Source organism: Spirosoma sp. KCTC 42546 (genome assembly GCF_006965485.1).
Taxonomy (GTDB): Bacteria; Bacteroidota; Bacteroidia; order Cytophagales; family Spirosomataceae; genus Spirosoma.
Map to the genome: position 1 here is coordinate 5,434,972 of NZ_CP041360.1, position 230,686 is coordinate 5,665,657.

Sequence of the window (230,686 nt, forward strand, 5' to 3'; positions counted from 1 at the left end):
TAAAGGCCCCAGTGAGCGGTTTTATCGTCGAAAAATCTGCATCTCAAGGTATGGAACTTCGCTCCGACGATCCCGAGAACCTGTTCACGATCTCAAATCTAGACCACGTCTGGGTATTGGCGAATGTGTACGAGTCCGACCTTGCGAATGTCAAAGAAGGAGATCAGGCAACCATAACAACCCTCTCCTACCCGGATAAAATCTTTCATGGCCGAATCGATAAAATCTTCAATGTTCTCGACCCCGACAGTAAAACCCTGAAAGTCCGTGTAACGCTGGATAATGCAGACTACCGACTTAAGCCGGAGATGTTTGCGAATGTAAGCGTTACCTACGCGGGGCACGACAAACGGATAGCGATTCCGGCAAAGGCTGTCGTATTTGATAAAAACCGCAACTTCGTGGTCATGGTTAACAACAAAAACCAGCCTCTGGTACGCGAAGTAGACATCTATAAATCCATTGGGCCGAAAACATATTTATCCGGTGGGTTAACACCCGGTGATCGGGTTGTAACGAACAATCAGCTGCTGATTTACAACGCACTCGGGAATTAACTTCTCAAACGGTCATTAAAGGCCATCGGAAAGCTGCTCAACGTAGCTTTCCGATGGCCTTTAATGATTATTGGTAAACCTGATTGGCCAACTGTGAGTCAAGTCATAACTTATAGAAATAAGCACGAAATAATTGTAACATTTACCCGATTTATCGGAATATTATTTCGCTACTTTGTATTATTGGCAACTATTCGTCAACAATACACTATTTCGACATGATTACTTCCACTGCTTCATCTGAGTCACTTGGCGGTTCGGCACAACCGAATCACAGGTCCGGGGCTACGGCTAGCCTATTTGGTTTGCCAGTCATTGTGGCAGCGCTGGGGTACTTCGTTGATATTTATGATTTACTCCTGTTTGGTATTGTTCGCGTACCAAGTCTGAAAGATCTGGGGCTTACTACGGACCAGATCTCAACGGTAGGAGGACGCATTATCAACTGGCAAATGGCTGGTTTACTACTGGGCGGAATTTTGTGGGGCATCCTTGGCGATAAGCGCGGACGCCTATCGGTGCTGTTTGGTAGCATAGTCACCTATTCCATTGCCAATATTGCCTGCGGATTTGTTAAGCACATTACGTTTATGGACCCTGTCACCTACTATGCGCTGATGCGATTTGTGGCGGGTATTGGGCTGGCCGGTGAATTAGGCGCTGGTATTACACTCGTGAGTGAGATTCTCCCTAAAGAAAAACGAGCAATAGGCACTTCACTTGTGGCTGCAGTTGGTGTATTAGGGGCCATAGTCGCTTATTTTACCGTTAAGCTCTTCGATTGGGAAACGGCATTTTTCGTAGGTGGTGGTTTAGGGTTCTGTTTATTACTATTACGCATTGGGGTGGTTGAATCCGGGATGTTTACCCAGATAACTGAGCAAAAACACGTTAGCCGGGGTAACTTTTTATCCTTCTTTACAAATATGGATCGGCTCAAGCGTTACCTGAAATGCATTGGTATTGGGATCCCGACCTGGTTCATTACCGGCATTCTAGCTTCGTTCAGTAACGAATTTGGTAAAGCATTAGGCATAGCCGACGAAATTCAACCGGGTTTGGCCATTACGTGGTTATACTTTGGGATGGCCATAGGCGATCTATCCAACGGTTTTATCAGTCAGGCACTGAAATCGCGTAAAAAAGCAATTGCCCTTTTTATGGGGATTGCCTTTGTATTCAGCTTCATTTATTTATACCTCAGTATCACCAGCGCTCCGCTGTTCTATGCCCTTTGTTTGTGTCTGGGTTTCGGAAATGGCTACTGGGCCATGTTCGTAACGATCAGTGCCGAGCAGTTTGGCACTAATCTCCGCGCTACGGCTGCTACCACCGTACCAAACATGGTGCGTGCCTTCCTGATTCCAATGACCCTGAGTTATCAGGCCTTAAAACCATCACTGGATGTCATTAATGCCGGTGCCATTGTTGGTCTAGTCAGCTTCCTCCTTGGTTTTTACGCCATCCTGACGATACCGGAAACACATGACAAGGAGTTGAATTATCTGGAAGAGTGAATCTGACTGCGCTGATAGGTGCGATGCATCCAGTTACCCCCCTGAAGGGGGCTTAAGTTGAGAATCGTCAAGCAAAGCCCTCCTTCAGGGAGTAATACGAAAAGGCTATCGTAAAGCAGTATTAGTAAACCAGTAACAATTGAAAAGGCCGGCTTTATATAAAACCGGCCTTCTTCGTAAATCTATATCCTATAAACCAGTTACTTCTTCGTCACTCGGACCGAAATCCGGCGATTTTGTGCCCGGCCTTCTTCGGTGTCGTTTGAAGCAACGGGGTGCTCCTGCCCGTACCCTTCTGCTTCCAGACGATCTTTACCAATGCCCATTTTCTCTAGCTCAACCCGTACCGAGTTGGCACGATCCTGAGAGAGTTTGAGGTTACTGGCGGCATTGCCGGTGTTATCCGTGTAGCCACCCAGCTTGATGTTTACGGCTGGATGCGCCTTCAGGATTTCGGCAATGTTTTTCAACTGCTCCTGCGACTGAGGCTCCAGCGTGGCACTCCCCGTTTGGAATAATAACCGGTCAAAATCAAACCAGGTCGTTTTGTCAACAGGCTTGTCGCCTTTGATAAAGGCCAGCAGTTTACTTTCGATTCCAAATTCAGGAATGTTTAACTCAACACCGCTCGTCAATTTTTCAGGGCGAAATTCGCCGAGTCCCGTATTTGGAGTGTTCACTTTGTCATTATCGGCAGCAGTTGATTCTTCTAGTGGAAGTTCTGTACCAGCAGCCTCTTTGCCTTCTTTGTTATAGCCCGGTGTTTCGGCTGAGGGAACAGCGATGTAGGGCGCAATAACGAGCGAAACGATCGACATCAGTTTGATCAGAATGTTCATCGACGGACCCGAGGTATCTTTAAATGGATCACCCACGGTATCACCCGTAACCGATGCTTTGTGTGGCTCCGATTTTTTGTAGAACATTTCACCATTGATCAGGACGCCTTTCTCAAATGACTTTTTCGCGTTGTCCCAGGCACCACCAGCGTTGTTCATGAAAATTCCCATCAACACACCCGATACCGTAACACCGGCCAGTAAACCACCGAGCACTTCAGGACCAAAAATGAACCCAACAATAACGGGAACCGTCAGGGCAATTGCACCCGGCAACACCATTTCGCGAATAGAAGCCTGTGTCGAGATAGCTACGCACTTTTCGTATTCAGGCTTACCGGTTCCTTCCATAATACCCGGAATTTCCCGGAACTGGCGACGTACTTCTTCAACCATCGCCATAGCTGCCCGACCCACAGCCGCAATGGCCAGAGACGAGAAAATGTACGGAATCATACCACCCACAAACAAACCAGCCAGCACGTCGGCCTTGTAAATATCGATGGCAGAAATGCCCGATAGGCCCACAAAAGCTGCAAATAACGCAAGCGCGGTCAAAGCCGCAGAAGCAATGGCAAACCCTTTACCACTGGCAGCAGTCGTGTTACCTACCGCATCCAGAATATCGGTACGGCCCCGTACTTCTTCGGGCAGGTAACTCATTTCGGCAATACCACCGGCGTTATCGGCAATAGGTCCGAAGGCATCAATGGCCAACTGCATAGCCGTAGTGGCCATCATACCAGCGGCAGAGATAGCAACGCCGTACAAACCGGCAAAGTGATAGGATGTATAGATACCAGCCGCCAACACCAGAATTGGCAATACAGTCGATTCCATACCGACAGACAAACCACCGATGATATTCGTAGCGGCACCAGTTGCTGATTGCCGGATAATCGACAGCACCGGACGTCGGCCCATGGCCGTATAATATTCGGTGATGATACTCATGAGCGCACCCACAACAAGGCCCGTTACGATTGCGAAGAATACATCCATCCGGGTAAATTCAACACCCCGGATTTCCATAGTAGTTGCAGGCAACATTGCGTTGACCAGAAAATAGGAAGCAACCAGGGTAATGCCAATTGATGCCCAGTTACCCAGGTTCAAAGCTGCCTGCACATTCCCATTGTCGTCTTTAACCCGAACAAGATAGGTGGCAATAATCGAGAAGATCAGGCCCAACCCCGCAATTACCATTGGCAACACGATGGGCGCATGACCAATGATAGGATCGCCCGGAATAACAATCTCACGGCCCAGTACCATAGTCGCAAGAATAGTCGCTACATAAGAGCCAAATAAGTCGGCACCCATACCGGCTACGTCGCCCACGTTATCGCCCACGTTATCGGCAATGGTGGCTGGGTTACGTGGATCATCTTCCGGAATACCCGCTTCTACTTTACCCACCAGGTCAGCCCCTACGTCGGCAGCTTTTGTATAAATACCACCGCCTACGCGGGCAAACAGGGCAATAGACTCAGCACCGAGCGAGAAACCCGCCAGTACTTCGAGCGCTTTCTCCATTGGCAGACCGTTAACGTCGCCGGTTGGCTCAACATATAGTTTATAAAGGACAATGAACAGGCTACCCAAGCCCAGTACAGCAATACCGGCAACACCGATACCCATAACAGAGCCGCCCGTGAAGGATACTTCCAGGGCTTTAGTCAGGCTCGTACGCGCGGCATGAGCGGTACGAACGTTCGCCTTGGTGGCAATATTCATCCCAATATAACCAGCTAGTGCTGAGAGGAATGCGCCTAGAATAAATGAAATTCCGATGATTGGGCTGGAGTTCGGCACTAAGCTGCCCATGTAGGCTAGCAGCAGCGCCACAATAATGCCAAAATACGTCAGCACACGCCATTCGGCTTTGAGGAAGGCAATGGCTCCATCGGCAATATAGCCAGCAATTTCCTGCATCCGGGCGTCGCCAGCGTCCTGCTTGGAAACCCACATGAATTTGGTAAACATCACCAGCAGGCCAACAATGCCAAGGATGGGGACCAGATAAACACTGTAATTCATAGAAATAGGTATAGGTTAAATAGTTGATTGCCCGCAAAGATAGAATTTGCCGTTTCATAACGACCATCACGAGGGTAAATTGATTGACTTTTTTTGAGGTTTATTTCGGTTATTCTAGGAGATTTCCGATTATGTGTCTACAAATCAAGACGATGCTTGGAAGTAGACGGTCGTCTGCGTAGGTTCAAAAGAAAAAATTCCAAATTGACTATTTGTCAAAATAAGCATCATACCTTTTTATCTTATGCAAACTATTTATTCGCCTATTTCTTTAATCATAGCTATATCATTCTGCGTGGTCTCTTTTTTTAAAAGCGAATCTAAAGCAGGCTCTATTGACTCGCTACGAGTTACGGTTACGGAGGGTACAAATATGGCGGCCGACCTCTCGCCCGATAAAAAAAGTATAGCCATTGACTTACAGGGAACAATCTGGGTTTTACCCGCCACCGGAGGAACCGCCCATCCCGTAACGGACCCGCTCGGGGATTGCCGTCAACCCAGTTGGTCGCCGGATGGGAAGCAGATTGCATTTCATGCCTTCTGGGATGGTCGCTATCATATCTGGTCGGTTTCGAAAGAAGGCGGAAAGCCCAGGCAGCTAACGACGGGTATTTACGATGATCGTGAGCCCCACTGGTCGCCTGATGGAAAGCAACTGGTCTTTGCCTCCGACCGTGGCGGCAATTACGACATCTGGCAACTCACGCTGGCCGATGGGAAACTTACCCAACTCACCAACGATTCGGGGAATGATTTCAGCCCAGCGTTTTCGCCGGATGGCAAACAAGTTGCGTTCGTTTCTGATCGAACCACTGCGCCGGGCATCTATGTAATGAATCCGGGCCAACCCGAAAAATTAGTGTCGCCCACCAAAGGTAAACTGGTTGGTCCCTCCTGGCAGCCGGATGGTTCCCATTTGTTTTACAACGTTCTGAATAATTCGCAGAGTGGCTTGGAAGCTGTTTCGCTCGTAGATGGTAAAGCGCAGATGCTCACCGAAGTGGCGGAGGACGTATTCCCATTCCGGACAAGCTGGTTCTCGGCTGATGAGTACCTGTACACGAGTAGCGGCTCCATGAAACGACGGAAGCTCGGCAGTTCAACAGCACAGATCATTCTTTTTCAGGCCCTGATCAACCTGCCGAAAACTACCTACAAGCGAAAAACCTACGACTTTGATACCAAAAAACCTCAACCAGTTCTGGGTATTAAAGGAGCGGCCATTTCGCCAGATGGAAAGCAAATCGCCTTTGCCGCGCTGGGTGATTTATGGTTATTAACTAAAGGCACCAAGACCCCTGAACGGCTGACTCAAGGGCAGTCGATGGAGCTTGAGCCAAGCTGGTCGCCGGATGGCACGAAGCTAGCTTATACATCGGACCGGAATGGTAATATGGATATCTGGATTCGGGATTTAAAAACCGGTCAGGATCGGAATCTGGTTGATATGGGGGATGATCTGCACTTCCCGAGCTGGTCGCCCGATGGCAGCAAAATTGCCTTCTACCAAAGTGACCCCCGCAACGCCTGGGGCCGCAGTACGCTCTACACCGCAGACGTAACCTACACAGCTGACGTGACCGTACCGAAAACCCGCAAGCTGCACGAATCGGTGTTTGTACCCAGCCAGGCCACCTGGTCGGCCGATGGAAAAACAATTGCCATATCGGCCCTCCACCCCTACTCATCGCGCTACCGCGAGGGCGTTAGTGAGGTCTTATTGCTTTCCTTCGATGGCAAAAACGACCGTTACGTATCGCCCGCACCGGGGCATAGCCTGGCTACACGGAGTCAGAACGGCCCCGTCTGGTCGCCGGATGGGACGAAGATGGCCTATGTTCTTGATGGCCTGCTGTGGATTACGGACGTTCAACCCGATGGAACCATCACCGGTAAACCTCGCCAACTGACTACTGAACAGACCGATACACCTAGCTGGACCGGCGATTCAAAAAGCCTGCTCTTTCTGGCAACCCATGTACTCAAGCAAGTACATCTGGCCGACGGACGAATTGACACACACCCAATGGACCTAACCTGGCAAATCAGCCAACCGACGGGCCAGGTAGTCGTTCATGCTGGCCGATTATTTGATGGCAAGGCGAATACCTACCGTACCAATGTCGATATCCTGATTGAGGGTCATCGCATCAAGTCCATTTTACCCCATCAGGCTGGTCGTCCCGGCACATTAGTCGACGCATCAACGAAGACGGTTATCCCTGGTCTATTCGAGATGCACACGCACCAGCATTCGATGGTTGGCGAAAAGCTAGGGCGATTATGGTTGTCCTTTGGTATTACGTCTATACGAGAGCCTGGTGCCGACCCGTATGATGCGCTCGAACGAAAGGAATCATGGGCCAGTGGTGTTCGGCCCGGACCGCGCCAGTTTTTTACGGGCGGCTTAACCGATGGTACCCGAATTTACTATGGAGCCGCTACCAGCATCAACTCCGATGAACAACTTGATCGGGAGTTGAATCGCTCGGTTCGGCTGGGTTATGATTTGATCAAAACCTACGTTCGAATGCCCGATGCCATGCAGCAGCGCATCACAACCTTCGCCCATGCTCACGGCATGCCCGTATCGTCGCACGAGATTTTCCCCGCCATGCGCTATGATGTGGATGCCGTTGAACACATCGGCGGCACCAGTCGGCGTGGGTATTCGCCTAAGATTACAGCCATGAACCGGAGCTATCAGGACGTCATTCAACTACTCGCGAAGTCGGGCATGAACATCACGCCCACGGCTTCGCTACAGGGCGGGTTTGCCGTATTGACTTCCAAAGACCCTGGTCTTCTGGAAAATCGGCAGTATAAGGCGTTTTATTCCGAAGAGTTCACCAATGCCCTCCAGGCCGGATCGGCTCAGTACGCCAAACTCAGTCCCGGTTATCTGAGCAATTTTGGCAATCTTCAGAAGGGTGTGAAGGCCCTGGTTGATGCCGGGGCCCATGTGACAACCGGCACCGACAGTCCGTTTGTACCGTATGGCATGAGTCTGCACACCGAACTTCAGGTATTCGTCGATGCGGGCCTAACGCCTTATCAGGCACTTCGCTCAGCTACGATTTGGGCCGCAGAAACAGTGGGAGTCAGTAAAGATTTAGGCTCCATTGAGCCAGGCAAACTGGCCGATATGGTCATTGTTACTGGTGATCCATTGACTACCATTCGCGACGCAATGAATGTTGAGCAGGTTATCAAAAATGGCGAGGTACTTCCCCTGGAGCGCCTGCTAACGCGCCCCTAACATTTGTTGCCATTAATAGCCACCTATTGTCATTTGGTAGCCAATTATTGCTAAATGACTACCGACATTCTTAATGTACATACTGCCGATACTAAAACTCCCCCGTTGGTTAAGATCAACGGGGGAGTTTTAGTATCGGCAATATACTTCTCCCTATGAATTAACGTGCCCTAAGGTGATCGATCTAGAACGCATGGAAACATCTGTCGACTGGCCTATTATACACAGGTCCAACTGCCCTGGGTTTATAGCACCAAATACAGGTAATTATACTACTTATCAAGTATTAAATTTTTAACATATATGCCTGATTTACAAGATATTAATTTTAATTCTTTTTTAATAGTAAGATTAAAATTCTCGTAAAAATACCATATTGGTCAGGAGCAATTTTACTCAAATATTAATTATTCTGCATAATATTGTATATAAAAAATATAATTCCTAATTAATAGACTTTGTTAAAATAATATTTCGTAAATACGCAATTAATTATGCTTTTACAAATTACTTATTACGTTTCTTAACTTAAACTATAGCTATGACGAAATCATTACTAATGAGTCTGCTTTTTGTAGGCTTAAGTTGCTCCTGTGCATGGGCACAGGGCCGAAAGATAAGCGGCACTATTACAGCAGATGAAGGAATTGGAGGGTTTGCTGGTGCAACGGTTGTTGTAAAAGGGACAACTATTGGTACGGTTACAGACGTTAAAGGAGAGTATACGTTAAATGTACCACCATCGGGAACTACGCTGGTTATTTCGGCGGTGGGCATGCAAACAGTTGAAGAAGTGATAGGTACCCGGTCAACAGTTAATCTTCAGCTAAAAACCGATACAAAGCAATTAACCGAAGTCATCATTACTGCCCTCGGTATTAAGGAAGAGCGGGATAAGTTTGCCTCATCTGTGTCAACTGTAGAAGGGAAAAGTATTGCCAAATCAGGAGAAACCAGTCTATTGACTGGATTGAGTGGTAAAGCTTCCGGGGTGATCATCACGCGTAACGGGGGCGACCCAGGCGCAGGTGCTTATATTCAAATTCGTGGTCAGAATACCATTAACGGTAACGCCCAGCCACTCTTTATTATTGACGGGATTCCGGTTAGTAACTCCAGCGATAACACAGGTACTGCAGCCGGTAATGGTATCGTACAACAGTCTCGTATCAACGACGTGAACCCCGAAGATATTGAGAGCATGGAAGTGCTAAAAGGTGCTTCGGCTGCGGCTTTGTGGGGAACGCGGGCGGCCAACGGGGTTATCGTTATTACGACCAAGAAAGGAAAAGACTCAAAAGGCAAGGTCAATATTACCTTCAAATCGACGGTTTCGTTCGATGAAGTCAATAAAATGCACCAGTTGCAAACCAGCTATGGCCAGGGAACAGGTGGGCTTTATGCACAGGGAAACAGAACAACCTTTGGTGATCTGATTTCCGACCGAACCGGCGGGGCGGACACGTATATAACCGACCCTACCGCTGCTGGCTATCAGGGATATGCTACATTCCCGGACGGTACCAAGCGGTATGCCATTGCGGGTGGTACCGCGGCAAATCCACACGGTGGTAAAAACTCAAAGGACACCTACGACCACGCAAAAGACCCATTCAGAACGGGCCACTTTGTTGATAACAGCATTAATATCAGCGGAGGAAATGCACGGTCAAATTTCATGATCAGCTACTCGAATCTGAATCAGGAAGGGGTTGTAAAGGCATTCAGCAATTACCAACGGAATACGGCTCGGGTGAACGTAGCCAGTCAATTTACCGAATGGTTCCGGGCATCGGCCAATGTTGGTTACACCAAAACCTATTCGTCGCGCGTGCAACAAGGTGATAACCTCGACGGTATTCTGCTCGATGCCATGCGTACACCGGGCGATTACAATAATGACTATTATACCGGAACCTATACTGATCCAACAGGAGCAGTCTTTAACAACACCCACGTTTCGTTCCGAAACCCACTCGGCAAGGATCAGAGTACCATCTACTCTAACCCAATCTGGAACATCAATAATAACAAAAACACAACCGATGTCGACCGCATTATGGGGAACGTCGAATTGAATATTACCCCTGTTTCGTGGTTAAGCATTACAGGCCGTACGGGTATCGATAATTTTATCGATAATCGTCTGGAGCGGTTTGCGCGTAACTCAGGTTCCTATCTGGGTGGGTTTTTATCCAAAAACTGGATTCAGGAAAAACAGTTTAACACCGACGTTTTTGCAAACGCAAACAAAACGTTCAGTAATAACTTCGGTGGATCGTTTCTGATTGGCGTTAATTACAATAGCCGCCGTAAAACCACCTTATCCGACGCCATCACGAATTTGATTGTACCTGGTGCGCCCGATATTCTGACAAACGCACTGAACTCGAACCTTTCGGCCAGCAACTACAATTCGCTGATTCGTACCTATGCGTATTACGCCCAGGCAGAAGTACAGGCATATAACATGCTGTTTCTGACGCTGACAGGTCGTAACGAAAGTGCGTCAACTTTCGGCTCCAAAACAAACAGCAGTTTCTTTTTCCCATCCGCAGCTTTAGCCTGGCAGTTCACGAAGCTGAGTGAGCTGGAAAGCAACCCTGTTCTGAGCTTTGGTAAATTACGCCTGACCTGGGGACAAGTGGGTATTCAGCCACAGCCCTATCAGAACTTCACCACCTTCTCGCCAGCAAGTTATAGTGATGGCTATGCGGGTAGTTTGGCATCAGCCAGCTCATTATATGCCGGTGGTTACACCCGTAGCTCAACCGCTGGTAACGATTTTCTGCGTCCTGAACGGAAAACCGAATCAGAAGTTGGCGTTGATTTACGCTTCCTCAATAACCGGATCAGTTTTTCAGGTACCGCTTATTCAAACAACACCAAAGACGTAATTCTGTCGCTGAACGTACCAGTCGAAACGGGTTACTCCGTTCGTAATATCAATGCCGCCGAAATTTCTAACAAAGGCATAGAACTGGAAGCTAGTGGCGATGTGCTTACCGTTGGCGCTTTCAAGTGGAATCTGGCCGCTAACTTCTCAACAAACCGCAACAAGGTTGTTTCGCTGGCCGGAGCCGACTCGCAAACACTGCCTGATAGCTACCAGGAGAATGCCTCTCTGATTGCTGGTCAGCCTTTTGGCGTATTTTACTCAACTGACTTCCTGAAAGATGAATCAGGTAAATACAAGCTCGATGCCAACGGTTTTCCTCAGGGTGGAACAGACAACGAAATTATTGGTAATCCGAACCCTAAATGGCGGGGTGGTTTAGGTAGCACGTTCTCCTACAAAGGGCTCTCGCTCTATCTATTATTTGATCGGGTGGCAGGCAATGATTTCTATAACGGTACACGGGGTGCGCTCTACACATTCGGTGTTCATGCCGATCAGGGTAATACGGCAGTAGTGCCTACGGGCGGCATTAAAGATGTAAACGGCAACCTGCTTGCTGCTGGCACAAAATTCCAGGGAGAGATTAAGGATTTTGGTGCTGGACTAGTTGCCTTAAACCAAGCCTGGTATCAGGGTCGTGGCACCTCCTTCAACTCAGCCTCCTACAAACAGTTTATTGAGGATGGCAGCGTATCCCGCTTGCGCGAAATAACTTTATCCTATAGCCTCCGCAGCGAAAAATTCCGTCGGGCAACGCACCTATCATCGGTCGATTTTAGCCTTACCGGTCGTAACCTCGTTTTATGGACAAAGTACACAGGAACTGACCCAGAGGTGAACATTACGGGGGCTGGTCTATCTCGTGGACAGGACTGGTTTACGAACCCGAACACGAAATCACTCTTGTTTTCGCTGAAAATCACGTACTAAGACGTCATCTGGAGAACCTCCGTTCCGGGAACATAAACTTATTCAAAACATGAAAAAATCATTTTCACATAAAGTTGTGATGTCCTTGCTAGCGATAACGCTACTAAGTAGTTGCAAGGAGTTGTTTAACGAACCCAACATTCAAAGTAACCCCAACGCGGTTACGGATGTGGATGTGGCTACGCTTCTTTCTGGAACATTGGTGGGCGTAGCGTTGCTACATGAAGATACCGATGTCCGAATTTCGGCCATTTGGGCAGGTGCTCTGAACGGCCTTAGCCGTCAGCATCAGGGCTATGCCGACTATATTGTTTCGGCACAAAATTTCTCCTGGGACCCGCTCTATCCAATTGCCAGCCAAACGCGTCTTATTCAGACAAAAGCCGATGCGGTAGGCGATAAATGGACAAAAGGCGTTGGGCAGGTACTGGAAGCCTTGTTGATTGCGAAAGCAACGGACTTATACGGCGACGTTCCCTACAGCCAGGCTTTTGATGATGTTAAATACCCAACACCAGTATTTGATAAACAGGCCGATGTATATAACGCTTTGCAAACCGTTCTCGATAATGCCATTCAAAATCTGTCAGCAACCGCTGGCTTATCGTTTGCTGCCCAGGACTTCATCTATAAGGGTAATGTAAGTAAATGGAAAGCGGCTGCCTATACAATGAAAGCCCGTCTTTATCTCCACCTGGGCGATTACACGAATGCAGTTGCCAGTGCCGCTTCAGGCATTAGCAGTACTGCTGGCGACGCACTCATTCCGCACGGTACCAGCCAAGGCACTGATGTAAACCTGAACTATGGCTTTTTCAAGCTCAACCGCCCAGGCGATACGGGCTTCGATGGTTCCTATACACCTACCTTGTTGAAAGCTCGAAGTGGTTCTACCAATACAAAAACCGATGAAACTGCGCTGTACAATCACATCATCAAAGTGGGCATTACGGCCACGGGTGCGCTGGATCCGAACGTAGTCGATGGGGCCTATACCGCAGATGCTCCACATCCTATTCTGACCTACTATGAAAACCAGCTAATTATCGCCGAAGCGCAGGCAAGACTAGGTGATAATGCAAAAGCCTTAGCCGCGCTGAATACCGTTAGAAGTGGGTTGGCAAGCGGCTATTTCGATGGCAAAACTATCCCGGCTACCGGCCGTAAATATGATGCGTATACACTCGATGATTTTAGCGCAACTGGCCTGGCAAATCCAACCAAACTAGCCACTGTTCAAACAGCCTTATTGTATGAGATCATTGCGGAGCGATACATTACTTTCCTGATGCAATATGAAGCGTTCAATGATGTACGTAGATTGGCAAAAGCCACGCCTGTCGTTCAATTACCAATTCCCCTTTATACGGGTACCCAGAAACCAGCACGGTACATTTATCCACAAAGTGAAGTAAACACCAATCCGAATGTGCCTAAGCCGGTCCCGGATCAGTTCACAAAACTGACAATCTTCCAATAATACGTTTAGTTGTTAGGCAACACCAGTTAAAAGGCTACCTTTCTGAGGTAGCCTTTTCTTGTGCTTTCGTTGTAAATTTGTAAAATCCATCAATAATCTTTTCAGCCCGTGTCGCTTAGAAAACGCCTGCCCGCTTTACTACTCGCTCTTTCACTCAGTTCCGCTTTATGCGCTCAGGTTCCCTACGGCCCTATCAAGCCCACTGCCCCCGGCGAAATTCTGTCGAACCTCAAAAAATTGAACGTCCTGGGCTCTGTCTTATACGTAGCTGCCCACCCTGATGATGAAAATACCCTGCTCCTGGCTTACCTGGCCAAAGATCGACTGGTTCGTACGGGTTATCTCTCGCTCACGCGGGGGGATGGTGGCCAAAATCTGATTGGACCGGAGCAGGGCGAAAATATTGGCGTTATCCGTACGCAGGAGCTTTTGGCAGCCCGACGTGTCGATGGTCCCGATCAGTTTTTTAGCCGGGCGTATGACTTTGGTTTCTCCAAATCGACGAATGAAGCCGTGCGCACCTGGGGACAGGATAAAGTGCTGGCCGATGTTGTCTGGATGATTCGGAAGTACCAACCCGATGTGATTATTACCCGCTTCCCGCCAGATGCCCGCGCTGGTCACGGACACCATAGCGCATCGGGTTTTCTGGCCGAAGAAGCCTTTAAAATCTCAAACGATCCTACGAAATTTCCGGAACAATTAGCCTTTGTCAAACCCTGGCAGGCCAAACGCATTTTCTGGAATATGTTCATTCCGGGGGCTTTCCTGAGCAACAAAAAACCCGACGAAGCGGGCAATCTGGTCGGTGTTGAAACGGGTTTGTACAATCCACTGCTGGGCAAATCATACGGAGAGATTGCGTCTGAAAGCCGCAGTCAGCATAAAAGTCAGGGATTTGGTGTAGCGCCTAACCGGGGTGCCAAAATTGACTACTTCCTTTTGAAGGGTGGTAACCCTGTTGAAAAAGACCCGCTTGAGGGCGTCGACTTAAGCTGGAAACGGATGAAAAACAGCGATGCCGTACAAGCGTTGGTCACACAAACGATTGCCAGCTTCCGCCCCGACCAACCTGCCGCTTCAGTGCCAGCTTTGGTACAACTTTATGGAGCGATCAGCAAACTGGATACGACCAATATTTACGTAAAAGCCAAACGCCAGGAAGTACAAACGCTTCTTCAACAATGCCTGGGCCTATGGTTTGAAACCAACCCCGCCGACTATGCGGCCACGCCCGGCGAAACCATTAAGATCTCAACCAACATTGTCAGCCGGGTCGATGCGCCGGTGAAATTGCAGAGCATTCATTATTCAACTGGTAAGGATACGACGCTCAATCTGGCACTCAAACCGAATGATGTCATCCTGTTCCCAACAACGCTGACCATCCCGAAAACCCAGGCGATTTCGCAACCCTACTGGCTCGAAAAACCGATTGATAAAGGTCTGTTTCAGGTCGATAATCAGCAACTGATCGGCCTCCCTGAAAATCCAGCAGCAGTGACGGCTAGTTATACCTTCGAGATTGGCGGACAGTCATTTACGTATAGCCGTCCCGTCGTTTACAAATCAACCGATCCGGTCGATGGTGAAATTTATCGTCCGTTCATTATTCAACCCGCGGTAACGGCCAACCTCACCGAACGCGTGTACGTCTTCGCCGATAACACGCCTAAAACGGCAGAAATCGTCTTAAAAGCGGGTCAGGCTAATCAATCGGGAACGTTGAAGCTGGATGTTCCGGCGGGCTGGCGTGTTGAACCTGCATCTGCGCCTTTTTCATTGACGAATAAAGGTGATGAACAACGCGTAACGTTCAGTCTTTCGCCAACGGCTCAGGCCAAAGACGGCAAATTACAGGCTGTCATGACGACGGCTACTGGCACCTTTACAACGGGCTTACGCCTGGTTGCCTACAAACACATTCCAACCCAAACACTATTTCCTCCTGCCTCGGCCAAATTGGTTAAGCTGGATGTGAAGGTAACCGCGAAAAATATCGGCTACATCGTTGGCGCGGGCGATGAAGTACCAGCCGCGTTGCAACAAATGGGTTGCCGCGTTACGTTGCTTGGCCCCAATGATTTGATCGGCAATTTGGCCGGTTATGATGCCATTGTAGTAGGCGTTCGGGCTTATAATACCAATAGCTGGATGGCACGCGCTCAACCGAAGCTGATGGACTACGTTAAAAACGGGGGAACGATGATTGTGCAGTATGTTACGCCCGTCAACTCGTTTTTCCGCAATGAGGCTCCCCTACCCCAACTTGGCCCTTATCCATTTAAAGTGGTAAATGAGCGGGTAACGGAAGAAGACGCGCCCATGACGTTTATCAATCCGCAGCATTCCCTACTCAACTTTCCCAACAAAATCACCGAAGCCGATTTTTCGGGTTGGATTCAGGAGCGCGGTATTTATTTCGGACAGGATTGGGATAAGGCCTACGAACCTATTTTCTCGGCCAACGATCAGAACGAAGCTCCTAAACAGGGCAGCCTGCTCTACGCCAAATACGGCAAGGGGCACTTCATGTACACGGGGCTGGTCTTCTTCCGGGAGCTACCTGCGGGCGTACCAGGGGCGTATCGTCTGTTCGCCAATATGATCTCTGTTGGAAGCAACAATGCAGCCTCCGTGTCTGGTTCTCAGAGCAAGAAGTAGTATTCCCCATATCATCGGCGTGATGTCGGTGGCTCCTTTTAGTGTCTGCGTGGCGTCGGGTTCTTCAACCCGACGCGGTGAGGTTTCTCAAAACCGAACGGTATGCTTAGCGATCACGAGGTTTTGAGAAACCTCGCTGTGTCAGGTTGAAGAACTCGACACCACACAGACACCGCGAACATCTCCGCAACAAATGTGGCGTCGAGCCTTCCAACTCGTCCTAGGGAACGTACTAGCCAAAATCAGTTCCAATGGGCCTCCGTAATCGTACCTTACTAACTGAAGAACGTTGCTTTTTCATTACAACAACCTGCTATCAGCACTTACCTCTCCTTTTTGATGCAACGTGCTTTACCATCCTATTCGATAGTTTCCGATTCTATAACGAAAAATACAAGGCAAAACTTCTTGCTTATGTATTGATGAACAATCACATCCACTTCATCATTTTTTTCCAAGCAGAAACTCGTCTGATTGAGTACATGCGGGACTTCAAGAAATTCACATCACTCAAGTTAAGAGAGTATATCCAAGCTCAACAAGCAAAACAATTACCGCACATTGTTTTTGAGCATCGTTCACAACGTTTTAAAATCTGGGAGGATCGGTACGACGATGTGTACCTCTACTCACGCGATGTGTGTGAAACCAAAATTGGGTATATCCATACGAATCCTGTCCGAGCCGGTTTAGTAACGAATCCCGTTGATTACCCATATTCCAGTGCAGCTTTCTATGAAGGCAAGCGAGGGAAATCGCAATTAATGCATTATCGGGATGTGTTCTAAGCTTTTACGTAAATTGGCGCAACATGGTGTAGTTAGCGTAACGTGGTGTCGGGTTGAAGAACCTGACATCACAGCAAGTTGTCAATCCAGTGTCACCCGGCTAACCACTAATTTTCATTCAGCTGCTGCAACCGCAAATACTGCAATAACATAATCGTCTTACCATCCCTAATTTCACCACTTCTGATCATGTTCATGGCCTGACTAACAGGTAGCTCCAGAATCTCAATTTCTTCTTCATCAATGCCGCCCCCAGCATTCCGTTCCGTATCGGCGGTGTAGTGTGCAAGGTAGAAAAATAGCTTCTCCGTCACCGAACCTGGACTCATGTACGCTTCCATAATTTTCTCGACCGACTGAATCCGATAACCGGTCTCTTCTTCCATTTCTCGCCGGATTGCATCATCTGGATGGTCGTTATCAAGCAGGCCAGCACAGGCTTCGATGAGCATCCCGGACTCATTCCCATTAACAAAGGTTGGTAACCGAAACTGGCGGGTTAAAATGACCGTATCGGCTTCCGGATTATGGAGCAGAATCGTAGCTCCGTTGCCCCGGTCGTACGCTTCACGTTGTTGCGTAGTCCACTGGCCGTTCCTGCCCAGGTAGTTGAACGTGAATCGTTTCAGAATGTACCAGTTGTCGGAGAGTAGTTTTTCCTCCGTTAGTTGCACACGTTCAGAAGTCATATTGTTTAAATTTGTTCGATTTTGTTTATTTTTGAACAAAAGAACTCAATCAGTCATGAATTTCCAACAGCGCAAGCAACTTATTGTACAAACGGTCGAGGAACGGGGCTCAATTGAAGTACCCGAATTAGCCGAACTACTGCAAACATCGGAGATGACCGTTCGGCGTGATTTGGCACAGTTATCGGCTTCGGGATTACTGTATCGAACGCGGGGTGGAGCCATGAAAGTGAGCCTGGCAACTGATAAACACCGCTTTGCCAATAAAACTGCCGTTAACGCCGAACGGAAAGATTATATCTGCCAGTTGGCGGCCCAGGAGATTCAGGAAGGCGATGTCATTTTCATGGATTGTGGCAGTACCGTATTTCGACTTTGTCAGTTCATCCGAAACAAGCGAATTACGGTTGTCACGAATTCGTTACCTGTCGTAGCCGAACTGATGGACTCGGAAGTGACCATCAATTTAGTAGGGGGCGAAGTAGACAAAGAGCGTCAGGCTGTGCATGGGCTCATCGCCAAAGAACACATGGCCCGCTATCGCGCCAACCGGGCGTTCATTGGGGTCGATGGTATTTCGCTGGCGAATGGACTAAGCGCCAACAGTGAAAAAGAAGCCAGTACCGCAACAACAATGGCGCGGCAAACCGAAAAAGTTTATCTACTCTGCGATTCCTCGAAATTAGAAACCAACAAATACCTCTATTTTGCGCCATTAAGCCTGTTTGATGTACTCATCACCGACACAGAAGCAAACCCTGATACGGTCGCAGCGTATCGGCAAGCAGGAATTACCCTGATTAATTAGCCCATGTACCAAATCTGGATTGACACAGGTGGCACCTTCACCGACGGTCTCGCCCTTGACCCAATCGGAAATCTACACCGAACCAAAGTGCTAAGCAGTAGCCGCCTGCGCGGACAGTTAATCGATGGAAAGCTCGTAGCACCTTGGCTGACTGCTCCTATTTTTGATGGGTATCAGCTCCGTGTCATCGAAACAAATGAAGTATTCACAATAGAGTCGTTAACAATTGATGGGAGCCTGGAATTTCGTAGCCTGGACGGCCATGTCCGGGTGGAAACCCAACTCTTTACTCCCCGGACGTGGCCGTCCAGGCTACTGACCATTGAACTCTTTACTGGTGAAGAAGCCCCTGTTCTGGCGGCCCGGCTCTTAACTCAAACACCGCTTAAACAGCCATTTCCGCACCTGGAAATGCGATTAGGAACAACAAAAGGCACCAATGCCTTGCTCGAACGCAAAGGTGGGCGTGTAGCTTTGCTCGTGACAAACGGATTTAAAGACCTGCTCAAAATTGGGACGCAACAACGCCCCGACCTATTTCAGCTAGCCATTCCTCCCGCCGACGTACTCTATGATTCAGTGCTGGAAGTAGAGGAGCGTATAGCTGCCGATGGTCAGGTTCTGACGCCCTTATCCAATCAAACCATTACCGAACTGGTTGAACAAGTTCGTAAAATTCAGCCAGATGCAATTGCCATATCCTTCCTGAATGCCTACCGAAACCCGGTTCATGAACAGCAGCTTCAGGAAGCTCTGACGGCTGCCGGTTTTGCCTATATAACCCGGTCAACTACTGTTTCGGTAACTCCCCAGTACGTGTCCCGTACACAAACAGCCATTGTCGATGCGTATCTGACGCCGGTTATGCGCTCCTATCTGGACAATGTTCAGCAGCAACTGGGTGGTAGTCCTGTTCGAATCATGACCAGTTCGGGCGGGTTGGTTCGGGCTGATCTTTTCCAGCCAAAAGACAGTCTATTGAGTGGTCCGGCAGGTGGTGTTATTGGCGCGGCAGCCATTGCCAATAATCGGCCGGTGTTAACGCTCGACATGGGTGGTACCAGTACCGATGTTGCCCGGATTCAAGGCGGAGTCGATTACCGGTTTAGCACCAAAATTGGGCCTTTCGATTTACAACTGCCTTCATTAGCCATTGAAACCGTAGCGGCTGGGGGTGGCTCGGTATGCTGGTTCGAGGGGCACGGTGCCACGTCTGGTCAACTACGCGTTGGCCCACAAAGTGCCGGGGCTACACCTGGTCCAGCTTGTTATGGTGCCTCCGTAGCAGGTCAACCACTTCTGCTGGCTATTACGGATGTGAACCTGTTGCTGGGGAAACTTCATCCAAAGCAGTTCGGTATTCCCGTATTTCCAGAGAAAGCGCAGGCTGCTTTGCAGGAAGTTATCCAGCAAATTGAAGCAAAAACCGGTAACCGACCAGATCCGTTAACCGTACTGCGCGGTTTCGAGCGGATTGCCAACGAAACAATGGCCGGGGCTATCCGCAAGATTTCAGTAGCGCGCGGCTTCGATCCGAAAGACTATGGCTTACTTGTTTTTGGAGGAGCCGGTGGGCTTCACGGTTGTGCCATTGCCCGATTGTTGGGTATGGAACAATTGATTCTGCCCTTTGATGGAGGTTTGCTCAGCGCGTATGGAATAGGACAGGCGCAAATTGAACGCATTGCAACACGATCAGTCCTTCTACTGATGGATGATATTTATGGCAAACTTGAAGATTGGATTGATGAAGTATCTCATGAAGCGTGGCAAAAATTAATTGAAGATATACCCAATGGATTAGGTGAGGTCAATTACCGTTATCTATTGTATTTACGTTTAGCAGGACAGGAACAAACTATAGAGTTCGAACTTCTCGACGATTGGTTTTGGGATACTGACGTATATACTACAGCCAAAATGGCTGATCTCTTTAAGCAAGAATATCAAAAACTTTACGGCCATTTTCCTGCAAATCGCCCTATCGAAGTAGAAAGTATCCGTGTGATTGTTAGTACAGTAAGCAACGAAAATCCAGTGGCTAGTTCGCCGGGCAGTCATCATCATGTGGCACCAACTTTCCAAACAGACACCTACCCCGCTTACGATTGGACCCAGTTACAGGAAGGCGACACCTTTCGCGGGCCAGCCCTGTTGCTGAACACGACTTCCTCAGCCTTCATCGAACCCGGCTGGCGACTCATTGTTAAGGCCAACAAAAACGTCCTTGTCGATTACATTGCCGACATTGAAGAAGAAGCCGAGGTTGAGTCGAACGAGGTTATCCAACTCGAACTCTTCACCCAGCGGTTCCGGGCCATTGCCGAAGAAATGGGCGCTCAATTACAGCGTACAGCATTCTCGGTCAATGTGAAGGAGCGTCTCGATTTCTCCTGCGCCTTACTCGATGCCAATGCCGAACTGGTGGCCAATGCGCCACACATTCCGGTTCATCTGGGCAGTTTAGGCGTTTGTGCCCGTCTAACGCTGGCGGCCTTACCCACCCTCGAACCGGGCGATGTTATCATAACAAACCACCCGAAATATGGTGGTTCTCACCTTCCCGATGTGACACTACTGAGTGGTGTTTTCACGGACCAGAATGAGTTGATTGGCTACGTCATTAACCGGGCACACCATGCCGAAATTGGCGGTAAAGTTCCGGGTTCAATGCCGCCCGATGCCGTATCGCTGGTGGAAGAAGGCGTGGTGTTGGAGCCCATGTACGTCGTAAAAAATGGGCAGTTTTTGTGGGAGGATACACTGGCCAACCGATTTACGGACGCCCCCTATCCAACTCGTGCCCTAACGGAAAACAGAGCCGATATTGAAGCCGCTCTGGCATCATTGAAAGCCGGTGAGATAGCCCTTCGTCAACTCGTTCGGCAGTATGGGTTGCCAACGGTGCAGCATTATATGAAACGGTTGCAGCAATCAGCAACCGATGCGATTTTGGCCATTCTGAAACCATTAGCCGGACAGGTATATAAAGCCGAAGAAAGCCTGGATGATGGCCATTGGATTCGCTTAACCATCCAAATCTCTGGCGATGGAGCTAGCGCGGGCGACTCAACCAACCAACGGATTCGGTTCGATTTTACCGGAACATCAGGTGTTCACCCGAACAATCTCAACGCTAACATTTCTATTCTCTACAGTGCAGTCTTATATGTTTTACGGCTCTGGTGTGGTCGCGATATCCCGCTGAACGAGGGACTAATGGCACCCGTCGACCTGGTTCTGCCCGATGCGTCATTTCTAAATCCAATTTTTCCAGATGACCCAACGCGGTGTCCGGCCGTAGTGGGTGGTAATACAGAAGTTAGCCAACGGCTGGTCGATACCTTGCTGAAGGCGCTTGGACTGGCTGCCTGCAGTCAGGGGACTATGAATAACTTCCTGTTCGGAAATAGTAAATTCGGTTATTACGAAACCATTGGCGGAGGTTCGGGCGCTACTGAAGGTGCAGATGGCCGCTCGGCGGTACACCAACACATGACCAACACCAAACTCACCGATCCCGAAGAGTTCGAACGGCGCTATCCCGTACGCCTTCATCAGTTCGCCATTCGCACAGGCTCTGGCGGGGCAGGTCAGTGGTGCGGGGGCGATGGGATCATCCGTGAAATTGAGTTTCTGGAACCGGTTCAGGCAACGCTCCTGAGTCAGCATCGTGTAGTAACTCCGTATGGCTTACATGGGGGTGATCCGGGGGTACCGGGCCGTCAAATCCTGATTTCAGTTGACGGCTATGAAGAAGCGCTGTCGGGTATTTTTACACGGGCCATGCAGACTGGCGAGCGAATTCGGATTGAGACACCGGGCGGTGGGGGCGCGGGCAGTCTGCTGAATGCATGAACTTGTCAACCGAGGTACAACGTCATTTTGTAGTCACTTTCCCTTAAAAAGCAAATTAAATTCTGCCTTTAAAGAAATTAGCCGATTTAGGTATGTCTTATAAATCAGTAAGCTTACAAGTAATTCGGCTAAAGTGTTTTCTTTGGGAAATAGAAGCAACTATTTGAGAGCTTACCAACTCTTTAGATCATCACTTTATACCTAATGAACCCTTCCGTAGTCCTCGACGAAGAATTTTCCACGCAACAGTCTGTTGTTGACTATAAAAAAAATCAAAAACAACGAAAGGTTCTGGCTCACCTGTATACAGACGGAACGTGCACACTGGCTCATTTAACCAAAGCCTTACATAGCAGCGTGCCCTCCGTTACCAATCTGGTAGAAGAGCTGATTGAGGCTAAATGGGTAACGGCTATTGGCATGGCAACCGGTAGCAACGGGCGAAGGCCTGTCCTGTTCGGCCTGAATACCAAACAGAATTATGTAGCTGTATTGGATGTCAGTACGCATGACACCAAGATATTATTTATGAATACCAAACGCGAAATAGTCTTTCGCGGGGATTACGACCTTCGGCTAAATGATAACCCAACCTTTCTGGCGTCACTAGCGCTCTATTTTACCAATGCACTGACGGATTCTGGCTTATCGGGAAACGATCTCATAGCGGTTGGCATATCCATGCCTGGATTAATTGATGCCCGACGTGGCCTGAATTTGACCTACAAGAATTTAAACCAACCCGGCGAACCAATAACCGATTGGTTTTCAACCCAGATTGGCTACCCTGTTTACCTGATTAACGATACCAAAGCAACGGTTCTAGGCGAAAGTAGATTTGGCGGAGCACAGGGCAAAAAACAAGTGCTGGCCATCAATATAGACTGGGGTGTTGGTCTTGGAATTATTGTGAACGGCGAGGTTTTCCAGGGAGCCAGTGGATTTGCCGGTGAGCTGGGGCATATTCAGATCGATCCAGACGGTGAGCTTTGTTACTGTGGTAAGATTGGTTGCCTCAACACCGTTACATCAGCATCGGCGCTGGTCAGACGCGTACAACGCGACATCCTTACCGGAAAGGTCTCTAAACTGGCGGCCTTCTACGATCGGGTCGAAGATCTGGACATCGACGAAATTATCAATGCCGCTCACAAAGGCGATTCATACGCGATTGATATACTGCACGAAACCGGGTTTCAGTTAGGCAAAGGACTCGCCATTGCCATCAGCCTGTTCAACCCCGAAATCATTATTGTCGACGGTGTTTTGACCAAAGCGGCTACTTTCATTACCAATACTATTGAACAGGCTATCAGCAAATATTGCCTGAGTGATTTCCGAAATGACCTGACCATTGAAGTGACTCAGCTGAATGGAACGGCCAAGTGGCTAGGCACGCACGCCTACATGATGGAAGATATTTTTGCTACCTATTAAATTAAAAGAACAAGAGGGAGGAAGGGGAATAAAGGGACGAAGAGAGTTTATTAGACCCTTTTCTCCCTTCCTCCCCCTTTTCCCTTTTTTCTCTCCTACTTCGCTTTCAGATATGCGAAAGGAATAATCATCTCTTCCAGCGATACGCCCCCATGCTGGAAGGTATTGCGGTAGTGATTTACGTAGTAGTTGTAGTTGTTGGGGTAGGCAAAGAAGTAATCCTCCAGCGTGAACACGTAAGCTGTCGAAACGTGCGGTTTAGGCAGAAATAAACGCTCGGGCTTACGGCCTACAAATAGGTGGTTATCATCGAAGCCAAGATTCTTGCCCTGTTTGTAACGCAGGTTTGTATTCGTTTCACGATAGCCAACAATTTTAGCCGGTTTCTGTACACGAATCATACCGTGGTCGGTGGTAATAATGAGCCGACCACCTTTAGCGGCAATCTTCTGGATGAACTCAAGTAAGGGCGAGTGCAGGAACCACGACCGTGTAATGGAGCGATATGCCGACTCGTCGGGAGCCAGTTCCTTGATCATGGCCATATCCGTCCGGGCATGCGACAGCATATCCACGAAGTTATACACGACCACATTTAACTGATTCTGTAACAAGTTATTGAAGTTATCGACCAGCGATTTCCCCTGGTTAACATTCAGAATTTTGTGGTACGATGACTTAATATTCAGGCGACTTTGCTCAAGCTGCCGACGCAGAAACTCGTCTTCATGGTTGTTGAGTCCCTCGTCTTCACTGTCGTCATTTACCCACAGGTCAGGGTGCTTACGTTCCATCTCGCTGGGCATCATTCCCGAAAAGATAGCATTCCGGGCAAATCCAGTCGTTGTGGGCAGAATCGAGTAATAAGACGATTCCTCTTCAACCGTAAAGTACTCCCCTAACAGCGGTTCAATGACTTTCCACTGGTCGTAACGCAGGTTATCGATCAGGATAAAGAATAATGGAGCTGCGTTACTTCCGGCTTGCTCTACCAACGGAAACACCTTCTTCCGCATCAGTTGGTGCGACATAACCGGGCTGCTCATTTTAGGGTCATTGAGCCAGTCTTCGTAATTATCGATCACGAATTTGCAAAACTCCGAATTGGCTTCGCTCTTTTGCATATTCATGACTTCCACCATGCTCTTATCCTGCGAATTGTCGAGCTCTAACTCCCAGTAAATAAGCTTTTTATATACATCGGCCCACTCCTCAAAATCCATGCGATCGTTATACTGCATGGATATATTCCGGAAGTCCTGTTGATAACCGATGTTGGTCCGTTCGGTCACGAGCCGCTTGTTGTCCAGTATCTTTTTGACCGACAGGAGAATTTGATTAGGATTGAGTGGTTTAATGAGGTAATCGGCAATTTTAGAGCCAATAGCCTCCTCCATAATATGCTCTTCTTCGCTCTTGGTAATCATTACCACGGGCAGGTTAGGACGCATTTGTTTAATCTGCGAGAGCGTTTCCAGGCCCGTCATACCGGGCATCATTTCATCCAGGAAAACAACATCGTAATTAGTCTGTTCAACATGATCGAGCGCATCGGCACCGCTGTTGACAGGGGTAACATCATATCCTTTATTTTTCAAAAACAGAATGTGGGGTTTCAGGAGATCAATCTCATCATCGGCCCAGAGTATCGAATAATTTTGCATGCGTTCGTGGGGGATTTGGTAGTACAGGCTTCGCAGTAACGTATGCTGCCTTCAAATAAAAACTGTTCTTTGTTTAACTTCAAACGTTCGGTTCTGTTCGGGCCGTTCAGAATTAAGCTTTTTTAACAGCACAAATATATTGCCAATGACCTAACCAGGCTCCGGCTGCTTCGGTCAACTGACCAAAATAGATTCTGTTGATTCGCTGGACTTTATTGTTACTATGGTTCTAATTGTCAGCGTCAACAGAATCTAACGAATCAACAGAATCTATTTTGACAATACAAGCTTGCAATCAAAAGAGTAGTATAGTTATTTCTGGGAAAATCAGCCGTACTTTGCGTTATTTATACGAGCAAAGCCGTTTATATTGCTGATAGAGGATACCTGATCGCTTTTCGGCTGATTATAACCCATGAAAAAAAATTCTTTTCCTTACGCTCTACTTCTTTTGGGCGGTATCGTCTCCATACATACAACCCTAGCTCACTCAACTCCACACCTTCGAACATTCGTTGTAGACTCTGTTGGCGTTGAAAAAAAAGATGGCAAACGATTCATTCTCCATCGTGTCGACGAAGGTCAGACACTGTTTGGAATTGCCCGGCGCTATGGTCGTTCGGTTGCCGAAATCAAAGCCGCTAACCCCGACATGAAAGATGCCGTTCGGTACGATCAGCTTGTTAGAGTCCCTATTCCTGATGGTGCATTGAGCCGACAACAGGAAAAAGTAATTGACAAAGCAATTAAGAAGAAGGAGAAAGAAGAAAAACGAGAAACCAAAGTCGAAGCGAAAGCGGCCGATACAAAGCCAGTAACCAAAGTAGAGAAGGCCTCAGAGAAAGATACGAAAAAGTCTGATGATCCAGCGCGGGCTGGTATCCATGTTGTTGAGCCTGGCCAAACACTTTACAGCCTGGCTGGACGGTATGGGGTGTTGCAATCGGATCTGCGAAAATGGAATAATCTATCGGGCAATAATGTGCTGATCGGTCAGGCACTGATCGTTTCCGAAAAAGCCTACCTGGCTCGTACCCCATCATCACAAATCACAACCTCAGCTCCCAAAACGGCCGAGCCCTCTCCTAAAACGGAAACGCCAGCAAAACCAGTCGCGGTTAATTCGCCCGAACCACGAGCCAACGAGCCACGTACCAGTGAACCTCGGCCAACAACACCCACCGAATCAAAACCGGAACGCCATCCCGAACGGGAAGCAGGCACTGGCAGTACTCCAGCTAAACCATCAGCCACCGATACGAAACCTGCTGAAGTAGAAGTAGAGCTACCTCGGGCGGGTAACGACGCGCCTATGCCTACACGTGGACGTCGTATTTCGGCAAGTGGTGTGGCTGAGATGATCGACGGTGCCGATGGCTCAGGCAAGTACCTTGCGCTGCATCGAACAGCCCCTATTGGTACGCTGGTGCAGGTGCGCAATGAGTTTAATAATCAGAGCCTTTGGGTGAAGGTGATTGGCCGATTGCCCAATACAGGCGTTAATGATAAAATTCTCATTAAACTATCGGCGCAGGCATTTGCGAAACTTTCGCCCGATGATCGGCGTTTTCGAGCTGAGGTAAGTTACATTGCCCGTTAGCCAATTACGCTATGGAAAAAGAAACCAAAGAGGAACGCATTGCCAGACGTCACCGCGAACGCGATGCACAGATGAAATCCTCACCGGGCTATATGACGTTCAGTATCATGTTTACGCTGGCCTACCCCTTCATTGCTGTCTTTACGTTTGTTATGTCAACACTATTGGCGTTATTTTCCGGTATTTCCCGGGCGTTGGCCTGGGTGGTTAGTGGCGGAAACAGCAAATAAGTTAATGTAAAATGGATAATGGGCAATGATTAATAACCTGACAATGAACATATTGATGATTACTCATTTTGCCGCACGATTGGCGTAAGTATGATAAAAACAAACAAGTCCTCTCCGGTATCTACCACACCTTATCCATTATCCATTCCTGGTTCTTTACAAGACTTTTTAGATGCGAAGGCCGATCAATACAATCGGCCTTCATTTATTGAACGAGACCCCATCAGTATTCCCCACCGCTTTAGCCGAAAGCAGGATATTGAGCTAATGGGCTTCTGGGCGGCCGTGCTGGCCTGGGGGCAACGTCCGGTGATTTTAAAGAAAGCCAACGAACTGGTTGAACTGATGGATGGCACCCCGTATGAGTTTATCCGGAACCACCAGGAGAGCGACCTGAAGCGGTTTTTGGCCTTTAAGCACCGCACCTTCAATGCCACCGATGCCTTATATTTTCTGCACTTCTTCCGACAGTATTATCTGGAAAATAACTCCCTGGAGGATGCGTTTTTACCTAGTGCGGCCGGTCGGCGCTCCGATGAGAAGTCGATGCTACCAACCGTTGAGCAAGGCCTGATTGCCTTCCATGATCGTTTTTGCGGACTCACTGATTTTTTCCCTGAACGTACCCGCAAACACATTGCCACTCCAGCCCGGAACTCAGCCTGCAAACGATTGCTGATGTTTTTGCGGTGGATGGTCCGAAGCGATAATTGTGGCGTTGACTTTGGCATCTGGAAACAAATCCGGCCCGATCAATTGGTGATGCCCATTGATGTTCATGTAAACCGCGTTGCCCGTCAGTTGAACCTTATAGACCGCCCACAAACGGATTGGAAAGCAGCCCTTGAATTGACCGAAACACTTCGCCAGTTTAACCCAGCCGACCCGGTTCGTTACGATTTTGCCCTGTTTGGTTTAGGCGTTGAGGGGGAAATGTAAACCCATTTTATCGTGTTTATTGTGGAGTCAGCTGCTTACATCTGACTCCACAAGGTTTCTTAAAACCTACTGTTCTCTGTGCCTCTGTGTTAATAAACGTTTACGAAAAGGCCCGTTAATAAACCTTACTGAACAATAATTGGCCGGAATGGATTACTAACGTACCGACCTACGAACTTTATAGTATGCCATTTCAGATCACAACCCAACCCTTCGGGCCACTACCAACTGGTGCTACTCCCCTTACTGAATACCTGCTCGAACATACAGAAACGGGCGAGTTCATTACCGTTATCCCAGAATTCGGCGCTATTCTCCGACGGTTAGTACTGCGTAAAGGCAACCATGTTTTTGCGCTGATACAAGGGCCCGACTCACCCCAGGCCTTAATAGCCGATGAAAGTTATGCCAGCGCCTTGCTTTACCCTTTCCCAAGCCGGATTCGACACGGTATCTATCATTTTGAGGGTCAGGATTATGCTCTAAAAATGAATGAAACCCACCGCGACAATGCGCTGCATGGCTTTGTGCATGGACGCCCCTTTTCGGTTGTGAGTCAGGAAGCAACGTCAACCCACGCCCAGTTGGTGTTACGCTACGACTACACGGGAGATACCTTCGGTTATCCCTTCCCGTTTGCGCTGACAGTCACGTATGAGTTAGTACAAGGGAACCTACTGGCACATGGCAGCAATCCGCAGGCCGACAGGATGTGTGCGTTACGCATTAGCTACGAAGCCCAAAACACAGGTACCACCCGTTGTCCGGCTGCTTTCGGCTGGCATCCCTATTTCAGATTTACCGAAGACATAGAGCCTTCCGAAGAGTCGATCGGCGGAATGACCTTAACGCTTCCTACCCGCATCCCCGTTTCGCTCGACGAACATATGATTCCCAATGGGCAGCTTCCGGCCGAAATGGCGGGAACGATCGAGTTACATGACACGCAACTGGATACGGCCTTTCTGATTGAACCAACGAGCGGCCCAGCCGACACAGAATCCTTTGCCGAAACCGTATTAACGTCACTCAGTACAGGTGTTAAGCTGATTGTGGGGCAACAAACCGGCGAAGGAAAACTTAATTATCTAGTGTGCTACACACCCACCCGGCGCGACAGAATTGCCATTGAACCCCTAACTGCGAATGTGGATGCCTTTAACAATGGCCAGGGGTTAGCCATACTGAATCCCGGCGAGGCACTTTCCGGCACTATTTGGGTAAGGCTGGATTAGTGGAGTTGGTCATTAGTGGAGTAAGTGCAGTAGGTAGAATAAGTGTATTGGGTGTAACGGTTTTACTTACTTCACCTACTCCACCTACTCCACCTACTCACTAACCTACAATTGCCTTAGTTTAATATTTCGGAACCAAACGGTGCTACCCCAGTCCTGAAGGCCAATTCGTCCCGAGTAACGTCCTTTACTGATGGGGGCATCTTTCAGTTTGCTCGTGGCAAGGCGCTGTTTCCAGTCGGCACTGTTCAAATCGTGTTCCTGAATACTAAAGCCATTTAACGTTACCGTTAGCTTATTTTTCTTATATACGAAATGCACTTTGTTCCAGCCACCAACCGGCTGCAACTCCCGAACACGCGCACTAGCCACACTAAACAAATCGCCTGCGCGGTGCTTGTTTTCAGCTGCGCCTTCATAAATGGCATCATCCAGCACCTGCACCTCTAAACCAGTGTCAAATATATTTTTATAGGGTGGCTCTTCCTGTACGAAGAAGAAAATACCACTATTAGTAAACCGTTCAATTTTCCACTCAGCTTTAAACTCAAAGTCACCCGTAATAACAGCATCGGTAACCAGGTCGCCACCATTAGATGCCTTATTGCCAATCCGATTGGGCACATTCAACTGCAACGCGCCATTATCGATTTGCCAGGCAGATCCAACGGCTTTTGTACCATAACTATGCCAACCCGACACGTTTTTCCCATTAAACAGAAGTTTCCAGCCGTCCTTTTTTTCCTGTGAAGTTAAGGTATTGAGTTCCTGAGCCTGTAAACCTGAGCGTACCAGACAGACAAGCAAAGCAAGAGTTGAAAGCTTGATAAACATATATGTCAGAATGAATATTTATTTATAAAGGCATGACCCGGCCCAAAACTCCTCAAGGTTAATCTTACTCATTCCATATCCTCTGATTCTCAGCAAGTGGCATACAGGCAACATAATGACCTGGAATTGGATCATAGCCTAATATGGTTTTCCCTACTTTTTCTGACGTAAAATAGCCCAACAAAGTAAGTTCCTTCAATCGACGAAAAAAGGCGGTTGGGCCAGGTGCCGCCAGTCGAATTCCCCAAACCGAAGGGGGTAATTTAGCGGCTTCCTTATCCTGTTGAAGCAGGAAATCCTGACGTTGCTTTTCGGTGCAGTCCACAAATGCCTTTCCAGTTGATTCTTCGCAGGCCTTATCGAATGTAGCCAGGCCAGCCAGAAAATCTTTCTGTTCATCCTCAGAAAGCAGGTCTTTCAGCATTTTATCCACGAACTGCGGAACGCCAAGCTCTTTAGCGCCGGGCGTTTGGGTTTTGGGGAGAATCGTCTCCGTGATTTCGGCAATGGTGTTGGCCTGATTATTTGTCAGGAATTCTGGTTTCCAGCTAAGGGTAGCTTCGTTGGAACAGGCTATAAATGTTTCGGAAAGTGCTGATATGGAAACAGCATATCCAAAAAACAAAGCGGTATGTTTGAGTGCGTCTCTGCGTTGCATCGTTTTTAATGAGTGAAAGGGTGAATGAGCGAATGAGTGAAAAGAAGCTATTCGGCTTTTTTGCTAAAGCAGGAGTGTTAGATCGAATAGTCTAACCTTTCACTGATGTAGTAATCGCTCTTTCACTCCGCACCGGCCGACCGGTTTCGCTCATTAAAGATTAATTCGCTTGAGTTCGCTAACGGCAAAGTCGGCGGCACGGGCGGTAAGCGCCATGTACGTAATTGATGGATTTATGCAGGACGAGGAGGTCATGCAGGCACCATCGGTAACGAACAGGTTGGGTACTCCATGCACCTGATTGTTGCCGTTGAGCACCGATGTTTTGGGATCGCGGCCCATACGAGCAGTGCCCATTTCGTGAACACCCACGCCAATACCGCCCGAGTAGTCGAACGAAGCCACATTTTTTAGTCCGGCCGCTTCGAGCATTTCAACCGCATCGGTTTTGATCTGCTCCCGCATGTTCATCTCATTCTCCTTAAACTCGGCGTCAATGGAAAGCGTAGGCAACCCCCACTTGTCCTTCTTATCCTGATCGAGCTTAACGTGATTGTCGTGATAGGGCAGGCACTCACCAAAACCTACCAGCGACATTCCCCAGCCTCCCGGCTCAAAGAGCGAATCTTTAAAATCGGCACCAATACCTTCCCGATTCACTCCGCCACCCCAATTGCCACGCCCGGCAGCGCCCTGGTAATCGTATCCCCGAATGAATTTGTCGGTACGCGTTGCCTCATCCAGGTTTCGGTAGCGGGGAATAAAAATCCCGTTCGGACGGCGGCCTTTGTAATACTGATCGTCGAATCCATCGAAACCACCCATTGCGCCCAGTCGGTAGTGGTGATCCATCAGGTTATGCCCTAGTTCGCCACTGTCGTTTCCTAACCCGTTCGGATAGCGTTTCGAGGTCGAATTGAGCAGAATTGAGGTGGTGCCCAGCGTCGATGCGTTGCAGAAAATGACTTTGGCGTAAAACTCGACCATTTCCTTACTTTCGGTATCGACTACCCGAACGCCCGTGGCTCGTTGTTTCTGCTCGTCGTAAATGATGGAATGAACCACCGAATTAGGCCGAATCGTGAACTTATTGGTTCGATTGGCGGCAGGCAAAGTAGCCGAATTACTGCTAAAATAGGCGCCGTACGGACAACCGCGCGAGCAACGATTCCGGTTCTGACACTGCGCCCGTCCCAGTTCAAGATGCCAGGGTTTCGGTTCGGTCAGGTGAGCAACCCGGCCAATGGTCAGGTGACGGCCTTTGAACTTCCGTTCCAGTTCGGTACGAACGTGTTTTTCCAGGCAGTTCAACTCCATTGGCGGTAGGAAATAACCGTCTGGCAGATGTGAAAGCCCGAGTTTTTCACCACTGATACCTACAAATTTTTCGGTATACGTGTACCACGGCTCAATGTCTTTGTAACGGATTGGCCAGTCAACGGCGATACCGTCTTTGGCATTGGCCTCAAAATCAAGATCACTCCAGCGATAGCACTGCTTTCCCCAGAGCAGCGACCGGCCACCAACCTGGTTGCCCCGAATCCAGTCGAAGCGTTTTACTTCGGTATAGGGTGCGTCGAGGTCGTTGTTGTAAAAATGCTTGTTGGTTTCGTTAACGAAGCCGCTTCGGGCCTGCACATGATACGTTTGCTGATCGGCATGAGACAGCGCTTCCCGGTGTTCAAAATCCCAATGGTCGAGGTTCATGGTCGGGTAATCCTCGATGTGATTGACCAGGCGACCTCGCTCCAGCACAAGCGTTTTGAGCCCTTTTTCACACAGTTCTTTGGCGGCCCAGCCCCCACTGATGCCGGAACCAATGACTATGGCATCGTAGGTATGTGTTTTATTTACGGTGGTATTTAGATTAGGCATACAGGAATAGTTGGTAATGCGGCAATTATGTCTGCCAGATACGAATATAAACGAATTTTGGAACAAGTTAATTTTTGACAGGATTACAGCCGGGCCGACGTTCGGATGAACAGGATTGACTGCCCCGAAAAAAAATCCTCTCAACGAAAACGCTGTCAAATTGGCTTTGCCTAAAAAAAAATTGGGCGTCATGTTGCTTGTACATGACGCCCGAATAAGGATTTATGATGAGCTTTAACTCAACTTACCGCTTTTTCTTACCCGCATAATTCCCCGAAAACTTCGGTACACCCGTAGTTTCTTTCTTCGGGCTACCCAGGAGTCGATCGGCTAAATCCGGGCGCTTCAGCTTGTTCAGCCGATTCCGAATCCAGTCTTTGTATTCGGGCTTGTACCAGAAGAAGTAGTTGTTTTGTGCTTTCTTTTCCTCCCGCGTTTTAGCCGTTTTGACGGGCTTCAGCGTGTAAGGATGAACACCTGAATAATAGATAACCTCGGCCACGGTCATGGGCGTGGGCGTAAAATCCTGTACCTGTTCGAGCTGAAAGCCCAGGTCTTTCGTTTCGGCAGCCAGATTAGCCATATCCTGTTCCTCGCAGCCGGGGTGTGAGGATATAAAGTACGGAATCAGCGGTTGCTTCAGGTTATGCTTCTCCTGAATCTTGTCGTACTTCTGTTTAAATAATTTGAAGTACTTGAACGATGGCTTCCGCATAACCCGCAGCGTATCATCGGAGGTATGTTCAGGAGCCACCTTCAACCGACCCGACACATGGCGCGTAACCAGTTGCTCCATGTACTCGTCATGGTTGCCATCGGCGTTGTTCTTGTTAAAATCATCGACCAGCAAATCGTAGCGTACACCCGATCCCACAAAGGCCTTTTTGATGTTCGGATTGGCATCGACTTTTCGATACAATTCTGTCATTGGCTTGTGCGAGGTGTCGAGGTTCGAGCAAATGACCGGATGAATACAACTTGGGCTTTGGCAACGGGCGCAGATCGACTCGTCTTTGCCCTTCATTTTATACATATTGGCCGAAGGGCCGCCCAAGTCTGATATGTATCCCTTGAACTCGGGATGCTTCGTGATCTCCTCGACCTCTTTCAGTACCGACTGTTCGCTGCGGGAAGCAACGAATTTGCCCTGGTGCGCCGAAATCGTACAGAAGCTACAGCCACCAAAACAGCCCCGGTGCATATTGACCGAGAACTTAATCATGTCGTAAGCCGGAATCGGTCCCCGTTTTTTGTATTTTGGGTGAGGCAGGCGGGTGTAGGGCAAATCGAACGACTTGTCGATTTCGGCCTCCTCCATCGTTTTGAACGGCGGGTTGATCACCAGAATCTGATCACCTACCTGTTGAAGAATTCGGTTAGCCTGCCACTTATTCGATTCAACCTCAACAATTTTGAAGTTGGCCGCGTATTTGATTTTATCTTCCAGGCATACCTCATGGCTCGCCAATTCAACCGAATTCCAGTTATTGTACTCGCGCAATTCGGTACTGGCATCGTGCATAAATGCCACTTGATTGATGTTCCGCATCGACGAAAACGGCACGCCTTGTCGAGCCAGTTTCAGAATTTCGCGAAGGGGTTGCTCGCCCATGCCATACACCAGCATATCGGCACCGGCATCGACCAGAATCGACGGCATCAGCCGGTCCTGCCAATAATCGTAATGCGTAACCCGGCGCAACGAGGCCTCAATGCCACCGAGTAATACCGGCACATCCGGGAAGAGTTCTTTCAGGATCTTGGTATAAACAATGGTAGCATAATCGGGCCGGAAACCCGCTTCGCCACCGGGCGTATAGGAGTCGTTGGAGCGTAGGCGTTTGTTGGCCGTATAGTGATTCACCATCGAGTCCATACAGCCTGCCGTAACACCAAAGAAGTACTTGGGCTTACCGAATTTTTTAAAATCCCGCAGATCGTCTTTCCAGTTGGGTTGGGCAATAATAGCTACGCGAAACCCTTCGCTTTCCATGATCCGGCCAATCACAGCGGTGCCAAAAGCTGGGTGATCTACGTATGCATCCCCCGATACAAGCACAATATCCACTTCATCCCAGCCTCTTTTTTCGACTTCTTTCATCGTCAGAGGCAACCAATCTGTAAGGGGTCTTTCAATCATGAGTACGTAAACTAATCTGCCTAAAAAACACCGAATTTACAGAATGATTCAATTGGGGTGAGAATCAATCACATGTTTCTCACTTGTTTGCAATTGGGGCCACCAGCTGGTAACACAGATACCTGGCATCCGGAGAGTCTATTGAGTACGATTGAAGACTGAATAACTTATGAAAGTCGAGTTATAAAACCTTACCATCCTTAAGTCGAACTTCAATGGCAGGCTTTACCTGTTTTAACTCCTGAATAAAACCAATTTTATCTCTCGGCGAAATAAGTATACTATCAAACTTATTGTAAGAAAGTTCAAGTCGATCCATTGAGGTAGCCGGTGAACTTAACGGATTATTGGTTTCCGTAATTTTTGTAATTGTGTTAATATCCAACGACTTATTAACAAGGAAGCCAGATTTGATCCGTAAACGAGTCCCATCAATTTGGTAATATGTTGTGGCAAATAAGTGGGTTATAAATGACCCAACCAATACAAGTATGAGCAAGCCTGGCCAGTTTTCGTTATAAGCATTTACTGCCCCGACTCCACCCAGAATAATAACCAGTGGCATTAGTAATTCGAGACCAACTTTCGATTTGTAGGTTATCATTGCATGCATTATGACTAGGTTCAGTCAACGACCCTAGGGCTGATGGTAGATGGCGCTACATACCTGAGCACAAGTCATTGCCAGCCTTTACACCCTGTTGGGCTGGGCTAAAAAACTTCTTTAGGGGGCGAGCAATCTGTCGCACAATGAGCCGCTCACACGGAGCTCTTTACCTACTGAAAAATAAGTTACATCAGGTTAAGGAAAGGCCTTTGCTACATACTTATGACGTAGAAGCCCATGATGCTACACAAAGCCATTTCTTAGGCGGTTGGCCCAATCATCCCGATTATTTTTTTCAGCACATCTTGCAGCAGCTTCAACATTATAGTCAACGGCAATTAAATCGATAGTTTTTAAATCACCCTCGAACGTAACAATACAATAGCGTGCAAATGGGCTGCCACTTTCCATTTTGTGATAAATAGGAGAATCGTCTTCATATGCCTGTAAGCCAACGCTTCCTGGATTGACGATAACCTTCTGACCTGCTTTAACAATTCTTGGTAAATGGCTGTGTCCGCATAATACTAATCTTTGTGGGTGGTACCTCAACTTTTCAACTAAATCAGATGACTCTTTTACAGTAACATGTCCAGGTTTTATATCTTCAATAAGATACTCACTATCATTATCTGGGGTACCATGACACAATATAATATCGTCTTCAATTACTCGTGTAGATGGCAATGATTCAAGCCACTCCAAGGCACTTGTGCTCCAAAGTTCCTTTATAACGTAGTCAAAGGTTGGATTTGACGTTTTATTTTCCAGAATAAATCGATCTTGGTTCCCGCTTATGCTTTGCACGTGCTTCTCTTGTAGTAACCTGTATGTGGCAACCGGATCGAGTGGCCCATAAAGCGTATCACCCAGGTCATATATCAAAGCTATTCCATGCTTCTCAATATCCTCTAACACAGCCTGCAAAGCCCAAACATTAGCGTGAATATCTGCAATAAAAGCTAGTTTCATCAACTATGGAGTCACAGTAAATGCAGAACAAAATTGGCTGAAATTAAGGAACATATTCAATAACGACTAGCCTGCCTATGCGGAGCGGACAAAAACGCTTTAGCCGCTAAGCTAAATCAACTAGTAGGACCGTCTAAATACAGATACAGCTCTTTAATAAGTCCATCCTCAACGATGGCAATATCCATACCGCTGGCAATAGGTGTTGCATGAGCTGCGCCAAGTGTCCACGATACGTGACTAACGCCATGATTGATTACAACTGGCTTAGTGAGAGCAAAGACGAATTCAGGTGGCCATTGGGTTTGTAGTGTTTTGATCAGTTCATCAATCGCCCGATGTCCTTCAATAGCTTCCCCCTTATCGGTTTCATAAAAAATGATGTCATCGGCATAAATCTGTTGCATTACTTCGAGCCGCTGTTCATCGTTACGTTCACTCCATACCTTTAGGAGACTATCTTCCAGTAATTGCTTTTCATCCATAATTGCTTGATTCAGTTCAGTCGTTAAACCTACCAAGATCGTTCTAAAAACAAAAATACCTACGAAAGAAACCAAAACCTGCCCAAGTAGGGCGGTTACATTGTCACCCAGAACACTCGTTTTTTGACTGCTTATTTTGTTCAGCCAACACTTAACATGGTTGATGGTAAACAAGTTACTAAAAATTACGAACGTACTCTGGACCTTTACACCCTTTCCCAGAAGTACTGTTAACTTATAATTATAAGTTAACAGTACTTCTGGGTTCGTTGGCGTGCGAACACGGTGGCTGTTGGGCTGAAAACCTGCCTCCAGGGGCAAGCAACCTGTCGCCAGGAAGCCGCCCACGAGGAGCGAAAAAACCGTTAACTATCTTTTTCAAAATACAGATAGATATAGACCGCAGCGCCAAAATTAGTGGACGATGTCGACGTTAATCTGTACCCTTGGGAAGCGTATTGATCAAGCTTCGCCTGAATTTCCTCTTTAGACTTCTTCACAATATGTTCGGAGTCAAGCGTTAATTTCGAGTAGTAAATCAGGGCTTCAACTTTGTATTCTTTCATTGGTTTACAAGTTTGTTTTATCAATATGTTTCCACCGCGGAGCATTCATCTTGTCGGACGCGACCCACCCAACGAATCAAAGCTATGATGGTAAACGACTGGGCAAGAAACGCGCAACGACGGCCCCAAACAGCCCAATAAAAATTATCCGCCCCCAAATAACCCCTGTTAAAGCTTCAACAAACGGCAATTTGTAACAAATAAATGGAGTATTTACCAGGCTAATTACCAATTAAAAAAAGCAAAAACTACCTAACTGGGGCGCTCGCTTTGTTGTGCTAAAGTTACCAATAACTCTTCCAGGTTTTTCATTGTCATAGCCGTTCCTTCCTTAAAGCCCATCTCAATCATCTTCTCTAAGCGGGCAAGCGATTCATTATAAATACTTATATGTACTGTTGTCTTCCCGTTGTGTTCGCTGAAAGTTAAATCCCACTCAGAACCGGGCAATTCCGGGTTTTCATCTTTGTCGGCAAAAGCATTTAACAATTTGAAATTGGTTTTCGGACTAATGGACGTGTATTTTTGAATTGCCCAATGCTCTTCTCCTTCAGGGCTTACCATCGCATAAAACCGTCGGCCGCCAACTTCAAAATCCATAAATTTTGTTTTTGAGGTCCAGGGTTTGGGTGCCCACCATTGATCAAGAATTTCCTGCTTCGTGTACGCATCCCATACCAACGAAAGGTCGGCATCAAATTCTCTGGAGAAGGTTACTGTTTTTGTTGTTTTGTCAACGGTAAAATCGTTCATCTTTATTGTTTTTTAAGTGTTGATAATACGTCGTCAAGTTGCGTAAAACGAGTTTCCCAAATTTTCCTGAATTGGTTTACCCACTGATCAACTTCTTTTATTTTTTCAACTTCAAGTGAGTAATAAATCTCTCTGCCTTGCTGTTCCTGCTTCACCAGTTCGCATTCTGTGAGTATGCGAAGGTGTTTGGAAACAGCTTGTCTGGTCGTGTTGAAGTTCTGCGCAATGGCGTTAGGTGTCATTGCCTGCAAGGCAATCAGAGTGATGATTGCCCGCCTTGTGGGGTCAGCTATTGCCTGAAAAATATCTCGTCTCATAGTGTTTAATTTCTACTTTGTGAAACCGAATGATTGCAAATATACGTGCAACCATTTGGTTTCACAAATTTTTCAGCTTGAAAGAAAATCCGTTGGAATTGTCGGCTTGGAGGGGCATCATAAAATTGCTACTGACTCGCCGATTGGCTCACGTTCAATACAGCAATACAAAATGCGAACTGAGCCGCCGGTGCGGTGTGTAGTTGTGTTGCCGTATTTATTTAGAGCCCTGCCTGTTGGACCATCACCCAACACTCACAGGTGTTGATGATGAGGGCGCAAGCTGGCTAAACACGAGTCGAGGGCACCTTTACACACCTGGTTGAGATAGGCTGCAATCTTCCTCCAGGACGAGCGTCCTGTCGTCCACAACTTTCTTTGCAGGACTATTTATTACTTTTAGCCAATGAATCAAGTGACTTTTGTTTTCCTTTTACTTGAGCTTCTAATTTTTTCACTTTCGACTCTATTTTTTTACTTTTTGCATCATAGTCAAAATACGACCTATTAACAAAGACTATTATTAATGTCAAAAGAAATGAAACGGTAAACAAACCTAGCCTAATCCATGATTCTTTCTTAGGATTACCGTCTTGATATAAAGAAGCTTCAAAAAATCTATCCAATTTACTTATTACATAGCCAGATAGAAATACAGAAATACTCTGACCAATTGTTAAAAATTTTTGACTTTCAAGGCTATCATATGGTGTAGCGAGAATGCCAATTATCCATCCAATTAGGACACCTAACAGGCTAATTAGCCAATTCAAGATATAACTTCCATCGTCTTTGCCTAGTTTATATCCAATCCACAAAATCAAACCCGCAAAAACGGCGGTATAAAAATTTGATGTTATAATAGTCCAAGGATTACTACCTAAATTTTGTAGAATATCTTCCATTTGCACTAAATTTTCTTGACACTGTCAGTGTCAATAGTGGGTAAAACTGTTATCTCAGTCTAACTTATAAATTACCTTTGCCTAAGCATCCTAATCAGGGTGCTTCTTGTGTCGTACGTTACGTAGCAAACCCACTTTTATACCAGACTAACTGGGTGTTCTCGTGTCTAACGAAGCTCGCTAACGAGTCCCAGACGGCCTGCTGAGACGGCCACCATGTCGTACGGAAGCTCACCATTACGTTATTGGCTGTTTGTTCTACCCAACACCCACAGGTGGTGGTGGCACAAGTTCATTGGAAACGAGTCGCTGCCGACCTTTACACATCTGTTTGAATTAGGTTGCTATCTTCCTGCGGGAGGAGCCGCTTGTCAGCAGTGGGTTGCCCTAGCCAAATTACCATACATTATAAAGTGCAATCCCTAGCAAGAATGGCCCAAACCAAACTAGTAAACTTAGACCTGCCCATACATAATAATTCCGAAGTACAATGTCGGCCTGGCTTCGACAAAGTTGGCTTCTTAACTGATCTATCCTCAAGGAATACATCGCTTGTTTTGAAAGGCCGCTGGTAAAGGCACTCCTCATTCTCAAGCCAGCCTGAAAGGCATTATAGCTGTGCTTAGGATAGAACATCACTCCAACAGCCATGCCCCAAAGCGTCAGCCACCAGGCAAAATAGATGGTACCCCATCCGCCAGTGGCAATCTCCCAACTAGTAACCGAACTTTCACCTTTCCAGGTGTATCGAACCCAGTCACCAGATGGTTAATGTCGTGCAAATAGATGTTTCGGCGTCGGGATTCTAAATTGGGCAGAGGTAAGGAAATGGGCCCAAACTTAATCATGTCCCATTTTCTGTTGATGCCCCCTCCCTCACCGTATCCGTGCTGACGGTAAAAGTCGTTTAGTGAAGATTCAACATTCATTTATCAAAAAGATTATGACCTTCGCGCTTGAAACAACTCTTTCGCTTACCAATGTACAGTCATAGCTGGTAAGTGATCCTAAAAGAAGTAAACGAGTAGCTTAACTACCGTTTGCTGAAAAATTTAAAACATTCATTCTTATACTGACTTAATAACTCATAATCTGCTTTTGACAGATTGTCAACGGTGAAACTCAACCCTTCATACCTGATAATGAACCTTGAAAAGAAGTTAGCATATCTTCTGATGTCTATTCTTACTCTATTATCAGATTGTAATTCCACTTTTGATAGTTCAGACAGATAAAACTGATCAAAAAGCGGCTTCGACCGAACAAAAGCTTCACGGGAAGAAGTAGGGTTTGAAACGGATGGTTCTAGTTCCAATAGAGCCCATAAAATCTGCTCGTCGTCTTCCATAAATTTGACGCGCTGAAATGTTGGTTCTGCCTTCCCCAGGATACGCCAATGTAATCGCCATTGCATCCGATACGATTGTGTTTCTCTCATCAATAGATTCGATTTATTAGAAGCCTGCTTTATAAGTCTGACCTAAACACGCCTAATCAGGGCATTTGTCCTGTCAGCCAAAAATCTGCCCAGTAAGTGCTTTGTTTTAGTTCACTCAACGAGCCATTTCTTTAAAGCTTATTGATGGTTTTGTTATACAACCGCACAGCCTTCTTTTCGACATAAGTCCGCCGTAAACTACTATAAATGCTTATGTAAAAAGAGCCACTGAAAATATTGGCTACGACTCGGTAAAGAGATGAATTATTGTTTCCAACAGCATATATAGCAACCATGCTACCGCCTGTCAGACAGGCAAATGATTTGCTTAGAAAAGCATTCAGCTTTGCCTTTTTCTGAAATTTTCTGGCCTCTGAATTTCCTGATTTCAAGAACACCGAATCCATTTTGACTATATCAATAGGCTTACCGTTTAGCAAGTAAACATATCTGTTAAAAATGAATCGAGACTTAACAATCTGAATCGTGTCTGGCGAAGTTTGATTTTGTGCGTATCCCTTGCTAAACATCAGCAAAGCGAACAAGAGTAACGTATTCTGCATGGTTACGGTTATACTTTCGTAGGGATGGCTGTGCTAGTAAAGGAAAATCGCAAAACGGATCTAACCCGCCTAAACGGAGTGTCTCCTTTGTCGTACGAAAACTGGAAATGACAGCTAAAAGCCTACCTTCTAAGACGTGCGCTTTGGCACAAGTAACCCTGGAAGCAAAATTTTTTATTTGACCGATTGGCCCAACACCAGTGAGTGCTCCATAACAAGAGCAATAAGGTTCGCGATATTCTTCTTCTAAATTTGACTCAGTTAAGGCGTTTCCTGTATTAACCAAACCCTGACTAACCCGCGTGGAGCGAAGTTAAACCGCTACGTTTCGAGTCTGTAACTCTCGCTTGACAGAACGTAAATCGGTTATGTTAATCCATACAATAGGAGATAAGGCAAAAAAGGTTACAAGTAGAGGGAGAGCAACGCTAGAACCCTGCTTAACCCATAAAAATATTGCTAAAGCTACCCCTACAATTAGCATCCCGGACAATACGCCTGTCACAAATTCTGTAGTCTTCTTTCGTTTGAGCAAAGCCTCATTGCTCATCTCTTGGATTTTCTGGCTTTTCATTTGTCTAATTTAGTGTTAAGAAAAAGTCACTTTATTGGGGCATTTACTCTGTCGCCGAGGAGCCGAACTCGGGCGTCCAACCTATCCAAAGCGGGGTGTTTACGTTGTCGACCGAAATCAAAAAATTGAAGTCTAAATACTACCTTCTGAGACGTGTAGCCTGCCGCCGAAGCGACGGAATACGCGCTTTTCTGTTTAATTGGACCACCCAACGACCCAAAGGGCTGATGGATGAATGAATTACTCAAACCACCAAACGTCGTTCCTACCTTTACACCCTTTGCTTGTTGGCCTAACCAATAAGCTTAAGCACACTAACGTAGCTGACTGCCACATCGAACGAGTAAACTCACTATCTTTGTTATGGCCCAAACTAATTATATACTCATGACTTACTTCCAACTATATCAGAAATATCAAACATTACCACCTGTTTATCAAGCGGAAGTAGCTGATTTTGTTGATTTTCTGGCTACTCGAAAAGCAACTGATAAGCCTCATGAACGGAAAACACCCGTCTTTGGTAGTGCTAAAGGCCAATTTCAAATGAGTCCTAATTTTGATGAACCACTAGACGATTTTGCTGATTACCAATAATGAATTCTCGATACCCACACTCTTATCTGGTTTCTCAACGGCAATGAAACAAATCTTTCAGCAAAGGCTAGACGACTCATCACCGATTCGGCTAACATATCCTATGTAAGCATCGCTTCACTCTGGGAGATGGCCATCAAAATCCGGCTGGGTAGCCTGTCTTTTGAGCCTGGCTATAATAACTTGCTGGCTTTGATTGACCAAAATGGTTTCGAGTTGTTACCCGTTACGTTTCAACACACGAGCCAATTACTCACCTTACCCATGCATCATCGTGACCCATTTGACCGGCTCTTAATTGCCCAAAGTATAATAGAAAACCTGTTGTTCATTACGGCTGATGCTCATATTCATCAGTATGACGTTGATTGGGTTTGGTAATTAGGCCGCTTTATCCAGTAACCTAATTATCAAGTTTCTCCTGTCGACTGGAACCCGGCACAAGAGCCAAAACCACCCTAGCGAGCCGGGCGGCCTGTCGACCGAGACCGGACTAACACTCATTTTTTATATCTGTTCGGGCCACCCAACGACAATGAGTGTGATGACGACCGTAGGGAGACATTTACACACTCATGTTGTTGGGTGCATACTCCGCAAACTCACCAAGTCGGCTGCTGGATTTAAACGGCATATAGACAAAAGCCCTGGACCCCTTACCAACTACCCTGTAAGATTCACTCGCTAACTGAGCAATAAGACTATGGAAGAACTACTATTGAACCTGTATACGCCTATGACGAAGGAAGAATGGGATAGTAACGAGAAGATTGTGGATAGAGTGTTGGGGGAAGTGTTAGGGGAATAAAAAAATCCCCTTCACCCGAAGGGGCTTTTTTGTCAATGTAAATTTATCTTTCCCTGTATAAATGTTCAAGTTCAAGAATGGGCAAAAAAACTTTATTATAAGGAGAATTTGATAACTTTTCATATAATAAACCTCTTGCTGTTGACAGGCTTATTAGATAGATAAAATTAAGAAAAGGTTTATGTATTTCTGTTTTACCATTCAATTTGGTAATCACAGTGTCAAAATAATCTATTTCATAAACAATTTCACTACTATAGTCTATTATAGATTCGTTTGTATCTGGATGGCTAAATTTAATGTTCGTCAAGACACCTATACCCTTATTTTTTTTTGATAACGCGTTCTTTTGCTCTACTGTAACGGTAAAATCCATTACCCCATTTTCCTGTTTACCATGAGCGGATATATCAAAATTTCCAAATGCTAGTTTCAAATGACGAATATTCAATATTCGAGTGTTATTTGACTCAATTGATATTTTTTCTGCACTTTCCATATATTTTACTGTAAATGGTATAGTACTTTTTCATAAGTTTGGGTGTCCCCGTACTGGAATCCATAGTCATGTACATCCAAATGGCTTCTCAAAAGGGTGTGATAATTATTTTCCTTGCCTTTATATTTTAAGGAATCATCATAAATTACCTTATTTATACTTTTAAAATCAATTTCAGGTACACGCCCAACCTTCAAGGCTAGATTAACCATCTTGCTAATACGATGGTCAAAATTTCCTGATAATACTTGAGAAACATATCCTTTTGTTACCCCTAACTCTTGGGCAAGCTGGGTTTTATTAAGTCCCTTTTCAAGCATATAATCTTCCATTGCGGCAAAGAGTCCCATTTGGATTTTCAAAATCCAGTATTCGTCTGATTTTAATAGCTCGTCGCGTTTCATTTTGATAGGGTTTGTAAAAACTCGCGTTTTAGGTTTCTAAATGTTTCAATATCTTGCTTCTGGGTCTTCTTAAGCCCAAAGTGTACAATTACCTTTCCATCTGTATGTTTAAAATAATATGCCCTTAGTCCGTCAGTTGTAATCTCGTGCTCGGAGCCGCCAGGGGTAGAGTCTTTCATGGGATGGTTAAGATCGCCAGATACCCGCTCTTCGTTTGAAAGCATTGAAATTATAGCAAAGATTCGTTTATACTGACTTTCGAGAGCTTTGTTGTTTTTTAATTTTTCTTTAAACTCTTTTGTAATATCCTCATTATCAATCACTATCTGATAGAATTTAACCCTACCGGCAGCAACTTCCAACTTTTTTAACGCAAATGTACGCATAATAGTTTAGCAATAACTATACCAATATATAAGCTACTCAACGGTGTTACAATAGTATGATTATTACCATAGCTTTACCTATTAAGTCATTCCATTTGATTAAATGGTAAGTTTTTAACATCATATACTCTATAATACCCAAGCCCGCGTCAGAGCTTAGTATCAAAGCGAGTGATACAAGATATGTACTCAAGACGGCTTAATGCCAACTCCGCATATAAAACAATACCCTGCCGGATTTAGCAGGGTAATAGACAGAAAGCTAACAAGACGGCATACTTACCCGGCTGGCTGCCGGATTTAGCCCGCAAATGAACAGAGAGAAAGACGTACAATGATTTGTTGGGTGCGCGTAGCAACGGCTTGGTGCCCACCCAACGCCAATGAGTGTTGATGGTGAGCACACAAATTCGATCAAACGAACGTACCTGAACCTTTACACACTCATTTGGTTGGGCTGCGACCTGCCTTCGGGACGTGCTTCTTGTCAGCGGAAGCCTGCCCACGCGAAGCGAAGCACAACGAATAATCCGCTTTTACCAAATCTTATTAGCCCTATCTCTTACTGCATTAGTAGAACCGCTCGGTGACAATTTTTTGACGAGCTTTACTCACCATCAATACAGCAAAGCGTAGAATTGCTAAAATTAAAAAAATGTCGACAAGGATATCCGCAATGTTGCATATATTGAGATGGAGCCATTCATGTAGAAATGGAGAGTATATAAAGTCTACGATGGCAAAGGGCGAATAGAAATGGCTAAGAAGATTACTAATTCCACAGGATAAACAGCCCGTCAATGCCAATCTAAGCCAATCGTCTTTAACCAGTACGATAAAGCCTAAAAAGAAAACGCTACCACCAAGCTTTGTAAACCAAGAAACGAAATGATTACTCGGTACATAAAACAGAGAATTTGCTACTATATCAATAATAAAACCGAACGCGACTAAAACCAAGATAGGTATCAATATTTTCTGCCAAAGCTTAAAGCTATGATTACGGGTAAAAATTATGGCTATACCTGCAAACGTTCCAAAGCATCCAACTAGTAGCAAGTATAAATTCGGATTCAGAAACTGCCCTGCCATCTCTTGTGCTTTTGTGCCTGACGCACCTGTGTTGTAAGTGAGATAGAACCGAAGTGTTTCTCCTAAAACGTTCACATACTCATTATAAGGTTAAGGTAGGAAGGCGAAAGCTAAGAACTTAGTTATCGTATCAAAGCTGATAACACCAGTGGCAACTAATAAATATTTTTTCATATTGATGAATTGCTAAAAAGTCTACTAACACTGGCTTGTCGGAGCGTTCAACCTGTCACACGCAACCCGCCGAACGAGCAAAAAGCCTCACCTTTTGGACGTGCGCCCTGTCGCAGGTAACCCGCCTTTGACTCCCAGCATGGACCCGCACCCAACGCCCGCGAGGGCTGATGGATGAGCACGCTACATACCTAAACTGAAACCACTTCCAACCTTTACACCCTCGTTTGGTTGGGCTGCCCCACTTTCCTTCGGGACGCGCTTCCTGTCCCCCGAAAGCTGGCCCTACTTGTAAAGATAAACGAATTCGCTAGAATCTACCTGTTTGCCGTTTTTTGAAAAATATGCCCATTGGCCTGCCGGTTTATCATTTCTGAATAACCCTTTTTTTCGAACTTGACCATTGTCATAATAAAAGGACCACAAGCTATCTCGTATCCCTTTTTTATAATAGCCGGTGATATTGGGATTGCCATTTGAGAAGTAACCCAAACACTCCCCGTTCAGTGTATCATTTAGATATTGACATTGTAAATAAAGACTCCCATCAGCTTCAAACTCATTCCATAATCCTTGTTTCTTATTATTGACCAAGATTCCTCTCGCTCTAATCTTACCGTTCTCTGCCTTGAATTTAACTAGCACAACACTAATGGCCTTTGAAATCTGGCTTGAATTGTCACAGGCCATGACTAGACAAACAAACAATAAAACCCCTGTAACTTTCAACATCGTGGATATTTTACTTATTAAAGTTTTACTGTCTAGCGGCCAATTTGTCGGGGAGAACTGACCAAACGATTGCCCGGCCGCATTAGCTGAGGCATTTCTTGTGTCGACCGAAGCTGCCTAACGAGCCAAACAGCCCTGTCTATGAGACGTGCTCCTTGTCGCCCGAAAGCTGGACTTTGAATCACATCTTGGCTAGTTCACCCAACGACCACAGGGGCTGATGGCCCCTAAAACCGGCTCAAATCACGAACGTAACGCCCTGCCTTTACACCCCTGTTTGGTTGGGCTGCCCCGCCTTCCCTGCCGGCGAGCCCCCTGTCGCCCGAAAGGGTGACAGCCGCGGAGCGGACAACAACGCACAACATCCGATGCAAGACCAGCGCGAAGCCAGACGCTACGTAATGAAATTCGGTTTTTTCAACTCACCTAACCAGCACGCTTCCCATGTCACACGCTACGTACCAAACACATTTTTGGCTTCCTAACCGGGGCGTTTCTGCTGTCGCAGGCGACCCAAAAAGCACCCTAGCTCAGGCGTACATGATGTCGCACGGAACCCGCCAAACAAGTAAAAGTCTAAGCTCCGAGACGTGCGGCCTGTCGACCGAAACGCCGAAATGGAAACTAATTTATGGACCCGCACCCAACGACCACAGGGGTTGATGGTGAGCGAACAACTCCGAACAACGGACGTAACGTCAACCTTTACACCCTCGTTTGGTTGGGCTGCCCCGCTTGCCCTCGGGACGTGCTTCCTGTCGACGGGAAGCTACCCTACGCGGAGCGAGTAATATTACATAGCTGCCTAAAACTGCACCTTGTCTCTGTCACAATAATATTTTGCTGCTCCTACAACATCGGTTCCAGCTTGATACTCTCCTTTATAAATACGGCTATATGTTGTGTCGCCTGTACTGCTAATTCTCCTTACGGTTATTGGTGGATCACAATAACAGATTGGATAAACCTTGTTCGTTCGTTTGCATTTAGGGCAGTATACTTTTCCGAATGCATCTTTTTTCACAGCGTTAGGTATGTGAAACGTTAGCTCAACGTTGTCTTTTTCAATTCGCTCTATTGAATCTAATAAAAGTGTATCAGTGCCAACACCAGCGCAATAAAAATCACTCGACTTATCTGTGGGCGTAAACCGCAACGAAAAATCCCCATTGCTATCAGTAGTAGATTGACTGACAATTCGGCCGCTTACTTTTACGAACATTGATAAGCCTGCAACATAAACCCGGCTGTCTTTGTAATTATTTATGACATGTCCTTTGACGGTTATGGGATTAGAAGGCAGCTTCAAGCTCAGAGGTCCTGTCACAATCAATGTCACCAATATAAGGTTGACTGTTCTCATAAATTATTAGGATACCTGTTGAGACGTTCACTTTGTCAGCCGTAACCTAGAAATGGAGACTTAAACTTGCCTAACTGGGGCGTTCGCATTGTCACACGCAACCGGGAAATGGAAGCCCAAAGCCTAACTCCCGAGACGCGCTGACTGTCGCACGAGGCCCGCAAACACACTTTACTTTTTGGCTATGCACCCAACATAGTATTGTACGCAACTCCACTTAATATCAAACTATTGATAAACAGCAAATTAATATTAAGCGTTACCCTACGAAATAATACCTATGCAATTATAAACAAATAATTAAAAAAAAGTTACACAAGATTAGATACACTGCTCTATTTTTGCAATCAATATGGCAAAAAAAGTTTCTTTTATGCACCTGGTTGACCGAGTTTGGGATATTCAGGGCTTTCCAAATTATTTCTTTGGACACGATAAGCAATTATACCGTTTCGACTCACGAGGACAGGTGAAAATTAATAAACGAGTCGTTATTGGCACTACCCAAGGGTATGTATTGAAGCGTAAATTCTATAGCTTATCACAACTTCGGCCACTTCTCCGAAGATCTAGCTCATGTGAGCAGCCAATTATAGATCATCCAGCGGACTCCTAAGCGTACTAATCTTATCGGCCGTCACATGGGTATACCGCATAGTCGTCAAGACACTCTCATGCCCTAATAATTGCTGAATGTATCGAATATCAAGCCCCGATTCGAGTAGATGTGTAGCGAAACTATGACGTAGGGTATGGATACCACCCTTTTTTGAAATTCCAGCAAATCGAACCGCATCACTGTAAACCTGTTGAATAGTACGGTTGGCAATAGGTTCTCCGTTATCTACTTCTTCAAATAGAAAGATTGTGGGCTTATAGTGCGTCAAATATTCGTTGATAGCGATTTCCAGTTTATCCGTCAACATGACCACCCGGTCTTTTTTGCCTTTCCCAGCCCGGACATTGAGGAGCCTTCTGTTGTAATCAAGGTCCTTTACACGCAGATGAGCTACCTCACTTATTCGCAAGCCGGTGGCATACACCAATTTGAAAAGAGTTCTATACTTCAAACTGGTTGTTGCACTGAATATCGCTTTCACTTCAGCCACGCTGTATACAATGGGAAGTTTAGTTGGCTTTCGTGGGTACTCAATAGCATAAAACTCTTTATCTCGTTGAAGGACTTTTTCGCAGTAAAACTTGTACGCATTGATGTGCACATTAATCGTTGAACTGCTCAACCGTTTCTTCTCAATTAGAAACAACAGGTACGTTTGATACTGAAACTTGGTCAGTTGATCAATTGGTTTAGGAACAACGTAGCGAATCAAGGCAACAAGGGCCTGTTTATAGTTTTTAAGTGTTTTGTAACTATAGTCCCGAACACGCAACGTATCGCAAACGGCCACGATAACCGGATGTCGGTCATACTCCCCCAAGCATGGAACATGGCGAAAAGGTAACCGTTGTACACCCGGTGGCCAAGCAGGATTTGTGGCTTTCTCAACCTCGACAGCTGTAGCAGTTGGCTTATAAAGTCGCACTACGGCTTCATCGAACCGGCAATAATCCTTCCCAAACAACTGGCCCAACTGAACAACAGCCGCCCGCGTGTTTGGCATAAGCCAGCATCGACGCGAATAGCTCCATCGTCTGCCCGGAATTTCACGAATCAGATTATTGCCAACGGGGTCTTCCGGAAAGGAAACCGCCAACAACGAAGCATCTTTATCATCAATACGAATCGTTACCATACGAATACGGGCTTTTACAGTTCCACGGACGCCAAAAGCCCGTATTCGTCACGGAATTGTTTAGGCTCACATATTCTCTGCCTATTGTTTTGTGTATAGCTGAATCTGCTTGGTTCGGGTGCTGATCCCAACGGCCAGATACGTTGGTTTGGCCTGCAATACATGCCGCCCCGATACCACCAGCCCTTTGAAGCGCCTGACCCAGGCCTCCACATCCTCGGGCTTATAATATTTTGCATTTCCAAATGAACAAGCTGGGTATAGTTTAAAAGCCTCCCGAAGTCGGTCAAAGGCAATGGGGGTGATGTTGTGTTTCAGACAGATCAATTGTTTGCTCAAAAACCCAGATGTCGATATGGCTTTCGGAGGCTTGCTGAGTATGGGTTTGTAGCGCGCAATGGCCTCCTGCTCCAGTCGGTCCAGGTCACTAGCCTCACACGTATGATAGCGAAATCGGACGAAGTCGATACCCGCACATCGGTGTTCCAATAGCCGTGCATGAAGATTTATGGCCTGGCCAATATAGACAACTTCATTGTTGGCATTCATCAAATAATAGATGCAGGGATGAGGCTGAAACAGCGCCGTACCATCCAGAATTTGCCCTAAATCAAGGCACTTTTGAGGTGTTTTTTCGGTGATTTTCATGTATTAAATATACTACAAACAATACTTATATACAACAAAAAATACATATATTTTTTACCTTTGTTTTATGGCTGGACGACGAGAAAAAAAGAATAGTATTCAGGGGAAATGGCTCAAAGAAGCCCTGGCCGCACAGGATATGACGGTCTATCGATTGGCGAAAGAATTGGGGTATAGCCGGGAAAAATTCTACCGGCATATCGGCAACAAAACCTACCTTAGCAGCGAGTCGCTGGCCGAAATAGCGAGTAAATTCCCAACCATGAATATGAGGTATGTACTCACAGGCGAGGGAAAAGCAGTGGTAGAAAAGTAGTGGAGTAGGTGGAGTGAGTGCAGTATGTGAAGTGAGTCAATTAGCCAAAGCCCTACACGATCACTGCACTTACTCCACCTACGCCACTTATTCCACCAACTCCACTACTACACCCATCTACAATTCAAACGTAATACCCTGAGCCAGGGGCATGGTGGTACCATAGTTAATGGTGTTGGTTTGCCGACGCATATAGGCTTTCCAGGCATCGGAACCCGATTCACGACCACCGCCGGTTTCTTTTTCCCCTCCGAAGGCACCCCCAATTTCGGCACCCGAGGTACCGATGTTCACGTTGGCAATCCCACAGTCGGAGCCGACCGCCGAAAGGAATTGCTCGGCTTCACGCAGGTTTAGGGTAAAAATAGCAGAGGATAACCCCTGAGGTACGCCATTCTGCTGCGCAATGGCATCGGCTAACGTGCTGTATTTAAGCAGATAAAGAATAGGCGCAAAGGTTTCGCGCTGTACCACGGGCCAGCTATTTTTCGCTTCAGCAATACATGGCTTAACATAACAGCCCGATTCAAAGCCTAGGCCCTCGATCACACCAGGTTCGACCACAAAACGCCCACCTAATTCACGTATTTCGTTGACCGCTGCCTGATAACCAGTAACCGCCAACTGATCAATTACGGGTCCTACATGGAATGACTCATCGAGCGGATTACCAATGCGCAATTGGGCGTACGCCTTCCTGAGTCGATTTTTCACATCGTCGTAGATACTTTCCTGGACAATAATACGGCGGGTGCTGGTGCAGCGTTGCCCGGCTGTACCTACGGCTCCAAACACAATAGCCGGTATGGCCAGATCCAGATCGGCATGTTCTGAAACGATGATTGCATTATTACCACCCAGTTCGAGTAGGGTTTTACCCAATCGTCCGGCCACGGCTTCGGCTACGGCTTTCCCCATGCGGGTGCTCCCCGTTGCCGATACCAGAGCAATGCGTGGATCGCGGGCTAGCCACTCACCCACATCGTGCCCACCCGTAACCAGGCAGGATACGCCTTCGGGCACATCGTTGTTACGCAATACCTCACCAATAATCTGCTGGCAGGCTAGAGCAGTCAACGGGGCTTTTTCGGATGGTTTCCAGATGCATACATCCCCACAAACCCAGGCCAGCATGGCATTCCAGGACCAAACAGCTACCGGAAAATTAAAGGCCGAAATAATCCCAACAATGCCCAGTGGCTGCCACTGCTCCAGCATTCGATGGGCGGGCCGCTCCGAGTGCATCGACAAGCCATAGAGCTGACGCGACTGCCCAACGGCGAAGTCGCAGATGTCAATGATTTCCTGCACTTCACCCAGGCCTTCCTGAAGTGATTTACCCATTTCGTAGCTAACCAACGTGCCTAATTCGCGCTTATAGCGCCGAAATTGTTCGCCCATCTGCCGTACAATTTCGCCCCGACGTGGCGCAGGAACCAGTCGCCACTCAGCAAAAGCAGTTTGGGCCGCTTCAACAACTCGGTCATAATCGGCCCGGGTCGATACATGAACACGGGCAATGAGTTGTCCGTCGGCAGGCGAGTACGATGCAAGAGGCTGATGACTACTCGTAATTTCGGTTGGCCAGAAAACCTGACCGGTACTGGTACCGGGCTTAATGGGCTGCATGGGCAGCGGAAGAATCGACTGCATAAGATCCGTTTGTGGTTTGTTGAGACGCGGGCAAATCTACCGGCCTTTACGCAAACAATGCACATCGACTTACAAACTTTTTGCACCAAAATTGGTTGAAATGGGATACTTGGTCACCCTTATAAAACATATAGACCGCCGATTTTTATGATCCATATGATTAATTATGATTTTTAAAATTTCATCAAAAAGGCAGAATCGTTGTCAACCGTATTAAAAAAATCATACCTAATCATAAAAATCATAGTCATCAGCATTCTAACCCAACGTTATGAAAATGAACCAATTTTTCGGCCTGTTTGCGATAGGAATCGCACTGGCTACTACCGCCACCTGGGCTCAGACAACGCCCACCGGAACCATCTCGCCAACAACGTACCCGCAAGGCGCCATTGCCCCGGATTCCATGTCCTCAAAAGCAGCATCTCGTAGCCAGAAAAAAGCCATGAAACAGTCACGGCGACTACTGAATCAGAATGCGAAGGCAACTGCTAACGGTACTACCAATACGTCGCCCCAGGATGCGCGTTATCGGCAGAGCTCTACCAGCGACGGCACTACGATGAATAACAGTAATCTAACCAATTACAATAGCAACAATGCTACCAATGCGCCAACCGGCGTTGGCAGCAATCCAAATACCGCTGGTAGTAAAACAAGCCAGCCCACTGGGCAACCTGCCGTAAACAACGTTAACGCCAATGCTGGGGCTATTGAAGCGGTAAAAGGTGCCAGAACAACCGAAACACCAGCGATTAAAGCAGGCAGTACGGTTCGAAATACCAGCATCGGCGATTTCATGGCCTCATCACCCAATTACACAACGCTTCAGAATGTTCTTCAGTCATCTGATTTGTTCGACATGCTGAAAGGTAGTGGTCCCTATACCCTGTTTGCTCCAATGAATAATGCGTTCAAGAAATTGCCCCCTGCCATTCAGGCGGGCCTGCTGGACGGCAATAACCGGGCAGCCGTAAAGCAGCTCTTGTCCTATCACCTGATCAATGGGTCGTTAAGCAGAGATGAACTAACCCGTCAAATTAAAGCAGGAAATGGGCAGGCACAGCTAAAAACAGTTGCTGGTGGTGTACTCACGGCTCGCGCTGCAGAAAATGGGCAACTTTCCTTAACGGATGAGCAGGGCGGTACCATCCATATTGACAATACCGATTATCCTCAGGCCAACGGAATGGTATATGGTGTTGATAACGTACTTATGCCCAAAGGGGGTGTAGCTGATTTCCGTTAAAAAACACCTAAAACAAAAACATAATGGGTTTACAATGTGTAAATAAGTTATTGTTGTAATGAAATCGGTGCAACGCCATTTGCACCGATTTCATTATACGGTTTGATTTACCAGGGAAAATCACTGTTTTCCTGGTTTTATAATGATCGTTGACGTATAGCAGTCCGTTCATTTTTTAAAATTCTCTCTATATTTGACCAACTTAATACCTTCTGCGTGAAACGCCAGTCCTCTTTAGTGTCAGAAAGTGTCCTGATCGAAAAGCTTATCCAGCGCGATCAGCAGGCCTTTCAATGGCTCTACGATCAGTATTCACCGGCTCTTTATGGTGTTGTGTTGCGTATCGTGCGCGATGATGAACAGGCAGCCGACCTCCTTCAGGACATTTTCGTTAAGATCTGGAAAAACCTGGATGCATATGATTCCAGCAAAGGCCGTTTGTTTACCTGGATGCTGAACGTTGCCCGTAATACAGCCATCGACTCGTTACGTGCCCGCAAAACTCAACCTACCGCAGCAATCCGAACTGATGAAGAGAACGTACATATTGTTGATCGCCAGCATAACACGGAGCAACCAAATCCAGAGCATATTGGCATTAAGGATGTAGTGAATCAGTTAAGACCTGAGCGCAAACAGCTCATTGATCTGGTATACTTTGGCGGATACACCCACGAAGAAGCTGCCGAAAAATTAAACTTACCCCTCGGAACGGTTAAAACCCGGGTCCGGGCTGCCCTACAGGAACTGAAACAACTCTTCAAATAATGAACGTAATTTATTGATTATGAACGTCACGGAGTACATAGCGTCTGGTATCTTAGAGTCTTACGTCATGGGAGCGGTGAGCGACCAGGAGCGACGCGAGGTCGAGTGCCTATCGTCTATTTATCCTGATATACGGCACGAACTTGACCAATTATCAGAAGCACTCGAAAACTACGCCCTGTTGCATAGTGTCGAGCCCCCGGCTTCCGTAAAAGATAAGTTGCTTCAGCAACTTGATTTTGAGAAGCCTATTGAAAAAGAAACGATCATTCGGCCAATGCCAGTTGATATGACTGCGGGCGAAACTACTACAGGACTAGCGTTTCGGGCTACCTGGGTCGTTGCTGCATCGATGGGTCTACTATTATTACTATTTTCCTTATTCCTGCTTTCGCAATTACGGACGAATCAAAAAACGCTGGCCGCCACCCGAACCGCAAATGAGACGCTTCAGTCGGAAATGCGCCAACTTCGTGATAATCAGAACCAGGCTAGTCAGGCATTAGCGCTATTACGCCAACCTGGCCTGCGAACACTGGAACTCAGGGGGAATGAGAAAGCACCGCAGGGAACCATGCTCGTTCTCTGGAATACCCGAACGCACCAGGTAGCGGTCGATGTTCGTTCACTACCCTCTTTACCCTCCGATAAACAATATCAGCTCTGGTCGATGGTTAACGGAAAACCGGTCGATGCAGGTGTGTTTGAAGCCACAAATGGCACTGCGGTTATACAACGCCTGAACCGCTCTGTAAGTCGGGCCGATGCATTTGCGGTGACAGTTGAAAACCGCGGGGGAAGCCCCACACCTACCCTGTCGACGCTACTAGCCCTGGCAACTGTAAACTCCTAAATAAGACTCTCTATTTTTTTGTTTTTATGGTTAGGTACACCAAACGCTTAGTTTAGTGTACCTTTTTTTGCTATTTGGTTTAATGGAAATTATTGAGGATTATTGCCTTCTAATCCTCTATGAAAAATAAGTTACTTATTTCCCTCTGGCGCCTAAAATGGCTTATTGCATGTATATTTGTGGGGATTCTGTATTTCTCAACGATCGCAATTAATGCAGAAAATATTCCTTTTACCGATGATTTAGCTCTACTTTCATCTCTTTACGACATCCATCACGAGCTCGATTGGACTTTAAAGATTAAAACTCTTTTTTCGCTTCATAATGAGCATCGATTAGTTATTCCTCGTCTCATCATTATAGTACTCTACTACATTCAAGATCAGCATGTAAATGTCATGTGGTGGATAGTAGTGGGCAATGCATTAATCTTCCCTGTTCTTTATCTATATTTTAAATCTGGCTTTACAAATTATAACATACTATTTTTCATACCTGTGTTATTTTTTGCGCTCCAGCCTATGCATTATGAACTTATGTATTGGGGGATGGCGTCTATCCAAAATATTGGCGTTCTTGTTCTTTCATCGCTATCATTTTACGTATTAATCTATACAAAAAATAACCTATTAGCTTTACTGATTGCTGTTTTGGCAGCCTTCACAAGCGTAAATGGTCTATATGTGTTTATCATTGGCATAATTTTACTTTTTTATAAAAGAGATTTGTATAGTAGTGCAATTTGGATTTTAGCGGGATGCGGCACTGCTTTCTTTTACTGGCAAGGGTTCTCGTTAGACGAAAACACCGGAAAAGGATTTCAGGAGTCGTTTCATATTATCAAATTTACAGCTACATTTATTAGCCTAGTAGGTGGAATTATTTATACACAAACCGTTCCTATCCTATCATTAGTTTTAGGATGGTTATTAATACTATTTTTTACAGCAATAAGTTATTATAGGCTTATCCTACAGCCTATTGAAGTCAATAACAGGCAATTATTTTTCCTATCTTGTTTAGCCTTTATTTTTCTAACCATTGCCGCTATAAGCCTTGGTCGAGATCCAGGTAGTGTTTTAGTAGTGAGCCGTTACAAGATATATTCTGCTTTATCTATTTCTTTAATATATAGCTTATTGATTGACTATATTTACAAATACAGATCGTTTTTTAGAGCAATTTTATTCTCCAGTTTACTTTTTTGGATAGTCAGTTATAGCCGCTACAATGGTCAGTTTAAAAGCCATACACGCCTACTATTCGCTCATTTTTTCAATTGGAAGTACAGTGATATTCTAGATGTATCTCCACCTTTTACTGCAAACTATTACGCTGACCATTGGCGCAAACTATACGCTTCTGGTCAGTATATACCTCCTGAGGGCGTAGAGGAAAAATGCAAGAAAATGATTTTGCAAGTCAATGCTAAACAGTATATAAACACGTTTTCTTTTATAGTAAACAATGTCATTACAATTAATCCAATTAGGCTAGCTTTTAATGATTATTATGTGGTATCTAAAGTAGATAAAAAAATAGCTATTTATCCATTACATACAGATAGTTTTTACCAAACGTTATTTTCTCCAGCCACAGCAATTTATTCAGCATCAATGAATACATCGTATTGGATACAAGACTCAAAGGGCCCCTTATTTATAGTACAACTCAATTGAGTTCATGAACGCTAAAAAAAACTTACTCCTATCCAGTACTCCTAAAAGAATCACTTTTTCCTAACTTTTGTTATAAATACAGTAATCTCAAAACTTAATACTCCTTATTTAACGTATATTAAGGTAAGGCCGTATGTAGCCATAGCGTTAGTTACGGATCATACAGGCTCGACACATTTAAAACATAAACCAATGAAAAATACCCTGCTTCTTTTATTGACAGCCTGTTTACTGGCAGGTATGGGCTTCCGTATTGCAGATGACACCCCACCTAAAAAAGTGGTAAAAACCAATGCAGAATGGAAAAAGATTCTGACCCCAGATCAATACGCCGTTCTGCGCGAACATGGCACCGAACGGGCCTTCACCAGCCCCCTGAACGATATTCACGACCATGGTACGTTCTATTGCGCCGGTTGCCACAATCCCCTGTTCTCATCTGATACAAAATTCAATTCGGGTACGGGCTGGCCAAGCTTTTATACCCCGATCTCGAAAACGGCCGTTAAGGAGGATTCCGACAAATCCTATGGCATGGTCCGCACCGAAGTTTTATGTAGCGTGTGCGGAGGACATTTAGGCCACGTGTTTAACGATGGCCCCAAACCTACCGGCCTTCGGTATTGTATGAATGGGGTAGCTATGACATTTGAGAAAAAATAGAACGAGAAGAAAAAAGGAGTAGCAGGGGTAGGGGGACGAGAGGGAAAATACAATGACAGCTGTATTCCTTGATATCGCTCGTCCCCTTACTCCATCTACTCCTTTCTTCCCATCACATAATAACCAGCCGGGCTGCACACACAGTCCGGCTTTTATGTATCATAGAGGCTGAAAATACGTTATCTTTGACACTTGGACTGGATTGACCCAGTTGATTTTCTCCTGTAGAGGAGGCTGATTGTCGGGAGACAGTCAATTATGGAGCTAAGTAAAGTATTCTTAGAAAGAAAGGCATGAGTCAATATAGGGATCGATTCCGCGCTGTTCGGCACGCTTTTGGAGCATTTCGACAACGGATTCGACAACGCCAGAAACAGTTGGGCAATGTCAAACGCGGAGTAGGCCGACAAATCGTAAAAATTGCAGGGGAAGAACGAGTCAACTCATGGCTGGATACCTATCACGGGTATCGGGATCGTCTTCGCTCCTTCATCCATCAGTATATCGACCCAGATGCCTGGTACTACCCGTACCTTAAAAATGGCGTGAAAGGCTTCCTTTGGGCCTTTCTGGCGTTGGGAATTTATGTCTTCATCCTTAACTATAACTTCCTGTACCTGACGGGTGCTATGCCCAGTGTGGAAGAGTTAAAGAATCCAAAACTCAATCAGGCGTCGGAGATTTACTCGCAGGACGGGGTGATGATCGGGAAATTCTATGCCGAGAATCGGACACCGATCAAGTACGAAAATATTCCAAAACAACTCATCAACGCCCTGGTTGCAACGGAAGACGTGCGCTTCTATGATCATGGAGGCATTGACCCCCGCGCTATTGGACGGGCTGTGATTACGTTTGGACGCGATGGGGGCGGCTCCACTATTACGCAGCAGTTAGCCAAAAACCTGTTTAAAACCCGCCGGAAAACCAGCACTGGGCTGCTCACCCGAATTCCGTTAATCCGGAAAGTCATTTACAAGTCTAAAGAATGGCTGATGGCGCTTAAGCTGGAACGGAATTTCACGAAAGATGAAATTATCACCTACTATTTTAACACCGTTGATTTCGGTAGTAATGCATTTGGCTTAAAAACAGCGGCCCGGACATTTTTCAACAAAGAACCCGACAGCCTGAATGTACAGGAAGGTGCCGTGCTGGTTGGCCTACAGAAAGCCACTACCAGCTACAATCCCCTCAAAAACCCAGATCGCTCCCGCGAACGTCGGAACATCGTACTTGGGCAGATGGCCAAGTATCAGTATCTGACAAAAAATCAGTCCGACTCCATTAGCGCATTGCCATTGGTAACGGATTTCACGCCGGAAAATCCCTACTCAGGGCCAGCCAGTTACCTGAAAAATGCCGTTCAGGATTATGTAAAAAAGTGGGGTGAAGAAAATGGTTACGACCTCTATACGGACGGATTACGCATCATTACAACCATAGATTCCCGGATGCAGCGCTACGCCGAAGACGCTACAGACGAGAAAATGAAGCAGTTACAACGTACGTTCGATAACCACTGGCGCGACCGTAACCCCTGGACGGATGAAGATGGCAAAGAGATTCCTGCTTTTATCGACTCGGTTGCCCGACGTACCGAACGCTACAAAAGCCTGAGCCGCCGATTCATGCCCCTGTACCCGGACTCGATCATGTATTACATGAAGAACGTGAAGTACAAAATGCGGGTATTTAGCTGGAATAATAAGCGCCATTACGACTCCACCGAAATGACCCCTTATGACTCCATTGCTTATTATAAGCACTTTTTGCAGTCGGGCATGGTGGCCATGGACCCCCGTACGGGCTACATTCGGGCGTGGGTGGGTGGCCTGGATTACGATTACTTCAAATACGACCACGTAAAGCAAGGCAAACGCCAGCCGGGTTCTACGTTTAAGCCGTTCGTGTACACCACAGCTATCGATGACACTCTGAGCAACCTAAGCCCCTGCGACCGTATTCAGGATAAGCCATTTCGAAAAGAATATCGGGAAAACGGCGAAGATAAAATCTGGGAGCCGCGCAATTCGACCGGCTTTTACTCGTACTCGAATATGACCCTTCGCCGGGCCATGGCGCGTTCGGTGAACTCTATTACGGCGCAATTAACGGATCAGGTTGGCCCCGAACGCGTAGCGGAATACGCGCACCGAATGGGGATCAAGAGTCGGTTACAAGCCGTACCATCTATTGGTCTGGGATCGTCGGATGTGTCTCTTTATGAACTGGTTGGCGCCTATTGTACGTTTGTCAACGATGGTGAATCGACAGAACCAATCATTGTTCAGCGGATTGAAGATCGGGATGGAAACGTCATCGAAACCTTTACGAGCCAGCACAAGCGTGCCATTAGCCCCGAAACCGCTTTCCTGATGCGGTATATGCTACAGGGCGGTCTGCAGGAGTCTGGCGGAACATCGCAAAATCTATGGTCGTTCGATCTGTTCAAGAATCATAACGAAATGGGCGGTAAAACCGGCACCACGTCGAACAACTCCGACGGCTGGTTTGTGGGGGTTTCCAATAACTTAGTAGTTGGCGCCTGGGTGGGTGGTGACGACCGAAGTATTCACTTCCGATCAACTGATCTTGGCGAAGGAGCGAAAACAGCCCTGCCTCTAGTTGGGCGTTTTCTGGAGAAAGTATACGCTGATCCGAAGTTTAAGAGCCTACAGGGACCCTTTCCGAAGGCGGATGGCAGTATTACGAAAAACTACCTGAACTGCGGTCCTTCCGGCGACGAAGAAACGACGGAAGAGTCGGACTCGACGGATGTGTCTGAGTTTGGCGACTCAACCTTTGTTCCAACAGTACCAGCACCTGACGCAACAACGCCACCTGATACAACAGGTAATCAACGGTAGATGGCAAAAAAGGGCAGTCAACAAAACTTCTGTATCTGTTTTTCAGTTTCTGTCAATACGGTATCTGAACATATTGGCCGGTAATTTGCTGGAAGACTATCCACGCTACACTGTTATGAAACGCATTGCCCAAATCCTTCGCTGGACGTTACTATCGCTATTTGTCCTGGCGGCTGGTACGGTAGTGGTTGCCTGGTTTATTGATTCCCGGCAAACAAATGATGAATTAATCGAAGAATTTCAGGGACAGCGGATTCGTCCAACGGTTCATTCGTATCAGGTTCGCGGGCAAACAAACTCAGACGAATCCAGAACTATCCGATTTATAGAAACGCCACGGCCTGCTGGTGATTCTACGCTGCCTGTTGTTTTATTTGTGCATGGTGCCCCTAGTTCGTTGTCGTTTTTCAACGAATTTTTCAAAGATACCCTGCTTCTCAACCGGGCTCAGTTAGTTGCGGTAGACCGGCCGGGTTATGGTTATTCTGATTTCGGTCGGGTTGAAACGTCGATTATCCGACAGGCCGAACTATTACAACCCCTCATTGACCGCTACAAAAAAGCACCTTATTTAATGATTGTTGGCTCATCGTATGGTGGGTCAGTATCGGCCCGACTAGCCATGAACAATCCGGATCAGGTTGATCATGTCGTGTTTGTTTCGTCGGCATTAGGCCCTGGCCTGGAACGGACGTATTCAATCAGCTATTTCGCCGACAGTCCGCTGATTCATTGGGGTGTTCCTCCCCTGCTCCGGCTAGCAAACGACGAAAAATTAGCGCACCGAAAAGCCCTGGAAGCGATCCTGCCCGATTGGCCTAAAATCCGGGCAAACATCACTATGCTGCATGGTCAGCGCGATGAACTCGTGTATCCAACAAATGTGTCGTTTGCGCAACATCACCTGGTCAACGCTCGGGTAAAGCAATTTTTACTGCCCGAAAATCGTCATGACATCGTATTCAACAAACGCGAGTACATGACCCAGATCATTCTCGACATTCTGAACCGACGCGATGTAAAAGAAACGGTCAGAACGAAGGCAATGGCCGTTAATAAATTTATTAAGAAGAAGATAATTTTATAGGAGTCAGGCCTAAAGCTATTAACCACAGAGGCACGGAGAACACAGAGAGATAATAGGCTATTTTTCTCTGTGTTCTCCGTGCCTCTGTGGTTAAACTAATTCTTATTTTTTTCTTTTTTAGCATCCCAGCCTTAAGCCGTTATCTCTATCCGGTTTCCTTCTGTGTCCAATAATACACTTTCATAGTAGCCATCTCCCGTCCAGCGGGGTTCACCAACAACCGTGTATCCATCAGCCCGAAGTCGTTCAGTCAATGCATCAACGGCCATTTCACTACCTACCGAGAACGCTAGATGAGTCAAGCCCATATATTGAATTAGTGGATCGGCTACGTGTTCATTTATCCCCGGCATCTGCATCAGTTCCAACCGGGGTCCACCTTCGGGGAAAGTCAGGAAATAAGACGAAAATCCCTTTCTGGGATTGGTGTATTTATCATTGGCCGTGGCTCCAAAGTATAGTTCGTAGAAATTTCGCATCTGCTCCAGATCGCGAACCCACAGGGCAAGGTGTTCAATATGCATAGAAAAGAGGGGTGACAAGAGGAGGAAGGGGACGAGAGGATAAGAATAGTCAACCATTTCCTTTTCTCCCATTCTTCCCATTTCTCCTTTCTCCCTTATTTATAAAACCAGTGCTGGCATCCAGAATACTCCATCGCCCAGCCATCGATAGCGTTCGTTTTTGATAAAATAATCGGGATACCGCTGAATGCCGTACAGGGTCAGGCTCATCAGCGCGAGCATCAACGCCGACCGTTGGGCAAATCGATCGTTGGTCAAAAAGCAAAGGGATAGTCCCGCAGCAATAATTAAAAAGGTTAGCCAGCGTAAAATCACATCACAGCGGTCGCCCCCCCACTCGGTGGCTAACGAAAACTGGGGCTGATTCGGCGCTTCAAGTTGCTCCATTATAGCAAACAGGAGCAGATTCTGAAACGCAATCCCGGTAAACATCAGGCATTCAGTAATGTCGACATTACTGATCGTTGGTCGTTGTACCCATACACTCCCCCAGATTCCAGCCGCATAAAGTGTAGCAACGAGAGGTTCTTTCAGCAATAGAGCTGGATGATGCGACGGAAGCCGAAATACCGCACCCACATAGGCAATACAAATGCCCCCCAGCACAATACCAAATTTGATGACACTACTCGGCAGAAAAAACGTGAGTATAAATGCCAGGCCCGCAGCGCCAATGACAACCCACCACAGAATAGCAGCATACTGACGATGAAATCGATGCCTCGCTGTTAAGGGCTGCCTCGACGCATTTAGCTCGTCTTTCCGCACATCGAGCAGTCGATCAACAGTGTAGATGATAAATACCACAAGGGCCAGTACGATTGGCGTAGCCCAATGAATAGGATCAACATCGGAAAGGCGGGTCGCCATCCGATTCGACAAGACAGCCCCGATGACGACGGGGAAACTCAAATAGTAAGCGTTGCGGATATAGGAGAGCAAAGGATTTATATTAAATTGGTAGTCATTGTTCGGTCATTTTTATTGGATGGTTACCGCTGAATGACCACTGACGATAAATGGCCATAAACGACTATATAGGTAAAGCAGGCGGGGCCAGCCAGGCTTCCTGATGACGCAATACCTCAACGGGTTGCCCAACACGTAGCGTCCCCAGGGTAGTTTGGCCAGTATAGTTAGCTAAGACATTCTGGCCAAACAAAATTTTCGAATTCCATTTACGATACGTGGTCAGTGTCCGTAAAGGCTCTTTACCTTGCTCCCCCGTTTCAGGATCAATGGTGGTGAGTACACAACGGGCACAGGGCTTAACCCCATAGAACGTCAGCGCATTAATCCGGAACTCGGCCCAGCTATCTTCTTCATAAGGTGAACTTCCCTGAACGACTATATTGGGCCGAAACCGACGCATCGTTATTGGTTCAGCAAGTCGTTGATTGAGGGTATCGAGCGATGCCTGCCCAATGAGCAGATAGGGATACCCATCGGCAAAGCTAACGGTATCCTCTTCGCGTGCATATTTAGGATCAACTGCCCGCTGGGTAGTTTCGGGCATAAACACTAAGCGACAAGGGGTTCCAAGCACGTTCGAAAACCATCGATCGGCTTCGGCACTTACCGTTACAGCAGGTACATCGGTACTATCCCAGATACTCACTAGGATAGTTTCGGTTGGTGTTGTTACTACCAATGGCAGTTCCAGCACATCATGGGGGCGATGCCGGTGCCAGATACGCAAGGTATCATCCGAAACGTCGGACCGCTGAATAGCTACATCAATAAGCGCCATCTGATGGTTAGTTCGTTGCGTCATGAATACCCACGGTCCGGCGGTCCGGTTGGGTGTAACAAGCATAAACCGCCGGTCATGCCGAAACCCTTTTTCTTCAACAATAACCTCCTGCACCGAAATACCGCTCAGCGATTTGATAGGATAGATATGGAGTTCAGAAATAGTCATAGTAGTATCTGGAACGGGAACGCTAAAAACTCATTCTCGGCATCGGGCTGACGGTTTGCGCCGTAAACTCACCTTGCTCGTATTTAAACTGAGCGGCCATTGCAATCATGGCAGCATTATCGGTACAATACTCAAATCGCGGGATATATACGTTCCAGCCTTGTTCTTCACCCAATTGGGTTAAAGCGCTGCGCAATCCACTGTTCGCTGATACGCCCCCTGCAATGGCTAGCTCATGAATGCCCGTTTCCCGCACAGCCCGTTTTAGTTTATTCAGCAGAATCTGAATCAGCGTATGCTGAATACTGGCACAAATATCCGCCAGATTCTCGTCAATAAAAGCAGGATTGATTTTTGTGTTATCGCGCAGGAAATACATAATGGCCGTTTTGATACCGCTGAATGAAAAATCCAGATTTGGCATCTCCCCCATCGGGAATTTGAACGCCTGTGGGTTCCCTGTCTTCGCATACTTGTCGATCAGCGGACCGCCGGGATAGGGCAACCCCAGTAGCTTAGCCGATTTATCGAAAGCTTCGCCCACGGCATCGTCCATTGTCTGGCCAATAACCACCATGTTGAGCGGGCTATCAATGCGTACAATCTGCGTATGACCTCCACTAACCGTCAGGCATAAAAATGGAAATATTGGCTTGGGGTCCTCAATGAAATGAGCCAATACATGCGCCTGCATATGGTTAATTTCGATGAGCGGGATGTTCAATCCAAGGGCCAGTGCTTTCGCAAAGGACGCCCCTACCAGCAGTGAGCCCAGCAAACCCGGCCCACGCGTAAAAGCAACGGCGGATAACGCATTTTTCGGTAAATTTGCGTCCAGTAATGCCCGTTCAACCACGGGTAAAATATGCTGCTGGTGTGCTCTTGAGGCCAGTTCGGGAACAACGCCCCCGTATTGCTCGTGAATTAACTGGGTGGCAATTACGTTCGACAAAATATGCCCGTTGACTAAAACAGCCGCCGAGGTTTCGTCGCAGGAAGATTCAATGGCTAAAATATTCACGTTGCAAAACTAATGGATAATGATTTCTCCCAGAATAGACAATGGAAGTTGTGACTAAACCGTTCCCTCAGATAGTAGTCTAATCTGCATTCCATTTCGTTATTCACTGTATCTTAGGTCTTTCCGCACTGGATGCGTCAGTTTTTCGCCATATTCCTCAAAACACTACTCTACCTCGTGCTGACGGTATTGGTAGCGGCATTGGGGGTTTTACTGAGCCTGCAACTGCCAGCAGTACAAACACGGCTGGCCCAGAAAGGGGCCGAATGGCTCTCCTCAAAACTGCTCTTTCCCGTTGATATTGAGGGAGTTTCGATCAAATGGTTCGATTCAATAACCCTCGAGAAGCTCACGATCAAGGATTATCAGGGCCGACCCATGATTCGAGTCGGGCGGCTGGATGCCGATTATAATCTCCGGCATCTCCTCGATTCATCGGCTCATAACATCCATATTGACGAAATTGTATTGTATCGGCCCGACGTTCAGATGATTAAAAATCCGAAGAACGGCGACACGAACCTCGACGATTTTATTGCCCGCATTGAGCAGCTAACCTCCGATCCGACCAAACCCAGCATACCGAATCAGAATGTTCCGTTTACGGTTGGTCATATTCATTTAGTTGATGGTGCATACACGCTCGAAGACCCACGCGAGCCGTTTATGCACGACAAGAAAAGCTTCGATCATAACCATTTCACCCTCCAGCATCTGACGGCTGAGGTCAGTAATTTTTTAGTTCTGGGGGATACTATTGCGTTTAATGCCAAGGGGCTATCGGGAATAGACCGCGATTCCCGGATAAAAATCAGGCAGTTGGATACGCACTTTCTCTACTGCAATACCAAAATGGAGCTGGCCCAACTGTACGCCCACATTGGCAACTCCATCATTCGGAATGAGCTAATATTTAACTACGATAAACCGTCGGCATTTGGCGATTTCAACAGCCGGGTGCTTATGCAGGCCCGCTTCCGGGACAGCCAGGTACAATCTGCCGATCTGGGTTATTTTTCGGATTACCTCCGCGGTCTTAAGGAAACCTGGTCATTAACGACCAACTTTACCGGAACAGTCAATGACTTCCGGCTCCGCAATACCGATCTTCGATTTGGTATCAATGGACGTAGTCGCTTAACCGGCGACATTGCCTGGAAGGGATTGCCCGATATGGATAAAACCACGGTCAATTTTGCTTTTACGCCTTCCGTGGTTAACATGGCCGATATTCGGCAATACTATCCCGATTCGTCGTTTAATAAAACTATCCAGAAACTGGGGACAGCTTCCTTTGCGGCCACCTTTATTGGTGCCTTCGATGATTTCAAAACCAAAGGAACCTTCAAAACCAATATTGGTAACGTAACCGGCGATATAGCCCTAAAGCTGGCCACTAAGACTGAACAGACAACCTACACGGCAAATCTAAAGGCCGAAAATCTTGACCTTGGCCAACTGATCGACCAGCCCGATGAATTTGGGAAACTCGATGGCGAAGGGCGAATTACAGGTAAAGGCACTGATTTAAAACGGGCAGATATTGACTTCGATGGTCAATTTGGACGCTTTAGCTGGCAACGCTACGCTTATCAGCATGTGGCAGCGCATGGAAATTTACAGAAAGGTCTTTTTCAGGGGAAACTGAACATCAACGACCCGAATCTGGCCTTTGATCTCGATGGCGAATTCAAGTTGAGTGGCCCCAAAAACCATTACGACCTCCGGGGAAACGTCCAACACGCCGATTTGCGTGCGTTGGGGTATCTGACTGATTCATTGGTTGTTAAAACAGCGTTGGATGTTCAACTGGAAGGCCGAACGCTGGATGATATCGTAGGAAAGGCCTTGTTTACGAACGCAGCACTCAGCCTGAACAAACGAAACATTACTGTTGATAAGCTTACCCTCCTATCGTCTATTGAACAACGCACAGGAAGCTCTCCTGACTCATCGGGTACCCAACGCTATTTCGATCTTGATTCCGACTTTTTGACGACTCGCTTACAGGGCGATTTTCAGCCCCAACGCACCATTGACGACCTGACCCGGCTAGTACGTGAGTACGAACTTCATTTTAAAGGGGATGCGGCCGGGATGAAGATCTATTACGAACAGAAACGAAAGGCAGCCATGCGTCTTGCCGGGCGTAAGGGCACTGTTCAGCCCGTTCGCTATGGAGTCGATTACCAGATCATCACAAAGAACAGTGCACCGCTACTAGCTTTTTTAGGTTCATCGGATTATATAGCCCCATCCACCCGAATTGAAGGCCGGTTTACGGAAGACAATACCTCTTTTCTGACAGGAACCGTTAAAACAGACTCATTACGGCTTGGGAAAGTTAGTTTTGGTCCAAGCGATCTTGATCTGACGACCTCTAAGTTTACGTACGGCGAGGAAGTGCTGGCATCGGCCATTATTTCATCGAAACGACAGTTATTTAGTTCCGTTCTGCCAACTCGCAATCTCCAGATCGAAGCCTCCTGGGATGTTGATCATATTGACTTCACAAGCGATATTGAGCAGGCTGACAGCAGCGGGCGCTTTACCAATCGTGCCGACCTCAATGGCGAATTACGGTTTAAGGGAGATGCCATTGATCTTACCTTCCGTCAGTCGAAAATACGGGTTCTGGATGGCGACTGGACGCTCAACCCGGAAAGTCTGATCCGGAAAGTCGGGGATGAATACACCATCCGAAACCTATCGTTGCTGAATGAGAATCAATTGATTCAGGCATCGGGAAAAATCTCGCCCGACTCTGTGGAGAATCTCCATGTCGAAGCGCAGAACTTCCTGCTGGCATCGTTAAATTCGGTATTGAATACAACCCTCGGCGGCACGCTGAATGGCTCACTGGCTGTACGCAATCTGTACAACACCCCAATTGTGGAAAGTGCCCTGTCGCTTCGGGCCCTGTCGTATCAAAACTCATTGATCGGCGATGTTCGCGGTCAGGGTGAATGGGATCAGCAAACCCAGCGGCTCAACGTAAATGCCAGCGTGAATCGAAATGGGTCCGATGTGGTAACCTTACTGGGAACGTACGCCCCCCAATTAAAGACCAACCCGCTGGCGCTCAAAGCCAACGTCAATAACGCCGATTTAAGCTTACTGGAGCCCTTTACCATCGGGCTATTCTCGAACCTAGGCGGTATTGCCAGTGGAATCATTAGCGTTACGGGTAAACCTGCCGTACCGGTTCTAAAAGGTGAAGTGGCCATCCAGGGCGGACATGGGCGATTCGATTACCTGAAGGCTGATTTCGCGTTTGATGATAAAATCTATTTTGGCGAAAACGAGATTATTACCCGGCAATTGATTCTACGGGACCCCCAGGGTAATACCGCCCAATTGCGAGGGGGTGTTTATCATGATGGATTCCGAAGTTTTACCCTGGGTTTCGACGCGGATTTCAAGAATTTCAAGATCATGAATACCGTTGCCAAAGACAACGATGCCTTTTATGGACAAGCCGTTGTAACAGGTAAAGCCGAACTGTATGGGCCAACGGATAACCTGACGATCCGGGCCAACGTAGCCAGCAATAAAGGAACCCGAATTTACATTCCTCTCGACGGAGCAACAACGGTAGCCGCTGATGATCAGATTCGGTTCGTTAATCTAAGCACAGGCAAACCGACTAGCCAGACGGCTAATCAAGCCAATAATCAGTCGGAAGGAGAGATTGATCTATCCCGAATTCAGATGGATTTCAACTTCGATATTACGCCCGATGCGTATTGCGAGATCCAGTTAGATCGCCAAACCGGCGACATTATCAAAGCCTACGGTCAGGGGCGGATTGCCATGAAGGTGGATACCAAAGGCGACTTCACCATGACGGGTAACTACGAAATCCAGAAGGGAGATTACACCTTTACGTTCCAGAATATCATTAACAAACGGTTTCAAATTCGGCCCAACAGTCGTATTACCTGGACGGGCGATCCCTATGGTGCTTTGCTCGACGTAACAGCAGCCTATACCCAGTACACCTCGCTGGCTCCTTTGTTAGCTACCCAGAAAACCACGGCTGACCAGACCCGCCGGTATCCCGTTGACCTGGTCATCAAACTAACGGGTGAGCTGGGTAGTCCGGCAATCAGCTACGACCTCGACATTAAAGAATACCCCTCTTCCTCTGATTTCCGGCAGGCCGTAACGGCCTTCGAGTCACGGATTCAGAGCAACGATCAGGAACTGACCCGACAGGTAAGTAGCGTGTTGTTATTCAACCAGCTTCTGTCCGAAGGCACCAGCCTGTTCGAACAGGGTCAGGTGAATACGGGAGTCGCCAACAGTGTAAGTGAACTACTGTCTAATCAGATCAGCCGCCTGGCTTCTAATCTCAACGAGAACTTAGATGTAGGCGTGTCATTTGGTGGATTTACGAGTGGTACCCAAAACGAAAACCTGCTTAATAACCTCCAGCTACGGTTTTCCTACAGGCTGCTTAATGACCGGTTGCGGATCAGTCGCGATGGCGGGTTCACGTATGGACAAAGCCAATACAATGCGGCTAGTTTACTTGGCGAGTGGACCCTTGAGTATTTTATTACGCCTGATGGCCATTTGCGCGCCAAAGTGTACAATCGCAATCAGCAGAGTATCCTGGGTCAGTATAACCTGACCAGCACCATCACAACCGGTGGGGGTGTCAGCTTGCTGTATACCCGTTCGTTCAATCACATTTTTGGTGGCAAACGCACAACGCCGGGTCTGGTTCCTCCAACGCCAACGCCTTCTGATGCGCCAGCCCCAACCGCACCTGGCTCTACAACAACGTTGAATACGGCAAAGGGAACATTTTAATAACTAGTCAGCCTAAGGCCATAAACAGGGTAAAAATTGCATTTCCCGCCTTTGTTGAGAGAACCCCTTTACAATCCGTATGTATTTTCTGAAGCGTCTACTGGTTATCGGTTTGCTCCTGATTTCCGGTCCCACACTGTTAGCCCAGCAGCGAACGTTTACGAATCCTATTAAAAACTCGGGACCCGACCCCTGGGTGTTACAAAAAGACGGCTGGTATTATTACATGAATACTACCGGCCAGAACCTGACCCTCTGGAAGACCCGGAATATAGCTGATCTGGCTACCGCCGAACATAAAGTTATTTATACGCCACCTGCCGGGCAACCCTATTCCCGGGAATTATGGGCACCCGAAATTCACTCATTTGTTGGGGACCGGGGCAACGCTCGCTGGTACATCTACTTCTCCGCAGATTCACTTAATAATTTATCGCACCGAGTCTGGGTACTGGAAAACTCCTCCCCTGATCCTATGCAGGGTGAGTGGGTCATGAAAGGCAAAATCGGCGATCCGGGAAATCACTGGGAGATCGACATGTCCGTGATTGACTACAACGGGCAGCTCTATGCCGCCTGGTCAGGCTGGGAAGGAACAACCAACGGGCGGCAGGACATCTATCTGGCCCGGCTCAAAAACCCCTGGACCATTGACGGTGATCGCGTTAAAATTTCCCAGCCCGATCAGCCGTGGGAACAGCATGGCGATGTCCCACAAGCCTGGCAGAAAAACGGCGAGGTTCCTAAAATCTACGTCAACGAAGGGCCTGAATTTCTACGCCATGATAACAAACTGTTCATCGTGTATTCGGCCAATGCCTGCTGGCTCGACTACTGTCTCGGCCTGTTGACCTATACCGGGAAGGGGGATCTGCTCGACGCCAGAAACTGGGTAAAAAGTCCCAGCCCCGTTTTCACACAGGCCCCCGAAAATGGTGTGTGGGCACCCGGTCATGGTGGGTTTTTCCGCTCGACCGATGGCAAGCAGGACTGGATGATTTATCACGCCAACCCATCCGCAACAGACGGCTGTGGCAACAAACGCGCTCCCCACATTCAACCCTTTACCTGGAATACCGACGGTTCACCTAATTTTGGTAAACCAATGCCTAAAACGCCCATGCCTGTCCCTTCCGAACAATAACATCGACTCCCTTGTCCTTCACGCAGTATTTACCATTTTCAATTTCCATTTATGAAGCGTTTATCGTTTGTCGTTCTTTTACTCATTTCCACGATTTCTCTGGCTCAGCCAGGTTCTGCCCCTAATCGCTGGCCAGCCGCTAAGGCCAATGCCTGGTATGCTAAAGAGCCCTTTCTGGTCGGTTCCAATTACGCCCCTGCCAATGCTATCAACGAACTCGAAATGTTTCAGGCCGACAGTTTCGATCCGGCAACGATTGATAAAGAATTGGCCATGGCCGAAGGCATTGGCATGAATACCATGCGTGTGTTTCTGCACGATCTGCTCTGGCAGGACCCGGCCGGTTTCACCAAACGGCTCGACCAGTTTCTGACCATCTGCGCCAAACACAAAATCCGGCCTATGCTGGTATTATTTGATTCATGCTGGGACCCAACTCCGAAACTGGGCAAACAGCACGAACCAACACCAGGCATTCATAACTCGGGCTGGTTACAAAGTCCCGGCGCTGCGGCTCTGACCGATGTTTCGCAATACCCACGCCTGGAAGCTTACGTAAAAGGAGTTGTGGGCGCTTTCAAGAATGATAACCGGATTCTGGCGTGGGATACCTGGAACGAGCCGGATAACGCAAATGACAATAGCTACGGCCAAAATCACACGATTAAGACTGAAGTGCCGAAAGAACGGAAAATAGCCATTATCACCAACCTGTTACCGCATGTATTCCAATGGGCACGGGCAGCCGGTGCCACGCAACCCCTCACCTCTGGTGTCTGGATCTATCGTAGTCCTGATGATTGGCAGAATTCAGCCAAATGGACGCCCATGGAAAAAGTACAGTTCGACAACTCCGACATCATTACGTTCCATCAGTATTCAAAACCCGAAGACCTGGAAAAAGTAATCCCTGCGCTTAAAACCTTTGGCCGCCCGGTTATTTGCACGGAATACATGGCTCGTGGTGTCAACAGCAAATTTCAGACGCACCTGCCTATAGCGAAGAAAGCCAAAGTCGGCATGATCAACTGGGGCTTTGTAGCGGGTAAAACACAAACCTTCCTACCCTGGGATAGCTGGCAGAAGCCCTACGTAAACGGTCGTGAGCCCGCCATCTGGTTCCACGAGGTGTTCAAACAGGACGGCACACCTGTCGATCCGGCGGAAGTAGCAGCCATAAGGCAGGCTACCGGAAACTAATTGATAAAAATTTAACAGAACAAACCAGTTGATTACCAACGGGTATACGTATTGTATCGACTACCAATCACATTTTTTTTCGTCAGTCGCTTGCATGGAATAGCCTGAAACCCTACTTTTGTGCCACGATAAAGGAAGACGGCAACGTTGACCAGAAGTCAAAAAGTTGGTTCGGTAGTTCAGTTGGTTAGAATACCTGCCTGTCACGCAGGGGGTCGCGGGTTCGAGCCCCGTCCGGACCGCCAAAGTTTGCGAAAAGCCCCTGTAAGTCAATCACTTACAGGGGCTTTTGCTTTTTTGTGGGCTTGCTTATAATGCTCGTTTGTGTCGTTAGAACTTGTTAGGTCTTTCTGGGTATGCTACTCAAACAGAACCCGTTTTATATCGCACCTATCCCGCTATGTTTGATGCCATTAGCACTAAACAAGCGAATTATGGCAACGTATAGGACGGTTTTTAACCGTAAAAACAAGTTAGATAAGAATAACCTAGGATTAGTACAGATCGAAGCTTTACATCTAGGGCAGCGTCGATACTTCTCGACTGGAGTAAAAATCAAGCCTGAGCAGTGGAACGAAAGTAAAAAGGAGGTAAAGGGGAGTTCACAGTCTAATCAGCGTATTCGTGCGAAGCGGCAAGAGCTTGAAGATTTTGAGTTAACGTTTGCCAAACTACATGGACGTCCTTTTAGATTGGCCGACTTCGATCTTTTAGCCGAGCAGATAACCAATGATGGCCAACCCGTTCAGACATTTACTGCCTATTTTAAAGAACAGTTAGAGTTAGATATGTCGGGCGTTGAGATTGAGACTCATCAACGTAAACTGCGTGTTTATAACCGGCTCCTACAGTATCACGGCAAATCCGTTGGTTTCGCTGACCTTACCTATTCGTTTATTGTTGGCTTTGACCAGGCGTTACGTAATCAACATAACTTAGATGTAGAGACTATTCGTAAAGCCCACCAAATTCTCAAAAGCTATGTAAACAGGGCAATGAAGAGTGGATTACTCCCCGTTTATGTTGACCCCTACGATCAGTTCCGAGCTAAGCGAAAAGAAAGTGATAAAATCATTCTTGCAGAACAGGAAGTACGAAACCTGGAGCAGCTCAATATTCCTGCTCACAAACAGCATCTTCAGTTTTACCTCGATGCATGGCTACTAGCCTATTATACAACACTTCGAATAAGTGACCTAACCACACTGCGACTGCGGCATTTGGTAGTAACGGAGAAGGGCTTCCAACTCGAAAAGAAACAAGAGAAAACGAAACGGTCGTTGAATATACCACTTTGGCTCCTACATCTGAACGAGATTGGGGAGAGTAAAGCCTTGATTATTCTGCGCCGATACTGGCCGGATAACGACAAGCCAATAATTGCTAGGTCTCATTTCCAATTAAATAAGCGGTTTAAAGAAGTACTGAAACTAGCTGGTATTACAAAGCCAATCACCTTCCATTCGGCTCGGCACACCGGCATCACGCATTTAGTTAAAAAGCTCCCTGTTCCTATTGTGCAGCGAATCGCTGGCCATGCCAAAATTCAAACCACTATGCAATATCTACACCTAACCAATCAAGATGTAGAACAGGCCCTCGAACAAGTAAAATGGTAATTCCTATGAGTAAGTCAAATGACCCCAATAAAGTATATGGCCAAACAATAAATATTCGATATTATCTTGAGAAGAAGGTTAAGTCAAGGCCATACTTTTGGGAAGGTCAACGATTAGACTCTTATCCACTTTATGTGCAAATCAGTGTTAAACGTCAAAACGCACAGTTCAGAAGCGTCCTTGGTAGTTATTTTCCATTTGAACGGCTTGATGATCTCCTCAATACTCACTCTCAAATAATTAAAGAAGAGACGCAATCATTACGAAATAGAGTACTAGCATTCAAACCGTTCGAGAATGCCAATTTTAGCCTGAATGAGGCCCTTAGTGGGTACAGTGTATTGCAGGAGGACATATGTTACATTATAGGCTCTCACCTTTATTTTGATTATAAAAAGTCTTATGTGGAAGATCTAGTAGTGAGGATGAAAAAAGATACAGCTATCTATCTACCTGAACTATTTGCCGGTACGATTGCAAAAGACGATTTAGATGAACAAGAGGCAGAGCTTAGACGCCGTGCAAGATCTATTTTTTCAAGAGGAGATTCTTTAGATAAGCTGAACTCTAGACTTGTGTTCAATGAAGTACTAATAAATGCCGTATCTGTGAATAAGCATTTATTAGCTTTTAAGAAGAAATACGGAAAACATTTTTGGAGTCTGGAAAATTACTGTGCAGCAATGAGATATCAGATGAGTTCACCTGTCTTAACATTAGGCTTCTTCCTATCAGTAAATTTTAAGGAAAACTATATAAAGTACTGGGGTTTAGATAGTTACGATTCCATGATGAATGGGATTGAGAAATTAAGAGCCGACTACGCAGAATTTGATTTATTACTAAAAAGCTGTGATAGGTAAAATTTTGAAGAGAATGTTCGGAAGACATATAAAACATCCTTATCATTGTATTCGATAACACTATCAATAAGCATATGGAATCTAAAAGTGCTAAAATCAATCAGAAAAGAGGAGTGCGTCGGAGCGTTTCTGTTGCCGATCTATCTGTTCGCGAATGGCTACGACCTGTCGAAGCTATGCGGCTGTTTGGCCTGGGCCAGTCGAAGTTTTGGGTTTACGCTAATGATGGCGGATTTCCAACATATAGGCCAGGCAGCGATGGTAAAAGTCGCACTGTACTTGTCCGGCGTTCTGAAGTGGAAGCCTTCCTGGCAAGCGGCAAATCAGTTAATTAATCTCACAAAAAAAACCGCCAACTGTCCCCACAGTTAACGGCTCATTTTTAAACCTTTTAAAATCCGATCAAATTTATGGAATCCTCCCAAGACGGCCAAACTTGCCCGTCGAAATCTCCATCGCCCCCAAAGCGTAAATCGAAATCGAAAAATCAATTATTAATTGAGCTTCGGCAGTTAAGAAAAGCCCACCGAATGATGCATTCGTCGATGATCAGTGAATTTCGGCGGGCAGAGCAATTAAAGTTGAAATTGTTGCAATGCCAAATTGATCTTCATGAGAGCAAAAAGAGGACAGACGACACCTACAAAATAGCCATATCAGCTTCTTACGAGCTTCTCGATCTCACAAAAAAGCATATTACTCTTTTTCGGATTACGGAAGATTACGCGCAAAATCTTGGTTACCCTCCCTTAATACGAGAATTGACCAAATGCATACCAAATATGATGCATTTGGCCCGTATGTCCACCTCTCAAAACTAAAGTTACAATGGCTAACCCAAGAAGAAAAAGTCAAGGAAATAACGCAAGTAAGATGCTCGAAGAAAATAGGGCACTCAGGCATAAAAACCAGGAACTCCGCGATAAATTAACTGCTACTGGAACTATGTTCCTTATTCAGAATCAACGGCTTAATGAGCTACAACGTGAAAATAATCGACTTATAGCTTGTTTGAATCGAGGAGCTACAGCGATGATGGAATATCAGGAATCGTTTAAAAATTAAAGCAGTAACGCCCGCCGGTATGCGGGCGTTACTATTAATATGAAAGGGTTATGACTACCTCTCTAACTGCAAATATTTCGAATAAATCTGGTGAGCAAAAAAAAAGCTTTAAACCAGAATTACAATCGTCCATTGATGGTACGATTACCAAAGTTCAGAAGTCAGAATCTGCTACAGGTAATACATTATCAGAAAGCAAAGAAGAGCCCAAGATTGTTCGTCTGAAACGATATTTAGAGAAGTATGACTTTCGACTCGACATCGTAGGTAACGAACTTGAGTTCCGAACGAGAAGGCCTCCTGGCCAGGAAGAGTTATTCACAACCCTCAACGAAAATTCACTGAGCGTTGAGCTTTACACGGCGGGTTTTTTAGGCTTCGAGAAACAACTAATGGCCTTAATGCGGTCGGATTACGTTTTGTCTTACAATCCCATCCAGCACTATTTTGAAGGCTTACCTAAATGGGACGAATCGAAACCAGACTACATCGGCCAACTGGCAGGTTTTGTAAAAGCCTGTAACCAGGAATGGTTTGCAGCACAGTACCGAAAGATGCTGGTTCGTACTGTTGCTTGTGGTATTGGGGAAATTGCCTTTAATAAACAGTGTATGGTGTTTGTGGGCTTCCAAGATGATGGAAAATCTTCCTTTATTCGTTTCCACGTCCCCAAGCCCTTAGAAAAGTACTACACCGAACATATTGAGTTTGATTCCAAAGATGGTAAAATCGCTTTATGTGAAAATTTCCTGATTAATCTTGATGAGCTAGCCGATTTTTCGAAAGTAGACATAAACAAAGCAAAGGCCTATTTTACTGAGGATACCATAAAAGTACGTCGACCCTTTGCCAGTCGCCCCACACGAGATAAGAGGAGGGCCAGCTTTTTTGGCTCGACTAATCAAAACAACTTTCTCACCGATGAGACTGGTAATGTCCGTTGGTTAATCATCGAAATTAATAAAAACGGTATAAACCATGACAGTGGTGGGCCATCCGGCTACTCTCGTAATGTGGATATTGACCTGGTATGGTCACAGGCCTATGCGCTATTAAAAAGCGGCTTCGCTTTCCAAATGACTAGGCAAGAAATTGAGCAATCCGAACAGCATAATCGGCAGCACATGCAAAATACAACTGAACGGGAACTGATAATAAAACACGTCCAGCCTGCCGAGCCTAAAGCTCCTGGGGCTGAATTTATGATGGCTGGAGAGATTGAGCGAGAGCTTGCCAGGTACTATGAAAATAAAGTAAAGATTAACGCCAACAACATTGGTAAAGCACTACGCTCATTAGGGTTCCCATTGATTTCTGGAAGGCGCGACGATTGTACTTATCCAATACAAGCTTATTGGGTAACACTTTTTTCTAACCCTCAAATTTCAAAAAAAAACTAAAATTTCATTAAATCCTCACTACATCACTACAATTGGCAAAATTAACAGACAATATATTGATTATCAATTATTTTATTGTAGTGAGGGTAGACTAAAATATCACCACTACACATCACTACACCTCACTACAAACTAGTCTATTTTTCCAGTCACCTCCCTACAAAACACTATCCTCACTACAAATATAAATCCTGATTTTCAACAATTTACAAAGAATTGTAGTGATGTAGGGACGTAGTGATGATGTTTTTAAATTGTTTTTTTCAAGTAGTTTATTTTTCAACAAAAGCAGGCAGTAAAATTGTATTCTGCCGCTGAGAAAAAAGTAAAAGCTATGATTCCGACTGCCGAAATTGATCATATTAAGAAGAGTATTGGCATTATCGACGTGCTAGCTAGTCGCGGTATTATGCCCGTCAGCCAAGCTCAAAACGAGCTGACCTATCACTCACCTCTGCGGAATGACCAGAAGCCATCTTTCCACGTAAATACTCAGGATAATGTTTTCAAGGATGTGGTTGTGCACGAACATAGAGGGGATGTAATCCGGCTCGTACAATTACTCGACGGTGTAAGCTTTTCGATGGCCATGCAGACACTTCGCCAATTCGATTCCTTACTCGAACAGCCCTCCTTTTTCCTCAGCGGCTCTATTGCTCAATCATTACCAGCCAGCAAAGACAAAATTCGAGAGGTAAAGTTACTCCAGAACCCAGCACTAATACGCTATGTCGAAAGCCGGGGTATTAGTATAGCTATCGCCCGAATGTACCTGCGTGAAGTACATTATAGTCACAACAGTCGCTACCTATACGCGGTAGGATTTACTAACGACAGCGAAGGCTACGCGTTACGAAATGGCGTAGGTTGCAAACGAAATATCGGCCCTTCCGACATCACAACACTGTCTGGTTCGGCCGTAGAAACTACATACAATGCCTGTAATGTTTTTGAGGGATTCTTCGACTTTCTGTCGTGTCTTGTCTACTATGGGGTACAGGCCCCTAAATGCACTACATACGTGCTGAACAGTGTCGCTAACGTCCACCGCCTACTACCAACACTCACGAAATACACCAAAATCAATGTCTTTTTCGACAACGACAAGGCCGGAAAAGGCTGTCTAGACACGCTCCAGCAGCATTTTCCGACAGTGTACGACTGTTCGTCTCTCTATACTCGACACAACGACTTTAATGACTTTTTGACCAATTTATCTGCTAAATGACATGAAAAATACATACAAGCGTCCCCAGCGACTAAAGCTATATGATATTGTTTTCGACTGCTTAGAAGTCGTTGACCCCGATCCAATACTAACAACTTACAAAGTCATTCGACCCCTGACGCGAGCCTTACTCTTTGAACTTATCGGTGGTATCACTCGAATAAGCCAGCTAAAAAAGTTTTGCCGGGACGCCGGGATTGAGCCACCTGATGCACGGTCTACAATACCGATAAAAAAAGCAGTAGAGATTCTTCAGGCATTAGGGCCGGATAAATATGTATAAGCGAAAACGACGCGGTTATTGTGGCCGCGTCGTTTTTATATCAGCATTCTTCAGCACTGATTGACTGATTTCGCCCCTGATGGGTAGCCATAATCACTTATCGGAATTAGCCGTTTTCGTTGGTTTATGTTTGCTCATCACTTAAAAAGGTAAGTATTATGAGCAACGAACAATTAGACGAATTAGCCAAGAAAGCAGCCCCATTAAAAAACCAGGGCATGAGCCTACGAGGCATTGCCAAAGCCTTAGGTGGCGAGCAAAAAGGTATCAATAAAGACAACGTCAGTACCGCTTTAAATCGGCTTAAAAGTCAGTCCTCGCTAGCTGGTGATGCTGATTTAGTCGAAGAAGTTGAAACCCTTCCAGCAGTAAAACCGATGCCAAAGGCGATTCCGCAGCCCATTAATGGATTTGTCGATCCAGAGATTCAACGGCAACAAATATTATTGGAGCGTGAAGCTCAGATTATTGAACAGAGGAGGCTGGACATTCTTGAAAAGGAGTCCGACAATCGCGAACGGATGGTTACTCTAGAAGAAACCAAACAGGATTACCTGACTGAAAAGGATATCGCTAAGCGTCTTAGTCGGGCCGCCAAGCTGGTGGCCAAGTGGAAAAAACTCCATAAAGAATTTATAGATAACTGCGTGGAGGCCGAGTGGGATCGCAATGATGTCGAAAATTATGTCGATGATCTAGAGAAATTACTGGAGAAGGTGATTGATCTGGCAACTCGTCTAGGCTATGACGAATCAGAGCTGATGATCTACCATTGTATTGAAACACTGGTCGACTACCTGGAAAATGAACTAGAGGGGCAAACGGGTTCATCCATCGAAATTGACCTGAATCAAAAACAGAAGCAGGTATTTGCCGACCTGCGCGTAAATGACTTTGACGATGTTTATGAAGGGGGTGAGGACGATGAAGCGGATACCTTTGATGATCGGTCGCCTGACACTCAAAAGCAGAAACAGTATGTTGACAAAGTCAATGAATTGCTCGGTGAGCTTAGTGAAGCCATCGATGATGAAGAATTTTGGGATGTCGAAGATGTCGAAGAATTTATAGAACAAGTGCAGGAGATTAAAAAGGGAGTTTGTAAGTTGGCCAAATCCTTAGATCTTGACCCCGATTCTCTAGCTATTGTGGACACGCTTGATATGCTGGAAGAACATATGGACGACTGCGTAGAAGCCTATGAAAAAGCTAAGGGTAACCCTAAGAAATTGGCCGAATACTATGGGGAGACGGACGAAGATGATGATGATATGGTTAAAATTAACGTCGATGATGAGTTGGAAAATACCATCCTAGCAGATTGGGGCATCGAATCGTTTGATGATGAAGGCGATAATGATGATTAATAGTGTTTAAGTCGCTTGTTAACCTACATAATCATGACGTTAAACGAATTAACTGGCCCCGATCTCTATGGTCGCCAACCCGTCAAAAAAAAGGTGCAGCCTGGGCATTCGCCCCCTGCTATTCGCCCCGCCCACTCAGCAGCCGTCCCTAAGCCGGCTGTTCACACGGCCAAGGTAGTGAAGACGCCGATTAAAGTGCCATCGCATCCCAACCCCAGCCGCCCTCCAGCTCGAAAGCCGCAACCGACTACCGCTCAACGCCATCCCACCACTGCCGTAGCTACGGCAGTGGTCTGGCCAACGCAGTCCTCAAAACGAATTCAACCCCTACGTATTCCATCGGAGACACCTGCTACGCCGGTTCATCCTAACCCGCCTGTACAAGCGACTGGGGTTGTCTGGCCAATACCGGCCAAAAAGCGCATCCAACCAGTTCGAACCACGATGGTTAAGCCGAATCCAGGTGTAAAGCCGCGGCCGACTCAACCTGGCCAGCCTCCGCAGCCTAGCCAACCGGATGAACCCGATACGCCATATGTACCCGCATATCAGCCTGATGTCAACCCTACTGTCAATCCAGACGACTCAGACGACTCTACCCAGCCTGGTGACAATACGCCATCGGTAATACCAAGCTCAGGTGACTCACAGGGAGGTTATTATTATCCATCATCGGCTACGGATCAAGCGCATTCGGCTCCTGGCTTATCCCAGGAAGTTCCCCCTCAGGAAATGATAATCGGTGGTTTAATACTAATTGGTCTACTTTATTTTCTACATAAATGATAACCGACGAAAACGAATTCGAATTTTACGGCTTGGCAGGAAAAGCTACGGCCAAGACGGGACCCGCCGTTGATCCACGCCTACAGGCCTGGCAATGGGTGCTTATGTATAACTATGGGGGTCTGGCCGAGCGGTTGCGTTTTGGCTGTTACTCGCTAGCGGTTGCCAAAGCCAATGGCGTGACGGAAAAGCAGTACAATACCATCATGTCGGTACTCACGATGACTCGAGCGAAGTTCCAGTCCGCAGGAGGCTCAGAGACCGATCTAAAAAAAGCGATTATTAGCGGTTGGGGCAATGGCATCACTACCCGCAAAGCAGAGTCGGTTCCTAAAGCTACTTTGGCCTTAATTACTCCCCAGCTCAAGACGTTACTCGGTTGGTTCACCAATTAAACCATCACATGAAACACGCACTTGGAGAGAGTGCCTCTATAAACACTTCACTTTACATTTGTACCCTCTGAGTGAAAAAAATCATCAGCCATAATATCATTTACCAGACTAATCTCTCGTTTTTCAAAAGGCAATCTTTATTTAACTGCCAGTCCAGATAAATGTATTATAAACCGTTTCTTCTTTTGAGTATCTATACTGTACAGGCTCTTCGTATTACGAGGAGCCTGTTTTGCTCTAAAACTCTTCACTTATATTCTCCCTCGTAAATTAATCGGCTAGTATAGCTTTTTCTTCCGCTTTAATTTCTGCTTCACCTGATTTTCATCAAGCATCATACATTCACAAAATTACTATAGTGCCGGAATGCGCCTGGATTCTGTCTACTCATAAGCATCTTTTAGTTTTAGGTATTCGTGATTGTCCCATGCTTCATTCCTGTCCTCTTCGTATACCAATATAAAATCGGCAGTTGAGAAAAATCCATAACTCTAGTTCGGTTAGTAGATTGAAGTTTACAGCATTAGCCTTATGCTAAGATATTATCGTTTATGTGGCTTAATTACTAATTTATGACGCTGTACTATCTTCAACCATCTCTTTTTACGTGGATCAGCTTCAATAACTATATTCATTGCTTTAACTGCATCTCGAGTTACTTTTCTGCCCCCACGGTTCGAATCAATATTCTTAAGACATTGGAGCCAATCTGCACTAGTCATTTCACTAGTAAGGTGTGCTATAGAGTTAGCAATATCTCTCAGACTATCGAAAGCTGGCCTCAGCCTTTGAAACTCTTCACGCCAGTACTGAACAGTCAAGTACTCCTCGTCAACAGATCTTTTTTTTGAGACATAACTTTCTTGAGACAAATCGCTATTCATCATGCTTTATATCATGTTTTAATTTAAATTAAACTATTATTGATTATAAATCAGATATAAGATGTGTGATGTTTGTATAAAAATTAGGTATTTTACATTACTACCCCTCGGCTCACGTTTAAAACCCAAGACATATTAAAAATTAATATATAAATCAATTTACGGGTTTCTAATAATTCAAATTGCCAATACCTCGGCCTTTCAAGATAGCAGTCTTTAAGGCTTTCGACATACTACTATCAGATTGGTCTAAAATGTTCGTTAAACTGTTTCGCGGTTTCGTTTCTTTGATAAGGAGTGAGTTTTTTTTATTAGCTTGATTTATTTCTTCAAGTCGCGAAATGTGAAATTTCAACGAATCTAACTCAGGATAAGTCTTAAAAAAGTTTTTATTATCGAATATCTGATATAATCGTTTATTCATTTGGCTTACTGTTGCTCTCGACAAATACCACCCTAAGGGGTACTCTCCATCGTAATCCCACTTCAATCCAATTTTTACATAAGCAATTTTATCTATCCGTGTGGAGTCAATAAATGTTCGTTGAAAAAGAATATTGTACATGTTGTTACGAGTAATAGAACCTCTGTTCCAAGAATTATAGAAACTTCCCCATGGAACTCGTATTGATCGAGCGGTAAAGATTGCTTGCTGCTTGTCCGCATACGCCCCATTGCCATTTTGAATGAAGATAATTACAGGTCGTACGCGAATTTTATTTTTACTTGCGACCCTTAACAATGTATTCAGAAGCTGTACTGCCGTTTCAATACCCGTATTATCAAAGTATCCTCCATCGGTCAAATGTCCACTTTGTAGAACTTTATCTATAATGCGATTTTCAATTAATCCTCCGCTTGTCACAAACGGAAAACGTGCCGAAGCTGAAGCCGCAGTCTTAATAGGCATATCCTGATTGGTATATTTAAATACATCAACTACATCTATAAAAGATTCTGCGTCTAACCTTAAATTAGATACAATGGCTTTTTGACCCGTTTCAGCAAGTGTACAGTTAAGTAGCAAAGATGGAAGTTCAAATTTTTCTTCTCCAATTTTAATTCCTTTTGTTCGCCATAATTTAAGAAATGAATTATCAAGAGTCGTTAATCCATCCTTGTAAAGAACGTTAGGCTTGAAAGATTTAACAGAATCAATCGCATGTTTTGTCATGCGTCTATAACCATTTGACCAAGAATTTTCTAACCATTTTGTCCGATCAAAATAGCTTATTGGATAAGGTATAAAGGTTTGCATTACCTCGGGAAAAAGATAGGCCGAAGTCAAACCAGATACATAATCATCCCGACAAATCTGTTGAAATGTTAATCTATTTAACACATAGGGTGCTAATTCTGGGTAACGATCTATATCAAAAATATATGAATTATACATAGAAGCTCCAACAGACCCTCCTGATACTCCGCTTATTGCATATAAATATTTATTAAAGTAAGGAAGAGGATTGTTCAGGCTCCATAGTGATCGTGCTGTCCAATTTAAGGCACGTATACCACCTCCTTCAGCAGCAACAATGATAAGCGGTATTTCTTGGTCTAGTTTTGGACAACGTTTTTTAGCCCATGTCAAAAAATGTGCCTCAATATCTGGTCTACTAGACTCAGTTAATGGCGAGTCAATTCCTTGTAACGCTGAGTTATCTGTAAACTGGCTTAATATAATTAAGCTAATTATTGCAATAAAAGTTACAGGCCTATTCCTATTATCATTAAAGTAAACAATAGTAGAAGATATCATCATAAGGAAAGCCATCCCCATCATAACAATCGGTATTGGCCCCATCCAAATAGCAATACCAAGCCTTAATGGGAGTAAAAAAATTACCAATAAAATAAATATAAAAATACTATTAAATAAAATAAAAAATCTAGCCGCTTTTGAGTTCAGGAGTTCGTTCCAATCATCACGAATTGATGTATTGGCTCGAGATGACCAATCAATTTGCGGAAATAACTTATCAATTTTATTTCTATACAACCACAGTATTCCAAAAGTAATAGCGAAACAAAAAAAAGTTATTAGCAAGTATTTCGCATTGCTAGAAAAAACAATACTCATTGTTACGAATGGAAGTAAGGACAATAAAGACGGAGTGTATTTAATGAGCCTTACGCTATATCCGTTTTTATATACATCTATTGGTGAGATTAAAACAATTCGCGCGCAACTATACGTAGTAAATGCCCAAAGAAACAATGCGATTGGATAAATGTATAGAAATCCTTGAAAAAGCATTGTTTCTTCAAGGGTAGTTTGATATTCTTGAACATAAACTGGCTTGAGCCCTATGATAACATCATGAAGCTGGCCAACTCCCAAGAATAAATAGGCAGATAAACCTAATATAAAGGGTAAAAACGCAATATTTCGAAATACCTGCCAAAGTATAACAAGGTTAATAAGGAAAGATTCGCTTTCATTTAAATTGGCATTCTGCCCCCTACTTTCCGGGTTGTTTAAATCGATCTGTGAATCCATTTTCAAAATGTATACAAAAGGATTAAAATTATTTATCTAGTATCTTTCTTATAATATAAATGTCTGTAATTTACTGAGGGCAATTTTCAATTAAAAGGGGAAAATTCCCGTTTTTAGGTCACTTGCATCCCACCTATTTTAAATTGACATTAAATGAAAAAAAATTATAGTTACATAACAGATTATTAGTCAGTCATACCAACTAGCTAAGAGCTTAGATTGGGAAGCTCTGTATGCTTTGGCTATACATTCCTGTTAAAACCTTATGATATATTGGCTAAATTAGCCGTTTTAACAGCCGAAGTCATTATCGGCTTACTATCTCAGAATGGCCAATCACCAGGAACATATAAATCTTATCTGGCAAATCGCCGATCTACTACGTGGTCCTTACCGTCCACCTCAGTATGAGCGCGTTATGCTCCCCATGACTGTTTTGCGTCGCTTCGATTGCGTACTTGAACCAACCAAAGAGGCCGTTTTAATTAAATACGAACAGATTAAAGACAAACCCTCGTCGCAGGGGCAGGCGCTTGATGCCCGGCTAAATGAAGTATCAGGACAACGGTTTCACAACCACTCTCCCCTCACATTTGAAAAGCTGCGGGGTGCCCCAAACAACATTGCTCAGGATCTGGTCAGCTATATAAACGGCTTCTCGGCTAACGTGCGCCAGATTTTCGACTACTTCGAGTTTGAGAAGGAGATTGAAAAGATGGAGGAAGCTAATATCCTGTATCTGGTCGTCTCGCGATTTAGTACGGTTGATCTGCACCCGGTTCGGGTGAATAACGTACAGATGGGATTGATTTTCGAGAACCTGATTCGGCGGTTCAATGAATTGGCTAATGAAACCGCCGGTGATCACTTTACCCCCCGCGAGGTCATTGCGCTGATGATTAACCTCCTGTTCATAAACGATGATGCCTTGCTAACGGTGCCGGGAACAGTGCGCCGGATGCTGGACCCAACCTGCGGAACGGGGGGGATGCTGGCCGAAGCACAGTCGTATCTGAAGGAACATCATCTGGAAGCTAAGTTGTACGCCTATGGGCAGGATTATAACAAACGGGCGTTTGCTACGGCGGCTTCCGACATGCTCATTAAGGAAGTGGCTCACAACGGCATGGGTGAAAACATCAAGTACGGCGACAGCCTGATTGATGACCAGTTCGAGGGGGCCACTTTCGATTACCTCATTGCGAATCCTCCCTTCGGTGTTGACTGGAAAAAGCAACAAAAAGAGATCATCTACGAGCACGAAAAGCGCGGTTTTGCCGGGCGGTTTGGAGCCGGGTTGCCCCGCGTGAACGATGGTGCCCTGCTGTTTTTACAGCACATGATCAGCAAGTTTGAGCCCGTTGATGAAGCTAACAGGAAATACGGCTCCCGGCTGGCGGTCGTGTTTAGCGGCTCACCCCTGTTTACGGGCGGTGCCGGTTCGGGGGAGAGCAACATCCGACGCTGGATCATCGAAAACGATTGGCTCGAAGCCGTGGTAGCTCTGCCCGAACAGATGTTTTATAACACCGGCATTGGTACCTACATCTGGGTTGTGACCAACCGCAAAGAGAAACAGCGGAAGGGCAAAATTCAGTTGGTCGATGCACGTGACGTGTACATGCCAATGCGCCGGAGTATGGGTGACAAACGCCGGAAGATTGGCGGGGCCGAAGAAGGTGAGCCCGATCAGATTGGCGACATTGTCCGTCTCTACGGCCAGTTTACACAGGGCGGCCAGTCGAAAGTATTCGACAATGAAGACTTTGGCTATACCCGCGTAACGGTGGAGCGACCGCTACGTCTGCGCTACCAGATGACCTACGACGATAAATCCCGTTTTCTGGATGCCTGCCCCTGGCTGCTCGATGACATACAGGACATTGATAAAAAGCTGGGCCGAGAACCACAAACCGACTGGAATAAAGTAGATGCCCAAATACGGACGTTGTTGAAAAAGCGGAATGCCAAATGGAAGGCAACGGAGCATAAGTTGTTCCGCGACGTATTTACGACCAAAGACCCAGCAGCCCAAGCGGTACGAAAAAGTAAAGACGAAGACGAATACGAAGCCGACGCCGACCTGCGCGACTTTGAGAACATTCCGCTAACGCAGGATATCGACACCTATTTTGCACGAGAGGTAATCCCGCACGTACCCGATGCCTGGATGGACCGTAGTAAAGACAAGGTGGGATACGAGATTAATTTCAACCGGTATTTTTACAAATTCAACACGCCCCGCCCGCTATCCGTTATTGATGCCGAACTGAAAAAAGCCGAAGATCTGATTTTGGAATTATTAAAGGAGGTAACGGAATGATTTATTCGCCAAATAATGTAAAAATCCCTGCCGATTGGTCTATCACGAGAGCTGATGCGATATTAAACCATATCAATAATCCTATTAGATCTCAATCTTTAAAAGATGGAATATTCTTTCACTATTCTATTCCTGCAATTCAAGATACTGGTGATGGTAAGATCGAAGATGGAATTGATATTGATAGTGATAAGCTCTTACTAGAAGGAGGAGAAATTTTGATTTCTAAATTAAATCCAGAAAAAGGCTGTGTAATTATCGCTGAATCGCATGAAATCCCCACGATTTGTTCTACTGAGTTAGTACCGCTCCGAGTTAAGAGCGCTAGTTCTGTTAACTCTAAATACGTTTTCTATGTGTATTCTTCTAATTCAACAAGGGATCTTTTAGCGTCCAGGTCAGAGTCAGCTACAAGAAGTCATAAACGTGTTAATCCTAGTGAAATAGCAAAACTAAAATTTCCATTACCTCCATTAAATACTCAAAATCAGATTGCTAATTACCTTGACCGGGAAACATCTCACATTGACGCACTGATTCAGGCTAAAGAAAACTTGCTTACTATGTTGACCGAGAAGCGGCAGGCACTCATTACGAACGCCGTCACCTGTGGCCTTGACCCCAACGTACCCCTAAAACCATCTGGCGTTGATTGGCTTGGAAACATACCAGAACATTGGGAGGTTGAACGTACTCGGTGGCTATTTAAAGAACGAAATGAACGTTCGGAAACAGGTGAGGAAGAAATGCTTACTGTTTCGCATATAACCGGTGTTACATCACGGTCGGAGAAGGATGTGAATATGTTTGAAGCCGAATCAAATGAAGGGTATAAAATCTGCTTCCCTGGCGATTTGGTCATCAACACACTTTGGGCTTGGATGGGTGCTATGGGAATATCGCCTTTGCATGGCATTGTCAGTCCAGCTTATCATGTATACATACCCTTAAGCCGCATCGAACCTGCCTATATTGACACTATCGTTCGCCTACCCATATTCGCCAGCGAAGTGACTCGATACTCGAAAGGCGTTTGGTCGTCACGTCTCAGACTGTATCCAGAAGGCTTGTACGAAGTTTACCTACCTGTACCGCCTTTAGAGGAACAACGACAAATAGTAGATCACATTAAAGTTGAACTTAATAAAATCAACAAGTTCCAATCTGCTGCTGAGCAAAGCATTACATTGCTAAAAGAGCGTCGGTCAGCGTTGATAACGGCGGCTGTGACAGGACAAATAGAAATTCCAGTATAGGCATGAGAATTAGAGAGCTATCCATAACTAATTACCGGCCTTTCGGCAAAACGAAAAAACTGGAGTTTAAGGAAAACTTCTCGGTCATAGCTGGTATAAATGGGCGTGGAAAAACGGCAATTCTTGATGCGATTGCCCTTTTATCATCACGGCTCTTACCTCAGATTGCCCCTGCCGGAAGTGGATTCAGGAAAATAGATATATCTGACATCCACTCCGATGCACTTGAAACAGATTTATCATTTAAGTTGAATTGTGCTGGCATTCCACTTGACTATTCGCTTCATTTTTATAGAGAGTCAAAGAGGATTGACACCACAAAACTGACCCCGGCAGTCAGGAAAGAAATCCGGAACAAATATGGCGACCCAAGTCGTGCTGATGATCAGGCCCCTTTAGCCGTTTATTATACAACAGATAGAGCTGGTTACCGCTTTCCCAAAGCGCTTCCCAAAGCCGTTCGTATAGGCCAGTCAATGGCTTATAATGGTGCATTATTCAATCGCACAGTCGATTATAAAGACTTTTTAGCACGCTTTCGTGTGGTAAACACCCGAAGACAAGAGCAAAATTCGTCAATGGAAAGGAGAGCATTCAATGCTATCAGCCAGACAATAGAATTGTTCTTGGACGGGTTCACTAAGCTACGAGTTGAAGATGACCCTCCTAGACTTCTTATCAATAAGGACGGTGAAACCCGTGATATTCGACAGTTGTCAGATGGACAGCGTTCATTCATTGCGCTAATCTGCGATTTAGGAAGACGACTGGCTCTAGCTAACCCAGAGTTGGAGAACCCGTTGAATGGTGCCGGAGTAGTGTTAATTGATGAATTAGAATTACACTTACACCCCAAATGGCAGCTTGAAGTATCCGAAAAGCTGCGAAATACGTTTCCAAATATTCAGTTCATTGTAACGACGCATTCACCTTTCATCATTCAAACAGCTCGGCAAGGAGAAGTAATAACATTAGATGGTGAACTAGAGATTGATCCATATGGTAAAAGCCTTGAGGAAGTAGCGAAGTATGTGATGGATGTGGAGAATACTGAGTACAGTCCTCGCATAAAAAATATGCGAGAAACAGCCAGATTATACTTGCAACTTGCAGAAGAAGCAAAAACTGCGTCACCTGATCGGAAACAGCAAATACAACGGCAAATCATCAGGTTACTTGAGCCATTCTCCGATAATCCTGCTTATACGGCTCTTTTGGAAAGGAAAGGTATAATTGAACCGGAACAATAACTATGCGACCAGTTGATAAAGGAGTTGCCCCTCAAGCATATACGAACTATGAAGATGCTAAACAGGATTTGACCAATAGGCTTGGGGGTTATTGTAGCTATTGTGAACGGCGCATTGCTACTGGCTTGGCAGTAGAGCACATCTTACCAAAGGACCCAGCTTTAGGCCATTCTCATCTTAGAAATGAATGGACTAATTTTTTATTAAGCTGTGTAAATTGTAATTCAGCAAAGAAGACCACTATAATCAATTTTGCTACTTATCTACTTCCTGATCGGGACAACACGTTCCATTACTTAATTTACAAAGAAACTGGACTTGTAGAAGTGACATTGGGATTGAACGCAACTATTGAGCCAATGGCTCAAAACATTTGTGATTTAACAGCTCTTAATCGTGTAGAGCATGATGATTGGGACGATGCAGTAGTGTTCTCAGCCTTAGAAAGAGCAGGCCAAAGAGTTCAAGCTTGGGAAAAAGCTAAAGATGCTCGCCAAGATTATAATAATGGCGAAGTTAATGTCCGTAGGATATGCTCAGAAGCATCAGCAACTGGCTTTTTTAGCATATGGATGGCTGCCTTTACTGGCGTAAAAGAAGTTCGACTAGGCCTAATACAGGAGTTCGCGCATACTGCAAAGGATTGTTTTGACGCTGATGGTAACTCAATATCTCCACGCCCTGCAAACGGGCTTCTTAACGCGGGTAAAGCATGAGCAGTTCACGAGTAAAAGAAGCCGCTTTTGAAACCGTCATTGAGAACCATTTGCTCCGTAATGGCTATCAAACTATCGACCGGCAGGGGTACGATACGGAGCGGGCTATTTTTCCCGGTACGGTGCTGGCCTTTATCAAGCAAACACAACAGAAAGAGTGGGCCAAGTTAGAAGCCTTGCTGGGTGATCGCACGGGTGAGCAGGTACTGCGCGATTTGTGCAAGTGGATGGACGATTACGGATCGCTTGCTACGCTGCGGCATGGGTTCAAGTGTTACGGTCGGTTGCTGCACATTGCCTACTTCAAGGCGTCGCATACCATGAACCCCGAACTGGATGCCAATTACGCGGCTAACTGCCTTGGCCTCACCCGTCAGCTTCGGTACGCCAAAAAAACGGCGCATTCGCTCGATCTTACGATTAGTCTGAATGGCATACCTATAGCCACCGTAGAACTTAAAAACCCCATTACCGGTCAGACCGTACAGCACGCCATTCAGCAATACAAGCAGGACCGCGACCCGCGCGAACCTCTGTTCGAGTTCAAACGCCGAACGCTAGTCCATTTTGCCGTCGATACCGAGCAGGTATATATGACCACCCGGCTAGCGGGCAATGCCACCTATTTTCTGCCCTTCAACAAAGGCAACAAGGGTGGTGCAGGCAATCCCGAAGACGAGAAAGGCCGAACCTATCGCACTGGCTATTTGTGGGAAGAAACGCTTGAGCGCCATAGTTTGCTCGATCTACTCGCCCAGTTCGTGCATGTACAGGTCGACGAAAAACTAAACGACGAAGGGCGCAAGGTTAAAAAAGAGACGCTCATCTTTCCCCGCTATCACCAGTTGAAAGCAGTCCGTTCGCTGGTCAATGCTGCGTTCATTGAAGGGGCCGGTCATAATTACCTCATCGAACACTCGGCGGGTAGCGGCAAGAGTAATACCATTGCCTGGCTGGCTCACCGGCTGGCTTCGCTGCATACTACAACCAACGACAAAGTGTTCGACTCGGTCCTTGTCATCACCGACCGGGTTGTACTGGATAAGCAATTACAGGACACTATTTATCAGTTTGAGCATAAGCGGGGCGTAGTCGAAAAAATAGATGAAAGCTCGCGGCAACTAGCCGAAGCCCTGGAAAACGGCGTACCGATCATCATTACCACGCTGCAAAAATTCCCTTTCGTCTCGAAGCAACTCGTCAAGTTGGCCGAAGAGCGGGGGCAAACAGGCACGGGCTATCTACCCTCCCGCCGGTTTGCGGTCATCGTCGATGAAGCGCACAGTTCGCAGGGTGGCGAAACGGCAACCGACCTGAAAGAGGTATTGGGTGGAGAAGGGCTTATTTACAAGGCCAAACAACAGGCACTGGACGAAGGCACGACAGATAAGCTCGAAGAGCTATACCGAAGTATGGCTAAACGGGGTCAGCAGGCCAACGTAAGTTTCTTTGCCTTTACAGCAACGCCCAAATACCGAACACTGGCCGTTTTCGGCAGAAGTAAAGAATCGTACGACAAATACACCATGCGGCAGGCCATCGAAGAGGGTTTCATTCTCGATGTGCTCATGAATTACACAACCTACGCCACCTATTACAAGCTGGTCAAAGCGGCCGCAGACGACCCGGAGGTAGAGCGCAAGCAGGCGGCCCGGTCGCTGGCCCGGTTTCTTCGGTTGCATCCGCACAACATCGCCCAGAAAACTGAAATCATGGTCGAGCACTTCCACGCAGCTACCCGCCATAAAATTGGCGGTCACGCAAAGGCAATGGTTGTGACTGGCTCCCGACTGGAAGCGGTTCGCTACAAACAAAGCTTCGATCAGTACATTCGGGCTAAAGGCTACTCCATTAAGTCGCTGGTCGCTTTCTCCGGCGTTGTCAACGACGATGCGTTACCCGAGGTAACGTATACAGAAGAGGGTATGAACAAGGGCGTGAAAGAAAAGGAAGTTCCCGAAGTTTTTGCCGGTCCCGATTACCATGTGTTGTTAGTAGCCGAAAAGTACCAGACGGGTTTCGATCAACCCTTGTTACACACCATGTATGTGGATAAACGACTAGCTGGTATACAAGCCGTTCAAACTCTGTCTCGGCTTAACCGGACTCATCCGTTGAAGGAAGACACCTTTGTGCTGGATTTTGTGAATGACCGTGAAGAGATCAGGGAAGCTTTCGGCACCTACTACGAAGGAGCCCAAATGGGCGAAGAAGTGGAACCGGCTCATTTGTACCGTATACAAGCCGAGCTGGACAGTTCAGGCATCTACCTGCCCGAAGAAGTCGAACGGTTTTGCCTCGTCTATTTCAAGCCCAAACAAAAGCAGAGCCCAGCCGACCACGAAGCAATCAATACAGCCTTAGACCCAGCCGTTTCCCGTTTTACCGTCTTTTTAACCGATGAGGTTGAAGAAGCTGAACTATGGCGGGGGAAGTTGCAGGCTTTCCGAAATCTATACAGTTTTCTGAGTCAGGTGATCCCGTATCAGGATTCTGATCTCGAAAAGCTATTCGTTTTCCTGCGTCACCTTTCGCCTAAATTACCACGTCGGGGTAGCACGCTCTCGTATAATTTCGATGATACGATCAGACTAGATTATTACCGTCTGCAAAAAATAAGCGAAGGGTCAATTAGCCTGCGAGACAGTTATGCGCTGCCTCTGGATGGCCCTACAGAAGTAGGAACCGGTATGGTTCATGAAGATCCAATTCCTCTTTCACGCCTGGTCGATCTTATCAATGACCGATTCGGTACCGATTTCAATCAGGCTGACCAGTACTTTTTCGACCAACTGGTTGAATCAGCTATTTTAGACGAGACAGTTATTAAAGCTGCGGAAGTAAATCCAGCAGAAAAGTTTGAGTTAGTCTTTAAGAACTTACTTCAACAACTATTCATCGAGCGTATTGACCAGAATGAAGATATTTTTGCCCGTTTCATGAATGATAGCGCTTTCCAGAATATGATAACGAGTGGATTGGCTTCTGAAGCATATAAAAAAATCCAGAAATCAATTAGGGAGCTATCCTGAAATATTTTAAAGTATCTATTTTGAGAGGTCAATCTAAAGAGGCTTCTTATAAGGTTCAATTAAGTGAGGTGGTCCGATTTAGGATTTAACGGTACACTAGCGATAATTATATGCATATACCCAATGACGTTGTACCGTTAATATATGATACGGTTAAGCTTGTCAATGATCGGATACTTACTGGAAAGGCTGGAATAAATATACTTGTTGAGCAAGGTCGTATCAATGAGAACACGGCCAGAGACTTCATTCATATAAGGCGGAGAATGATCGATGGTAAGCGGTTCACTAGAAATAGTAGTGCATATATTACTGAATACTTCCTTTTACGTATCAAGAAAGATTATGGGCATGACGGGCTTGAACGAGCCCTAAAATCATTAAAGCTTCATATTGAATATTACAGCAAAAAACGTGGAACAAAACTTAACAAATTAAGGGCACTTTATGAAGCCTATTCTTTAAAAACTAGCTATTCCGAGAAAGTGGATGAGCAGGACGAGATAATTGCCCAGTTAAAGCTACACAAATTGACAAGGGAGCAGCTTATAGATATGCTTAAACAGTTAAAATCTAAGCCATCCTCAAAGATATCTATCAAGGGCGAGCGATATAGTCGAGACAACTTTACAATTGCTCTGCTCAAAATCCTTCGTGATTTTAAATGTCAAATCTGCGATACCAGTATCCTAAAAGCGAATGGCTCCTTCTACATTGAAGCCGCCCATATCGTACCCAAACGAGATAGAGGAGAGGAAAGCTCCAGCAACATCCTTATTCTTTGCCCAAATCATCATAAGGAGTTTGATTATGGCAAGGTTGAAAATTTGCAACAAATAGATGAACGAATTTCTTTTAAGTTGAATGGTAGACTTGTTGATTTACCGTTATTAATTGAATAGAGTCCTGGTAAATGAAGTTCTTATCTATCTTTCCAATCTGTGGAATTATCTATGCTAGGCTAAAAAGAATTCTCATCTGGCTGGAAAACAAAATATGAATTTACTGAGAGCATTTAGCGAAGTACAAGAATACGACAAAAAGCCATTTTGATACCTATTTGATACTATCTACTTACAAATACTCTTAAAACGCTGATAACCAAATCCATTACGCAGTCCCGTCCGGACCGCTCTCATAATCAGCCACTTAGCAGAAATGTTAAGTGGCTGATTTGCTTTTAGGTACAACGATAGGTACAACAAAAGTTGTGCTCCTCATTAATTAGGTAAAGAAAAAGGGGATCAGTTCCAAAAGTTGTGGAGGGCATTGTATTTTTTTAGGTTTGTGAATTAATCAAATCTAGTTGTTTTGGAGAGTTTCTTGCCCATCGTTCAGTTTCTGTTGCCTGAGTTCATCCTACAAAATTTTGAATTGACCTCCATCGACCGCCCTGAGGGAGTCTTTCATGTTCATATCGAAGAGAAAAATGCCGATGAGACGGACCCTCAACGGAAGAATCTGCTCTCCAAAGGCTTTTTCCCCACTATCACCGTCCAGGACTTTCCCATCCGGGGCCACCAGGTATTCCTGCATATCAAACGCCGTCGCTGGCTTAATACCAAAACAGGAAAAGTCGTTTATCGAGACTGGACTCAAGTAGCAGAAGGAACGCGGATGACCGGTGAGTTTGCCGCTTTTTTAAAAGACATCAGTCGATACCAACCCGATTAATATCCGATCAATTGGCGGATTTTATGGGGTTGGTGACCGAGCCTTATTGCGCCAATATCGTGATTTTCAGAGTGGCTTTACCGATTGGGATCAACGAGGCCACGCTAAAGAGTGGCTGTTGTATGCCCACAATCTGGGGTCGCATCTGTCATTGGATGAAACCAGTCTGTCGCAGGGAGAACTCTACACCATCCTGACGAATAAAGCGGCTAAAGGTGGCAAAGGAAGTATCGTGGCCATTGTCGCAGGAACTAAAGCCGATACAGTCATTGAAGTCTTGCGTAAGTTGCCTGAAAGTCAGCGCAAAAAGGTAAAAGAGGTTACTCTGGACATGGCGGGTAATATGGCTCTGATTGCTAAAAAATGTTTTCCCAAGGCTACTCAGGTGACTGATCGGTTCCATGTGCAACAATTAGCGCTGGAGGCTGTTCAGGACATGCGGATTGCGTATCGCTGGCAAGCCTTGGAAGCCGACAATGAAGCCCTGGAGCAAGCTAAGCTTAACCAGACCGACTATCAACCAGAGATGCTTGCCAATGGCGATACGGTCAAACAACTGCTGGCTCGCAGCCGCTATGTGCTCTATAAAAAGGCGACTAACTGGACAGAAAGCCAGCGTGAGCGGGCTATGCTGCTATTTGAGCGTTATCCAGATTTGAAGACAGCCTATGAATTGAGTCAATCCTTGAGCTACATCTTTGAGGCTACCACCAATAAGCTTTACGGCTTAGCTCGGTTGGCTAAGTGGCATGAGGGGGTACGTCAAGCGGGCTTTAAAGCCTTCAACACGGTGGCCCGCTCCATTCAGAACCACTATGAAACGATCTTGAATTATTTTGACAATCGCAGTACCAATGCCTCAGCCGAGTCCTTCAATGCCAAGATCAAAGCGTTCCGGGCTCAGTTCAGAGGGGTTCGCAACGTAGAATTCTTCTTATATCGGCTCACTCAGTTATATGCTTAATCCAAGTTGATCCACAACTTTTGACCTTGATCCAGTAACTATGCTAGGTTTCATTATTAAACCTGGCATAGTTATAAAGGCATTCAAAACATTCTTATCCTTGATGGGACAAGATCGAAGTAATATTACAGATGCTGTTAGGAAACCGTTTTTGTGATTTTTTGACTTCTTCCTTACCCCATTAAAGAACTTAATGTTTATATTTTAGTTAAATATTGGGGCCGTTAGAGAATTGTAAATTTTATTTTTTTGAATTCAATATTTCATTAAATCCTTCTTCACCAATTTTTTCTTGAATTTCACTAAGAAGAAGACTGGTACGTTCTTCCTCTTGTCTTGATCCTATTTTATGATAATATTCGACTGCCTGGGCAAGGAGAGGAATTGCCATTGCTAAATTGTCTTTATAAAAATAAGTGACTCCTAAATCAGCGGTACTATCTGCTATATCTTTTATATTACCGATCTGATGCCTTACGTTTAAACTTTCCTCAAATTCTATAAGGGCCTGATCAAATGAATATTGACGTAGATGAAGCCAACCTAAATTATAGCGTGTATCACCTATTGACCTCTGATTGCCAATTTGCTGACTAAGATGCAATGATCCTGAAAGATTTATAAAAGCCTGCTTATAATTATTTTGAAGAAGATAGGCTCGCCCTAAATTATGGAGTAGGTGAATTTCCATCATTTTATCTCCGATCTGTTTAGCAATCGCATAACATTTCTCGTAATTTACTATTGCCTGCTCGTAATTTCCTTGATCTTGATAGTAAGTGCCAATATTCATTATTGCCCTAGCTTCTCCTCTTACATCACTAATTTGCTGAGCAAGCCTTAAACTCTGAGTAAAAAACGGGAACGCTTCCATATAATTCTTATTCAAAGCATGAAGCTGACCAATATTATTAAGAGTTTGACTTTGACCTCTCAAATCTTTCGCTAAATATCTAAAATGAAGACTTTGTTCAAAGTAGTTTAAAGCAACTTTAGGGTCTCCCTTTGTGTCAACATGGATTTGTCCTAGATTATTAAGAAGAATTCCGATCTGTTTAGTATTACCCAAATTCTTAGCAATACCTAGGCGTTTCTCAAAGAATTCTCTAGCTAAACCATATTTACCCTGAGTAGCATAAACTTGACCAATATTAGTATATATAGCTTCTTCAATTTGTATATCGCCAATCTGTTGAGCGATATCTAAACATTTTTCATAATAGTTTAAGGCTTTATAGTAATCACTTTGTTTAAAACAGAGTTGACCTAATATATTAAGTGCATTAATATTGATTTTCAAGCTAATATTTTTACTTAATATTTCTAAACATAATTCCCGACTTGTTGCATATAAACCAATCAATTCATGATATTCTACTATTTGAAAGAAAATCAAGGCATACTCATTCCAAGCTTGAGCTTGCTCAAAATATGTCTTCGCAAAAAATTTATCCTCCAGGTTAGGTCGACCTTTAAAAAATAGGCCCGCCTGAAAAGATAATTCCTTAAATCGTTTTTCAGGTAATATCTCTTGTTTTCTCATCCATTCTCGAGTTAAAGCATGTACCTCTAACATTTGTTCTTTTTCATCCCAAGCACAAAGAGAACAGGCGCTTAAAGCCGTTACAAGGGGGATCAGTTCGTCAATTGATATCTTCAGAATAGAAACCAAAACTGCCAATGGATTACGACCGACTAATACAGATGCTACCTCAAATAGATTCTGCTCTACTTCATACAGTTGCCTATAAAGGCGATCTAACATTAGATCTTCAAAAACTCGATTTTCTACATTTCCTATTAAGGCATCAAATTGGGGCAGATTGAACGTATGTGTGTAGCGCAAAAGCCCTTCTAGAAACTGGAGAGCACGAGGGTGTCCATCTATCCGACGATCTAAAACTACGCGCTCCTGGAGCGAGAGCTTACGAAGCGTTTTGGAGTAATTGACATAACGGTACTGCTCGGCATTGGTCATTTTGTCAACGGCCAAGTGCGTTACCAGGTCTATTAGATCAGTAATCTTATACCGACTTGTAAAGAGAATGTGGCAACCTTGAGGGGCATTTTCCAGCAAGTACCGAATGAAGGCACTTAACTCAGCAGAACTAATAATTAGCCTAGAAACCTCTTCCACATCAGCTTGTACATTCTCAAAATTGTCAAAGATGAGAATGTTCCGATGGCCTTTTAGGCAATTATTTAAGAGTAGTTGCAACTTAATTATAGATGAGCTTTTAGGGTCATCTAATTGAGCCCTTAGTTGCTGTTGCCTGAACTCGTCAGGACGTGCAGTATATTTCCACCTCTCAAAAATCCGCTCCAGAATGACGGCCTCCTGGATCTCCGTACCCGTCCGAAAAATTAGAATATCATGCCCGCTTCGTTTGCGATACAAATCAGCAAAAGCCTCAGCGGTGGTAGTCTTACCCAGACCACCTAGGCCGTGTAGGCACACATGCTCACCCTGTTTGAAGCAATGCCTTAGCTGGATTAATAATCGCTTACGGCCAATAAAACCCTCTCCAATAAACTTCGTGTGTGTCCCAGCCAAAAAAGTAGTCGTTGGGTAAAACCGATTGAGGGTATCGCTATTGTACTGGCCAGGCTTGAGTAGTGAACCAATAGCCTGGTTCTGATAAAGGACCGGCGTGAACCATTCAGCTGAGGTGAAAAGCTGAGGAGCTTCAGCCCGCCGTTTATTCACATCTTTCCACAAGGCTAGCCGTGCATCATGCATGGCTTTGGTAAGCGTATCGCCGTACGCTAAGCGCGTGTACAGAGTTTCCGTGAATAAACGTGCTCCGTTATCGGTAACCGAAAATCGCATCGCTAGCACCGCTGGTAGTCCTACAGCAGCCATCTGCTCTGCCGTACTCCCTTCCGAACCCCCTACCGCTGTTTCGCAGGCACTCAGCACCAATAATTTGATGGAGGAGAACTCCCGCAATATTGTGCCTAGCTGATGGCCTGTTGTCGGTTGCTCATCCCCCTCTTCATTCTCTAAATAAAGTATGCCTGCTTTTATGGCATCCACATAGGCCCCATGTCCGCTGATGTGGACAATGTCATGGCTACGTTTCTGGAGGGCTTCTTGGATCTCCTCTAGGTTAGCACAATCCAGGATTTCCATTACCAGCCTAGGTTGTTGATCGCCTGTAGCTTCTAAGCCACGTACAGCTTCGATTATCTTACGTTGTTCATCCTCGATTTCCAGCAGTTTACTTCGTTCAGGAAGGTTTTCAGGCAGAGCTGGAATGAAGAGCAGCTTGAGGGGAGCTGCATCGGTATTAGGACTTTGCCTGTTGAAGCCATTAAGCGTTCTTTCACGACTACGAACCAAGCTAAAATTATCGCGTGGTAAACCATCACTATTACCAACAGTCAAGTGAGGCAATACTATCTCCCAGGGTATATTCTGGATTTGTTCATCATCTGTCGAGATAACTAATAGTAAATCACGAATTTTACTAGACTGGAGTAAATTCAGAAAGTCTGTACAGATTACGCCAATATCACCTGCAAAAAATGATTGATAGATTACCTTAGAAAGGCCATTTTCTAGCGTTTGGGCTGAATGAGTGGCTAAACTCTTCTGACGCATGGTCTGATCAATTCCACGGCGTAGGTTCTGAAAATCGACGACCTGCTCAAATAAGTGGCTAGAAACAGGTAGTTGAACAAGCTCCAGCAAAAGGGGAATTGATGCATCGTCTGGCCCCTTAACTGATAGCATTGCATCATAACCACTGGGGCTTTTTTCGATTCGCAGAAAAAGAATGCTATGTGGAAAATCCCGTTCAACAATATAAATTTTATCACCGATATGGACATCGCCCCCCGCGTCAATACTACCGTAAACAATGTTCTTTTGCATGAAAGTAATGTGGATAGGTAGATCAACAATGACAGATAATATTATTTAAACAGAGGCAAATCAGTACACATTATTTACTTATCAATTTTCTGTCTTACTGTCAGTTTTATCATCTCCTAGATGAAAATCTTTACCAGCTTTAACCTTTGCCCCCCCTTTCACTGTGTTTTTTTCGTAATAAGAATTATCAGTAGCAAGTCCTTTATCGCCAATATGAATATTACCATCAGCCTCAATCTCGGCATTATCTACTACATTTTTAATACTTCCAAGATGTGTTTTGTATTCTTCAAGCTTCGTTTTTAACTCATGTTGGAACTTAGGGTTCTTTAGCAACTCTTTCAGTTTAGCTTCTAATACTGCTTCCTTTGCAACCGTGGGGCTAGCTGAATCAACAACGGCCTTAGCCGTGGGGTCATCTTCCAAAAACCAAGAGCGAATCCAGAGCATAGAAGCTGTAACAAAGTCCTTGGGGAATTTTTTTACCTCTTCATTGTCGAGTATCAGATCAAACAAATACGTTTTAGCTAAGGGAATAAGTGTTTCAATCATAGTTAGGTATTATTTTGACGGGTATATAAAATTTTATTAAATTCCTCTTCACCAATTTGTTCAATGATACTAATAATAAAGCTTTCAGGTAGGTCAAAACTGGGTGAGCCAATCTTTCTATATAGATTATAGGCTTCAACTAACATAGGAATTGCCTTACCAATGTCGTGTTCTTTTTTGAAGTATGTCATCCCGATATAGCTCATTGATGTTGCAATCCCATCAAGGTTAACAAGATGTTGATATATTTTCAGACTTTTATCAAAATCTTTTAAGGCTTCTTCAGAATTATTTTTCTCAAAATGGACGACTCCTATATTATTTAATGCTTCTGCTTCACCAAGCATATACCCTATTTCTTGGCATATTTTCAAACTCTCCAGATAAAAATCCAAAGCTTGATTTAATTTATCTTGCCCTTGGTAGAGCTGTCCAATATTATTTAATAATATACCCTCGCCTTTTTTATCACCTATTTGCTGGCATATGCTTAGGCTACGCATTAAATACTTTAAAGCTAAATCTTCTTTACCTTCAGAATAGAACAATTGGCTTATATTATTTAGGACTGTTGATTCTCCTGAAATGTCATTTATCTGTTGATTTATATGAAGACTTCTCTCAAAAAAATTTAAGGCCTGCATATTGTTACCTTGTGCAACATTAACTTGGCCAAGATTATTCAACTGAGCCCCTTCACAACGCCGGTCACCAACTTGCTGGCTTATCAAAAGGCTTTTCGTATAATACTCTATTGCTTGGTTATAATTACTTTTAAATTTATGAATCTGGCCTATATTGCTATATATACGACCCTCATTTTCTATATCTCCATTTTGGAGACATATATTCAAGCTTTTTCCTAAATAATTCAAAGCAAGCTCATAATTACCTTGAGTCTCATATATTTGACTAATACTAGTCAGTGCAGCAGACTCACTTTCTAAATTACCTGATTGCTGACTTATTTCTAAACATTGTACTAAACACTCCAAAGCTAAATCATACTTACCTTGTGCAATATAAATTTGGCCAATACTATTCATAGAAGTCAATTCGCTTCTTTGATCATTATTTTTTCGGCTAATTCCCAAGCTTTGACTTAAATGCTCTGTAGCCAAAGCATAATTATCAGCATTAAGTGCATTTGCTCCTAATCTATTTAAAGCATCAGAATTTATTTCCGGAGATAGATTCTTGGAAAATACTTCTAGTGCTAAGTCTCGAGATAGGTTAAGTAACCCTACACGACTAAAATAATCTTCTAACCTAAAAGCTACTCCAACATAGTGTTCAAATGATTTGGCTTGTTCAAAGTAGGCTTTTGCTGCAAATCCATTTTCAACAGTTGGCTTTCCATAAAAAAACATTCCTATAAGGTGAGATATCGCCTTATATCGTTCAAAGTCAGGAAACTTCTGTTGCCGCATCCACATTCTTGTAAGGGCATGCACTTCAAATAATTGTTCATTATTATCCCAAGAACAAAGGCCCCAGTTACTCAAACTCATCATTACTGTAGCTAACTCGTCAGCAGGTTTCTCTAAGACAGTACACAACGCCATTAAAGGACTACGACTAAAAAAAACAGACGCAGTAGCAAACACATTTCGCTCCAATTCGCCTAAGAGGCTATCCAAACGATCTAATAGTAAGTTTTCAAAAATCTTCGATTCTACATTGCCTACAGTGATCTCAAATTGGGTTAAATCAAATGTGCGAGTATGACGTAAAAGTCCTTCTAGAAATTGAAGGGCACGAGGGTGACCATCTATTCGATGATCTAGAACTTTGCGCTCCTGGAGCGAGAGATTACGAAGCGTTTTGGAGTAATTGATATAACGGTACTGTTCAGCATAGGTCATCTTGTCAACGGCCAAGTGCGTTACCAGGTCTGTTAGATCTGCAATCTTATACCGACTTGTAAAGAGAATGTGGCAACCTTGAGGAGCATTTTCCAGCAGGTAACGAATAAAGGTTTGTAAACTTTTCGAGATAATTACTTGCTGTTGCTTACCTTCATCATCGGTTTGTAGATCTTCAAAATTATCGAAGATCAGGATGACATTTCTTCCTTTCAGACAGTTATCAAGTAAAAGTTGCAATTTGTCTGTAGGGGATTTTCGGGGATCGTCTAGCCATGCTTTTAGTTGCTGTTGCCTGAACTCGTCAGGACGTGCAGTATATTTCCACCTCTCAAAAATCCGCTCCAGAATGACGGCCTCCTGGATCTCCGTACCCGTCCGAAAAATTAGAATATCATGCCCGCTTCGTTTGCGATACAAATCAGCAAAAGCCTCAGCGGTGGTAGTCTTACCCAGACCACCTAGGCCGTGTAGGCACACATGCTCACCCTGTTTGAAGCAATGCCTTAGCTGGATTAATAATCGCTTACGGCCAATAAAACCCTCTCCAATAAACTTCGTGTGTGTCCCAGCCAAAAAAGTAGTCGTTGGGTAAAACCGATTGAGGGTATCGCTATTGTACTGGCCAGGCTTGAGTAGTGAACCAATAGCCTGGTTCTGATAAAGGACCGGCGTGAACCATTCAGCTGAGGTGAAAAGCTGAGGAGCTTCAGCCCGCCGTTTATTCACATCTTTCCACAAGGCTAGCCGTGCATCATGCATGGCTTTGGTAAGCGTATCGCCGTACGCTAAGCGCGTGTACAGAGTTTCCGTGAATAAACGTGCTCCGTTATCGGTAACCGAAAATCGCATCGCTAGCACCGCTGGTAGTCCTACAGCAGCCATCTGCTCTGCCGTACTCCCTTCCGAACCCCCTACCGCTGTTTCGCAGGCACTCAGCACCAATAATTTGATGGAGGAGAACTCCCGCAATATTGTGCCTAGCTGATGGCCTGTTGTCGGTTGCTCATCCCCCTCTTCATTCTCTAAATAAAGTATGCCTGCTTTTATGGCATCCACATAGGCCCCATGTCCGCTGATGTGGACAATGTCATGGCTACGTTTCTGGAGGGCTTCTTGGATCTCCTCTAGGTTAGCACAATCCAGGATTTCCATTACCAGCCTAGGTTGTTGATCGCCTGTAGCTTCTAAGCCACGTACAGCTTCGATTATCTTACGTTGTTCATCCTCGATTTCCAGCAGTTTACTTCGTTCAGGAAGGTTTTCAGGCAAAGCTGGAATGAAAAGCATCTTAAGGGGTGCTGCTTCAACTGCCAGTCCCTGTAGATTAAATCGTTGCAAGTTATCAACCTGACTGCGAATCAAGCCAAAGCTATTTTTTGGCAAATCATAGCCTCCGCCATGAGTTAATCGAGGTAATACTATTTCCCAGGGTAGACCCTGTATTTGCTCATCCTCGGTTGAAATAACTAACAATAGATCCCTAATCTTATTTGTTTGCAGCAAATCGAGAAAATCATGACAAACAGTACCAATGTCTCCAGAGAAAAAGGTTTGATATAGATTTTCGATGAGAACATTTTCCTGCTCCTTAGGCAGTTGAGTATCAAACCCACTCAGATATCCATCACTCCCTCGTCGTAAGTTTTGAAAATCTTCTACTTGACCAAATAAGTCTTCTGAAATAGATAGCAGAACGCTTTCTCGAAATAGTTGAATAGACTTATCATCATCTGCCTTTACAAATAACATGGCCTCGTAACCTTGCCTTGCTTTCTCAATCCGTATAAACAGAACACTGTGGGACAAATCTCTCTCAGTAACATAATAGTTATCACCAATATGAACATCTCCTCCTGCCGTAATACTACCATATACAATATTCTTCTGCATGTCGATTGGGAATGTGGAGCAATAGTTAAGTCAACAATTGAAATGGAATATTATAAGTAAAAGAAGCTTTACAAATAAAATGTCAACAGCCTAGGGTATTCAATTGATTAACGGCTTATCGCTTTCCGATAAGGTATGCAATGCAGAAAAGGCCCCCTATACCCCCTTTTTACCGGCTTCTTTTTAGCTCTCCCTAACCCCTGCGGATAAAATTCATAAAAAGGCGATTTATGACCCTTTTATTTCGAGATGACCTAGAGACTAGACTGCTTCTCACACCGTTGAAGGTAACTAAAGCCTTGCATAGAGCTCTACTTCACAATTTTTGAGCTTATGAGAACTATAGGTTTACGCTGTAATGTCGTTGAATTCTATATAAAAGGGACTAGAGCTCGTCTTACTCGTCCTCATCACCTACAAAGCGATAATTAATCTAAGTTGTATGTCACAAGTTTGTTTCGAGGGTATAGGCTATCAAAAACAACACGATTTTAATAAGGAAACCGGCTTCAGTAACGGCATGAATTTTCTTAGGAAATCGCATCGTAATCTGGCTAAAGGCCTGCTCAATCCGTTGGCGAAGTTGCTTTTTGTAAGCAGCTTCCCAAGCTTGATCGGGGCGTTGGCTATTACTTTTTCGTTGTATTCTTAAATTAACCTCCTCACCCTCAGCATACAAATCCTCTTGCTCGTAATCGGTGTAGCCCGAGTCCCCATAGACTTCGCTACCTGCTGGCAACGTCAAATGCATCATCTGAAGCGCCGTCACATCCACATACGAACCCGGCAGAATAAAAAACTGAACCGGTTGCTTGTCGCGGGTGGTGATGAGTTGAACACGAAAGCCAAAAAAGAATCGACGCTTCGACGCAATCTTCCCTCGATATTCCTCCCCTTTGACTAACCGCGATCGGCCAATGCGGATGTTGTCACAAACTGCCACAGGAAACGAATCGATCAGGTATTCTCCGCTCAGATTGAGTGCTTTGAAAAAATCAGCCAGATAGTAGAACAAGGCACTCAGTGTGGTCGCCAGGCGGTGAAGACGACGATTGAACGCCGATTTCTCAAGCATGACAATACCTTGCTTATCAGCCATGTAGAGCATAGCCGAGGCTTGATTGCCACCAAAGAAACGGGCCGATATGATGGCGGTTGTCAACACGATACTGTCGCTAACTTTAGGAGTTGTCTGGGGTTTTACACTCCCCTGATTTTTGCCCACTTCGATGAAATAATCATCCAAAAAGCAATAAATTGCCACTACTTTCTCAGACATAGCTGGTTAGATTTACCTCTGTTTTCGCACTTCAAAGGTAGTCTGGCTTGTGCTATGTCTGTTTTTTTAAGGGGTTTGCCTATCAAATCAATCGCCTTTCATACAACTTAGATTAATTAGGTACATTACCAAACTTACATGTTCCGTCGCCTTGAGGTTCTGGTTTATCGCTCTGAGCCAACATATTCTTACCTAGGAATATCAGCATAGGGGCGCTTGGTGGGTGGTATAGTTTTGTAACTCGGCAACCGACCGCAACTCGGCTACCGTCTAGCCTATTTTCGTAGATTGTTTCAGTCTTTTCGTATTCATACCCTAGGGCCTCTTTGAGCTGGGCAACTCGTAAACTATGACGAGTAAAGGCTTTGCATTGGGCTTGCCAATGACTAAGATGTAGATCTTGCTCTTGGCGAACTCGCCTGTAAAAGTGATCCCGGTTCATACCCAGAAAGTCAGCCACAGCCCCACCGCTTGAACCTGCTTTTAACATTTGTTCTACTAAGGTCCAATTAATTGCTTTTATTGGTCTGCCACCTTTGTTGATTTTACTCACGTTTTAAAAAGGGTAAAGTTTGAAGCTAGAAAGTGGAAAAACTAGGTCACCTAGGCCGTAATTCATAAAAGGCGTTAATGCACATCTACCCTAGGTTTTTAAGAATAAATCGTATACACCTAGGCTCGATTTATCTAATTCTTACTTTTCTCTAAAATAGCTAATTCTTACGGATTATTTATATACCTTGGCTTTTGTGATGTAACTAACTCCTACATTACTTCATGCCTCTCAAATACACCTATTATATCACATTTTAATAAATGAGCAAGAAAACTCTTTCCGAGCGAGACATCTGTACTAAATTTGTTCTAGCAGAATAAGAGCAGGCCGACTGGAAAGATAAGTTCTTAGAAGAGGTTTATTTACAGGCGGCCATATTCGCTTTGTAGGTGCCGGCACGTGGACAGTTGAAGTGAACAGGCTACATCTGTATTATGAGCCTATTAGTTCAGTGACCATTGTTAAATAAGCACACGATTACTGCTGGTTTTACGATAAGCTTTAGAAAATTCTCGAATCCTGGATACTACTTGCGTTTTCAGCGGTAATGAATAGACTTGTTGTGATGGTGATTATGAGGAACTTAGCTAAAAAACGGGCTCTATGCCGCAGGTTTGAAAACCTGCATCAGAGGCTCCTAAGGCTGCTTTGATCTGCATAGCTCATAAAATCGGCTGAATTCGCCTTTTTAAGTCTTTTATTATAGGAACAACATTGTTTATTAAGTTGCTGAATAACAAAGAATTGGCCCTCATTAACCCATCGCAACAACTCTAATGAGGTCCCTGCAATATTGAATAATTCAAAATATAAAAATTTGTGTTTTGTATAAGTTTATTATCTAATCCAAGCTTCAATTTTATTAATTAAACTCTTCTTTAATTCTTCCGGGGTATTATAAAGTATATGTGGAAAGTGGTTTGTATCAAAATGTGAATCAAATGAATCGTTTCGGCAGCAGTAAATAACCTGCTTATCTTGTCCTAAAGCAAAGCCACTTTCAAAGTAAACCCCCTTTTTCTGTTCGGTAAAATCAGCAATGCAAAAGCGGCATGCTCGCAAGCCAGCTATGATTGCATCATTTATAGTTGATGCGCTATGATAGTGCTTTTCATCAACTAAATAGGGCGTATACCCAGTATCTTCACAAGCCGCTTTTATGGCTTCTCTTATGTCCTTTATGTCTTTACTATCACTAAAAGACATGGCTATAAAGCAGTTCTTTGAATTTTTCCCTTCGCTCTGAAGCTGTACTAAATGCGATAAACCTTTATAGGTTATACGGTATTGGTTTAGAATATATCTATTCTGGTCTTTATATTCATGAAATCCACCATCTATAAGACCAGCCACATGAAGGGACCGAGCATAGAAGTGAAATTCTTCTATTGTACGAAAGAATAATTTTTTATAATAAGAGGGGTCATTACTATTATGAATATTTAATGGCCCTACAAGCTCTCCATCATAGGTTTGGCGAGCGAATAAATTTAAAAATAAATTATCATATTTCTCCTGCGCAGAATGAGGATAGCCGCCTTCTTTTAGGCGCTGCTTTATATCATCTAAGGCAATTAGAATATATCCTAAATTGTCAAAATTGTATACGAATTGACCATTGAGAAAGATACTAGCAACTATGTATTTATTTTCCTTATAAATAGGGTCTGTGTCCCACTGTTTGTAATCTAAAGGCAATTTAATGCCCATGTTTTTGCCGTCAATATCAATTAAATATACATACTGATTTTCAATGACGTGAGACGACTTAGCAGGTAATTCAGTAATTGGGCAGTTTTCAAGGGCATCCATCTCTTCTAATTTAATATTTAGCTCCCAAGTTAATATTAATAGACAAAAAAGCCCGGCCTTAATCTGAACCAGGCTTTCTAACTACCTGCTTAACCAATTTTATTCCTGTGCTAATCGGTCTTTTTCTACCTTGGCATTGGCCCGGCGTACCTTTAAATTGCTGTCCTGCAAATACAGCCGAATAAGTTGCTTCATCAATAGCTTCTTCCGTTTCAACCTAATGGCACTGGTCAGACTGTGAACCGGGTTATAGGTTTGTGCAGTCAAACCAACTTAGTGAATGCACAACCTACTCTACACCTTGCTGCTCCTGGGCGTCCTGGCCTGTACCGGCCCGCCCCACGACCCCATTTCGCCCAATGACCCAACCGATGAGACCCAGCCGGAATCATCGGCACCGGGCTTTGGCACCTCAAAAAGCCGTCCGGAAGGAATACCGTTCGCGTTTCCAGCGGGTATCTCACTCGTTCAGAAACCCCGCGTCGATGGTGACTGCTGGAGTGAGGCCCGTAAGCAGAAAAAAGTAAAAGGCTCAGGTGGGGCCGTCGGGTTTTGTCTCACATTCAGTAACGCCAATGACTATCCGGTACGGGTCGAGATACCGCCCGGCCTCATCTGGGTCGCGGAAACGAATGAATCCTTTCAGGATATTTCACAGAATGGGATCATCGTAAAAACGGTTACGGTGCTGGTGCCGGCCCATGCTATTGAAACTGCCTGGCTCATTGCGTATTGCATCAACGTTGACCGGAGTGGAAGTCGACCTGGCGATAGCTACGAGATTCAGCCGATTCAGAGTAATCATCCGGGTATCCAGTCGCTGGCTAGTCAACTGGCCAACAAGAAGATCAACGAGGAGGAATACACGACTGAACCAACCACCGCCGAACGGCAGCAACTAGCCTTTGTACAGGTAGCGGTCAATGATGTAGAAACGTACGGAAGCGTACAGCCAAGTACGCAGGTGTACCTCAATCAACTGCCCAATGCGAAGTAAAGCAACAGAAGTAAATTTTCCCCTGATCTCAAGATAGTTTATTGGCTACACGGTTTTACTGTTTCGCCAGGCCTGCCAGGCTCCGGTAGACCATAGCGCCCAGATTACCAAAATCGGCTGAAACACCAGCCGAATGGCGCGGGCTCGATCGGTCGATAAACCGAATGCGTCGGTATGATTGACGAATTGGGCGATGTTCCCCGGGAAGATTAACACAAAAAAGGCAGCTACTGCCCAGCCAACCTGTACCCGTTGCCGAGCCAAAAAAATAAGCGCCAGGCCCAGCGTAATCTCAGCAATGCCGGACAGGATAACCACTAAATCACCATTGAGCGGCACCCATTGGGGCACTTGGGCTAAAAATTCAGTTCGGGACCAGGTCAGGTGAGCTGTCCCGGCAAAACTTAGCGCCAGGCCCAGTAAAATCCGGCCAATAGTCTGAGCGATATTGGTCTTTTGTACCCCATTCGTTGGAACCATCATAGACAATTTTAGTCGATTACGTTTACCTTGCAATCTACAGTATCTAGTGCTCATTCACCACCTACATGACTATCTGGTATTTAACTGATCTGATTGGAGTCGCCGTATTTGCTATTTCGGGCGCGTTGTCGGCGTTGAGTAAAAAAATGTACCCCGATTTGATCAGTCTCTTTTTCGTCGGTTTTCTGACCGCAATTGGTGGCGGTACCTTACGGGATATTATCATGGGTGCCTATCCAATTGCCTGGATACGGGATCCTAACTACTTGATTGTCATTAGCGCTAGCGTAGTTACAGCGATTTTATGTCGCAGATGGTGGTTAGGAAAACTTCAACGGCCGTTGCTCCTGTTCGATACGCTTGGCGTTGGTATTTATACAATTTTAGGTATGCAGAAAGCCCTCTCGGCCAATGTCAACGAATGGGCAGCCATGCTACTGGGGGTCATTTCAGCCCTGTTTGGCGGAGTTATACGGGATGTTTTAGTCAATGACCTCCCGGTTATTTTTAGCCGACAGCTTCATGTTACGCCTTGTCTGGCCGGAGCCGGTCTGTATTTACTGGGCCGATCCGTTCATATGGAACCTAACCTGAATTTTCTGATATCGGCAGGGCTTATCACCGTGTTTCGGCTGATGGCTATCCGTAAAGGATGGGCCTTACCCCGTATCGATAGCTGACGGGTCTCTATATCTTAGCCAATTATTAGATTTCATTCTATTTTGCGCGATTGCTTATACTTTACTAAAACGGCTTCGGTTATTGAATGAAATAGCCCAGGTTATGCTTGATTTCCTTTAACACGAAGGTGCTGTTCAGTACGCCAATGTTTTCAATTTGAGACAGTTTATACTTAACAAAGTCGTGGTATTCGTTCAGGCTGCTGACGTGAATCTTCAGCAGAAAATCGACCTGACCCGCCATGTGATAGCACTCCTGCACTTCTTCCAGTTTCTGCACCTCTTCTTCAAACTTGTCGATAAACGCTTTGTCATGGTAGCGCATCGATACCTGACAAAACGCAGTAATTGGCTGGCCTAACAGGTTTTTATCCAGCACAGCCACGTATTGCTTAATAAATCCCAGGGTTTCTAGCCGCCTGATCCGCTCGTACACCGGCGATAATGTCAGCCCGAGTTGAGCGGCCAATTCTTTCGTGGTCAGCTTGGCATCCTGCTGTAAGAGTCGCAGAAGTTGTTTATCCACATCATCTATCCCTTCCATACCGAAAATTTTTCTACAGAGTGGTTTATTCTCGATTCACCTCAAGTGAATTTATTGGCAAATAAGTCATATTCCCATAAAATTCACGGATTTTACATCACTATATTCATTTATTATCTAGTAAATTAACTTTGTACCATAATTACATAGCTGTTTTTCAATAACGATTTACTAACTCGTTTCGTCCTTACTCAACTTTCTTACCCCTTCGTTATGCAGCGAGAAACCGTTTTAATTATTGGAGCCAATGGGCAAATCGGCACGGCCCTGCTTCCTCAATTACAGGCGCAGTTCGGTAGCACAAACGTCATTGCGGCCGATCTTCGAAAGCCATTAACTGAACCAGGCATCTTTGAAGTACTGGACGCCACCAAACCGGAAGCTCTGACCGACGTAGTACGCAAATACCGGGTTACGCAGATATACCACCTGGCGGCTATTCTGTCGGCAAAAGGAGAGAGTGATCCGTTATGGGCCTGGAATCTGAACATGCAGACCTTGCTCAATGTGCTGGAAGTATCCCGGCTGCACAACATTAAAAAGGTGTTTGTGCCCAGTTCGATTGCCGCGTTTGGGGAGCATGCGCCTAAGTACGAAACCCCGCAAACCTCTCTGCTCGATCCCGCTACGGTATATGGTATTAGTAAGGTTGCTGCCGAAAACTGGTCGCTATATTACCACAAACGGTACGGGCTGGATATACGCTCCTTACGGTATCCGGGTGTTATCAGTTACCAGTCGATGCCCGGTGGAGGAACCACTGATTATGCCGTAGCCATCTTCCACGCGGCCCTCCAGGGGAAACCATTTGACTGTTTTCTGTCGGAAGACACGCTCCTGCCTATGATTTATATGGACGATGCCCTGCGGGCAACACTTGAACTGATGGAAGCGCCCGAATCTCAGATCAGCGTTCGAACCTCCTATAATCTGGCGGGTATGAGCTTTACCCCGGCCGAATTGACAGCTGCCATCCAAGCCTATTTCCCTGCTTTCGAAACGCAGTATAAACCGGATTTTCGACAGGCGATTGCCGACTCATGGCCCAAATCCATTGACGATTCGGTAGCGCGGCAGGATTGGGGTTGGAAACCAGCCTTCGATTTACCCAAAATGACTACCGAAATGATTACTAACCTGACTGTGGTGTATCCGCCATTGGTCTCAGCCCCCTAAGCATCATGTACGGAACTATCAAAGAACAACTTCAGCAGGAACTGAACAGCATTAAAGAAGCTGGCCTCTATAAGTCCGAACGGATCATCGTTTCGCCCCAGTCCTCCGTCATTGCCATTCATGGTGGACGTGAAGTACTTAATTTTTGTGCTAATAATTACCTGGGTTTATCCTCCCATCCAGACGTGGTTGCGGCTGCGCACGACACGCTGGATAGTCACGGGTTTGGCCTATCGTCGGTACGATTTATCTGTGGTACTCAGGATATTCATAAGGAGCTGGAACGTCGGACTGCCGAGTTCGTTGGGGCCGAAGACTGCATCCTCTACGCAGCCGCCTTCGACGCTAACGGTGGGGTGTTTGAACCCCTGCTGGGCGAAGAAGACGCCATCATTTCGGATGAATTAAATCATGCTTCGATAATTGATGGGATTCGCTTGTGTAAGGCAAAACGCTTCCGCTATAAACACAATGACATGGCGGATCTGGAAACTCAATTACAGGCAGCGGCATCGGCCCGGCGTATTTTAGTTGTTACAGATGGGGTTTTCTCAATGGATGGCACCATTGCCCAACTGGACAAAATCTGCGATCTGGCCGATCAATACGGGGCTATGATCATGGTTGACGAATGCCATGCCAGTGGCTTTATGGGAAAAACGGGCCGGGGAACGCCTGAATACCGGAACGTCCTGGGCCGCATTGATATCATAACCGGCACCTACGGAAAAGCCCTTGGCGGTGCGTCGGGTGGCTTTACGGCAGCTCGAAAAGAAATTGTGGAATTACTCCGGCAGCGGTCTCGTCCGTACCTGTTTTCCAACACTTTAGCTCCTTCTATCGTTGGCGCGTCCCTGAAAGTACTGGATATTCTGGAAGGGTCAACCGCGTTGCGCGATAAACTGGAGGCCAATACCCGTTATTTCCGCGAGGCCATGACAGCTGCCGGATTCGACATTTTGCCGGGCGAGCATCCCATTGTTCCGATTATGCTTTATGATGCTCCCTTAGCACAGGAGTTTGCTGCCCGACTGTTACAGGAAGGCATCTATGTAATTGGGTTCTTTTATCCCGTTGTTCCAAACGGGAAAGCCCGTATTCGGGTGCAGATTTCGGCGGGTCATGAACTGGAACATCTGCAACAGGCCGTAGCTGCCTTCACGAAAGTTGGTCAGGAACTTGGCGTGCTAAAGATTCGTGAAACTGTCGGTTAACGATCTGTTTCGAACGTGCCAAAAAACGGCTCTTTCTTAACCTGGAACGAGCCGTTTTTTGGCGCCTACATCGGTCTGCTTACCAATTCCAATTAAGATTGGCGAGTAGTGGTAAGTAATAAATTTACCGGTGACAAAACGATTAGCAGTACTCTGTTTTAATTGACTTTCCGACTACAACTTTTGCCGTTTTGGCTACAGTTCAGTTCCGCATACGGGTGAATTTTGCAGCAGAAAAAAAATGCGTTAAACAGTCACTGGTTATGGAAAATGGAATTGACGGTAAAGTTGTAGCCATCACAGGGGCTAGTAGCGGAATAGGGGAAGCCATTGCCCTCCTGCTCGCTAACCGAGGGGCCAAAGTCGTTCTGGGCGCGCGCCGGTCAGATCGGCTGGCGGAGCTTGAAGCCCGCATCAGATCGGCGGGTGGCGACGCTGTTCATGTGCTCACAGACGTTAAACGAAGGGGTGACTTAGTACGCCTTGTCGACGTAGCCTGTGAACGTTACGGCAAACTTGATGTTATGATCAACAATGCAGGCATGAGTCAGCTCTCCCGTATCGACGAACTGGATGTTGAGGGATGGGAGGAAATGATCGATGTGAATCTTAAAGGTGTATTATACGGGATTGCCGCTGCCATTCCTGCTTTTCAGAAACAAGGTTCAGGCCATATCATCAACATTATTTCGACCTCAGGTATAAAGATTGTACCTATGCAAGGCGTATATGCTGGTACCAAAAATGCGGTTCGCACCATAAGCGAAGCCATGCGTCAAGAGTCGGGCGGACGGTGGCGGGTAACGGGTATATCGCCGGGGTTTGTACAGACTGAATTCGCCAATACGATAAAAGATCTCTCCATGAAGGCCGCTGTCCTTGACAAGATGGGATCGATTGCTATTTCACCCGATGCCATTGCCAGGGCCGTTGCCTTCGCCATTGAGCAACCCGCCGATGTTGAGCTGGGTGATATGGTTATTCGGCCAGCCATACAGGATTGAATTTTTAAGCCTGTTTACCCCTAAATCCCCTGAAGGGCAGAGCTTTAAGTTCTATCGTCTTTACCCCCCTCCCCCTAAAGGGGCAGTACTCCGAAGTGAATTTTCTCCCCCTTCAGGGGGCTGGGGGTAAACAAGTTGTCAAAAAAAATGAAAGCAGAGAATCAAAAACCGTATGTATTTGCCAGCATTTCTGAGCTGATGAAGCGGTTGGAACAACCTAAACCGGTGCATCCGCTCATTGCGTTAGTCAACTACGATACGACTAGGGTGAGTCTTGCCGATGCAGGTGCATCGTTTAGTATTAATTTCTACAAAATCTCCTTCAAGCATACGTTCAAAGGACAGGTAAAATATGGCCAGGGGTACTATGACTTTGAAGAAGGCGGATTAGCGTTTTTAGCACCCAATCAGGTAGTTACCATGTCTGGTGACGAAAGCAGCTATGATGGGTATTCTCTTTATTTTCATCCCGACTTTATCCGGCATTATCCACTTGGCAAAACAATCAGTAAGTACGGTTTTTTTTCGTACGCCGTTTCCGAAGCGCTGTTTTTATCCGACAGGGAAAAACAGATTATAGCGGCTCTCTTTGCCACAATCGCCACTGAGTTAGATACCAATATTGATAGCTTTAGTCAGGATGTGCTGGTCACGCAAATTGAACTCTTGCTAACCTACAGCAACCGCTTTTACAATCGGCAATTTCTCACCCGTAAGGCTGTTTACAACGATATGATCGCTAAACTGGATGGATATCTGGCATCGCGGCTCGGTACCCAACAATCCTTGTTAGCTGGCTTACCCTCGGTTAAGGAACTAGCAGACTATCTTGCCGTTTCGCCCCGGTTTCTAACCGATATGCTGAAGTCGCTTACCGGCCAAAGTACGCAGCAATACATCCATAATTGGCTGATTGAGCAGGCAAAAGATAGGCTAAGCACCAGTCGGCTAACGGTTGCCGAAATTGCCTATGAGCTAGGCTTTGAACATCCGCAGTCGTTCAATAAACTATTTAAGCAAAAGACGAACGTGTCGCCGGTAGAATTTCGGCTATCGTTTCACTAACTTTCATTGTATTTACCATAGAGGCACAGCGAACACAGCATTGTACTAAATCAATGCGAATAATGGGTTATTTTCATTGATTATCAAGTTGTTAAGTACCACAGGTACGGTAGGGTTATTAAGTTCTATCGTCTTTACCCCCCACCCCCTTCAGGGCAGGGCTGTTAAGTTCTAATAAGTTTAGTGAGTTCGTTGACATTACTGCCAAATTTTATTTGCCCCTCGGTAATCGAGTCGTGGCCCGCCTGGCGATGCAAATTCAACGCAATCGTACCCAGAACCGCTACATTGACTGCACCACGCTTGTGGCGGATACGGTTCGTATCTTCCCCACATACTACATCCTTGACCCAGTGAAGCTTTCTCAATGCCCCAGTGACCCCGAATACCCTGAGCAAAAGCAGCCGCATCTAGGCCTAAATCGCTCATAAAATAGGCATCCGCCTGGCTCAGTTGACCCTTCACCAACCGGTGGCGGTGCACATGCACAAAGTGGCTTAAGCCCAGCCAGGGTTGAGTTAGTGTCGTGGGCAGGGCGGCATACACCGCCACTTGCCAGCTACTTTGTCGGCCATGGGCTTGTTGATGCGTGGCAAATTGGCTTAGAGCAGGCTGGGTGGCTACCGTCTGCTGGATATGAGCCAACAGCTTGCGTTGATTCGCTTTGACCTGGGCTACATAGTGGTTCTGGTTTTTGACGATCACCTCAAGTGTTTTTTTGGGTGTGAATCGCATCCAAGCGCACCAGCAGGCCTTTGTCTTGAAAATGGCTTAACAACTCTCGCACACGTACCCGCTCATCGCCAGTGGCGTTAGCATAGGTAGCCAACCGATGGACCAGTCCCGTTTGATGGCTCCACAAACTGACCATCAGTTGGAAATCCTGCCCCGCATCCTGCATGTGGGTAAGCGTAGAAGCTAAGGCTTTGCCATCGCCACTCAGCCAATCGCCTGCTGAAAGCGAACCCAGGGCGTCAGCCCAGGTGTTGAAGCAGTCGATCAAGGTCTGCTCGTCTAGCTTGGTGAGCACGGTGCGAAAGGTAACATAGGAGGGTATCCCATGCTTAAGGTCGAGTTGCTGGCTGAGCACCTCTTGGTGGCTCTGGCAAAAGCGGGCCACGGGTCGGTAGCCATGGTGGCCACACAGATTAGCCAGGACAACTAGGGCCAGGAGTTGTTCCAATTGGATGCGCCGTCCTTCGGCTCGCCGAGGATCGGCCAGGCCAGCAAAGGCTTCATACAGAGTCATATCCAAATAAAATTTGGCACTAATGTAAAGAAATTAAAGAACTTAACAGCCCTGCCCTTCAGGGGGAGTACTCCGAAGTGGATTTTCTCCCCCTTTAGGGGGTGGGGGGTAAAAATAAGCCGATAAAAGAGGCTGATTAAGTAAAGAAAATTCAGAACTTAACAACCCTGCCACAGGTACGGTATGTTTGTAGCCAAAGATTGTCGTGGACTCCACGACAATCTTTGGCTACAAACATCAAACCGCTATGCGGCCATTATTCACGTTAAATAGACCATTCAACTACGTAATTACCTGGTGCCAATGGTTGGGTTTAAGCTGTTTTCGGAGAGTGGGTGCTTAAATACAGATCAAGGTTTTCCAATCCGGCGGTAAAGCCCTCTTTAAAGCCCATGTCAAGAATTTTCTCCAGGTCAGTGAGCGTGTCGTACGTGATGGCAATATTGACCTGTGTAGAATCTCCTTTCTCCGTAAAGGTATTCTCCCACAAAGATCGGGGCCAATCGGGATTAAGGGTCCCGTTTTCATCACAAAATCCGTCGAGCGCCGAAAAGCTTTTTGAGGATTCAATCTGTTTAAAGTCGGCTTTTGACCAATGCTCTTCCCCTTCCGGGCCAACCATTGAATAGAGCCATGAGCCACCCGGCCTGAAATCCATTGATTTTGTTCGGGCCTGCCAGGGTTTGGGAGCCCACCATTGGTCGAGGATTTCAGGTTGGGTCCAGGCTGCCCACACCATTGGGAGTGGAGCACTAAATTCGCGGTCTACCTTGATCTGCTTGCTGTCCTTGTCAACCACAAAGTTCATCAGAATTGCCTTGTTCATTTCTGTTCTGTTTTGAGTTTAACTAATACGTCATCTAATTGGGTAAAGCGTTTTTCAACCAGGTCTCTAAACTGCTGAAGCCAGTTGTCTACGTCCTGCATTTTAGTTGGATTTAGGTGGTAGAAAATCTCCCGGCCCTGCTGTTGCTGATTCAGAAGCTCACACTCCAGCAGGACATGAATATGCTTCGAAATGGCTTGTCGGCTACTGGGAAAATGTTCCGCAATCGCATTGGGCGTCATGGCTTGCACCGCAATCAAGACCAGAATGGCTCGCCGGGTTGGGTCAGCAATCGCCTGAAAAACGTCTCGTTTCATAGAGTTGATCGACCAAATGCAACTAACTGGTTGCAAATATACGAGCAACCAATTAGTTGCGCAAATTTATTTTCACCTCATTCTGTCGAAGTGGCTACAGCTACTGATTAAGGGTATTCACCAGAATATCAGGAATAATTTACGATGCGTCCTACACAACTAAAGTTTTGTCCTACATACCGGTTTAGCCTGTAAAATACTTTTGCATTACCCAAAAGGGGTTAGCAAAACGCATTTTTTAAGGTATGAAAACAAAGGCTAAGTTAATTGCAGCACTAAAGATCTGGATAGCCATCTATCCGTCCATCACGCTATTTCTTCATTTGTTTGGCAAGCTATTATCCGGATTACCATTGTATCAACGAACATTCCTGTTAACCGTTTCATTGGTTCCGTGGGTAGTTTTTGTTGGTGTTCCTAGCGTTGATTTTTTACTCCAATCGGGTTCATTCAAAGCCAGTAAGTAATATGAATGACGATAAAATTTTTGACGTATTACTTATTGGAGGTAGCTATTCGGGGCTGGCAGCAGCTATGGCGTTGGGCAGGGCGTTGAAAAGCGTGCTCATAATTGATAGCGGCAACCCATGTAATTGGCAGACACCCTATTCCCATAACTTTCTTACGCAGGATGGGCAACCACCAAACCAAATTGCAGCGCTTGCCAAACAGCAAGTCCAGCACTATGCTACGGTAACATTCTTTACTGGCCTTGCTACCAACGGAATAAAAACTGACTATGGTTTTGCTATTCAGGTAGCATCGGGAGAAACGTTTCGGGCCAGCAAATTAATTTTTGCATCAGGTATCCAGGACCATACACCTCCTATTGACGGGCTGGCAGCATGTTGGGGTATTACGGTACTACACTGTCCCTATTGCCATGGTTATGAGGTGCGAAATGAGCCAACAGGCTTACTTGGCAACGGAGAAGACGGCCTTGAACTCGCAACACTTATTTCTAACTGGACAACCAGGTTAACCTTGTTTACCAATGGTAAATCCACGCTAACAGCAGACCAGACAACGAAGCTCCAACAGCATGCTATCAATATCATAGAAAAGGAAATTGAACGCCTGGAGCATACAGATGGGCAGCTTCACAGCCTTGTTTTTAAGGATACTACAAAATTGCCCGTCAAGGCTATATACACCCGCAGTCGGTTTGAACAACAGTGTAAGATACCGGAATTATTGGGATGCGAATTGACCAACGACGGCTATATCAGGATAGATGCAGCTCAGGAAACGACGATTAGCGGTATTTATGCCTGTGGTGATAATGCAACACGCATACGCACTGTAGCAAATGCAGTAGCCATGGGTACCACAGCCGGAATGGCAGTAAGCAAGAAACTGATTTTTGAAAATTTTTGACGTAAACTCTACTATACGAAAAGACATGAAAATTATTATCGTAGGTGCATCAGGCACCATGGGAAAACACCTGATACATGCATTTGAGAACGAGCACGAAGTAGTAAAAGTTGGGTCAAAAAGTGGGGATATTCAGGCGGATATTACCTCCATAGAATCCATTGAAAGGATGTACAAACAAGTAGGCAGTTTTGATGCATTAGTATGTACCGCTGGACCAACCTACGTGGGGCCCTGGAAAAAAATGACCGATACCGAATTTAGAAAAGGGATCGAAGGAAAACTGATGGGCCAAATAAATCTGGTACTCATCGGGCAGCACGCTATTAATCCGAAAGGTTCATTTACATTGATCAGTGGGGCTTTAACCCAGGAACCGCAACTAAATTTTGCGAATGCGTCGGCAGCGAATGGGGCCGTTGATGCGTTTGTCCGGGCAGCAGCCATTGAACTGGAACATGGAGTTCGTATTAATGCAGTTAGCCCTACCGTCATTGAAGACTCTCCTCAATACTTCCCCTTCTTTCCGGGAGATATTCCCGTATCAATGAAACACCTGGAATATGGCTTTCGTAAAAGTGTGTTTGGTTCAGGTACGGGCCAGGTGATAACCGTACGCTGATTACTACCGTTGGTCAAAAAATAGCCTTTTCTGTCGGATATATCCTGTCAACACGTACCTTTAAGTAGCAGTTTTCCTTCATGTTATCGCGAAAAAGCCATGGAAGCCAAAGACTATGATTTCGAAGAAAAGTGGAAGCAGTTTGAAGAAACGGGAAAAGAGGTATCGGGCACAATTGGAGCCGTGGCAGGCACACTAATCGGTATTTCCGTATTAGGACTAAGTGCTCCTGTTATGTACTTTACCAAGCGAGCGGCTGGCAAGGATGCCACAGATGCCCTACGGGAAACCGGCGCTAAGGTTGTAGAAAAGACCAAATGGATGGGCGAGTTTGGCCGGTTTACGGGCAAAAAATTCGGGCCCAAAATTTTAGGAACCGTGCTATTTGGTGTAACCGGCCTGCTTTCCAGCGAAGAATAGTAGCTTAATAAGCTAACCCACCAGTTCGGTTGGTGCATAGCCATACCGCTTTCTGAATACATAGCCAAAGTGGGAAAGATTCTCAAAACCAACTTCCAGATAAACCTCGGACGGCTTTCGCTTTTTTTCCCGGATCTGATAATGAGCCAGTTCCAGTCGCTTCTCCATTAACCATTTTTGGGGGGTGGCCTGGAAAATCTTTTTAAAATCACGTTTAAACGTGGTCAGGCTGCTAATTAAGTCCTGAAAACAGTGAGTAGTAGCCATTGATTGGCTCAACATTAGGGTTTCGCATTGCTGAACTTAAACTTCATACGTAGTTTGACTTACCAAATCGTGTTCTTGCCTATAAAGGAGGGTTAGCAATCCTTCAATACCAATGAATTATCAACGTTTAGTAGGAATCATTTGTTGGCTGGCGTTACTGTGCCCACCAGCTCACAGTCAGGCGGTCTTAACAACCCTACCCCTGCCCGTTACAGCTGCCTGCCCTGGATCAACAGTAGACGTTCGCTTTATAAGACCTGATGACATTTACACCACAGCCGCTACGACCTATGCTGTTCAAATAGCCAGTGGGGACGATTATTTCGATATTCCGACCAGTAAAACTATGAATTCCAGTGGGGGGTTGAGTGTTACCCTACCCAAGTCGTTAGCCCCTGGAGGGACTTATTCGGTTCGTATGACGATGAAAAACCCGGACTATACGGGTACGCCTAGTCTAACCAGGTTGATTATAAAAGGTCAGGCAACTACCCCTTCTCCACCACTCGTCGACTCGCTGAATGTGGATTGCATGTCCACCAATCGGTCCTCAATGGCTGGATTATACGCGGACATATTCTTCCGACTTGCCCCCGGTGCTACCCCCCGGCTTTACTATAATGAGCCAGGAGGTAGCTTTACCGACTATGCGGAATTTCCGTATCAAACCAAACTGCCCTCTGGAGAGTATGTACGCGATAAGCAGCATGGCTATTTTCAACTTAATAAAACGGGTTCGACGTCAACGACCTATGTTTACCCCGTTTCAGAACATGTTTACTACCTATCTCAACTCATTGATGGGTGTGAGAGTGAGCCCGTTGCCAGCAAGCTGCGTATCCTCTGGAAAGCGGGTGGTGGCCCTGGGGTAATAAACCCGATGCAATACAACTATCTATATGGGCAGGTAGTCTATTGCCAGGGAGAGCAAGCCTTTCCCCTAAATGTCAATGGACATAGGCCACCCCCCGAGAATTATCAGGTCGCTTATTGGTTGGGTGACCCCTTAGATCAGCCCACACCAACCCGTACATTCATCCCCCCCACGCCGGATACCAGCCAGCCTGGTTATACAACGTATAGCATGAATCTGTTTCCAATTGATTATAGCAAAGGCTGCGGGAATGATAACCTGCTCACCTATACGCATGTGAAAGTGACAGTTACGCCAACGCCGACCAAGCCTATAGCCGCCACTGGCCTAATTGAGTATTATCAGGGACAACCTTCAGCGCCCTTGAGTGCTTCAACTACTGACAGTACGGCTACCTTGGTCTGGTATGGTACGAACGCCACTGGTGGCACCAGCTCGGTGGCCGCTCCACTCCCCCCCACCGACCAGAGCGGGGAATTTACCTATTACGTAGCCCAAAAAGTTGGCACTTGCGAAGGGGCTCGAACGGCACTCACTATACGCATCAATCCCTTGCTGGGTTTAGACGATTCTTGGTTAGAAACGCATAGTCAAGTGTATCCCAACCCGGTGAATGCATGGTTAACGGTGCAGGTCAGCGGGGTATCCGTTCAACACCCCGCTAAGCTGGAAATAGTAGATTTGACCGGCCGATCTTTACAAAAATACACCAGTCAACAGGAAACCAGTGTCTTAAGCCTAGATAGGTACGCAAGCGGGAGTTATTACTTACGAATCCAGATGGATAATAAACAACTCGTGAAGCGGATTGTGAAGCTATAAATAAAGCCAGCTATACGTATTGAACGTTTCGCACACCCCACTTCAATTCGTCGGTCAGCATATAATCAGGAACGATCATTGTTTCTATGAAAAATATCAGATCCTGAGTGATCCCCGGAACGCCCTGGCGGCATAATAGGAATCGGCACCGTTGTGATACACGAAAACCATGTTGTAGCGAAAATCACAAAAAAGGGCACCACCGAGTTTTCTGATCTCATCTGGTGTAACTATCCAGCTCGATGTTTTCATATCGAAATTTCCAAGTTGTTGCAGCTTCCGATAGTCCTCTTCCGTTAGCAGGTCAATGCCCATCTCGGCAGCCATATCAAGAGCGCTCGTTGCAGGTTTGTTTTCTTTCCTCGCTTCCAGTGCTTTACGGTCGTAACAAACACTTCTGCGGCCCTTAGGGCTTTCGGCAGAGCAGTCATAGAAAATGTATTCACCCGTCTTCGTATCCTGACCAATCACATCCGGTTCGCCCCCCGTTCGTTCCATTTCGTGGAGCGACCAGAGTTTTTCAGCACTAACCTGCCCAGCAGACAGGCTAACCTCCAGCTTTGCTTGTACGTCAGCCCAATCAAGGCCTTCGTGACGGTTCCTATATTTCTCAAAACGGGCTTTCAATGTGTTCAATAGTGATTCCCATTGTTCGGCTGACAACTCTTTTTTAGTGCTGCTCATGGTGTTCATTCATTTAAAGTATTTGTGTTAACTATACTATTTTAAGCTACCTGCAATATCTTGTAATCGGTTATGGGCCATATTTAAACCCCTGGGCATACCTAGCTGCATCATTTGGTCTCTGTGTGCAACTGACCTATACACTATATGCATGTTAAGTTTGCTGGTATGGTCCGTGAGTTGTTCAAATTCCAGGAACTCAAGCTGGGGGCCAAACCGGACTGCCGAAGTGGGCGTATTCTCCATTTCAAATGTCCGCGTGATTTTCTGGTTTGGGCTAAACTCATGAACGACCCCACTAAACCCGTATTTGTTACCACGAGGATCAGTTGTTTCAAATTGGTAACTGCCGTGCTTTTTATTGTCAAGTTTCAGCACTTTCGTTCCCATCCATTGCTCAACAATCTCAGGATCTGTATAGGCTTTAAAAAGTAACGCTACTGGCAAATCAAATTCTCTTGTAATTAGTAATTCCTGCTTACCCTCTTCGGCATTGAGTTTTGTTATTTGCTCCATAGTAGTCTATTGCTCCGATTTATACGTCTTCATAATCGATTCTAATTTGTTGAATCGATCATCCCACAGTTGTCGGAATGACTCAATAAATTCAGCGACTTCCTTCATTTTTTTTGCATTGATGTAATAGTAAATTTCTCTGCCGTTTTGTTTTTGTTCGAGCAATTCGCACTCGGTTAGTATTTGAATATGCTTTGAAATTGTTTGCCGTGATGAGTCGAAATTATCGGCAATGGCTCCTGGCGTTAATGCCTGCACCGCAAGCAGGGTTAGAATGGCCCTTCTGGTAGGGTCAGCAATTGCCTGGAATACATCTCTACGTGATTTCATTGTGCAGCTATTTGACTGCAAATATACGTGCAGTCAGTTAACTGCACAAATTTTTGGGTACTTAGTTTGATAAGAGCGCTGCCGATGGCCCGGCATGGTAGTCAGATAAAACGGATGAGTTAGTTTACCGGTAGTTAAAAATTCGGGTTATCCTACTTCTAGCAGTAATCCAATTGACACCTAGTACGTTATGACCTACCTTCCGCGTATTGGCACACGCTTACTGCCACTTAGCCTGGTTCTACTGTCCAATCTCTTAACCCAGATAGCGGTTGCTCAATCAGCTCAGTTGCGCACGCACATCATTCACCCGCTGAAACTGGAGCAGGTGCGCGTCAACGACTTATTCTGGAGCCCCAAGCTAAAGGTCTGGGATTCGAAAACGGTGTACGATGTGTTAGATAAACTGGAGGGCCGTTACGAACCCGACCTCCCGGATTTGATCAAGGAGAAAGCGAAGTTGGGTCGTACGCGAAACGCCTTTCTGAACTTCGATCTGGTAGCGCAGGGAAAGAAAAATACGGGTAGTCACGATGGACCGCCCTGGTATGATGGGCTGGTATACGAAACCATTCGCGGAGCCGCGGATCTGCTGGTCGAGTACCCCGATCCGAAACTGGAGCAGAAACTTGACGGTTACATCGACCGTATTGCCGCAGCTCAGGCCGCTGATCCGGATGGCTACCTGAACACCTACACAACCCTGGAAAAGCCTACGCAGCGATGGGGCACTAACGGTGGGGATGATAAATGGCAGCACGATGTCTATAACGCCGGTATGCTCATTGAAGCCGCCGTGCATTATTACAAAGCGACGCATAAGACCAAACTGCTTGATGTAGCAACCAAATTCAGCAACTACATGTATCGGGAAATGGGCCCTTTCCCAAAAAAGAATGTCATTCCCGGACATGGCGGGCCGGAAGAAGCCATTCTGAAACTCTACTGGCTGTTTAAAGATGAACCGGCCCTGAAAGCGAAGATGAGTGTACCCGTAAACGAGAATCAGTACTACCAACTGGCAACGTTCTGGATTGAAAACCGGGGCAATCATGGTGATAAAGACGGTCGGTATGCCCGCAAGAGTGACGAGTCGTACAATCAGGATCACATGTCTGTCTTTCAGCAGCGGACTATAGAGGGTCATGCCGTGCGGGCGACCTTACTGGCCACCGGCATAGCGGCTACGGCACTGGAAAATAACGACCCTCGCTACGTGGAAACAGCCAATGCTTATTGGGATAATATGATTGGTAAACGGATGTTCATTACAGGGGGCGAAGGGGCCATTGCCGATGGCGAACGGTTCGGGGCTAACTTTTTTATGCCCGAATCGGCTTATCTGGAATCCTGTGCCGCTATTGGCTCGGCATTTTTCAGCCAGCGTATGAATGAACTGGAAGCCGACGGCAAGTACATCGACGAACTGGAACGGGTCTTATACAACAACCTGCTATCCAGCATTTCGCTCCAGGGCGATCATTACTTCTACGAGAATCCGCTGGTGGCAACCGACCACAAACGCTGGGCCTGGCATGGTTGTCCGTGTTGCCCGCCTATGCTGCTGAAAATGGTATCGGCCCTACCAGGTTTTATTTACGCCTACGACAAGGATGCCGCCTATGTGAACCTGTTTATTGGGAGTCAGGCCGACCTTACCGTTGCGGGAACTAACGTCAACCTAAAGCAGGTGACTCATTACCCCTGGAAAGGTGAGTCCGTGATTGTGGTAAATCCGGCAGCTACGAAAGCCTTTACAGTAAAGGTGCGCATACCCGGCTGGGCACACAGTCAGGAGAACCCATTTAATTTATATACATCCGCCGTTCGGGAAGCGGTGGTGCTGAAGGTGAACGGGAAATCGGTGGCCACGCAGCCTCAGGACGGGTACGTGGCCATTCATCGAACCTGGAAAAAAGGCGACCGTATTGAACTGAACCTGCCGATGCAGCCCCGGATTGTATCCCCCAGCGATTCGATTCAGACCATCAAAGGCAAGGTAGCGCTGGCCTCCGGCCCAATGGTATATGGCCTGGAAGGCATCGATAACCCCACCCTAAATGAGCTTACACTGCCCGCCAACACCCCCCTGATGCTAACCTACCAAACGGCCCTGCTAAACGGTGTCAACGTGATTACGGGGCAGGGGCAGGATAAAAACGGAAAGGCGATAAACTTCAGCGCCATTCCGTTTTACACCTTCGGTAACCGGGGAGTTTACCCATATAAAGTCTGGGTGCCAAAATAAACTCTCAGGCTTCTATCACGGTGATAATCAGTAGTAACAGGAATAATAGAATTCATTTTGGCCAATACCAGCTCAAACGAATCATACCCCCAACCCGCTGAAGGGTAGGGCTGTTTAGTGCTAGCGTCTTTACCCCCCGGCCCCCTAAAGGGGGAGCACTCCAAAGTGGATTTTCTCCCCCTTTAGGGGGCCGGGGGGGTAAAGGCAAGACAACAAAAGGAGCTGATTAAGTAAAGAAAATTGAGCACTAAACAACCCTGCCCTTTTCGGAAGATTGGGGGTATACTCAACGTCGATAGTAAAATAGTCCTAATACGGCTGCCTGAAGTTACGTTACAGCGCCGAAATAATACGGGCGTATATATTGTTGGTTATGTTGCTATCATAGCCATTGCTCGCATCATTCGTCACATTAACATTGATGCTGGTTGTGCTGCCGGAGTTCGCGTTGGTTCGGGTAATGCTGAAGCCCAGATTTGCCATCCCTCCTGCCCCTATTAACTGACCAGCCTTCAATACCAGGGAGATTTGTCGATTATCAATGGTGCTCGTTACTGTCCAGTTGGCATTGCTTACCGTTACCGGATTACTTGTACCACCCGATACGTTGATACTCGTGATAGACGGCGCAAACGCGAGTGTATACCCTAGCGGAGCCGTGACGGTAATGGATACACTGGCTGGCGATGTAGGATGTCCGTTGACTTCAAAGAGGCTCACCACAAAATTGCCCACGCTGCCTGATGCCGAAAAGCTGGCCTGGGGTAGCACTAAAGAAGGCGTTAAATCGGGGGTTGTTGGCGTGTAAATGATTTTATAGAGCGCACTGGCATCCCGGCTCAGATAATAGAGGTTCCCATCCAGTCCCGTCGAAATAGCAAGGGAATTTCCGGGTAGGCTGGTGGCAAACGATGATCGGGTAGCGGGGTTTACCGACAGGTTTATGTTGTTTATCCAGGAGCCACACAGATCCTGAAAGAAATATTTACCAATAAAACTGGAAGGATAGTTCGTTGTCGTGGGATTGAAGAATGTTCCACCTGTAATTGCGCATCCATTTCCATCGCCCGTAGGCGTATGCGGATAGCTATACACTGGATTGGTAAAAGCGACATTATTGCTTGTTCCTTCGGCAGTTGGCCAGCCAAAATTCAACCCACCCGTTGTGGCATCATTGATTTCTTCCCACGTACTCTGCCCAACATCATTGACAAAAATCCGGCCGGTTCCGGGCTGAATGGCAAGTGTATAGGGGTTGCGTAATCCATAGGCCCATACGCGTTTACGCTGTTCCGTCCCACTCGGAAAGGGGTTATCGGCGGGCGCGCTTCCATCGGCGTTAATACGAAGTATCTTCCCTAAATGGGTATCCAGGTTTTGTGCATTAGGTCCGTTGGCGTTTTCACCAACACCCACGTAAAGCTTGCCATCAGGCCCGAAAACCATAGCGCCACCATTGTGATTGGTTGCACTACTCAACGGGTCTAAATCCAGAATCACAACTTCGCTATTGGCTAACACAACATCGCCATTTGCCGTATACCGACTAATTCGGTTGTGGGCTGGCGTACCTGGCACCGTGTGGTACAGATAAATATAGTGGTTTGTTGAGAAGGCCGGATCTAATACGACACCGATAAGGCCCCGTTCACCGTTGTCATCTACCGTCAGGTGTACAAACGGAGTAGGCAGTAAGGCCCCGTTTTTAATAACCCGCAAATCGCCACTTTGTAAGGTTACAAAGATGCGCCCGTCTGGAGCAAACACCATGGCTGTAGGACCGCTGAGACCATTGGTTACCTGCACCTGCGTAAAACTGGCCGGATACGTTTGAGCCTGTGCAGCTCCCATCGACATGAGCAAACTACCCAAAGCGAGGAGCAACAAATTGCCCGTGCCGACAGCAGATTTGGGCATAAAGTACTTTACCGTATGTCCAATCAATTTGTAAAAAGTTGTCATAAAACGTTGGTATCAAGTAAATGAATCTTTAAAGTATATCGGTAAACTATACCTTTTCTCTAATGTTTGTGGATATGTAGTTTCGTAGATAAAATATATTTATAAAAAGAAATATGACACTTAATTAGAGTCTCGTAGTAAGTGTCGCTAAAGCCACCAAAATTTGATTGATCAATAGAACAACCCTATAAAAAAAGTAGCCCAACCTAAGGCTGGGCTACTCGTAGAAATACATATGGGAATTGAAAATTCTACACTGGTTCTGTTCTCGTAAGGCTACTTATCTTCTTTCAGGGTCGATAGGAAGCTAACGACATCCCGAATTTCCCGCTTTGTGAGTAGGTACTTCATTTCGGGCATACTCGACGGGGAGTTCGTGCGTTTGGCAATCTGGTCTTTTCGAACAGCAATATCAGGTTGATCACCCACTTTTACCGACACCTCTGTAGGCGTTTCACCCTGTAAAATACCGCTAACGGTTTTTCCATTTTTGAGCTTCAGGTTAACGGTTCCAAATCCGGGTGCCAAGCGGGCACTTGGATTAATCAGGGCTTCCAGAAGCTGTTCGCGCGTGAGTCGGCTGGCTACACCGTTCAGACGCGGGCCCGCATTGCCGCCCAGGTCATCATACGAGTGGCACCGAATACACTGAGCCGTTTGGTGGCGGAAGAAAATACGCCGACCCAGATCCGGCTCCCCACCCAGCAAGCTCCCTTTATACGAAGCCGCCAGCGCATCGGGCGATAGTTTGGCTGTAATGGCTTTATACCGGGCTGTCAATTGAGGAGAATGACTACTCTCAACGGCTTCTTCTAATTCCAGTTGCAATTCGGGCGACAGTGTACCTGCCGACAATTTTGTCAACAGTTGGTCGAATGCCTTCTGCGAACTGGCTGCGGGAAGTTTGCCTAGTGTGAGTAGGGCGGCCTGTTTTTCTTCGGTTGTGCGCGTGTTGATCACCTCCGTCAGCAACGTCACCATCCGATCCTTGGGCATACTCGACTTAGCCAGCAAATCCAATCCTGCTACCCGAACGCTTTTATCACTGTCGGCCATAGCTGTTTCAATGGCTTTGCTAACCTGTTTATCGTTCATTGAAGCCAGTGCTCGCAAGGCAGCCACCCGAACAACGGCCTCTTTATCAGTCGTTAACCGGCTAAACAAAGCTTCTGACGCTTCCGTCAAGTCTAATTTGGCAATGGCTTTGATAGCGCTTAGTCTTAAGGCAAGTTCCTGATGGGTTAATAGCTTAGTGTACAGATCAGCCGTTTTGGCTTTAACAACCGCAGGGTCGCGTTCAATCACACCCCGGTAACGTCCGTCTACCCGATCCAATACTGATGGTTTCGCCCAGGTACTCAGCGCTTCCAGTGCTTCGGCCCGCATCGCCAGCGGACTACCTTCTTTTTTAGCATAGTCAATCAGCGTTTGCATGGCTTCGGGCGTACCCACCCGCAAATTTGCGTTGATAGACCGTCGAAGTAAGGCTTCATTGGTGAAGGTTGTCGTTTGCAGCACCTTTCCCAACGCTGGTAATGCGTCTGGAATAGACAGGTCATCATTAATACCCCGAGCGGCTTCTGTCACGATAAACTCATCTTTATCAGCCAGAAAAGCGGCAATACCCGGATCGCTCATGCGACGGAGAGCCACCACAGCCGCAATCCGTACCGCCCGCGACGAGCTACTGGCCAACGCCACAACGGGTGCTGCTTTACCGATGCGAGCCAGCGCCAGACTACCTGCATGACGAATGTAAACGTCCTCATCATTGTTGGCTTCCAGCAGTTGAATAATAGGCTGAATGGCAGGCTCATACGCGATACGACCCAGGGCTTCGGCAGCAAAGAAGCGTGCCCGTGCGTTCGCATCTTTCAGTAACGGAATCAGGGCTGCCCCTGCTTCTTTATACCGAATATCACCCAACCATTTAGCGGCCTGCGCGCGGATTTCAGGATCGGCATCCTGAAGCAACGGCATTAGTAACTGGCCGTATTGTTTATCCTTACGAGCCAGTTGGCTGATCCCCCAAATGCCATGCACACGGGCCAGTTGATTATCAGTTTGCTTAGTAGCTGCGGTAAAAATAGCTACGCCTTTGTCGCCCCGCTTCGCTAACTCAAACTGTGCTTTCTGCCGAACACGCATATCCGGATTTTTCAGTAACTCACCCAAATCGGTTTCGGAACGAGGGCCAAATTTCTCGGCCAGCAAGGCTTTGGTACGTTGCCGATCAGCCGAGTTAGCGCCCGCTTTATCGTCTAGTTTCCAGATACGGCCGTAGTCTTTGGCATCCCAGCCATTGATCCAGTCGGCTGCATACAAAGCCCCATCGGGACCAAAGTCGATACCGGTAGCCAATACACCACCGAGAATTTTTTTCTGCTCACCAAGTTCAAACGAAGCGCCTTTTGGCTTTAGCTTAAACGCGTGAATACCTGATTTGGCAGGGTTCCCCACAAACTCAGCAATGAAAAACGTGTTCTTGTACGCCGGGCTCAGGGCCGTTCCCGGATTGTAGCGCATACCCGCCGGGCCACTCACAAAATTGGCTAAGGTCGGCGTGATATAAGCTGCCTGACCGGCAAAGCGAGGTTTGTACATCTGCTCGTCCATCCACACTTTGTAGGTGTTGTTGTTCGGGTCGCGGTATTTGCCGTACTGCCAGTTGCTGCGCCAGCCCGTATCGGATCCATTGACGATGTAAACCAGCCGTTCTTTCTCGCCCGGATGGTCGCCGTCATTATCCTCGCTGATCAGGTTACCATACTCGTCAAAAACGAACTCGTGGGTATTTCGAACGCCATAGGCAAAAACCTCAAAATCGCTGCCGTCGGGATTGGAACGGACAACGACACCACTGTTGGGGTGTTCCCACTTCTTACCATCTGGTCCTTTGCCATTGAAGCCAATATCACCGATCTGCCAGTAGATTTTGCCATCGGGGCCCATCTCGATACCCGACATGCCGTGACCACCAAAGCCAATATGAACACCGTAGCCATGCGAAATAGACGTTTTTGTTTCGGCGATACCGTCGCCATCTTTATCCTGCATGCGCCAGAGGTCAGGTGCAACGGCTACGTATAAATCATCGCCATTCGTCATAACGCCACCCGCTACGTCGGTCACTTCGTCGTGAAAATCATCGACCACCAACTGCGATAAATCAGCAACGCCATCGCCAGACGTATCTTCAATCCGATAGACATTCTCCTTTTCGACCGTCATGTCACGCCAATCGTGAGAGCCATCACCGTTCAGGTCTTTCAGCCATTCATTTTTCTTGCTGTTTTCGGGCGATAGTACCCGGTGCAGGAATGCTCGTTTATCTTCAATGCTTTGTAATCGGTTCGATTCGATTTCCCAATCCTGGTGGCCCCGGATGTCGAACTCCGAGTTCTTCTGCCGATTTGTCCGGGTGTAATACAGCCTGCCGTTATCATCAATATCAATGGCAATCGGGTCGGCCACCAGCGAATCCACGCCCCACAGGCTCAGGGTAAGCCCTTCGGCAAGTTCAGGCGTTACGGTGGCCTCGATGGCTTTCGCTAACTGCGCAGCCTTTTCGGGAACCATCCGCTTGATCCGGCGGTCTATCGGATCTTTCTCGTTCTGATAGCCTACTAAGCAAAGCATGGGAGCCAGCGCGCAGAGCCAGACAATCTTATTTCTTTTCAATACACTCACCTTACCTTTTTTCATTCTATAGCTAGTTAACCCGTAGTATCGCTTGTGATCAATGGGTCGGATTGGGATTAGTACACACTACAAAGATTCTCACTAATTGGCGGTAGTAAAAGGTTTTTTTTGGCTGGCGCTACTTAATGCAACGAATATGTTTTCTCCCCTACCCTATTTAACGAACCCAGCCCCCTCCAGTAACCATTCCACTTATTGACGGAAGGCCAGCGACTATCCTGGTAATGGGTGATAAATGTCACAGACTGTCAATACCATGGAGAATAGCTTTACCTCAGCATACGAAAAACGAAGCCAATGATACATCTATTGAAATCCATATTCGGCAGTGCCGATACCAGCAACATTGAGGAAGTACTCGCAAAGGGAGCTATTATTATTGACGTCCGCTCGGCCGGTGAGTTTGCCTCGGGTCACGCCAAAGGGGCTGTTAACATTCCCCTCGATCAGTTAGAGTCAAAGCTTTACAAGATCAAAAGCTACCAGAAACCACTCGTACTTTGCTGTGCTTCGGGCATGCGAAGTGCCCGAGCCAAATCGTTTCTGGCAGATCAGGGAATAGCCGATCTGCACGATGCCGGTAGCTGGCGAAATTTGAAGTAAACAATTTCAGGTACTTATCATCAACAAAAAATGCGGACTGGATTAGCCCGCATTTTTTGTTGATCGTTTCTGTGATGAAACATCCTCTAGTCATACTCTTTAAGGACTACCCGAATCGTAGGTTGTACGCTTACCTGCGACCGGACTGAATAACTGATCAGGCAGGCCTTTTCTGCTTTTAGTAGTACGCGATCCGCTTTTTCCACGTCGCCTTCATCAATTAATAGCAATTTCGGGAACAGCTTAATTTCCGATATCATCAGCGTATTGTCTACAGTTTCCAGTTTACCAACGGCCCGGCAATCGAAATCATCGAAGTCAAGCTTAGCGTTTTCGGCAATAGCCAGAAAGGTTGTCATGAAACAACTCGAAACTGAAGCTACCAGCAAGTGCTCCGGCGACCAGACACCGGGCATTCCCTTCGGGAATTCAGGGGGTGTAGCCACATCAATATTTTCGTTTAAAACGGGAGAGCTTAACTGCCCCAAACGGGCATATTGCCAGCCCAAATTGACTTCATAATAGTGGGTTTCCATACTATCCAGTCGTGAAGATGACTATTGCTAACTAGTTACTACAGGAGGGTTGTTGGACAAACGTAATCCGTAAGCGGGAGTTTACCCGTTTGCTTGATGGCGGCAAAACCACCCGCTACATTGATCAGATTGGTGAATCCACGCGCTTTTAGGATAGATAGAGCAACCATAGAGCGATACCCACCCGCGCAATGCACATAGTATGTTTTGGTGCGGTCGATACGCGCCATGTTTTCGTTGATGAAGTCGAGCGGCAAATTCTCTACGCCTACGATATGCTCCGAATCGTACTCACTCTTCCGCCGGACATCCAATACTGGCAAGTTGGGATTCTGATTGAAAAGGGTAGCAAAGGTTTCGGCCGTTATCGACGGAATTGTATCGACCTCCCGGCCATCGGCCTGCCAGGCCGTAAACCCACCGGTCAAATAGCCAATGCAGTTATCGTAACCTACGCGTGCTAACCGCAACACGGCCTCTTCCTCTTTACCTTCGGGAGCTACAAGCAGTATAGGCTGGTTTAAATCAGGAATCAACGTGCCGACCCAGCCCGCGAATTGCCCTTCCAGGCCAATATTTATCGCGCTGGAAATGAAGCCTTTGGCAAAGTTCTGTGTGTCCCGAACGTCCAGAATCAGGGCATCCACTTCATTGGCTGCGGCTTCAAAAGCAGCGGGCGATAATGCCTGCGTTCCCTGTTGGATTACCTCATCAATAGCGCTATACCCCAGTTTGTTCATCACCGCATTTTTAGGGAAATACTGCGGAGGAGGCACAAGCCCGGTGGTTACTTCGTTAATAAAGGCCTCTTTGCTTTGCGCGCGTAAGGCATAATTAAACCGCTTTTGATTACCCAGCGTGTCGGACGTTTCCTTACTCATGTTCTTGCCGCAGGCCGATCCAGCCCCATGACCGGGGTAAACAATCACATCGTCGGGCAGGGTCATGATTTTGGTATGCAGACTATCGTAAAGATACCCGGCCAGGTCTTCGCGCGAAAGGTCAGTTTTAATGGCCAGGTCAGGTCGGCCAACATCGCCAATGAACAGGGTATCGCCCGTGAAGATGGCCGTTTCTTTACCCGCTTCATCAAGCAGTAAAAATGACGACGACTCCATGGTGTGACCGGGCGTGTGTAGCACCCTGATTTTAACTTTTCCTACCGAAAACTCCTCACCGTCTTTGGCAACATACGCTTCATAACCCGGTTGAGCTGTAGGGCCAAAAACGATTGTTGCTCCGGTTTTTGCCGCCAGGTCCAGGTGGCCTGATACAAAATCGGCGTGGAAGTGGGTTTCAAAAACGTATTTGATGGTTGCTCCATCTTCCTTCGCCCGATCCGTGTAGGGTTTGGTTTCACGAAGCGGATCAATAATGGCAGCCTCCCCTTCCGATTCAATGTAATAGGCTGCCTCAGCCAGACATCCGGTATAAATCTGCTCGATTTTCATGACTTTCCCCTTGTTAAATTGGTAAGTCAAAATTGGAAATCTGGCCGGGGTTGTTCAGTGATATTTGTTACAAACCGGACGTGATTATTATCAGGTTAATGCGGTAATTTTTCCATACATACCCATACACCCAGGTACCGGCAATGGCACTCAGCAGGGTAACGAGTACCACAACGTATCCACTGCCGATCTGGGCAAACAAAGGTCCAGGACAGGCACCCGTGATCGCCCAGCCCAGGCCAAACAGCAATCCACCGTAGATTTGCCCCCGATTGAATGGTTTAGGATGAAACTCAATTGGTTCGCCTGATAAAGTTTTGATTTTAAACCGTTTGATTAACCAGACGGAGATCATGCCAACCACCACGGCCGATCCAATAACACCGTACATGTGGAAACTTTGCAGCCGGAACATCTCCTGAATCCGAAACCACGAAATGATTTCGGCTTTCACAAACACAATGCCGAACAGAATACCGACAATCAGGTATTTACTAGTAGCCAGGCCCGTTTCCGGCTTCTTCATGTCGTTGGGCGCATCGCACGCCACTACGTCGGGGAATTCATCTACTTGCATAGCCCACTCGGTTAAACTAATTTCATCAGATAAGGAAGAATCAACTGGGTCATGGCAAAACCGCCAATCATAAAGCAACAGGTTGCCACGAGCGACGGCCATTGCAGGTTCGACAAGCCCATAATGGAATGGCCCGAGGTGCATCCTCCCGCCCAGCGAGTACCGAAACCCACCAGAAACCCACCGACCACGAAGAAGAAGAAGCCTTTTAGGGTAAACAGGTTCTCTACGCTGAATAAATCGGCAGGCATCAGGCCCGAAAAATCATGAATACCCAAAGCCTGTAAATCCGCAACGGTGGCTGGTGCAAGCTGAATTGGATCAGGGTTGTATAAGAACTGAGTGGCCAGAAATCCACCAATGAGTATACCAGCAACGAAAATCAGGTTCCAGATCTCGTTTTTCCAGTTGTAATGAAAGAACGGAAGATTAGCGGGCAGGCAGGCGGCACATATATGCCGTAGTGATGAGGAGATACCAAATGACTTACTGCCGATCAATAATAAGGTGGGAACGGTAAGCCCAATCAGTGGTCCAGCCACATACCAGGGCCAGGGTTTTCGGATGAGGTCAATAAACTCCATGCAATTGATTTATTTATACGTGCTAGCTAAGTGGTATACGTAGTTGGGCTACGCAAGATTCCATCAAACACAAGCCATTTCATTGCGCTTACTAGCTAGTGAATCCGTTTATTTTTTCGACCTGTTAGTTCGAATACCAAAAGGCAAATAAAGTGGGCATGTACTTACCAGGCTTGTCAGGATAAACACACCCGCCAGAACCAGACTGACAATACCCCAAACGCCTGTTAGGACACTAGTTGCGTATAAGCCAATGAGGACACTAGCAATAACGATTCGGAGTGTCCGATCAATAGAACCCATGTTCTTTTTCATGATGTTGGTTTTTCTGACGAAGGAACCGCTTTCTTTTGCTGAATTCAGTGATTTTTATCACATAGCACTACGATTCTGAGACAAGTACGAAATGGTTAGAGCAGCGTCTCCTTAAGAATAATGTATACGCCCATCACTAGCACAAAGTACCCGAAGGCTTTCTTCAGTTTGTGACTGGACACAAAGCGAGCCAGATAAGACCCAACAAAAATTCCAACCACAGAAAGCGCCGTGAATTCGAGCAGAAATGGCCAATCGACAGCCATGTTTGACAGGTCGCCAAGAAAACCGGTTAGTGATTTCACCGCAATAATCAGCAGGGAGGTACCCACCGCTGTTTTCATGGGCAAGCGGGCCAATAGCACCAGGGCTGGTATGATTAAAAAGCCACCGCCAGCCCCTACTAGTCCGGTGAGGGCACCTACGAACATACCTTCCAGAGCAATCAATGGCAGATTGAATTGAATCGGACCATCAGGCTTGTTGACTTCCGCTTTTTTATCCCGAATCATACTCACCGAGGCTGCCAGCATAATCAGGGCGAAGAACACCATGATGGCCACGTTTTTGCTCAGTGTAAACGTATCTGTCGAAAAAACAGGGTCGGGGATAAGGGTCACCAGATACTTACGGGTCACATAAACGGTGAGCAGCGAAGGAATGGAAAAAACGATAGCCGCTTTGTAATTGATCTGGTGTTGCCGCATGTAATTAACCGACCCAACCAGCGAGGTCATGCCCACAACAAACAGGGAATAAGCCGTAGACAGCATGGGATTAACGCCCAACAAATAGACGAGTACGGGCAGCGTCAGAATACTACCCCCTCCACCAATCAAACCCAGACTGACCCCGATTATAATGGACGCAGAAAAGCCCGCTACTTGCAGTGAAGTCATACACGCTTACTTTTTTAAGCGAAATACGTTCTTCCCGTTTTGCTCTTCCGTGACAATTGTTACACAGAAAATTAATTCCTAATTAGCCCAACATTGTTATTTTATTCCGCATCAGTTGAATTTGCCCATCCTTTTCCAACTGCTTTAACAAACGGGAAATTACCTCTCGGGAGGTGGCCAGTTCCTGCGCAATCTCTTCGTGGGTAATGTTCAGTACGGTACACTGGCAACTGGCTACTTTTTTTTGAAGGTACGTGAGCAGGCGCTCATCCAGTTTATGGAAAATCACCTCGTCAATTGTCTCCAGTAGGTTATCGAACCGCTTTTGGTAGGTTTGAAACACAAACTGTTTCCAGGTTGAGTACTGGCATAACCAGGTATCCACCTTATCTACGGGCACCGCAATCAGTTCGGTTTCCTCGTCAACAACAGCCGTAATTTCACTGCGCTTGTTGCCCAGGCAACAGGTCAGCGACATGGCACAGGCATCCAGTCCGCCCAGGTAATAGAGTAATGCCTCACGCCCTTCCTGATCAGGGCGCATAATTTTGACCGATCCCCGAATAATTATGGGTACCGAACGAATGTACTCACCCGGCCGAATCAGATAAGCGCCAACGGGTACAAGCTTGTGCTGCCCAACTTCAGTCAGTTCCTGAAGAAGCGCGTACTCAAATCGACTACCAAGTGCTTGCTGTAAATAATCGACTGTCAGTTTCATGGTTTATACGATGGGTCCGCTACTGGATTATTCCAGCAACATAAAATGGGCCACGCAAAGTTGCGGAGACAGAGGTCAAAACGTCGGGATGAGCATGGGAACCCGTTGCCGGTACTGTATATACTGACTCCCAAATTCCCGAATCAGCTTTTGTTCCTCAAAGTGAATTCCGATCCGCAGATAAGCGAACGCCAGTAAATCAAACAGGAGATGCTTCCAGTTAGGCTGGTAAATAAGCAGGCCAATCAGGATCAGAAGTATTCCCAGATAGAGCGGGTGGCGGACAAGGCGTAGCAGTCCATCTTGCCGAAATGATCCGTCTGCTGCCGACTGATGGCGAACTGGCCAGCCAATAAATTCGGCAAGATCATACTGTTTAAACGACAACAACCCAATGAGCACACCTGCGCTAATCAGGAGCCCACCCACCCAAAGCGAGCCATCCCAATTAGTAAAAAGCGGATCAATCGGGGCTGCCCGAAGCGTGAATAAAACAGGCAAAAATGTAATCAGAGAAAAACCAGTATACGCCAGTCGGTAATAGGATTTGGGGAGCCCAATTATCGTTATTACCCAATGTTTGAACCACAAGCTTGCCGTAACACTATGGAGTGTGCCAAACAAAATCCAGCTGATTGCCAGTAAACCGTAACCCATGCTCAGAAAAGCGATGTGGCAATCCGGTTTACCTATGGTAGCCCCTAACCATACTCTTACAGTAGTTTAATCCCTACCTCTTTAAGCTTTATAAACAACTGCTGCAATAACTGGCTCTTTATGCCAGCTTCACTATAAATACTTTGTATCCATATCAGTATTTTCAGCTCGACACTATCACCACCTATGGCATTGACAAGGATCTCTGGCTGCTGATTTTGCAACACGCCTTCCAACTGGATTGCGCTTTCTTTGATTAGGGTATTGATGGCTATAAGGTCTGTTTCAATACCCACTTTAATCGTCAATTCTGTTTTTATGTAGGTATCTCTGGATGTCCAGTTCACCAGTCGGTTCGATAATAAGTCTCCATTCGGAATAATCACTTCCGATCCCTGCGCCGTTATCATCCGGCTCGAACGGATGCCAATGTCGTTAATTCGCCCCTTTTTATCAGCAAGCTCTACGTAATCGCCAATACGGAACGGTTTCTCAAAAATGAGGATGATCCCTGATACAAAGTTGCTCACAATGTTTTGCATGCCTAAGCCAATACCCACGCTAAGTGCCCCCAACACGACCGTCAGTTTATCGATCGAAATTCCTGAAGCTGCCACGGCCAGCAAGACGCCCGCCACAACTATCAGCAGGCGTACCAGGGCCAATACGGAACTCATTTGATCGACCTGCCGGTCTACGCCCGGCAACCGATTCTCGCCAAATAGCAGTCCTATATTTTTCTGTAGCAGGCTGGCCAGGTAAATAATCACCGAAAACGACAGAACATTGCCCAGTGTGAAGCTGATACTACCAAATGAGCGCGGGCGGGTGAGCAGTTGATACAGTAGACCGAATACGCCATCCGCAATGCCCAGATTTATAAAAAACACCAACAACCAGAGGGCAATGGCCACAAAAGCCAGCCCTTCTTTAAAGGAACGACGGATGTGGTTAACATTTACTCTGGAAAAAATGCCTTTCGAGCAGGCGCTTATCTTTATTTGTAGTTCCAGGGCTTCCAGCACGATTTCTATAAAAACGCCCAGACCTGTGATCTGCACCAGACCAATAACAGCGGTAATCCCGAATGTTTTAGCCAGGCTGATTCGCCCAAAAATATTCAATACAATGGCCAGCCCCTGTAGCAGTAAATAGAGCTTACTAATTGGCCTGACAATGCGAGTGCTCAGGCGTTTCTGTTGTAATCGGCGGGAAAAGAGTAGGCCCAGGTACAAAAAACCAGCATTCAGTACAATGAGCCAGAGCCGCATGAATAGCGAATCGCTCACGAGCGTGCTCGTTATAATCAGCAAAATGTAAAGAACTATGTTCAGTACCCACATCCATACATCATGCCTGGAAAGCCGCTTCCATAAATGAACGGTGAGCACCAGTAACAGGACAAACTGAGTAATTTCGATGTATAATGATGGCGATTCGGGCTCAAACAGCGGGACTAAGTTCAGCAGCAGAATCAATGAAGCCACAATAGGCACGGGTCGTAGGTTTTCTAAACGAAGATCTCCTATCTCCTGACGTAGCTCAGGCTTACGTGCCTTTTTGAGGTTGGTAAATACCCAGAAAAAGAATAGGCCCACCACAAGAAGCAACAGAAGACGACTGTCCCAATTCGACGTAAAGAAGTATTTGAGTATTTTATCCTGCCCCTGATAATTCGAGGTAAAGATGGCCTGCAATCGGCCAATGGTAAGCGGTGCAGGCGCATCCCACAGATAAGGTGCCTCTTTTTGAAAAGCGCCTTCCGTTGACTTTTGCAACCGCTCATTAATGGTTGCCTGTAGATTACTTATGGTTAAATACGTACCCGACACATCGGCTAGTAACCGACTTACCGTATCCAGTTGGGCACTGGTGCGCGTACCTGCATCCTGAAGCTGTAACCTAAGGTCACCTAACTGATCGGCATAGAATTTTTTCTCGGTCGTATCCGTACTCACTACCGTTAGCAAGGAGTCTGTACTCAAGGCAAGTACCTGATCCATGCGACTTTGCAGATCGTTGTTGGATCTGGAAAGTAGGGTTCGCCAGTTCGTTAGTTTTTCCAGCGCATCATTCAGAATCAGGCCGTAATTGGCGAGGTTTTTTGAATCAATTGTTTTCCGATTCGTACGCAAATCTGCCGCAACGGGGGCTACGTTGCTTTTTACGGTGGCCAGCCCGCTACGGATGCGGGCAATGCCATACCCTTTTTTGTTAGCCGCTTTGATCTCGGTAATAACCGATTGTGCCTTCTGAATTTTAAATAATAAGGTATCTGGAATGGTCTGACCAGAAGACGTCGTTTTGGTTTTTGTTGTATCCTGTGCGCCTGCTGGCACTGCTGCCGTAATCAACCACAGGCTTAATATGACTAGTCTGAAAAGCATGTATGCGTACACGAGCAGTGTTGAGATGGTACGTCAACCCTGTTAATTATAACCTGAAAGAAAAGCGATGGTTTGGGATGAGAACCCAGGAAACTCCTGCTTACTTTGTTGAGTCGGATAGAAACGTCTACTCATCCAGTCAAACTAACCGGCTATTCTCAGGTTCCTGATGCATGAAGATATTACTCGTTGAAGATGAAGTTAGCCTGGCCTCCTTTATTCGAAAAGGGGTGGAAAGCGAAGGCTATGAAATTGACCTGGCCTACGACGGCTTGATGGGGCAGCGGTTAGCCAGCAACAATCCCTACGACGTAATTGTCTTAGACGTTAATTTGCCACATATCAACGGGTTCGACCTGTGTCGGCACATCAAGCAGGAGTCGCCCGGTCAGGCCATACTGATGCTGACCGCGCTGGATAGTTTAACCGACAAAGAAAGTGGGTTTGGAGCCGGAGCTGATGATTACCTCGTGAAACCCTTTGAGTTTCGGGAACTCATCTTACGCATCAAAGCCCTTGCCCGACGGACGAGTGACTTTGCTGGCTTGAAAACGGTATTGCGGGTGGCCGATCTGGCACTGGACACAAAAGCGCATTCGGTTACCCGAGCCGGACGACGGATTGATCTGACCGCCCGGGAATATGCCTTGCTGGAATACCTGATGATTAACCAGGGACGAACCGTTAGCCGGGTCGATATTGCCGAGAAAGTCTGGGACTTACATTTCGACACCAACACGAACGTCATCGATGTGTACATTAATTACCTGCGCAAAAAAATAGACAAAGAATTTAGCCCCAAACTGTTACACACCATAGTGGGTATGGGCTACGTTTTACGGGACTCATGATGCAGATTAAACACAAGCTCATTCTGTGGTTTTCGTTACTGGTTGCCAGTATTCTGTTTATTTTTTCCGTGTATGTGTACAGCACCTACACCAGCTTTCGGCAACGGTCTATTGAGGATCGATTGGAACGAAAGGCCCGCGTAACCGAGCAGCTCCTGACCCTCCGGGGCTCGGTGGCGGGAAGCGTCATTACATCCATGCCGGAGCAGGTTGAATTTGTTTACTCTCCTACCGATAGTCTGATTTACACCAGTCAGAAAACCAACGACTTTGTGGCTCAAAAGGCCTTCCGGGAACGGGTTCGACGGGAACGCCTGGTGCGCTTTAGTTACGAAAGCCCCGGCCATATCTACCCAAAAGATGGTGTGGCCCTCACCTACGCGGGCGTGTCGCCATCACCCGATGGGCGAGAATACGTGGCCGTCGTAACCGCGTATGATCAGGATGGCTACCAGCGCCAAAATCAACTTCGCGATCTGTTTATTGTTGGCAATATCGTGGCCATTGGCCTAGTCGTTTTGCTGGGTTATTTCTTCTCCCGACAGGCCCTAAAGCCACTCAATAACCTGATCGACCAGATAAACACCCCAGCTGCCAGTACTCAGGCATTCCGGCTACGAGCCGATAATCCACAGGATGAGGTAGGCGTATTAGCGCAGGCATTTAATAACCTGCTCACGCGTCAGGAGCGGCTGGTCGATAATCAGCGTTCCTTTATTGCCCAGGCGTCGCACGAGTTACGAACCCCTTTAACCACCATTAAAGGCTGGCTGGAAACGTCCATGCTCTACGATACCGATGCCGATACCCTAAAACGCGGCATGGCGCAGGCCGTTACTGAGCTCGACAAGTTAACCGCCTTATCCAACGGGCTTCTTCAACTAGCCCGTATTGATGGCGTAGATGCTCAACTCGATCGCCAACCCCTTGCGTTGGTCGAAATTGTACTGGATGCGGCCGATACACTTGGGCAGCAACGAGACGGCCAATCCCTGTCGGTACAGCTCAGCGATGGTGTTCTTGAACAGACAACGCCGGTGACCGTATTAGGAAACGCCTATCTGCTGAAAACTGCCTTGCTGAATTTGTTAGATAATGCCGTCAAGTACTCCAACGGTCAGCCTGTTACGCTGCACCTGGAAATGGATACCGAAGAACGGGCACGCATCCGGATTGAAGACCGGGGTATTGGCTTGGCCCCCGGCGAGGAAGATCAGATTCTGTTACCTCTTGTGCGTGGCTCGAACGTAGCCTCAATAGCTGGATTCGGTATTGGATTGACCCTGGCTTCCCGCATTATTGCGCTGCATCAGGGACAACTATACTTACGCCCCCGCCCTGGAGGAGGTACGCTCACGGAAGTGGTGCTGCCGTTGCAGCCAGCCTGAGACGACTCTAATAACATCTAATATGGCTCTAATTTCGCTCTAATCTCCTGCCCGTAGTTTTGAGGTTATCCATCGGACTACCCTCATGCTCAACGGAGAAAAACGATATTTGGGCCTGGCAGTCATACTAGCCATAGCCAGCTTCTGGGCTGGGCTAGTCGCTGCTCAGTCAGTCAATTCATTACCAGCAGTTGCCAATCAGCTCAGCCTGCCCAAAGCACTGGAACTGGCTCGTACCAATTACCCAAGTCTGCGCGGCAAGCTGGCTACCATTCGGGCGGCTGAAGCAGAGGCCCAAGGTTTGCAAGTTGCGTTATTGCCGCAGGCGGGCGTTCAGGCTCAGACACTAAATGCTACCTCCAATCAGGTTCGGGGCGCGTATGTTTCCAATGGCGGATTACTCCTGCCTATCTCGGGCGTACGCACTGATGGATTCAATAACCAGGCCACCTGGACGAGTGGAGCCTCACTGGTTGTGGACTGGGAGGCCGTTACCTTTGGGCGACGGCAAGCCCGACGCAGTCAGGCCCGACTAGCCATTGAGCAAGCCCAGGCCGATTACGAAGGCGAGTTTTTTACCCATCAGGTGCGGGTTTGTGACGCTTACTTGCTGGCGCTCAATGCCCAGAAATCGGTGGCACTGCAAACAGCTAACCTCCAGCGGGCACAGGCGTTGCAACGGGTTATCCGTGCCAGCACCGAAGGCGGGCTCCGGCCGGGTATCGACAGCGCCATTGCCAATACCGAAGTGGCCCGAGCCCGGTTACAAGTACTGGAAAGTCAGCAACTGGCGCAGCAACAGGTACTCCGGTTAACCGAACTAATCGGGCAGCCCAATCCAACGGTTCAACTGGATTCGATGGCATTTTATAATCGGCTCCCCCGTTTACTGAATACCCAATCAGGCAGTGTAGCACTTCACCCCCAGTTGCGGGTATTTCAGAAGTCGATTGAGTTGGGAAAAGCAAACGAAGCGTTGTTAAAAGCAGCGGCCCTGCCTTCGGTATCCGTTCTGGGCTCACTCCAGGGTCGGGGCTCGGGCATCAGTGAACGAGCCCAGCCCGACGGCACCTTCCGAATCGATCCCTCTCTGGGTGCTGGCTTGCCTTTACGATCCTATAATTACATCGTAGGCGTCACAGCGATCTGGCGACCCACCGATTTATTACGATCCAAATACGCCCTATCCGCCCAACGGGAGCGGATCAACGCCTTCCAGCAAACCTACAATCAACAGGCTCTGGGGATTCAGGCAGCCAGTCAGAATGCCAGCTTACAACTGGAACTGGCGCAGGCCAGGGCCGATCAGGCCCCTTTGCAACTGGATGCGGCTCAGCAAGCCTATACCCAATCGCAGGCACGCTACGAATCTGGTCTGGATAACATTCTGGCCCTGACGCAAACCACTGCCCTACTCAACCGGGCCGAAGTGGATCAGGCAATCGTGACCAATAGTGTTTGGCGGGCACTGCTGCTTCGGGCCGCTACCGCTGGTGATCTGGACTCATTCCTGCAACAAATTCCACGCTAACTCAACTGCCATGATTAAAGCTGCCCTCGCTAAACCCATTACCGTAATTGTTGCCCTGGCGGGTATCGTCTTGTTTGCGGTGCTGGCCCTGCTCCAGATTCCGGTAGATATTTTCCCCCGACTCAATCTGCCCACCATTTATATTGCTCAGCCTTACGGCGGCATGACACCCGCCCAGATGGAAGGCTTCATTGCCACCCGTTATCAGAACCAGCTTCTGTATGTCTCGGGAATCAAGGCCGTTGAGGTAAAAAATATTCAGGGACTGTGTCTGGTGAAATGTACGTTCTACGAAGACGTAAACATGGCTCAGGTATCCGGGGAAGTGGCCAATCAGGTAAGCCGGGTCATGAATTACCTCCCCCCTGGCACCGTACCGCCTACAGTAGTTCGTTTCGATGCCTCCAGTTTGCCGGTTGGCCAGTTGGTCTTCAGCAGTCGCCGGGCGTCGCTGGGCGAGATGCAGGATTTGGCCTCTACCCGAATCCGACCGTTATTTTCCCAGATTCCGGGCGCGTCGGCCCCACCGCCATTCGGTGGAAACGAACGAACCGTAGTTGTTAATGTAAATCCCGAACGGATGCGCAGCTACGAACTCACACCCGACGAAATCGTACAGTCGGTTGTAAAAAACAACCAGATATCACCAGCGGGTAGCGTTCAGATGGGGGATTATACGGTGATGACGCCTAGCAATACGGTGCTCGATAAAGTCAGTGAGTTTCTGAACATTCCCTTACGAAAGGGCGTGGGCCCAACCGTGTTTTTGCACGATATAGCCACGGTAGAAGATGCCACCGACATCACGGTCGGGTACGCTCTGGTCAATGGCAAACGGTCGGTTTATATCCCGGTCACGAAAAGTGCCGATGCCTCAACCATGAGCGTTGTGAACGCGCTAAAAGCCCGATTGCCCGAAATGAAAGCCCTGTTACCAGATGATGTACAGCTTTCCTACGAATTTGACCAGTCGGTTTATGTGACGCAGGCGGTTCATAGTCTGGCCGTTGAAGGTGGGTTGGGCGCCATCCTGACGGGCTTGATGGTGCTGCTGTTTCTGGGCGACTGGCGTAGTTCGCTGATTGTGATTCTGACCATCCCGGTTTCGATTCTGAGCGCCATTTTGTTATTGAACCTGACGGGCCAGACCATCAATATCATGACCTTGTCGGGTCTGGCACTGGCCATTGGCATTCTGGTCGATCAGGCTACGGTGGTCATTGAAAATATCCACCAGCACCTGGAAATGGGCAAACCCAAAGCCCGCGCCATTCTGGATGCCTGTCAGGAAATGTCGTTTCCATTGCTGCTCATTACGCTCTGTATTCTGGCAGTGTTTGCCCCTGCGTTCCTGATGAATGGAGTTCCGCGCGGCATGTTTCTGCCGCTGTCGTTATCAGTCGGCTTTTCCATTATCGCTTCTTACATTCTGTCGCAGGTATTTGTACCGGTTGTGGCAAACTGGTGGCTAAAAAATCATGTGCATGCGAGCCCACACGAACTAAGTATTTTGCCTGATCTGAATCAGAAACCGGAGACTCGCCAGGAACAATTCGAACAAACGCATCCAGAAAAAGTAACTGGATTTGAACGCTTCAAACTGGGCTACCTCCGGTTGCTGGATCGGCTGATGGCCCGGCGAGCGCTGGTCATTGGGGTTTATGGGCTGCTTTGTGCTCTGCTGATTGGCATTGGATTTACCCAAACGGGCCAGGATATGATGCCTCGCCAGAACCACGCCCACCAGTTTCAGGTACGCATTGTGGGGCCGCAGGGCCTGCGAATTGAACGTACCGAAGAACTAACCAAGCAGGTTATTCAACAGATCAAAGATATCGTCGGCGCGAAGAATATCGCGATTTCATCAGCCTTTGTGGGCATGACGCCATCCAGCTATGGCACCAGCGCGCTGTATGTATTCAACTCCGGTCCGCACGAAGCCGTTCTGCAAGTCAACCTTGCTGACGAATACAAGGTCCAGTCGATGGATGCACTAAAGGATCAGATTCGCCGACGGGTCCGAAAAAAAATGCCCAATGTACGGCTGTCGTTTGAACCGATTGACCTGACGGATAAGATCATGAGTCAGGGTGCCCAAACACCCATAGAGATTCTAGTCGGCGGCAAAGACCTGACCGAAGGCCAGCACTACGCCAACCGCCTGTTAACCCGGCTGCACGAAATTCCTTACCTGCGGGATCTACGGATCAATCAGCCCCTAAGTTACCCAACCGTTACGGTTCAGGTTGACCGGGAGCGGGCCGCTCAACTGGGTCTCAGTGTCGATGAGATTGCCAAATCGCTGGTGGCGGCTACATCATCGAGCCGGTTTACGGCCAAAAATCTCTGGCTTGATCAATCCAAAGGCTTTGCTTATCAGGTACAAATCCAGCTGGAGCAACAGCAGATGAAATCGGTAGCTGATATCCAGGCGATTCCACTCGTAAAAGGGCAACTTAGACCTACGCTGGGCGATGTGGCAATCATTAAGCCAACAACCGTACCGGGTCAGTATGACCGCATTGGCCCCCGACGCATCATCACGGTATCGGCCAATATTAACAATAAGGATTTGGGAACCGCCACGCGCGATGTTCAGGCCGCCATTGCTGCCGCCGGACAACCGCCTAAAGGATCAATCGTTGAGTTACGTGGGCTGGCGCAGTTACTTCAGGAAACACTGGGTAGCCTTCAATTTGGGCTAGGACTGGCTATTGTCGTCATATTTCTGCTACTGGCGGCCAACTATCAGTCCTTCAAAGTGGCCAGTGTTGTTCTGGTTAGTGTACCCGCCGTGCTGGCTGGCTCACTCACGCTGTTACTGATAACCGGGCAAACCCTCAACCTGCAATCGTACATGGGTATCATTATGTCGGTGGGGGTATCAGTAGCCAACGCGTTATTGCTGGTGACCAATGCAGAAACCCTGCGCTTACGCTACCGGGATGCCCGATCCGCAGCTCGCGTGGCGGGTGCATCCCGATTACGGCCAATTTTAATGACTGCCCTGGCCATGATTGCCGGGATGATTCCCATGGCCAGCGGTCTGGGCGAATCGGGCGAGCAGACGGCACCACTGGGCCGGGCCGTCATTGGTGGCCTGTTCTTTTCTACCCTAGCAGCCCTGCTGGTCCTACCTGTCGTCTTCTCCGCCATTCAGCGTAAAACGACCTTCGACTCACCTTCCCTCGACCCGGATGACCCAACCAGCACGGTCTACGATGGTAGCGCAATTACGCTGATCGAACCTTCCGAAACCAGTCTTACCTACTAACCAGCCTTCAATTCCATGACTATATATGCTGTTCTCCGACGTGGTTTATTCCTGCTGACCATTACCAGTACGGGCTTTTTGATGAGCCAGTGCGGCAATTCGTCGGCCGAAAAGAGTCCGATGGACGAGGCTCCGGCTGACGAAGAAATTCGGTATGACGCCATCCGCGTAACTGCATCCCGCCCGGCATCGGAGCTGAATCTGCCGGGCGAACTGGAAAGTTATTACGAAACCGATCTCTACCCCCGCGTGAGTAGCTACGTAAAGGCACTGCACGTCGATATTGGCGATCAGGTGCATAAGGGTCAGGTGCTGGCCGAGTTGGAAGCCCCCGAACTCACGGCTAATCTGACCGAAGCGTTCTCCAAAGTCAAAGCAGCCGAAGCAGTCTATGGCGCCAGTAAAGGCACTTACCTGCGCGTGCTACGAACCAGCCGTACATTGGGTGCTATTTCGCCCGTCGACTTGGATGCTGCCCGCACCAAGGCTGTTTCAGATAGTTTAGGCGTTGTAGCCGCAAACGCCCATTATAGTTCAGTTCAGCAACTGGTGAGTTATTTAAAAATCATTGCCCCCTTTACTGGCGTGATTACGGATCGACGGCTTTCGCCCGGTGCATTTGTGGGGCCGGGCGGGCAGAATGGTGTGCCCATGCTCAAGATCAAACAACTTGATCGACTGCGGTTACGGATTGCCGTTCCAGAAGCCTATCTGGGCGATATTCGGCGGGGGAATCAGGTACAGTTTTCCGTACGTAGTTTTCCCAACCAAACCTTTACTGGCCGAATCAACCGTATCGCCAATAGTGTTCGTCCTGAAACCCGTTCAGAACTGGTCGAGATTGATTTTCAGAATAAAGGCGGACTGTTAAAACCAGGTATGTTTGCCTCGGCAAGATTACCTGTTACCTCTACTCGGGAGGGCAGTTTATATGTTCCCAAATCGGCTGTAGTCAGCACCCTGGATCGCACCTTTGTTTTGAAAGTGGTTGATGGGAAAGCCATTCGGACAACCGTGCAAAAAGGCGATGATACTGTTGGCCAGACGCAGGTTTTTGGTGATTTAAAAGCAGGTGATATTATCTTAAAAACAGGCAGTGAAGACATTGCAGACGGGGCAGCGATCAAGACGCAGCCTGCTAAACAATAAGCAACATATCTCACTCACATACAAGCACTTACCAAACAAAAAAAAGGGATCCAGTCAGGTTTCAACCTAACTGGATCCCTTTTTCAATGATAGGCTATTCATGTGCCTGACTACCGTGGCGGATTGCCACTCGTAGAGGTAGACGTTGAATCGCTATTCATGCGATTGCTATTCCGTTTCATTTTCCGGTTCATCCGGCCTTTCCCCTGGTTATCTGACTGAGTCGACATAGAGTTACTGTTCTGACCAGCAGTGCCATTAGAACTGGAATTACTGTTCATCGACCGATTACCTCTGGTACCTGACCGATTAGATCTGCCCGTCGTATCCGTTGCCCCATTTTGGGCAGCCGACCCATTCGTTCCGTTCCCCGTTCCGCTGCCCGAGGTTGTTTGTGCCTGTGCACTGAAGCTCGCTACCGCAAGAAACAGCGCTCCCATCATAATTGCCTTTTTCATAACTGTGCGTTGAGTTTGTTTATTAGTAATCAAACTCTGCCTTTAATCGCTTTGGCTAAAAGAGAAGCCATAAATGAGCATACGGTCCTAATTATAAAAAGGTGACACCAGTTTTACAAAAAGCTATAAAGACAAGACAATCCGTACTCGCTTTACCAAATAATTATAACAATTTTTTTACATGTATAAACATTTATACCCCACAAATAGTATCGTTCAGATGAGCCTACATACGTTAGGGTTAGCACTTACCATCATGATAACGGAATCAACGAGATTTTCTATAATGGCGGGTGATTAATTAAACCCTTCTTATACCAATAAAACTCAATCATACACCTGAAAATCTGCCAATTAGCTATCTAAGCTATTCATTACCATCTGTATGAATGTACGCTTTACCGATGAATCGTCTGAGTTACTCCAGACACTCGTAGAGACTTCACTTACAAATACCTATGTAGCCAGAGCCGTGCGCGATCCAGCTACTGGTCAGATCACCGACTTTCGCATTACGCTTGTAAATACCCAGTTTCAGAAGTGGATTGGTTCTTCGGTCGAAGAATTACAAGCGACTACCTTGCTAACGCTATTTCCTCAATTCGCCCAGCTGGTACTATTTGCCCACTACATAGAGGTGGTCGAAACCGGCCAGACGTACCAGGGTGAAGATTATCACCCCTTCCGAAACGGCAATGCTATGGACTGGTTTACCCTGTCGGTGCGTAAACAGGGCGATGGGATTATGGTCAATTTCCTCGGTATTCCAGCGGAGCAGCTGAAACTGCAGCGACAAGCGGAACAGCTCCGTGCTACACTGGATGCATCGCTCAACAGTATTTTTTACATGAAAGCCGTTCGTGACGACCAAACCGGACAGATCATTGATTTCCTGATTGAGTTTTCCAACCAGGCCGTTCTGAGTAGCACAAACTTAAAGCCCGAGGAAGTTATTGGTCAGCGATTGCTGGAAAAATTTCCGGGTAATAAGGAAAATGGTTTTTTCGACTCGTATGTACGCGTAGTGGAAACAGGTCAGCCGGAACAAATGACCCAACCCTACCGAGATGAGTTAGGCTTAGAGGGCTGGTTTCAAATATCGGCCGTTCGCCATGATCGGGATAATGTGGTGGTCACGTTTATGAACATTACAGAAAGTAAGCAAATTGAACAGCAACTTCGGGAGTCGAATACCAGCCTTGAGCAATTTGCCTCCGTAGCCAGCCACGATTTGCAGGAACCCCTCCGAAAAATACAGTTGTTTAGTACTGCCTTAGTCGATCAATATGGTACTGCTCTTGGTAAAGGAGTCGACTTACTCAAGAAAATGCAATCGACAACCGAGCGTATGCAGTCACTCATTCGGGATTTATTAGACTACTCCCGGCTGTCAAAAGGTGATGACACAAGACATCAGCTAGTGGAGTTACCCAAACTTGTTGAGGAGGTTCTCATTGATCTTGAACTGGCGGTGCAGGAAAAAGGAGCATCCATAGAGGTTGGCAACCTACCCACACTGATGGGTAATGCATTGCAACTACGCCAGGTATTTCAGAATTTGATCTCCAATGGGCTAAAATTTAGCAAACCAGGCCAGGCACCGCACATCAGGATCACAAGCGAGAAAAAGGGACGAACCGAACTACCCGCCGATGTTCGGTTGCCGGGCTTACCAGGGCAATACTATTGGCAAATTAAGGTACGTGATCAGGGAATTGGCTTTGATGAAGCGTATCGAGAGAAGATTTTCGGCGCGTTTGAACGGCTACACGGCCGTAGTAGTGCGTACAAAGGATCGGGTATTGGCCTGGCTATTGTTCGCAAAGTGATGACCAATCACCATGGCCTCGTTGTTGCCCATAGCCGCGAGGGAGCAGGAGCAACGTTCACGTTGTACTTCCCGATCACAGAGCCGGATAGTTAAGGAGCCCCGGCAAGTAACAATAGCGGCTGACCAACTTTACCAGATGTACAACCAGGCACCTGAGTCTTGCCTATTTCAGGAGGTTTCAACCTGTACATCCAATGGCTATGTCAGTTATCGACAGAAAAACATTCCTGAAAGAGATTTCCCTGCTGGCTGGCGCTTCTATGCTGGTGGGACCAACTTTTGCCAGTGAATCCACACGGGACAAATCAGGAATCAAATTGGGATTCGTCACCTATTTATGGGGTAAAGACTGGGATTTATCCACGCTGATTAAAAATTGCGCGGATACAAACATTCTCGGTGTAGAACTGCGCGTGGAGCACGCCCATAACGTCATGCCCGAGCTGAATGCAGCACAACGGCTGGAGGTCAAAAAGAAATTTACCGACAGCCCGGTTAAACTCGTTGGGCTTGGCACAAACCAGCAATTTGATTATGTAGATCAAAGCCAGCTGAACGCATCGATTGAACGGGCAAAAGAGTTTATCCGGTTGAGTGCCGATGTGGGCGGATCGGGTGTAAAAGTGAAACCCAACGCCCTTCATAAAGAGGTCCCGACCGAAAAAACGGTCGCACAAATCGGCGCATCGCTAAACGAACTGGCCCGATATGGCGCTGAATTCGGGCAGCAGATTCGGCTGGAAGTGCACGGGGAGGAGACCCAGGAACTGCCAATGACGAAACGGATTATGGATGTGGCCAACCATCCAAATGCCAGCATTTGCTGGAATTGCAACCCGCAAGACCTCAATGGTAAGGGGTTCCAATCCAACTTCAACTTAGTAAAAGATCGGCTGGGCGCTACCTGCCACGTTCGTGAACTGGACCGGACCGACTATCCCTATCAGGACCTGCTGACTAACCTGGTTCAACTGAATTATAAAGGCTGGGTACTTCTGGAATGCCATACCAATCCGGCCGATAAAGTGGCGTCTATGAAAGCACAGCGAGCCGTTTTCGACCGGATGATCACCAAAGCGTAAGGGCAGCCATATAATGAGTTATTTCCTATCTTCTATCGGCGTTTTGCCAGTACTTCCTGAACACGAGTCCAGTGTATATCCGGGTAACGGTTGTTATCGAGCGGGTCGTTCTGGACGCTGAACATGCTGTGCATGTACTGACCCCGTTGCCAGTCCGGATACACGTCCTGTTCTCCTTCGGGATGCGCTGCCCGTTCACGTTTGTTGTAGGCCGCCAGTTCATCCCGGCTACCCATTCGCACCAACGTAAAATCCTCTCCCGTTATTTCCCTGGCAACCGCGGTCAGCTCATTGGCACTAATCTGAAAACTGGCAATGCGCAGAACTCTTGGAGTAGCAGAGTCCATCGCAGCTGCGGCCGTAAAAGCTGCGGTATTGTCCATAGTCGTAAAATCCACCCGCCAGTCGGCACGTTCCCAGTAACCAACCTGCTTTTTCTTAAAATTGAGAAATGGAATGTTGTAGGTTAACAACTCCGCGAAAGCCCCGTTCAGAATCGATGTACCTGCTATACCCGGCTTTGTATCCAGATGCGCATTGAATTCCCGACGCAAATCGAAGTTTCGGTTGTCGCCAACGGTCAGTTTTGTAAAGTCACTTGAAAAGTCGGACGGAATGAAGCGAGGCACCCCTGCCGCCAGTGCCGCATCGAGCAGGGCAGACTGGGCATCTACGATTACGTCGCGCAAGCCCTGCAAGGCTGAAATTACACAGGAGGCCCCCACGCACGCCTGGGCAAGTCCGGCCACATCCGATAAGTCAACCCAGACAACCTGCACACCCCGTTCCACAAGTTTTTCCACCTTCGCGGGATCGGTAGTAGAACGAACCAACGCACGCACATCGGCACCTTTATCGAGCAATGCATTAGTAATCCGACCGCCGAGATCCCCGGTTCCACCGGCCACTACAATTGTTGTTGTCATTTAAATGTATGAGAGAAAGTTATTGATTCATGTAGTGATTGCCAACCTATTCACCCGGATTTAGTAACTAATACCCAATAACCAGCCTGTATCAGAACGCAATATAGACTGGCTATTGTTTTGTCGTGGCAATTTGTAGCACAGGCTACTTACAACCTTCGTTTGGCCAGATACGCGAGTAAAATCTGTTCGCGGATAAACTCCGATCTGCCAATTCGTTCACTGGTTAACCGGTTTTGATCCAGATAGCTTTTCAACCGACCAACCGTAATGTGCAATTCCTGAGCTGCTTCTGGAAGAGTATAAAATACCGTTCCTTTGATGGCTTTAGGCATGACTCAACTTGTTTGACTACTTCCTCCTGCCGGTATAGGCAGGTAATTCACTAAGATTTTGTTAAAGAAGATTGTTTCGTGTAACCCCGTCCCTGTAGAGACACTGCCTCCCGCCATTCCGGTCCCCATTTAACCCGATTGAGTAGCAGTTTTCCATATTTTGGAAAAAGATGCCACGGCATAAATGAAACCAGCACTAACCACTCCAATATATACTGACAATCAAACACTTAACTGATTGAAATCGTATTCGAATTCGTATTTCCCAAGCAAGCTGTTGTACGGTTTACTCGTATGGAAATCATCCACCTCATTCTGGTCAAGGCTAATGCGCCCGGAATGAACGGCATCGACAACGTAGTGCATGAACTGGCGACCCAGCAGCAACAGGCAGGCCTTGCCGTTGAAGCTGGGGGATTTTCGGTCAATCTGGCGCACGATTACCCCAAACGAACCTACACGACCCAACTATTTAAAGCCAGTCGAAATCCGTTTCAGGTGGAGCCGTTATGGACACAGGCGATCCTTGCCCGAAAGGGTAAGATTATCGTGCAAATTCATGGTGGAGTTGTACCTCGTTTCTACGCATCAGCCCGCATCCTTCAACAGCATCAGATTCCGTACCTGACTAGCGTTTCAATCAGCTTTATCAGGCTATATGGCATGCTCACAAACAGCCGGATGGGGTCAAGTCATCACCAGACCAGTTTCCAGTTTCCAGAGAGAATTTCCATAAACTGGAACAGCCTGAGCGCGAAATTATCGAATAGAGCCCGCCAGAGGCTATTTGTAGCACTGGCATAAAACTGGTAACTCCCGACCGCATGAGCACGTATGTTTACCAAGCAGATAGTCAGCGGTTGCAGACAGGTCTAGGCGCTATCGGCCTTCCAGTATCAGCAACACCTACACCCGACTTTACCTGTTCCATTTCCTGTTATCTGTACCGTAACCCAGATGGCAGCATTCGCTGGATCTGGCCAGTAGGTGCGGATCAGCCGGATTTTTTACGATTTTACCAGGTTGGTAGTCAACGGGCTCAGGTATTTATCTGGCTGGTCAGACTGCTGTTCCGGCTAAAATTAGGGCGTTTGGTTGCGCAGGATCGTCTCATTCTCTACACAACTGTCGATGGCTATCAGCTTTTTCGCCGTAGCCAGCTAAACCGGTGGGCATTATTTATGGGTACGCCCAGCCCGAATCGTAAGCTTGTGCTCTGGTACAGCACCCGTTCCTCAAAAAGCTACTTTCTGAAAATCGCGCTGACTTCGCCCGCAACCAATACCCTGCGTCAGGAAGCACTGGCGCTCCGGCAGGTGCAACGGGTACCCTTCCTGGAACTGGAAACCCCACGACTGAAATCCTATTCAGGCGCTGTTCTGATTCAGGAAGATATGGGGCTGGCTGATGGTCGGCAAACAACCCAGCTGGCCGATTTCCCCAGTGGTGCCTTACAGGAACTGGTTAGCCGGAACTGGCACACCCAACTGTTACAACAGACCGATTTCTGGCTGCAAGCCCGTGAAACGGTTTCGGAATTATGGATAACCAACGATCCCCGAATTCCCGTCAGCCTGCTTATTAAACTGGAGCAGCTAATGCGCAGTATCAATGAGCAATCACCGGTTCCGCTGGCGGCTGCCCATGGCGATTTTACGCCCAGAAACGCGTTATTGATGGGAGATCGGTTGTGTGTTGTAGACTGGGCACTCTATCAGGCGGGGTTACCGGGCCTGTATGACCTCTTTCATTTCCTCTATCAATCAACCACGCTGATTGAACACAAAGGGTATGGCGTTATCCGGCAGCAGATCGACGCTACCTTGAACCAGCCCGAATGGCAGTTATTTCGGGAGCGCCACCCAATTGATACGAACCTGTCCGAAATGCTGTATCTGGTTCATACCATCACGCATCATCTCTCGGCCTATAGTCGTCAGGAGGAATGGCATCAGCAGACAGACTGGCAACTGACCACCTGGAACGATGCCCTGACGTACTGGCTGAATCGAACCCAAGCGGTGTCGGCCCAGAAACTACTCCTGCATGACCTTGCCTTCTGGTCAGAGGCCTGATGTTAGGTCGTTGACAACCTTGGTAATCACCTTGTCCAGTTTATCAATCAGTTGTTCCAACTGTTCCGATGCACCATATACGTCGGCTTTTGCTTCGATGGTCCTGATTGTTTCCGTCAAGGATATAATGCCTAAATTATCCAGCGACGGTTTCATGCGGTGGGCCGTCTTACTTATTTTTTCGAAATCGCCGATGGCATAAGCCTCTTTGATTTCGTTCACCGACTCAGGGCCATATCCAACAAATAAGTTGATCATTTTAGTGATGAATGACTCATCCCCCCTGGCCAGGCGTTTAAGTTTAGACAGATCATATAAGGGAGCCGCTTCTAAGACGTTACCTTCATCTTCTGGTTTCGGAGCTGGAATTTCCACTTTGCCAAGCCACTTGGCCACGACTGCAAGCAACTGAGTTTCTTCAAAGGGTTTGGATAAGTAATCACTCATACCGGCACCAATAAATTTCTGGCTATCTCCTTTCACCGCAAAAGCCGTTAAGGCAATAACCGGTAGTTGGTCACTTAAGGTGGCCCGGATTTCATGGGTGGCTTCTACCCCATCCATCACCGGCATTTGGATATCCATCAACACAAGATCAAAATGCTGTTGCCGTATTTTCTCAACCGCTTCCCGTCCGTTCTCCGCTTCCTCAATCAGGGCACCATAGTTTTTTAATATAGTAGATGCCACCAAGCGATTCATGCCATTGTCATCGGCCATCAGAATTCGTTTTCCAGCAAGAATAGCCGTATTTGTCTCTTCAACTTCCCGTACAGGTAAGTTTTCCTGACTTCCTTTCCGAAACGGAATACGAAACGAAACCGACGTCCCTACTCCTTTTTTACTTTCCACCTGCACGGTGCCGCCCATTAGTTCAACTAAATTTTTGCTGATACTGAGACCTAAGCCAGTACCTCCAAACCGCCGGGTAACGGACTCATCTTCCTGCCTGAAGTTCTGAAATAGATTCTGGGAGAAGGACTCATCCATGCCTATTCCGGTATCCTGAACGGTTGCTTCAATAAGCTGTTCGTCTTCATTTTCCTGAATGACCTGGCAGCGGATATCGACACTTCCTTTATGGGTAAACTTGATGGCATTGGAGATCAGATTGAGCAGAACCTGCGTAATCCGATAAGGATCGCCAATTAAAATCGGCGACAAATGACTGTCGCAAAATGAATTCGTGAATAACAATCCCTTTTCCTGGGCCTTATGCATCATCACCTGCATGGCCTTGCTTACCACCAGTTTGGGCTCAAATCCTATTTGTTCAAGGGATAATTTACCGGCTTCAATTTTCGACAGATCAAGTATATCATTGATGATAATCAATAGATTATCGGTGGCGGACTGGATCGTGTTCAGATAAAACAGCTGATCCGACGTCAGCGACGTTTTCGTCAACTGATTCGCCATACCCATAATAGCGTTCATGGGTGTCCGGATTTCATGGCTCATGTTCGCCAGAAATAATTCCTTCGCTTTAGTGGATTCTTCGGCTACTTCTTTTGCGTAGGTGAGTTCTAACTCCAGCTCTTTTTGCCGGGTAATGTCAATATGGGTGCCAATTATTTTAAGCGGCTTACCCTCCTCATCCGTTTTTGTAACAACGCCCCGATCGAGTACCCAGTGAATCGTTTCATCCTTATGAATCATACGGTATTCATTGTGATGATTGGTAATCAATCCGGCTTTGTACTGCCTGTCGTTTGCTTCTAAAATCGATTTATCGTCCGGATGGACACGGCTCCACCACAAGTCTGCCACATTCGTAAACTCTTCCAGTTGAAAACCCAGCAACGTAGTACCGGGGTTGGAAAAGTAGGTTTTACCCGTTATGAAGTCGTGTTCCCAGTAATTGTCGCCCACGTTGGTTAAGGCCATCCGTAAGCGCTCTTCGTATTCTTTCAATTTCCGCTGCACTACTTTTTCGGCGGAAATGTCTTCAATCATGGAAAAGTAGTGCGTAATTTCTCCCTGTTTATTTACCACCGGCTGCCCCTGCGTCCGGCCCCAAAACCAGGTCCCATCTTTTTTATAATGGATTCCTTCAATATCAAAGGGAAGCCCTTTATCAAACGATTCGATCATCGTTCTCAGGCTGGCACGGTCAGAAAATGGCCCTTTACAAAGCTCAATGGGTGTTTTCCCAATTATTTCGGCATTACTATAGTCGGTAAGATTACTAAATCCTTCATTGGCCCAGAAAATTTTTCGATCAAGCCCAACAAAAACGATTCCGTTCTTATTCGCACTGGCTACCATCGATAGTCGTTCCAGTTTCTCTTCCGTCTTTTTACGTTCCGATATATCCCGTATGAAGGAGCAAAAGAACTCATCGTCGCCCTGTTTAACCGGTATGATGTATAATTCAATGGGAAACGTTTTTCCCTCCCGGTTAATGGCGGGCAACTCCATTTGTTTCCCCATCACAGGCCCGTGTCCGGTTTTTTTGTAGCGTTCCATTCCCCGCTCGTGGGCAGTTCGATGTACATCCGGGATAATGATGTCCGACAATCGTTTACCAATCACTTCGGCGGCCTTCCAGCCAAATATATTCTCGGACTGAGGGTTCCAGAACGTAATTAGTCCGGCCCGATCAATGGTCACAATGGCATCCAGAGCCGCATTCATAATTAAGCGATTCTTCAATTCGCTTTGCTCAAGGGCATCCTGGTTCCGTTTCCGCTCGGTAATATCAGTATAGCTCCATAGGTGACCTTTGTATTTCTGATCGATAAAAATGGGGATGTAATCCCGTTGAAGTACACTTCCGTCAACAAGCTCCAGGATCTCACCCGTCACTAACTTTTGTTGTAACAGAATGGTATTGATCCGTTCAACAAAGGCATCTGAGTTTCTGAATAGTCCTTTTGTTTGTTCAGCGGTATGGGTGCAGTCCATGCCCTGCAGTAGCTCGGGAGGAGCCGTAATGCCAAACAAATCGCAAAAAACCTGATTTGTAAACGCTATTTTCCGGTTCTCATCTTCCAGCAATACCCCACTTTGCATGTTGGCAATTAAGGAGGTAAATACCTCTTCGGCATTTTTTCGTTTGCTGACCTGCTGGCTTAGGACTCGGGCAATGCCGAGCAAATCATTGGAATCGTGGGGCGTATCAACACCGGAAATAGTGCTAACGGCTTCTTTTAATTTTTCGACCGATCGTTTCTTCAGGTCAATTTCATGCTTGAGCTTATCATTTATCTCTACGTATTCGCACTCGCTAATGGTAAATGCACGCTCCACCAACTCCCGATCCCGTTCCAGCGCTCTATACGACTCGCTGATCACATCCAGGAATTTACCCATAGCAGGATTGCTCCGAAGTTCCTCGGGTAAATGGCGCTGGACCTGCTTCGACAATAGTTTATGGAAGTTCATAAAAGGACGTAATTGTCATTGTCTGGTTGTGCAACTGACACGGGCCACCTTCATTAAAAGGAGAAATCTCCCCGTTGGCATAAAAACCCACAAGTGGTACCTGCTTACCCAGTGTTTCGCTAACCAATTCAACTTCCTCATCAATACGTGGACCGTAAATAAGCTTTCGGCCAACACAACTAATTAATAAGGCTAAATCCGGTTTCTGCTCGTTGGGTAAGCTGGTTTGCTGAGCCGCGGTTGCAGCGGCTGCCGTGAGTTTATCAAAATTTGCTTTCATAAAGCGAACTTTAGAACCCACAGGTACATCGCCAGCGAATGTCATGCGTTTTCTGTCTTCATCAATGGAGAGAATCGTGCGAACTACGGGTTTATCGGAATCAGGGATGGTTACAGCAAGCGGAAAGTAGAAAGCCGAGCCGGGTAGGTTTTCTGCATCATCCCCCAAATACTTTTTATAAATCCCTAAGGCATTCTCATGATCAATTTCATACAATACGTTGCTTTCTGACTGGGTTATCTCCTTTTCCAGACCAAACATAGCCCATCCCCCTTTTGAGCCATGGGTAACCACCAGCTTTTGGCCATAGAAGCCAACTGCCACAATGGTACCCTCCGTAGGCTGTTGATTTAAGCCAACCAGCGTGGAGTTGAATTTGGCGGCATCCCCAGCCAGACCACCCGTTACTAAAACGTTTCCAGCCCCTGCCTGTAAGCCTTTTACCAGTTCACTACCATTTACCAGACCACCATCCGACAAGACAAGCATGTAGACCAGGTCTTCTCGTACCAGTTGCTCGGTCAGCCGTTGGGCAGCGTCGAAGCTTGTATTAAAATCGCGGATATTGACGGATGCCGTTACAATCCGGGTATCGGCAAACTGAATAGCTACGGCGATCAGCGTATTGTCCTGGACAATATCATGGTAAATTTCTCCCGCGGTACTGCATAATGCGATGGCTGCATTAGGAAATTTAGCGCGGACTGTGTCAAATATGGAATCGGACTGTAAAATTTCTTTAGCTGCGAAGCATAAAACAAGTTGCGCTTGTGCATCCTCCAACGACTGACTAATCGTGTGTTTCGACCAGACATTTTCATTAAACTGAACAATTGAGACGATCATAGAGAAAGTTATTGGCGTGCGTTTTGCGCAAATACTGGTTACACACAAAATAGAGACCAATCAAAATCACCATGATAAGTAATTAACAATAAGCCTTTTAGCTCACAATTCCAGATACACTCATTCCACAATCTGGAAATGAAGTCTATTTTCTGGAAAAACAAAGAACCATTGAACACTGCCCATCCACGACTGCCCGTACTACACGAAATGGAAAAACTGTCCAGAATCTGGAAACAGGTAGTCGCAAAACCAACTTAAATAGCTTCTATGGAGCTATTTAACTAGTTGGCACGACTTAGGCTGTAGAACCTGATCAAAATCATCTGCATTGCTGGAACCAGTTTTCCTATTCACAGATTGCGTTACCAAAGGAAGTCTTTACGTCAGTTTGCCAGCGGCCTTTTTGCAAATCTACCGCCCTGGTAAAACCCTGGTAATAAAGTAACTACGGCTCATTCTATCGAATTCATGTAATTTAGTAGTTCAAATTGCCTTTTTATATAAATTGAAATTCCAATTAGTCAAATCAACATTATTATTGGTAACAATAAATATTCCCAACTTGCCAATATCTACACTAATAGTAAGCTAACTTGTACCATGAATGAGCCTAATACCTACCGTATTTTTATAGTTGAGGACGATCCCTGGTATGGTGAAGTACTTAAGTACCATCTATCCCTTAATCCTGATTATGAACTCTACCGATTTGCAACCGGGGAGGGCTGTCTGAAGTACCTCAGAACCTGTACACCCCACCTGATCACGATCGATTATTCCTTACCGGACACAAACGGAGCTGAGTTATTCCGGCGTATTCACGAACAATTACCCGATACGCCAGTGATTGTGATTAGTGGTCAGAAAGATGTTGAAACGGCGGTTAGTCTGCTCCAGGCAGGTGTTCACGATTATTTAGTGAAGGATGATCGAACAAAAGATCTGCTCTGGAACGCCATTCTTAAGATTCGGGAAAATCAAAACCTGAAGCAGGAGATTGAACAATTACGCGAAGAACTGGGGCAGAAATATGACTTCAGCTCGATTATAAAAGGAAACAGCCCAGCGATTCGGAAGGTGTTTACGCTCGTTGAAAAAGCTGTTCGAACAAACATCAATATATCCATTACAGGCGAAACCGGAACCGGAAAAGAACTGGTTGCCAAAGCAATTCATTATCATTCTGATCGCCGGAAAAAGCCATTTGTTGCCGTTAATATGGCAGCTATTCCGCCCAGTTTAGCAGAAAGTGAATTATTCGGGCACGAAAAAGGGGCATTTACAGGCGCCATTTCCCGGAAAATCGGGCGGTTTGAAGAAGCCAATAAAGGGACTCTATTTCTGGATGAGATTGCCGAACTGGACCTGACCCTGCAAAGCAAGCTGCTGCGGGTGTTACAGGAACGAGAGCTTGTTCGGGTGGGGGGCAGCGAAAAAATAACGCTGGATATTCGGCTGGTGATTGCGTCTCACAAAAATTTACTGGAAGAGGTCAGGCAAGGTCGATTTCGGGAGGATTTGTACTATCGTCTTCTGGGCCTTCCTATTGCCCTGCCCCCGCTGCGCGATCGCCCAACCGATATCATGGTGTTAGCGCGCTTTTTTCTGGATGACTTTTGCAAAGCCAATAACTTCCCCTTCATGGCTATTTCTTCTCAGGCCACCGACAAATTAATGCACTATCCGTTTCCTGGTAACGTACGGGAACTGAAGTCGGTTATGGAGTTGGCGGCTGTGCTATGCGACGGAACGGAAATCAGGCCGGAAGACATTCTGCTGGCTTCCGACACAGAGGACATCTCCTTAAACTCCGGCGATAAGACCCTGCGGGATTATACGCTACAGGTGATTAAATCCTACCTGAAAAAATACGACAACAATGTGGTGCTGGTTGCCGAGAAGCTGGATATCGGCAAATCCACCATTTACAAAATGCTTCAGACTAATGAACTCACTTTATCCTGAAGCAAACCGCTAGTACTCGCCCAATTTGGTCATTTTGATTCTTTGGGTTCTCTGGATGCTGTTGTTCTGAAAAGAAAAAGTTAACTCCATAGAATCCTGAGAATCTAGTTTTAGCGGAATCTTGAATCAATATACGCATGGAAAATGCCCACCCCTCTGCCCTACCCGAGCCATTGGCTTCACTAACATTACGTCAGGAAAACGAACAGCTTCGACGCGAAAAGCAACAACTGGAGGCCACGATTGCCCAACAGCAAACTGAAATGGCGCTAATTGAACAACGCTGGAAGTTTGCGCTGGAAGGCGTTGGCGACGCGATATGGGAGCTAAACCTGCAAACTGGAGCCATCTTCCGCTCGCCCAGATACCGCGAAATTCTGGGCTATAGCGTTGACGAAGTTCCCGATACAGTTCAAGGCTGGAGCGAGTTGCTACATCCGATGGACCGGGATTTGGCCCTCATTCCAGACCTGGATCAGTCCCCGCCTGACCAGTGGGCAAGCCATAGTATCGCGTATCGGCTTCTGGGTAAAGATGGATCGTACCGGTATTTTCTGGATCGGGGGCGGTTGTTTAGCTGTTCGGCAGACGGAAGACCCCTGCTGATGATTGGAACCACCACGGACATTACCGCCCAGAAACGCCGAGAGGAGGCAGTACGCTTACAGGCAAGCCGGTTAGCCAATCTAATCGCCGATTTACAGGAAGGCATTTTGCTCGAAGATGAGCACCGGACAATTGGGCTTGTCAATCAGCATTTCTGCGACCTGTTCTCGTTACCAGTAACGCCCGATCAGCTAAAAGGCATGGACTGCTCTGGAATGGCCGAACAAAGTAAGGATTTCTTCAAAAATCCAGACTGGTTTGTAAACCGGGTAAATCAGCTCCTGGCAGATCAACAGCCGGTTATTGGCGAAGAACTGGAACTGGCGGATGGGCGCATTTTTGAGCGAGACTATATCCCCGTTTTTACAGACGGTGTGTACGCCGGTCACCTCTGGAAATATTCAGACATTACGAAGCGGAAACGCGCCGAAGGTATTGCCGTTCACCTGAACGAAAAATACCAGCGGATTATTGAGAATATGAATCTGGGGTTGATTGAGGTTGACCTGGACGAACGCATCGTGTATACGAACCAGAGTTTCTGTACCATGAGCGGTTATGACCCCAATGAACTGATCGGGCAGATAGCAACGGATATTTTGCTCAAAGGCCAGAATATTCAGGTCATGAAGGAAAAAAATGATAGCCGATTGAAGGGTGTCATGGATGCCTATGAAGTAGCTGTTAAAAACAAACAGGGCGAAGCCATGTGGTGGCTGGTTAGTGGAGCACCCCTGTATTCGGATACAGGAGAAGTAATTGGCTCGACCGGCATTCACCTGGACATCACCAAGCAAAAGCAACTCGAATCCGAACTTCGGATTGCCAAGCAGGAGGCAGAACATTCATCCCACGCAAAAGAGCTTTTTCTGGCCAACATGAGTCACGAGATTCGTACGCCAATGAACGCAATCCTGAGCCTGGGGCAACAACTGGCCAAAACAACCCTAACCGATCATCAGCAGTTTTTTTTGAGCATGATCAATACCGCGGCCAGCAATCTGCTGGTCATTATTAATGACATCTTAGACTTTTCTAAAATAGAAGCAGGCCAGCTTGCCCTGGAGCATATCGATTTTGATCTGGCCGATTTACTACAGCGTGCGGCACTGGTTATGACCCAGAATGCAACCGAAAAAGGCCTCCAATTACTAACAACCATTGATCCTGACCTGGCACCTGTGCTTATCGGCGATCCCTACCGACTGAATCAGATCTTGCTTAATCTGATTGGGAATGCGATCAAGTTTACGGATCACGGACGTGTACATGTACAGTGTGACTGCCTCACCATTGGGAACCAACAGGCCATTCACCTTATCGTAGCCGATACAGGTATTGGCATGGAGCCTGATTTTCAGCAGAATTTGTTCACAAAATTCACCCAGGAAGACGAGAGTATTGGGCGCCGGTACGGCGGAACAGGCCTGGGAATGAGTATTACCAAGCAGTTAGTTGAATTGATGGGTGGAGAGATTCGGGTGGAGAGCGTAAAACACAAAGGAACTACCGTAAGCGTATATGTATCCCTTCCAATTGGTGATCCGGAAAACCTTTTGGTGGATGAACAGGGGGTTCAGAATGACGACGCTCTACAGTCGAAACGCGTTTTGTTAGTCGAGGATAATGAGATGAATCGACTAATTGTCAGAACTATTCTTGACCCCTACGGAATTGATCTGGTTGAGGTTACAAACGGATTGACTGCTGTAGAGACCCTTAGAACCGACTCGTTTGATCTCGTACTCATGGATGTGCAAATGCCCGTTATGGATGGCCTGGAAGCAACCCGTATTATTCGACGAGAAATAAGCACCACTATTCCAATTATAGCACTAACGGCTAGTGCTATACGCAACGAAAAAGAGGCCTGCTATTCCGCTGGGATGAATGACTTTTTAGCAAAGCCGTTCGAGGAGAAAAGTCTGATTGAAAAACTAACGAAATGGCTGGTGGGAATAGACACGGTAACCGGATTAACTGCTACCAGCCCGGACAAGCCACTCTATAATTTAACGAAGCTGGAAGCCATCAGCCGGGGCGACGAAGAGTTTACACTAAAAATGATTCAACTGTTTTGTACAGAGGTGCCCATTGCTGCCACTGAGATCCGAGAAGCGTATGAATCAAAAGAGTATGCAAAAGCGAAATATGTGGCCCACCGAATAAAACCCTCCGTTGATATTATGGGACTACAGGCTCAGCTCGATGAGCTTCAACGCATTGAGGAATTGGCAGGCAATAAAACTAGTTCGCCGGAACTTGGTGAACTGATTATCAACTTTGAGCAGGAAATTAAGACGGCGGTTGACCACATGAAGGCTATGTATCTAACCGGAAATGAACTCAGCTAGCGCACAACTCGTAGTGTACAAACCCAAATAGCTCCTCGAACATAAAATCATTTAGCCCGTTTGGAAGTTTATAACAGAACCTATTAACACGACCGCCAGAATTGGGCTACTGATTCGTACCAGCGGCACTAAACCCTAGTTTTACAACTATGGAGGGACTATCTGATCAACTACCACCTAACGAGGATCAACCCTCTGCTCAGCAAGGAAATGTTGATGCCGCCAACGATTTTCTGTCCACCTGCGACCGGTTGTCAACGGGTTACGATAGTGGATTTTACTGGGAGGACGTGCAACGGGCTTTACGCATTGCCTCAGGTTTAGAGAAATGGCCTGATTGATATCTGCAAAATCTATCCCTGACAGGGCATTGCCACTGTGCTTGTTTATACTAACTCAACATGCAAACTGCTTACGTACGATTACTTAGTGTACTCTTAGTAGTACTAACTGCTGTCGGCCAACTTATGGCTCAGCAGACAACCGATGTACGCCAGGTTCGCTGGGGCTTTTCACCAAAGCAAGTCAAGCAATCCGAATCCGTAAAACCTACCTCCATAAAGCGTGACAAAGTCGTTTATTCGCGCGTACCCTTGGCTAATCGGACAGTTGGCCTTGAGTATGAGTTCAACGGAGATTCGCTACTGTCCGCTACGTATTATTATTACACAACCCCTGCCATTACCGAGGCAGATGTACAAGCCGCGTCGGCTGAATTAGAAGCTTTGTTAACAGAAAAATATGGTCCTGGAAAAGTAGCTCAGGTGGGTGAACTCAGAACCGTAAACTGGCTGACACCAAGAACGCAAATTCGCCTGGCACTTGGCAATATAGACAGGGGCTGGTCTTTAGAAATCGGGTACCTATGTCGGGTTTGTGCGGGAGATCCCAAAACAACTGTACAACAGAAAGTCCCCTGGAAAGCCCGAAAAGACATTAAGGATTTATAACCGATCCTCCAGGCGATAACGCATAAAAACCGCTTACTAAAAAAAGGCTAATCAACTAGTTTCGGTATCTCCAGACATCCATTCAACCAGAGGTTTAACATGAGCGGGTAGGTTACTATCCATGCCAATTAATTTATCCACTATCTCCAAAGCCAGGTTAGTTGGAATTGCTGAATAAAGATTACTAATTTCCATACCCTAAAAAAATCTTAGTAGCTCAGGTAAATTTACAACAGATAGGCACATAGTACATGTACCTTAACTCCTTCAATTCTGTAGAAAATAGTACCCACATGCTAAGCGAAGCATGATAGGCTAGCTGATTTTCAATAAATCGTGAGGCCACCCACATTAACTCGAAAAGTGGCTATACACTGCACAGACGCCCATTAGGCTCCATACAAGCGTAGCAAGTTAACTCGTGTAGCCATCTACGTATTCCTTTGGCAAACAAATTGTCTATACAGATCGATACCACCCCGCTCGATACGGCCAAACCTATACTTCAATGAAGCCTACCACCCTTAAAACGCATATGCGGCAGCCAGTACTTATTCTTAGCATCCTTGTCGGAAGTCTGATCGGTTTGTTTTTATACTGCGCAGCGCTAATTGACTGGGTACAGGATTACAAAACAGGGATTTACGCCCAAAACCAGCTCGAAGCGATACTCGAAACATCGGGTGTTCTGCTGTACTCCTACGCTGGTTTTCGATTTCTTCAATGGAGAGTACGATTATAAGGCTACCCAATCAAGCGAATTAACCCGGCTCAAGGATCAAAGTAATGGGCTAATTACCAGGCATTCTGGTTCCCGATTCTATCTATTCTATGTGATGAAATACGATTCTATGTGATGAAACACGATTTACGCACACTAACCCTTTTTCTAGTTACCTTACTATTGTGCACGTTTACTCGCGCTAAAGGACAGTCTCTTCCAGTTTCTGAAGCCCATACAATCTTCATAACTACGAATTTAGCTGACAATCAGGCTTACATCGCCATTGGGAAGGTGCTGACAGAGCAATCTATCTTATTTTCAGTCACTAGCGATGGCATATTAATTAGTTCGCAGGGGAATACGTTTACTGATAACCAGGACGCCATTTTTGTTGGTCAATTAACGGTTACAGGCGGATTGGTAAAGCTAACCGGTCAAATGCGTACACCTTCAAAAGCCAATAGTAATGACCCAAGTGATAGTAAAGTCGTACCTATTGGGTATCAGAAAAGCAAAACCTCGGTATCAAAAGCAGGATTTATTTACATGAATGAATTGGCAAAAAAGTTAAAACCCGTTCTTCATGGCGTAATTCGTTATAAAGCCCAGAAAGGTACTATGTCTTGAAAAATAAGTTAGTTGCTTACTAAAACAGGCGAATAATCTTGTAGTTATCTGGCTATATTCATAGAATTAGGGGGTTGTATTTTATAAATTAGTTATAAAATACAACCCCCTAATTCTATGAATATAGCCAGAAGTTCATCAATAAAAAAGTCACCGTCGGTATGGTTACCGACGGTGACTTTTTTATTGATGAACTTAATAATTCTTCGAAAGCATCATACGTTATACGCTTCTGCCCTGAATCAGACGCAAAATTATTGCAATAACTGCAATAACTAGCAGGATGTGAATTATGCCACCCATGCCGAAGCTATTAAAGCCTAAAAAACCTAGTAGCCAAATGATGATAAGTACCACCGCAATGGTGTATAATAGATTGCCCATGTGTTTATTACTTTTAATGATAAATTAACTTCAACTTATAGCATAAACTATCCTTATTTGAATATGTTATAAAAATTAGTAATTCTATTGTCTGAACTCAATTAAAAAACAAATATTTTGTACAGAACAGTGCATTTAAGTAGCTGCCAGCACGAATACATAGCATCATTAATAAACAAATATAAATTCATTAACATTTTCTCATATTACTTTTTACAATTATCTGTTTTAGCAGGTAATTAAACTAAATAAGCTACATCTACTCTACTTCTGTCTTTATAGGCTATAATCATGGCACAAATCCTTTTTAATTAACTTTTTTTTCTGTTTTTAGCTAACAAACTAACCAGTTTGCTGTTACTACCAATAGTAACTTTTTTATTCATTAAAAAAAATCATTTACTATGAGAATGTTCTCCAAACTTCTGGTAGCAACTCTTATGAGCACAGCTATCTTTTCGTCTTGCAGCCGTCCTGTTGCTTATTTTCAACCTACCGCACGTGAACAATTTAAATCGGCTCAAACCAATGTAGCGGCACCATCAGTTGAAGTAACTCAGCCAGTCTTAGCACAAGAATCAGTAACTACACAACCTGTTGTCTCAGCTCAGGAAGTGGCAGCTCCCCAACAAATTTCACAAGCGAAACAGGCTGTTAGTCAGTTAGAAACGTATGTTCGAAACGACAATACACTGGCATCAAACAAGAAATTAGTTAAGCGAATGAATCGGGTGAATGAATTATTGTCATCATCTAAAGCTCAGACTGCTTTATCATCAAAGACTGCCTCTGCGCAAAAAACAACACTCATGCAGCGCGTGATGTTGAAGCAATTAGATAAGAAGATAAAAAATCATTTGTCTCCTGAGAAAACAATGGCCAAATCTGTTCTGACAATTGGCTTAATTGTTGCGATCATTGGCCTAATACTTTTACTTCTTAACGTTGCTACGCCACTTGGTTTAATTGCTTTAATTGTAGGTTTAGCCCTTGTTCTCGTTGATCTTCTTCGATAATCAACGGAGTTAAATTACTGCTATAATTAAATAGGCGTAGAAAGCTAGCTTTCTACGCCTATTTAATTATAGGCCAGCTATGGTAAAAAGCGTATTTACTTTAAAGACAAATCCAGGAGTTAGCTAAATCTTGCAATAGACAATATCTATACAGTTTACCTTTCTTATTCAGCAATTAGTCAGGTTGATAGACGAGTAAGTCAACGACAAAATAAGCTATAGCCTATACTATATAATACGCATAGTCTGTATACTATTATTTATACAGACTAATTATATATAAGAATAGAAATTGCGTAGAGTACCGTCTGCTAGCTTCCACTTTCCTGATCAGTAGCGTTAATCCGGTACTGCCTAAACTAGCCTATTTTAGAAGGTATTTATATAGTTTCCCTGTTATTTATACTTCGTTTTAGCGTAATAAGTTGGTGAAATTGATTTTCTTATAACAGTAATTGACAAAACAAATACCTAAATAGTTGAGCTTCAGGGCTGGCCTTACAGAAGCAAAGTAAATAAGAATGAAAAACGAATTTCTTTGTACTGAACTACCAGAAATCACTTTATTGAAATAGTGCTCAACGTGACAAATAAAGCCGGATAAACTCTCAAGCTGTCCCTGATTTATAGTAAAATTTCTTATGAAACACTGATCTAGTAAACTAACGATAGAAAACAACGCAGCTCTATAGAATTTCAACTAATTGACAAGACGAGTTTACCTGATTGTTCCTTCGCAACTAAACAAGGCAATTGACCCGCGGCTTTCTACACAACTAACGTCTCTGCGCTATTTCATTCTTTATAGGAGAGCCATATAGTGTAATCTGGCCGCTAGCTAAAATCAGGCCACTTTAACTTTCATGGGCTGCTGTAGCAGTATCCTATAGGAGAGCTTCTGTCTGGCATTTCCTTCCCAACCTAGCCCAATAGCCTTAAAAACGCCTTAATTCATATGATTGAGCCGTCAATTGGTTAGCTAAACCGGTCAGAATCAACTGGACGGTCATTTTTAAGAAAAAAAACAAAATTATTTTCCTTAAAGTGGCGTAGATTTTGTGATGGAGTATATACTATTCATCAGGAGAGACTATGGACATTCACGCCTACCAGCGCCTTAATTTTAGAGAAGAGAGTTCATTTACGTATCGCCGTCGGCTTCAGGCTTTTGCTATTGCCAATCGCTTCCCCAGAGCAAGTAATTATATCTATGTAGCCGATCAAATAGTACATCTTGGCTTAATCAGCGAGTTTAAACAGTTTAATCCGGCTTCGGAGATTAAACAATGGGATGAGTAATCAAAACTCGTTCGTTTTCTGATACCTGGTAGATGAGTCATCAATCCAGATAGTAATTAAACAGCTTGAAAAAGGCTTTCGGAAATCTCACTCCTAAACGGGATTCATAAATCAGTTGCAATTTGTGGTTAACAACTCAAAGGCATTGCAATAGCCTAGTTCGTAGACTCCCTCCCAATACCGCTTCCAGGGATTAGTTGGCTACTCCTCCAGTTTCTACTGATAAGACAGCCCACAAAAGGGTTAGCTTATTTCGGTGGGGTCATTTGGTCATACACTACTACAGACACAATCCGACCAGCAGGATATCTGCCAGGTGATAGGTACATTTGCCAACTTGATGAAAGCCTCCAACTTGCAAAAAGTGGTCATGGATAGTTTGGTTCATAGACACCAAATTAACTACATCAATCATCAGCCCGGTTCATGCAGTTGCCCTGTCTGTTATTTATTGATCGCTCGAATTCTGTTTTTTACGTATGAGACCACTGATCCCATTTTGTATCTTACTATACCTGCTTAGTTCATGTACGGAAAAAAAGCAAAATGAAAAACCTGAATTTACCGATATACCTGCTTCGCAACTCGCTGGAAAAGAGCTGTCGATAGCGCACTGCAGCCGGTGTCATGCGTATGTGAGCCCCGAATTACTAGCAAAATCGAATTGGAGAGATGTGCTTCCTGCTATGGGCCATCGGATGGGCATATACAGTGGCGGAATCAGACCCGACAGTTTGTTTGATGAGGGCGAAAGCGGCTCTATTGTGCGTGATGCCAATATCTTTCCAGAAAGGCCAGTTCTGGCAAAAGAAGATTGGCGTAAACTAGTGGACTATTACATTGAGCATGCACCAGACACCCTCTTACCTCCCCTTCGCAATCATAAGATCAAGTTAGGACTAAAGCATTTCAGCTACAAAGAAACCTCCTTCTCCAATCAGCCAGCATTGACCACACTGGTCAAAATTCTTCCTGATAATCGAGGTATCGTGTTTGGTGATGGCAAAAGTAGACGCAATAACTTAACAGTTCTAACCCCCGATCTTCAGGAGAATTATAGTATCAGGTTGCCCTCAACACCTATTCATTTTTATGAGAAATCAAACGAGTTATACCTGACTACGATTGGGAAGGGCGTTTTTCCAACCGATGCAGCGAATGGAGCCATGCAACGATGGGTGAAAAGTGGAGCGGAGCCAGGCTATAAACTAGAGAGTATTGCTATTCCAACGTTACGTCGGCCCGTTTTTATGGCATACGGTGATTTGAATAAAGATGGATTTGAGGATGTAGTGGCCTGTGAATTTGGCAATCAAACCGGGCAATTGGCCTGGTACGAAAATAACGGGAAAGGGGGGTATGAAACAAAAATTCTGCGTGCAAAACCCGGTGCGAGCACTGCGATAATTAAGGACGCCAATAACGATGGGCTACTGGATATTTATGTGCTCATGGCGCAGGGCGATGAGGGTATTTTTCTTTATGAAAATCAAGGATCGGGCAAATTCAAGGAAAAACGATTGCTATCTTTCTTACCCCTAAATGGGTCTCAACACATTGAATTGGCCGATTTTAATAAAGATGGGTTTGATGATATCGTATATACGTGTGGAGACAATGCAGACAAAACACCGATATTAAAGAAGTATCACGGTATTTATATTTTTCTGAATGACGGGAAATCCAACTTCAACCAATCGTACTTCTACCCATTGAATGGCGCCTATAAGGCAATGGTGCGAGATTATGATTTGGATGGTGACCTGGATATAGCGGCTATTTCGTTTTTCCCAGACTACCTGCGCTATCCAGAGGAAAGTTTTATCTATTTGGAAAATAAAGGGAAATTAAAATTTGACGATTACTCATTTCCCGAAGCCTCGAAGGGAAGATGGGTCGTAATGGATGCGGGCGATATGGATGCCGATGGAGATATTGACCTTGTGTTGGGGTCGTTTGTCTATTTTATACCACAAGGGGATACCACTGGACTCGGCAAAAAATGGCTATCAACCGGCCCCTCTGTCATTGTTTTGAAAAACACCATTCGGTAGTTCTGACGCAACTCCCACCGTCATCAATGGGTATTAGCTACGGCCGATACGCCGGAAGGCAGTTTTTGAGGTGTAGTAGTAGGGCCTAGGATCGTGATACGTCCGTTTTTCACCTGCATACGATCAATACATACAACCCGTTCGGTGCCGGATTTGGCAGTTCTTGCGTGGTAGACGCAGAACATTTCTTTGCCGTCTGGCGAGTAAGCAATGCTGTTATGACCCGTGCCTGTTACGGAGCCCCCTTGATCGGTATTTTTTTGCAATACCGGATTATTAGCCGCTTTCTTGTAAGGCCCTAATGGCGAGCTGGACGTAGCGTACCCAATGGCGTAATACTGACCGCCGAAGTGATTAGCCGAGTACATCATGTAATACGTGTTGTCTTTTTTAAATGCAACCGACCCTTCCGTCCAACGGCGGTTCACTTCGCGCGACGTAACGGACCGACTTTCCCATTCGGCCTGTTTATCGCTAAGGCCAACGGGTGGTCTCAATAGTAAAACCGGCTCACCAATGACTCCTGAAAAATCTGGTTTGAGTTCGATGCCGTACACCCAACTCTCTTCAATTTCGTTGAACCATCCTTTTTGCCGGGCTAGATCGGCCACTTCACTTTTTACCGGATGTTTGTAGCAGCAACGCGAAAAATACAAATACGCTTTGCCATTGGTATCAAAAAAAACATTGGCATCAATGATAGGATAGCCAGGATCAAAAATTGGTTTGTTAGTCAGATCAATAAACGGGCCGGTAGGCTTGTCGGCCACGGCCACGCCAATACGGAAATTTTCCACTTCCTGAGTCGGATTTACCTGCCATTGTGCACTGTAAAACAGGTAATATTTCCCCTTTACTTCATACACCTCGGGTGCCCAATAAGCACCGCCCCACTTCGCTTTTGGGTCGCTCCAGCCATTTCGGTTATTATGAAAATACACCTGCCCCTCTGCCTTCCAGTTCACCATATCTATTGATGAATAAGCAGCAAACCCTTTATCTGCACCACCGCCCGTTCCATACATGTAGTAGGTACCCTTGGTGTATAAAACGTAAGGATCACCAAATTGGACTGCTAGAGGGTTGGCATAAGTGGCTTTGTTCGTGGTAATGCCTTGTACTGTCTGAGCCCTTGATTGGGTTAAAAACAAAGAAATGAATAAGCAAAACAGCAGCAATATTTTTTTCATGGTAACGATCTTTTTGAACTTGAGCCACCCGTCAAACGCCTTCTTGATAGGCTCGTCTGACCAGGAAAGGCATTAATGGGTTGTAGGCTACTAATTAAAAGTTGGGCCTAGTTTAAAACGTTCACATCTGCCCTACCTGAGTGCCCTGAATCCGCCGATGCAATCTGGAAAATCGATTTTAATTTCCAATACCCGTCCACTGAAATCTGTACCATACGGGCCTTTCCTACGGTTTCGGATGGGAATTGAGCAAGTCCATTATGCTTAAAACCGCCCATAGTGTCGTTATCAAGCATGCGTCCGGCGAAAAGGCCAGCCATCAACCAAGAATGGTCTGTAATATATTCCGGAGCGGTTCTGGCAAGGGAGTAGGACGACGGGTATTACGATCCACATACACATGGACGAAGTGGCCCTGAGCGGTTGCATAATCCTGGTCATTTTTAAAAATAGCCAGTTCATACCGTACACTGGAATTGCCGATATGAGTAACCGCCAGTCCAACTGTTATAGCTTCTGGGAAGGAAACAGAACTGAAATAAGAACACTGAGTTTCGACTACTAACCCAATAACAGGGCCTGCTTGTATATCAAGAGCCTGATTTACGATTAGAAACTGATTGACAACGGTATCAAACCAGCTATAATAAACAACATTATTGACGTGTCCATACACATCATTGTCCATCCATCGAGTCATAATGGATTGAAAGTAGTAGAATTCACTACGGGTTTTGGCTAGGGTACGCATCGGTTCAACGCTGGAATTACAAGAGTTAGGCAACCGGTCAACATGCGACCAGCTTTGGTCTAATGTTACAAAAAAGACGTCATCCAACTATAATTTTATCATGCAGACACTGCCCGTCGTTCCGTCCAGTGTAGTCTACCCACTACTAAAGTGGAAAATAATGCCACTTCTGTTACAGCCTGCACAATAAAGAGGCCATACCTACGTTTTTAAATTGTTATGTTTCTTAAGCCTCAGCCGTTGAACCGCTGAGGCTTTTTTTGTTCATAAAGCTAGATTCTGCTCATTGAGGGTAACGCTTACACGTAATCATTTTTTAAAATCTGCCGATACTCCTTATGAACTAGAGAGCGAAAGCAAATGAAGCCGCGATTGTGCCTGATTGTTTAATTGATTTATCCGTAACGTATGATGAGCCAGTTTTCTGTACTGCTCCTTCGTTGTCTGTTTCTGGGCTTTATCTCCCTGACTTACATCCAGAAACAGTTCTTCTAAAGTTGCCTGCATAGCAGAAACCAAATCAACTAATTGATTTACAGGACATTGCCCTAAATACATAGCACCTGCCTCAGTCAATTGGTCAGGATCTGTCGCTTGGTGAATATAGGCAGATAACTCTCGGTAATTAGTATATAGATTGGCAACTGCTTCTGTCCACTCAGTTACTACCTGCTCAGGGTTGAAATCATCGGATGAACTTAAATCATCTCCGGATAGATGATTAGTCATTTTGAACGTTTGTTTAACTCTTAGCTATATATAATGGCCAAAAGTTAAACATAAAATTGACTTAATCAATCCATAATGCATTCTAATCAGTTTTTTTGTTCCTTTTAAGACGCACTTTGGTTATCTATAATTAGCTCCTCAACCTAGCTTTGTTACCTACGTTATTTGTAGTGATGGTCACTAACTACCTCTTATACCGGCAAATAGATGCTGAATGTAGCACCCCGACCAGGCTGACTCGTAGCCGTAATAGCGCCACCATGATTAGCAGCCACTTTTTCACAGATAGCCAGCCCAATACCTGTCCCTTCAAACTCTCTTTTGCTGTGTAACCGTTGGAAGACCTGAAAGATGCGGTCGACATACTTTTGGTCAAACCCAATTCCGTTATCGGATACATCAATACGATGATAGGTAGATGTAATCCGGGTTGGCTTAACTAATGCGGGCAAATTTAACGCGCTCACTCGCTCCGTTGATACCCGAATTATAGGCGTGAGGTCTGGCTGGCGAAACTTCAGTGCGTTACTCAATAGGTTCTGGAACAACTGCCCTAGCTGCGAGGAGTCGCCCGAAATAGTGGGCAGAGGATCTACCATGACTACGGCACCCGTTTCCTGTATTCGAAGATCTAAGTCCGTCAGAACCGAGTGGAGTACATCAGACAGAGATACCCGTCCACTGGCGTCACGCTGGGTTGAAATGCGGGAGAAGCTCAGCAAATCCCGAATTAATCTCGACATCCGGCTAGCAGCCGACTGCATGCGCTCCAGATAAACGCCTTCATCGCCCGATAGACCCGTATAACGTGTCTTCAACAAATCACCGAATTGCTGAATCTTACGCAAGGGCTCCTGTAAGTCATGACTTGCGATATAAGCAAACTTCTCCAGGTTTTCATTCGAACGTTTTAGATCCTGGATAGAATCTTGCAATTGCTGGGTTCGCTCCTGAACCTGGGCATCTAATTCAGCGGATAGTATTCGATAGCGTTCCTCGCTTTCTTCTATTTTTTGTCTTGCCAACACCTGCTGGGTAACATCAGTAGCAACCACTAGTACGCCCACAATATCCTTTTTATCAGCCACTCCATTGAACTCTACCAAAGCGTCATGGCTAACATTATCCTGAGGCTGGTAGGTTAGATCTACATATATAGTTTCTAATTGATTCTGGCGGACAATTTCTACGGCAACTTCCTTAGCTACATAAGGGACTCCAGTAGCCATTACCTGGTTGAGCAACTGGTCGAAACCTTGCCCAACCAGTTCCGGTAAGGCTTCCAGCAAGGGTTTGCCAATCAACTCTTTGGGCTTCCGGCCAACTAACTCCCCATAAAAGGGATTAGCCAGGCGAAAGCGAAGGTCATCACCACTAATGATCGCAATAGCCACTGGCGATTGCTCAAAAGAAGCCAGCATCTGTCGCTGGCTTTCCTCAATTTGCTGCTGGGCAAGAACTTGCCGGGTCACATCAACAGCCATATCCATGATGCCATAGACTTCACCAGTCGTATTACGTAATGGTTTATACGTAAAATCGAAATAATAAGTATCCACCACTCCATCGACCGCCAATTCGGCACGTGCTCCTTTTTCTTCGTAGGTCTTGCCGCTGGTGAATACCTCGTCAAGTATCCTTAAAAAAGGTTGGCCTACTAACTCAGGAACAGCTTCTCGTAAAGGGTAGCCTAGTGCAGACTGACTCTTTCCCCAGTAACCGAGCATAATTTCATTTGCCACCTCTATCCGCATATCCCGACCCACAAATAGACAGGTAGCAATGGGAGCTTCTTCAATTAACGCACGGAATCTGGCTTCACTTTGTTGCAACGCTTCACGACCAGCCACCAGTTCTTCAATATCAAGACAGAATCCTGCGTAACCCGCATAGCTACCATCATCCTGATAATAAGGGTCACCGGCTGCCTGGCACCAGACAACGCGTCCATCCCCTTTTTTAATTCGGAACAAAACATCGTAATGCGCCCGTGTTCGAATAGCGGCTAAAAATGCATCAATACTTCGCTGTCGGTCTTCATCAATAATTACGTTGGTCCAACCTGCCCCCAAGAGGTCATTGTAGGGCATACCCGTCCAGTCAACCAAAGTTTTATTCAGGTAGGTAACTCCCCCTGCTTCATCCGATAGCCACAGACCAGTTGGTGAACTGTTGGTTACGTTACGAAATAACGTATCGCTCTGGTGTTGCGCCTGCGCAAACCGTTCTTCGGCTTCCAGAAGTGCCTGACGTTGCTTTTCCTGTTCCGTAATGTCGCGTACCGTCCCCGAGTAAGTGATGGGATTTCCCACTTCATCGTACTCCAATCCACCCATTACACTGACATGGTGAACCGACCCATCCTCCCAAATAACCCGGATTTGGTAATAGAAGTCGCCCGTTTGCGCCCCCAATTTATTAGCGACTTCTCTTAACGGTAGATCGTCAGTATGCACATAATTGGTAAAGTCTTGTCGGGTAAATCCTTTTTTCGTGGCATCGCCCGTTATAATAGCGGCATAAGCGGGCGAATACGCTATTTTCCCAGTTGCTAAATCAACGCGAAAAAGGCCAATACCTGCGCTTTTTATAGCAAGTTCGGCCAGTTGTTCAGCAGTTGCGGTTTCTTCCTGTGCTTTTCGTTCGCTGGTTATATCCTGCAAAGTGCCGTTAAATCGGTATGCTATCTTCTGCTCTGTAAACCAGGTTTTTCCTTTTGCCCGAACAATTCGCTCGCTTCCGTTCACAGGATGCACGATGGTATAGTCAATCGCATAGCGCCCCCCCGATCTATAATCTAATGCCTGCTCAATCGCCTTAATCACCCGTGGGCGATCTTTGTCGGCAATAACTTCTGTTGCTTTTGACAGGAGCACTTCATCGTCTGGTAAAAGACCAAACCAATCTTTCAACCGAGCATTTGCGGTAAACTTATTTGTCAATGGATTCAAATCCCAGGTACCTAACTCGGTGGCCTCAATGGCAAACTCTAACAGGTCTTTACTTTCCTGCAAATGCTGAACACTAACTATTTTTTCTGTTGTTTCTGTACAAGTAACCAAAACCCCGGTCGGTTGGCCGGACTCATCTTTTACAGGGCTGTAACTAAAGGTCCAATAAACGTCTTCTAACTGGCCATTGCGATAAATAGGTATGAGTTGGTCTTCACTCCAGGTAGCTTCTCCTCCGGCCAGTACCTGATCAATTAAAGGCTTAATGGTAGGCCATATTTCTGGCCAGCATTCGGCTCCGGATTGCCCAAGCGCTTTAGGGTGTTTTCCATTGTTTCCCAGACTAGGGCGGTAGGCATCGTTATAAAACTGAATAAGCTCAGGCCCCCACCATAGGAACATGGGAAACTTTGAGGTAAGTAATATACTCACCGTAGTCCGCAGGCTTTGTGGCCAATGGTCAGGAGAACCCAGTACTGTGGTTGACCAATCGTAACGACGGGTAAGTTCGCCCATCTCCCCACCTGCCTGTAAAAAAGGGTAATGATTCGCCGTAGAGGTATTCAATACGAAAAAGTTAATGATTACTGCAAGTTAACCAGATAGCTTCATCAAGGTTCTAAATATGCCCAAAAAGCTCTTATCGGCCAAAGATGTATGAACAGGAGATTCGGTGTATTGCCGTTGGCACGGCTTATGTAAGCCCAGTAACGAATAAGGGGTGGAACAATGTCCACCCCAATCAGCTGTTTTCTGAACTAGTTTAACAGTAAAACGGCTCAATTTCATGAGCCTAACATAGGTTTTATTCTACCCTATATTACCTCTCTTCCAGTACCGACAAAATGTTTCCGGCGGGGTCCTTGAACCAGGCAATAGTAGGGCCGTATCCGCGAGAAATCCCTTTTTCATCTGTTTTGATTTCGCCCTCGTAGTGCTCAAACTGAACGCCGAGCGCTGTCAGTTCATCAACTGTTTTGTCAACATCTGCCACGGGGAAATTAAGAATGGTAAAAGTAGCAGGGGTGTGATTGGGCTTTGGATAGATCAGAATAGTAGTCCCCCCACTGATATGTAGCGATAGCAAACCCATCGCTTCCTCGGTTACCTTCAGCCCCAGAGTTTGTTGATAAAACGCTTTTGCCTTTTGCAGATCATCTACCGAAAACCCACTGAACGCTTTGGTGTTCTCAAACATAGTTTTGTTAGTTAAACGTTGATAGATAGCCGATTTCGCTCATTACGCCAGATAGATCAAGCGTCGGCAACTCACGTTTATCGGCTAACAAATCTAGCTGTTTCAATCTAACAACAGCGGGGGTAAACACGTCAATTGCCGGTCTAATTGCGACAAGTTTTCTGTGTTACGAACGCAAATTCAACCCCTTTATCGAACGCTTTTTTAGAGACCACTCTTACCAGATGAGTTCAATTTGGTATAGATCAAATTTGTTAACGAAATGCCCTTAGTCGATTTAATAGACAGTTTATTCAGCTCCTTATCCGAAAAAAAGATATCGGTCATCACCGTAAGGCCACTATCAGCAAATAATTCAACAGAGGCCACATCAGCCAGAAGGGTAAGTGATACTTTACTAGCTGACGACAAACGCGGAGCCGTATGACGCTTCCCAAACCCTTTTTCAAAGTCCGTTTTTCCGGAATGGCTGCGGTCGATATAATAAACATTGGCTCCTTTATCGTAGCCAATAGTCAATTCATTACCCTGTTCATTAGTCAACACAATGGAAAAATCATTTGTGTTTTGCGTAGACAAATCCAGCTTGAATAAGCCCGTCTCATTTTTGGTTTTAGCCGTCAGGTCATACTGTCCTTTTACGGTCTGATTTTTCAACACAAAACGTTGGCCACTAAGTGCATCCAGTTCGTTTACAGGTTTGGATGTCAGGAATAGCTCCTTATTAACTTCGTTCAGACCAAGTTCACGGGGCACTGTATTGGCACTGCGCCAGGAGGAAGTAGGTACTACGGTTGCGTACTGCCAGTTACTCATCCAGCCCATAAGAATGGTACGATCACCCGTATTAGCGAACGTGACGCCAGCATAATTATCGGCTCCGAAATCCATCCATTTCGTGTCTTTGGAGTAGGGTTTAAACGTTGAACCGTCGAAGTCGCCGACAAAATATTGCGTAGCTGAGCCACCATTGGGGCCGCCAGGGTTGATGCTAACCAGTAACACCCACGTTTTCTTGCCGTTATGATCCAGCGGGAACAAGTCCGGGCATTCCCAAACGCCCCCGTGCGCGCCCAGATCATGGCCAAACTCGCTTTCCTTCGTCCATGTTTTCAGATTAGGCGAGGAATAAAACGTGACCCGATCTTTGGTGGCCAGCGTCATAACCCACTTTTTCTGAGGAGCAAACCAACGCACCTTTGGGTCACGGAAATCGGTAATGCCGGGATTCGGCAACACCGGATTACCAGCGTATTTCGTCCAAGTTTTCCCCTCATCGAGGCTATAAGCCAGACTTTGGTACTGAAACCTATCTGACTTCTGCTTCTCTCCTTTAGGATCGTGGTGCGTAAATATGGCGACTAACGGTATTTGCCCATTCTTGCCAAAGCCGCTGGTGTTGTTCACATCCACAACGGCACTGCCCGAAAAAATATACCCTAAACTATCCGGATAGAGAGCAATGGGTTGCTCCTGCCAGTGAACCATATCTTTACTGGTAGCATGCCCCCAATGCATCGGGCCCCATACCGTGGCGTCAGGATAGTATTGAAAAAACAGGTGATAGGTACCCTTGTAATACACCATCCCGTTCGGATCGTTCATCCAATGCGCTTTGGGCGTAAAATGATACTGGGGACGATGGGGCTCGGCATTCGTGGTGGCACGCGTCTGCTGCCCAACCGAATCAAAACCAAGATGGAGCAACAAAATAACGCCAGCGAGCAGCTTATGCATAAAACAGGAAGTAAAGCATTAAACAGAAAGTGAGGTCTTTTTCAGGAAATCCTGAATGGTAGCTTCCGAAAACAAAGGAGTTGCCCCTCGCTGGGTTGCTACGTAGGCACCCGTGGCACAGGAAAACTCTAGCGTCTTTTGAGGACTTTCGCCCTGTAGCGTTTTGTAAAGGAAAGCAGCCAGAAAGGCATCCCCACTCCCAATGGTGTCCTCAACCTCGACCGGAAAACCGGCCTGCTGAATGAAATCTGCTTTGTCCAGAAGAGCCGCTCCTTTTTCGCCGAGGGTTACGCAAAGCGTTTCCAACTGGTAGCGCTCGCATAATTGGTACATGGCCTTTTGAAGATCAGACTCTTGTCCATACCAATCCGACAATTCAATCAGTTCATGCTCGTTCAGTTTGGCAATATCGGCCTGATGCAACAATTCTTCTACCGTAGTTCGCTCGTAGTGGGGTGCCCGCAGGTTCACATCGAACACTTTACGCGGTGCCACTTCCAGCAAAGCCAATAATGTTTCGTGCGTTTGTGGACTACGGGCCGCCAGACTCCCGTAAACAAATACATCGCTTTTCCTGACCGCTTCGAGCAGCATGGGCTCCAGAAAAATATAATCCCAGGCTACAGGCTGTACAATTTTATAGGTCACCTCGTTGGTATCCGATAAGTTGGCTTTGGCAATCCCAGTCAGGTGAGTTTGGCCGATCTGGACCAGATCGAGCGGGAGCTGTTTTTCGGCTAAAAAATTCAGGAGTTCCTGTCCTAAATCGTCACTACCAACTCGACTGATAAGTTGTGCATTCAATCCGAAATTGCGGAGGTCGGCAGCCACATTCATAGGAGCACCGCCGGGTTGCCGACTGGTAGGTAGTACATCCCAAAGTATTTCGCCGAAACAGGTTATTGTTGATGTCATAATAAGGCTGGTTTAGTAAAGACAAAAATTAAGTTAGGCAATTGTTTACTCATGGCTGAGTCAACACCAGTCGGCAGGCGATTGATTTCCAGTCAAACTTAAGCCCTATACACGGCCAACAAACTTCGAGAATCGTTCAAATTCTTTTGCTTGTGCACAGACCCACAGTACGCTATCAATCAGGCAATTGCCTAATGGCGGCTTCATCCCACTTTCGATTTTGTTCTATAAAATTTCAATTATGTCTCAGTTGTTTAGTAAAGTTCCGACGTTCTATTCCTGCTACCCGATAAAGGTCGTTACTTTTGCAAAAGCCCTGTTAGCAGTTATCCAGGCAAGTCTATACCGTGAACATGACCACAATCCGCCATCTTACTTCATACCTCGAATCCGTTGCCCCCCTCGCCTACCAGGAATCTTACGATAATTCAGGCTTGATCGTAGGCGATCCATCTACCGAAATTACGGGCGTGCTGGTGACGCTGGATACTACCGAGGCCGTTGTGGACGAAGCCATTGCCAAAGGCTGTAATGTGATTGTAGCCCACCACCCGATCGTATTTAAAGGGTTAAAAAAACTGAATGGCAAAACCTATGTGGAGCGAACCATTATTAAAGCCATCAAGCATGACGTAGCCATTTATGCCGCGCATACCAACCTAGACAATGTAACAGGGGGCGTTAATTTTAAAATTGCAGAGAAACTTAAGCTACAGAACGTTCGTGTGCTGGCCCCTAAAATACAGGTGTTAACTAAACTGGTCACCTTTGTTCCGGTAGCCGATACCCAGCGCGTACTGGATGCACTCTATGCAGCAGGGGCCGGTCAACTGGGCGATTATAAGAACTGTAGTTTTCGGGTCGGGGGAACTGGCACATTTCAACCTGGTGAAGGCGCTCAACCGGCTATTGGTACCGTAGGTGAATACCACGAAGAAGCCGAAAATCGAATCGAAGTTATCCTGCCTACTTATTTACAAGGACAACTTCTGGCAGGGCTGCGACAGGCCCACCCCTACGAAGAAGTAGCCTATTACCTGACTCCCTTAGATAATCAAAACCAGGAAGTTGGCTCAGGAGCGGTGGGGGAACTGGCCGAACCAATGGATAGTTCCTTGTGGCTTTCGTACCTAAAAGAACAAATGCAATTAAACCTGATCCGGTACACACCCCTGCCTGATCACCCGATCAAACGCGTGGCGGTATGCGGGGGTGTTGGCAGCTTTTTGTTACCCGATGCCCTCCGTGTCGGAGCGGATGTATTTGTCACCGCCGACTATAAATACCATGAGTTTTTTGATGCCGACGGGCGCATTAGCATTTGCGATATTGGACACTATGAAAGCGAGGTCTTTACGAAAGAATTGATTTGCGGGCATTTGGCAAAAAAATTCACTACTTTTGCGGTAATTTTATCTGAAACGGACACGAATCCCGTTCGATATTTTTAATGAATAATGTATAGTGAATAATGTAAACCCTGAATTCATTAACTTTCAGATAGTTAGCATAAATCTCATTATACATTAAACATTATTCATTATACATTAAAACACAAATCTCCGAATGGAACTGACGATTGCGCAAAAATTAGACGCTCTCCTGAAACTACAATCTCTTGATTCTCAACTGGATGAACTAATCAAAATTCGCGGTGGATTGCCTGAAGAGGTCCGTGATCTGGAAGATGACATCGCTGGCTTCGAAACCCGGATTGGTAAGTTTCAGAGCGAAATCAAGACATTAGAAGAAGAAATTGAGCGCAATCGCGTTGCTAAAAAAGATGCCGAAAAGCTGATCACCAAGTATAAAGATCAGCAAATGAACGTTCGGAACAACCGCGAGTTCGACGCTATCTCCAAAGAAATTGAGCTTCAATCGCTTGAAATCGAATTGGTTGAAAAGCGGGCAAACGAAGCACAGTTCCGTGTTCGGGGCAAAGAAGAAGAAATCAAAACGACTCAGGCTGCCCTGAACGAACGAAAAGAAGACCTGAAAGCAAAAAAACAGGAACTCGATCAGATCACTTCAGAAAGCCAGGAAGAAGAGAAAGAGATCATTAAGCAACGCGATCATCAGGCGACGACCATTGAGCCACGTCTCCTGAATTCATACAACAAAATTCGCGGTAACGCCCTCAATGGTCTGGCCGTTGTGATGGTAAAACGCGGTGCCTGCGGTGGCTGTTTCAACGTGGTGCCTCCCCAACGTCAGGCAGACATTAAAGACAAGAAGAAAATTATCGTCTGCGAACATTGCGGCCGTATCTTCGCCGATGTTGAAGGCGTTCCCGAGCCTGCTCCAACGGGCCGTGGTCGGTAGATTCACGATGTCATTACGTGAAAAAGGTCGTCAGTTGGCGACCTTTTTTGCTTTTCTGTAGTGTTTAGGGCTCGAACCACCCGGTACGATGCGTTATTTATTCATTTTTCTGCTGTCAATCAGTACCGCCAGTGCCCAGAACTTTACATGGACACCCGGTATGCAACGTGCCTATGCCGAGCTGCAAAAACTAAAAGTCAAATCGGCCCAACAAACGCTGGCAACTGAGCCAGTACATAACGGTGTCCGTATTTTCCTGGACGATTATACCGATATGCTTATCCTGGCTACCTCCGATGATGACCAGGCTTTTTCTACCCTAAGCGATCGCGAAGACGAGCGTCTGGATGCCCTAAAGGACTTAGACGATACTTCGCCCTGGCAACGGGTATTGTTGGCCGAGGTACGTTTACACTGGGCCTTTGTAAAACTTAAATTTGGCAAAGAACTGAGTGCCAGCTGGGATGTTATTCGGGCGTATAAGCTGCTTAAGGAAAACCAGAAACGTTTCCCCAATTTCCTGCCAACTTACAAATCGCTGGGTACGCTGCATGTGATGATTGGCTCCGTACCCGATAATTACGTTTGGGTGGCTAACCTACTGGGCTTACACGGTAATGTTAAACAAGGACAGCAGGAATTACTGCGGGCGCAACAGGACCCCACTTTCCGGCTCGAAGCCCGACTCATAGACCTCATGGTACGGGCTTATGTGCTAAAACTTACGGATGCCGATGGGCAGACCTTGAACCGATTAGTGAATGATAACGAGGACAACCTTCTTCTTCACTTTTTCGGGGCTACGATCGAACAGAAAAGCGGACATAGTGAGCAGGCGCTGGCTTATCTGACGAAACGGCCTACAGGACCGGCCTATCAACCTCTGCCCGTTATTGACAATATTCTGGGCGACATCTATATTCAAAAAAGTGATTATGCAACGGCAACGGCTCATTTTAAGCAGTTCCTCGCAGCCTACAAAGGCCAGAATTTCCTCAAGGATACCTATTACAAACTATTCCTCTGCCAATGGTTAGCCAGCGACAAAACCGATGCACAAACCCGCCCGCTTCTCCAAAAAGTCCTGACCGTCGGCCGTACTACGGTCGAGTCTGACAAAGCGGCCCAGAAGTTTGCCGAAGCCTATCTCAAAAAGGGAACATCGCCCAATCAAAAAATTCTGATGCGGGCACGGCTGGCTTCGGATGGTGGCTTTACCGATAGTGCGCTGGCTTACCTTCACCCGTTCAACGACGCCAGATTTCCAATAACGACTGAAAAAGCCGAGTACAATTACCGGATGGGGCGTATCTATCAACGCCGAAACGAACCCGATACAGCTATCCCCTACCTTACTCGTGCCCTGACGCTCAGCGAACCCGATCAATTATCCTTCGGGGCAACAGCGGCTTTGCAATTGGGTTATATCTATCAACAAAAAAACGACCGAGCGCACGCCCGATCGTTTTTCCAGAAAGCCCTTGGTTTTAAGCACCACGAGTATAAAAACAGCGTGGATAATAAAGCGAGAGCGGGGTTAAGTAGTTTGTAGAAACGCAATACATACGCCATATCTCTGAAGATATGGCGTATGTATTGCGTTTCTACAAACTACTTAACTTTCAATAATCAAATCACTAATCGACCTTGATTCATAGGCATTTTGATGAAAATATTGATAAGCTTCATTCCCGCCAAACCAGTCAAGTACCTGACGTTTCATTAATCGAGTTGGCGTAGGATTCATCATTTTCTGATATGAACTATACGGGTAATCTGTGAAATCTGTACAAATGCCATGAGTTTGTGGATTTTGATGAATATAGGCAATTAACGTAGTCAGGTATTCATCTGAATCAACCTGTTTGCGTCTAAAATTCTTCTGAAATAAGCTACCGGTGCCTTCTTGCTGAACTTTAACCGATTTGGCATAAGACACAAAAAAACGCCGAAATTGCTCACTAATAATGCGTTCTGGCGATGTGATCAGCTCTGTACCATGCTGGAGCGTTTGGTCTGTCTTAGGTAAATCTGTAAAATTTCTAATCCGCACTAACAAGTGAAAATGGTTCGGCAACAGGCAAAACGTATACGTCTCCAAATAAGCACTAAGGTATAAATCGTATTTCTGTAGAAAGTATAGATAATTACGATGTTGAAAAAAGAGATTATCCCCGTTGTTGCCACGGTTATAAATATGATAAAAACAGTCTTCCAATAAGGGCGGATAATATTCCTGACGATGAGATGACACAGCAGCATATTTTGTCTGCAAACTATAAAAAATAGAGACATAAGACAAAAACATACGCCATATCTCTGAAGATATGGCGTATGTTTTTGTCTTATGTCTCTATTTTTTATAAGCAACTACTCCAGTGCCGCTACACCCGGCAGCACTTTGCCTTCCATATACTCTAGTAAGGCACCTCCACCCGTAGACACATAGCTAACACGGTCTCCGTAACCAGCCTGATTAACGGCAGCCGCAGAGTCGCCACCACCAATGAGCGAGAACGCTCCGTTTTCTTCAGTTGCCTTCACGACAGCCTCAGCAATAGCATTGGTGCCTTTCGCAAAGTTCTCAAACTCAAATACGCCCATTGGACCATTCCAGAGAACCGTTTTTGACTTTGACACAACATCCTTGAATAACTCAATCGTTTTAGGACCAATGTCCAGTCCCTGCCAGCCATCCGGAATCTGACCCGTATCTACCACCTGCCGGTTGGCATCGTTCGAGAACGAATCAGCGCAGAGGTTATCAAGTGGCATGTAAATTTTCACGCCTTTCTCTTCCGCCTTTTTTAACAACTCAAGTGCTAGTTCCTGCTTATCAGCTTCGAGTAGCGAGTTCCCGATCTGGCCACCCTTGGCTTTTGTGAAGGTGTACGTCATACCACCACCAATAATGAGGTTGTCGACGTTGTCGAGCAACTTCTCGATAATCAGGATCTTATCCGAAATTTTAGCCCCACCCATGATTGCCGTAAATGGACGCTCGGCATTGCCCAGCACTTTTTTGGCGTTCTCCAATTCGGCTTCCATGACGTAACCAGCTACGCGATCAGTAAAAAACTGACCCATTACCGCAGTACTGGCGTGGGCACGGTGCGCTGTGCCGAAGGCATCATTGACCCAAACATCGCCCAGGCTGGCGAGTTTTTTAGCGAACTCTACATCGCCCTTTTCTTCTTCTTTATAAAAACGAAGGTTTTCGAGCAGCAGGATTTCTCCAGGTTTCAGACTGGCCGCCAGCTCAGTAGCCGATTGCCCAATGCAATCGTCGGCAAATTTTACCTCCCGGCCAAACGCTTCTTTCAACGCAGGCAGCAAATGTTTGAGCGAATATTTCTCTTCAGGACCACCTTTTGGCCGACCCAGGTGCGACATCAGAATGGCCGAGCCACCATCGTTCACAATTTTCAGAACGGTTGGAATGGTGGCTTTAATACGAGTGTCGTCGGTGATATTGTACGCCTTATCAAGGGGCACGTTGAAATCTACCCGAACGAGGGCTTTCTTACCAGCAAAATTGTAGGAATCTACGGTTTTCATGCGACTGCGTATGGTCGTTGGTTTTCGATGCCAAACTTAGCGGTTTTTCGGCAGACGCGAGTGGGAAGTTTATGATTACGCCTACGCGTTGGCAATACGTAATGCGGTAAAGCGCGCGATTTGGTCAAAGTCGATATCGTTATGCAGAACAGGAATATCGTAGAATATGGCGTAATGAGCAATCAAACAATCGTTGGGTTTACGAATCGTTACCCCTTTTTTGCGAAGAGTTCGGTATAACGTTGCCGCTTCAATAGCGGCTTTAACAGGGTCAATCTGTAACATGCGACAGGCTAATAGGTCGGTTTTTATTCGTTCAAAATGATTATCAGCATGTACTCCCTGTAAGACTTCCTGCAGTATCGTAGGTGTAATACACAGCCTCTCCTTCGCAAGCAGGAGTTCGACTAATAAATCTGTCTGCGCACTCTGAACATCCCTAAAAAAATCTATCCAAACGGATGTATCAATAATCATTTATCCCAATCAGTTGGTGTGTTATCGGTTCGCATCTGGTCTAAATCACCATCCCATTGAACTTTCCCACGTAAAGACAACAAATCTTTACGGCGCATCATGTTGATATACTCCTGCAAAGCCAATTCTACGATCGCTTTTTTTGTTTTTAGGTGACTAATTTCCATAGCTACTTGAAGCAGCTCATCATTGATGTCAATATTTGTTCTCATCTCTTTCTGAGTCTATACACAAATATATCATTTTCTATACACATCAATACTTCCCTTCACTTCCGGCCCCGCCAAAGTCACCATCGCCAAACCGAAGATCGCCTTTGGGCGCAGGGTGTATCGAACCCGTTGCCTGAACGACAGCCACAGTGGCGGCATTCATAAAGAACTCATTGGGTGAATCGTCGTCGGGAGCATCTGTAAACCCATGTTTTAGTTGGCGAAGGAATCGGATACTGAGTACGGCAATACCAATTAAAAGTAACCCACCTATCGTCAAAGCTACATTAAGGGGCACCAGAGCCGTGTACTCATGTACGGTCATCACGGCAGCAATCAATCCAAGCATTCCCAATATAATTAACATCCTATTTTTCTTGGCTAGCCCCTGCCACAAGTATACGGCCGGAATGCCAAACGTCAGGAACCAGAACAGCCAGGGTAGTCCGATTTCGGGAGCATCCATATGCCGGGAACTGATAAAGCTGGTTTTAAGCAAGAGTCCGTTCAGTTCACGCACCACAAAATAGTTACTACTAGCCGCTAACACAATCAGGGAAACCCACTGGACGAGGTTCAGTGGATCAGTATAATACACCTGCTTTGGATTTCTTTTGACAAGCTGAGTAACCACTACATACAAAAGAAGTGAAACACCCATCATCACAAACGGCAACGCATCTTTCCCCCAGTCATACTTGATAAGACCATCAAATACAGCGGTGTAGAATGTGGCAAGGGTAAAAAACGCAATAAGCGTGTCGCCATAATACCAGAGAATGAGCAGCAGTAACGGCAAAGTCAGAAAACAGTGTTCAGCAAGCGAAAGGCCATCGGGTAGAAATTGATTGTAGCCAAATGCCAAAAAACCAGCCATTGTTACCACAAAAGCATTATCGACCCCGTTCCGGTACAACAGACGCCGATTAATGAGTAACCACCCAACCACCCCAACTGCAACGCCAAATACGATGTTAAATACGCCATAGGTCGTCGACGACTCTGAGAATATAGAGAACATACTTGCAGGAAGCAGGTAACAGGCCAGAATGGCAACCGTTGTGAAGAGAAATAAGCCGATTTCTAGGAAGCCGTTCGTCTGTCGAAACTCTACCGGATAAGCTTTCCGCACAAGGGTCATCTGCTCATCGGATAGTAACTTTTGCTGATGCCATCGCTCGGCCTGCTCCAGAATGTTACGATTATAAATCCACTGTTCGTTATACGCTTTCATTCGTGCGGATTCGTTTGGTGAACTGGTTCATCAGATAATAGACGACCGCAATGCCTGTCAGGATAAAATACCAGAAATAGGGGTCGTCGCTACTGAAATCCATATAATGAAAAAACAGATAGGTAACTCCGATGTACCCATAGACCACACCCATCAGCAAAAACAAGAAGGAATTATCTCGTTTCGCATATCGGTCGAGGACGAAACAGGCTATCGCCAATCCCAGTCCAAACCACAACCGGCTATCTTCAAAGTTAAATAACCCACCCAACAACGCCACCATCAGCAAGTTTCCGGCCATTGTCAGGTAGGTATAAGTGAAATGCGGTTTAATGCGTTTTCGATCAAGCAACATGGCCGCGCCAATCAGAACAAGCGCTAGAATAATGGCCGAAAAGACGGTATCCTGATCAAAAAAATTGGTTTTAAAATACAGTTCAAGCGGCCGTACTGTTACACCCACCCACGAAATCAGGGCTGTTAACGCCATACCCAGTATACCTCGGTGATCGAACCGATAGGCAAGCGGTAAAAACAGCAAAGCAGGCAGTAGGGTTACGAGCCCATACCGGGTGCCAAACACGTTGTACGCATACTGAGCATATCCTTCGAGCGTAAGGAATAACAGACAGGCCAGAATCAGGGCATAATCACCGAACGTGGAACGGCTTTTGGTTTCAGCGGGTGTCCAGTCGGGCCGATAACGCCAGGCGAAGAAAAAACACCCAACGCATGCCAGCGCGATAGCTGCCAGCAAGGCCCCATGTCCAATCTGATCAAAGTTGTCATAAACCAGTAACCCTAGTCCTGAGCTTAACAGAAGTATACCGATGTATAGCATCGATCGAAGTTCCCAATGAAGCGAAAACGGTCTTTTCTGCTCTATAACGGCAATTTCCGTCTGCTGCTTAGGCGGCAAAATACCTTGTTTATTGAGTTCATTCAGAACATCCGTTGGGGACATAACTAATTATTTTTTTGTTACTTATACAGCATGGTTGGACGACAGAAAATTATTCTCACCCCTCGGTACTACCTTGACAATTTCCGCTACGTGCTGGATTTTGTTAAACGGTTGTACAGCAATTTATTGAACGATGCCGAATGGGATTTTTTGAATCGGTTCGACACCTTAAGCCTCGACGCTCAGTGCCTGTATGTCCGGTTCAGCAATCGCAAAGGACTCTTTTTTCGCGTCAACAAACTACAATATGCCGAAATAACTGACTTACCGGCAGCCGTTGGTGAGCTGCTTCAGGCTGGATTTGTAGAGCGTCTTTCGCCCCAGCAGGCTAGTATGGGCGAAGTGGCTTTGAGCGTTTTCACCAAACCCGAACTACTCGATCTGTTGCCATTGGAGCCGGAAGAGATCAGGGCATTGGCCAAAGAGAAGAAAGAACACGTTGTGCGTTATGCCTTAAACGAACTTGATTTCGGCGAGATTGTTACGAGCCTTACTACCCACGAGACCGTCATTAAGATGAATTTTGAGGTCGAAGGCATGATGGTAAAGTACCTGTTTTTTGGCAATCGGGGCAGTAGCATGACCGAATTCGTGATTCGCGATCTGGGTATGGTCAACTTTGAGCGCTACGACGAAAGCAAGCTTACGGCCCGTTTCCGAACCAGAAAAGAGGTGGAAGATAAGCTCTTGATTTCGCTGACGAACGAAGAATTTTATGAACTCAAAGAAGCCGATACCCCCGCTGATGACATTTATAACTGGTTTTTGAACTGGAATGAAACCCGCCCTGAATTAACCGAAATAGCCATTCCAGGGTATCAGAAACTGGTTTGTCGGGTTGGAGCCTATCTGGAACGACAGAAATTACCTGAGCAGGCCTTATCTGTCTATGAACTCTCCGACCGTGTACCCGCCCGCGAACGGCGTGTTCGATTGTTATTCCGCAATGGCGCAATTGACGAAGCCCTTGCTCTTTGCGACGAAATTGCAGTCAATCCGTTAAACGCCGAAGAGCGGTATTTCGCGAATGACTTCCGCGAGAAAATTCTGGGTCTGGGTGAGAAAAAACGTACCCGAAAAGCCACTACACGCTTTCTGTCGGATGCCGACAGTGTCCATATTCCAGCAGCCTATCGCCACCATGTAGAAGCGGGTGTGATGAATTATTACTTAGAGCAGGATTTCGATGCAGCGTTCACAGAAAACTACCCCTGGCGTGGCCTGTTTGGGCTGGCTTTCTGGGATATTATTTACGATGCCAACGTATCGGCCATCCACCACCCGCTCCAACGCGCCCCATCTGATTTTTACCTGCCCGACTTTTACATAAAGCGTGAAGACTTACTAAAAAAGCGACTTGCTGAACTCGACACAAAAGACGACTGGCGACGGCATATGGGCCGAATGTTCAATGCAAAATACGGCATTACCAACGTACTCGTCGACTGGTCGGATGAGTTGCTCACGCTGGTTCAGCGTATGGTCGAGCTGTTGTCTGTTGATCAGCTCCGGCTGATTTTGCTCGAAATGGCCCGCAACGTCCGAGAGCATACGCGCGGTTTCCCGGATTTGCTTATCTGGAATGAGCAGGGCGATTATGATTTTGTTGAAGTCAAATCCCCCACCGATCACCTCGGGCCGCAGCAACTGCACTGGCTGGAATTTTTTCAGACCATTGGCGTGAGGGGGAAAGTGGTACGAGTGATTTGGGAGGCTTAGTTTGCCAAAAAAGTCGCATTCCACCCGTAACAATGTCGTTTTTGCACAGTATTCAGTACAACGAGTGGGTGTAGATTTGTATCAGTAACTCACGCATCCACTAGCTTAGACAATGGCAACTACGGCAAAAAACAGCCCAGCGGAAAACATCGATGACTACATAGCAGGCTTTCCAGAGAACATTCAACAGATGCTGGAAGCTATACGGGCCACTATCAAAAAGGCTGCGCCAGATGCTGAGGAAACCATAAAATACGCAATACCAACGTTTACCTTAAACGGTAATTTAGTGAGTTTTGCCGCCTGGAGAAACCACATTGGCTTATACCCTGTACCCAGAGAAACGGAAGAATTTAAAGAAGAACTTTCAGCTTATGCCGGTGCGAAAAGTACAATAAATTTCCCGCTGAACACCCCACTTCCTCTCGACTTGATTGATAAAATCGTAAAGTTCAGAGTAGATAAAACTCTGGAGAAAGCCAAAATCAAACCCGTCCCATCCGCAAAAAAATAGGGAAGCAAACCTCGCGCTCGCCGTCGCCCCAAAGCGGCTTTAACTCTTCCCCTAGCCATTTAACGGGGTCTTCTTCATTTTCATGGATGTACTGCCGCACCGCCGACCAGGTACGCAGGTAATTTAAAAAGCGCTCCAAAGACCACGTTCGCCGGGCAGTGAATGTTGCCCGTTGCACATCGGCGAATGGGAATGGTAAGGTAGCGTAGGCATCGTCTATGTATTTCCGTTGTGGATCCCAGTAGGGGCCAATTCGGTTTCGGTAAAAATTCAGCATGATTGAGTCCAGATCGGGACCAAGCTGCACCAAACCATAACCCCATTCGGCCAGTACAGCACCCGGTTTGGCTACCCGTCTGACTTCCTCATGAAAGGCATTGACATCAAACCAATGTAGAGCCTGAGCTACCGTAATCAAATCGAAGGTATAATTACCAAAAGGGGTTTGCTCGGCGGGGCTAAGCTGGTAATTGATATTCGATTTTTTAATAGCGAGAATGAGCTGGGTTTCGCTGATATCCGTGGCTTCAACCTGTTCGAATAGAGCTGCCAATGCCCCCGCCACCTGCCCGTTACCCGTAGCGCAATCCCAGGCAGTTTGCCGGTTTGCAACCAATGGAAGTACAAAGTCATACAGCTCAGATGGATAATCTATTCGATACTGAGCATAGAGATCGGCGTGGCCGGAGAAGCGGTCGAGCGGCTGCATATTTTTTGTTTTGGCAAATATTAAACGTTTTTGTAGAACAACTGTCTAATGTTTAGTTTACTAGGAAAAACCGTAGCTAAAATTGGGTTATCGCATTAAACCGTATATTTTTGCGAAGCTGACCTTTACCCGGTTATCAACTAGTTCGTCCTTTTATCGTTTACCCGATTCTCATGAAAAAAACGTTTGGCATTCTCATCGCTTCGGCTGCGCTTGCCGTAGCCTCCTTCGACGCTAACGCTCAGGCACCAGCCGATATTCCGGCAGATATGAATGCCCTGATGAGCAAATACACCTGTATTGCCTGCCACCGCCCAAACCAGCGCCTAGTTGGTCCGGCCTATGTAGATGTAGCCAAGAAAAATTACTCGAACGAAGAAATCGTAAAGCTGATTTATACGCCTGTTCCTTCGCACTGGCCTGGTTATCCGCCAATGGCTCCAATGACGCAAGTACCAAAGGAAGATGCCATGAAATTAGCCGTCTGGATCAATTCGTTGGATGGTGATACAAAAACTAGCACCAAGAAAAGCACGAAGACCACAACTAAGAAAACGAAGAAGTCAGCGTAAGCTACGTTCAGATGGCAAAAACTCTTTGATTCTCAAAGGGAAGGCATAAATGCTTAAGGAAAAAACACCGGGCTACGTCCGGTGTTTTTTCCTTAAGTCACCTAAAGTTATTTATTTGCTTATATTTGCTGTATGACACCTGATAAGAGACTTAATCAAATTGAGCCGGTATTAGCTGACTTTGTACAGAAAGTTGATCGCCTGATTGAGGGTAACGGCCAAATCATCAATGAGGTATCCAAGATATCTGGTATTGAACAGCAAGTAGCCAAAATACCCGGCATCGAACAGCAAGTAGCCAAAATTTCCGGCATTGAACAGCAAGTAGCCAAAATACCGGGTATAGAGCAACAGGTGGCTAAAATATCTGGAATTGAGCAACAGGTGTCTAAAATACCGGGCATAGAACGTAGTGTTGCAATTACAGCAAAAGGATTAGCAGAATTAACGGTCACTGTTAATCATTTTGTGGTCAACATCAATCAACGGTTCGATCAGTTTCAACAGGAAATAAGTGACGTTAAGTCAGGCCAAGAGCTTATCCTACAAATTCTCCGGGAGAAGCTACCTTAACCTAGGCAGAATCAACTCGATCAGCATTGATCAAGATGCACAATCATAAAAAAGTCCCAGCCTGATAGCTTCAGGCTGGGACTTTTTTATGAGAAGAACAGTTAGCTTTGTTCAGAAGTCAATCAAGAATCTGACCAGGAAATTTCTACTTCACTTACAATGCAGCCAGATCAGCTAGTAAAGCAAATCGCGTTTATCAAAGAGATCGATAAGCTTAAATACATTCAACGAAAGACGAAACTATTTAACAGTGACCGAAACGAAAATGATGCGGAACACAGCTGGCATTTAGCCATGATGACGATCGTTCTCGCGCAACATTCGAATACGCCCATTGATGTGCTGAAAGTGTTGAAGATGGTCTTGATCCACGATATTGTCGAGATTGATGCCGGTGATACATTTATCTACGATACCCAAAAAAGTCATGATAACACCGATGAAGAACGATTAGCTGCGGAACGGATCTTTGGCTTGTTGCCCACTGAACAGGCCGCCGAATTTATTGCCATCTGGGAGGAGTTTGAAGAAAGTAAAACGGACGAAGCAAAGTTTGCCCGATCAATGGATCGATTAGAACCCTTGCTTCAAAACGTATCAAACAATGGGGGCACCTGGCAGGAATTCAGTGTAGACTATGCCAAGGTTTATGAAAAGAAGAAAGCTATCCAGAATGGGTCTGCTACCATTTGGCAGTATGCCGAGCAATTGCTAAACGATAGCGTTGACCGTGGAATTCTAAAAAAATAGGGGCTTAAAGCCCCCATATGGAAAATAAATAGATTCAGTTCTAACCAGGCCTTTATTCAACAGGCTCAATTTGCATACTCCGCTGGCGTACAGCTTCGTACAGCACCACGCCTGTTGCCACCGATACGTTCAACGAACCAACAGCGCCCAGTAGTGGAATTTTGACGTGGGTGTCTACCATACGAAGCAATTCAGGCGAAATACCGTCTTCTTCCGATCCCATAATAATAGCAAGTGGACCCGTGAGGTTGGTCGTTCGCTCGTACAAATCACGGCTTGATTTTTCGGTACAGGCCACCACTGTAATGCCTGAATCCTGCAAGTATTTTACGGTTTCGGTGAGTTCAGGCTCCCGGCAAACCGAAATGTGGTTCAAGGCACCCGATGAAGTTTTCATAGCATCGGAGTTGATAGCAGCCGCGCCCCGACCCGGAATAACTATGCACTGAATTCCCGTACATTCGGCGGTGCGGGCAATAGCGCCGAAATTCCGAACATCAGTAATGCGGTCAAGTAAAAGAAAAAACGGCTGTTCGCCCCGTTCAAATACATCCGCAATCACATTGGACAGCTTAACGTATTGAACCTGAGCAATCAGACAAACAACTCCCTGGTGATTTTTCCGGGTAAATCGATCAAGCCGTTCTGCCGGTACCCGCTGAATGGTGACGCGTTTCTGAAAAGCCAGATTTTGAATATCATGATTACTTAACTCCTTGTCCATGTAGAGTTTATCAATCTGCTGATCAGACTTGAGCGTCTCGATAACGGATTGAATACCAAACACCATTTCGTCGGGCTCAGGACGAAACTGGGGACGGGAATTGTTCGTTCGATTATGATTGGGGCGATTTACTCGCGGATTGCGCCGGTTCTCCATGCTTCGACAATCGGATACCAAATTGGCTGATACTCAATGTAGCGCACCAGTTCATAATGGTCTTCGACAAATTGATTCGGTTTCTTCGTGAATGTAAAATTAACCTCCGAGACATTAGCCCGGCGATTATAAACCCACACTTCGCGCTCCCGGTTCCGTTGCACACGGTCGGGAGCTCCCAGCACGATGTAAATCATGCCTTTATCGGTTTTCCAGCCTTCTTTATAGGTTGTAAATAACCGGTTCGCTTCTTCAACCCGATCGAAGTAAGCTTTCAGTGTTTTTCTGGCAACGTCTTCATTACCCGACATCATGCTTAGCCAGTAGCGATCAAACGCCTTTTTGGTATCCTGCGCCTGATTCAGTTCCCCAATTTCGCTGCTGGTACTCATATACAACACAGGCTTAATGAGTTTCTCAGGGCGGGTCAGCTTCGGAAATCGTTTGTCCGCAACGACTAACCCAATACCCGATGCATCGGTTGTATCTTCCACAAAATAGTACAGGCCTTCGCGCGGGAGTACGAACGGCTGATTTGTTGTGATACTCAACGAAGAATCCACTGACAGGGATTTAGAAGCCGGCCGGGGCGATGTATTCATTGGCGACGAAGCCGCGTCAAAATCATGCCGATAGCGAACACCATACAGAGTTTTGCTGATGCCGCTCACATCGCGAAGGATAACCGTATCGCCCACATTCACGTAATTTCGCAGTTGCGGCTGATTGCTGTTCTTACTAAACAACGTAAACCGATCACTCAATTTAGGCGCGTTGAACCGTAACGATAGATCATTACGCGCTTTGGTCCCGCTGTTTGTTTCGGTAATTTCAGTCAGCAAAACAGCACTGGTAGCTCCTTTGGGCCGCTTTATATCAAATGTCAGTGTCAAGTGATCTCCATCCCGTCCTACATTTTGGGTAGTTAAAGGCACCGTTCCGTAGCCCAGCCGTTCTCTATTGTTATAATCGGGATACATGACGTAGGCAATCAGGAAATGTTCGACAAAATCGGCGGGGTTCATAATGGCTTCGCCTGCTGGTGTTTTTGCCGTTAAGTCCATATACACCCGTACATTGGATGTATCAATCGCCAGAAACTTTCCTTTGATGGACGTAACCACCCATTCGCCCCCTTTTGTCGACATAGCAGGGCCTGTACCAATAGCCGCCCCATCAGCCGCTTTGACGGGTGCCGGTGCCTGAGTTGTAGCCGGACGCGCATCGCTTTGCGTGGCTATGCTTGTTCGCTGGCCATCGTCTGTACGAGTAGCGGGTGGCCGGTTGGCCTGATTGCGCTGAGCTTCAGTACGGGCGTCGTAGGCCGCATTGATTTTAGCCTGCTGCGTCTTTTTGTTGCTTGAGCAGGCCGATAGAATGGTAAGTAAGAGTAAAGCAGACAGAATGCGCATAAAAACGGTGCATTTCAGACCGATGAGTTGGATTACTTTCGCAATTTTGACAACCGCAACAGCGGCTCCGTTCATCAGTCTGGTTTTAACGATAATTCGTTCGTTGAACTAGTTTATTAATAACGAAAAAACAGGCCGGTTCGACTTATGAATCCGCTTCATTTTTCTTTGCTTACACAAAAGAGTAATTTTACAGATTGAATTGCAACAAAGACGTTAACTATATGCAACGGCTAACGTCCCGAACGAACTATGTATAAAACCACAGAAATTACTTCAGCCGAAATTGCATCCGATAATCCGGTTCATCAGCGCCTGCTGTTTCCCTATGTCGAAGCAGCTGCGATGGTGAGCGGTAATGTACTCGAAATTGGCTGCGGCTGGGGCCGGGGGCTGGAATTATTGACTAAAGCCGCCACCCATTATACCGGTATCGATAAGAACGAAGAGTTAATTAAGGCGCTTCAGGCCGAATATCCAACCTCAACGTTTATTTCTGCCAATATACCTCCTTTGCGTACGCTTGCTGACAATACGTTCGATTACATTGTAACGTTTCAGGTGATCGAGCATATCGAAAACGACGATTTATTCATTAAAGAAGCGCACCGGGTTTTAAAACCAGGTGGTAAACTGCTGTTGACAACGGTGAATAAAACCTTTTCGCTCACCCGCAACCCCTGGCACGTTCGGGAATACTATGCTGATGGACTGAAGTCATTGATGGCAAACTACTTCCCAAAAGTTGAAACGAAGGGAATTCACGGCAACGACAAGGTGATGACGTACTACGAGCAGAATAAAGAATCTGTTAAAAAACTAACGCGCTTCGATATTTTCAACCTGCAATACCGACTCCCCCGACGACTCCTGCAAGTACCCTACGATCTGATGAATCGCCTGAACCGCAACCGGCTGCTGCAAGCCGACGGGCTGGCTGCCCAAATCAAGTATACGGATTACCTTGTCAGCAAAGACCCCGCCGGGAGCCTTGATTTCTTTTACGTAGCAACGAAGTAAACGGCCGTTCATCTGTAGTGGTAACTCAACAAGTAGTGGATTTGATTCCGTAACAGTAATGACTTTAGAATCGACAATCACCTGCCCACAGTGCGGCCATCAGAGACTGGAAACCATGCCGATGAACGCCTGCCAGTTTTTCTATGAGTGCAGAGGTTGTCAGGCATTATTAAGGCCCTTATCGGGCGATTGCTGTGTTTTTTGCTCGTATGGGTCGGCCAAATGTCCACCTGTACAGCAACAACAGCAATGTTGCTCTCAATAAGCCAGATTTAACAAACTACCAGCCTGGAAGAAAGAACAAACTTAGCTCAAGGGGTTAGCTTATACTCATGAAAGTACTCTTCATTGTCTGCTTAAGCCTGTTTTTGGCCAGCCAGAGCTACGCTCAGGTGTATGTGGATGGGGTTGCTATTGATACAACGAATACGCCTTTCTGTCAATTAATCTGCACAAATGCCAATGGTTTTTCCAAAGCCCGCATTCTCATTGACCACGGTCAGCATTTTGTGGATAGTGGCCTTTCCCGTCAGAAAATAGCGGATGCCGATAAACGCGTTATTGCCTTCAATTCCAGCATCGATGCACTGAATTTTATGGTGCGGCACGGTTGGGAACTCGTTACGTTCAAACTGAAGGGAGATACGTTTATTTACCTGTTGCAGCGTAAGAAAATCTAGCCTCTTCTTTACCTAGATGGTCAGTTTCATACCAGAGCACCCCTAGACGGTGCTCTTTTGAATTTTTAACAAATTGGCTAGAGGGAGTTTAGGTAAGTTTGTAAACGAGCCAACCGCCTATGCAACGACCGTCTGCCGACACTCTCTACGAGCTACAATTATTGCCTCAGCGTGCAGGGGAGAAAAGTATTTTTGACTTGATTAATCAAACCCGCACCTATGGCGGGCGAGATGAACTCAGGCAGCTCTTTACAACTCCCTGCACCAGCCCAGACCAACTTGTACAGCGACAACTGCTGTTTAAATTTATGGCTAAACATCTGGATCAATTAACTATTCAGGTGGCGCACTCATATGTTGTAGCGGCCGAGAATCATCTGATCAGCAATTTAGCCTGGAGTTCGGCCAGGAGCTGGGCAAAACGCTACCGACACTCATTAACGTGGTCCTGGCTCCGCCCCCATGACTTTAGCAGACTACAGGCAGGCACAGCCGCCCTTCAGCTTGTATTACGGGTTATTCAACAGAAAGTGACCTGGTTAATGGCAGAGCCCGTTCCGACTCAACTACAGGAGCGTGTTGGCATTTTACAAGCTTTTTTTGTCCATCCTGACATCAAGAGGGCATTACGAGAGTCGGATAGTTCAAGCGCCATTTTACAGGCAGACTTTGTACTCAGGCATCAGTGGATTGATACCGTACGCGTGGCATTTAATCTGTTATATCAATTAGACGCCTACAGTGCGGTTGCCCGTTTTACGCAGACGGCCGCCTGGACCTATCCTGAGTTTGTCAATTCAGACGATTCAGTTCTAGCGATAACTGCCCTCAAGCACCCTTTACTCGATGCGAAAAACTCAGTAAGTAACGATTTTCGTTTAGCCACGCCAACCTCCCTCGCTTTGCTCACGGGTGGAAACATGAGCGGAAAAACGACGTTCCTCAAATCGTGCGGAATAGCTATCTATTTAGCTCATATTGGTTTAGCCGTTCCCGCTCAACGATTACAGCTTAGCTTCTTCAATCGTTTATTTACCAGTATTCACCTGAGCGACAATCTGGCGTTAGGCTACAGCCATTTTTATAGTGAGTTAATGAGAATTAAAGTAGTGGCAGAGGCTATATCAGAGAAGCAGCGCATTTTTCTACTTGCCGATGAGTTGTTTCGAGGTACGAATCCGGACGATGCATTACGCTGCTCCCGCTCTGTACTTGACGCATTGATTCAGCAAAGCGGCAGCTTGTTTATGATTTCTTCTCACCTCCCCGAAATAGGTGCTACGTACGTATCCAATCAGAACGTGCAATTCAATTGTTTTAAAACGGACGTAGTTGATGGTGGACTAACTTATACTCATAAAATTGAGCCCGGTATAGCAGCCGAGCAAACAGGCTTTTTACTCTTAAAACAGGCAAACATTCTTGAGAGCCTGACCTGATTCTGGCCAGGTTACAAGCAAAAAAAATCCGTCGCCCGGATAGCTTTCCAGATGACGGATTCAGCAAACAGCTAATGAACCAGATGCTCCTGTTTACGTTTTTCGTTTCTTTTTCCGGGCCGATGGGAACAATACGTTATTCAAAATGAGCCGGTAGCCGGGCGAGTGTGGGTGCAGGTTCAGATCGGTGGGATTGCGGAAGCCGCCACCACCACGCAGGCCCTCTGGATCATGGCCACCATAAAATGTCCACTGGCCCCGGCCCACTTCGCCGTAGAGGTAGCGATCAGAGGATTTACTTTCTCCCATCACCAATGAACTTGGCTTGACGGCCCCTTTGCGGAAGGCCGTCGTTTGGCCGAAAAACTCCTTGATAATCGACTCGTGATTCTGCGTCAGCATGGCCGGAATGACGTCCCATTTGGCCGAAAAGTTGAACAGCTCAAAGAAACCCTGTGGCTGGTCGAAGCCGCGTCCTCCAGCCGAATTGATGTCCGAAAATGTCGAAAAACCCCGGTAGCCGTTATCCGATTCGAGGGTAAAGTTTCCGAAGGCAAACGTTTTGGTAAAATCAAGTTTTTCCTGTGCATCGGGGTCCATGCCATCGCCATCGTAGCTACTGCCTACAATATCGACGCCATCGGCGGCCAGCGCAATATCCAGCGTTTCGGCAGCGGAACACATAGCGAACAGGTAACCTCCACCCGCGCAAAATGCCTTGATCGCTTTCGCCACCGCTAATTTCATCTGCGATACTTTACTATAGCCATACTTACGGGCAATGTCTTCCTGGGCTTTGATATCGGCCAGCGACTGGCGGTGCATATTTCGGCCATATTGGCCCGTAAAATCCTCGTGGTGCAGGTGCAACCAGTCGAACTTGGCCAGATCACCTTTTAGGATTTCTTCGTCATAGACCACCTCATACGGAATCTCAGCGTAGGTAAGTACGAGCAATACCGCATCGGTATTCTCAAATTCGGCCGGGCTCACCTTAATGGGCGAATACACAATGATTTTGGCCGCTTTTTGGAGTGTCACTACATTCATGTTCAGGTCGGGATCGGCCAGTTGCTGACGAATGGAAGCCGCCTGTGCATCGGAAATAGCATCGAAGGATACGCCCCGAACCCGGCATTCGGTTTCAACGGCAGCGGTATGTTTCATCATAAAACTGCCCCCCCGGTAGTTCAGCAGCCAGTCAACATCCTGATCGTCTTTTAGAACTTTGTAGGCAATCCCATACGCTTTCAGGTGATTTGTCTGCCGATCATCCATCGGAATCAGTACATAATTGGCCCAGGCAGAGGTAGCCCGACCCGTAATTGCCAGTAATAGCAGCAGAAAAGATAGGTGCTGTTTCATAGAGTACCTTATTTTTGACCCAACGATTAATTGTCATTCCATTGTCGCTGGTTGTCATTAATAGCCATTGATTGCTAAATGACGCAAGGGGCTACACTGGTAATGACAACGACTGACTCTCAATGACCATTAATGACTATTAAATGACCTTTCTATGATTCATTACGGTAGTACGCTACTCTTTATTCTGTTAATCGCTATGTCGGGGAACGGTCAGTCTTTACCAACCAATCCTCCAGTTGTTGAAACGGGCGTTTCTCAAACACTGGCCAAAGCACGCAAACAGCAAATTAGTCAGTTGGCCTATGCATTAAAGTTCGACATTCCAGCCCAGAAAAACCAACTAATTCCAGCCAGTGAAACGATAACCTTCAATTGGGCTAAAACGAGTGCTCCTCTTCAGATCGACTTTAAAGAAGAACGCACTCATATCCAGAAAGTTTCAGTGAATGGAGTCGATATTTCTATTGTATTTGAGAGCGAACATGTGCTAATTTCTACTGCTTTTCTGAAGCCAGGCGCGAACCGGATTTTCATCCAATTTACGGCAGGCAATCTGTCGCTAAATCGGAACGATGATTACCTCTACACACTGCTCGTTCCTGACCGTGCCCGAACGGTTTTTCCCTGCTTCGACCAGCCCGATCTGAAAGCTACCTTTCAACTCTCACTTACGGTTCCTGGCCATTGGCAGGCTATGACCAATGCTGCCGTCAAGGACTCTTCCGTTGCGGGTGATCGTAAAACGGTCAACTTCCAGACCTCTAACCTCATTCCTACGTATCTGTTCTCGTTTATTGCGGGCAGATTTACCCCAGTAACCCGTACGTTGACTGGTCGGCCGATGACGCTGCTGCACCGCGAAACCGACTCAACGAAGATTCGTTTGAGCCTGGAGACACTCTTTAAACTCCACGCTGATGCATTGACCTTTCTGGAAGCGTACACGCAGATTCCCTACCCGTTCCAAAAATTCGATTTCGCGGCTATTCCCGACTTTCAGTATGGAGGCATGGAGCACGTAGGCGCCATTGATTATCGGGCTTCGGCTTTATTTCTAGACAATGGGGCCACCCGCGATCAGCGACTGGCCCGCGCCAGCGTAATCTCCCACGAAACAGCCCATATGTGGTTCGGTGATTTAGTGACGATGCGCTGGTTCAATGATGTCTGGCTAAAAGAGGTTTTCGCCAATTTCATGGCCGACAAAATCACGGAAGTCTCCTCCGCCGATGCTAACTACGATCTTCAGTTTGTAGTCGATCACTTCCCGGCCGCTTATGCAGTTGACCGTACGGAAGGCGCTAACCCTATTGGCCAGCCCCTTGCTAATTTGCAGGAAGCCGGATCAATGTATGGGGGCATCATTTACCACAAAGCGCCCATCATGATGCGGCAGCTGGAGCGACTTATGGGTAAAATGGCTCTGCGCGATGGGCTTCGGGACTATCTGAAAAAGTACGCATTCAGTAACGCAACCTGGGCCGATCTGATCGCCATTCTGGACGCTCGAACCCCAACCGATCTGGCAGCCTGGAACCACGTTTGGGTTAACGAGACTGGTCGCCCCAAGTTCAGTTATCAGTTGGATGGTCGCGGAGGAACGATCAAACAATTCGTTATTTCGCAGCAGGGCGAAGATGGTTCCCAGCGATTGTGGCCCCAGGGGTTTGAACTAGAGCTGGTCTACAGTGATCACATCGATCAATTGACAGTAACGATGGATCGGCCACAGGTTACCTTGACGCAAGCGATTGGCAAACCTACCCCACAGTATATCATCTTTAATTCCTCTGGGCAGGGCTACGGTGTATTTCCGATCGACTCTGTGTCGGTTCTGCAACTGGAGCGGATCAAAAATCCGGTAGCACGGGCGTCCATTTATATCAATCTGTATGAAAATATGCTGGCAGGTCAAGGCATTACCCCCGCCCAATTGGCCACGGGCTACCGAAGTTTGCTAGGAAAAGAATCGGAAGAACTAAACTTACGGCTGTTGACGAGTCAATTAGCCGATCTGGTCTGGAATTTCACTCGGCCCGAAAACCGTCCGCCACTGGCGGCTTCTGTAGAAAAAGAGGCCTGGCACGCGATGGAACAGGAAACGGCTTCTGGTAAAAAGAAATTGCTTTTTAGACTCTATCAGAACATTGCCGGTAGTGCCGAAGCAAAAGATCGGTTATATGCGATCTGGAACGAGCAAAAAGCGCCCGCAGGCGTAACCCTTACCGAAGACGATTACACATCACTCGCCCTGGCTCTGGCCGTACGCGATTACCCTGTGGATGGCATTCTGGAAAAACAACTGGCCCGCATCAAAAACCCGGATCGCAAAAAGCGCCTGCAATTCATGATGCCTGCCTTATCGAGCAACGTAACCAATCGCGACCAGTTTTTTGCGTCACTAGCCAATGAAGCCAATCGGGAACGGGAAGCCTGGGTCGTTGATGCGTTGGGCTATCTACACCACCCATTACGAACAGAAACCTCAGCGAAGTATCTGCGTACGAGTTTAGAACTGTTGGAAGAAATTCAGAAAACGGGCGATATTTTTTTCCCTGAACGATGGGTAGGCTCTACCTTCTCCGCGTATCAAACCCCCGAAGTTGCCAAACTGGTACGCACGTTCTTAACTGACCATCCAGGGTACAATGCCCGCTTACGAGCCAAACTCCTGCAAGCCGCCGACCGGCCGTTCCGGGCGAGCCGATTGCTGTATAAATGATTATAATGGGATAAATTAAAAACGCCGGACTGTGAGTCCGGCGTTTTTTTTGAGGCTGTGAGACTGGCGCAGGTGTTTACCCGTGCCAGCCCTACTAACTAGCAGCTTCAATAGCGGCAGCTGCTTCCGCTGCGGCCAGTGCTGCACTGTTTTTCTCTGCATACTCATCGCGCTTGGTCTCGAAGTGCGAAAAGATCTCAGTAATGGTGTCGAGGTTTTCGGCAATTTTGCCGTGCATCGTACCCAGGTTTTTCTCCAGATACGAGTCATTTAACCCATTCATATTATCAACTTCAATCTTGCCAATTTTCTCGATCAGGGCTGTCTGACTATTCTGAAGGTCTTCCAGTTCACGAACGATTTTGTTCATCAACTCAAACTTCTGTAGCTTATCCATATTATTTTTTGTTGAGTATTACTTTATAAACGGAACAACAACCAAATGGTTTGACCGGACTCGCTGCAGATTGCCTAAGTAGATGTGAGGCAGCGACTTACTCTGTATATAATTAGCTTACATACCCCTACCACTAACCGCCGTGTACACAAAACCTACGCTATTCTTCTCGCTTGCCTTTGTCGGGATCTCGCTACTCGAAATGATTGGCGATACGTTCTCGATTAGTTGGCTTCATTACGGATGCAAACCACTCATTATGGGTCTGCTACTTGGGTATGCCTGGCATCACTATCGAACAACAGGCTTTCCCCCTATTTCCCGCTGGTTGATGGTTGGTATGGTATTCGCCTTATTGGGCGATGTATTTCTGATGATCCGCGAAGTTGACCTGTTTGCTCTGGGGCTGGGCGCTTTTTTAGTCATGCAACTCTGCTATAGTAAAGCCTTCTGGCTGTCTATACGCCGAAATGGGCAAAACCTTACGCTCCCATCAATATGGAAACGAGCGCTCCCCTTTGTCCTGTATCTGGTCATTTTTCTGGCTGTGCTCCGCCCGGCATTCGTTCACAATCCAGCCTTGCAATTGCTATGGTGGCCGGTTGTCGTATATGCCCTTTGTCTGAATACAATGGGGCTTCTGGCTGTTTTACGAGAGGGTGCATCAGCGTATGGCGGGGTCGTAGCGGGTGCCTTGTTATTTATCCTGTCTGACTCACTGATTGCTATCGACAAGTTCCTGACGCCTGTTCCCGGCGCTACCTGGCTTGTCATGAGTACCTATGCAGCCGCCCAATACTTGATTATTGTGGGCATGATTCAATGGGTATCAATGCCTGAAAACCAGCCTACGTCAGTTGAATCTGTACGATCATAGTAAAACACAACGCCGGTCAGTTTTGACCGGCGCTGTTCGTTTTAAAGATGTAGTCACTTAAGCCTGACTGGTTGGCTCGGGAGCGTCTGGCTTTTTGCCTAACACATCGTCAATGGTGGCTTCGGCATTCGGGAAGTTCGTTTTGAGCATTTCAGCGAGTTGTGTTTTCAGCTTCTCGAAATACTCCGGCGCATTATCAATGGCTCCTTCGGCCTCCGTTTTGAGTTGATTTCCTTTTTCTTTCAGATCGGCCATCAATTTCTGACCATCCTCCGTTTGGGCATACTTATTGAGCGCCACCCCGGCAGCAGCACCGAGGATAAACGTGGCTAAATGTTTCGCGTTGACAGGCATAGGTTTTGTTTTTAGTTGGTTAAATTACTTGCCGAACCTACCCAAACGATTTTATAAAGACTAATACAATGTGAGGAGATGCTGAAATGCACAAATCAACGGTCTAATAACTCCGCAAGAATCGGGTTTCCTCTCGGAGGGCTTATGGCGACATTTGTATAGGTCAAACAACGATACGTCATGACAACCAACAGCACCTACACCTATCAGCAAATTGCCCGCGCCATCGAACACCTCACCACGCACTTTCGCGAGCAGCCCTCGCTTGGGGAGTTGGCCGAAAAAGCGAATCTAAGCGAGTTTCATTTCCAGCGATTATTCACCGAATGGGCGGGGGTTAGTCCCAAAAAGTTTGGTCAATACTTAACCCTTGAACACGCCAAAACCCAACTACGCAAAGGGGCTCCTCTAAGTGATGCCGCCCACGAAGCTGGCCTTTCAGGTACGGGTCGGTTACACGATCTATTCGTTACAATTGAAGGCATTACCCCAGGCCAGTTCAAGCAAGCTGGTTCCGGGCTTGTCCTTTCGTATGGTATCTTTAATAGTCCCTTTGGGGAATACGTATTGGGAGCCATCAACGGGAAAATTGCACTGCTCCACTTCCTGAACGACGGAGACACTCCTGAATCCATTCTGACAGCCGCCTGGCCCGAAGTCGCACTTCACTGGAATCAGGATGCAGTACAAACCCTGGCGGATCAGGTTTTTCCGTCAAACGACGTTGTCTCGGAAACACATGCGCTACCAGTTTTACTTCGCGGTTCTGCCTTTCAGCTTAAAGTATGGGAAGCCTTACTCAAAATTCCGGAAGGGCGGCTGGCTAGTTACGACCAGGTTGCCGAAGCCATTGGGCAGCCTACAGCCTCACGGGCCGTTGGAACAGCCATTGGAAGTAATCCCGTTGGCTATTTAATTCCATGTCATCGGGTTATCAAAAAAACCGGCCTGTTTGGCGGTTACCGTTGGGGAGTTGAACGTAAACAAGCCATGCTCGGCTGGGAAGCTGCGCGGGTTGATCAATAAAAGTTATTGTCCACAGAGACACAGAGAACACAGAGATTTTGTGGCTTTTCTCTGTGTTCTCTGTGTCTCTGTGGTTGAATTTTTTTTAATATAGATGGTAATTATGCTTGACAAACCGCTCACTTCTATCAACTGGCCATCTTACCAGCAAACTCTCTCCGAAACCGGATTTACTGTTTTACCCTCACTAATCTCACCCGACGAATGCCGTGAACTGGCTAACCTGTTCAATACGCCAGCCCTGTTTCGAAAGTCAATTGTCATGCAGAAATATGGTTATGGCAGTGGCGAGTACAAGTACTTTAATTACCCATTACCGCCCCTTGTCGATGCGCTTCGACACGAATTGTTTACCCACATAGCGCCGGTTGCTAACGACTGGAACGAAAAACTCGGCATTCCACAACGGTACCCAACCGACCTCGACGATTGGTTAGCAACCTGCCACAAAGCAGGACAAAAGCGCCCAACGGCACTAATTCTAAAGTACGGCGCGGGTGATTGGAATGCACTCCATCAGGATATTTACGGTGAATTATACTTCCCGTTTCAGGCCGTTCTGTTTCTGAATCAACCCGGCCAGGATTTCTCAGGAGGTGAATTTGTATTAATAGAGCAACGCCCCCGTATGCAATCGAAAGCCATTGTACTGCAACCCGGACAGGGTCAGATTGTGCTGTTTACCACAAAATATCGGCCTGGCAAAGGGTCACGAGGCTATCATAAGGTAGGTATGCGTCATGGAGTGAGTGATGTAAAAACCGGTCAACGGATGACGGTAGGGCTCATTTTTCACGACGCAGCATGATTCGGCACACGGCCCTCGGCCCGACACGTTTTGCCCAGCTTCGTAATCTGGCAACATTGATAAATAGCAAAGCAATTACGATAGGAGGCCATCGTCCCGGAAAGATTTACGGTACCCTTACCTGCCGAACAGGCAAACGCATGAAACCGGAAAATCGGGTGTTTTTTCAGGAAGAAACAGAAGCTGTTGCGCTTGGTTATCGGCCCTGTGCGGTTTGCCTACCAGACAGATACAAGGTCTGGAAGGAAGCTAGTAAGTAGGTTTGTAATGCCATTTTTTATACTAAACTTGTCCATAAACAAACTCAACATAAACATGACGGTCGTTACCTAGAAAAAGCCACCCCGGCGAACCAGTCGTTTGTCTACCCGAACTATTCCGTCAGCCCTCATCTACGAAATGTGGGCGGAAAACCTGTTTATTACTGGGGCTACCAGGAGGTTTTAGCAGGCAAGAAATCTATTGAGGAAATTAGGTCGTGTTCTGATTTACAGGGAGTACTAGTCTCGTTACTGAATGGGTATTTATATAGTGTCATCAATCGAAAAAAATACCTGCTTGCCACCAATGAAATAGGTTTGCATTTGGCATTGAATGATAATCTAGGTAACGATGTGGTTCTTTTTGAGAAAGAAAAGCTTGGCAAACTCAACGGAAAATATTTCGATATACCACCGAAAATCGTCATTGAAGTTGATATTAAAGCCGACTTATCTGATTTTCCGAGCAAAGCCGACGAATACATTATGCGGAAGTCGCAAAAACTGCTCGATTTTGGTGTTGAGAAAGTACTGTGGGTAATTACAGGTACACAGAAAGTCTACGTCATTGACCACAATGATCCAACCTGGTATGTGGTTAACTGGACCGAAAACATTACTGTACTGGATAATTGTATACTGAATATCAAGCAACTTCTCGATGACGAGGAGATAGTTTATTAAGCACCTAGCACTGCCTTCTTCAATACCACCACACTTTGCTCGAGTTCCTCCTCTGTACTGGACGCAAACCCCAGTCTCGTTCCGTTGAGCCGCTGTCCGGGGGGGTTATGCACCACACCACTCGACAACGACAGCCCTTCCCGAGCCGCTCGTTGCGCCATCAACTCCATATCAATGACCGGATCAAATGTAGACCAGACAGCCAGTCCGCCGTCGGGTTTTGTAAACTGAATGACATCGGGCAATTCCCTTGTCAATAGATTGCAAAAATGGTCGCGCCGGGCGTGATAGGTGCGTAGGGCTTTACGAAAATGGCGCTTTAAATCGCCCGTTTTAAGGAGTTGCCCAATGGCAAACTCAAGCATTGGATCGCCCTGTCGGTCAATGATGCGTCGGAGCCTTGCCAGTTCATCAATTACGGCCGATGGGGCCACTACGTAGCCAATTCGAAGAGCCGGTGCAACGGATTTAGTTAACGAGCCTACATAAACGACCATGCCTTGCTGGTCGGCGCTGGCCAGGGGAAGAATCGGGCGACTGAGGTAATGGAAATCGTAGTCATAATCGTCTTCCAGGATAGCAAAACAGTACTGTTCAGCTAGTTGGAGCAATCGAACTCGTCTGTCTGCCCGCAACGTTACGGTGGTTGGATAGTGGTGATGGGGAGTTACAAAAACCATTCGGATTGGCCGGGCGACGCTTCGCTGTTTGTGGCAAAGAGCCTCCAGGGCATCAATATCCATACCCTGTTGAGTAACCGGAACGGTCAGCACCGATGCGCCCGTTTTTAGTATGTTCATCGTGGCACCGGCCCAGGTCGTTTCGCCCGTTACAACTACGTCGCCCGGCCGTAACAGTACCTGGCAACTCAGGTGCAACCCCATGATGCTGCCACGCGTAATGAGCACATTGTCGGGCGTTGTTCGTAGTCCCCGCGTTTCGTTCAAATGAATCGAGAGTTGTTCCCGAAGCAACAAATGCCCTTTGGTATCGCCATAGCCGAAGTGCTTCTGCGGGTTACCCCATCGAAAATACGAGCGATACGCCCGGCTCAATTCCTCCATGGGTGCCAGTCGGATGTCGGGGAAACCATCATCCAGCCGTAACCCAGCCTGATCGGTGAGTACAGGCCGAACCAGAAAATTGAGCGATTCAAAACGATAGCCGGGCTGTTTATTCGTCTGACCTTCAGAAACGCCATATCGTTGAGATATGGCGTTTCTACTAGTACCCTCCGACACCAATGCTTGTGGTTTAACCTCTTCAATGTGAGTCGCTACATAGGTCCCACTCCCCGACCGACTTTCGAGCCAGCCTTGTGCTAAGCCTTCGTCATAAGCCGCTACGATGGTTTGGCGATTCAATGTCAGTAATTCGGCTAGTTGACGCGTACCCGGCAGACGCTGACCTGGGGCTAAGTTACCTTTCCGAATAAGTTGACCAAGCTGATCACTCAGCTGCAGGAAAACGGGCGTTGTTGATGACTTATCAATCTGAATCAGGGATCTGAATGGCAACATAACCGGACTAGCAGTTTTATAAAAATCGGACGATTTCAATAGTCCAGCAAAGAACGACATTTGTTTCAGAAATTAACTAGATCCTATGCAAACCGCTCGCACAACGCCCAGCCGATTAGCCAAACGTGCTCATTACGATGAAGCTACCATTCACCCGATTCTTGATGAAGCCTTGTTCTGCACGGTCAGTTTTGCCGTCGACGGGCAACCGATGGCCATTCCTACCGCCTTCGCCCGGCAGGGTGACAAGCTCTATATTCATGGATCGGTAGGTAGCCATTTCATCCGGGCTATCGAACACGGGGGTGCGGTTTGTATCACGGTCATGCTGGCCGACGGGTTGGTATTAGCGAAATCAGCTTTTCATCACTCGGTCAATTATCGGTCGGTTGTGATCTTCGCTACAGCGGAAAAAGTTACGGATGAAACCGAACGAATGAATGCCCTGGCTTTACTGACTGACCACCTGATTCCTAACCGCTGGGATGACCTGCGCCCCACCACCGATAGTGAAATGCGAAAAACCACTGTCCTACGTTTCTCGCTGGCCGAATCCTCCGCAAAGGTGCGTACCGGTGGACCAAATGATGATCCTGAAGATGAGAACCTTCCCACCTGGTCGGGTGTAATTCCGCTGCAAACGGTGCGCCTAACACCAGTGCCAGCGGAGCTTAGTGTCAATACAGTTTTGCCAGCTTATCTGCAATAAGCCAATCGTTACTATGCTACCTATTAACGACTTATTGCTTTTCGCGCTGGCTGCACTGGGTTTGGTACTTAGTCCTGGCCCGAACATGATTTATATCATTTCCAGATCCATCACCCAGGGACGACGCGCTGGGTTACTGTCGCTGGCGGGTGTACTGACCGGCTTTCTAGTACATATTTTTCTGGTATCATTTGGGCTAACCGCTGTATTTATGGCCATCCCAATGGTGTACGAAATTCTGCGCTGGCTTGGCATTGGGTATTTACTTTTTCTGGCCTGGGAAGCGATTAAACCCGGCGGTAGTTCCCCATTTGAGACACGCAATCTGCCCCACGATTCCAATGCCAAATTATTCCAAATGGGTTTTCTAACCAACGCCTTGAATCCGAAAGTAGCCGTTTTCTATCTGTCCTTTTTCCCACAGTTCACCCGGCCCGAATACGGTTCGTTACTCGCTCAAAACGTTGAATTAGGACTTACCCAGTTAGTAGTCAGCGCAACCGTCAACTTCCTGATCGTACTATCAGCAGCGCGGATGGCACGTTGGTTTCAGAATCGTCCGGCCTACATTCGGGCGCAGAAATGGGTTATGGCCAGTATCCTGGCCGGGCTTGCGATGCGCATGTCCATTGATAAAGGGAAGTAATTTATAGTCATTAATTTAGCAATCATGAAAACTAACTCTGGGTACATTTTGTGTGACCCCTATGGGATCACACAAAATCCGTTCTGGCTTTCGTGATTCTAATACGAACAACGATACCTCTATGTATACCCCCAAACTGTTTCAGGAAACCGACCGTGATAGTTTGTTTCAATTTGTCCGGGATAACCCGTTTGGCTTACTGGTCACCACAGGCAACGATGGTATTCCCGTAGCCACGCATATACCCATCGAACTCCTACCCGATGCCGACGGCCAATTTCAGTTGGTTGGTCACCTGGCGAAAGCGAATCCACAATGGAAGTTGCTGGATCAGGCTACGCCCGCACTGGCTGTATTTTCGGGAGCGCATGGCTACATATCCTCGTCCTGGTACGATCATGTGAATGTACCGACCTGGAATTACCTTGCCGTTCAGATTACAGGACGAACCCGCGTATTGACGGACGACGAAACCCTGGCATTCCTGCGTCAACAGGTAGATAAGCACGAAGCCTATTCTAAGCATCCGGTATCGGTAGACAGCATGACGGAAGGGTATGTACGTAAGGAGATGCGGGGTATCGTCGCCTTTACCATGACTATTGACACATTACAAGGTACGGCTAAACTGAGTCAGAATCGCGACGACAAAAATTATCAGAACATCATTTCTGAACTACAACAAACCAACAACCCGAGCGCTAAGGAGCTAGCCAATGAGATGGCAGCTCGGCGCCCATGATTGTTGGCCCAAACAAAATCAGCTATGGCGAAGCAACATCAATACGCGCTGACAATAAAGTGGACTGGTAATACAGGAGAAGGAACCAGTACCTACCGATCCTACGAGCGAAGTCATATCATCTCCGTCGATAATAAGCCGGACATTCCTGGCTCATCGGACCCAGCGTTCCGGGGCGACAGCACAAAATATAACCCGGAAGAATTACTGGTTGCCTCACTATCAACTTGCCATATGCTGTCGTACCTACATTTATGTGCCGTAGCGGGTGTCAACGTGATCGAATACACCGATAAGGCAACAGGCGTTATGGTCGAAACGCCGGACGGTGGTGGGCATTTTAGTGAGGTCACGCTTCATCCACATGTTGTAGTTGCAGATTCCTCCATGATCGACAAGGCCAATGAGCTGCACCATCAGGCAAACAAGCTCTGCTTCATAGCTAACTCCTGTAACTTTCCAGTTCACCATGAACCAACTTGTATAGTGTGAAGTCAGATTCTTAAATCTGACTTCTGAGGTTTCTCAAAACCTATAGCTACCATGCCTTAGGTTTTGAGAAACTGACACCACGTACACTACTTTTTCTCGTGATAAACCAGCACCGGTACTTCTGATTTTTCAATCAATTTGGCCACGTGATTGGGGTGGAATAAACTATCCAGAAACCCAGATGCAGGGTATAATTGCATCACAATCAGGTCAGCATGGGCATCCTCCAGTTTATCTTCGGTCAGAATGAGCAGTTGGGCGTCAAATGCCTCTACCAGTGAATCTGTCTGAAAAGACACCTGAGCCTGCGTTGTTTCGGGCTGCATGGCATAGGCAATTGTATGTACCTGAGCCGGACGAATGGCATGTCCTTCGGGCGTGGTGGGTACAATCAGCACCGGGCACTGAGCGCTATCGGCCACATCGGTTACCGCACTCCCCGCCAGTCGGTCAAAAAACGTGCTTAGGTCACTTCGTCCCATTATAATCAAGTCAGACGAACGTTCGCGGGCGGCATCCAGGATACTGTCATCAACAAAGCCAATGCGCCAGTCAACCTCAACAGATAGCCCTTCAGCTTGTAGTTCATCGGCCAGTTTGCCCAATCGCTGGCGGCTAATATCTTCAAGTTCCTGAGATGCGATAAAACCCATTCCTGGATCGCCAAGAGTAGGAAACGTAGTATCGGCAACCATGGGTTGAAAAACGTGCAGTAACGTAACGGTAGCACCCGTTTTGTGCGCAAAGAGCCGCACCCAATCCAAAGCGGCAGTTGTATTGGACGAAAAATCGGTAGGGAATAGTAGGGTTGTCATAAAATGTTTACGGTTTTCAGTACATGGTTTATGCCGGGCTATCGCTACGGTAGCAGATGCATACCTATAAACCATGTACTGAAAACCGTAAACGGCTAACTATGTTCAGCGTTTTCCGGGGGTAGATGTCGGTATTATACCGGAATCACCACCTCGCTTCATGTTTTCAACGGCTAATAGCTGGTTCATTGTTTTTTGCATACCCTCGGTGGAACCGTCTAAGAAAATGACATTACCCTTCCCGTTTTCGGCAAAATGCTTGATGGCTTCGGTCCAGATCGAGAACAAAATCAACGAAGCATCCAGGTTCGCTTCATTCATTACTTTGGCTGACTCGGCCATACCCTTAGCAACTTCTTCCCGAAACAAAGCCACACCCTGACCGCGTAATTGCGAAGCCGTTTTTTCTGCTTCGGCAGAAATCTGGATAGCATTCCCTTCGGCCTGAGCCGCTTTGGTCTTGGTAATCAGTAAGGCCTGTCCTTCGTTTTCGGCAGCTGCTTTCAGGTTTGAGGAAGCCACAACCTGCGCCATTGACCGCATAATGACTTCGTCGAAGGCGATATCGTTTAACTGGAGGTCGGTGAGGTGATACCCCCAACTTTCGAGCAGGACATCAAGTTGAGATTTTACGTGTTCGATGATTTCGGAACGCAGTGCCAGAATTTCTGACTGGCGTTTGGTAGCCACAAAACTCCGGATCGAGCCTTCAATGGTCCGAATGAGCGCCTGCATAAATGAGGCTTCGTCAATGAACTTGAAGGCTACGTTTTTAATCGTCTCTTCAGCCTGATTAAGGACCGAATAAACCAGCATGGCCTTGAAATTCACATTGGCCTGATCGGCAGTGATGGCCTGAAACGCCAGCTCCACGGATCGATTCTGAATAGAAATACGTCGGTAAATGAACTCAATAAAGGGGATTTTAAAGTTCAGGCCCGGCGTCATAACTCGGGAGTATTTACCAAAAACGGTGATAACGGCCACGGTGCCCTGCTGCACAATGACCACAGAAAGGTAGATGATAATGATTGCCAGTACGAAAAATATGCCTAGAAAGCTCATGTATAGAAAAGGTTAAAAAACAAAAAACGGATTCCGCGTATAAGGTACGGAATCCGCTGGAAGGCTAACGAGAATTTTGTTTAATCGGTATTGTCCTTACAAGTATGTAGTGCTATATTCTGTGGATTCTTTCGATTTTATAGAAGACCGAGAATCCTCTAGTACGCTTATACCAGTTTAATGTCCGGTTGATAACTCGTAATTGACAACCTCTTTCTGCCGATAATACATCATCATGGCCATGATAAAACCAGTAAATGCCAGCATTGCACCAACTAATTCTGGGGATGAATAGCCTAAGCCAGCCGCAATGGGTAATCCGCCCAGGTAAGCCCCCAGCGCATTACCGATGTTAAAACCAGCCTGACTTACTGATGACGCCAGCATTTCGGAACCATTGGCAGCCCGAATCATCAAAATCTGGATTGGCGCGCCCAGGGAGAAAGCAATAGCGCCCGTAATAAATGTCATGCCCAGCAGTGGTATCTGAAAGGGCGAGACATAATAGACTATGACCAGACTAATAGACATCAACAATAAAAATAGAGCGGTAGCCTTTATCGGCGAGATAAGATCCGCAGTGCGCCCCGAAATCAAATTACCAACGGCCATGCCTAAACCGGCCAGTACCAGAATCCAGGTAAGTTGATTGCTGCTAAAGTGTGCGACTTCTGTGAGTAATGGAGCGATATAGCTGAACCAGGCAAATAACCCGCCGGTACCAATGGCCGTAATGCCTAAAATGAGCCAGGGCTCTATGTGCGTAAACAGCTTCAGGTCTTTACGCAGATTAGATTCACCCACTACCGGCATAACCGGTAGCAGTTTCTGAATACAAGCCATCGTGATCAGGCCCACGGCGGCAATGATCACAAACGTGATGCGCCAGCTCATGGTATGCCCAATATAGGTACCTAACGGAACCCCAATGATGTTGGCAACGGTCAGCCCGGCAAACATCATAGAAATAGCCTGCGCTTCTTTTCCCTTACCCGCTAATCGACTGGCTACTACGGCTCCTACCCCAAAAAATGCACCATGCGGCAGGCCCGATAGCAAGCGGGTTAGCAACATGATTTCATAATTCGGAGCAAACGACGAGAGTACATTACAAAAAGTAAACAAGGCCATCAGGCCCAACAGAATTTTCTTGGGAGGATAATTTCCGGCAATGCCCACCAGCAGTGGAGCACCCAGTACAACACCCAGCGCATAGGCCGAAATAAGGTGACCAGCAGCCGGAATCGAGATGGTTAATGAGTTTGCAATATCAGGCAGAATGCCCATCATGACGAACTCCGTCATGCCAATTCCAAAGCCTCCGATGGCGAGAGGCAACAATGCTTTTTTCATTTGCAGCTTTTTATTTTCTGACAGCCCGCGAGTGTATCCAACTTGGAAAACTCACAATAAACCTCACGAAACGAGGCCTATTTTAACGGAAAAATAGAAAAAGTGCAAAATTGTTCCCCATTCTGAGAATGTTCTAATTTATTAGTTAGTCGATGCAATTAAGGATAATTTTTACCGTAACGGTCGCAAGAGGTAGGCGCAAAGAACGCAATAAGTAGTTGCATTGTGCCTACCTCTTGCGACCGTTACGGTAAAAATTATTTAACTCGTTTGCCCGGCATATCGCGTCCATTCTGATGGAGAATTAGTTGCGTTACTTCGCCTTTATCGTTCGTGTCAAACGTTACCTGAGCTTCAACAACTTTGAGGTAAAATTTCGTTTTCGACTCGGCAAAAAGCTCAAATTTAGACTGCCCGGTGGCTTGTCCGAAGAGTTTATCACCATCTCGTGTGATTACGATCGAGAAGGAAGGAGCCAGCTCATAGTTACCTACATACGACTCTAACGTTTGTGCATCGACAGTAACGGCCGTTTCTTTGGGTGCTTCTACTTTTTCGCCTAATTCCTTCAGTTTGTCGAACCCGTTGGTATTACGCGGGTTGAGTTCGACTGATTTTTTGTAATCCTGAATAGCAGCCGCTTTATCACCCGCTTTCATGTATGCTTCGCCCCGGCTATCATAGACATTGTACGATTTTGGGAACGCGTCAACGTTGAACGTAAATACAGCTATTGACTCAGGTAATTTTCCACTACCCATGAGTTCATACCCCAGATTATTTAAGTCGTTCTCATTGATGCCATAGGTTTTATCGGTCTTCCACGCGCTAAATTTTCCCTGTGTTTTGGCCAAAGGTTCTGACAGGATTGACTGCCGAAGCAAATCTGTAATCGGCTTTTTAGGCGCTTCAACGGGTTGATTGTAAAGAATATTAAGGATATTTTTACGGATGCCACTAAGTGGGGCACCACCTGTGTTATTCAATAACACCACTAGCTGTTTATCCTGAGGCAGTCGACTAATCAGGGTATTGAAGCCATTTATGCCTCCCCCATGTTCAATCAATAACAAGCTGTCTTTCCGTTCGCCAACCTTGGTTTTACCAACTATCCATCCGTAGGCATAGCCAAACCCCTCTTCATAACTTCCCAGGAATGGCGTAAACATTGACGCTTTCAACGATGCCGACAAAAGCTTATCGGTATACAATACCTGATCCCAGCGATATAAATCCTCTACTGTTGAATACATTGACCCAGCCGCATACGGAATTGACATATCTAGATAGGGCGCATTAACGTACGTCCCTCTTTCTTTTTCGTAGCCTGCAGCCCGTTTGGGTAGTATCGGGCTGAATAAATCGTAACCTGTATCGTTTAGCTGTGCGGGTATAAGAATCGTTTCTTTTAGGAGGTCAGCATAGGATTTCCCAGTCACCTTTTCTACAATAACGCCTAACAGAAAGTAGCCGGAATTGCTATAATTAAACTTCGTTCCTGGTTCAAAATCCAGAGGCAGGTTGGAAAATTCTTTCGTAAATACTGTTGGTGTATAAGGGTTACGAGCCAGTGTCTCGAAAAATCGTGGTACATTGGTATAATTTGGAATACCCGATGTGTGCGTGAGCAGGTGATGAACGGTGATTTTATCGCCGGTTGCTTTGGGGTAATCGGGCAAATAATCTGTGATTTTTCCGTTCAGTTTCAGCTTCCCTTTTTCAACCAGTTGCATTATAAGCATGGCAGTAAACTGCTTGGTAATGGAGCCCAGCCTGAATTTGGTATCAGGTGTATTAGGAATGTTCCACTCCATATTGGCCATGCCGTAGCCTTTCTTAAAAATCACCTTGCCATGCTCAGCCACCAGCACAGTTCCGTTGAACTGCCGATTGGCCACATATTGCTGAACAAGCGCGTCAATTTTAGCGGCTTTGTCCTGAGCGAACGTCGCAGAAACGGCCAGCAGAACGGCTATAATGGCCAGATAGAATCGATTACGTATAGGTGTATTGTTCATGGGAGACGATGGAAATGGAATGATTTGTCAAGATTACCCATTTCTGACTTTCGCCATCGAAAAAAGTTAGTAGTCGGTTGAGGGTGGGGATAGATGGTTGATTACAAATAAAAACGTCTTACCTAAGTGGTAAGACGAAAAAGCAAATCACACAAAATCATAATAGATTAGTTACTACTTGTATGACCCGATGGGGTCATACAGAGTTGCCTTAATTTTTTCAACTGCTTAAATTCTTAGTGCGCCAGCAACCAATTCTCTCCCGTACCGATGCCGGTTCCATCTTAACGCCCATGGGAATGGCGTTTCTAAGCTACAGCAAACCCGGAGTAAGAGCGCATGAATTCTGGCAAGAAGCCAATGACAATATCTAATGCGGGGATACCCCGTTCAATCAAATCATCGGTTACTAATATGTCGGTATTATTGACCAGTAGCCAAACTTTACCTGTCGGTTTGATCTGAAAATGGAAGACAACGTTGTACTCGAAGACATCTTTACGCCAGCCTGTTCGTATTACTTGATAATGATGATGAGTTTCATCAGCAATTAGCTCATATTCAGAACTTCGCCCACCGTTCATCCGCGTAACAAATTCATCAAGCCATTGAGTAACGATTGCCGAATAGGTTGTTATTTTAGTATCCATGTCTCCACCATTTTGGTCTGTGTATCAAAGATAATCAGATTGATTTTGAATTTATCGACGATTAATTGAGTTGCTTCGTCTACAAAAAACTTATCGTAAATATTTCTAGCTACTGCCAGATACAAAGTTCTGTCCGGCTCTTGTATTTCCATAAACGTTTGATAGTTCAGATATTGGCCAAGCACGGCATGAAACTCGTAAGCGAATGATGGTAAAATAAAGCTTTTTACTTCAACAGCAATTTTTTGAGCCCTTTCTCAGCAGCAACCAACTGTTCAGCACCTAAGTCCACCTCATAGCTTCGTCCTTTAACTCGAATTGGATACGGATCGTGTGTAATTGTCCAGCCGTCGTTCAGAAGTACTTCTCGCACAATAGGATGAAAAATATCTCTTGCCATATCAGTGCGCCAGCAACCAATTCTCTCCCGTGCCGATGCCAGTTTCCATCTTAACGCCCATAGGAATGGCGTTCCGCATGATCTCGTCGACACGTACACGGAGGAGGTCAATTTCGTCACGGTGGGCGTCGAAGACCAGTTCATCGTGGACGGTGAGGATCATTTTCGACTTCAATTTCTCCTGCTGCATGAACTCGTGAATCCGAATCATGGCAATCTTGAGCATGTCGGCGGCACTGCCCTGGATGGGGGCATTCACGGCGTTACGTTCGGCAAACATCCGGTCGGTCTGGTTGCGGGAGTTGATGTCGCGCAGGTATCGGCGACGGCCCAGAATGGTTTCAGCATAACCAAAGCCGCGTGCTTTCTCAATGCATTGGTCGATGTAGTCTTTTACCGCCGGGAAACCCGCAAAATACTCCTCGATAATCTGAGCCGCTTCTTTGCGCGGAATCTTTAAGCGTTGTGATAACCCAAACGACGAAATACCATAGATAATCCCGAAATTGATGGTTTTGGCCTTCCGGCGCATGTCGCTTGTTACTTCATCCAGACCAACGTGAAAGACTTTGCTGGCGGTTTGGGTGTGAATATCGACCCCATTATTAAAGGCTTCCAGCATCGTTTGATCACCACTAAAGGCCGCCATAATACGCAACTCAATTTGCGAATAGTCGGCCGACATGATCAGAAATTCGGGCCCACGGGGTACAAACGCTTTTCGAATTTCCTGCCCACGCGGGGTTCGAATCGGGATATTTTGCAGGTTAGGATTGACCGACGACAAACGTCCGGTAGCAGCAACCGCCTGGTTAAACGATGTATGAATCCGGCCCGTTCGCTTGCTAATCAGCAAGGGGAGCACATCCACGTAGGTGTTTTTGAGTTTGATCAACTCACGGTAGTCCAGAATCTTCCGGGCAATCTCGTGCTCGGCTTCCATCTTCGACAGAATCTCCTCGCCTGTAGCGTACTGGCCTGTTTTGGTCTTTTTAGCGTTCTTGTCAAGCTTCAGTTTATCAAACAACACCTCGCCCAGTTGCTTTGGTGATCCAATATTGAAGGGCTCGCCTGCAATGTCAAAAATCTCCTGTTGCACCTGTCGCATATCCACTTCAAGTGTAGCCGACAATTCTGCCAATGCATTGGTATCGATCTTGATGCCTTCCAGTTCGAGGTCGGTCAATACCTGCACGAGTGGCATTTCTACCTGATCGAACAGTTTGTACAGACTGTCCTTTTCGAGTCTTGGGGCAAAGGTTTCCTTGAGTTGAAGTGTTATATCGGCATCTTCAGCCGCGTAGTCGACAACTTTCTGAATATCCACATCGCGCATGGTCAGCTGGCCTTTTCCTTTCTTCCCAATCAATGCTTCAATCTCAACCGGACTGTAGTTCAGGTAGGTCATGGCCATCATGTCCATATTATGGCGCATTTCCGGCTCAATCAGGTAATGGGCAATCATGGTATCGAAGAGCTTACCCTGTACTTCTACCCCATACTTTTTCAGCATGAGCAGGTCGTATTTCAGATTCTGCCCAATCTTACCGATACTGGCGTTTTCAAAAACGGGTTTAAACTGATCCACAATAGCCTGTGCCTCCTCCCGCTCAGACGGTACTGGAACGTAAAACGCTTCGCCTTTTCGATACGCGAATGACAAGCCAACCAGATCGGCTTCTACAGGGTCAATAGCCGTGGTTTCGGAATCAAAGCAAATGCTTTCCTGAAGTCCCAGGTAATGCACCAGACTGGCCCGTAATTGGGGCGTATCGACCAATCGGTAGTCGTGCTTAACCGATAAGATCGTTTTCCGGCGTTCGGGCTGGACTGGGTCTATTTCGTAATCAGGGTAAACATCCAGGTAAGCGGGGGCTTCTGCCCCTGTGGAGTCATCTGTCGTGATTGTATCCGTTACCTGTCCGGGAGTCGCTTCAGAAGCCGATGCAGTCGGGACACTAACCGGCGTTTTCTTCGATTTTGATGCTGTCTTTGCTGGAGTTGCTGGTGTTTTTTCTGAACCAAAATCAAACGGTAAATCATCGGCTCCCGATGGATTAACCGCTCCCATATTCGGGAAGGGCATGAAGGCTGGCGAGTTGCCACCGGGAGAATCGAACAGGTTCATTTGGGCCGTAGCTGGTGCTTTAAACGCAGCGGGCAAGGGCTTTTCGTCAAAATCGCCGAGTAATCGGGTTTTCATCTGCCGAAATTCCAGTTCATCCAACAGCGCGGCCAATCGGGGTTTGTCGTATTCGGTATGCCGAAGGTGTTCTTCGTCGAAGGGTACGGGTACGTCCAGATGAATGGTTGCCAGTTGTTTCGAGAGCAAGCCCTGTTGCGCAAAATTGACCACATTTTCCTTGAGCTTTCCTTTGAGTTCATCGGCGCGGGCAATCAGGTTTTCGACCGAACCAAAATCCGTGATGAGCTTTTGGGCCGTTTTTTCACCAATGCCCGGAATACCCGGAATGTTATCGACCGAATCGCCCATAAGGCCCAGCATATCCGTTACCTGATCGATCCGTTCAATTTGCCAGCGATCCAGCACTTCATTCACGCCCAGCTTTTCGGCGGGTTTGCCCATAAAGGCGGGCTTATAAATATGAATATGCTCTTCCACCAATTGACCGTAATCTTTATCGGGTGTCATCATATACACCTCAAAATCAGCCAGGGCCGCTTTCTTGGCAATTGTCCCAATAATGTCATCGGCCTCGTAGCCGTCCAGAATCAGCATCGGAATGTGCATGGCTTCTACAATCTGTTTGATGTAGGGCATGGCCACGCTGATATCTTCGGGTTGCGATTGCCGGTTGGCCTTATACATCGGAAATTGCTCGTGCCGAAAAGTCTTCTTAGCCGAGTCGAACGCAACGCCGATGTGGGTAGGTTTTTCCTTCGTCAGAACCTCGATCATGGCATTCATGAAGCCAAAAACGGCCGACGTATTAACCCCTCGCGACGAGATACGGGGTGCTTTGCTGAAGGCAAAATGAGCGCGGTAAATAAGGGCCAGCGCATCTAACAGAAACAGTTTTTTTTGTGGTTTAGCCATTCGAAACGATCACAGATCAAGGCTCAAAGGTCGAAAGTCTTACGGACAATCACGCAGTTTTGGCCCGACAAATTGCGAAGAAGTATAGGAGAAATTACCTATCAATACAACAGGATTATGAGCCGTTTGATTCCTATGAAATAGGTAAACGCAAAGGCAGCGCAATGGTCGCAAAGGAATAATCTTACCTTTAACTGCGACCATTGCGCTGCCTTTGCGTTTACGATAAGCTTACGGTATCAATAGTCGGTCAATAATATGAACCACGCCATTGGTTGCCGAAATATCGGCCCCAATAATGTTCGAGGCAGTATTGGCATTACCTTTCCCGGTAACGGTTAGGGCCGTGGTACTGATGCCAGCGGTTAGGGTTCCGCCCTGTAGAGTGGTTAAGCTCGATCCGTTGGTAATCAGCGGTGTATACGTACGGCTATCCAGGACATGATAACTTAAAATATTGGCCAATATGCCCACGGGGGCTTTGGCAATCATAGCAGAGTCATACCCAACAGCCTTAAATGCCGCATCTGTCGGAGCAAAAACTGTTATTGGGCCTGGTCCCGTTAGTATTGCGCCAACACCCGCTTTTGTTACGGCCGCCTGTAGCAGTTTAAACGAGACAGTAGGAAACAGAAGCGAACTATTTTGGAGCGTGGTAACCACGTTGCCTAATACAGGCGGTATCAATATCCGGTCAATGGCATAAATAACGCCATTACTGGCCTGTCCATCAGCCTGCAATACATGGGCACCATTGATTGATAACTTCGTAGAGGAAGATGTAGTGGAGGTTCCCGATAAAACTTTAGAAGTATAGAGAACAGCCGTAGGAATTAATGTCTGTTGAGCTGTATTGACCGCAACAGGTATAGATGACGATTCCAGACGGGTTCCGAGCACATGGTATTGTAAAACGGCTTTCAATGTTTCGACAGGGGCCGCATTAACCGTAGCGACATCACCATACCCAAACAGTTTAAAGGCATCGTCTGTGGGCGCAAATACGGTGTACGTACCCGGCTGGCTGAGCGTACCATCTAATCCAGTCCGCACCAGTGCTGCCTTGAGGAGCGTAAACTTACTTCCGGTGTTGATAAGCTCCGTAATTGTTGACAGCTTTGGTGTGGTATCCTCCTGTTCTTTACAGGAAGAAAATGAAATGATCAGAGCCGTTAATAACGTGAGTAGCAGACTCCAGCTACGTCCAGTAGACGCGTAGTGATGGATGGACATAATGATCGGGATTAGTGAAGAAAGTTGTACGATACTTCCTGTTGCACAACAGACATTTAGTTGATTTGTTCACCCGACATAAGCAATAGTTGGGCAATTTATACGGCTAGTGTACCATTTTACGGCTACTTTTCGTATCAGCTAAAGACCGCTGTGCCAAGTCGTTTGAATGAAGTACCAAGGTTCGGTGACTTAATAGGTAATTCCATATAAATCTTCTTCCCCCATTTGTCGGTTTCGGTTTTCGGTGGTTGGTTTGTAGAATATATCTAACAAATGCCTCAACCCAAATACGCCCGCGAGTCCATGACGGTGATGACCGAAATGGTACTACCTAACGATACGAACACACTGAATAATTTGATGGGAGGGCGACTGCTGCACTTCATGGATATAGCGGCTGCCATTGCCGCCCAGAAACACTCGAATCGTATTGTGGTAACGGCCTCAGTCGATAATGTGTCCTTTTCCGAACCCATCCGGCTGGGCAACATCGTAACCATGAAAGCACAGGTGACCCGGGCGTTCAGTTCGTCGATGGAAGTCTTTATTGAAGTGTGGGCGGAAGATATTCCAGCTGGCATTCGGGTCAGCACCAACAGTGCATTTTACACCTTCGTGGCCGTTGACCAGAGTGGGCGGCCCATTGAAGTGCCAGCGGTCATTCCTGAAACCGACGAAGAAAAAGACCGTTACGCCAGCGCCCTCCGCCGGCGGCAGTTGCGCCTGGTACTGGCCGGTCGCATGAACCCACAGGATGCTCAAGAGTTGCGGGAATTTTTGAAAGTATAAAGGAAAAGAGGGAGGAAGGAGGAGAGGGATGAGGGGGAGGAAAGGGAAAAACAATCAGTCCTTACCTTTTCCCTTTCCTCCCCCTCGTCCCTCTCCTCCCCTTCCTCCTTCTCCGCCCTACTTCGTCAATTTGAGTGACTGCCAGGCCACCATCTGCCATTGACCGGCATTTTTGACATAGACCGATAGGTAACGCAAGTGGTTGTTCAGTGGTTCGCCGTTACTGATCGCTTTCAACAGACACATGCCATTGACGGTTGCTGTAGTCCCGTACAACCGCACTTTCTGTTCTTCAATATCGATGGAAGTGTACTTTGTTTTTCCATCCCGGATAGACTGGACATACGACTGTTTCGTGTCGGTATTACCATTCGAATGTGCATAGATCAAGTCGTTGGCGAGCACCTGATCCAGTACGGGAAGATCGGCGTTTATTTGCGCCAGGAATCGTTTTTTTTCGGTCTCGATAACTGCTTTTTCGTCAGCCGATGTGGCTGCAACTGAAGCTGAAGCCGAAGGGGACACAGGCGCTTGCGCGCGAACAAATTGGAGGGATAAGAATAGACCAAAGGTCAGAAGGAATTTCATCAGATTTAGTAGGAATAGGTGGTTATAGTTGCTACGATTGGTTTATCCTGACCAGGGTATTGCGAATACTCAACTTGTTTGATTAGGCGATCCTGGGCATCATACGTATTCTGATAGGTAGAAGTATAAGCGTTTGCCTGATCCTGAGTACCGTATTGGGTCGTTCGCTTCACAACGGCATTCCGGCTTGTTTCACCAAGAAATGTAAAATAAGCTGGGGGTGCATTGTGATCCATATCGTAATCAAAAGACGTACTATTGTCTAACTTACCTGTCCTGTTACTATACTCATCAATTTTGGTTATGTTTTTCTTATCAATCGTGGTCATCTGCCGATTAGCTCCCCTGACTACTTGTTTCAGAATACCCTCCGGAGAATACTGTCTTAACGTATCGAGCGTAGCCGGTACAGGCGTACCCGTATCAGTATAGCTTCGTTTCGTATAGGCAAGCACCCGGACCTGGGCGCTATCGAGCGTAAATGAATACGTTCTTGTTCCGCCATCTGTAGTTTGTGTCTCGGTCATTCGGCCATTGGCATAGCTATAACTGTATTGATCTTTGCGCGAATGTAACCCATTATCAGAAGCACTGGTCTGAACCAGGACCTGTTTAATTAGTCGATTCTGCGCATCGTACTGAAACGAGTACTCATCGGTGCCAATAAAACTGTAAATCTGCCCATTTACGGTATCCTTGCCCACGTAATTCTTACTTTCCAGGGTCGATGTGTATTTCACTGTCATTCGGCTTACACGCTCAATGGGCACAGCTTGTCGTACGGAAGCAGCGTCAAAAAAAGGGTCTACATCCGGTGTATTGCAATTGTATAAACCAACGCAGGCAATTAGTATTAGTGTTAAACGGCTCATAATTCACAACGTTTAGCAGGTTACGTCATTTATCTGGGATCGGATCTAATTATATAAAGCACCGTCAGCCAATTTTGTTTACTAAACGGTAAATACATCAACATACAGTCCAAAGATTATCAGACGCCCTTGCCGATAAGGATATAAAAAAACCGGCCTATTGGCCGGTTAAAACAACTGTTTTCATAAAAACCGGACGTTATCGGAAACCGGCGTTACAAAACTCATTTCTTGGTTCCACTAATGGATTCGTACCGGCTAATGCGCCCTCCCTGTACCGTTTCGGTGGTTGTTGAGATAGCAATCTGGTTATTTTCAAAAACGCCCGTCGCTGTGAAATCACCGGTAAACGTCTTATTCAACACCGACATCTGATCCTGATTACGATCAATTACAGTGAATGTCTTGCCTGATTCGTCCAATTGAGCCGTTACTTTTAACGCTTGTGGCCGGGGCATGGTTGCGTCGATATAAAATTCTCTAGGATTCGACCCTTTGGAAATGACAATAGTTGCCGTTCCTGACTCTGGTGCACTTTCAACGCCACCTACCGTAAATGAGGTTTGAAAACCGCCCGTATAGGTGCCAACGTACTGATCGCGAGGGTCAACAGCATCCGCCCCGCCAGATTTTTTACAAGATGCCGTAAGCAGGCCAATTGCCAATAACGTAAAAAGCGCATTCCGGAAAGACCGAACGGCGTAAGAAGTTGCCATGGTTTGGTGTAAATGGGTTATGTCCATATGTTGTCTATCAAACGTCGTGCCGGGTTTGTGAAGTATAAACCCGGGCGAAAAGTGCAAATTTACGTAGGTTTACGGCTTATCGACGCTGGTATCTCAATCTTACGAACTCAGGTACGGGATAAGTTATTCGATACCGAGATGTGGAAGAACGGGAAATGGCCGAGTCTCGGGCGTATTTCTTGAGCCGGTGAAGTAACTGCCAACTTTTATTTTACCATAAAAAGAACTAATAGAATTTAAACTACAAACTTACTAGTTATAACAGAACTATATTTGGCTTAACTAAAGAATTGCATATCTTCCTGCTTCGTTATGGCTTGGTTCTGCTCGCTGTAACAGATTGGTTCTGAAAAATGAATCAGGTTAATCGATACATGTTCTAAACGCAGGAAAAGCTCTTGAATCGACGAGATTTTATGCAGGTAGCGGGCTTAGGCACCGGTACACTGATGCTATCGCAACTCTCCGTTTTCGGACGTCCGGTCTCCGAAGAAGCCTTGCTGATGCCGGGTCTGGACGTAGCTATAAAGAAACGACTGGCCGATGCTGCGCTGAATGCCGCTAAATCCAAAGGAGCTTCCTATGCCGATGTACGTATTGGCCGCTACCTGAATCAGTTCGTTATTACCCGAGAAGACAAGGTGCAGAACATCACCAATACTGAATCGTACGGTGTAGGGATTCGTGTGATTGCCGATGGGTGCTGGGGATTTGCTGCCGTTGGTGATGCCAAAACCGAAGCCGAGTTAGCCAAAGCAGCCGAAAAGGCGGTGGCAATGGCCAAAGCAAACGCCTTGCTATTGTCTGACGAGCCCGTTCAACTGGCACCACAAAAAGGCTTTGGCGAGATAAGCTGGAAAACGCCTATTCAGAAAAACGCTTTCGAAATACCCATTAAAGAAAAAGTGGACTTGCTGATGGCCGTCAATGGAGCCGCCACGAAAAATGGAGCCAACTTCGTGAACTCCCAGTTGTTTCTGGTCAACGAACAGAAATACTTCGCATCCACCGATGGCTCCTACATCGATCAGGATATTCACCGTTTATGGCCCAGCTTCACCGTTACAGCCATTGACCCAAAAACGGGTAAATTTGAGACCCGGGATGCCCTGAGTGCGCCCATGGGCATGGGTTACGAATACCTACAGGTTAACCCAGCGGATAAAATTACGGGCATCACTACCCGCTATAACAAGGGCTACGATATGCTCGAAGATGTGGTAGAGGCTGCCAAACAGGCAAAGCAAAAACTCGCGGCCAAATCAGTCGAAGCGGGCAAATACGATCTGGTACTCGACCCATCGCACACCTGGCTGACCATCCACGAATCGGTTGGGCACCCGCTGGAACTGGATCGGGTGCTGGGCTATGAAGCCAACTTTGCCGGAACCTCCTTTGCGACTATCGATAAGTGGAAAAGCAAAGGATTCAATTACGGCAGCAATCAGGTCACCCTCTTTGCCGACAAAACCCAAACAGGTTCGTTAGGTGCTGTTGGGTACGATGATGAGGGCGTTCAAACCAAGCGCTGGAATCTGGTTAAAGATGGAATTCTGGTCAACTATCAGGCCATCCGCGACCAGGTTCACATGTTGGGCGAAACCGAATCGCAGGGTTGCTGTTATGCCGACAGTTGGGGCTCGGTTCAATTCCAGCGCATGGCCAATGTATCGCTGGCAGCAGGCAAAACTCCGCTTTCGGTCGATGAACTGATCAAAGATGTAAAGAAAGGAATTTATATTATTGGGGATAGCTCCTACTCCATTGATCAGCAGCGATATAATTTCCAGTTCAGTGGGCAGCTTGCCTACGAAATCAAAGATGGTCAGATCGTGGGTATGCTGAAAGATGTAGCCTATCAATCCAATACGCAGGAATTCTGGAACTCCTGCGTAAAGGTATGCGACGAGCGCGACTACCGATTAGGCGGATCGTTTTTTGACGGGAAAGGGCAACCGATCCAAATCAACTCCGTCTCGCACGGCAGTGCAACGGCTCGCTTCAATGGTGTCAACGTGATCAATACAGGTCGGAAAATATAGTGGAGTGGGTGTAGTAGTTAAGTGAGTGGAGTGAGGACTGATTCCACACACTCCACTTACTTAACCACTACACCCACTCCACAAATCAACCAAACACATGGCAATCATCCTAACCGAATCAGACGCAAAGGCGCTCTTACAGAAGGTGCTGCGCTACTCCAAAGCCGACGAGTGCGAAGTGAATTTGCAGGGGGAAGAGTGGAGTAACATCCGGTATGCGCTCAATAAAGTGACCACCTGCGGGTCGAAAACGTATAAAACGATTTCTGTTCAATCGGCCTTTGGTAAGAAAGTGGGCGTTGCCACTGTCGACGAATTTGACGATGCCTCGTTGGAAAAGGCGGTTCGTCGGTCGGAAGAGGTAGCTCAGTTAGCGCCTGAAAATCCTGAATACATTGGTTTACTAGGCCCTCAGCAATACCTTCCGGCAAGCGGATTTTTCGATTCAACAGCGAACATGTCGGCGGTTGATCGGGCTAAAGCGGTGGCTCAAAGTATTCAAATTGCTAAGTCGCAAAAGCAAACCGTTGCGGGTTATCTGGAAGACCGGGTTGGCTATTCGGCCATGATGAATAGCAAAGGCTTGTTTGCGTACTACCCTAGTACAAGAGTTAATTTTAGCGCCACCATCCGTACCGAAAACGGAACTGGTTCTGGCTATGCCACGCAGGGGGTGAGCGATTTTCCGAAGTTAAATACAGCATCGGCCACACAAATTGCCTTGCAAAAAGCGCTGGGTTCTGTAGGCGCGCGCGCCATCGAGCCGGGCAAATACACCGTTATTCTGGAGCCACTGGCGGCTGCCGTATTACTTGAGCATCTGTTCCGCAGTCTGGATGCGCGCAGTGCCGATGAAGGACGCTCGTTTTTGAGCAAACCCGGCGGTAAAACGAAACTCGGCGAGCAAATTATGGACGAGCGGGTAACGATCTACTCCGATCCAACTAATCCGGAACTTCCGGCATCCCCCTGGTCGGCCGATGGACGGGCGCAGGAAAAGCTCAACTGGATTGAAAAGGGCGTCGTCAAAAACCTAGCCTATTCCCGTTATTGGGCACAGAAAAAAGGCGTTAAAGCCGTACCATCCCCAAACAACGTCATGATGGTAGGCGGAACTGCTTCGCTGGATGACCTGATCAAAAGCACGCAACGCGGCATTCTGGTTACCAAATTCTGGTACATCCGCTCCGTCGATCCGCAATCACTGTTGGTGACCGGCTTAACCCGGGATGGAACGTTTTACATCGAAAACGGCAAAATAAAGCATCCCGTCAAGAATTTCCGATTCAACGAAAGTCCGGTTATCATGCTCAATAATCTGGAAACCCTGGGTAAAGTAGAGCGGGTGGTCAGCAGTGAGGGCTCCTTTAGTAACTACCTCATTCCAGCCATGAAAATCCGGGAATTTACATTCACGAGTTTGTCGGATGCGGTATAGGTGATTTATCGTAGATGCAACTGTTCAGAGCACAGAGAAAATCTTCGGACACTGCGAGAAGCAGCGCCTTAAGTAATCGTACAAAAGTAGATTAACCACAGAGGCACAGACAACTCTGTGTTCTCTGTGCCTCTGTGGTTAAAGATTCTTTCATTTAGCCAGCCATGGTAATAAAATCAACCACTGAAGATAAAAAAGTAAGAATTAACCGACGCCAACTATTAAAACTCAGCGTTCAGGGTGCGGTAGCCAGTGCATTAGGAGCCACTACAGTCCCCGCACAGGCTAGTGTTCCCAACTTCGTCAAAGAGTCCGCTAAAAACGGCAGGATCGTCGTTGTCGGTGCGGGTGCGTTTGGCGGCTGGACGGCTTTGCATCTGTTGCGTAAGGGCTATAAAGTAACCCTTGTTGATCAATTTGGCCCTGGCAACAATCAATCAAGTTCGGGTGGAGAAACACGACTGATTCGGGCCTATTATGCCGATCCTATTTATACGGACATGGCAATTCGCGCGCTAGCTATCTGGAAGGAGAATGAGGCACGGATGGGTCAAAAACTACTTCATCAGAATGGATTACTACTTTTTAACTATCCGTCCAGTAAGGCCGAATCCGAAGCGGCTGTCTCCATCTACAAAAAGGCGGGACTACCCCTCGAGAAAGTAAGTCTGGACGAGGCCGTTAAGCGGTGGCCTCAAATTGGGCTGGACGGACTGGATCATGTCATGTACGATCCAACGGCCGGGTACCTGGATGCGCGCAAAGGCTGTCAGGCCGTTCGCGATTTGTTTGTAAAAGAAGGTGGCACGTTTCTGCAACAGCAGGTGAAACAGGAAGCCATTAAAGGTGGTAAAGCAACCTCTATTACCCTTGCCAATGGCACTGTACTGGAAGCCGATCAGTTCCTGTTCGCCTGTGGCCCGTGGGTGACACGACTTTTCCCGGAACTCACGAAGAAGCTCATTGTGACCCGAGCCCTGGTTTTCTTCTTTGCCAGTCCAGCGGGTCAATCCGATTTTATGGAGAATAAACTGCCTACCTGGATGGATCGGGACATGGCGGGCCCGTTCCGCTCGTTCGGTGTGCCGGGGAGTGATTTTCGTGGATTTAAACTCGGATTAACGCCACCAGACAACAACGTAACGGATCGATTTGATACGTATAATCGCTTTGTAAAACCCGAAGAATTTGAGTTGGCGTTAGGCGTCATTAAACG

The 230,686-nt window shown here is 46.5% G+C and carries 193 protein-coding genes, 1 tRNA gene and 3 pseudogenes (2 of these 197 running past the window's edge); 104 read left to right on the forward strand and 93 right to left on the reverse strand.

Annotated elements, in window-relative coordinates; all coding sequences use genetic code 11:
* Both EXU85_RS22350 and EXU85_RS22355 read left to right on the forward strand, forming a co-directional pair.
* A protein-coding gene (locus EXU85_RS22350; protein ID WP_246859197.1) for an efflux RND transporter periplasmic adaptor subunit crosses the window boundary here: on the forward strand, positions 1 to 557 show its 3' portion. The gene continues 673 nt to the left of window position 1, outside the view; 557 of the gene's 1,230 nt are visible here — the last part of the coding sequence; its start codon lies beyond the left edge, outside the window; it ends in the stop codon at positions 555 to 557.
* 218 nt (positions 558 to 775) lie between these two features.
* Positions 776 to 2,074: an MFS transporter gene (locus EXU85_RS22355; RefSeq protein WP_142774216.1), complete on the forward strand. Its 1,299-nt coding sequence runs from the start codon at positions 776 to 778 to the stop codon at positions 2,072 to 2,074.
* Positions 2,075 to 2,274: 200 nt separating this feature from the next.
* On the opposite strand, the gene EXU85_RS22360 is transcribed toward EXU85_RS22355, so the two are convergent.
* Positions 2,275 to 4,953: a sodium-translocating pyrophosphatase gene (locus tag EXU85_RS22360; RefSeq protein ID WP_142774217.1), complete on the reverse strand. Its 2,679-nt coding sequence runs from the start codon at positions 4,951 to 4,953 to the stop codon at positions 2,275 to 2,277.
* A 244-nt stretch (positions 4,954 to 5,197) separates the two neighbouring features.
* On the opposite strand from EXU85_RS22360, the gene EXU85_RS22365 reads away from it, so the two are divergent.
* From EXU85_RS22365 to EXU85_RS22385, 5 genes are all read left to right on the forward strand, one after another.
* Complete coding sequence (locus EXU85_RS22365; protein ID WP_142774218.1) at positions 5,198 to 8,215, forward strand: DPP IV N-terminal domain-containing protein; 3,018 nt, start codon at positions 5,198 to 5,200, stop codon at positions 8,213 to 8,215.
* A 541-nt stretch (positions 8,216 to 8,756) separates the two neighbouring features.
* Positions 8,757 to 12,044 carry a SusC/RagA family TonB-linked outer membrane protein gene (locus tag EXU85_RS22370; RefSeq protein ID WP_246859198.1) on the forward strand — a complete coding sequence of 1,096 codons (3,288 nt, stop codon included), beginning with the start codon at positions 8,757 to 8,759 and terminating at the stop codon, positions 12,042 to 12,044.
* Positions 12,045 to 12,093: 49 nt separating this feature from the next.
* Positions 12,094 to 13,524: a SusD/RagB family nutrient-binding outer membrane lipoprotein gene (locus EXU85_RS22375; RefSeq protein ID WP_142774219.1), complete on the forward strand. Its 1,431-nt coding sequence runs from the start codon at positions 12,094 to 12,096 to the stop codon at positions 13,522 to 13,524.
* Between the two features lie 108 nt (positions 13,525 to 13,632).
* The gene (locus EXU85_RS22380; RefSeq protein WP_142774220.1) at positions 13,633 to 16,188 is read left to right on the forward strand and encodes a PIG-L family deacetylase; all 2,556 of its coding nucleotides are present in this window, start codon (positions 13,633 to 13,635) and stop codon (positions 16,186 to 16,188) included.
* A 251-nt stretch (positions 16,189 to 16,439) separates the two neighbouring features.
* Entirely contained in the window at positions 16,440 to 16,976 is a 537-nt protein-coding gene (locus tag EXU85_RS22385) for a transposase (protein ID WP_142774221.1), read from the forward strand.
* 107 nt (positions 16,977 to 17,083) lie between these two features.
* On the opposite strand, the gene nudK is transcribed toward EXU85_RS22385, so the two are convergent.
* Positions 17,084 to 17,665 (reverse strand): GDP-mannose pyrophosphatase NudK, encoded by a 582-nt coding sequence (nudK, locus tag EXU85_RS22390; protein WP_142774222.1) that lies wholly within the window; start codon positions 17,663 to 17,665, stop codon positions 17,084 to 17,086.
* 55 nt (positions 17,666 to 17,720) lie between these two features.
* Here nudK and EXU85_RS22395 point away from each other — a divergent pair, with 55 nt between their 5' ends.
* The 3 genes from EXU85_RS22395 (at position 17,721) to EXU85_RS22405 (ending at position 23,768) form a co-directional block, all read left to right on the forward strand.
* On the forward strand, positions 17,721 to 18,473 hold the full coding sequence (locus EXU85_RS22395; protein WP_142774223.1) for a DeoR/GlpR family DNA-binding transcription regulator: 753 nt from the start codon (positions 17,721 to 17,723) through the stop codon (positions 18,471 to 18,473).
* Positions 18,474 to 18,476: 3 nt separating this feature from the next.
* Entirely contained in the window at positions 18,477 to 22,331 is a 3,855-nt protein-coding gene (locus EXU85_RS22400; RefSeq protein ID WP_142774224.1) for a hydantoinase B/oxoprolinase family protein, read from the forward strand.
* 204 nt (positions 22,332 to 22,535) lie between these two features.
* A complete protein-coding gene (locus EXU85_RS22405; protein WP_142774225.1) occupies positions 22,536 to 23,768 on the forward strand; it encodes an ROK family transcriptional regulator in 1,233 nt (410 codons plus the stop codon).
* 95 nt (positions 23,769 to 23,863) lie between these two features.
* On the opposite strand, the gene EXU85_RS22410 is transcribed toward EXU85_RS22405, so the two are convergent.
* Positions 23,864 to 25,432 carry a bifunctional response regulator/alkaline phosphatase family protein gene (locus EXU85_RS22410; RefSeq protein WP_142774226.1) on the reverse strand — a complete coding sequence of 523 codons (1,569 nt, stop codon included), beginning with the start codon at positions 25,430 to 25,432 and terminating at the stop codon, positions 23,864 to 23,866.
* Positions 25,433 to 25,847: 415 nt separating this feature from the next.
* On the opposite strand from EXU85_RS22410, the gene EXU85_RS22415 reads away from it, so the two are divergent.
* The 4 genes from EXU85_RS22415 (at position 25,848) to EXU85_RS22430 (ending at position 29,436) form a co-directional block, all read left to right on the forward strand.
* Positions 25,848 to 27,032 carry a LysM peptidoglycan-binding domain-containing protein gene (locus EXU85_RS22415; RefSeq protein WP_142774227.1) on the forward strand — a complete coding sequence of 395 codons (1,185 nt, stop codon included), beginning with the start codon at positions 25,848 to 25,850 and terminating at the stop codon, positions 27,030 to 27,032.
* A gap of 11 nt (positions 27,033 to 27,043) precedes the next feature.
* Positions 27,044 to 27,262 (forward strand): hypothetical protein, encoded by a 219-nt coding sequence (locus EXU85_RS22420; RefSeq protein WP_142774228.1) that lies wholly within the window; start codon positions 27,044 to 27,046, stop codon positions 27,260 to 27,262.
* Positions 27,263 to 27,352: 90 nt separating this feature from the next.
* Positions 27,353 to 28,201, forward strand: coding sequence for a TIGR02757 family protein (locus tag EXU85_RS22425; protein WP_142774229.1), 849 nt, complete (start codon positions 27,353 to 27,355; stop codon positions 28,199 to 28,201).
* Positions 28,202 to 28,386: 185 nt separating this feature from the next.
* On the forward strand, positions 28,387 to 29,436 hold the full coding sequence (locus EXU85_RS22430; RefSeq protein WP_142774230.1) for an aldose 1-epimerase: 1,050 nt from the start codon (positions 28,387 to 28,389) through the stop codon (positions 29,434 to 29,436).
* 105 nt (positions 29,437 to 29,541) lie between these two features.
* On the opposite strand, the gene EXU85_RS22435 is transcribed toward EXU85_RS22430, so the two are convergent.
* The 13 genes from EXU85_RS22435 to EXU85_RS22495 form a co-directional block, all read right to left on the reverse strand.
* Entirely contained in the window at positions 29,542 to 30,270 is a 729-nt protein-coding gene (locus EXU85_RS22435; protein ID WP_142774231.1) for a DUF1080 domain-containing protein, read from the reverse strand.
* Between the two features lie 64 nt (positions 30,271 to 30,334).
* The gene (locus EXU85_RS22440) at positions 30,335 to 30,928 is read right to left on the reverse strand and encodes a gluconate 2-dehydrogenase subunit 3 family protein (protein ID WP_142774232.1); all 594 of its coding nucleotides are present in this window, start codon (positions 30,926 to 30,928) and stop codon (positions 30,335 to 30,337) included.
* A gap of 153 nt (positions 30,929 to 31,081) precedes the next feature.
* Positions 31,082 to 32,803: a GMC oxidoreductase gene (locus EXU85_RS22445; RefSeq protein WP_142774233.1), complete on the reverse strand. Its 1,722-nt coding sequence runs from the start codon at positions 32,801 to 32,803 to the stop codon at positions 31,082 to 31,084.
* A gap of 244 nt (positions 32,804 to 33,047) precedes the next feature.
* Positions 33,048 to 34,943, reverse strand: coding sequence for a YgiQ family radical SAM protein (locus tag EXU85_RS22450; protein WP_142774234.1), 1,896 nt, complete (start codon positions 34,941 to 34,943; stop codon positions 33,048 to 33,050).
* 181 nt (positions 34,944 to 35,124) lie between these two features.
* A complete protein-coding gene (locus EXU85_RS22455; protein WP_142776798.1) occupies positions 35,125 to 35,547 on the reverse strand; it encodes a PH domain-containing protein in 423 nt (140 codons plus the stop codon).
* Between the two features lie 246 nt (positions 35,548 to 35,793).
* A complete protein-coding gene (locus EXU85_RS22460) occupies positions 35,794 to 36,522 on the reverse strand; it encodes a metallophosphoesterase (protein WP_142774235.1) in 729 nt (242 codons plus the stop codon).
* A 116-nt stretch (positions 36,523 to 36,638) separates the two neighbouring features.
* Entirely contained in the window at positions 36,639 to 37,007 is a 369-nt protein-coding gene (locus EXU85_RS22465; RefSeq protein ID WP_246859199.1) for a nuclear transport factor 2 family protein, read from the reverse strand.
* 365 nt (positions 37,008 to 37,372) lie between these two features.
* Positions 37,373 to 37,573 (reverse strand): DUF4177 domain-containing protein, encoded by a 201-nt coding sequence (locus EXU85_RS22470; RefSeq protein WP_142774236.1) that lies wholly within the window; start codon positions 37,571 to 37,573, stop codon positions 37,373 to 37,375.
* A gap of 252 nt (positions 37,574 to 37,825) precedes the next feature.
* Positions 37,826 to 38,326, reverse strand: coding sequence for an SRPBCC domain-containing protein (locus EXU85_RS22475; RefSeq protein WP_142774237.1), 501 nt, complete (start codon positions 38,324 to 38,326; stop codon positions 37,826 to 37,828).
* A 2-nt stretch (positions 38,327 to 38,328) separates the two neighbouring features.
* Positions 38,329 to 38,643, reverse strand: coding sequence for a helix-turn-helix transcriptional regulator (locus EXU85_RS22480; RefSeq protein WP_142774238.1), 315 nt, complete (start codon positions 38,641 to 38,643; stop codon positions 38,329 to 38,331).
* Positions 38,644 to 39,029: 386 nt separating this feature from the next.
* The gene (locus EXU85_RS22485) at positions 39,030 to 39,548 is read right to left on the reverse strand and encodes a hypothetical protein (RefSeq protein WP_142774239.1); all 519 of its coding nucleotides are present in this window, start codon (positions 39,546 to 39,548) and stop codon (positions 39,030 to 39,032) included.
* A 662-nt stretch (positions 39,549 to 40,210) separates the two neighbouring features.
* Complete coding sequence (locus tag EXU85_RS22490) at positions 40,211 to 40,477, reverse strand: hypothetical protein (RefSeq protein ID WP_142774240.1); 267 nt, start codon at positions 40,475 to 40,477, stop codon at positions 40,211 to 40,213.
* 640 nt (positions 40,478 to 41,117) lie between these two features.
* Positions 41,118 to 41,549: a hypothetical protein gene (locus EXU85_RS22495; protein WP_142774241.1), complete on the reverse strand. Its 432-nt coding sequence runs from the start codon at positions 41,547 to 41,549 to the stop codon at positions 41,118 to 41,120.
* Positions 41,550 to 42,486: 937 nt separating this feature from the next.
* On the opposite strand from EXU85_RS22495, the gene EXU85_RS22500 reads away from it, so the two are divergent.
* Positions 42,487 to 42,720 carry a DUF2281 domain-containing protein gene (locus EXU85_RS22500; RefSeq protein ID WP_246859200.1) on the forward strand — a complete coding sequence of 78 codons (234 nt, stop codon included), beginning with the start codon at positions 42,487 to 42,489 and terminating at the stop codon, positions 42,718 to 42,720.
* 24 nt (positions 42,721 to 42,744) lie between these two features.
* A complete protein-coding gene (locus EXU85_RS22505; RefSeq protein WP_246859646.1) occupies positions 42,745 to 43,101 on the forward strand; it encodes a type II toxin-antitoxin system VapC family toxin in 357 nt (118 codons plus the stop codon).
* A gap of 470 nt (positions 43,102 to 43,571) precedes the next feature.
* Here the strand turns inward: EXU85_RS22505 and EXU85_RS22510 are convergent, their stop codons facing one another.
* The 5 genes from EXU85_RS22510 to EXU85_RS22530 form a co-directional block, all read right to left on the reverse strand.
* Positions 43,572 to 44,027, reverse strand: coding sequence for a hypothetical protein (locus tag EXU85_RS22510; protein WP_142774244.1), 456 nt, complete (start codon positions 44,025 to 44,027; stop codon positions 43,572 to 43,574).
* A gap of 5 nt (positions 44,028 to 44,032) precedes the next feature.
* Positions 44,033 to 44,431 (reverse strand): helix-turn-helix transcriptional regulator, encoded by a 399-nt coding sequence (locus EXU85_RS22515; RefSeq protein ID WP_142774245.1) that lies wholly within the window; start codon positions 44,429 to 44,431, stop codon positions 44,033 to 44,035.
* Positions 44,428 to 44,817 carry a hypothetical protein gene (locus EXU85_RS22520; RefSeq protein ID WP_142774246.1) on the reverse strand — a complete coding sequence of 130 codons (390 nt, stop codon included), beginning with the start codon at positions 44,815 to 44,817 and terminating at the stop codon, positions 44,428 to 44,430. Before EXU85_RS22520 ends, EXU85_RS22515 begins: the two co-directional genes overlap by 4 nt.
* A 570-nt stretch (positions 44,818 to 45,387) precedes the next feature.
* Positions 45,388 to 45,984: a hypothetical protein gene (locus tag EXU85_RS22525; protein WP_142774247.1), complete on the reverse strand. Its 597-nt coding sequence runs from the start codon at positions 45,982 to 45,984 to the stop codon at positions 45,388 to 45,390.
* A 384-nt stretch (positions 45,985 to 46,368) separates the two neighbouring features.
* Positions 46,369 to 46,815, reverse strand: coding sequence for a toxin-antitoxin system YwqK family antitoxin (locus EXU85_RS22530; protein ID WP_142774248.1), 447 nt, complete (start codon positions 46,813 to 46,815; stop codon positions 46,369 to 46,371).
* Positions 46,816 to 47,432: 617 nt separating this feature from the next.
* On the opposite strand from EXU85_RS22530, the gene EXU85_RS35460 reads away from it, so the two are divergent.
* Positions 47,433 to 47,606, forward strand: a complete 174-nt coding sequence (locus EXU85_RS35460) for a hypothetical protein (protein WP_168207849.1) — start codon at positions 47,433 to 47,435, stop codon at positions 47,604 to 47,606.
* Between the two features lie 14 nt (positions 47,607 to 47,620).
* Here EXU85_RS35460 and EXU85_RS22535 read toward each other — a convergent pair whose 3' ends face one another.
* The 3 genes from EXU85_RS22535 to EXU85_RS22550 form a co-directional block, all read right to left on the reverse strand.
* Entirely contained in the window at positions 47,621 to 48,178 is a 558-nt protein-coding gene (locus tag EXU85_RS22535) for a hypothetical protein (protein ID WP_142774249.1), read from the reverse strand.
* 590 nt (positions 48,179 to 48,768) lie between these two features.
* Positions 48,769 to 49,932 carry a site-specific integrase gene (locus EXU85_RS22545; RefSeq protein ID WP_142774251.1) on the reverse strand — a complete coding sequence of 388 codons (1,164 nt, stop codon included), beginning with the start codon at positions 49,930 to 49,932 and terminating at the stop codon, positions 48,769 to 48,771.
* 81 nt (positions 49,933 to 50,013) lie between these two features.
* The gene (locus EXU85_RS22550; protein WP_142774252.1) at positions 50,014 to 50,580 is read right to left on the reverse strand and encodes a GIY-YIG nuclease family protein; all 567 of its coding nucleotides are present in this window, start codon (positions 50,578 to 50,580) and stop codon (positions 50,014 to 50,016) included.
* Positions 50,581 to 50,647: 67 nt separating this feature from the next.
* On the opposite strand from EXU85_RS22550, the gene EXU85_RS22555 reads away from it, so the two are divergent.
* Positions 50,648 to 50,896, forward strand: a complete 249-nt coding sequence (locus tag EXU85_RS22555) for a helix-turn-helix domain-containing protein (RefSeq protein ID WP_142774253.1) — start codon at positions 50,648 to 50,650, stop codon at positions 50,894 to 50,896.
* 117 nt (positions 50,897 to 51,013) lie between these two features.
* Here the strand turns inward: EXU85_RS22555 and EXU85_RS22560 are convergent, their stop codons facing one another.
* On the reverse strand, positions 51,014 to 52,549 hold the full coding sequence (locus EXU85_RS22560) for an aldehyde dehydrogenase family protein (protein ID WP_142774254.1): 1,536 nt from the start codon (positions 52,547 to 52,549) through the stop codon (positions 51,014 to 51,016).
* 277 nt (positions 52,550 to 52,826) lie between these two features.
* Here EXU85_RS22560 and EXU85_RS22565 point away from each other — a divergent pair, with 277 nt between their 5' ends.
* The 7 genes from EXU85_RS22565 to EXU85_RS22595 all read left to right on the forward strand — a co-directional run bounded on the left by EXU85_RS22565 (position 52,827) and on the right by EXU85_RS22595 (position 61,718).
* A complete protein-coding gene (locus EXU85_RS22565) occupies positions 52,827 to 53,798 on the forward strand; it encodes a fasciclin domain-containing protein (RefSeq protein ID WP_246859201.1) in 972 nt (323 codons plus the stop codon).
* Between the two features lie 216 nt (positions 53,799 to 54,014).
* Positions 54,015 to 54,566, forward strand: coding sequence for an RNA polymerase sigma factor (locus EXU85_RS22570; protein ID WP_142774256.1), 552 nt, complete (start codon positions 54,015 to 54,017; stop codon positions 54,564 to 54,566).
* 19 nt (positions 54,567 to 54,585) lie between these two features.
* Positions 54,586 to 55,419: an anti-sigma factor domain-containing protein gene (locus EXU85_RS22575; RefSeq protein WP_142774257.1), complete on the forward strand. Its 834-nt coding sequence runs from the start codon at positions 54,586 to 54,588 to the stop codon at positions 55,417 to 55,419.
* A 119-nt stretch (positions 55,420 to 55,538) separates the two neighbouring features.
* On the forward strand, positions 55,539 to 57,098 hold the full coding sequence (locus EXU85_RS22580; RefSeq protein WP_142774258.1) for a hypothetical protein: 1,560 nt from the start codon (positions 55,539 to 55,541) through the stop codon (positions 57,096 to 57,098).
* Positions 57,099 to 57,290: 192 nt separating this feature from the next.
* Positions 57,291 to 57,761, forward strand: coding sequence for a peptide-methionine (R)-S-oxide reductase MsrB (gene msrB / locus EXU85_RS22585; protein WP_142774259.1), 471 nt, complete (start codon positions 57,291 to 57,293; stop codon positions 57,759 to 57,761).
* 293 nt (positions 57,762 to 58,054) lie between these two features.
* On the forward strand, positions 58,055 to 60,631 hold the full coding sequence (locus EXU85_RS22590) for a penicillin-binding protein 1A (protein ID WP_142774260.1): 2,577 nt from the start codon (positions 58,055 to 58,057) through the stop codon (positions 60,629 to 60,631).
* A 115-nt stretch (positions 60,632 to 60,746) separates the two neighbouring features.
* Positions 60,747 to 61,718, forward strand: a complete 972-nt coding sequence (locus tag EXU85_RS22595) for an alpha/beta fold hydrolase (protein ID WP_142774261.1) — start codon at positions 60,747 to 60,749, stop codon at positions 61,716 to 61,718.
* Positions 61,719 to 61,849: 131 nt separating this feature from the next.
* Here EXU85_RS22595 and EXU85_RS22600 read toward each other — a convergent pair whose 3' ends face one another.
* The 4 genes from EXU85_RS22600 to tsaD all read right to left on the reverse strand — a co-directional run bounded on the left by EXU85_RS22600 (position 61,850) and on the right by tsaD (position 65,184).
* Positions 61,850 to 62,242, reverse strand: coding sequence for a VOC family protein (locus tag EXU85_RS22600; RefSeq protein WP_142774262.1), 393 nt, complete (start codon positions 62,240 to 62,242; stop codon positions 61,850 to 61,852).
* A 99-nt stretch (positions 62,243 to 62,341) separates the two neighbouring features.
* Positions 62,342 to 63,184, reverse strand: coding sequence for a hypothetical protein (locus EXU85_RS22605; protein WP_142774263.1), 843 nt, complete (start codon positions 63,182 to 63,184; stop codon positions 62,342 to 62,344).
* Positions 63,185 to 63,275: 91 nt separating this feature from the next.
* Positions 63,276 to 64,163: an MOSC domain-containing protein gene (locus EXU85_RS22610; protein ID WP_142774264.1), complete on the reverse strand. Its 888-nt coding sequence runs from the start codon at positions 64,161 to 64,163 to the stop codon at positions 63,276 to 63,278.
* Between the two features lie 22 nt (positions 64,164 to 64,185).
* The gene (tsaD, locus tag EXU85_RS22615; RefSeq protein ID WP_142774265.1) at positions 64,186 to 65,184 is read right to left on the reverse strand and encodes a tRNA (adenosine(37)-N6)-threonylcarbamoyltransferase complex transferase subunit TsaD; all 999 of its coding nucleotides are present in this window, start codon (positions 65,182 to 65,184) and stop codon (positions 64,186 to 64,188) included.
* A gap of 132 nt (positions 65,185 to 65,316) precedes the next feature.
* Here tsaD and EXU85_RS22620 point away from each other — a divergent pair, with 132 nt between their 5' ends.
* The 14 genes from EXU85_RS22620 to EXU85_RS22690 all read left to right on the forward strand — a co-directional run bounded on the left by EXU85_RS22620 (position 65,317) and on the right by EXU85_RS22690 (position 81,352).
* On the forward strand, positions 65,317 to 70,002 hold the full coding sequence (locus tag EXU85_RS22620) for a translocation/assembly module TamB domain-containing protein (protein ID WP_142774266.1): 4,686 nt from the start codon (positions 65,317 to 65,319) through the stop codon (positions 70,000 to 70,002).
* Between the two features lie 79 nt (positions 70,003 to 70,081).
* Positions 70,082 to 71,146, forward strand: a complete 1,065-nt coding sequence (locus tag EXU85_RS22625; protein ID WP_142774267.1) for a family 43 glycosylhydrolase — start codon at positions 70,082 to 70,084, stop codon at positions 71,144 to 71,146.
* Between the two features lie 51 nt (positions 71,147 to 71,197).
* Complete coding sequence (locus EXU85_RS22630; protein ID WP_142774268.1) at positions 71,198 to 72,346, forward strand: cellulase family glycosylhydrolase; 1,149 nt, start codon at positions 71,198 to 71,200, stop codon at positions 72,344 to 72,346.
* A gap of 168 nt (positions 72,347 to 72,514) precedes the next feature.
* Positions 72,515 to 72,591: transfer RNA gene (locus tag EXU85_RS22635), tRNA-Asp, on the forward strand.
* A gap of 189 nt (positions 72,592 to 72,780) precedes the next feature.
* Positions 72,781 to 73,965: a tyrosine-type recombinase/integrase gene (locus EXU85_RS22640; RefSeq protein WP_168207850.1), complete on the forward strand. Its 1,185-nt coding sequence runs from the start codon at positions 72,781 to 72,783 to the stop codon at positions 73,963 to 73,965.
* 5 nt (positions 73,966 to 73,970) lie between these two features.
* Positions 73,971 to 74,828 (forward strand): hypothetical protein, encoded by an 858-nt coding sequence (locus tag EXU85_RS22645; protein ID WP_142774270.1) that lies wholly within the window; start codon positions 73,971 to 73,973, stop codon positions 74,826 to 74,828.
* A gap of 74 nt (positions 74,829 to 74,902) precedes the next feature.
* A complete protein-coding gene (locus EXU85_RS22650) occupies positions 74,903 to 75,163 on the forward strand; it encodes an AlpA family transcriptional regulator (protein WP_142774271.1) in 261 nt (86 codons plus the stop codon).
* A gap of 493 nt (positions 75,164 to 75,656) precedes the next feature.
* The gene (locus tag EXU85_RS22660) at positions 75,657 to 75,893 is read left to right on the forward strand and encodes a hypothetical protein (RefSeq protein ID WP_142774273.1); all 237 of its coding nucleotides are present in this window, start codon (positions 75,657 to 75,659) and stop codon (positions 75,891 to 75,893) included.
* Positions 75,894 to 75,943: 50 nt separating this feature from the next.
* Complete coding sequence (locus EXU85_RS22665; RefSeq protein ID WP_142774274.1) at positions 75,944 to 77,293, forward strand: VapE domain-containing protein; 1,350 nt, start codon at positions 75,944 to 75,946, stop codon at positions 77,291 to 77,293.
* Positions 77,294 to 77,627: 334 nt separating this feature from the next.
* The gene (locus EXU85_RS22670; protein WP_142774275.1) at positions 77,628 to 78,521 is read left to right on the forward strand and encodes a toprim domain-containing protein; all 894 of its coding nucleotides are present in this window, start codon (positions 77,628 to 77,630) and stop codon (positions 78,519 to 78,521) included.
* Between the two features lies 1 nt (position 78,522).
* Entirely contained in the window at positions 78,523 to 78,804 is a 282-nt protein-coding gene (locus tag EXU85_RS22675) for a hypothetical protein (protein ID WP_142774276.1), read from the forward strand.
* Between the two features lie 158 nt (positions 78,805 to 78,962).
* Positions 78,963 to 80,171: a hypothetical protein gene (locus tag EXU85_RS22680; RefSeq protein WP_142774277.1), complete on the forward strand. Its 1,209-nt coding sequence runs from the start codon at positions 78,963 to 78,965 to the stop codon at positions 80,169 to 80,171.
* 33 nt (positions 80,172 to 80,204) lie between these two features.
* On the forward strand, positions 80,205 to 80,957 hold the full coding sequence (locus EXU85_RS22685) for a hypothetical protein (RefSeq protein ID WP_142774278.1): 753 nt from the start codon (positions 80,205 to 80,207) through the stop codon (positions 80,955 to 80,957).
* Positions 80,954 to 81,352: a hypothetical protein gene (locus EXU85_RS22690; RefSeq protein WP_142774279.1), complete on the forward strand. Its 399-nt coding sequence runs from the start codon at positions 80,954 to 80,956 to the stop codon at positions 81,350 to 81,352. Before EXU85_RS22685 ends, EXU85_RS22690 begins: the two co-directional genes overlap by 4 nt.
* A 1,053-nt stretch (positions 81,353 to 82,405) precedes the next feature.
* Here EXU85_RS22690 and EXU85_RS22700 read toward each other — a convergent pair.
* On the reverse strand, positions 82,406 to 84,736 hold the full coding sequence (locus tag EXU85_RS22700; protein ID WP_142774281.1) for a patatin-like phospholipase family protein: 2,331 nt from the start codon (positions 84,734 to 84,736) through the stop codon (positions 82,406 to 82,408).
* Positions 84,737 to 85,064: 328 nt separating this feature from the next.
* Here EXU85_RS22700 and EXU85_RS22705 point away from each other — a divergent pair, with 328 nt between their 5' ends.
* The 8 genes from EXU85_RS22705 (at position 85,065) to EXU85_RS22740 (ending at position 95,951) form a co-directional block, all read left to right on the forward strand.
* Complete coding sequence (locus EXU85_RS22705; RefSeq protein WP_142774282.1) at positions 85,065 to 87,059, forward strand: class I SAM-dependent DNA methyltransferase; 1,995 nt, start codon at positions 85,065 to 85,067, stop codon at positions 87,057 to 87,059.
* Complete coding sequence (locus EXU85_RS22710) at positions 87,056 to 88,315, forward strand: restriction endonuclease subunit S (protein ID WP_142774283.1); 1,260 nt, start codon at positions 87,056 to 87,058, stop codon at positions 88,313 to 88,315. Before EXU85_RS22705 ends, EXU85_RS22710 begins: the two co-directional genes overlap by 4 nt.
* 2 nt (positions 88,316 to 88,317) lie before the next feature.
* Entirely contained in the window at positions 88,318 to 89,565 is a 1,248-nt protein-coding gene (locus EXU85_RS22715; protein WP_142774284.1) for an AAA family ATPase, read from the forward strand.
* Between the two features lie 2 nt (positions 89,566 to 89,567).
* The gene (locus EXU85_RS22720; RefSeq protein ID WP_142774285.1) at positions 89,568 to 90,281 is read left to right on the forward strand and encodes an HNH endonuclease; all 714 of its coding nucleotides are present in this window, start codon (positions 89,568 to 89,570) and stop codon (positions 90,279 to 90,281) included.
* The gene (locus EXU85_RS22725; protein ID WP_142774286.1) at positions 90,278 to 93,313 is read left to right on the forward strand and encodes a type I restriction endonuclease subunit R; all 3,036 of its coding nucleotides are present in this window, start codon (positions 90,278 to 90,280) and stop codon (positions 93,311 to 93,313) included. The genes EXU85_RS22720 and EXU85_RS22725 overlap by 4 nt, the downstream gene beginning before the upstream one ends.
* 110 nt (positions 93,314 to 93,423) lie before the next feature.
* Positions 93,424 to 94,215, forward strand: a complete 792-nt coding sequence (locus EXU85_RS22730; RefSeq protein ID WP_142774287.1) for an HNH endonuclease — start codon at positions 93,424 to 93,426, stop codon at positions 94,213 to 94,215.
* Between the two features lie 409 nt (positions 94,216 to 94,624).
* Positions 94,625 to 94,987, forward strand: a complete 363-nt coding sequence (locus tag EXU85_RS22735) for a transposase family protein (protein WP_142772573.1) — start codon at positions 94,625 to 94,627, stop codon at positions 94,985 to 94,987.
* 46 nt (positions 94,988 to 95,033) lie between these two features.
* Positions 95,034 to 95,951 (forward strand): transposase, encoded by a 918-nt coding sequence (locus EXU85_RS22740; protein WP_246859202.1) that lies wholly within the window; start codon positions 95,034 to 95,036, stop codon positions 95,949 to 95,951.
* Between the two features lie 241 nt (positions 95,952 to 96,192).
* Here the strand turns inward: EXU85_RS22740 and EXU85_RS22745 are convergent, their stop codons facing one another.
* The 6 genes from EXU85_RS22745 to EXU85_RS35465 form a co-directional block, all read right to left on the reverse strand.
* Entirely contained in the window at positions 96,193 to 99,828 is a 3,636-nt protein-coding gene (locus tag EXU85_RS22745; protein WP_142774288.1) for a tetratricopeptide repeat protein, read from the reverse strand.
* An 81-nt stretch (positions 99,829 to 99,909) separates the two neighbouring features.
* Positions 99,910 to 100,380: a hypothetical protein gene (locus EXU85_RS22750; RefSeq protein WP_142774289.1), complete on the reverse strand. Its 471-nt coding sequence runs from the start codon at positions 100,378 to 100,380 to the stop codon at positions 99,910 to 99,912.
* A 2-nt stretch (positions 100,381 to 100,382) separates the two neighbouring features.
* Entirely contained in the window at positions 100,383 to 104,138 is a 3,756-nt protein-coding gene (locus tag EXU85_RS22755) for a tetratricopeptide repeat protein (protein WP_142774290.1), read from the reverse strand.
* Between the two features lie 445 nt (positions 104,139 to 104,583).
* Positions 104,584 to 105,417: an IS982 family transposase gene (locus EXU85_RS22760; protein WP_142774291.1), complete on the reverse strand. Its 834-nt coding sequence runs from the start codon at positions 105,415 to 105,417 to the stop codon at positions 104,584 to 104,586.
* 1,393 nt (positions 105,418 to 106,810) lie between these two features.
* Complete coding sequence (locus EXU85_RS22765; RefSeq protein ID WP_142774292.1) at positions 106,811 to 107,785, reverse strand: hypothetical protein; 975 nt, start codon at positions 107,783 to 107,785, stop codon at positions 106,811 to 106,813.
* A gap of 99 nt (positions 107,786 to 107,884) precedes the next feature.
* Positions 107,885 to 108,052: a hypothetical protein gene (locus tag EXU85_RS35465; protein WP_168207851.1), complete on the reverse strand. Its 168-nt coding sequence runs from the start codon at positions 108,050 to 108,052 to the stop codon at positions 107,885 to 107,887.
* Between the two features lie 13 nt (positions 108,053 to 108,065).
* Here EXU85_RS35465 and EXU85_RS22770 point away from each other — a divergent pair, with 13 nt between their 5' ends.
* Complete coding sequence (locus EXU85_RS22770; protein WP_142774293.1) at positions 108,066 to 108,782, forward strand: hypothetical protein; 717 nt, start codon at positions 108,066 to 108,068, stop codon at positions 108,780 to 108,782.
* Between the two features lie 45 nt (positions 108,783 to 108,827).
* Here EXU85_RS22770 and EXU85_RS22775 read toward each other — a convergent pair whose 3' ends face one another.
* The gene (locus EXU85_RS22775; RefSeq protein WP_246859204.1) at positions 108,828 to 109,265 is read right to left on the reverse strand and encodes a hypothetical protein; all 438 of its coding nucleotides are present in this window, start codon (positions 109,263 to 109,265) and stop codon (positions 108,828 to 108,830) included.
* 65 nt (positions 109,266 to 109,330) lie between these two features.
* On the opposite strand from EXU85_RS22775, the gene EXU85_RS22780 reads away from it, so the two are divergent.
* The gene (locus EXU85_RS22780; protein ID WP_142774294.1) at positions 109,331 to 109,945 is read left to right on the forward strand and encodes a trimeric intracellular cation channel family protein; all 615 of its coding nucleotides are present in this window, start codon (positions 109,331 to 109,333) and stop codon (positions 109,943 to 109,945) included.
* A 79-nt stretch (positions 109,946 to 110,024) separates the two neighbouring features.
* Here the strand turns inward: EXU85_RS22780 and EXU85_RS22785 are convergent, their stop codons facing one another.
* On the reverse strand, positions 110,025 to 110,489 hold the full coding sequence (locus tag EXU85_RS22785) for an Lrp/AsnC family transcriptional regulator (RefSeq protein ID WP_142774295.1): 465 nt from the start codon (positions 110,487 to 110,489) through the stop codon (positions 110,025 to 110,027).
* A gap of 213 nt (positions 110,490 to 110,702) precedes the next feature.
* On the opposite strand from EXU85_RS22785, the gene EXU85_RS22790 reads away from it, so the two are divergent.
* The 4 genes from EXU85_RS22790 (at position 110,703) to EXU85_RS22805 (ending at position 114,948) form a co-directional block, all read left to right on the forward strand.
* Positions 110,703 to 111,665, forward strand: coding sequence for an NAD-dependent epimerase/dehydratase family protein (locus EXU85_RS22790; RefSeq protein WP_142774296.1), 963 nt, complete (start codon positions 110,703 to 110,705; stop codon positions 111,663 to 111,665).
* Between the two features lie 5 nt (positions 111,666 to 111,670).
* The gene (gene kbl, locus EXU85_RS22795; protein WP_142774297.1) at positions 111,671 to 112,879 is read left to right on the forward strand and encodes a glycine C-acetyltransferase; all 1,209 of its coding nucleotides are present in this window, start codon (positions 111,671 to 111,673) and stop codon (positions 112,877 to 112,879) included.
* 263 nt (positions 112,880 to 113,142) lie between these two features.
* Positions 113,143 to 113,883, forward strand: a complete 741-nt coding sequence (locus EXU85_RS22800; RefSeq protein WP_142774298.1) for an SDR family oxidoreductase — start codon at positions 113,143 to 113,145, stop codon at positions 113,881 to 113,883.
* A 147-nt stretch (positions 113,884 to 114,030) separates the two neighbouring features.
* Positions 114,031 to 114,948, forward strand: a complete 918-nt coding sequence (locus EXU85_RS22805; RefSeq protein WP_142774299.1) for an AraC family transcriptional regulator — start codon at positions 114,031 to 114,033, stop codon at positions 114,946 to 114,948.
* A 198-nt stretch (positions 114,949 to 115,146) separates the two neighbouring features.
* Here EXU85_RS22805 and EXU85_RS36225 read toward each other — a convergent pair.
* The 3 genes and pseudogenes from EXU85_RS36225 to EXU85_RS22825 form a co-directional block, all read right to left on the reverse strand.
* Positions 115,147 to 116,197, reverse strand: a pseudogene (locus EXU85_RS36225) (ISAs1 family transposase).
* 313 nt (positions 116,198 to 116,510) lie between these two features.
* Positions 116,511 to 117,023: an SRPBCC domain-containing protein gene (locus EXU85_RS22820; protein WP_142774302.1), complete on the reverse strand. Its 513-nt coding sequence runs from the start codon at positions 117,021 to 117,023 to the stop codon at positions 116,511 to 116,513.
* Positions 117,020 to 117,340 (reverse strand): helix-turn-helix transcriptional regulator, encoded by a 321-nt coding sequence (locus EXU85_RS22825; RefSeq protein ID WP_142774303.1) that lies wholly within the window; start codon positions 117,338 to 117,340, stop codon positions 117,020 to 117,022. Before EXU85_RS22825 ends, EXU85_RS22820 begins: the two co-directional genes overlap by 4 nt.
* A 245-nt stretch (positions 117,341 to 117,585) precedes the next feature.
* Here EXU85_RS22825 and EXU85_RS22830 point away from each other — a divergent pair, with 245 nt between their 5' ends.
* The 4 genes from EXU85_RS22830 to EXU85_RS22845 all read left to right on the forward strand — a co-directional run bounded on the left by EXU85_RS22830 (position 117,586) and on the right by EXU85_RS22845 (position 119,759).
* Positions 117,586 to 117,807: a hypothetical protein gene (locus tag EXU85_RS22830; protein WP_142774304.1), complete on the forward strand. Its 222-nt coding sequence runs from the start codon at positions 117,586 to 117,588 to the stop codon at positions 117,805 to 117,807.
* A gap of 1 nt (position 117,808) precedes the next feature.
* Positions 117,809 to 118,717, forward strand: a complete 909-nt coding sequence (locus EXU85_RS22835) for an NAD(P)/FAD-dependent oxidoreductase (protein ID WP_142774305.1) — start codon at positions 117,809 to 117,811, stop codon at positions 118,715 to 118,717.
* Between the two features lie 25 nt (positions 118,718 to 118,742).
* Positions 118,743 to 119,339, forward strand: coding sequence for a short chain dehydrogenase (locus tag EXU85_RS22840; protein ID WP_142774306.1), 597 nt, complete (start codon positions 118,743 to 118,745; stop codon positions 119,337 to 119,339).
* A 99-nt stretch (positions 119,340 to 119,438) separates the two neighbouring features.
* Positions 119,439 to 119,759 carry a hypothetical protein gene (locus tag EXU85_RS22845; protein ID WP_142774307.1) on the forward strand — a complete coding sequence of 107 codons (321 nt, stop codon included), beginning with the start codon at positions 119,439 to 119,441 and terminating at the stop codon, positions 119,757 to 119,759.
* 12 nt (positions 119,760 to 119,771) lie between these two features.
* On the opposite strand, the gene EXU85_RS22850 is transcribed toward EXU85_RS22845, so the two are convergent.
* Complete coding sequence (locus EXU85_RS22850) at positions 119,772 to 120,026, reverse strand: helix-turn-helix domain-containing protein (RefSeq protein ID WP_371731933.1); 255 nt, start codon at positions 120,024 to 120,026, stop codon at positions 119,772 to 119,774.
* 112 nt (positions 120,027 to 120,138) lie between these two features.
* Between EXU85_RS22850 and EXU85_RS22855 the strand changes: the two genes are divergently transcribed.
* Positions 120,139 to 121,722, forward strand: a complete 1,584-nt coding sequence (locus tag EXU85_RS22855; protein WP_142774308.1) for a T9SS type A sorting domain-containing protein — start codon at positions 120,139 to 120,141, stop codon at positions 121,720 to 121,722.
* 96 nt (positions 121,723 to 121,818) lie between these two features.
* Here EXU85_RS22855 and EXU85_RS22860 read toward each other — a convergent pair whose 3' ends face one another.
* The 3 genes from EXU85_RS22860 to EXU85_RS22870 are packed head-to-tail and all read right to left on the reverse strand — an operon-like array spanning position 121,819 to position 123,252.
* Entirely contained in the window at positions 121,819 to 122,406 is a 588-nt protein-coding gene (locus EXU85_RS22860; RefSeq protein WP_142774309.1) for a DUF4256 domain-containing protein, read from the reverse strand.
* Between the two features lie 36 nt (positions 122,407 to 122,442).
* Positions 122,443 to 122,922 (reverse strand): SRPBCC domain-containing protein, encoded by a 480-nt coding sequence (locus EXU85_RS22865; RefSeq protein WP_142774310.1) that lies wholly within the window; start codon positions 122,920 to 122,922, stop codon positions 122,443 to 122,445.
* A gap of 6 nt (positions 122,923 to 122,928) precedes the next feature.
* On the reverse strand, positions 122,929 to 123,252 hold the full coding sequence (locus EXU85_RS22870; protein WP_142774311.1) for a helix-turn-helix transcriptional regulator: 324 nt from the start codon (positions 123,250 to 123,252) through the stop codon (positions 122,929 to 122,931).
* Positions 123,253 to 123,442: 190 nt separating this feature from the next.
* On the opposite strand from EXU85_RS22870, the gene EXU85_RS22875 reads away from it, so the two are divergent.
* Entirely contained in the window at positions 123,443 to 125,500 is a 2,058-nt protein-coding gene (locus tag EXU85_RS22875) for a glycoside hydrolase family 127 protein (RefSeq protein WP_142774312.1), read from the forward strand.
* Positions 125,501 to 125,833: 333 nt separating this feature from the next.
* Here EXU85_RS22875 and EXU85_RS22880 read toward each other — a convergent pair whose 3' ends face one another.
* Both EXU85_RS22880 and EXU85_RS22885 read right to left on the reverse strand, forming a co-directional pair.
* On the reverse strand, positions 125,834 to 127,462 hold the full coding sequence (locus EXU85_RS22880) for a sorbosone dehydrogenase family protein (protein ID WP_246859205.1): 1,629 nt from the start codon (positions 127,460 to 127,462) through the stop codon (positions 125,834 to 125,836).
* A 276-nt stretch (positions 127,463 to 127,738) separates the two neighbouring features.
* Positions 127,739 to 131,167: a HEAT repeat domain-containing protein gene (locus tag EXU85_RS22885; protein ID WP_142774313.1), complete on the reverse strand. Its 3,429-nt coding sequence runs from the start codon at positions 131,165 to 131,167 to the stop codon at positions 127,739 to 127,741.
* Between the two features lie 294 nt (positions 131,168 to 131,461).
* On the opposite strand from EXU85_RS22885, the gene EXU85_RS22890 reads away from it, so the two are divergent.
* Positions 131,462 to 131,767 carry a rhodanese-like domain-containing protein gene (locus tag EXU85_RS22890; protein WP_142774314.1) on the forward strand — a complete coding sequence of 102 codons (306 nt, stop codon included), beginning with the start codon at positions 131,462 to 131,464 and terminating at the stop codon, positions 131,765 to 131,767.
* An 86-nt stretch (positions 131,768 to 131,853) separates the two neighbouring features.
* Here the strand turns inward: EXU85_RS22890 and EXU85_RS22895 are convergent, their stop codons facing one another.
* The 9 genes and pseudogenes from EXU85_RS22895 to EXU85_RS22935 form a co-directional block, all read right to left on the reverse strand.
* Complete coding sequence (locus EXU85_RS22895; RefSeq protein WP_142774315.1) at positions 131,854 to 132,303, reverse strand: OsmC family protein; 450 nt, start codon at positions 132,301 to 132,303, stop codon at positions 131,854 to 131,856.
* A 38-nt stretch (positions 132,304 to 132,341) separates the two neighbouring features.
* The gene (locus EXU85_RS22900; RefSeq protein ID WP_142774316.1) at positions 132,342 to 133,754 is read right to left on the reverse strand and encodes a rhodanese-like domain-containing protein; all 1,413 of its coding nucleotides are present in this window, start codon (positions 133,752 to 133,754) and stop codon (positions 132,342 to 132,344) included.
* Positions 133,755 to 133,849: 95 nt separating this feature from the next.
* Positions 133,850 to 134,331, reverse strand: a pseudogene (locus EXU85_RS22905) (DUF6691 family protein).
* 11 nt (positions 134,332 to 134,342) lie between these two features.
* Positions 134,343 to 134,915, reverse strand: coding sequence for a YeeE/YedE family protein (locus EXU85_RS22910; protein WP_142774318.1), 573 nt, complete (start codon positions 134,913 to 134,915; stop codon positions 134,343 to 134,345).
* Positions 134,916 to 135,023: 108 nt separating this feature from the next.
* Complete coding sequence (locus tag EXU85_RS22915) at positions 135,024 to 135,230, reverse strand: DUF2892 domain-containing protein (protein WP_142774319.1); 207 nt, start codon at positions 135,228 to 135,230, stop codon at positions 135,024 to 135,026.
* Between the two features lie 95 nt (positions 135,231 to 135,325).
* Positions 135,326 to 136,129, reverse strand: a complete 804-nt coding sequence (locus EXU85_RS22920; RefSeq protein WP_142774320.1) for a sulfite exporter TauE/SafE family protein — start codon at positions 136,127 to 136,129, stop codon at positions 135,326 to 135,328.
* Positions 136,130 to 136,211: 82 nt separating this feature from the next.
* Complete coding sequence (locus EXU85_RS22925) at positions 136,212 to 136,850, reverse strand: Crp/Fnr family transcriptional regulator (protein WP_142774321.1); 639 nt, start codon at positions 136,848 to 136,850, stop codon at positions 136,212 to 136,214.
* Between the two features lie 75 nt (positions 136,851 to 136,925).
* Complete coding sequence (locus tag EXU85_RS22930) at positions 136,926 to 137,507, reverse strand: isoprenylcysteine carboxylmethyltransferase family protein (RefSeq protein ID WP_142774322.1); 582 nt, start codon at positions 137,505 to 137,507, stop codon at positions 136,926 to 136,928.
* Positions 137,508 to 137,563: 56 nt separating this feature from the next.
* Positions 137,564 to 139,894: a mechanosensitive ion channel family protein gene (locus tag EXU85_RS22935; RefSeq protein WP_142774323.1), complete on the reverse strand. Its 2,331-nt coding sequence runs from the start codon at positions 139,892 to 139,894 to the stop codon at positions 137,564 to 137,566.
* A 173-nt stretch (positions 139,895 to 140,067) separates the two neighbouring features.
* On the opposite strand from EXU85_RS22935, the gene EXU85_RS22940 reads away from it, so the two are divergent.
* From EXU85_RS22940 to EXU85_RS22960, 5 genes are all read left to right on the forward strand, one after another.
* Positions 140,068 to 140,745, forward strand: coding sequence for a response regulator transcription factor (locus tag EXU85_RS22940; RefSeq protein WP_142774324.1), 678 nt, complete (start codon positions 140,068 to 140,070; stop codon positions 140,743 to 140,745).
* Positions 140,742 to 142,133 (forward strand): HAMP domain-containing sensor histidine kinase, encoded by a 1,392-nt coding sequence (locus EXU85_RS22945; protein WP_246859206.1) that lies wholly within the window; start codon positions 140,742 to 140,744, stop codon positions 142,131 to 142,133. Before EXU85_RS22940 ends, EXU85_RS22945 begins: the two co-directional genes overlap by 4 nt.
* Before the next feature lie 85 nt (positions 142,134 to 142,218).
* Positions 142,219 to 143,664 (forward strand): TolC family protein, encoded by a 1,446-nt coding sequence (locus tag EXU85_RS22950; RefSeq protein WP_142774325.1) that lies wholly within the window; start codon positions 142,219 to 142,221, stop codon positions 143,662 to 143,664.
* 10 nt (positions 143,665 to 143,674) lie between these two features.
* Entirely contained in the window at positions 143,675 to 146,938 is a 3,264-nt protein-coding gene (locus EXU85_RS22955) for an efflux RND transporter permease subunit (RefSeq protein ID WP_142774326.1), read from the forward strand.
* Between the two features lie 15 nt (positions 146,939 to 146,953).
* Positions 146,954 to 148,087 carry an efflux RND transporter periplasmic adaptor subunit gene (locus EXU85_RS22960; protein WP_142774327.1) on the forward strand — a complete coding sequence of 378 codons (1,134 nt, stop codon included), beginning with the start codon at positions 146,954 to 146,956 and terminating at the stop codon, positions 148,085 to 148,087.
* 110 nt (positions 148,088 to 148,197) lie between these two features.
* On the opposite strand, the gene EXU85_RS22965 is transcribed toward EXU85_RS22960, so the two are convergent.
* The gene (locus EXU85_RS22965) at positions 148,198 to 148,545 is read right to left on the reverse strand and encodes a hypothetical protein (RefSeq protein ID WP_142774328.1); all 348 of its coding nucleotides are present in this window, start codon (positions 148,543 to 148,545) and stop codon (positions 148,198 to 148,200) included.
* A 385-nt stretch (positions 148,546 to 148,930) separates the two neighbouring features.
* Between EXU85_RS22965 and EXU85_RS22970 the strand changes: the two genes are divergently transcribed.
* Both EXU85_RS22970 and EXU85_RS22975 read left to right on the forward strand, forming a co-directional pair.
* Positions 148,931 to 150,469, forward strand: coding sequence for an ATP-binding protein (locus EXU85_RS22970; protein ID WP_142774329.1), 1,539 nt, complete (start codon positions 148,931 to 148,933; stop codon positions 150,467 to 150,469).
* A gap of 107 nt (positions 150,470 to 150,576) precedes the next feature.
* Complete coding sequence (locus EXU85_RS22975) at positions 150,577 to 151,458, forward strand: sugar phosphate isomerase/epimerase (protein WP_142776803.1); 882 nt, start codon at positions 150,577 to 150,579, stop codon at positions 151,456 to 151,458.
* Between the two features lie 32 nt (positions 151,459 to 151,490).
* On the opposite strand, the gene EXU85_RS22980 is transcribed toward EXU85_RS22975, so the two are convergent.
* The gene (locus tag EXU85_RS22980) at positions 151,491 to 152,384 is read right to left on the reverse strand and encodes an NmrA family NAD(P)-binding protein (RefSeq protein ID WP_142774330.1); all 894 of its coding nucleotides are present in this window, start codon (positions 152,382 to 152,384) and stop codon (positions 151,491 to 151,493) included.
* A 149-nt stretch (positions 152,385 to 152,533) separates the two neighbouring features.
* The gene (locus EXU85_RS22985; protein ID WP_142774331.1) at positions 152,534 to 152,719 is read right to left on the reverse strand and encodes a helix-turn-helix domain-containing protein; all 186 of its coding nucleotides are present in this window, start codon (positions 152,717 to 152,719) and stop codon (positions 152,534 to 152,536) included.
* A gap of 294 nt (positions 152,720 to 153,013) precedes the next feature.
* Between EXU85_RS22985 and EXU85_RS22990 the strand changes: the two genes are divergently transcribed.
* Both EXU85_RS22990 and EXU85_RS22995 read left to right on the forward strand, forming a co-directional pair.
* Positions 153,014 to 153,523, forward strand: coding sequence for a hypothetical protein (locus EXU85_RS22990; RefSeq protein ID WP_142774332.1), 510 nt, complete (start codon positions 153,014 to 153,016; stop codon positions 153,521 to 153,523).
* Positions 153,524 to 153,543: 20 nt separating this feature from the next.
* On the forward strand, positions 153,544 to 154,794 hold the full coding sequence (locus EXU85_RS22995; RefSeq protein ID WP_142774333.1) for a hypothetical protein: 1,251 nt from the start codon (positions 153,544 to 153,546) through the stop codon (positions 154,792 to 154,794).
* Here EXU85_RS22995 and EXU85_RS23000 read toward each other — a convergent pair.
* Together EXU85_RS23000 and EXU85_RS23005 are read right to left on the reverse strand one after the other, a co-directional pair.
* The gene (locus EXU85_RS23000; protein ID WP_142774334.1) at positions 154,783 to 158,181 is read right to left on the reverse strand and encodes a PAS domain S-box protein; all 3,399 of its coding nucleotides are present in this window, start codon (positions 158,179 to 158,181) and stop codon (positions 154,783 to 154,785) included. The genes EXU85_RS22995 and EXU85_RS23000 overlap by 12 nt on opposite strands.
* Positions 158,168 to 159,307, reverse strand: a complete 1,140-nt coding sequence (locus EXU85_RS23005) for an FIST signal transduction protein (protein WP_142774335.1) — start codon at positions 159,305 to 159,307, stop codon at positions 158,168 to 158,170. The genes EXU85_RS23000 and EXU85_RS23005 overlap by 14 nt, the downstream gene beginning before the upstream one ends.
* Positions 159,308 to 159,910: 603 nt before the next feature.
* Between EXU85_RS23005 and EXU85_RS23010 the strand changes: the two genes are divergently transcribed.
* The 6 genes from EXU85_RS23010 (at position 159,911) to EXU85_RS23035 (ending at position 166,536) form a co-directional block, all read left to right on the forward strand.
* Complete coding sequence (locus tag EXU85_RS23010; RefSeq protein ID WP_142774336.1) at positions 159,911 to 161,275, forward strand: sigma-54 dependent transcriptional regulator; 1,365 nt, start codon at positions 159,911 to 159,913, stop codon at positions 161,273 to 161,275.
* 137 nt (positions 161,276 to 161,412) lie between these two features.
* On the forward strand, positions 161,413 to 164,235 hold the full coding sequence (locus tag EXU85_RS23015) for a PAS domain S-box protein (protein ID WP_142774337.1): 2,823 nt from the start codon (positions 161,413 to 161,415) through the stop codon (positions 164,233 to 164,235).
* 149 nt (positions 164,236 to 164,384) lie between these two features.
* Positions 164,385 to 164,576: a hypothetical protein gene (locus tag EXU85_RS23020; RefSeq protein ID WP_142774338.1), complete on the forward strand. Its 192-nt coding sequence runs from the start codon at positions 164,385 to 164,387 to the stop codon at positions 164,574 to 164,576.
* Positions 164,577 to 164,636: 60 nt separating this feature from the next.
* The gene (locus EXU85_RS23025; RefSeq protein ID WP_246859207.1) at positions 164,637 to 165,185 is read left to right on the forward strand and encodes a hypothetical protein; all 549 of its coding nucleotides are present in this window, start codon (positions 164,637 to 164,639) and stop codon (positions 165,183 to 165,185) included.
* A gap of 508 nt (positions 165,186 to 165,693) precedes the next feature.
* Positions 165,694 to 165,927: a hypothetical protein gene (locus EXU85_RS23030; protein ID WP_142774339.1), complete on the forward strand. Its 234-nt coding sequence runs from the start codon at positions 165,694 to 165,696 to the stop codon at positions 165,925 to 165,927.
* 114 nt (positions 165,928 to 166,041) lie between these two features.
* Positions 166,042 to 166,536 carry a hypothetical protein gene (locus tag EXU85_RS23035; protein ID WP_142774340.1) on the forward strand — a complete coding sequence of 165 codons (495 nt, stop codon included), beginning with the start codon at positions 166,042 to 166,044 and terminating at the stop codon, positions 166,534 to 166,536.
* A gap of 222 nt (positions 166,537 to 166,758) precedes the next feature.
* Here EXU85_RS23035 and EXU85_RS23040 read toward each other — a convergent pair whose 3' ends face one another.
* On the reverse strand, positions 166,759 to 166,920 hold the full coding sequence (locus EXU85_RS23040) for a lmo0937 family membrane protein (RefSeq protein ID WP_142774341.1): 162 nt from the start codon (positions 166,918 to 166,920) through the stop codon (positions 166,759 to 166,761).
* Between the two features lie 440 nt (positions 166,921 to 167,360).
* Between EXU85_RS23040 and EXU85_RS23045 the strand changes: the two genes are divergently transcribed.
* The 3 genes from EXU85_RS23045 to EXU85_RS23055 all read left to right on the forward strand — a co-directional run bounded on the left by EXU85_RS23045 (position 167,361) and on the right by EXU85_RS23055 (position 171,289).
* Positions 167,361 to 167,936: a hypothetical protein gene (locus EXU85_RS23045; protein WP_246859208.1), complete on the forward strand. Its 576-nt coding sequence runs from the start codon at positions 167,361 to 167,363 to the stop codon at positions 167,934 to 167,936.
* Between the two features lie 1,092 nt (positions 167,937 to 169,028).
* A complete protein-coding gene (locus tag EXU85_RS23050) occupies positions 169,029 to 169,235 on the forward strand; it encodes a hypothetical protein (RefSeq protein ID WP_142774342.1) in 207 nt (68 codons plus the stop codon).
* 479 nt (positions 169,236 to 169,714) lie between these two features.
* Positions 169,715 to 171,289 carry a VCBS repeat-containing protein gene (locus tag EXU85_RS23055; protein WP_142774343.1) on the forward strand — a complete coding sequence of 525 codons (1,575 nt, stop codon included), beginning with the start codon at positions 169,715 to 169,717 and terminating at the stop codon, positions 171,287 to 171,289.
* 23 nt (positions 171,290 to 171,312) lie between these two features.
* On the opposite strand, the gene EXU85_RS23060 is transcribed toward EXU85_RS23055, so the two are convergent.
* From EXU85_RS23060 to EXU85_RS23095, 7 genes are all read right to left on the reverse strand, one after another.
* Positions 171,313 to 172,479 (reverse strand): glycoside hydrolase family 43 protein, encoded by a 1,167-nt coding sequence (locus EXU85_RS23060; protein ID WP_142774344.1) that lies wholly within the window; start codon positions 172,477 to 172,479, stop codon positions 171,313 to 171,315.
* Between the two features lie 319 nt (positions 172,480 to 172,798).
* A complete protein-coding gene (locus EXU85_RS23070; RefSeq protein WP_142774346.1) occupies positions 172,799 to 173,230 on the reverse strand; it encodes a thioesterase family protein in 432 nt (143 codons plus the stop codon).
* A gap of 336 nt (positions 173,231 to 173,566) precedes the next feature.
* Positions 173,567 to 173,959 carry a hypothetical protein gene (locus tag EXU85_RS23075; RefSeq protein WP_142774347.1) on the reverse strand — a complete coding sequence of 131 codons (393 nt, stop codon included), beginning with the start codon at positions 173,957 to 173,959 and terminating at the stop codon, positions 173,567 to 173,569.
* Positions 173,960 to 174,150: 191 nt separating this feature from the next.
* Positions 174,151 to 177,477, reverse strand: a complete 3,327-nt coding sequence (locus EXU85_RS23080; RefSeq protein ID WP_142774348.1) for a PAS domain-containing protein — start codon at positions 177,475 to 177,477, stop codon at positions 174,151 to 174,153.
* A 253-nt stretch (positions 177,478 to 177,730) separates the two neighbouring features.
* Positions 177,731 to 178,108, reverse strand: coding sequence for a VOC family protein (locus EXU85_RS23085; protein WP_142774349.1), 378 nt, complete (start codon positions 178,106 to 178,108; stop codon positions 177,731 to 177,733).
* A gap of 204 nt (positions 178,109 to 178,312) precedes the next feature.
* Positions 178,313 to 179,845, reverse strand: a complete 1,533-nt coding sequence (locus EXU85_RS23090; RefSeq protein ID WP_142774350.1) for a glycoside hydrolase family 32 protein — start codon at positions 179,843 to 179,845, stop codon at positions 178,313 to 178,315.
* Between the two features lie 18 nt (positions 179,846 to 179,863).
* The gene (locus tag EXU85_RS23095) at positions 179,864 to 180,760 is read right to left on the reverse strand and encodes a carbohydrate kinase (RefSeq protein WP_142774351.1); all 897 of its coding nucleotides are present in this window, start codon (positions 180,758 to 180,760) and stop codon (positions 179,864 to 179,866) included.
* Positions 180,761 to 181,113: 353 nt separating this feature from the next.
* Between EXU85_RS23095 and EXU85_RS23100 the strand changes: the two genes are divergently transcribed.
* The 3 genes from EXU85_RS23100 (at position 181,114) to EXU85_RS23110 (ending at position 184,634) form a co-directional block, all read left to right on the forward strand.
* A complete protein-coding gene (locus tag EXU85_RS23100) occupies positions 181,114 to 182,211 on the forward strand; it encodes a Nif3-like dinuclear metal center hexameric protein (RefSeq protein WP_142774352.1) in 1,098 nt (365 codons plus the stop codon).
* 115 nt (positions 182,212 to 182,326) lie between these two features.
* On the forward strand, positions 182,327 to 183,082 hold the full coding sequence (locus EXU85_RS23105) for a zinc ribbon domain-containing protein (protein ID WP_111349440.1): 756 nt from the start codon (positions 182,327 to 182,329) through the stop codon (positions 183,080 to 183,082).
* An 88-nt stretch (positions 183,083 to 183,170) separates the two neighbouring features.
* A complete protein-coding gene (locus tag EXU85_RS23110; RefSeq protein ID WP_142774353.1) occupies positions 183,171 to 184,634 on the forward strand; it encodes a tetratricopeptide repeat protein in 1,464 nt (487 codons plus the stop codon).
* Between the two features lie 63 nt (positions 184,635 to 184,697).
* Here the strand turns inward: EXU85_RS23110 and EXU85_RS23115 are convergent, their stop codons facing one another.
* The 6 genes from EXU85_RS23115 to EXU85_RS23140 all read right to left on the reverse strand — a co-directional run bounded on the left by EXU85_RS23115 (position 184,698) and on the right by EXU85_RS23140 (position 189,527).
* Positions 184,698 to 185,183, reverse strand: coding sequence for a hypothetical protein (locus EXU85_RS23115; RefSeq protein ID WP_168207853.1), 486 nt, complete (start codon positions 185,181 to 185,183; stop codon positions 184,698 to 184,700).
* A 269-nt stretch (positions 185,184 to 185,452) separates the two neighbouring features.
* The gene (gene pgk / locus EXU85_RS23120; RefSeq protein WP_142774355.1) at positions 185,453 to 186,640 is read right to left on the reverse strand and encodes a phosphoglycerate kinase; all 1,188 of its coding nucleotides are present in this window, start codon (positions 186,638 to 186,640) and stop codon (positions 185,453 to 185,455) included.
* Between the two features lie 81 nt (positions 186,641 to 186,721).
* On the reverse strand, positions 186,722 to 187,117 hold the full coding sequence (locus EXU85_RS23125) for a PIN domain nuclease (protein WP_142774356.1): 396 nt from the start codon (positions 187,115 to 187,117) through the stop codon (positions 186,722 to 186,724).
* Positions 187,114 to 187,329, reverse strand: coding sequence for a type II toxin-antitoxin system VapB family antitoxin (locus EXU85_RS23130; RefSeq protein ID WP_142774357.1), 216 nt, complete (start codon positions 187,327 to 187,329; stop codon positions 187,114 to 187,116). Before EXU85_RS23130 ends, EXU85_RS23125 begins: the two co-directional genes overlap by 4 nt.
* Positions 187,330 to 187,372: 43 nt before the next feature.
* A complete protein-coding gene (locus tag EXU85_RS23135; RefSeq protein WP_142774358.1) occupies positions 187,373 to 188,563 on the reverse strand; it encodes a hypothetical protein in 1,191 nt (396 codons plus the stop codon).
* On the reverse strand, positions 188,550 to 189,527 hold the full coding sequence (locus tag EXU85_RS23140; RefSeq protein WP_142774359.1) for a DUF2157 domain-containing protein: 978 nt from the start codon (positions 189,525 to 189,527) through the stop codon (positions 188,550 to 188,552). The genes EXU85_RS23135 and EXU85_RS23140 overlap by 14 nt, the downstream gene beginning before the upstream one ends.
* Before the next feature lie 30 nt (positions 189,528 to 189,557).
* Here EXU85_RS23140 and EXU85_RS23145 point away from each other — a divergent pair, with 30 nt between their 5' ends.
* Both EXU85_RS23145 and EXU85_RS23150 read left to right on the forward strand, forming a co-directional pair.
* Positions 189,558 to 191,246 (forward strand): VRR-NUC domain-containing protein, encoded by a 1,689-nt coding sequence (locus tag EXU85_RS23145; RefSeq protein ID WP_142774360.1) that lies wholly within the window; start codon positions 189,558 to 189,560, stop codon positions 191,244 to 191,246.
* Positions 191,247 to 191,358: 112 nt separating this feature from the next.
* Positions 191,359 to 191,760, forward strand: coding sequence for an iron chaperone (locus EXU85_RS23150; RefSeq protein WP_142774361.1), 402 nt, complete (start codon positions 191,359 to 191,361; stop codon positions 191,758 to 191,760).
* Here EXU85_RS23150 and EXU85_RS23155 read toward each other — a convergent pair.
* Complete coding sequence (locus EXU85_RS23155; RefSeq protein WP_142774362.1) at positions 191,732 to 192,469, reverse strand: class I SAM-dependent methyltransferase; 738 nt, start codon at positions 192,467 to 192,469, stop codon at positions 191,732 to 191,734. The genes EXU85_RS23150 and EXU85_RS23155 overlap by 29 nt on opposite strands.
* A 173-nt stretch (positions 192,470 to 192,642) precedes the next feature.
* Between EXU85_RS23155 and EXU85_RS23160 the strand changes: the two genes are divergently transcribed.
* The 3 genes from EXU85_RS23160 to EXU85_RS23170 all read left to right on the forward strand — a co-directional run bounded on the left by EXU85_RS23160 (position 192,643) and on the right by EXU85_RS23170 (position 194,364).
* The gene (locus tag EXU85_RS23160) at positions 192,643 to 193,041 is read left to right on the forward strand and encodes a cytochrome C (protein ID WP_142774363.1); all 399 of its coding nucleotides are present in this window, start codon (positions 192,643 to 192,645) and stop codon (positions 193,039 to 193,041) included.
* A 132-nt stretch (positions 193,042 to 193,173) separates the two neighbouring features.
* The gene (locus EXU85_RS23165; RefSeq protein WP_142774364.1) at positions 193,174 to 193,614 is read left to right on the forward strand and encodes a hypothetical protein; all 441 of its coding nucleotides are present in this window, start codon (positions 193,174 to 193,176) and stop codon (positions 193,612 to 193,614) included.
* 159 nt (positions 193,615 to 193,773) lie between these two features.
* Entirely contained in the window at positions 193,774 to 194,364 is a 591-nt protein-coding gene (locus EXU85_RS23170) for an HD family hydrolase (RefSeq protein WP_142774365.1), read from the forward strand.
* Between the two features lie 52 nt (positions 194,365 to 194,416).
* On the opposite strand, the gene rlmB is transcribed toward EXU85_RS23170, so the two are convergent.
* Positions 194,417 to 195,244 (reverse strand): 23S rRNA (guanosine(2251)-2'-O)-methyltransferase RlmB, encoded by an 828-nt coding sequence (rlmB, locus tag EXU85_RS23175; protein ID WP_142774366.1) that lies wholly within the window; start codon positions 195,242 to 195,244, stop codon positions 194,417 to 194,419.
* The gene (locus EXU85_RS23180; protein WP_142776806.1) at positions 195,217 to 196,656 is read right to left on the reverse strand and encodes a GWxTD domain-containing protein; all 1,440 of its coding nucleotides are present in this window, start codon (positions 196,654 to 196,656) and stop codon (positions 195,217 to 195,219) included. The genes rlmB and EXU85_RS23180 overlap by 28 nt, the downstream gene beginning before the upstream one ends.
* A 252-nt stretch (positions 196,657 to 196,908) precedes the next feature.
* Between EXU85_RS23180 and EXU85_RS23185 the strand changes: the two genes are divergently transcribed.
* The 4 genes from EXU85_RS23185 (at position 196,909) to EXU85_RS23200 (ending at position 199,795) form a co-directional block, all read left to right on the forward strand.
* Positions 196,909 to 197,676 (forward strand): bifunctional 2-polyprenyl-6-hydroxyphenol methylase/3-demethylubiquinol 3-O-methyltransferase UbiG, encoded by a 768-nt coding sequence (locus tag EXU85_RS23185; protein WP_142774367.1) that lies wholly within the window; start codon positions 196,909 to 196,911, stop codon positions 197,674 to 197,676.
* Between the two features lie 58 nt (positions 197,677 to 197,734).
* Entirely contained in the window at positions 197,735 to 197,941 is a 207-nt protein-coding gene (locus EXU85_RS35840; protein WP_142774368.1) for a GDCCVxC domain-containing (seleno)protein, read from the forward strand.
* Between the two features lie 67 nt (positions 197,942 to 198,008).
* Entirely contained in the window at positions 198,009 to 198,356 is a 348-nt protein-coding gene (locus tag EXU85_RS23195) for a hypothetical protein (protein WP_142774369.1), read from the forward strand.
* Between the two features lie 119 nt (positions 198,357 to 198,475).
* Positions 198,476 to 199,795: a hypothetical protein gene (locus EXU85_RS23200; RefSeq protein WP_142774370.1), complete on the forward strand. Its 1,320-nt coding sequence runs from the start codon at positions 198,476 to 198,478 to the stop codon at positions 199,793 to 199,795.
* 93 nt (positions 199,796 to 199,888) lie between these two features.
* Here the strand turns inward: EXU85_RS23200 and EXU85_RS23205 are convergent, their stop codons facing one another.
* Complete coding sequence (locus EXU85_RS23205; RefSeq protein ID WP_142774371.1) at positions 199,889 to 201,160, reverse strand: asparagine synthetase B; 1,272 nt, start codon at positions 201,158 to 201,160, stop codon at positions 199,889 to 199,891.
* A 154-nt stretch (positions 201,161 to 201,314) separates the two neighbouring features.
* Here EXU85_RS23205 and EXU85_RS23210 point away from each other — a divergent pair, with 154 nt between their 5' ends.
* The gene (locus EXU85_RS23210) at positions 201,315 to 203,885 is read left to right on the forward strand and encodes a M1 family aminopeptidase (protein WP_142774372.1); all 2,571 of its coding nucleotides are present in this window, start codon (positions 201,315 to 201,317) and stop codon (positions 203,883 to 203,885) included.
* 94 nt (positions 203,886 to 203,979) lie between these two features.
* Here the strand turns inward: EXU85_RS23210 and EXU85_RS23215 are convergent, their stop codons facing one another.
* Positions 203,980 to 204,282 (reverse strand): hypothetical protein, encoded by a 303-nt coding sequence (locus tag EXU85_RS23215; RefSeq protein ID WP_142774373.1) that lies wholly within the window; start codon positions 204,280 to 204,282, stop codon positions 203,980 to 203,982.
* Between the two features lie 142 nt (positions 204,283 to 204,424).
* Here EXU85_RS23215 and EXU85_RS23220 point away from each other — a divergent pair, with 142 nt between their 5' ends.
* The gene (locus tag EXU85_RS23220; RefSeq protein WP_246859209.1) at positions 204,425 to 205,159 is read left to right on the forward strand and encodes a lysoplasmalogenase; all 735 of its coding nucleotides are present in this window, start codon (positions 204,425 to 204,427) and stop codon (positions 205,157 to 205,159) included.
* A 57-nt stretch (positions 205,160 to 205,216) separates the two neighbouring features.
* On the opposite strand, the gene EXU85_RS23225 is transcribed toward EXU85_RS23220, so the two are convergent.
* Positions 205,217 to 205,513 (reverse strand): YtxH domain-containing protein, encoded by a 297-nt coding sequence (locus EXU85_RS23225; RefSeq protein WP_142774374.1) that lies wholly within the window; start codon positions 205,511 to 205,513, stop codon positions 205,217 to 205,219.
* Positions 205,514 to 205,693: 180 nt separating this feature from the next.
* Between EXU85_RS23225 and EXU85_RS23230 the strand changes: the two genes are divergently transcribed.
* The 4 genes from EXU85_RS23230 (at position 205,694) to EXU85_RS23245 (ending at position 208,291) form a co-directional block, all read left to right on the forward strand.
* Positions 205,694 to 206,539, forward strand: a complete 846-nt coding sequence (locus EXU85_RS23230; protein ID WP_142774375.1) for a bifunctional transcriptional activator/DNA repair enzyme AdaA — start codon at positions 205,694 to 205,696, stop codon at positions 206,537 to 206,539.
* Positions 206,540 to 206,642: 103 nt separating this feature from the next.
* A complete protein-coding gene (locus EXU85_RS23235) occupies positions 206,643 to 207,347 on the forward strand; it encodes a 2OG-Fe(II) oxygenase (protein ID WP_210422400.1) in 705 nt (234 codons plus the stop codon).
* On the forward strand, positions 207,344 to 207,607 hold the full coding sequence (locus EXU85_RS23240; protein ID WP_142774377.1) for an Ada metal-binding domain-containing protein: 264 nt from the start codon (positions 207,344 to 207,346) through the stop codon (positions 207,605 to 207,607). Before EXU85_RS23235 ends, EXU85_RS23240 begins: the two co-directional genes overlap by 4 nt.
* Positions 207,608 to 207,748: 141 nt before the next feature.
* Positions 207,749 to 208,291 (forward strand): Uma2 family endonuclease, encoded by a 543-nt coding sequence (locus EXU85_RS23245; protein WP_246859210.1) that lies wholly within the window; start codon positions 207,749 to 207,751, stop codon positions 208,289 to 208,291.
* Here EXU85_RS23245 and EXU85_RS23250 read toward each other — a convergent pair.
* Positions 208,288 to 209,811, reverse strand: coding sequence for a PLP-dependent aminotransferase family protein (locus EXU85_RS23250; protein ID WP_142774378.1), 1,524 nt, complete (start codon positions 209,809 to 209,811; stop codon positions 208,288 to 208,290). The genes EXU85_RS23245 and EXU85_RS23250 overlap by 4 nt on opposite strands.
* Positions 209,812 to 209,896: 85 nt before the next feature.
* Between EXU85_RS23250 and EXU85_RS23255 the strand changes: the two genes are divergently transcribed.
* The 4 genes from EXU85_RS23255 to EXU85_RS23270 all read left to right on the forward strand — a co-directional run bounded on the left by EXU85_RS23255 (position 209,897) and on the right by EXU85_RS23270 (position 212,400).
* The gene (locus tag EXU85_RS23255; RefSeq protein ID WP_142774379.1) at positions 209,897 to 210,520 is read left to right on the forward strand and encodes a pyridoxamine 5'-phosphate oxidase family protein; all 624 of its coding nucleotides are present in this window, start codon (positions 209,897 to 209,899) and stop codon (positions 210,518 to 210,520) included.
* 13 nt (positions 210,521 to 210,533) lie between these two features.
* The gene (locus EXU85_RS23260; protein WP_142774380.1) at positions 210,534 to 211,166 is read left to right on the forward strand and encodes a LysE family translocator; all 633 of its coding nucleotides are present in this window, start codon (positions 210,534 to 210,536) and stop codon (positions 211,164 to 211,166) included.
* Positions 211,167 to 211,287: 121 nt separating this feature from the next.
* Positions 211,288 to 211,908, forward strand: coding sequence for an FMN-binding negative transcriptional regulator (locus EXU85_RS23265; RefSeq protein WP_168207854.1), 621 nt, complete (start codon positions 211,288 to 211,290; stop codon positions 211,906 to 211,908).
* Positions 211,909 to 211,932: 24 nt separating this feature from the next.
* The gene (locus EXU85_RS23270) at positions 211,933 to 212,400 is read left to right on the forward strand and encodes an OsmC family protein (RefSeq protein ID WP_142774382.1); all 468 of its coding nucleotides are present in this window, start codon (positions 211,933 to 211,935) and stop codon (positions 212,398 to 212,400) included.
* A gap of 86 nt (positions 212,401 to 212,486) precedes the next feature.
* Here the strand turns inward: EXU85_RS23270 and EXU85_RS23275 are convergent, their stop codons facing one another.
* The 8 genes and pseudogenes from EXU85_RS23275 to EXU85_RS23315 all read right to left on the reverse strand — a co-directional run bounded on the left by EXU85_RS23275 (position 212,487) and on the right by EXU85_RS23315 (position 222,992).
* Positions 212,487 to 213,215 carry a universal stress protein gene (locus EXU85_RS23275; protein WP_142774383.1) on the reverse strand — a complete coding sequence of 243 codons (729 nt, stop codon included), beginning with the start codon at positions 213,213 to 213,215 and terminating at the stop codon, positions 212,487 to 212,489.
* Positions 213,216 to 213,320: 105 nt separating this feature from the next.
* Entirely contained in the window at positions 213,321 to 214,280 is a 960-nt protein-coding gene (locus tag EXU85_RS23280) for an SPFH domain-containing protein (protein ID WP_142774384.1), read from the reverse strand.
* Positions 214,281 to 214,457: 177 nt separating this feature from the next.
* Positions 214,458 to 215,633: an MFS transporter gene (locus EXU85_RS23285; RefSeq protein ID WP_142774385.1), complete on the reverse strand. Its 1,176-nt coding sequence runs from the start codon at positions 215,631 to 215,633 to the stop codon at positions 214,458 to 214,460.
* Between the two features lie 257 nt (positions 215,634 to 215,890).
* Complete coding sequence (locus EXU85_RS23290; RefSeq protein ID WP_142774386.1) at positions 215,891 to 217,651, reverse strand: serine hydrolase; 1,761 nt, start codon at positions 217,649 to 217,651, stop codon at positions 215,891 to 215,893.
* Between the two features lie 308 nt (positions 217,652 to 217,959).
* Positions 217,960 to 218,301, reverse strand: a complete 342-nt coding sequence (locus tag EXU85_RS23295; RefSeq protein WP_142774387.1) for a XisI protein — start codon at positions 218,299 to 218,301, stop codon at positions 217,960 to 217,962.
* A pseudogene (locus EXU85_RS36230) lies at positions 218,286 to 218,701 on the reverse strand (element excision factor XisH family protein). The gene EXU85_RS23295 and the pseudogene EXU85_RS36230 overlap by 16 nt, the downstream one beginning before the upstream one ends.
* Position 218,702: 1 nt before the next feature.
* Positions 218,703 to 221,759, reverse strand: a complete 3,057-nt coding sequence (gene polA, locus EXU85_RS23310; protein ID WP_142774389.1) for a DNA polymerase I — start codon at positions 221,757 to 221,759, stop codon at positions 218,703 to 218,705.
* 231 nt (positions 221,760 to 221,990) lie between these two features.
* Positions 221,991 to 222,992 carry a fasciclin domain-containing protein gene (locus EXU85_RS23315; protein WP_142774390.1) on the reverse strand — a complete coding sequence of 334 codons (1,002 nt, stop codon included), beginning with the start codon at positions 222,990 to 222,992 and terminating at the stop codon, positions 221,991 to 221,993.
* 276 nt (positions 222,993 to 223,268) lie between these two features.
* Here EXU85_RS23315 and EXU85_RS23320 point away from each other — a divergent pair, with 276 nt between their 5' ends.
* On the forward strand, positions 223,269 to 223,784 hold the full coding sequence (locus EXU85_RS23320) for an acyl-CoA thioesterase (RefSeq protein WP_142774391.1): 516 nt from the start codon (positions 223,269 to 223,271) through the stop codon (positions 223,782 to 223,784).
* Positions 223,785 to 223,901: 117 nt separating this feature from the next.
* On the opposite strand, the gene EXU85_RS23325 is transcribed toward EXU85_RS23320, so the two are convergent.
* The 3 genes from EXU85_RS23325 to EXU85_RS23335 all read right to left on the reverse strand — a co-directional run bounded on the left by EXU85_RS23325 (position 223,902) and on the right by EXU85_RS23335 (position 225,960).
* Positions 223,902 to 224,372, reverse strand: coding sequence for a nuclear transport factor 2 family protein (locus EXU85_RS23325; protein ID WP_142774392.1), 471 nt, complete (start codon positions 224,370 to 224,372; stop codon positions 223,902 to 223,904).
* Between the two features lie 5 nt (positions 224,373 to 224,377).
* Positions 224,378 to 225,244, reverse strand: coding sequence for a hypothetical protein (locus tag EXU85_RS23330; protein WP_142774393.1), 867 nt, complete (start codon positions 225,242 to 225,244; stop codon positions 224,378 to 224,380).
* A 224-nt stretch (positions 225,245 to 225,468) separates the two neighbouring features.
* On the reverse strand, positions 225,469 to 225,960 hold the full coding sequence (locus EXU85_RS23335) for a hypothetical protein (RefSeq protein ID WP_142774394.1): 492 nt from the start codon (positions 225,958 to 225,960) through the stop codon (positions 225,469 to 225,471).
* 428 nt (positions 225,961 to 226,388) lie between these two features.
* On the opposite strand from EXU85_RS23335, the gene EXU85_RS23340 reads away from it, so the two are divergent.
* From EXU85_RS23340 to EXU85_RS23350, 3 genes are all read left to right on the forward strand, one after another.
* Complete coding sequence (locus EXU85_RS23340) at positions 226,389 to 228,032, forward strand: TldD/PmbA family protein (protein WP_142774395.1); 1,644 nt, start codon at positions 226,389 to 226,391, stop codon at positions 228,030 to 228,032.
* Between the two features lie 97 nt (positions 228,033 to 228,129).
* Positions 228,130 to 229,470: a TldD/PmbA family protein gene (locus tag EXU85_RS23345; RefSeq protein WP_142774396.1), complete on the forward strand. Its 1,341-nt coding sequence runs from the start codon at positions 228,130 to 228,132 to the stop codon at positions 229,468 to 229,470.
* Positions 229,471 to 229,634: 164 nt separating this feature from the next.
* On the forward strand, positions 229,635 to 230,686 hold the 5' portion of the coding sequence (locus EXU85_RS23350) for an FAD-binding oxidoreductase (RefSeq protein ID WP_142774397.1). The gene runs 241 nt beyond the window's last position; the window shows 1,052 of its 1,293 coding nt (coding positions 1–1,052); the start codon lies at positions 229,635 to 229,637; its stop codon lies off the right edge, out of view.

Coding starts and splice junctions, on each gene's coding strand:
- EXU85_RS22355 (WP_142774216.1), top strand. CDS start 776: ATGATTACTTCCACTGCTTCATCTGAGTCACTTGGCGGTTCGGCACAA.
- EXU85_RS22360 (WP_142774217.1), bottom strand. CDS start 4,953: ATGAATTACAGTGTTTATCTGGTCCCCATCCTTGGCATTGTTGGCCTG.
- EXU85_RS22365 (WP_142774218.1), top strand. CDS start 5,198: ATGCAAACTATTTATTCGCCTATTTCTTTAATCATAGCTATATCATTC.
- EXU85_RS22370 (WP_246859198.1), top strand. CDS start 8,757: ATGACGAAATCATTACTAATGAGTCTGCTTTTTGTAGGCTTAAGTTGC.
- EXU85_RS22375 (WP_142774219.1), top strand. CDS start 12,094: ATGAAAAAATCATTTTCACATAAAGTTGTGATGTCCTTGCTAGCGATA.
- EXU85_RS22385 (WP_142774221.1), top strand. CDS start 16,440: ATGGGCCTCCGTAATCGTACCTTACTAACTGAAGAACGTTGCTTTTTC.
- nudK (WP_142774222.1), bottom strand. CDS start 17,665: ATGACTTCTGAACGTGTGCAACTAACGGAGGAAAAACTACTCTCCGAC.
- EXU85_RS22395 (WP_142774223.1), top strand. CDS start 17,721: ATGAATTTCCAACAGCGCAAGCAACTTATTGTACAAACGGTCGAGGAA.
- EXU85_RS22400 (WP_142774224.1), top strand. CDS start 18,477: ATGTACCAAATCTGGATTGACACAGGTGGCACCTTCACCGACGGTCTC.
- EXU85_RS22405 (WP_142774225.1), top strand. CDS start 22,536: ATGAACCCTTCCGTAGTCCTCGACGAAGAATTTTCCACGCAACAGTCT.
- EXU85_RS22410 (WP_142774226.1), bottom strand. CDS start 25,432: ATGCAAAATTATTCGATACTCTGGGCCGATGATGAGATTGATCTCCTG.
- EXU85_RS22415 (WP_142774227.1), top strand. CDS start 25,848: ATGAAAAAAAATTCTTTTCCTTACGCTCTACTTCTTTTGGGCGGTATC.
- EXU85_RS22420 (WP_142774228.1), top strand. CDS start 27,044: ATGGAAAAAGAAACCAAAGAGGAACGCATTGCCAGACGTCACCGCGAA.
- EXU85_RS22425 (WP_142774229.1), top strand. CDS start 27,353: ATGATAAAAACAAACAAGTCCTCTCCGGTATCTACCACACCTTATCCA.
- EXU85_RS22430 (WP_142774230.1), top strand. CDS start 28,387: ATGCCATTTCAGATCACAACCCAACCCTTCGGGCCACTACCAACTGGT.
- EXU85_RS22435 (WP_142774231.1), bottom strand. CDS start 30,270: ATGTTTATCAAGCTTTCAACTCTTGCTTTGCTTGTCTGTCTGGTACGC.
- EXU85_RS22440 (WP_142774232.1), bottom strand. CDS start 30,928: ATGCAACGCAGAGACGCACTCAAACATACCGCTTTGTTTTTTGGATAT.
- EXU85_RS22445 (WP_142774233.1), bottom strand. CDS start 32,803: ATGCCTAATCTAAATACCACCGTAAATAAAACACATACCTACGATGCC.
- EXU85_RS22450 (WP_142774234.1), bottom strand. CDS start 34,943: ATGATTGAAAGACCCCTTACAGATTGGTTGCCTCTGACGATGAAAGAA.
- EXU85_RS22455 (WP_142776798.1), bottom strand. CDS start 35,547: ATGATAACCTACAAATCGAAAGTTGGTCTCGAATTACTAATGCCACTG.
- EXU85_RS22460 (WP_142774235.1), bottom strand. CDS start 36,522: ATGAAACTAGCTTTTATTGCAGATATTCACGCTAATGTTTGGGCTTTG.
- EXU85_RS22465 (WP_246859199.1), bottom strand. CDS start 37,007: ATGGATGAAAAGCAATTACTGGAAGATAGTCTCCTAAAGGTATGGAGT.
- EXU85_RS22470 (WP_142774236.1), bottom strand. CDS start 37,573: ATGAAAGAATACAAAGTTGAAGCCCTGATTTACTACTCGAAATTAACG.
- EXU85_RS22475 (WP_142774237.1), bottom strand. CDS start 38,326: ATGAACGATTTTACCGTTGACAAAACAACAAAAACAGTAACCTTCTCC.
- EXU85_RS22480 (WP_142774238.1), bottom strand. CDS start 38,643: ATGAGACGAGATATTTTTCAGGCAATAGCTGACCCCACAAGGCGGGCA.
- EXU85_RS22485 (WP_142774239.1), bottom strand. CDS start 39,548: ATGGAAGATATTCTACAAAATTTAGGTAGTAATCCTTGGACTATTATA.
- EXU85_RS22490 (WP_142774240.1), bottom strand. CDS start 40,477: ATGAATGTTGAATCTTCACTAAACGACTTTTACCGTCAGCACGGATAC.
- EXU85_RS22495 (WP_142774241.1), bottom strand. CDS start 41,549: ATGCAGAATACGTTACTCTTGTTCGCTTTGCTGATGTTTAGCAAGGGA.
- EXU85_RS22500 (WP_246859200.1), top strand. CDS start 42,487: ATGGCCCAAACTAATTATATACTCATGACTTACTTCCAACTATATCAG.
- EXU85_RS22510 (WP_142774244.1), bottom strand. CDS start 44,027: ATGGAAAGTGCAGAAAAAATATCAATTGAGTCAAATAACACTCGAATA.
- EXU85_RS22515 (WP_142774245.1), bottom strand. CDS start 44,431: ATGAAACGCGACGAGCTATTAAAATCAGACGAATACTGGATTTTGAAA.
- EXU85_RS22520 (WP_142774246.1), bottom strand. CDS start 44,817: ATGCGTACATTTGCGTTAAAAAAGTTGGAAGTTGCTGCCGGTAGGGTT.
- EXU85_RS22530 (WP_142774248.1), bottom strand. CDS start 46,815: ATGTTGAAAGTTACAGGGGTTTTATTGTTTGTTTGTCTAGTCATGGCC.
- EXU85_RS35460 (WP_168207849.1), top strand. CDS start 47,433: ATGGAAACTAATTTATGGACCCGCACCCAACGACCACAGGGGTTGATG.
- EXU85_RS22535 (WP_142774249.1), bottom strand. CDS start 48,178: ATGAGAACAGTCAACCTTATATTGGTGACATTGATTGTGACAGGACCT.
- EXU85_RS22545 (WP_142774251.1), bottom strand. CDS start 49,932: ATGGTAACGATTCGTATTGATGATAAAGATGCTTCGTTGTTGGCGGTT.
- EXU85_RS22550 (WP_142774252.1), bottom strand. CDS start 50,580: ATGAAAATCACCGAAAAAACACCTCAAAAGTGCCTTGATTTAGGGCAA.
- EXU85_RS22555 (WP_142774253.1), top strand. CDS start 50,648: ATGGCTGGACGACGAGAAAAAAAGAATAGTATTCAGGGGAAATGGCTC.
- EXU85_RS22560 (WP_142774254.1), bottom strand. CDS start 52,549: ATGCAGTCGATTCTTCCGCTGCCCATGCAGCCCATTAAGCCCGGTACC.
- EXU85_RS22565 (WP_246859201.1), top strand. CDS start 52,827: ATGAACCAATTTTTCGGCCTGTTTGCGATAGGAATCGCACTGGCTACT.
- EXU85_RS22575 (WP_142774257.1), top strand. CDS start 54,586: ATGAACGTCACGGAGTACATAGCGTCTGGTATCTTAGAGTCTTACGTC.
- EXU85_RS22580 (WP_142774258.1), top strand. CDS start 55,539: ATGAAAAATAAGTTACTTATTTCCCTCTGGCGCCTAAAATGGCTTATT.
- msrB (WP_142774259.1), top strand. CDS start 57,291: ATGAAAAATACCCTGCTTCTTTTATTGACAGCCTGTTTACTGGCAGGT.
- EXU85_RS22590 (WP_142774260.1), top strand. CDS start 58,055: ATGAGTCAATATAGGGATCGATTCCGCGCTGTTCGGCACGCTTTTGGA.
- EXU85_RS22595 (WP_142774261.1), top strand. CDS start 60,747: ATGAAACGCATTGCCCAAATCCTTCGCTGGACGTTACTATCGCTATTT.
- EXU85_RS22600 (WP_142774262.1), bottom strand. CDS start 62,242: ATGCATATTGAACACCTTGCCCTGTGGGTTCGCGATCTGGAGCAGATG.
- EXU85_RS22610 (WP_142774264.1), bottom strand. CDS start 64,163: ATGACTATTTCTGAACTCCATATCTATCCTATCAAATCGCTGAGCGGT.
- EXU85_RS22620 (WP_142774266.1), top strand. CDS start 65,317: ATGCGTCAGTTTTTCGCCATATTCCTCAAAACACTACTCTACCTCGTG.
- EXU85_RS22625 (WP_142774267.1), top strand. CDS start 70,082: ATGTATTTTCTGAAGCGTCTACTGGTTATCGGTTTGCTCCTGATTTCC.
- EXU85_RS22630 (WP_142774268.1), top strand. CDS start 71,198: ATGAAGCGTTTATCGTTTGTCGTTCTTTTACTCATTTCCACGATTTCT.
- EXU85_RS22640 (WP_168207850.1), top strand. CDS start 72,781: ATGGCAACGTATAGGACGGTTTTTAACCGTAAAAACAAGTTAGATAAG.
- EXU85_RS22645 (WP_142774270.1), top strand. CDS start 73,971: ATGAGTAAGTCAAATGACCCCAATAAAGTATATGGCCAAACAATAAAT.
- EXU85_RS22650 (WP_142774271.1), top strand. CDS start 74,903: ATGGAATCTAAAAGTGCTAAAATCAATCAGAAAAGAGGAGTGCGTCGG.
- EXU85_RS22660 (WP_142774273.1), top strand. CDS start 75,657: ATGGCTAACCCAAGAAGAAAAAGTCAAGGAAATAACGCAAGTAAGATG.
- EXU85_RS22665 (WP_142774274.1), top strand. CDS start 75,944: ATGACTACCTCTCTAACTGCAAATATTTCGAATAAATCTGGTGAGCAA.
- EXU85_RS22670 (WP_142774275.1), top strand. CDS start 77,628: ATGATTCCGACTGCCGAAATTGATCATATTAAGAAGAGTATTGGCATT.
- EXU85_RS22675 (WP_142774276.1), top strand. CDS start 78,523: ATGAAAAATACATACAAGCGTCCCCAGCGACTAAAGCTATATGATATT.
- EXU85_RS22680 (WP_142774277.1), top strand. CDS start 78,963: ATGAGCAACGAACAATTAGACGAATTAGCCAAGAAAGCAGCCCCATTA.
- EXU85_RS22685 (WP_142774278.1), top strand. CDS start 80,205: ATGACGTTAAACGAATTAACTGGCCCCGATCTCTATGGTCGCCAACCC.
- EXU85_RS22690 (WP_142774279.1), top strand. CDS start 80,954: ATGATAACCGACGAAAACGAATTCGAATTTTACGGCTTGGCAGGAAAA.
- EXU85_RS22700 (WP_142774281.1), bottom strand. CDS start 84,736: ATGGATTCACAGATCGATTTAAACAACCCGGAAAGTAGGGGGCAGAAT.
- EXU85_RS22705 (WP_142774282.1), top strand. CDS start 85,065: ATGGCCAATCACCAGGAACATATAAATCTTATCTGGCAAATCGCCGAT.
- EXU85_RS22710 (WP_142774283.1), top strand. CDS start 87,056: ATGATTTATTCGCCAAATAATGTAAAAATCCCTGCCGATTGGTCTATC.
- EXU85_RS22715 (WP_142774284.1), top strand. CDS start 88,318: ATGAGAATTAGAGAGCTATCCATAACTAATTACCGGCCTTTCGGCAAA.
- EXU85_RS22720 (WP_142774285.1), top strand. CDS start 89,568: ATGCGACCAGTTGATAAAGGAGTTGCCCCTCAAGCATATACGAACTAT.
- EXU85_RS22725 (WP_142774286.1), top strand. CDS start 90,278: ATGAGCAGTTCACGAGTAAAAGAAGCCGCTTTTGAAACCGTCATTGAG.
- EXU85_RS22730 (WP_142774287.1), top strand. CDS start 93,424: ATGCATATACCCAATGACGTTGTACCGTTAATATATGATACGGTTAAG.
- EXU85_RS22745 (WP_142774288.1), bottom strand. CDS start 99,828: ATGCAAAAGAACATTGTTTACGGTAGTATTGACGCGGGGGGCGATGTC.
- EXU85_RS22750 (WP_142774289.1), bottom strand. CDS start 100,380: ATGATTGAAACACTTATTCCCTTAGCTAAAACGTATTTGTTTGATCTG.
- EXU85_RS22755 (WP_142774290.1), bottom strand. CDS start 104,138: ATGCAGAAGAATATTGTATATGGTAGTATTACGGCAGGAGGAGATGTT.
- EXU85_RS22760 (WP_142774291.1), bottom strand. CDS start 105,417: ATGTCTGAGAAAGTAGTGGCAATTTATTGCTTTTTGGATGATTATTTC.
- EXU85_RS22765 (WP_142774292.1), bottom strand. CDS start 107,785: ATGGATGCCCTTGAAAACTGCCCAATTACTGAATTACCTGCTAAGTCG.
- EXU85_RS22770 (WP_142774293.1), top strand. CDS start 108,066: ATGCACAACCTACTCTACACCTTGCTGCTCCTGGGCGTCCTGGCCTGT.
- EXU85_RS22775 (WP_246859204.1), bottom strand. CDS start 109,265: ATGATGGTTCCAACGAATGGGGTACAAAAGACCAATATCGCTCAGACT.
- EXU85_RS22780 (WP_142774294.1), top strand. CDS start 109,331: ATGACTATCTGGTATTTAACTGATCTGATTGGAGTCGCCGTATTTGCT.
- EXU85_RS22785 (WP_142774295.1), bottom strand. CDS start 110,489: ATGGAAGGGATAGATGATGTGGATAAACAACTTCTGCGACTCTTACAG.
- EXU85_RS22790 (WP_142774296.1), top strand. CDS start 110,703: ATGCAGCGAGAAACCGTTTTAATTATTGGAGCCAATGGGCAAATCGGC.
- kbl (WP_142774297.1), top strand. CDS start 111,671: ATGTACGGAACTATCAAAGAACAACTTCAGCAGGAACTGAACAGCATT.
- EXU85_RS22800 (WP_142774298.1), top strand. CDS start 113,143: ATGGAAAATGGAATTGACGGTAAAGTTGTAGCCATCACAGGGGCTAGT.
- EXU85_RS22805 (WP_142774299.1), top strand. CDS start 114,031: ATGAAAGCAGAGAATCAAAAACCGTATGTATTTGCCAGCATTTCTGAG.
- EXU85_RS22820 (WP_142774302.1), bottom strand. CDS start 117,023: ATGAACAAGGCAATTCTGATGAACTTTGTGGTTGACAAGGACAGCAAG.
- EXU85_RS22825 (WP_142774303.1), bottom strand. CDS start 117,340: ATGAAACGAGACGTTTTTCAGGCGATTGCTGACCCAACCCGGCGAGCC.
- EXU85_RS22830 (WP_142774304.1), top strand. CDS start 117,586: ATGAAAACAAAGGCTAAGTTAATTGCAGCACTAAAGATCTGGATAGCC.
- EXU85_RS22835 (WP_142774305.1), top strand. CDS start 117,809: ATGAATGACGATAAAATTTTTGACGTATTACTTATTGGAGGTAGCTAT.
- EXU85_RS22840 (WP_142774306.1), top strand. CDS start 118,743: ATGAAAATTATTATCGTAGGTGCATCAGGCACCATGGGAAAACACCTG.
- EXU85_RS22845 (WP_142774307.1), top strand. CDS start 119,439: ATGGAAGCCAAAGACTATGATTTCGAAGAAAAGTGGAAGCAGTTTGAA.
- EXU85_RS22850 (WP_371731933.1), bottom strand. CDS start 120,026: ATGGCTACTACTCACTGTTTTCAGGACTTAATTAGCAGCCTGACCACG.
- EXU85_RS22855 (WP_142774308.1), top strand. CDS start 120,139: ATGAATTATCAACGTTTAGTAGGAATCATTTGTTGGCTGGCGTTACTG.
- EXU85_RS22860 (WP_142774309.1), bottom strand. CDS start 122,406: ATGAGCAGCACTAAAAAAGAGTTGTCAGCCGAACAATGGGAATCACTA.
- EXU85_RS22865 (WP_142774310.1), bottom strand. CDS start 122,922: ATGGAGCAAATAACAAAACTCAATGCCGAAGAGGGTAAGCAGGAATTA.
- EXU85_RS22870 (WP_142774311.1), bottom strand. CDS start 123,252: ATGAAATCACGTAGAGATGTATTCCAGGCAATTGCTGACCCTACCAGA.
- EXU85_RS22875 (WP_142774312.1), top strand. CDS start 123,443: ATGACCTACCTTCCGCGTATTGGCACACGCTTACTGCCACTTAGCCTG.
- EXU85_RS22880 (WP_246859205.1), bottom strand. CDS start 127,462: ATGACAACTTTTTACAAATTGATTGGACATACGGTAAAGTACTTTATG.
- EXU85_RS22885 (WP_142774313.1), bottom strand. CDS start 131,167: ATGAAAAAAGGTAAGGTGAGTGTATTGAAAAGAAATAAGATTGTCTGG.
- EXU85_RS22890 (WP_142774314.1), top strand. CDS start 131,462: ATGATACATCTATTGAAATCCATATTCGGCAGTGCCGATACCAGCAAC.
- EXU85_RS22895 (WP_142774315.1), bottom strand. CDS start 132,303: ATGGAAACCCACTATTATGAAGTCAATTTGGGCTGGCAATATGCCCGT.
- EXU85_RS22900 (WP_142774316.1), bottom strand. CDS start 133,754: ATGAAAATCGAGCAGATTTATACCGGATGTCTGGCTGAGGCAGCCTAT.
- EXU85_RS22910 (WP_142774318.1), bottom strand. CDS start 134,915: ATGGAGTTTATTGACCTCATCCGAAAACCCTGGCCCTGGTATGTGGCT.
- EXU85_RS22915 (WP_142774319.1), bottom strand. CDS start 135,230: ATGAAAAAGAACATGGGTTCTATTGATCGGACACTCCGAATCGTTATT.
- EXU85_RS22920 (WP_142774320.1), bottom strand. CDS start 136,129: ATGACTTCACTGCAAGTAGCGGGCTTTTCTGCGTCCATTATAATCGGG.
- EXU85_RS22925 (WP_142774321.1), bottom strand. CDS start 136,850: ATGAAACTGACAGTCGATTATTTACAGCAAGCACTTGGTAGTCGATTT.
- EXU85_RS22930 (WP_142774322.1), bottom strand. CDS start 137,507: ATGGGTTACGGTTTACTGGCAATCAGCTGGATTTTGTTTGGCACACTC.
- EXU85_RS22935 (WP_142774323.1), bottom strand. CDS start 139,894: ATGCTTTTCAGACTAGTCATATTAAGCCTGTGGTTGATTACGGCAGCA.
- EXU85_RS22940 (WP_142774324.1), top strand. CDS start 140,068: ATGAAGATATTACTCGTTGAAGATGAAGTTAGCCTGGCCTCCTTTATT.
- EXU85_RS22945 (WP_246859206.1), top strand. CDS start 140,742: ATGATGCAGATTAAACACAAGCTCATTCTGTGGTTTTCGTTACTGGTT.
- EXU85_RS22950 (WP_142774325.1), top strand. CDS start 142,219: ATGCTCAACGGAGAAAAACGATATTTGGGCCTGGCAGTCATACTAGCC.
- EXU85_RS22955 (WP_142774326.1), top strand. CDS start 143,675: ATGATTAAAGCTGCCCTCGCTAAACCCATTACCGTAATTGTTGCCCTG.
- EXU85_RS22960 (WP_142774327.1), top strand. CDS start 146,954: ATGACTATATATGCTGTTCTCCGACGTGGTTTATTCCTGCTGACCATT.
- EXU85_RS22965 (WP_142774328.1), bottom strand. CDS start 148,545: ATGAAAAAGGCAATTATGATGGGAGCGCTGTTTCTTGCGGTAGCGAGC.
- EXU85_RS22970 (WP_142774329.1), top strand. CDS start 148,931: ATGAATGTACGCTTTACCGATGAATCGTCTGAGTTACTCCAGACACTC.
- EXU85_RS22975 (WP_142776803.1), top strand. CDS start 150,577: ATGTCAGTTATCGACAGAAAAACATTCCTGAAAGAGATTTCCCTGCTG.
- EXU85_RS22980 (WP_142774330.1), bottom strand. CDS start 152,384: ATGACAACAACAATTGTAGTGGCCGGTGGAACCGGGGATCTCGGCGGT.
- EXU85_RS22985 (WP_142774331.1), bottom strand. CDS start 152,719: ATGCCTAAAGCCATCAAAGGAACGGTATTTTATACTCTTCCAGAAGCA.
- EXU85_RS22990 (WP_142774332.1), top strand. CDS start 153,014: ATGGAAATCATCCACCTCATTCTGGTCAAGGCTAATGCGCCCGGAATG.
- EXU85_RS22995 (WP_142774333.1), top strand. CDS start 153,544: ATGAGCACGTATGTTTACCAAGCAGATAGTCAGCGGTTGCAGACAGGT.
- EXU85_RS23000 (WP_142774334.1), bottom strand. CDS start 158,181: ATGAACTTCCATAAACTATTGTCGAAGCAGGTCCAGCGCCATTTACCC.
- EXU85_RS23005 (WP_142774335.1), bottom strand. CDS start 159,307: ATGATCGTCTCAATTGTTCAGTTTAATGAAAATGTCTGGTCGAAACAC.
- EXU85_RS23010 (WP_142774336.1), top strand. CDS start 159,911: ATGAATGAGCCTAATACCTACCGTATTTTTATAGTTGAGGACGATCCC.
- EXU85_RS23015 (WP_142774337.1), top strand. CDS start 161,413: ATGGAAAATGCCCACCCCTCTGCCCTACCCGAGCCATTGGCTTCACTA.
- EXU85_RS23020 (WP_142774338.1), top strand. CDS start 164,385: ATGGAGGGACTATCTGATCAACTACCACCTAACGAGGATCAACCCTCT.
- EXU85_RS23025 (WP_246859207.1), top strand. CDS start 164,637: ATGCAAACTGCTTACGTACGATTACTTAGTGTACTCTTAGTAGTACTA.
- EXU85_RS23030 (WP_142774339.1), top strand. CDS start 165,694: ATGAAGCCTACCACCCTTAAAACGCATATGCGGCAGCCAGTACTTATT.
- EXU85_RS23035 (WP_142774340.1), top strand. CDS start 166,042: ATGAAACACGATTTACGCACACTAACCCTTTTTCTAGTTACCTTACTA.
- EXU85_RS23040 (WP_142774341.1), bottom strand. CDS start 166,920: ATGGGCAATCTATTATACACCATTGCGGTGGTACTTATCATCATTTGG.
- EXU85_RS23045 (WP_246859208.1), top strand. CDS start 167,361: ATGAGCACAGCTATCTTTTCGTCTTGCAGCCGTCCTGTTGCTTATTTT.
- EXU85_RS23050 (WP_142774342.1), top strand. CDS start 169,029: ATGGACATTCACGCCTACCAGCGCCTTAATTTTAGAGAAGAGAGTTCA.
- EXU85_RS23055 (WP_142774343.1), top strand. CDS start 169,715: ATGAGACCACTGATCCCATTTTGTATCTTACTATACCTGCTTAGTTCA.
- EXU85_RS23060 (WP_142774344.1), bottom strand. CDS start 172,479: ATGAAAAAAATATTGCTGCTGTTTTGCTTATTCATTTCTTTGTTTTTA.
- EXU85_RS23070 (WP_142774346.1), bottom strand. CDS start 173,230: ATGCGTACCCTAGCCAAAACCCGTAGTGAATTCTACTACTTTCAATCC.
- EXU85_RS23075 (WP_142774347.1), bottom strand. CDS start 173,959: ATGACTAATCATCTATCCGGAGATGATTTAAGTTCATCCGATGATTTC.
- EXU85_RS23085 (WP_142774349.1), bottom strand. CDS start 178,108: ATGTTTGAGAACACCAAAGCGTTCAGTGGGTTTTCGGTAGATGATCTG.
- EXU85_RS23090 (WP_142774350.1), bottom strand. CDS start 179,845: ATGCATAAGCTGCTCGCTGGCGTTATTTTGTTGCTCCATCTTGGTTTT.
- EXU85_RS23095 (WP_142774351.1), bottom strand. CDS start 180,760: ATGACATCAACAATAACCTGTTTCGGCGAAATACTTTGGGATGTACTA.
- EXU85_RS23100 (WP_142774352.1), top strand. CDS start 181,114: ATGACCACAATCCGCCATCTTACTTCATACCTCGAATCCGTTGCCCCC.
- EXU85_RS23105 (WP_111349440.1), top strand. CDS start 182,327: ATGGAACTGACGATTGCGCAAAAATTAGACGCTCTCCTGAAACTACAA.
- EXU85_RS23110 (WP_142774353.1), top strand. CDS start 183,171: ATGCGTTATTTATTCATTTTTCTGCTGTCAATCAGTACCGCCAGTGCC.
- pgk (WP_142774355.1), bottom strand. CDS start 186,640: ATGAAAACCGTAGATTCCTACAATTTTGCTGGTAAGAAAGCCCTCGTT.
- EXU85_RS23125 (WP_142774356.1), bottom strand. CDS start 187,117: ATGATTATTGATACATCCGTTTGGATAGATTTTTTTAGGGATGTTCAG.
- EXU85_RS23130 (WP_142774357.1), bottom strand. CDS start 187,329: ATGAGAACAAATATTGACATCAATGATGAGCTGCTTCAAGTAGCTATG.
- EXU85_RS23135 (WP_142774358.1), bottom strand. CDS start 188,563: ATGAAAGCGTATAACGAACAGTGGATTTATAATCGTAACATTCTGGAG.
- EXU85_RS23140 (WP_142774359.1), bottom strand. CDS start 189,527: ATGTCCCCAACGGATGTTCTGAATGAACTCAATAAACAAGGTATTTTG.
- EXU85_RS23145 (WP_142774360.1), top strand. CDS start 189,558: ATGGTTGGACGACAGAAAATTATTCTCACCCCTCGGTACTACCTTGAC.
- EXU85_RS23150 (WP_142774361.1), top strand. CDS start 191,359: ATGGCAACTACGGCAAAAAACAGCCCAGCGGAAAACATCGATGACTAC.
- EXU85_RS23155 (WP_142774362.1), bottom strand. CDS start 192,469: ATGCAGCCGCTCGACCGCTTCTCCGGCCACGCCGATCTCTATGCTCAG.
- EXU85_RS23160 (WP_142774363.1), top strand. CDS start 192,643: ATGAAAAAAACGTTTGGCATTCTCATCGCTTCGGCTGCGCTTGCCGTA.
- EXU85_RS23165 (WP_142774364.1), top strand. CDS start 193,174: ATGACACCTGATAAGAGACTTAATCAAATTGAGCCGGTATTAGCTGAC.
- EXU85_RS23170 (WP_142774365.1), top strand. CDS start 193,774: ATGCAGCCAGATCAGCTAGTAAAGCAAATCGCGTTTATCAAAGAGATC.
- rlmB (WP_142774366.1), bottom strand. CDS start 195,244: ATGGAGAACCGGCGCAATCCGCGAGTAAATCGCCCCAATCATAATCGA.
- EXU85_RS23180 (WP_142776806.1), bottom strand. CDS start 196,656: ATGCGCATTCTGTCTGCTTTACTCTTACTTACCATTCTATCGGCCTGC.
- EXU85_RS23185 (WP_142774367.1), top strand. CDS start 196,909: ATGTATAAAACCACAGAAATTACTTCAGCCGAAATTGCATCCGATAAT.
- EXU85_RS35840 (WP_142774368.1), top strand. CDS start 197,735: ATGACTTTAGAATCGACAATCACCTGCCCACAGTGCGGCCATCAGAGA.
- EXU85_RS23195 (WP_142774369.1), top strand. CDS start 198,009: ATGAAAGTACTCTTCATTGTCTGCTTAAGCCTGTTTTTGGCCAGCCAG.
- EXU85_RS23200 (WP_142774370.1), top strand. CDS start 198,476: ATGCAACGACCGTCTGCCGACACTCTCTACGAGCTACAATTATTGCCT.
- EXU85_RS23205 (WP_142774371.1), bottom strand. CDS start 201,160: ATGAAACAGCACCTATCTTTTCTGCTGCTATTACTGGCAATTACGGGT.
- EXU85_RS23210 (WP_142774372.1), top strand. CDS start 201,315: ATGATTCATTACGGTAGTACGCTACTCTTTATTCTGTTAATCGCTATG.
- EXU85_RS23215 (WP_142774373.1), bottom strand. CDS start 204,282: ATGGATAAGCTACAGAAGTTTGAGTTGATGAACAAAATCGTTCGTGAA.
- EXU85_RS23225 (WP_142774374.1), bottom strand. CDS start 205,513: ATGCCTGTCAACGCGAAACATTTAGCCACGTTTATCCTCGGTGCTGCT.
- EXU85_RS23230 (WP_142774375.1), top strand. CDS start 205,694: ATGACAACCAACAGCACCTACACCTATCAGCAAATTGCCCGCGCCATC.
- EXU85_RS23235 (WP_210422400.1), top strand. CDS start 206,643: ATGCTTGACAAACCGCTCACTTCTATCAACTGGCCATCTTACCAGCAA.
- EXU85_RS23240 (WP_142774377.1), top strand. CDS start 207,344: ATGATTCGGCACACGGCCCTCGGCCCGACACGTTTTGCCCAGCTTCGT.
- EXU85_RS23250 (WP_142774378.1), bottom strand. CDS start 209,811: ATGTTGCCATTCAGATCCCTGATTCAGATTGATAAGTCATCAACAACG.
- EXU85_RS23255 (WP_142774379.1), top strand. CDS start 209,897: ATGCAAACCGCTCGCACAACGCCCAGCCGATTAGCCAAACGTGCTCAT.
- EXU85_RS23260 (WP_142774380.1), top strand. CDS start 210,534: ATGCTACCTATTAACGACTTATTGCTTTTCGCGCTGGCTGCACTGGGT.
- EXU85_RS23265 (WP_168207854.1), top strand. CDS start 211,288: ATGTATACCCCCAAACTGTTTCAGGAAACCGACCGTGATAGTTTGTTT.
- EXU85_RS23270 (WP_142774382.1), top strand. CDS start 211,933: ATGGCGAAGCAACATCAATACGCGCTGACAATAAAGTGGACTGGTAAT.
- EXU85_RS23275 (WP_142774383.1), bottom strand. CDS start 213,215: ATGACAACCCTACTATTCCCTACCGATTTTTCGTCCAATACAACTGCC.
- EXU85_RS23280 (WP_142774384.1), bottom strand. CDS start 214,280: ATGAGCTTTCTAGGCATATTTTTCGTACTGGCAATCATTATCATCTAC.
- EXU85_RS23285 (WP_142774385.1), bottom strand. CDS start 215,633: ATGAAAAAAGCATTGTTGCCTCTCGCCATCGGAGGCTTTGGAATTGGC.
- EXU85_RS23290 (WP_142774386.1), bottom strand. CDS start 217,651: ATGAACAATACACCTATACGTAATCGATTCTATCTGGCCATTATAGCC.
- EXU85_RS23295 (WP_142774387.1), bottom strand. CDS start 218,301: ATGGATACTAAAATAACAACCTATTCGGCAATCGTTACTCAATGGCTT.
- polA (WP_142774389.1), bottom strand. CDS start 221,759: ATGGCTAAACCACAAAAAAAACTGTTTCTGTTAGATGCGCTGGCCCTT.
- EXU85_RS23315 (WP_142774390.1), bottom strand. CDS start 222,992: ATGTCCATCCATCACTACGCGTCTACTGGACGTAGCTGGAGTCTGCTA.
- EXU85_RS23320 (WP_142774391.1), top strand. CDS start 223,269: ATGCCTCAACCCAAATACGCCCGCGAGTCCATGACGGTGATGACCGAA.
- EXU85_RS23325 (WP_142774392.1), bottom strand. CDS start 224,372: ATGAAATTCCTTCTGACCTTTGGTCTATTCTTATCCCTCCAATTTGTT.
- EXU85_RS23330 (WP_142774393.1), bottom strand. CDS start 225,244: ATGAGCCGTTTAACACTAATACTAATTGCCTGCGTTGGTTTATACAAT.
- EXU85_RS23335 (WP_142774394.1), bottom strand. CDS start 225,960: ATGGCAACTTCTTACGCCGTTCGGTCTTTCCGGAATGCGCTTTTTACG.
- EXU85_RS23345 (WP_142774396.1), top strand. CDS start 228,130: ATGGCAATCATCCTAACCGAATCAGACGCAAAGGCGCTCTTACAGAAG.